Annotated in this window: 206 protein-coding genes (2 of these 206 cut by a window edge); 74 read left to right on the top strand and 132 right to left on the bottom strand. The window is 55.3% G+C overall.

What is annotated here, in order from left to right; translation table 11 throughout:
* Nucleotides 1-1,020, bottom strand: the 5' portion of a protein-coding gene (locus tag RTN40_RS14695; protein WP_312229097.1) for an ABC transporter substrate-binding protein. Its footprint begins 609 nt before the window's first position; 1,020 of the gene's 1,629 nt are visible here — the first part of the coding sequence; its start codon is at nt 1,018-1,020; its stop codon lies off the left edge, out of view.
* 272 nt (nt 1,021-1,292) lie between these two features.
* Here RTN40_RS14695 and yccA point away from each other — a divergent pair, with 272 nt between their 5' ends.
* Both yccA and tusE read left to right on the top strand, forming a co-directional pair.
* Entirely contained in the window at nt 1,293-1,952 is a 660-nt protein-coding gene (gene yccA, locus RTN40_RS14690) for an FtsH protease modulator YccA (RefSeq protein ID WP_042392507.1), read from the top strand.
* Between the two features lie 87 nt (nt 1,953-2,039).
* Nucleotides 2,040-2,369: a sulfurtransferase TusE gene (gene tusE / locus RTN40_RS14685; protein WP_312210485.1), complete on the top strand. Its 330-nt coding sequence runs from the start codon at nt 2,040-2,042 to the stop codon at nt 2,367-2,369.
* On the opposite strand, the gene yccX is transcribed toward tusE, so the two are convergent.
* Nucleotides 2,366-2,674, bottom strand: coding sequence for an acylphosphatase (gene yccX / locus RTN40_RS14680; RefSeq protein WP_312229096.1), 309 nt, complete (start codon nt 2,672-2,674; stop codon nt 2,366-2,368). The genes tusE and yccX overlap by 4 nt on opposite strands.
* 54 nt (nt 2,675-2,728) lie before the next feature.
* On the bottom strand, nt 2,729-3,394 hold the full coding sequence (locus tag RTN40_RS14675; protein ID WP_312229095.1) for a hypothetical protein: 666 nt from the start codon (nt 3,392-3,394) through the stop codon (nt 2,729-2,731).
* Nucleotides 3,395-3,663: 269 nt separating this feature from the next.
* On the opposite strand from RTN40_RS14675, the gene rlmI reads away from it, so the two are divergent.
* Both rlmI and hspQ read left to right on the top strand, forming a co-directional pair.
* A complete protein-coding gene (rlmI, locus tag RTN40_RS14670) occupies nt 3,664-4,854 on the top strand; it encodes a 23S rRNA (cytosine(1962)-C(5))-methyltransferase RlmI (RefSeq protein ID WP_312229094.1) in 1,191 nt (396 codons plus the stop codon).
* Nucleotides 4,855-4,913: 59 nt separating this feature from the next.
* The gene (gene hspQ, locus RTN40_RS14665; protein WP_312229093.1) at nt 4,914-5,231 is read left to right on the top strand and encodes a heat shock protein HspQ; all 318 of its coding nucleotides are present in this window, start codon (nt 4,914-4,916) and stop codon (nt 5,229-5,231) included.
* A gap of 43 nt (nt 5,232-5,274) precedes the next feature.
* On the opposite strand, the gene RTN40_RS14660 is transcribed toward hspQ, so the two are convergent.
* Nucleotides 5,275-5,688, bottom strand: coding sequence for a CoA-binding protein (locus tag RTN40_RS14660; protein WP_312210476.1), 414 nt, complete (start codon nt 5,686-5,688; stop codon nt 5,275-5,277).
* 167 nt (nt 5,689-5,855) lie between these two features.
* Between RTN40_RS14660 and csgI the strand changes: the two genes are divergently transcribed.
* Both csgI and mgsA read left to right on the top strand, forming a co-directional pair.
* Complete coding sequence (gene csgI, locus RTN40_RS14655; protein WP_312229092.1) at nt 5,856-6,512, top strand: curli synthesis inhibitor; 657 nt, start codon at nt 5,856-5,858, stop codon at nt 6,510-6,512.
* Nucleotides 6,513-6,622: 110 nt separating this feature from the next.
* The gene (mgsA, locus tag RTN40_RS14650) at nt 6,623-7,081 is read left to right on the top strand and encodes a methylglyoxal synthase (protein WP_312229091.1); all 459 of its coding nucleotides are present in this window, start codon (nt 6,623-6,625) and stop codon (nt 7,079-7,081) included.
* Between the two features lie 42 nt (nt 7,082-7,123).
* On the opposite strand, the gene helD is transcribed toward mgsA, so the two are convergent.
* The gene (gene helD, locus RTN40_RS14645) at nt 7,124-9,178 is read right to left on the bottom strand and encodes a DNA helicase IV (protein ID WP_312229090.1); all 2,055 of its coding nucleotides are present in this window, start codon (nt 9,176-9,178) and stop codon (nt 7,124-7,126) included.
* 123 nt (nt 9,179-9,301) lie between these two features.
* Here helD and RTN40_RS14640 point away from each other — a divergent pair, with 123 nt between their 5' ends.
* On the top strand, nt 9,302-9,745 hold the full coding sequence (locus RTN40_RS14640; RefSeq protein WP_312229089.1) for a YccF domain-containing protein: 444 nt from the start codon (nt 9,302-9,304) through the stop codon (nt 9,743-9,745).
* 20 nt (nt 9,746-9,765) lie between these two features.
* Nucleotides 9,766-11,898: a YccS family putative transporter gene (yccS, locus tag RTN40_RS14635; protein WP_312229088.1), complete on the top strand. Its 2,133-nt coding sequence runs from the start codon at nt 9,766-9,768 to the stop codon at nt 11,896-11,898.
* Here the strand turns inward: yccS and RTN40_RS14630 are convergent.
* Complete coding sequence (locus RTN40_RS14630) at nt 11,883-12,512, bottom strand: TfoX/Sxy family DNA transformation protein (protein ID WP_312229087.1); 630 nt, start codon at nt 12,510-12,512, stop codon at nt 11,883-11,885. The two genes, yccS and RTN40_RS14630, sit on opposite strands and share 16 nt — an antisense overlap.
* A gap of 218 nt (nt 12,513-12,730) precedes the next feature.
* Between RTN40_RS14630 and sulA the strand changes: the two genes are divergently transcribed.
* Nucleotides 12,731-13,240 (top strand): SOS-induced cell division inhibitor SulA, encoded by a 510-nt coding sequence (gene sulA, locus RTN40_RS14625; RefSeq protein ID WP_312229086.1) that lies wholly within the window; start codon nt 12,731-12,733, stop codon nt 13,238-13,240.
* 354 nt (nt 13,241-13,594) lie between these two features.
* Nucleotides 13,595-14,653, top strand: coding sequence for a porin OmpA (ompA, locus tag RTN40_RS14620; RefSeq protein ID WP_268108475.1), 1,059 nt, complete (start codon nt 13,595-13,597; stop codon nt 14,651-14,653).
* 68 nt (nt 14,654-14,721) lie between these two features.
* Here ompA and matP read toward each other — a convergent pair whose 3' ends face one another.
* Nucleotides 14,722-15,174 (bottom strand): macrodomain Ter protein MatP, encoded by a 453-nt coding sequence (gene matP, locus RTN40_RS14615; RefSeq protein ID WP_312210461.1) that lies wholly within the window; start codon nt 15,172-15,174, stop codon nt 14,722-14,724.
* A gap of 185 nt (nt 15,175-15,359) precedes the next feature.
* Between matP and RTN40_RS14610 the strand changes: the two genes are divergently transcribed.
* Nucleotides 15,360-17,120: a Lon protease family protein gene (locus RTN40_RS14610; RefSeq protein WP_312229085.1), complete on the top strand. Its 1,761-nt coding sequence runs from the start codon at nt 15,360-15,362 to the stop codon at nt 17,118-17,120.
* Nucleotides 17,121-17,488: 368 nt separating this feature from the next.
* Here the strand turns inward: RTN40_RS14610 and RTN40_RS14605 are convergent, their stop codons facing one another.
* The 4 genes from RTN40_RS14605 to RTN40_RS14590 all read right to left on the bottom strand — a co-directional run bounded on the left by RTN40_RS14605 (nt 17,489) and on the right by RTN40_RS14590 (nt 20,563).
* Nucleotides 17,489-18,565, bottom strand: a complete 1,077-nt coding sequence (locus tag RTN40_RS14605) for a hypothetical protein (protein ID WP_312229084.1) — start codon at nt 18,563-18,565, stop codon at nt 17,489-17,491.
* A 154-nt stretch (nt 18,566-18,719) separates the two neighbouring features.
* On the bottom strand, nt 18,720-19,115 hold the full coding sequence (locus tag RTN40_RS14600) for a hypothetical protein (RefSeq protein ID WP_312229083.1): 396 nt from the start codon (nt 19,113-19,115) through the stop codon (nt 18,720-18,722).
* A 70-nt stretch (nt 19,116-19,185) separates the two neighbouring features.
* A complete protein-coding gene (locus RTN40_RS14595) occupies nt 19,186-19,488 on the bottom strand; it encodes a hypothetical protein (RefSeq protein WP_312229082.1) in 303 nt (100 codons plus the stop codon).
* A gap of 331 nt (nt 19,489-19,819) precedes the next feature.
* Nucleotides 19,820-20,563: a phage antirepressor KilAC domain-containing protein gene (locus RTN40_RS14590; RefSeq protein WP_312229081.1), complete on the bottom strand. Its 744-nt coding sequence runs from the start codon at nt 20,561-20,563 to the stop codon at nt 19,820-19,822.
* A gap of 630 nt (nt 20,564-21,193) precedes the next feature.
* On the opposite strand from RTN40_RS14590, the gene RTN40_RS21015 reads away from it, so the two are divergent.
* A complete protein-coding gene (locus RTN40_RS21015; protein WP_409418532.1) occupies nt 21,194-21,628 on the top strand; it encodes a Bro-N domain-containing protein in 435 nt (144 codons plus the stop codon).
* Nucleotides 21,629-22,300: 672 nt separating this feature from the next.
* Here RTN40_RS21015 and RTN40_RS14585 read toward each other — a convergent pair.
* Nucleotides 22,301-23,572, bottom strand: a complete 1,272-nt coding sequence (locus RTN40_RS14585; protein WP_312229080.1) for a tyrosine-type recombinase/integrase — start codon at nt 23,570-23,572, stop codon at nt 22,301-22,303.
* A gap of 363 nt (nt 23,573-23,935) precedes the next feature.
* Between RTN40_RS14585 and fabA the strand changes: the two genes are divergently transcribed.
* Entirely contained in the window at nt 23,936-24,454 is a 519-nt protein-coding gene (gene fabA, locus RTN40_RS14580; protein ID WP_312229079.1) for a bifunctional 3-hydroxydecanoyl-ACP dehydratase/trans-2-decenoyl-ACP isomerase, read from the top strand.
* Nucleotides 24,455-24,509: 55 nt separating this feature from the next.
* Here fabA and rmf read toward each other — a convergent pair whose 3' ends face one another.
* The 6 genes from rmf to rlmKL all read right to left on the bottom strand — a co-directional run bounded on the left by rmf (nt 24,510) and on the right by rlmKL (nt 32,454).
* Nucleotides 24,510-24,677 (bottom strand): ribosome modulation factor, encoded by a 168-nt coding sequence (rmf, locus tag RTN40_RS14575; RefSeq protein WP_072015258.1) that lies wholly within the window; start codon nt 24,675-24,677, stop codon nt 24,510-24,512.
* A gap of 255 nt (nt 24,678-24,932) precedes the next feature.
* Nucleotides 24,933-25,514 (bottom strand): membrane integrity-associated transporter subunit PqiC, encoded by a 582-nt coding sequence (pqiC, locus tag RTN40_RS14570; protein WP_312229078.1) that lies wholly within the window; start codon nt 25,512-25,514, stop codon nt 24,933-24,935.
* Nucleotides 25,511-27,151 (bottom strand): intermembrane transport protein PqiB, encoded by a 1,641-nt coding sequence (pqiB, locus tag RTN40_RS14565; protein ID WP_312229077.1) that lies wholly within the window; start codon nt 27,149-27,151, stop codon nt 25,511-25,513. The genes pqiC and pqiB overlap by 4 nt, the downstream gene beginning before the upstream one ends.
* A 3-nt stretch (nt 27,152-27,154) precedes the next feature.
* Nucleotides 27,155-28,408, bottom strand: coding sequence for a membrane integrity-associated transporter subunit PqiA (pqiA, locus tag RTN40_RS14560; RefSeq protein WP_312210452.1), 1,254 nt, complete (start codon nt 28,406-28,408; stop codon nt 27,155-27,157).
* 14 nt (nt 28,409-28,422) lie between these two features.
* Nucleotides 28,423-30,330 carry an ABC transporter ATP-binding protein gene (locus RTN40_RS14555; protein WP_312210450.1) on the bottom strand — a complete coding sequence of 636 codons (1,908 nt, stop codon included), beginning with the start codon at nt 30,328-30,330 and terminating at the stop codon, nt 28,423-28,425.
* A gap of 15 nt (nt 30,331-30,345) precedes the next feature.
* Complete coding sequence (gene rlmKL, locus RTN40_RS14550) at nt 30,346-32,454, bottom strand: bifunctional 23S rRNA (guanine(2069)-N(7))-methyltransferase RlmK/23S rRNA (guanine(2445)-N(2))-methyltransferase RlmL (RefSeq protein ID WP_312229076.1); 2,109 nt, start codon at nt 32,452-32,454, stop codon at nt 30,346-30,348.
* Nucleotides 32,455-32,553: 99 nt separating this feature from the next.
* Between rlmKL and RTN40_RS14545 the strand changes: the two genes are divergently transcribed.
* Nucleotides 32,554-33,663, top strand: a complete 1,110-nt coding sequence (locus RTN40_RS14545; protein ID WP_312229075.1) for a YcbX family protein — start codon at nt 32,554-32,556, stop codon at nt 33,661-33,663.
* On the opposite strand, the gene zapC is transcribed toward RTN40_RS14545, so the two are convergent.
* From zapC to pepN, 3 genes are all read right to left on the bottom strand, one after another.
* The gene (gene zapC, locus RTN40_RS14540) at nt 33,660-34,196 is read right to left on the bottom strand and encodes a cell division protein ZapC (protein ID WP_312229074.1); all 537 of its coding nucleotides are present in this window, start codon (nt 34,194-34,196) and stop codon (nt 33,660-33,662) included. The two genes, RTN40_RS14545 and zapC, sit on opposite strands and share 4 nt — an antisense overlap.
* Before the next feature lie 167 nt (nt 34,197-34,363).
* Nucleotides 34,364-35,374: a quinone-dependent dihydroorotate dehydrogenase gene (pyrD, locus tag RTN40_RS14535; protein WP_312210443.1), complete on the bottom strand. Its 1,011-nt coding sequence runs from the start codon at nt 35,372-35,374 to the stop codon at nt 34,364-34,366.
* 167 nt (nt 35,375-35,541) lie between these two features.
* A complete protein-coding gene (pepN, locus tag RTN40_RS14530; protein ID WP_312229073.1) occupies nt 35,542-38,154 on the bottom strand; it encodes an aminopeptidase N in 2,613 nt (870 codons plus the stop codon).
* A gap of 262 nt (nt 38,155-38,416) precedes the next feature.
* On the opposite strand from pepN, the gene pncB reads away from it, so the two are divergent.
* From pncB to aspC, 4 genes are all read left to right on the top strand, one after another.
* A complete protein-coding gene (pncB, locus tag RTN40_RS14525; RefSeq protein WP_312229072.1) occupies nt 38,417-39,619 on the top strand; it encodes a nicotinate phosphoribosyltransferase in 1,203 nt (400 codons plus the stop codon).
* A 164-nt stretch (nt 39,620-39,783) separates the two neighbouring features.
* A complete protein-coding gene (gene asnS / locus RTN40_RS14520) occupies nt 39,784-41,184 on the top strand; it encodes an asparagine--tRNA ligase (RefSeq protein ID WP_312229071.1) in 1,401 nt (466 codons plus the stop codon).
* A 597-nt stretch (nt 41,185-41,781) separates the two neighbouring features.
* Nucleotides 41,782-42,846, top strand: a complete 1,065-nt coding sequence (gene ompF / locus RTN40_RS14515) for a porin OmpF (RefSeq protein ID WP_312229070.1) — start codon at nt 41,782-41,784, stop codon at nt 42,844-42,846.
* Nucleotides 42,847-43,032: 186 nt separating this feature from the next.
* Nucleotides 43,033-44,223 carry an aspartate transaminase gene (gene aspC, locus RTN40_RS14510; protein ID WP_312229069.1) on the top strand — a complete coding sequence of 397 codons (1,191 nt, stop codon included), beginning with the start codon at nt 43,033-43,035 and terminating at the stop codon, nt 44,221-44,223.
* Nucleotides 44,224-44,276: 53 nt separating this feature from the next.
* Here aspC and RTN40_RS14505 read toward each other — a convergent pair whose 3' ends face one another.
* From RTN40_RS14505 to cmoM, 7 genes are all read right to left on the bottom strand, one after another.
* A complete protein-coding gene (locus RTN40_RS14505; protein ID WP_312229068.1) occupies nt 44,277-44,924 on the bottom strand; it encodes an MBL fold metallo-hydrolase in 648 nt (215 codons plus the stop codon).
* Nucleotides 44,925-44,951: 27 nt separating this feature from the next.
* On the bottom strand, nt 44,952-45,500 hold the full coding sequence (locus tag RTN40_RS14500) for a YcbK family protein (RefSeq protein ID WP_312229067.1): 549 nt from the start codon (nt 45,498-45,500) through the stop codon (nt 44,952-44,954).
* A 183-nt stretch (nt 45,501-45,683) separates the two neighbouring features.
* Nucleotides 45,684-47,462 (bottom strand): L,D-transpeptidase, encoded by a 1,779-nt coding sequence (ldtD, locus tag RTN40_RS14495; protein ID WP_312229066.1) that lies wholly within the window; start codon nt 47,460-47,462, stop codon nt 45,684-45,686.
* Between the two features lie 178 nt (nt 47,463-47,640).
* Nucleotides 47,641-52,095, bottom strand: a complete 4,455-nt coding sequence (gene mukB, locus RTN40_RS14490; RefSeq protein ID WP_312229065.1) for a chromosome partition protein MukB — start codon at nt 52,093-52,095, stop codon at nt 47,641-47,643.
* On the bottom strand, nt 52,095-52,799 hold the full coding sequence (mukE, locus tag RTN40_RS14485) for a chromosome partition protein MukE (RefSeq protein WP_103819636.1): 705 nt from the start codon (nt 52,797-52,799) through the stop codon (nt 52,095-52,097). The genes mukB and mukE overlap by 1 nt, the downstream gene beginning before the upstream one ends.
* Nucleotides 52,780-54,102: a chromosome partition protein MukF gene (mukF, locus tag RTN40_RS14480; protein ID WP_144812946.1), complete on the bottom strand. Its 1,323-nt coding sequence runs from the start codon at nt 54,100-54,102 to the stop codon at nt 52,780-52,782. The genes mukE and mukF overlap by 20 nt, the downstream gene beginning before the upstream one ends.
* Nucleotides 54,095-54,889 carry a tRNA uridine 5-oxyacetic acid(34) methyltransferase CmoM gene (gene cmoM / locus RTN40_RS14475; RefSeq protein ID WP_312229064.1) on the bottom strand — a complete coding sequence of 265 codons (795 nt, stop codon included), beginning with the start codon at nt 54,887-54,889 and terminating at the stop codon, nt 54,095-54,097. Before cmoM ends, mukF begins: the two co-directional genes overlap by 8 nt.
* A 118-nt stretch (nt 54,890-55,007) precedes the next feature.
* Here cmoM and elyC point away from each other — a divergent pair, with 118 nt between their 5' ends.
* The gene (gene elyC / locus RTN40_RS14470; RefSeq protein ID WP_312229063.1) at nt 55,008-55,787 is read left to right on the top strand and encodes an envelope biogenesis factor ElyC; all 780 of its coding nucleotides are present in this window, start codon (nt 55,008-55,010) and stop codon (nt 55,785-55,787) included.
* Here the strand turns inward: elyC and RTN40_RS14465 are convergent.
* From RTN40_RS14465 to RTN40_RS14405, 13 genes are all read right to left on the bottom strand, one after another.
* Nucleotides 55,764-56,657 carry a YcbJ family phosphotransferase gene (locus tag RTN40_RS14465; protein WP_312229062.1) on the bottom strand — a complete coding sequence of 298 codons (894 nt, stop codon included), beginning with the start codon at nt 56,655-56,657 and terminating at the stop codon, nt 55,764-55,766. The genes elyC and RTN40_RS14465 overlap by 24 nt on opposite strands.
* 140 nt (nt 56,658-56,797) lie before the next feature.
* On the bottom strand, nt 56,798-57,544 hold the full coding sequence (gene kdsB, locus RTN40_RS14460; protein ID WP_312229061.1) for a 3-deoxy-manno-octulosonate cytidylyltransferase: 747 nt from the start codon (nt 57,542-57,544) through the stop codon (nt 56,798-56,800).
* Nucleotides 57,541-57,723, bottom strand: a complete 183-nt coding sequence (gene ycaR / locus RTN40_RS14455; protein WP_103819641.1) for a protein YcaR — start codon at nt 57,721-57,723, stop codon at nt 57,541-57,543. Before ycaR ends, kdsB begins: the two co-directional genes overlap by 4 nt.
* A gap of 52 nt (nt 57,724-57,775) precedes the next feature.
* Complete coding sequence (locus RTN40_RS14450) at nt 57,776-59,008, bottom strand: winged helix-turn-helix domain-containing protein (RefSeq protein ID WP_312229060.1); 1,233 nt, start codon at nt 59,006-59,008, stop codon at nt 57,776-57,778.
* Between the two features lie 42 nt (nt 59,009-59,050).
* Complete coding sequence (lpxK, locus tag RTN40_RS14445) at nt 59,051-60,028, bottom strand: tetraacyldisaccharide 4'-kinase (protein WP_312229059.1); 978 nt, start codon at nt 60,026-60,028, stop codon at nt 59,051-59,053.
* The gene (gene msbA / locus RTN40_RS14440; RefSeq protein WP_312229058.1) at nt 60,025-61,773 is read right to left on the bottom strand and encodes a lipid A ABC transporter ATP-binding protein/permease MsbA; all 1,749 of its coding nucleotides are present in this window, start codon (nt 61,771-61,773) and stop codon (nt 60,025-60,027) included. The genes lpxK and msbA overlap by 4 nt, the downstream gene beginning before the upstream one ends.
* 36 nt (nt 61,774-61,809) lie before the next feature.
* Nucleotides 61,810-64,074 (bottom strand): ComEC family protein, encoded by a 2,265-nt coding sequence (locus RTN40_RS14435; protein WP_312229057.1) that lies wholly within the window; start codon nt 64,072-64,074, stop codon nt 61,810-61,812.
* Between the two features lie 175 nt (nt 64,075-64,249).
* Nucleotides 64,250-64,537: an integration host factor subunit beta gene (ihfB, locus tag RTN40_RS14430; protein WP_103819646.1), complete on the bottom strand. Its 288-nt coding sequence runs from the start codon at nt 64,535-64,537 to the stop codon at nt 64,250-64,252.
* Between the two features lie 125 nt (nt 64,538-64,662).
* Nucleotides 64,663-66,336, bottom strand: a complete 1,674-nt coding sequence (gene rpsA, locus RTN40_RS14425) for a 30S ribosomal protein S1 (protein WP_312210412.1) — start codon at nt 66,334-66,336, stop codon at nt 64,663-64,665.
* Nucleotides 66,337-66,445: 109 nt separating this feature from the next.
* Complete coding sequence (gene cmk / locus RTN40_RS14420; RefSeq protein WP_312210411.1) at nt 66,446-67,129, bottom strand: (d)CMP kinase; 684 nt, start codon at nt 67,127-67,129, stop codon at nt 66,446-66,448.
* A 185-nt stretch (nt 67,130-67,314) separates the two neighbouring features.
* Nucleotides 67,315-68,598 carry a 3-phosphoshikimate 1-carboxyvinyltransferase gene (aroA, locus tag RTN40_RS14415; RefSeq protein WP_312229056.1) on the bottom strand — a complete coding sequence of 428 codons (1,284 nt, stop codon included), beginning with the start codon at nt 68,596-68,598 and terminating at the stop codon, nt 67,315-67,317.
* Nucleotides 68,599-68,667: 69 nt separating this feature from the next.
* Nucleotides 68,668-69,756: a 3-phosphoserine/phosphohydroxythreonine transaminase gene (gene serC / locus RTN40_RS14410; protein WP_312229055.1), complete on the bottom strand. Its 1,089-nt coding sequence runs from the start codon at nt 69,754-69,756 to the stop codon at nt 68,668-68,670.
* Between the two features lie 161 nt (nt 69,757-69,917).
* Complete coding sequence (locus RTN40_RS14405) at nt 69,918-70,610, bottom strand: DUF421 domain-containing protein (RefSeq protein ID WP_312229054.1); 693 nt, start codon at nt 70,608-70,610, stop codon at nt 69,918-69,920.
* Between the two features lie 138 nt (nt 70,611-70,748).
* On the opposite strand from RTN40_RS14405, the gene ycaO reads away from it, so the two are divergent.
* From ycaO to pflA, 4 genes are all read left to right on the top strand, one after another.
* Complete coding sequence (gene ycaO / locus RTN40_RS14400) at nt 70,749-72,515, top strand: 30S ribosomal protein S12 methylthiotransferase accessory factor YcaO (protein ID WP_312229053.1); 1,767 nt, start codon at nt 70,749-70,751, stop codon at nt 72,513-72,515.
* A 398-nt stretch (nt 72,516-72,913) separates the two neighbouring features.
* Entirely contained in the window at nt 72,914-73,771 is an 858-nt protein-coding gene (focA, locus tag RTN40_RS14395; RefSeq protein ID WP_141092946.1) for a formate transporter FocA, read from the top strand.
* A 51-nt stretch (nt 73,772-73,822) separates the two neighbouring features.
* Nucleotides 73,823-76,105 (top strand): formate C-acetyltransferase, encoded by a 2,283-nt coding sequence (gene pflB, locus RTN40_RS14390; RefSeq protein ID WP_312210399.1) that lies wholly within the window; start codon nt 73,823-73,825, stop codon nt 76,103-76,105.
* Nucleotides 76,106-76,290: 185 nt separating this feature from the next.
* Entirely contained in the window at nt 76,291-77,031 is a 741-nt protein-coding gene (gene pflA / locus RTN40_RS14385; RefSeq protein WP_312210397.1) for a pyruvate formate lyase 1-activating protein, read from the top strand.
* Nucleotides 77,032-77,064: 33 nt separating this feature from the next.
* Here the strand turns inward: pflA and RTN40_RS14380 are convergent, their stop codons facing one another.
* From RTN40_RS14380 to lrp, 9 genes are all read right to left on the bottom strand, one after another.
* Entirely contained in the window at nt 77,065-78,213 is a 1,149-nt protein-coding gene (locus tag RTN40_RS14380; RefSeq protein WP_312229052.1) for an MFS transporter, read from the bottom strand.
* Between the two features lie 253 nt (nt 78,214-78,466).
* Nucleotides 78,467-79,330, bottom strand: a complete 864-nt coding sequence (locus RTN40_RS14375) for a dimethyl sulfoxide reductase anchor subunit family protein (protein ID WP_312229051.1) — start codon at nt 79,328-79,330, stop codon at nt 78,467-78,469.
* Between the two features lies 1 nt (nt 79,331).
* Nucleotides 79,332-79,949 (bottom strand): DMSO/selenate family reductase complex B subunit, encoded by a 618-nt coding sequence (locus RTN40_RS14370; RefSeq protein WP_312229050.1) that lies wholly within the window; start codon nt 79,947-79,949, stop codon nt 79,332-79,334.
* A gap of 10 nt (nt 79,950-79,959) precedes the next feature.
* A complete protein-coding gene (dmsA, locus tag RTN40_RS14365) occupies nt 79,960-82,398 on the bottom strand; it encodes a dimethylsulfoxide reductase subunit A (RefSeq protein ID WP_312229049.1) in 2,439 nt (812 codons plus the stop codon).
* Between the two features lie 210 nt (nt 82,399-82,608).
* The gene (gene serS / locus RTN40_RS14360) at nt 82,609-83,901 is read right to left on the bottom strand and encodes a serine--tRNA ligase (RefSeq protein ID WP_268108521.1); all 1,293 of its coding nucleotides are present in this window, start codon (nt 83,899-83,901) and stop codon (nt 82,609-82,611) included.
* Between the two features lie 91 nt (nt 83,902-83,992).
* On the bottom strand, nt 83,993-85,336 hold the full coding sequence (locus RTN40_RS14355; RefSeq protein ID WP_312229048.1) for a replication-associated recombination protein A: 1,344 nt from the start codon (nt 85,334-85,336) through the stop codon (nt 83,993-83,995).
* Nucleotides 85,337-85,344: 8 nt separating this feature from the next.
* A complete protein-coding gene (lolA, locus tag RTN40_RS14350) occupies nt 85,345-85,956 on the bottom strand; it encodes an outer membrane lipoprotein chaperone LolA (protein WP_312229047.1) in 612 nt (203 codons plus the stop codon).
* Between the two features lie 140 nt (nt 85,957-86,096).
* Nucleotides 86,097-89,861, bottom strand: a complete 3,765-nt coding sequence (locus RTN40_RS14345) for a DNA translocase FtsK 4TM domain-containing protein (protein WP_312229046.1) — start codon at nt 89,859-89,861, stop codon at nt 86,097-86,099.
* Nucleotides 89,862-89,981: 120 nt separating this feature from the next.
* Nucleotides 89,982-90,476 (bottom strand): leucine-responsive transcriptional regulator Lrp, encoded by a 495-nt coding sequence (gene lrp, locus RTN40_RS14340; RefSeq protein WP_000228469.1) that lies wholly within the window; start codon nt 90,474-90,476, stop codon nt 89,982-89,984.
* 559 nt (nt 90,477-91,035) lie between these two features.
* Here lrp and trxB point away from each other — a divergent pair.
* The 5 genes from trxB (at nt 91,036) to infA (ending at nt 96,883) form a co-directional block, all read left to right on the top strand.
* Nucleotides 91,036-92,004: a thioredoxin-disulfide reductase gene (trxB, locus tag RTN40_RS14335; RefSeq protein WP_312229045.1), complete on the top strand. Its 969-nt coding sequence runs from the start codon at nt 91,036-91,038 to the stop codon at nt 92,002-92,004.
* A gap of 113 nt (nt 92,005-92,117) precedes the next feature.
* The gene (cydD, locus tag RTN40_RS14330; protein WP_312229044.1) at nt 92,118-93,884 is read left to right on the top strand and encodes a heme ABC transporter permease/ATP-binding protein CydD; all 1,767 of its coding nucleotides are present in this window, start codon (nt 92,118-92,120) and stop codon (nt 93,882-93,884) included.
* Complete coding sequence (gene cydC / locus RTN40_RS14325) at nt 93,885-95,606, top strand: heme ABC transporter ATP-binding protein/permease CydC (RefSeq protein ID WP_312229043.1); 1,722 nt, start codon at nt 93,885-93,887, stop codon at nt 95,604-95,606.
* 69 nt (nt 95,607-95,675) lie between these two features.
* Nucleotides 95,676-96,380: a leucyl/phenylalanyl-tRNA--protein transferase gene (gene aat, locus RTN40_RS14320; protein ID WP_312229042.1), complete on the top strand. Its 705-nt coding sequence runs from the start codon at nt 95,676-95,678 to the stop codon at nt 96,378-96,380.
* A gap of 284 nt (nt 96,381-96,664) precedes the next feature.
* Nucleotides 96,665-96,883 (top strand): translation initiation factor IF-1, encoded by a 219-nt coding sequence (gene infA, locus RTN40_RS14315; protein WP_001040187.1) that lies wholly within the window; start codon nt 96,665-96,667, stop codon nt 96,881-96,883.
* Nucleotides 96,884-96,973: 90 nt separating this feature from the next.
* Here infA and clpA read toward each other — a convergent pair whose 3' ends face one another.
* Both clpA and clpS read right to left on the bottom strand, forming a co-directional pair.
* Entirely contained in the window at nt 96,974-99,250 is a 2,277-nt protein-coding gene (gene clpA / locus RTN40_RS14310; protein WP_312229041.1) for an ATP-dependent Clp protease ATP-binding subunit ClpA, read from the bottom strand.
* Between the two features lie 28 nt (nt 99,251-99,278).
* Entirely contained in the window at nt 99,279-99,599 is a 321-nt protein-coding gene (clpS, locus tag RTN40_RS14305) for an ATP-dependent Clp protease adapter ClpS (protein WP_312210375.1), read from the bottom strand.
* A 329-nt stretch (nt 99,600-99,928) separates the two neighbouring features.
* On the opposite strand from clpS, the gene cspD reads away from it, so the two are divergent.
* Nucleotides 99,929-100,162, top strand: a complete 234-nt coding sequence (cspD, locus tag RTN40_RS14300) for a cold shock-like protein CspD (RefSeq protein ID WP_312229040.1) — start codon at nt 99,929-99,931, stop codon at nt 100,160-100,162.
* A 71-nt stretch (nt 100,163-100,233) separates the two neighbouring features.
* On the opposite strand, the gene macB is transcribed toward cspD, so the two are convergent.
* The 3 genes from macB to RTN40_RS14285 all read right to left on the bottom strand — a co-directional run bounded on the left by macB (nt 100,234) and on the right by RTN40_RS14285 (nt 105,044).
* Nucleotides 100,234-102,177, bottom strand: coding sequence for a macrolide ABC transporter ATP-binding protein/permease MacB (macB, locus tag RTN40_RS14295; RefSeq protein WP_312229039.1), 1,944 nt, complete (start codon nt 102,175-102,177; stop codon nt 100,234-100,236).
* Nucleotides 102,174-103,289: a macrolide transporter subunit MacA gene (gene macA / locus RTN40_RS14290; protein WP_312229038.1), complete on the bottom strand. Its 1,116-nt coding sequence runs from the start codon at nt 103,287-103,289 to the stop codon at nt 102,174-102,176. The genes macB and macA overlap by 4 nt, the downstream gene beginning before the upstream one ends.
* 96 nt (nt 103,290-103,385) lie before the next feature.
* Entirely contained in the window at nt 103,386-105,044 is a 1,659-nt protein-coding gene (locus RTN40_RS14285) for an ATP-dependent endonuclease (protein ID WP_312229037.1), read from the bottom strand.
* 213 nt (nt 105,045-105,257) lie between these two features.
* On the opposite strand from RTN40_RS14285, the gene hcp reads away from it, so the two are divergent.
* The 5 genes from hcp (at nt 105,258) to RTN40_RS14260 (ending at nt 111,883) form a co-directional block, all read left to right on the top strand.
* The gene (gene hcp, locus RTN40_RS14280) at nt 105,258-106,910 is read left to right on the top strand and encodes a hydroxylamine reductase (RefSeq protein ID WP_312229036.1); all 1,653 of its coding nucleotides are present in this window, start codon (nt 105,258-105,260) and stop codon (nt 106,908-106,910) included.
* Nucleotides 106,911-106,920: 10 nt separating this feature from the next.
* Nucleotides 106,921-107,889: an NADH oxidoreductase gene (hcr, locus tag RTN40_RS14275; RefSeq protein ID WP_312229035.1), complete on the top strand. Its 969-nt coding sequence runs from the start codon at nt 106,921-106,923 to the stop codon at nt 107,887-107,889.
* 99 nt (nt 107,890-107,988) lie between these two features.
* Complete coding sequence (gene poxB / locus RTN40_RS14270; RefSeq protein ID WP_312229034.1) at nt 107,989-109,707, top strand: ubiquinone-dependent pyruvate dehydrogenase; 1,719 nt, start codon at nt 107,989-107,991, stop codon at nt 109,705-109,707.
* Between the two features lie 38 nt (nt 109,708-109,745).
* A complete protein-coding gene (gene ltaE / locus RTN40_RS14265) occupies nt 109,746-110,747 on the top strand; it encodes a low-specificity L-threonine aldolase (protein ID WP_312229033.1) in 1,002 nt (333 codons plus the stop codon).
* A gap of 122 nt (nt 110,748-110,869) precedes the next feature.
* Nucleotides 110,870-111,883, top strand: coding sequence for an NAD(P)-dependent oxidoreductase (locus RTN40_RS14260; RefSeq protein WP_312229032.1), 1,014 nt, complete (start codon nt 110,870-110,872; stop codon nt 111,881-111,883).
* Between the two features lie 2 nt (nt 111,884-111,885).
* Here the strand turns inward: RTN40_RS14260 and RTN40_RS14255 are convergent, their stop codons facing one another.
* Nucleotides 111,886-112,767 carry an N-acetylmuramoyl-L-alanine amidase gene (locus tag RTN40_RS14255; RefSeq protein ID WP_312229031.1) on the bottom strand — a complete coding sequence of 294 codons (882 nt, stop codon included), beginning with the start codon at nt 112,765-112,767 and terminating at the stop codon, nt 111,886-111,888.
* Nucleotides 112,768-112,875: 108 nt separating this feature from the next.
* Here RTN40_RS14255 and RTN40_RS14250 point away from each other — a divergent pair, with 108 nt between their 5' ends.
* The 6 genes from RTN40_RS14250 to artJ all read left to right on the top strand — a co-directional run bounded on the left by RTN40_RS14250 (nt 112,876) and on the right by artJ (nt 117,292).
* Nucleotides 112,876-113,394 carry a lipoprotein gene (locus RTN40_RS14250; protein WP_312229030.1) on the top strand — a complete coding sequence of 173 codons (519 nt, stop codon included), beginning with the start codon at nt 112,876-112,878 and terminating at the stop codon, nt 113,392-113,394.
* A 144-nt stretch (nt 113,395-113,538) separates the two neighbouring features.
* Nucleotides 113,539-114,267: an arginine ABC transporter ATP-binding protein ArtP gene (artP, locus tag RTN40_RS14245; RefSeq protein ID WP_042392362.1), complete on the top strand. Its 729-nt coding sequence runs from the start codon at nt 113,539-113,541 to the stop codon at nt 114,265-114,267.
* Nucleotides 114,268-114,287: 20 nt separating this feature from the next.
* Nucleotides 114,288-115,019, top strand: coding sequence for an arginine ABC transporter substrate-binding protein ArtI (gene artI, locus RTN40_RS14240; protein ID WP_103819682.1), 732 nt, complete (start codon nt 114,288-114,290; stop codon nt 115,017-115,019).
* Between the two features lie 6 nt (nt 115,020-115,025).
* The gene (gene artQ / locus RTN40_RS14235) at nt 115,026-115,742 is read left to right on the top strand and encodes an arginine ABC transporter permease ArtQ (RefSeq protein WP_312229029.1); all 717 of its coding nucleotides are present in this window, start codon (nt 115,026-115,028) and stop codon (nt 115,740-115,742) included.
* The gene (artM, locus tag RTN40_RS14230; RefSeq protein ID WP_312210352.1) at nt 115,742-116,410 is read left to right on the top strand and encodes an arginine ABC transporter permease ArtM; all 669 of its coding nucleotides are present in this window, start codon (nt 115,742-115,744) and stop codon (nt 116,408-116,410) included. The genes artQ and artM overlap by 1 nt, the downstream gene beginning before the upstream one ends.
* Nucleotides 116,411-116,560: 150 nt before the next feature.
* Nucleotides 116,561-117,292 carry an arginine ABC transporter substrate-binding protein ArtJ gene (gene artJ / locus RTN40_RS14225; protein ID WP_103819685.1) on the top strand — a complete coding sequence of 244 codons (732 nt, stop codon included), beginning with the start codon at nt 116,561-116,563 and terminating at the stop codon, nt 117,290-117,292.
* A 52-nt stretch (nt 117,293-117,344) separates the two neighbouring features.
* Here artJ and rlmC read toward each other — a convergent pair whose 3' ends face one another.
* The 8 genes from rlmC to rimK all read right to left on the bottom strand — a co-directional run bounded on the left by rlmC (nt 117,345) and on the right by rimK (nt 125,029).
* Complete coding sequence (gene rlmC / locus RTN40_RS14220; protein WP_312229028.1) at nt 117,345-118,478, bottom strand: 23S rRNA (uracil(747)-C(5))-methyltransferase RlmC; 1,134 nt, start codon at nt 118,476-118,478, stop codon at nt 117,345-117,347.
* A gap of 42 nt (nt 118,479-118,520) precedes the next feature.
* Entirely contained in the window at nt 118,521-118,994 is a 474-nt protein-coding gene (locus tag RTN40_RS14215) for a YbjO family protein (RefSeq protein ID WP_312229027.1), read from the bottom strand.
* A 78-nt stretch (nt 118,995-119,072) separates the two neighbouring features.
* Nucleotides 119,073-119,918 (bottom strand): putrescine ABC transporter permease PotI, encoded by an 846-nt coding sequence (gene potI / locus RTN40_RS14210; RefSeq protein ID WP_312229026.1) that lies wholly within the window; start codon nt 119,916-119,918, stop codon nt 119,073-119,075.
* Entirely contained in the window at nt 119,915-120,868 is a 954-nt protein-coding gene (potH, locus tag RTN40_RS14205) for a putrescine ABC transporter permease PotH (protein WP_312210345.1), read from the bottom strand. Before potH ends, potI begins: the two co-directional genes overlap by 4 nt.
* 9 nt (nt 120,869-120,877) lie before the next feature.
* Entirely contained in the window at nt 120,878-122,011 is a 1,134-nt protein-coding gene (gene potG, locus RTN40_RS14200) for a putrescine ABC transporter ATP-binding subunit PotG (RefSeq protein ID WP_312229025.1), read from the bottom strand.
* Between the two features lie 89 nt (nt 122,012-122,100).
* Complete coding sequence (potF, locus tag RTN40_RS14195; RefSeq protein WP_312229024.1) at nt 122,101-123,210, bottom strand: spermidine/putrescine ABC transporter substrate-binding protein PotF; 1,110 nt, start codon at nt 123,208-123,210, stop codon at nt 122,101-122,103.
* A 349-nt stretch (nt 123,211-123,559) separates the two neighbouring features.
* On the bottom strand, nt 123,560-124,039 hold the full coding sequence (locus tag RTN40_RS14190; protein WP_312210340.1) for a YbjN domain-containing protein: 480 nt from the start codon (nt 124,037-124,039) through the stop codon (nt 123,560-123,562).
* Nucleotides 124,040-124,126: 87 nt separating this feature from the next.
* Nucleotides 124,127-125,029: a 30S ribosomal protein S6--L-glutamate ligase gene (gene rimK, locus RTN40_RS14185; protein WP_312229023.1), complete on the bottom strand. Its 903-nt coding sequence runs from the start codon at nt 125,027-125,029 to the stop codon at nt 124,127-124,129.
* 209 nt (nt 125,030-125,238) lie between these two features.
* Between rimK and RTN40_RS14180 the strand changes: the two genes are divergently transcribed.
* Nucleotides 125,239-125,508, top strand: coding sequence for a GrxA family glutaredoxin (locus RTN40_RS14180; protein ID WP_312229022.1), 270 nt, complete (start codon nt 125,239-125,241; stop codon nt 125,506-125,508).
* A 15-nt stretch (nt 125,509-125,523) separates the two neighbouring features.
* Here RTN40_RS14180 and RTN40_RS14175 read toward each other — a convergent pair whose 3' ends face one another.
* Nucleotides 125,524-125,895, bottom strand: coding sequence for an inner membrane protein YbjM (locus RTN40_RS14175; protein ID WP_312229021.1), 372 nt, complete (start codon nt 125,893-125,895; stop codon nt 125,524-125,526).
* A 284-nt stretch (nt 125,896-126,179) separates the two neighbouring features.
* Between RTN40_RS14175 and RTN40_RS14170 the strand changes: the two genes are divergently transcribed.
* Nucleotides 126,180-127,865: an aspartate:alanine antiporter gene (locus tag RTN40_RS14170; RefSeq protein WP_312210331.1), complete on the top strand. Its 1,686-nt coding sequence runs from the start codon at nt 126,180-126,182 to the stop codon at nt 127,863-127,865.
* Between the two features lie 306 nt (nt 127,866-128,171).
* Here RTN40_RS14170 and RTN40_RS14165 read toward each other — a convergent pair whose 3' ends face one another.
* On the bottom strand, nt 128,172-128,768 hold the full coding sequence (locus RTN40_RS14165) for a hypothetical protein (protein ID WP_312229020.1): 597 nt from the start codon (nt 128,766-128,768) through the stop codon (nt 128,172-128,174).
* 395 nt (nt 128,769-129,163) lie between these two features.
* Between RTN40_RS14165 and RTN40_RS14160 the strand changes: the two genes are divergently transcribed.
* Nucleotides 129,164-130,384 carry an MFS transporter gene (locus tag RTN40_RS14160; protein ID WP_312229019.1) on the top strand — a complete coding sequence of 407 codons (1,221 nt, stop codon included), beginning with the start codon at nt 129,164-129,166 and terminating at the stop codon, nt 130,382-130,384.
* Here the strand turns inward: RTN40_RS14160 and RTN40_RS14155 are convergent.
* On the bottom strand, nt 130,347-131,579 hold the full coding sequence (locus RTN40_RS14155; RefSeq protein WP_312229018.1) for an MFS transporter: 1,233 nt from the start codon (nt 131,577-131,579) through the stop codon (nt 130,347-130,349). The genes RTN40_RS14160 and RTN40_RS14155 overlap by 38 nt on opposite strands.
* 173 nt (nt 131,580-131,752) lie before the next feature.
* On the opposite strand from RTN40_RS14155, the gene ybjG reads away from it, so the two are divergent.
* Nucleotides 131,753-132,361 carry an undecaprenyl-diphosphate phosphatase gene (gene ybjG / locus RTN40_RS14150; protein WP_312229017.1) on the top strand — a complete coding sequence of 203 codons (609 nt, stop codon included), beginning with the start codon at nt 131,753-131,755 and terminating at the stop codon, nt 132,359-132,361.
* A 73-nt stretch (nt 132,362-132,434) separates the two neighbouring features.
* Nucleotides 132,435-133,193 (top strand): DNA-binding transcriptional repressor DeoR, encoded by a 759-nt coding sequence (deoR, locus tag RTN40_RS14145; protein WP_312229016.1) that lies wholly within the window; start codon nt 132,435-132,437, stop codon nt 133,191-133,193.
* A 6-nt stretch (nt 133,194-133,199) separates the two neighbouring features.
* Here deoR and dacC read toward each other — a convergent pair whose 3' ends face one another.
* Nucleotides 133,200-134,408: a serine-type D-Ala-D-Ala carboxypeptidase gene (gene dacC / locus RTN40_RS14140; protein WP_312229015.1), complete on the bottom strand. Its 1,209-nt coding sequence runs from the start codon at nt 134,406-134,408 to the stop codon at nt 133,200-133,202.
* 259 nt (nt 134,409-134,667) lie between these two features.
* Here dacC and RTN40_RS14135 point away from each other — a divergent pair, with 259 nt between their 5' ends.
* Nucleotides 134,668-135,294, top strand: a complete 627-nt coding sequence (locus tag RTN40_RS14135; protein ID WP_312229014.1) for a glutathione S-transferase family protein — start codon at nt 134,668-134,670, stop codon at nt 135,292-135,294.
* On the opposite strand, the gene RTN40_RS14130 is transcribed toward RTN40_RS14135, so the two are convergent.
* Together RTN40_RS14130 and RTN40_RS14125 are read right to left on the bottom strand one after the other, a co-directional pair.
* On the bottom strand, nt 135,291-136,409 hold the full coding sequence (locus tag RTN40_RS14130) for a PQQ-dependent sugar dehydrogenase (RefSeq protein ID WP_312229013.1): 1,119 nt from the start codon (nt 136,407-136,409) through the stop codon (nt 135,291-135,293). The genes RTN40_RS14135 and RTN40_RS14130 overlap by 4 nt on opposite strands.
* Nucleotides 136,410-136,517: 108 nt before the next feature.
* Nucleotides 136,518-136,904 carry a biofilm formation regulator BssR gene (locus RTN40_RS14125; RefSeq protein ID WP_312229012.1) on the bottom strand — a complete coding sequence of 129 codons (387 nt, stop codon included), beginning with the start codon at nt 136,902-136,904 and terminating at the stop codon, nt 136,518-136,520.
* Between the two features lie 331 nt (nt 136,905-137,235).
* On the opposite strand from RTN40_RS14125, the gene RTN40_RS14120 reads away from it, so the two are divergent.
* Nucleotides 137,236-137,484: a hypothetical protein gene (locus RTN40_RS14120; protein ID WP_312229011.1), complete on the top strand. Its 249-nt coding sequence runs from the start codon at nt 137,236-137,238 to the stop codon at nt 137,482-137,484.
* A gap of 28 nt (nt 137,485-137,512) precedes the next feature.
* Complete coding sequence (locus tag RTN40_RS14115; RefSeq protein ID WP_312229010.1) at nt 137,513-138,367, top strand: DUF2806 domain-containing protein; 855 nt, start codon at nt 137,513-137,515, stop codon at nt 138,365-138,367.
* A 111-nt stretch (nt 138,368-138,478) separates the two neighbouring features.
* Here RTN40_RS14115 and RTN40_RS14110 read toward each other — a convergent pair whose 3' ends face one another.
* From RTN40_RS14110 to RTN40_RS14095, 4 genes are read right to left on the bottom strand one after another with little or no spacing between them, the layout of a single operon-like run.
* On the bottom strand, nt 138,479-138,769 hold the full coding sequence (locus RTN40_RS14110) for a hypothetical protein (protein ID WP_312229009.1): 291 nt from the start codon (nt 138,767-138,769) through the stop codon (nt 138,479-138,481).
* Nucleotides 138,766-139,077: a hypothetical protein gene (locus RTN40_RS14105; RefSeq protein WP_312229008.1), complete on the bottom strand. Its 312-nt coding sequence runs from the start codon at nt 139,075-139,077 to the stop codon at nt 138,766-138,768. The genes RTN40_RS14110 and RTN40_RS14105 overlap by 4 nt, the downstream gene beginning before the upstream one ends.
* 1 nt (nt 139,078) lies before the next feature.
* Nucleotides 139,079-139,642 (bottom strand): hypothetical protein, encoded by a 564-nt coding sequence (locus tag RTN40_RS14100; RefSeq protein ID WP_312229007.1) that lies wholly within the window; start codon nt 139,640-139,642, stop codon nt 139,079-139,081.
* Between the two features lie 4 nt (nt 139,643-139,646).
* Complete coding sequence (locus RTN40_RS14095; protein WP_312229006.1) at nt 139,647-140,081, bottom strand: hypothetical protein; 435 nt, start codon at nt 140,079-140,081, stop codon at nt 139,647-139,649.
* Nucleotides 140,082-140,118: 37 nt separating this feature from the next.
* On the opposite strand from RTN40_RS14095, the gene RTN40_RS14090 reads away from it, so the two are divergent.
* Nucleotides 140,119-140,565: a glycoside hydrolase family protein gene (locus tag RTN40_RS14090; RefSeq protein ID WP_312229005.1), complete on the top strand. Its 447-nt coding sequence runs from the start codon at nt 140,119-140,121 to the stop codon at nt 140,563-140,565.
* A gap of 6 nt (nt 140,566-140,571) precedes the next feature.
* Here RTN40_RS14090 and RTN40_RS14085 read toward each other — a convergent pair whose 3' ends face one another.
* The 18 genes from RTN40_RS14085 to RTN40_RS14000 form a co-directional block, all read right to left on the bottom strand.
* Nucleotides 140,572-140,844: a hypothetical protein gene (locus tag RTN40_RS14085; protein WP_312229004.1), complete on the bottom strand. Its 273-nt coding sequence runs from the start codon at nt 140,842-140,844 to the stop codon at nt 140,572-140,574.
* A 32-nt stretch (nt 140,845-140,876) separates the two neighbouring features.
* Nucleotides 140,877-141,527 carry a hypothetical protein gene (locus RTN40_RS14080; RefSeq protein ID WP_312229003.1) on the bottom strand — a complete coding sequence of 217 codons (651 nt, stop codon included), beginning with the start codon at nt 141,525-141,527 and terminating at the stop codon, nt 140,877-140,879.
* A 307-nt stretch (nt 141,528-141,834) separates the two neighbouring features.
* On the bottom strand, nt 141,835-145,137 hold the full coding sequence (locus RTN40_RS14075; RefSeq protein WP_312229002.1) for a fibronectin type III domain-containing protein: 3,303 nt from the start codon (nt 145,135-145,137) through the stop codon (nt 141,835-141,837).
* Nucleotides 145,121-145,528 carry a DUF6950 family protein gene (locus RTN40_RS14070; protein WP_312229001.1) on the bottom strand — a complete coding sequence of 136 codons (408 nt, stop codon included), beginning with the start codon at nt 145,526-145,528 and terminating at the stop codon, nt 145,121-145,123. The genes RTN40_RS14075 and RTN40_RS14070 overlap by 17 nt, the downstream gene beginning before the upstream one ends.
* Nucleotides 145,525-146,148 carry a DUF2163 domain-containing protein gene (locus tag RTN40_RS14065; RefSeq protein WP_312229000.1) on the bottom strand — a complete coding sequence of 208 codons (624 nt, stop codon included), beginning with the start codon at nt 146,146-146,148 and terminating at the stop codon, nt 145,525-145,527. Before RTN40_RS14065 ends, RTN40_RS14070 begins: the two co-directional genes overlap by 4 nt.
* Entirely contained in the window at nt 146,148-146,705 is a 558-nt protein-coding gene (locus tag RTN40_RS14060; protein WP_312228999.1) for a hypothetical protein, read from the bottom strand. The genes RTN40_RS14065 and RTN40_RS14060 overlap by 1 nt, the downstream gene beginning before the upstream one ends.
* A 58-nt stretch (nt 146,706-146,763) precedes the next feature.
* The gene (locus tag RTN40_RS14055) at nt 146,764-148,986 is read right to left on the bottom strand and encodes a hypothetical protein (protein WP_312228998.1); all 2,223 of its coding nucleotides are present in this window, start codon (nt 148,984-148,986) and stop codon (nt 146,764-146,766) included.
* Nucleotides 148,976-149,269, bottom strand: coding sequence for a hypothetical protein (locus RTN40_RS14050; RefSeq protein ID WP_312228997.1), 294 nt, complete (start codon nt 149,267-149,269; stop codon nt 148,976-148,978). Before RTN40_RS14050 ends, RTN40_RS14055 begins: the two co-directional genes overlap by 11 nt.
* Before the next feature lie 95 nt (nt 149,270-149,364).
* Nucleotides 149,365-149,697 (bottom strand): hypothetical protein, encoded by a 333-nt coding sequence (locus tag RTN40_RS14045; RefSeq protein WP_312228996.1) that lies wholly within the window; start codon nt 149,695-149,697, stop codon nt 149,365-149,367.
* 22 nt (nt 149,698-149,719) lie between these two features.
* A complete protein-coding gene (locus RTN40_RS14040) occupies nt 149,720-150,175 on the bottom strand; it encodes a phage tail tube protein (RefSeq protein WP_312228995.1) in 456 nt (151 codons plus the stop codon).
* A 53-nt stretch (nt 150,176-150,228) separates the two neighbouring features.
* Nucleotides 150,229-153,216, bottom strand: a complete 2,988-nt coding sequence (locus RTN40_RS14035; protein ID WP_312228994.1) for a pyocin knob domain-containing S74 family peptidase — start codon at nt 153,214-153,216, stop codon at nt 150,229-150,231.
* A gap of 16 nt (nt 153,217-153,232) precedes the next feature.
* Nucleotides 153,233-153,625 carry a hypothetical protein gene (locus RTN40_RS14030; protein ID WP_312228993.1) on the bottom strand — a complete coding sequence of 131 codons (393 nt, stop codon included), beginning with the start codon at nt 153,623-153,625 and terminating at the stop codon, nt 153,233-153,235.
* On the bottom strand, nt 153,625-153,951 hold the full coding sequence (locus RTN40_RS14025; RefSeq protein ID WP_312228992.1) for a hypothetical protein: 327 nt from the start codon (nt 153,949-153,951) through the stop codon (nt 153,625-153,627). The genes RTN40_RS14030 and RTN40_RS14025 overlap by 1 nt, the downstream gene beginning before the upstream one ends.
* Before the next feature lie 3 nt (nt 153,952-153,954).
* Complete coding sequence (locus RTN40_RS14020; RefSeq protein ID WP_312228991.1) at nt 153,955-155,817, bottom strand: phage major capsid protein; 1,863 nt, start codon at nt 155,815-155,817, stop codon at nt 153,955-153,957.
* Nucleotides 155,765-157,267 (bottom strand): phage portal protein, encoded by a 1,503-nt coding sequence (locus RTN40_RS14015; protein WP_312228990.1) that lies wholly within the window; start codon nt 157,265-157,267, stop codon nt 155,765-155,767. Before RTN40_RS14015 ends, RTN40_RS14020 begins: the two co-directional genes overlap by 53 nt.
* On the bottom strand, nt 157,267-157,806 hold the full coding sequence (locus RTN40_RS14010) for a hypothetical protein (RefSeq protein ID WP_312228989.1): 540 nt from the start codon (nt 157,804-157,806) through the stop codon (nt 157,267-157,269). Before RTN40_RS14010 ends, RTN40_RS14015 begins: the two co-directional genes overlap by 1 nt.
* Nucleotides 157,807-157,818: 12 nt before the next feature.
* On the bottom strand, nt 157,819-159,735 hold the full coding sequence (locus RTN40_RS14005) for a terminase gpA endonuclease subunit (protein ID WP_312228988.1): 1,917 nt from the start codon (nt 159,733-159,735) through the stop codon (nt 157,819-157,821).
* The gene (locus RTN40_RS14000; protein WP_312228987.1) at nt 159,650-160,195 is read right to left on the bottom strand and encodes a hypothetical protein; all 546 of its coding nucleotides are present in this window, start codon (nt 160,193-160,195) and stop codon (nt 159,650-159,652) included. Before RTN40_RS14000 ends, RTN40_RS14005 begins: the two co-directional genes overlap by 86 nt.
* A 300-nt stretch (nt 160,196-160,495) precedes the next feature.
* Here RTN40_RS14000 and RTN40_RS13995 point away from each other — a divergent pair, with 300 nt between their 5' ends.
* Both RTN40_RS13995 and RTN40_RS13990 read left to right on the top strand, forming a co-directional pair.
* Nucleotides 160,496-160,813: a hypothetical protein gene (locus RTN40_RS13995; protein ID WP_312228986.1), complete on the top strand. Its 318-nt coding sequence runs from the start codon at nt 160,496-160,498 to the stop codon at nt 160,811-160,813.
* Nucleotides 160,814-161,006: 193 nt separating this feature from the next.
* Nucleotides 161,007-161,366 carry a nuclear transport factor 2 family protein gene (locus tag RTN40_RS13990; protein WP_312228985.1) on the top strand — a complete coding sequence of 120 codons (360 nt, stop codon included), beginning with the start codon at nt 161,007-161,009 and terminating at the stop codon, nt 161,364-161,366.
* Nucleotides 161,367-161,547: 181 nt separating this feature from the next.
* Here RTN40_RS13990 and RTN40_RS13985 read toward each other — a convergent pair whose 3' ends face one another.
* The 4 genes from RTN40_RS13985 to RTN40_RS13970 form a co-directional block, all read right to left on the bottom strand.
* Entirely contained in the window at nt 161,548-161,793 is a 246-nt protein-coding gene (locus tag RTN40_RS13985) for a hypothetical protein (protein ID WP_312228984.1), read from the bottom strand.
* A 43-nt stretch (nt 161,794-161,836) separates the two neighbouring features.
* Nucleotides 161,837-162,460, bottom strand: a complete 624-nt coding sequence (locus tag RTN40_RS13980) for a hypothetical protein (RefSeq protein ID WP_312228983.1) — start codon at nt 162,458-162,460, stop codon at nt 161,837-161,839.
* Nucleotides 162,461-162,533: 73 nt separating this feature from the next.
* Complete coding sequence (locus RTN40_RS13975) at nt 162,534-162,887, bottom strand: hypothetical protein (protein WP_312228982.1); 354 nt, start codon at nt 162,885-162,887, stop codon at nt 162,534-162,536.
* Nucleotides 162,888-162,894: 7 nt separating this feature from the next.
* Nucleotides 162,895-163,254 (bottom strand): hypothetical protein, encoded by a 360-nt coding sequence (locus tag RTN40_RS13970; RefSeq protein ID WP_312228981.1) that lies wholly within the window; start codon nt 163,252-163,254, stop codon nt 162,895-162,897.
* A 224-nt stretch (nt 163,255-163,478) separates the two neighbouring features.
* On the opposite strand from RTN40_RS13970, the gene RTN40_RS13965 reads away from it, so the two are divergent.
* Entirely contained in the window at nt 163,479-164,327 is an 849-nt protein-coding gene (locus tag RTN40_RS13965; protein ID WP_312228980.1) for a hypothetical protein, read from the top strand.
* Between the two features lie 106 nt (nt 164,328-164,433).
* Here the strand turns inward: RTN40_RS13965 and RTN40_RS13960 are convergent, their stop codons facing one another.
* From RTN40_RS13960 to RTN40_RS13940, 5 genes are all read right to left on the bottom strand, one after another.
* The gene (locus tag RTN40_RS13960; RefSeq protein WP_312228979.1) at nt 164,434-164,664 is read right to left on the bottom strand and encodes a hypothetical protein; all 231 of its coding nucleotides are present in this window, start codon (nt 164,662-164,664) and stop codon (nt 164,434-164,436) included.
* Between the two features lie 975 nt (nt 164,665-165,639).
* Entirely contained in the window at nt 165,640-167,049 is a 1,410-nt protein-coding gene (locus RTN40_RS13955; RefSeq protein WP_312228978.1) for a DEAD/DEAH box helicase family protein, read from the bottom strand.
* A gap of 88 nt (nt 167,050-167,137) precedes the next feature.
* Complete coding sequence (locus RTN40_RS13950; protein WP_312228977.1) at nt 167,138-167,749, bottom strand: hypothetical protein; 612 nt, start codon at nt 167,747-167,749, stop codon at nt 167,138-167,140.
* Between the two features lie 100 nt (nt 167,750-167,849).
* Nucleotides 167,850-168,029, bottom strand: coding sequence for a hypothetical protein (locus RTN40_RS13945; protein ID WP_312228976.1), 180 nt, complete (start codon nt 168,027-168,029; stop codon nt 167,850-167,852).
* 552 nt (nt 168,030-168,581) lie between these two features.
* Nucleotides 168,582-170,336: a recombinase family protein gene (locus RTN40_RS13940; protein ID WP_312228975.1), complete on the bottom strand. Its 1,755-nt coding sequence runs from the start codon at nt 170,334-170,336 to the stop codon at nt 168,582-168,584.
* Between the two features lie 42 nt (nt 170,337-170,378).
* On the opposite strand from RTN40_RS13940, the gene rimO reads away from it, so the two are divergent.
* Nucleotides 170,379-171,686: a 30S ribosomal protein S12 methylthiotransferase RimO gene (rimO, locus tag RTN40_RS13935; RefSeq protein ID WP_312228974.1), complete on the top strand. Its 1,308-nt coding sequence runs from the start codon at nt 170,379-170,381 to the stop codon at nt 171,684-171,686.
* Between the two features lie 45 nt (nt 171,687-171,731).
* Here rimO and RTN40_RS13930 read toward each other — a convergent pair whose 3' ends face one another.
* The 9 genes from RTN40_RS13930 to RTN40_RS13890 all read right to left on the bottom strand — a co-directional run bounded on the left by RTN40_RS13930 (nt 171,732) and on the right by RTN40_RS13890 (nt 181,694).
* Complete coding sequence (locus RTN40_RS13930) at nt 171,732-172,742, bottom strand: SIS domain-containing protein (RefSeq protein ID WP_312228973.1); 1,011 nt, start codon at nt 172,740-172,742, stop codon at nt 171,732-171,734.
* 18 nt (nt 172,743-172,760) lie between these two features.
* The gene (locus tag RTN40_RS13925) at nt 172,761-173,822 is read right to left on the bottom strand and encodes an SIS domain-containing protein (protein WP_312229167.1); all 1,062 of its coding nucleotides are present in this window, start codon (nt 173,820-173,822) and stop codon (nt 172,761-172,763) included.
* Nucleotides 173,823-173,849: 27 nt separating this feature from the next.
* Nucleotides 173,850-174,698, bottom strand: coding sequence for a PTS system mannose/fructose/sorbose family transporter subunit IID (locus RTN40_RS13920; RefSeq protein WP_312228972.1), 849 nt, complete (start codon nt 174,696-174,698; stop codon nt 173,850-173,852).
* Nucleotides 174,676-175,455 carry a PTS mannose/fructose/sorbose/N-acetylgalactosamine transporter subunit IIC gene (locus tag RTN40_RS13915; protein ID WP_312210302.1) on the bottom strand — a complete coding sequence of 260 codons (780 nt, stop codon included), beginning with the start codon at nt 175,453-175,455 and terminating at the stop codon, nt 174,676-174,678. Before RTN40_RS13915 ends, RTN40_RS13920 begins: the two co-directional genes overlap by 23 nt.
* Before the next feature lie 16 nt (nt 175,456-175,471).
* A complete protein-coding gene (locus RTN40_RS13910) occupies nt 175,472-175,942 on the bottom strand; it encodes a PTS sugar transporter subunit IIB (RefSeq protein ID WP_042395417.1) in 471 nt (156 codons plus the stop codon).
* Between the two features lie 15 nt (nt 175,943-175,957).
* The gene (locus RTN40_RS13905; RefSeq protein WP_312228971.1) at nt 175,958-176,380 is read right to left on the bottom strand and encodes a PTS sugar transporter subunit IIA; all 423 of its coding nucleotides are present in this window, start codon (nt 176,378-176,380) and stop codon (nt 175,958-175,960) included.
* A gap of 101 nt (nt 176,381-176,481) precedes the next feature.
* A complete protein-coding gene (locus tag RTN40_RS13900; protein ID WP_312228970.1) occupies nt 176,482-179,244 on the bottom strand; it encodes a sigma 54-interacting transcriptional regulator in 2,763 nt (920 codons plus the stop codon).
* A 78-nt stretch (nt 179,245-179,322) separates the two neighbouring features.
* Nucleotides 179,323-180,693 (bottom strand): MFS transporter, encoded by a 1,371-nt coding sequence (locus tag RTN40_RS13895; RefSeq protein ID WP_312228969.1) that lies wholly within the window; start codon nt 180,691-180,693, stop codon nt 179,323-179,325.
* Between the two features lie 47 nt (nt 180,694-180,740).
* Entirely contained in the window at nt 180,741-181,694 is a 954-nt protein-coding gene (locus RTN40_RS13890; protein ID WP_312228968.1) for a 2-hydroxyacid dehydrogenase, read from the bottom strand.
* A gap of 97 nt (nt 181,695-181,791) precedes the next feature.
* Between RTN40_RS13890 and RTN40_RS13885 the strand changes: the two genes are divergently transcribed.
* The gene (locus tag RTN40_RS13885) at nt 181,792-182,679 is read left to right on the top strand and encodes a LysR family transcriptional regulator (protein ID WP_312228967.1); all 888 of its coding nucleotides are present in this window, start codon (nt 181,792-181,794) and stop codon (nt 182,677-182,679) included.
* On the opposite strand, the gene gsiD is transcribed toward RTN40_RS13885, so the two are convergent.
* Genes gsiD through gsiA form a run of 4 tightly spaced genes read right to left on the bottom strand, consistent with a single transcriptional unit; the run spans nt 182,669 to nt 188,009 of the window.
* Nucleotides 182,669-183,580 carry a glutathione ABC transporter permease GsiD gene (gene gsiD, locus RTN40_RS13880; RefSeq protein WP_312228966.1) on the bottom strand — a complete coding sequence of 304 codons (912 nt, stop codon included), beginning with the start codon at nt 183,578-183,580 and terminating at the stop codon, nt 182,669-182,671. The two genes, RTN40_RS13885 and gsiD, sit on opposite strands and share 11 nt — an antisense overlap.
* Nucleotides 183,581-183,582: 2 nt before the next feature.
* Entirely contained in the window at nt 183,583-184,503 is a 921-nt protein-coding gene (gene gsiC / locus RTN40_RS13875; protein WP_312228965.1) for a glutathione ABC transporter permease GsiC, read from the bottom strand.
* Between the two features lie 50 nt (nt 184,504-184,553).
* Nucleotides 184,554-186,092 carry a glutathione ABC transporter substrate-binding protein GsiB gene (gene gsiB / locus RTN40_RS13870; RefSeq protein WP_312228964.1) on the bottom strand — a complete coding sequence of 513 codons (1,539 nt, stop codon included), beginning with the start codon at nt 186,090-186,092 and terminating at the stop codon, nt 184,554-184,556.
* Between the two features lie 36 nt (nt 186,093-186,128).
* Nucleotides 186,129-188,009 carry a glutathione ABC transporter ATP-binding protein GsiA gene (gsiA, locus tag RTN40_RS13865; protein WP_312228963.1) on the bottom strand — a complete coding sequence of 627 codons (1,881 nt, stop codon included), beginning with the start codon at nt 188,007-188,009 and terminating at the stop codon, nt 186,129-186,131.
* Between the two features lie 202 nt (nt 188,010-188,211).
* Between gsiA and moeA the strand changes: the two genes are divergently transcribed.
* Nucleotides 188,212-189,447 carry a molybdopterin molybdotransferase MoeA gene (gene moeA / locus RTN40_RS13860; protein ID WP_312228962.1) on the top strand — a complete coding sequence of 412 codons (1,236 nt, stop codon included), beginning with the start codon at nt 188,212-188,214 and terminating at the stop codon, nt 189,445-189,447.
* A complete protein-coding gene (gene moeB, locus RTN40_RS13855) occupies nt 189,447-190,199 on the top strand; it encodes a molybdopterin-synthase adenylyltransferase MoeB (protein WP_312228961.1) in 753 nt (250 codons plus the stop codon). Before moeA ends, moeB begins: the two co-directional genes overlap by 1 nt.
* A gap of 3 nt (nt 190,200-190,202) precedes the next feature.
* On the opposite strand, the gene fsa is transcribed toward moeB, so the two are convergent.
* Nucleotides 190,203-190,865 carry a fructose-6-phosphate aldolase gene (fsa, locus tag RTN40_RS13850; protein ID WP_312228960.1) on the bottom strand — a complete coding sequence of 221 codons (663 nt, stop codon included), beginning with the start codon at nt 190,863-190,865 and terminating at the stop codon, nt 190,203-190,205.
* A 133-nt stretch (nt 190,866-190,998) separates the two neighbouring features.
* Between fsa and RTN40_RS13845 the strand changes: the two genes are divergently transcribed.
* The 4 genes from RTN40_RS13845 to RTN40_RS13830 all read left to right on the top strand — a co-directional run bounded on the left by RTN40_RS13845 (nt 190,999) and on the right by RTN40_RS13830 (nt 196,701).
* The gene (locus RTN40_RS13845; protein ID WP_312228959.1) at nt 190,999-191,898 is read left to right on the top strand and encodes a glycyl-radical enzyme activating protein; all 900 of its coding nucleotides are present in this window, start codon (nt 190,999-191,001) and stop codon (nt 191,896-191,898) included.
* A gap of 4 nt (nt 191,899-191,902) precedes the next feature.
* Nucleotides 191,903-194,335 (top strand): formate C-acetyltransferase/glycerol dehydratase family glycyl radical enzyme, encoded by a 2,433-nt coding sequence (locus RTN40_RS13840; protein WP_312228958.1) that lies wholly within the window; start codon nt 191,903-191,905, stop codon nt 194,333-194,335.
* A 136-nt stretch (nt 194,336-194,471) separates the two neighbouring features.
* Nucleotides 194,472-195,287 carry a Cof-type HAD-IIB family hydrolase gene (locus RTN40_RS13835; RefSeq protein WP_312228957.1) on the top strand — a complete coding sequence of 272 codons (816 nt, stop codon included), beginning with the start codon at nt 194,472-194,474 and terminating at the stop codon, nt 195,285-195,287.
* A 151-nt stretch (nt 195,288-195,438) separates the two neighbouring features.
* Nucleotides 195,439-196,701 (top strand): DUF1479 domain-containing protein, encoded by a 1,263-nt coding sequence (locus RTN40_RS13830; RefSeq protein WP_312228956.1) that lies wholly within the window; start codon nt 195,439-195,441, stop codon nt 196,699-196,701.
* Here the strand turns inward: RTN40_RS13830 and RTN40_RS13825 are convergent.
* Nucleotides 196,698-197,771 carry a LacI family DNA-binding transcriptional regulator gene (locus RTN40_RS13825; RefSeq protein WP_312228955.1) on the bottom strand — a complete coding sequence of 358 codons (1,074 nt, stop codon included), beginning with the start codon at nt 197,769-197,771 and terminating at the stop codon, nt 196,698-196,700. The genes RTN40_RS13830 and RTN40_RS13825 overlap by 4 nt on opposite strands.
* Nucleotides 197,772-198,070: 299 nt before the next feature.
* Between RTN40_RS13825 and RTN40_RS13820 the strand changes: the two genes are divergently transcribed.
* Together RTN40_RS13820 and RTN40_RS13815 are read left to right on the top strand one after the other, a co-directional pair.
* Entirely contained in the window at nt 198,071-199,375 is a 1,305-nt protein-coding gene (locus tag RTN40_RS13820; protein WP_312228954.1) for an MFS transporter, read from the top strand.
* 15 nt (nt 199,376-199,390) lie between these two features.
* Complete coding sequence (locus RTN40_RS13815; RefSeq protein ID WP_312228953.1) at nt 199,391-201,754, top strand: glycoside hydrolase family 31 protein; 2,364 nt, start codon at nt 199,391-199,393, stop codon at nt 201,752-201,754.
* A gap of 176 nt (nt 201,755-201,930) precedes the next feature.
* Here RTN40_RS13815 and RTN40_RS13810 read toward each other — a convergent pair whose 3' ends face one another.
* The gene (locus RTN40_RS13810; RefSeq protein WP_312228952.1) at nt 201,931-203,523 is read right to left on the bottom strand and encodes an ABC-F family ATPase; all 1,593 of its coding nucleotides are present in this window, start codon (nt 203,521-203,523) and stop codon (nt 201,931-201,933) included.
* 216 nt (nt 203,524-203,739) lie between these two features.
* Between RTN40_RS13810 and ldtB the strand changes: the two genes are divergently transcribed.
* Nucleotides 203,740-204,660 (top strand): L,D-transpeptidase, encoded by a 921-nt coding sequence (ldtB, locus tag RTN40_RS13805; RefSeq protein ID WP_312228951.1) that lies wholly within the window; start codon nt 203,740-203,742, stop codon nt 204,658-204,660.
* A 52-nt stretch (nt 204,661-204,712) separates the two neighbouring features.
* On the opposite strand, the gene RTN40_RS13800 is transcribed toward ldtB, so the two are convergent.
* From RTN40_RS13800 to mntR, 6 genes are all read right to left on the bottom strand, one after another.
* Nucleotides 204,713-205,753 carry an aldo/keto reductase gene (locus tag RTN40_RS13800; RefSeq protein WP_312228950.1) on the bottom strand — a complete coding sequence of 347 codons (1,041 nt, stop codon included), beginning with the start codon at nt 205,751-205,753 and terminating at the stop codon, nt 204,713-204,715.
* 103 nt (nt 205,754-205,856) lie between these two features.
* Nucleotides 205,857-207,383, bottom strand: coding sequence for an efflux transporter outer membrane subunit (locus RTN40_RS13795; RefSeq protein WP_312228949.1), 1,527 nt, complete (start codon nt 207,381-207,383; stop codon nt 205,857-205,859).
* 1 nt (nt 207,384) lies between these two features.
* Nucleotides 207,385-208,956 carry a DHA2 family efflux MFS transporter permease subunit gene (locus tag RTN40_RS13790; RefSeq protein ID WP_312228948.1) on the bottom strand — a complete coding sequence of 524 codons (1,572 nt, stop codon included), beginning with the start codon at nt 208,954-208,956 and terminating at the stop codon, nt 207,385-207,387.
* Entirely contained in the window at nt 208,953-210,083 is a 1,131-nt protein-coding gene (locus RTN40_RS13785; protein WP_312228947.1) for an HlyD family secretion protein, read from the bottom strand. Before RTN40_RS13785 ends, RTN40_RS13790 begins: the two co-directional genes overlap by 4 nt.
* A gap of 101 nt (nt 210,084-210,184) precedes the next feature.
* Entirely contained in the window at nt 210,185-211,294 is a 1,110-nt protein-coding gene (locus RTN40_RS13780) for an anion transporter (RefSeq protein ID WP_312228946.1), read from the bottom strand.
* Nucleotides 211,291-211,764: a manganese-binding transcriptional regulator MntR gene (mntR, locus tag RTN40_RS13775; RefSeq protein WP_042392308.1), complete on the bottom strand. Its 474-nt coding sequence runs from the start codon at nt 211,762-211,764 to the stop codon at nt 211,291-211,293. The genes RTN40_RS13780 and mntR overlap by 4 nt, the downstream gene beginning before the upstream one ends.
* Nucleotides 211,765-211,954: 190 nt before the next feature.
* Between mntR and mntS the strand changes: the two genes are divergently transcribed.
* Both mntS and RTN40_RS13765 read left to right on the top strand, forming a co-directional pair.
* On the top strand, nt 211,955-212,083 hold the full coding sequence (gene mntS / locus RTN40_RS13770) for a manganase accumulation protein MntS (protein ID WP_312228945.1): 129 nt from the start codon (nt 211,955-211,957) through the stop codon (nt 212,081-212,083).
* A gap of 279 nt (nt 212,084-212,362) precedes the next feature.
* Nucleotides 212,363-213,946 (top strand): phosphoethanolamine transferase, encoded by a 1,584-nt coding sequence (locus tag RTN40_RS13765; RefSeq protein ID WP_312229166.1) that lies wholly within the window; start codon nt 212,363-212,365, stop codon nt 213,944-213,946.
* 164 nt (nt 213,947-214,110) lie between these two features.
* On the opposite strand, the gene ompX is transcribed toward RTN40_RS13765, so the two are convergent.
* Entirely contained in the window at nt 214,111-214,620 is a 510-nt protein-coding gene (gene ompX, locus RTN40_RS13760; RefSeq protein ID WP_312210254.1) for an outer membrane protein OmpX, read from the bottom strand.
* Between the two features lie 352 nt (nt 214,621-214,972).
* On the opposite strand from ompX, the gene rhtA reads away from it, so the two are divergent.
* The 6 genes from rhtA to ybiO all read left to right on the top strand — a co-directional run bounded on the left by rhtA (nt 214,973) and on the right by ybiO (nt 221,587).
* Nucleotides 214,973-215,860, top strand: a complete 888-nt coding sequence (gene rhtA, locus RTN40_RS13755; protein ID WP_312228944.1) for a threonine/homoserine exporter RhtA — start codon at nt 214,973-214,975, stop codon at nt 215,858-215,860.
* Nucleotides 215,861-216,132: 272 nt separating this feature from the next.
* Nucleotides 216,133-216,636, top strand: a complete 504-nt coding sequence (dps, locus tag RTN40_RS13750) for a DNA starvation/stationary phase protection protein Dps (RefSeq protein ID WP_312228943.1) — start codon at nt 216,133-216,135, stop codon at nt 216,634-216,636.
* A 372-nt stretch (nt 216,637-217,008) separates the two neighbouring features.
* On the top strand, nt 217,009-217,752 hold the full coding sequence (gene glnH / locus RTN40_RS13745) for a glutamine ABC transporter substrate-binding protein GlnH (protein ID WP_312228942.1): 744 nt from the start codon (nt 217,009-217,011) through the stop codon (nt 217,750-217,752).
* A gap of 93 nt (nt 217,753-217,845) precedes the next feature.
* Nucleotides 217,846-218,505: a glutamine ABC transporter permease GlnP gene (glnP, locus tag RTN40_RS13740; protein ID WP_042392296.1), complete on the top strand. Its 660-nt coding sequence runs from the start codon at nt 217,846-217,848 to the stop codon at nt 218,503-218,505.
* The gene (gene glnQ, locus RTN40_RS13735) at nt 218,502-219,224 is read left to right on the top strand and encodes a glutamine ABC transporter ATP-binding protein GlnQ (protein ID WP_312228941.1); all 723 of its coding nucleotides are present in this window, start codon (nt 218,502-218,504) and stop codon (nt 219,222-219,224) included. The genes glnP and glnQ overlap by 4 nt, the downstream gene beginning before the upstream one ends.
* Before the next feature lie 122 nt (nt 219,225-219,346).
* Nucleotides 219,347-221,587 carry a mechanosensitive channel protein gene (ybiO, locus tag RTN40_RS13730; protein ID WP_312228940.1) on the top strand — a complete coding sequence of 747 codons (2,241 nt, stop codon included), beginning with the start codon at nt 219,347-219,349 and terminating at the stop codon, nt 221,585-221,587.
* Here the strand turns inward: ybiO and rlmF are convergent.
* A complete protein-coding gene (gene rlmF, locus RTN40_RS13725) occupies nt 221,577-222,512 on the bottom strand; it encodes a 23S rRNA (adenine(1618)-N(6))-methyltransferase RlmF (RefSeq protein WP_312228939.1) in 936 nt (311 codons plus the stop codon). The genes ybiO and rlmF overlap by 11 nt on opposite strands.
* A 162-nt stretch (nt 222,513-222,674) precedes the next feature.
* Here rlmF and mcbA point away from each other — a divergent pair, with 162 nt between their 5' ends.
* Together mcbA and RTN40_RS13715 are read left to right on the top strand one after the other, a co-directional pair.
* Nucleotides 222,675-222,938, top strand: a complete 264-nt coding sequence (gene mcbA / locus RTN40_RS13720; protein WP_312229165.1) for a DUF1471 family periplasmic protein McbA — start codon at nt 222,675-222,677, stop codon at nt 222,936-222,938.
* Nucleotides 222,939-223,048: 110 nt separating this feature from the next.
* Entirely contained in the window at nt 223,049-223,567 is a 519-nt protein-coding gene (locus RTN40_RS13715) for a VOC family protein (RefSeq protein ID WP_312228938.1), read from the top strand.
* 2 nt (nt 223,568-223,569) lie between these two features.
* On the opposite strand, the gene RTN40_RS13710 is transcribed toward RTN40_RS13715, so the two are convergent.
* From RTN40_RS13710 to RTN40_RS13680, 7 genes are read right to left on the bottom strand one after another with little or no spacing between them, the layout of a single operon-like run.
* Entirely contained in the window at nt 223,570-224,805 is a 1,236-nt protein-coding gene (locus tag RTN40_RS13710; protein ID WP_312228937.1) for a Zn-dependent hydrolase, read from the bottom strand.
* Nucleotides 224,805-225,293, bottom strand: coding sequence for an L-2-amino-thiazoline-4-carboxylic acid hydrolase (locus RTN40_RS13705; RefSeq protein ID WP_103819927.1), 489 nt, complete (start codon nt 225,291-225,293; stop codon nt 224,805-224,807). The genes RTN40_RS13710 and RTN40_RS13705 overlap by 1 nt, the downstream gene beginning before the upstream one ends.
* A gap of 14 nt (nt 225,294-225,307) precedes the next feature.
* Nucleotides 225,308-226,465 carry a branched-chain amino acid ABC transporter substrate-binding protein gene (locus RTN40_RS13700; protein ID WP_312210240.1) on the bottom strand — a complete coding sequence of 386 codons (1,158 nt, stop codon included), beginning with the start codon at nt 226,463-226,465 and terminating at the stop codon, nt 225,308-225,310.
* A gap of 27 nt (nt 226,466-226,492) precedes the next feature.
* On the bottom strand, nt 226,493-227,215 hold the full coding sequence (locus RTN40_RS13695; RefSeq protein ID WP_312210238.1) for an ABC transporter ATP-binding protein: 723 nt from the start codon (nt 227,213-227,215) through the stop codon (nt 226,493-226,495).
* Nucleotides 227,208-227,975 (bottom strand): ABC transporter ATP-binding protein, encoded by a 768-nt coding sequence (locus RTN40_RS13690; RefSeq protein WP_312228936.1) that lies wholly within the window; start codon nt 227,973-227,975, stop codon nt 227,208-227,210. Before RTN40_RS13690 ends, RTN40_RS13695 begins: the two co-directional genes overlap by 8 nt.
* The gene (locus RTN40_RS13685) at nt 227,972-229,075 is read right to left on the bottom strand and encodes an ABC transporter permease subunit (RefSeq protein ID WP_312228935.1); all 1,104 of its coding nucleotides are present in this window, start codon (nt 229,073-229,075) and stop codon (nt 227,972-227,974) included. Before RTN40_RS13685 ends, RTN40_RS13690 begins: the two co-directional genes overlap by 4 nt.
* A gap of 7 nt (nt 229,076-229,082) precedes the next feature.
* Entirely contained in the window at nt 229,083-230,033 is a 951-nt protein-coding gene (locus tag RTN40_RS13680; RefSeq protein ID WP_312210233.1) for a branched-chain amino acid ABC transporter permease, read from the bottom strand.
* A gap of 169 nt (nt 230,034-230,202) precedes the next feature.
* Between RTN40_RS13680 and RTN40_RS13675 the strand changes: the two genes are divergently transcribed.
* Nucleotides 230,203-230,686, top strand: partial view of a LysR substrate-binding domain-containing protein gene (locus tag RTN40_RS13675; protein ID WP_312228934.1) — the 5' portion only. The gene runs 425 nt beyond the window's last position; the window shows 484 of its 909 coding nt (coding positions 1-484); it begins with the start codon at nt 230,203-230,205; its stop codon lies off the right edge, out of view.

Below are 230,686 nucleotides of genomic sequence, written 5' to 3'. Positions count from 1 at the left end.
CGCCGGGCGCTGCCCCTGCCCCATCACCTTGTTGGCGATAATATCTTTATCCAGCGCCATATTGAGCGCCCGACGCACCCGCGCATCGTTAAAGGGCGGCTTCGTGGTATTGAACTGGTAGTAGTAGGTCGCTAGCTGCGGAGTAATATGTACCTCTGCGCCGAGGGTCTTTTTCAACTGGGCAAACTGGTTTACCGGAATGGTGTTGGTCATATCGATTTCGCCCGCCCGGTAGCGGTTGACGTCGGCAGTCTCGGAGCTGATAGGCAGATAGGTCACGCGGTTGATAACGGTATGCTTGTCATCCCAGTAGCGGGGATTGCGCACCGCGACAATCTTCTCGTTTACCACCCAGTCAGTGATTTTGTACGGTCCGCTGCCGACGAAGTGCTCCGGTTTGGTCCACTTCTCGGCAAAACGGTTAATCAGCACCTTATCAACTGGTACCAGCGACGGGTGCGCCAGCATCGCCAGGAACGACGCCGTGGGCTGGCTGAGCGTCACCTGTATCGTGGTATCGTTCAGCGCCTTGACGCCCAGCGTATCCGGGGCTTTTTTTCCCTGCGCAATATCTGCTGCGTTGACGATATGCATATTGCCCGGATAGGTGGCATAGGGCGAACCGGTAGCCGGATCCACCAGACGCTGCCAGCTCCAGACCACGTCCTGGGCGGTGATGGCCGTCCCGTCGGACCAGGTAATGCCTGGCCGCAGATGGAAGGTCCAGACGGTGTTGTTCTGATTATCCCACTTCTCTGCCAGGCGTGGCTCTACGCTGCCGTCTTTTCTAATTGCCACCAGCCCATCGAATAAGTCGCTGATAATATCAAATTCGACGTTGCTTTCTACCTTATGCGGATCGAGGGAGGCTGGCTCGCTGCCGTTGTTGCGGACCAGCGTTTGTTGCTCTGCCAAAGTCGTTCCCGCCGGAACCTGCGCCGCCAGCGTGCCGGTGCTTATACTTATTATGCCCGTTGCCAGTAGCGAGAGGGCAAAACGGTGACCTGTCTGTCGTTTCATATCCTTTGCCTTAATAGTGTACTGATTAACGATATCCCTGACACTCTTAGCGTCCACCAGGCAAGAAATCAATACTTTTCAGCGACCTATAAGAGGCTGATCTGTTTAAGCTGCGCAAAAGCGCAATAACGCTAGCAAAAGCGAAATTTAAAGCAGACTATGCTAACCGTAAGTTATTGTTGTTCTGGTAAAGATGGGTAAAACCGCTTTAAGCTGCCGCTCTGTTTCCCTATCCTTCATCCTTAATTACATCTGTCATAAGAGAGTGACTCATGGATCGTATTGTTAGCGCTTCACGCGGGCGTACATCGCTGCTCAGCACGCACAAAGTGCTGAGAAACACCTATTTTATGCTCAGCCTGACCCTGGCCTTCTCCGCGATCACCGCGACTGCCAGTACAGTACTGGGCCTGCCGTCGCCGGGGCTGATCCTGACTCTGGTCGGCATGTACGGCTTAATGTTCCTGACCTATAAGCTGGCGGATAAACCCGCCGGTATCCTGGCCGCCTTCGCCTTTACCGGCTTCCTGGGCTACATCCTCGGTCCGATGCTTAACGCCTACCTCTCGGCAGGCATGGGCGATCTGATTGGCCTGGCGCTGGGCGGTACCGCCCTGACCTTCTTCTGCTGCTCGGCCTACGTGCTGACTACCCGCAAAGATATGTCCTTCCTCGGCGGTATGCTGATGGCGGGGATCGTAGTGGTGCTAATCGGCATGGTAGCGAACATCTTCCTGCAGCTGCCGGCTCTGCATCTGGCTATCAGCGCGGTGTTTATCCTGATCTCTACCGGGGCGATCCTGTATGAGACCAGCAACATCATTCACGGCGGCGAAACCAACTATATTCGCGCCACCGTCAGCCTCTACGTCTCGCTGTACAACATCTTTGTCAGCCTGCTGAGCATCCTGGGCTTCTCCAGCCGGGACTAACCGCTTAAGCATCCCATCAAGCCCCGCTTATGCGGGGCTTTGTTTTTTGTTACACTGCGGCGGTTTTTAGCTAATTCGTGAATGATTATGTTGAGCTTTGAAGGTAAAGAGATAGAGACCGATAACGACGGCTATCTGAAAGAGAGCAGTCAGTGGAGCGAAGGCCTGGCAGAGGTCATTGCGGCGCAGGAGTCCATTACCCTCTCGCCCGAGCATTGGGAAGTGGTGCGCTTCGTGCGTGAGTTCTATCTGGAATTTAACACCTCGCCAGCGATCCGCATGCTGGTCAAGGCAATGGCCAACAAGTTTGGCGAAGAGAAAGGCAACAGCCGCTACCTCTACCGCCTCTTTCCGAAAGGCCCGGCTAAGCAGGCCACTAAGATTGCTGGCCTGCCAAAACCGGTGAAGTGCATTTAATAGCGGATACCAAATTTAGTCCACTCCCTGGTGGGCTGGTGCGGCTCGGTTAAAACATTATCAACCCGGGCGCTGCGCGGCCCTCCTGCTTTCAGCCACTCAAGCAGCTCGGCTATCTTCTCCTCTTCGCCGCAGGCCAACACCTCTACGCTGCCGTCGTCAAGATTACGCGCGTAGCCAGTCAGGCCAAGGCGATGCGCCTCACGCTGGGTGCTGTAGCGAAACCCCACCCCCTGAACGCTGCCGTGAACCCAGCATTTGATGCAGGAGGAGGCTTTGTCTTTTGTAATGTTCTCTTGGGCCATGATGACACTCCTTCTTTGATTCACTAAGGGTAGCGTATGCTGGCAAAATTTTTCTTACATTAACGTGTGTACTTTCAGGAAAGGGACCGGGCGGTAAAACGTGCCCTGCACGCCCCAGATCCCCGCCTCCTGAAGAACTGGAATATAGCGCCTGTTTTCCAGGCCCTGAACAATAATCCGCTCGCAGTATTTTTTCAGGTTTTTGATCAGTATGGTAAAAGTCGGCTTAATAATTTCATCATTGAAAAAGGTGGTTTCCAGTTTTACGGCCTCGTAACTGCAGGCGACCAGGCCCGATACATCCGCACTACCCTTACCAAGATCGTCCAGCCAGATAGCGTTAGATGTTCCCGTAATTTCATCCCGTACCGAACAGATCTTCTCAGAGAGCGCCAGCTTAACGAAGGGCAGCGCCGACAGCGCGCCGCGTAGGGCATTGTCATAGCTGAGCAGCACCGCCGACTCTTCATCATAAACGGGCAGCGAGACAAAGATGCCCCGCCTGCGGATCCAGGCCGCCTGCTGAGAAATCGCTGCCAGCTGCGCATAGAGGAAATTGCGTTTCGCCTCGGGGTTCCACGTGCTGACGATCAGTTCAGGATGCTGCGTGCGTTGACCTTTACTCTCCAGCTGAGTGTTCAGCTCAACGCCCAGCAGCTGACCTGCTACAGAGGTCACAGGCTCTGCCATAAACTGGTAGTGATACGCTTCCGTCGCCATCTTTTTATCCATTGTTATCAGGGTATACAACAATGTTATTGAAGGCTGCGACAGGTTGTGTCACTCCGTACTGCTACTATCAGACTTTTCCCTACATACCGCTTCGCTTAGCTGTACCAGACTGAAAGTATTAACTCTCATTGCCTGTCTGTCTTGCCAGTACCTTGATGGTACTGGCATTTTTTTACCCACCGATTGCTGAATTGCTTTTCCTGCTCTAACCCAGGAAAATGGCGGCCATTTTCTTCATAAAGACAATACAATTTATTATGAGCGTACGTTTAGTGTTAGCCAAAGGGCGCGAGAAGTCGTTGCTGCGCCGTCATCCCTGGGTCTTCTCTGGTGCGGTTGCCCGCATGGAAGGCAAAGCCAGCCTCGGTGAGACCATTGATATCGTTGACCATCAGGGAAAATGGTTAGCGCGTGGCGCGTACTCGCCTGCCTCGCAGATCCGCGCCCGCGTCTGGACGTTCGATAAAAACGAAAGCGTGGATATCGCCTTCTTTAGCCGCCGCCTGGCCCAGGCCCAGCAGTGGCGTGACTGGCTGGCAAAGCGCGATGGTCTCGACAGCTATCGCCTGATCGCCGGGGAGTCCGACGGATTGCCAGGGGTGACTATCGACCGCTTCGGCAACTTCCTGGTACTGCAGCTGCTGAGCGCAGGAGCAGAGTATCAGCGCCCGGCGCTGGTGGCGGCCCTGCAGGAGCGCTACCCTGAGTGCGCAATTTACGATCGCAGCGACGTGGCGGTGCGTAAAAAAGAGGGCATGGAGCTGACCCAGGGGCCGGTAAGCGGTGAGCTGCCGCCGCCGCTGCTGCCGATCGAAGAGAACGGCATGAAGCTGCTGGTGGATATCCAGGCCGGGCACAAGACCGGCTACTACCTCGACCAGCGCGACAGCCGTCTGGCTACCCGCCAGTACGTTGCGGACAAGCGCGTGCTGAACTGCTTCTCCTACACCGGTGGCTTTGCCGTCTCCGCGCTGATGGGCGGCTGCGCTCAGGTCGTGAGCGTCGATACCTCTCAGGAGGCGCTGGACGTGGCGAAGCAGAACGTGGAGCTGAACAAGCTCGATCTGAGTAAAGCCGAGTTTGTACGTGATGATGTCTTCAAGCTGCTGCGCAAGTATCGTGATAACGGCGAGAAGTTCGACGTTATCGTGATGGATCCACCCAAGTTCGTAGAGAACAAAAGCCAGCTGATGGGTGCCTGCCGCGGCTATAAGGATATCAATATGCTGGCGATCCAGCTGTTGAACCCTGGCGGCGTGCTGCTGACCTTCTCCTGCTCGGGCCTGATGACCACCGATTTATTTCAGAAAATCATCGCTGATGCCGCAATAGATGCGGGTCGTGATGTACAATTTATAGAGCAGTTCCGTCAGGCCGCAGATCACCCGGTGATCGCTCCCTACCCGGAAGGGCTGTATCTTAAAGGGTTTGCCTGTCGCGTCATGTAGCTTGATTTCTGGAACCTTATCCCCATATTGGGGATAAGTACTGTTTCCTGGAGGTGACTATGATTGCCAGCAAATTCGGCATTGGCCAGCAGGTGCGCCACTCGCTGCTGGGATTTTTGGGCGTGGTCGTGGATATCGACCCCGAATACTCTCTTGATGAACCCTCCGCTGACGAGCTGGCCGTTAACCCGGATCTGCGCGTCGCCCCGTGGTATCACGTTGTGATGGAAGATGATGACGGACAGCCGGTGCACACGTACCTGGCAGAAGCTCAGCTTAGCAGCGAAGCGCAGGATGAACATCCGGAACAGCCCTCTATGGATGAGCTGGCGCGCTCTATCCGCAAACAGCTTCAGGCCCCGCGGCTGCGCAACTGATAAGACCCCGCCACAGCGGGGTCTGTTTTTTATCGACCTGCCATTAACGGCTGAGGCCCAGCCGTGGGATCTCAATCGCCGGGCAGCGATCCATCACCACGTTTAGCCCCGCATCACGCGCCAGTACCGCAGCCTGCTCGTTGATCACCCCCAGCTGTAGCCACAGCGTCTGCGCCCCGATGGCGATCGCCTCCTGCGCTACTCCCCAGGCCGCCTCCGACTGCCGGAACACGTCAACCATATCGACCTTCTCCGGGATCTCGGCCAGCGTCGCGTAGCCTTGCTGGCCCAGCAGCGTCTTCCCTGCCACCTTCGGCGACACCGGGATCACGTGATAGCCCTGATCGAGCAGGTATTTCATCACCCGGTAGCTGGGACGGTCGGGCTTGTCGCTTGCCCCCACCAGCGCAATGGTATGGGTTGATTTCAGAATGCCAGCAATATCGGTCTCTTTCATAATCATCTCCAGGCGTTTTTCTCAAGTGTATGCCAAACCGGGACGGACAACCATCTATCCCATACCTCTGCATGAGGGTAATAAGAGGCATAACTCTATATGTTACTAAGCATACTTTTTGACATGTTCAGACACGCTTTTAACCCTTAAAAAACAGCGGAGATTTTATGAGAGCCGGCTTTGCCACCGCACTGATTGTCTGCTTAATGCCGGTTACCGCTTTTGCAACGACCCTGCGCCTGGCAACGGAGATCGACCTGCTGATCCTCGACGGCAAAAAAGTCTCCAGCTCGCTGCTGCGTGGCGCGGGCAGTATTGAGCTGGAGAACGGTCCGCACCAACTGGTGTTTCGTGTGGAAAAAAGCATCCGCATGAACAACCGCGAGCAGCGGATGTGGATCTCCCCGCCGCTGATCGTCAGCTTCAATACCCGCTCTATCAATCTCGTTAACGTGACGCTGCCCCGGCTGGAGACGCAGAGGGAGTCAGAGATGTTTGACGCCGCGCCACAGATTTCACTGCTGGATGGGCACGCGGTGCCTATTCCCGCCAGGGTCGATATTCTGCCGGTAACGGAGACGCCGGAAGGGATTGATTATGAGCGGGATACCGAACGCTATAACAAACAGGGACAGCACGCTTCGCTACCCCAGTTTGCCAATAAAATGGCGGATGACAGCACGCTGCTCTCCAGCGTATCGGAGCTGGACGTGCCGCCGTCGCAGGATCTGACCGAGCAGCGGCTGAAGTACTGGTATCAGCAGGCCGATACGCAAACCCGCAGCCGCTTTATGGAGTGGGTAAAGTTGCAGCCCCCCTCCTGAGAGTGCGTTAAATCACATTCCCTTTTCCAGCTGCGCTTTTTTTACGCCTTTCTCTTGCAGCATCAAACGCTTCCAGTAATCTGTAGAAAATTCAATAATGGAAACGGATTATGGAACTGACGACACGTACGCTTCCGGCGCGGAAACACATTGCACTGGTGGCTCACGATCACTGCAAAACGATGCTAATGAATTGGGTAGAGCGTCACCACGCGCTGCTGGCCCAGCACGAGCTGTATGCCACCGGCACAACGGGCAATCTGATCCAGCGCGCCACCGGCCTGCCGGTAAACGCCATGCTGAGCGGGCCGATGGGCGGCGACCAGCAGGTGGGTGCGTTAATCTCTGAGAGCAAAATTGACGTGCTGATCTTCTTCTGGGATCCGCTCAACGCCGTGCCGCACGATCCCGACGTGAAAGCCCTGCTGCGCCTGGCCACGGTGTGGAATATCCCGGTCGCCACCAACGTCTCTACCGCAGACTTTATCATTGAGTCGGCGCACTTCGGTGAAAGCTTTGATATACAAATCCCGGACTACAAACGTTATCTGGCAGATCGCCTGAAGTAGTGCCAACGCCGGGTGGCGGATCCGCTTACCCGGCCTGCAACATCACGGCTTACGAACCACCGTTACGCCCAGCTGCTTTAACTCTTCCACAAACGGTGACGGCGCGTCTTTACTGAACAGCAGCCAGACGCGCTTGCGGGCGCGGGTCAGCGCCACGTAAAGCAGACGACGCTCCTCAGCGTCCGGGTAATCCTCCGGTGCAGGCAGCAGCGCCTGCTCCATAATCGACTCCCGCGCCGGGGCCGGGAAGCCCTCCTTGCCCTCCTGCAACCCCAGCACGATGACATAGTCCGCCTGCTGCCCCTTGCTGGCATGGATCGTCATAAAGTCGAGCGTCAGCTGCGGCCAGCGCGTCGCGGCCTTCTCCAGCACCGCTGGCTTCAGGTAGTGGTAGCGGGCCAGCAGCAGGATCCGCTCGTCCGGCTTTGCGTAGCCGCTGAGCTTGTCCAGCAGCGCATCGAGCCGATCTTCGGCCAGCAGCGTCACGGCGTTCTTCTCCCCTGCCGCTAAACTGTTGAGCGGCTTTCTCAGCTGGTGCGGATTCTGCTGGATAAAGCGGTTGGCCACGTCACCGATACGGTGAGTAAAGCGGTAGGTGGTATCCAGCACGCAGCTTTCGCCCTCGCCGAAGTAGTGATGAAATGCGGTTGTCAGAGAGAGCTGCGCCCCGCTGAAGCGATAGATCGCCTGCCAGTCATCACCGACAGCAAAGAGCGTGGTGCTTGAGTTCTGCTTGCGCAGCGCCGCCAGCAGCGCCGCACGCTGGGGAGAGATATCCTGAAACTCATCCACCAGAATATGCTTCCAGGGGCTGATAAAGCGTCCCTTCTCCAGAATATTGATCGCCTGATGGATCAGCCCGGAGAAGTCGACGGCATTTTCTGCCTTAAGCGCCGTTTTCCACGCCTTAAGCAGAGGGGCCATCAGCTTCACCCGCTTTGAGAAGAGGTTACGCACCTCCTCCGGCGCGCTGGCGATCATCTCCGCCTGGGCACCGCCGTGCATGCGCATCAGGCTGACCCAGCGATCGAGGCGTCCGGCAAGGCGGCGCTGTAGGGCTTTATCGTCCCAGAAATTGCCTTCGGGCACCTCCCACTCCAGCTCCTCCTCCAGCCACTGCCGCCAGCCCTTGGCCTGGGCCTTTTTCTCGCTGCACTGCTGCTGCCAGGCCTCAATAAACAGCGCCTGACGGGCGTCGGTATCATTCTCCAGGGCACTGATGGTGGGCACCTTTTTGCTGCCGTGCTGAATGATGGCCAGCGCCAGAGCATGGAAGGTCTGGGCGGCAATTTCATCGGTATTCAGCCGCTCGCGGATACGCTCGTCCATCTCCTGGGCTGCTTTGCGGCCAAAGGCCAGCAGCAGGATCTGATCCGCCGCCGCTTCACCGCGCATCAGCAGCCAGCCCGCACGAGCCACCAGTACCGAGGTCTTGCCGCTGCCCGCCCCGGCCAGCACCAACAGCGACTGCTCACCGTTCACGACCGCCTCCGCCTGAGCTGGATTAAGCGGTGAGGATTCGACGCTGGCAAAAAACGGCGCGTACTGAACCAGCATTTTACGGGTGTACTCCCGGTTATGGGCGGCCCGACTGGCTTCGACATCCACCAGCCAGCTCTGACACTGCTGCCACGCCTCGCGACAGTTATCAAACTCATCAAGACGGGCCAGCGGCAGCGGCAGCGCCGCAAAAGCGTTACGGATCCGATCCTGCAAGCCCGTGGTCTGCTGGCGAGTAAGCCACCTGCTGGCCTTCATGCCGCTGGAGAGGGTCTCGACCGTCTCCTGCAATACGCCCGCGGCCACCTCGCTCATCTGGCTGCTCCATGCCTGCCAGTGGGCATTGAGATGCTGATAAAACTGCTGGGTCTGCGCCCACTCGGTGCCATGCAGGCGCACTACTTTGGCATCTGAGAGCACGAATTCCAGCTCGCCCCAGACCAGGCCGCGTTTGCAGACAATGGCTAAAAGTTGATTATAAGGGATAAGGTACTCATGGCGATCGCCGGAAACCTTCACGCCTGCATGAAGCATGACCGCCCGGTCATAGGGGTGTTGAGCCAGACGTTTTCCGAGTGAAGTCGCTTTCAGTTCCATGATGTGCCGTTTCTCTGGTCATAACGTTGCCGTCAGTGTACCCGCCAGAGAATTTACGCTCCAGCGTAAAAAGACGTTACACTTAGCGGGCCTTTCCTTTATGGCAGATAACTTCGAGGATCTATGCGTACTGTACTGAATATTCTTAACTTCTTCCTGGGCGGTTTCGCCACGACGCTAGCCTGGATTCTGGCGACGCTGCTGAGCATTGTTTTTATCTTCACGCTGCCGCTGACCCGCTCGTGCTGGGAGATTACCAAACTGTCGCTGGTGCCATACGGCAACGAAGCGGTACACGTTGATGAGCTTGATCCGTCCCGCCGTAACGTACTCATGAACACCGGCGGTACGCTGCTGAACATTTTCTGGCTGGTGCTCTTCGGCTGGTGGCTATGCGTCATGCATATCCTGGCCGGCATCACCCAGTGCCTGACCATCATTGGCATTCCGGTAGGCATCGCCAATTTTAAAATCGCCGCCATTGCCCTGTGGCCGGTTGGACGGCGGGTCGTGTCGGTTGAGACGGCGCAGGCCGCCCGCGAAGCCAACGCCCGGGCGCGTTTTTAATCAGAAAGGATGCGTAGCTCATGTTAAGCCCCCTGCTTCGCCGATACACATGGAACAGTGCCTGGCTCTATAACGTCAGGATTTTTATCGCCCTGAGCGGTACGGTCGCCCTGCCCTGGTGGCTGGGGGAGGTGAAGCTCACGATCCCACTAACCCTGGGCGTGGTGGCCGCCGCGCTGGCCGATCTTGATGACAGGCTAACCGGGCGGCTGCGCAACCTGGTCATCACCCTGGTCTCGTTCTTTATCGCCTCGGCCTCGGTGGAGCTGCTCTTCCCCTGGCCGTGGCTGTTTGCCATTGGGCTTATCATCTCTACCTGCGGGTTTATTCTGCTGGGCGGCCTTGGGCAGCGCTATGCCACCATTGCCTTTGGCGCGCTGCTGATTGCTATCTATACCATGTTGGGGATCTCTCTCTTCGACCAGTGGTACCAGCAGCCACTGCTGCTGCTGGCGGGAGCGGTCTGGTTTAGCCTGCTGACGCTGGTGGGACATCTGGTCTTTCCGGTACGCCCTCTGCAGGACAATCTCTCCCGCTGCTACGCGCAGCTGGCGAACTATCTGGAGCAGAAATCGCGCCTTTTCGATCCGGATTTTGATGATGAGCATGAGAGCGAGGCCCCGCTCTACGATCTGGCCCAGGCCAACGGCCAGCTGGTGACCACGCTCAACCAGACTAAGGCTTCGCTGCTGACGAGGCTGCGGGGAGATCGCGGCCAGCGCGGTACCCGGCGCACGCTGCACTACTATTTCGTCGCCCAGGATATCCATGAGCGTGCCAGCTCGTCGCATATTCAATACCATGCTTTGCGCGAGCGCTTTCGCCATAGCGCCCTGATGTTTCGCTTTCAGCGGATGCTCTCCATGCAGGCGCAGGCCTGCGCCCGACTGTCACGGGCTATCCTGCTGCGCGAGCCGTATCAGCACGACCCGCAATTTGAGCGTGCCTTTGCCCACCTTGACGCGGCGCTTGAGCACGCCCGCGCTCAGGGTACCTCTGCCGACTATATAGAGGCGTTGAGCTTTGTGCGGGATAACCTGCGGGCTATCGACGCCCAGCTGGCGACCATCGAATCTGAGCAGGCACTGATGCAGCAGCCACAGAGTACCGAAAATGAGCTTGCCGATGACAGCCTGACCGGCCTGGACGATATTTGGCAGCGTTTAAAGCGCAATCTGACGCCGGAATCGGCCCTGTTTCGCCATGCGGTGAGAATGTCGGTGGTGCTCTGTCTGGGATACGCCTTTATTCAGCTAACCGGCTTACAGCACGGCTACTGGATCCTACTGACCAGCCTGTTTGTCTGCCAGCCAAACTATAATGCGACCCGTCACCGTCTGACGCTGCGTATCATCGGCACGCTGGTGGGCGTGGCAGTGGGACTGCCTGTGCTGCTTTTTGTCCCTTCGCTGGAGGGGCAGCTGGTGCTGATTGTCATCGCTGGGGTGCTCTTTTTTGCCTTCCGCAACGTTCAGTACGCTCATGCCACGATGTTTATCACCCTGCTGGTGCTGCTCTGCTTCAACCTGCTTGGCGAGGGCTTTGAGGTGGCGATCCCGCGTATTATCGATACGCTGATCGGCTGCGCCATCGCCTGGGCGGCGGTGAGCTTTATCTGGCCTGACTGGCGCTTTCGCAACCTCCCGCGGGTGCTGGAACGTGCGCTGGAGGCTAACTGCCGCTATCTGGATGCCATTCTGGAGCAGTATCACCAGGGACGCGATAACCGTCTGGCGTATCGTATTGCCCGGCGCTACGCCCACAACGGCGATGCGGAGCTGGCGTCGGTGGTTTCAAACATGTCCACCGAGCCGGACGCTACGCCAGAGATGCGGGACGTCGCCTTTCGCCTGCTCTGCCTGAACCACACCTTTACCAGCTATATCTCAACGCTGGGGGCGCATCGGGAGCAGCTTCAGCAGCCGGAGATCTTGCAGTTGCTGGATGACGCCGTTTGCTACGTTGATGATGCCCTGCACCATCAGCCTGCCGATGAAGTTCGGGTTGGACAGCAGCTCGCGGCGCTCTCCGAGCGGATCCGCCAGCTAGAGCCAGATCCAAACAGCAAGGCTCCACTGGTTTTACAGCAGATAGGCCTGCTGATTGGGCTGCTGCCGGAGATCTGTCAGCTGCAACATCAGGTTCCGCGCTGATTTATACCACTCTCTGCCTCCAGCTCTTTGAACCACACGGTCAGCTCCCGGCGCGTATCTGCCGGGAGCGCTGCCTCATGCAGGCCAGCAATGGCCCCTTCCAGCGCAAACAGCACTTTGATACTGAGCTGCGGGCTGCGCTCCTTTAACCTGAGCCAGCATGCCTTGGCGCCCAGCTGTTTCAGGCTGTGCTCATCCTTAATCCCGGCTTCCCACAGCAGCGTCTCCAGCTGAAAGTTCAGGTTGGGCAGATCCCGCAGCCGCTTTTGTGCATACCTTGCCACCTTCTCGCGCCGCGCCGCCGCCAGCGAATAGTGGCCGAGCGTCAGCAGCGTTTCGCGATCGTGCCACAGGCTGTCATCGACCCGGTAGTAGTTGAGCAGTACCGGCCTGCCCCGCTTTACAAAGGTCAGGAAAGAAGCCTGAGCGTTGACGCAGTAGGATGCGCTCTCTTCACAGGCGCGCAGGTAGAGCGCCCCTTCGGCAACCATTGCAAAGACGGTATCCTCGATGGCCAGGCTATAGCCGCCAAAGAGTGCACGGTGGTGAATATGCCCCAGCGGCGAAAGATATTCCCGAGATTGATAGATCCTTTGATACGATACGTTTTTCATGCTTATTCCTTTAAAATCAAGGCGTAAAATATCTTTTATTTCGTAAACCATCCGTTGAAAAGGAACATAGGCAAGTTGCCCGGCATCAGCAAGATGATTTTTCTTCTCGCCGCACATTCAGATCATATTTGCGAGACGCTTTCAGAAAATGAGGTTGATCTTTAAACGCTTAGGGGGTACTGTATAGATATACAGTAACTCTCAGGGCTGGAATGACTATGTACACTTCAGGCTATGCTAATCGCTCATCTCAATACGCTTCTTTCGCAGGCAGTCGCGCACAGGTCAATACGCCTGCTGCGGCTACCGGCCTCATCAGTGAGGTGGTCTACCGTGAAGACCAGCCGATGATGACGCAGCTGCTGCTGTTACCTCTGTTACAGCAGCTTAGCCAGCAGTCTCGCTGGCAGCTCTGGCTGACGCCGCAGCAAAAATTGAGCCGCGCATGGGTACAGTCTGCTGGTCTGCCTCTCAGCAAGCTGATGCATATTAGTCAGCTCTCGCCTGAGAGTACGCTGGACTCCATGATCAAAGCATTACAGACGGGGAACTACAGCGTGGTAATCGGCTGGCATGCGCAGGCGCTGTCGGAAGATGAGCATCGCCGCCTCGTTAACGCTGCTCAGGAAGGGAATGCAATGGGCTTTATTATGCGGCCGGTTCGTTTCGATCCTCAGGCTTCAGGACAGCCATCGGGCTTAAAAATTCACTCGAATTTGTTTCATTAAGTAAAAATAAGATAATTCCTGGGATCTATTTTGCACCGGTTCCAGGCCCTTGGTCATTAAGCTAAATTCTCTCGCGAAGCCTGTCTGGCGCGGTAACTGCGATATTTCGATGGCGAATTTATCGTCATAAATGTTAAATATTGTGTCTACAACTCTTTTTTTTTCATATGCCTGACGGAGTTCACACTTGTAAGTTTCCAACTACGTTGTAGACTTTACATCGCCAGGGGTGCTCGGCATAAGCCGAAGATATCGGTAGAGTTAATATTGAGCAATGCCCCCGGTGAAGGATTTAACCGTGTTTTCTCTGGCGAGAATTTCATGGCGATTTTTGGATGATAACGAGGCGCAAAAATGAAAAAGACAGCTATCGCGATTGCAGTGGCACTGGCTGGCTTCGCTACCGTAGCGCAGGCCGCTCCGAAAGATAATACCTGGTACACTGGTGCTAAACTGGGCTGGTCCCAGTACCACGACAACGGCTTCATTCCTAATGATGGCCCGACTCGTGAAGACCAGCTGGGCGCTGGCGCATACGGCGGCTACCAGGTTAACCCGTACGTTGGTTTCGAACTGGGCTATGACTGGTTAGGTCGTGAGCCGTACAAAGGCGACAACGTAAACGGTGCTTTCAAATCTCAGGGCGTTCAGCTGACCGCTAAACTGGGCTACCCAATCACTGACGACGTTGATATCTACACCCGCCTGGGTGGTATGGTATGGCGTGCTGATGCTAAAGCTCAGGTTCCTGGCACTGGCGCATCCTTCAAAGACCACGATACCGGTGTTTCCCCAGTATTCGCTGGTGGCGTAGAGTGGGCAATGACCCGTGACATCGCTACCCGTCTGGAATACCAGTGGGTTAACAACATTGGCGATGCTAAAACTCTGGGCACCCGTCAGGACAACGGTATGCTGAGCGTAGGTGTTTCCTACCGCTTCGGCCAGCAGGAAGACGTAGCTCCGGTTGTTGCACCGGCTCCGGCTCCGGCTCCGCAGGTTTCTACCAAGCACTTCACTCTGAAGTCTGACGTACTGTTCAACTTCAACAAAGCGACTCTGAAACCAGAAGGCCAGCAGGCTCTGGATCAGATGTACACCCAGCTGAGCAACCTGGATCCGAAAGACGGTTCCGTTGTTGTTCTGGGCTTCACCGACCGTATCGGTTCTGACGCTTACAACCAGGGTCTGTCCGAGAAACGTGCTCAGTCTGTTGTTGACTACCTGATCTCTAAAGGTATCCCGTCCAACAAGATCTCCGCACGTGGTATGGGCGAGTCTAACCCGGTTACCGGCAACACCTGTGACAACGTGAAAGCTCGCGCTGCACTGATCGACTGCCTGGCACCGGATCGTCGCGTAGAGATCGAAGTTAAAGGTATCAAAGACGTTGTAACTCAGCCGCAGGCTTAAGTTCACGTTTTATAAAAAAACCCCGCCATGCGGGGTTTTTTATTGCCTGCTGTTTGCTGACTAAGCCGTTACTCTTTGCCCAACAGCGCCTGCAGATCCTGCTTCAGGGTGCTCATCTGGCTGGCATACTTCTCTTTATGCTCGGCATCTTCAATCAGCTGCACAATCGTCTCCGACAGGGTTTTCCCCCGCCGCTGGGCAAGGCCCGCCAGTCGCTGCCAGACCATAAACTCCAGATCGATAGATTTTTTACGCGTGTGCTGGTGCTCGGCATTGAAGTGCCGCTTACGCCGGGCGCGGATGGTCTGCTTCATGCGGTTCATCAACGCGGCATTCATATGCTGCGCAATCCAGTCATTAACGCGAACCGGTTCGTATTCGAGCTTCAGCAATAAATCGACAGCCTCTTTAGCCGCACTGGTTTCTAAATAGCGCGTGATGAGTTCACCTTCACGGTGCTTTTTCACCAGGTACTTCCATTTCCAGCCGCTTTCAAGATTTTCCAGTTGTTGATATTTCATTGCGATCTCAGTGTTACCGTGTAACTTAGTTCAGAATATCAGTTTTTTGCCAATCTGCTGAAAAGAAATCACATCCTGTGAGCCAGACGGTAGCCGGATAGCGGTAAAAGCATCTATTCCGCGTGTGCTGAATTGCCGCTTACGCTATAATTCCGCCTTTTACAGCTGACGATAAAACCTCGACATTGACCATTACTAAACTAGCCTGGCAAGACCTTGTTCCTGATACCGACAGCTATCAGGAGGTGTTTACACCGTCTGACGTTGACCTTGAGTCTGAGCTTTCTCTTGGTGACACGCAACCTCGTTTGCACTATGCGCTGGAGCAGCTGCTGCATCCTTCTGCATCATCACGCTTTTTACTGGCTAAAGCGCCGGAGGAGCCGGAGTATCTGGCCCTGATCGCCGCCGCCGCCCGTGAACTCCAGCCCGCGACGTCGCCAGTGGTTGGCGTTGAGTATAGCGTCGCCGGCCGCACGGTGAGCGCAAAGCCTGCCGCCAGTGCAGAGGCGAACTTTGCCGGAAAGAGTGATGTGGTGGTTGCTGACTGGGTAGAAGCCGAGCAGCTCTTTGGCTGCCTGCGCCAGTTCAATAATGAGATCACCCTTGAGCCAGGGCTGGTGCACCAGGCCAACGGTGGCGTGCTGATTATCTCCCTGCGCACCCTGCTGAGCCAGCCACTGCTCTGGATGCGTCTTAAATCACTCGTCACCCGCCAGCGTTTTGACTGGGTCTCTTTTGATGAGTCCCGTCCCCTGCCCGTTAGCGTACCCGCGATGCCGCTCACGCTGAAGGTTATCCTGGTGGGCGAGCGCGAGTCGCTGGCGGATTTCCAGGAGATGGAACCCGATCTGGCTGCCCAGTCTATCTACAGCGAGTATGAAGAAAATATTCAGATTACCGATGCAGAAGATCTTGCCACCTGGCGTCAGTGGGTGATCCTGAACGCCGAGCAGGCTGGATTGCCTGTGCCTGCTGACGATGCTTGGCCGGTGCTGATCCGCGCCGCAGTACGCTATACCGACGATCAAGAAACGCTGCCACTCTGCCCGCTGTGGCTGGCTCGTCAGCTGCGCGAGGTCTCCGCCTTTACCGAAGAGAGCACCTTCGACGCAGAGCAGCTGCGGACCATGCTGACCCAGCGCGAATGGCGTGAAGGCTATCTGCCGGAGCGTATGCTGGATGAGATCCTGCTTGAGCAAATCTTGATTGAGACCGAGGGCGAGCGCGTCGGGCAGATCAACGCCCTCTCGGTGGTTGAATTTCCTGGCCATCCTCGCCCCTATGGCGAGCCTTCACGCATCAGTTGCGTGGTGCACATTGGTGACGGTGAGTTTCATGACATCGAGCGTAAAGCCGAGCTGGGGGGCAATATCCATGCGAAGGGCATGATGATCATGCAATCCTTCCTGATGGCCGAGCTGGAGCTGGAGCAGCAGATGCCGTTCACCGCGTCGCTGACCTTTGAGCAATCCTACAGCGAAGTGGACGGCGACAGCGCCTCGATGGCCGAGTTGTGCGCGCTGATCAGCGCCCTGGCCGATGTCCCGCTGCATCAGCATATCGCCATTACCGGCTCGGTGGATCAGTTTGGTCGCGCGCAGCCGGTGGGCGGTCTGAATGAGAAGATCGAAGGCTTTTTTGCGATTTGTCAGCATCGGGGCCTGACCGGCAAGCAGGGGGTGATTGTCCCCGCCGCGAACGTGCGCCATCTCTGTCTGCACCAGGATCTGCTGGATGCGGTACAGGCAGAACAATTTTCCATCTGGGCCATTGATGACGTGACCGATGCACTACCCTTACTGACAGACCTGGTGTGGGATGGCGAAGGGCAAACGACCTTGATCCAGACCATTCAGGAACGTATTACGCTGGCGACGCAGCAGGAAGCGCGTCATCGCTACCCGTGGCCGCTGCGCTGGTTGAGCTGGTTTTCAGCCAACTAAGAATAGCGATGAGAGACGCATCATGACCGGGTTAGAAGATAGTCGTCAAGCAATTTGTGACTTCTTTATGACCCGATTGTGGCTCATTTGTGACTTCGGTAGTGGTCTTGCCGTGGTTCCTGATGGTCCTATCGAGACCCATAGGGGGGATTTTCCTCAAGGCTTATCCTTATGATACCCACTCAGAAATTTCTGTAGAATTTTCATAAAGGGTCCTTTTAGGCTCAAGCTAATAGCAATAACCATGTACGTGACATGAGCCAGCATCAATAAAAATTCATAGGGTAATCCCTCTGTATTCATGGTTAAAACCTATCAATAGTAAAAGCTAGGGCATCCCTTTTAGGACACCCTTAGCTATTATTTAGTTACTTCCAAGTCAACTGAGTGATGAGCGGTAGGCTCACTGTGACACCGTCAGCATCCTTAGCGGTCGCAGAGGCCACCAGGTCAACCACTCCACGAGCTTCAATGACCCACGCTTGTTTATTGGCATTTCGTGACAGTGTGACCGGGAAGGCATCACCATCAGCGGTAGACCGGAAAGATAGCGCAGTGAAGCGACGAGGTAACAGAAAGAGGCCACGGTCAGTACCGCTATATTCCATTACACCGCAGCCCAGTAGTTCCTCCACGTCCTCTACGCCAGCCCGCTGAGCTGCTCGCTCAAGGATAGCTTCCAGTGAAGCCGGAATGAGTAACGTGTAGTCACTCAGCGTCGCACCATAAGCAGGTGTCAGGTTCACAGACAGCAGATCGATAATGTCTTCGGCCTGCTCACGTGGAATACCCGTAGGCTTAGTAACTTCAATCTTTTGGGTCAGCTCTGCATTAACCAGCAGGTCCACACAGTGTGAACTCATCGAGGCGCAGATATCCACCAGAGCCTGTCCAATCGCGTGGCGGAGGGAGGCCTCAGTGAATCCTGCGGTATCCATATGGAAGTCGAGCAGCTCCACAGAGTGGTTAAACATAACCGCGTCATTCGCTTTATCGACAGTGACCATCTCACCAAACTTAATAATGGAGGTCGGCTTGTCAGAATCGGCGTAACGCTGGGTCGGATTAAAACGAACAGAGTTATCAGCCAGCACGGCCAGAGTAATGGGCGTAGGCTCGGTACGATATGGTCGAATCTCGGCGGTCAGGCACTCGTTAAGACGCTCAATAAAATCAGGGTCATTCAGGCTGACATCCAGTGACTGAGCGAAACTCTCAGCGTAAACAGAAGCATCTACGTTAGTTGTTACGTGCATAGCGCCACCGCCATCTACAGACCCGTCGCCATTGCGCACTGGGGCTACAGAAGCCATGTTGATTTGCTCCCAGCCGGACTCAGCGTGAGTTGAGATGGTCGCATGTTGGGTCTGCAAGTTTACTTTTCGAGTGATTTCGGCATCTCGTTGAGACTGGGTATTGGTGTCACTGAATTGTTGGCGGCTCATAATAAGTATATCTCCTTAAGTGTCGTTATCTCCCTTTAGTTACAGAGAGTTATCTGGTGGCATTAGGCAAAAGGCTGATGTTGCTGCAAGCGACCATTGAGGCCGCTCACTTTAGAATTTGAATCAGGGAAGGCTGATGAAGGTTAAGACGCTACTAGAAACCAGCAGAGGCTTTGCGGAACCTTGCTACCACTTCGGCTTGTCGAGCTTTACGTTTAGCCACATCCTCAGCGATTTCCTCAGGGGTCGCATGTATGGCTGCCATGCGTTCTGCCTGTTCGTCTGCAAAGCGCTGAAGGGCTGCTCGCTGTTCTTCCTGTTCGGAGCGGTAATCCGCGTAGTCCCGCGAGAACTTGCCGTAGCCTCTGGGGATAATGTTTACGTTCATCATGGCATCGAACAGACGCCGCGAGACTTCGAAGCTATTCCACGAGGCGTTAAGACACATGGTTACAAAGACTTGTTTGAAGTAATCCAGCGTCATCTTTTGGCCGTTCACTTTGATTGACGTATCGGTAACATCAGTCAGGATAAATTTAGGAATTAACATTGTAGGGGTCCTCCTTGGGCGGGGAATGTCAGTGTTGATAGTTATGGTCGGGCTGTGAAACGTAGTCTCGTTAATCCTCTACTGGCACAGCATCGAGCAGATGGCCCAGAGACTCGTAGCCAAGCCAGCGACTGAAGGCCTCAAGGCATTCACTATCAGCCCAGTACGTCATTCCCGTTTGTTCCTCAAAGGAGGATGACAGGCGACCGCAGGCGTTGAAGTGATGAAACTCTGAGTCTTGCTCGAATAGAGCCGGATGCTTTGAGCCACCTAGTTTTAGAGCCGCGTGGATAGCCGTAAGGCTGTAGACCTCACTGGCGTCTCCAGCTTCAGCGATATCATTATTTAGGGAATCAGTAATTAAAATGGACATAGTGGATTCTCCATATTCAGGTGAACCCCTATCGGTCTCCTCGATGGCGCAATCTGGCTACTTACAGGCAGCACAGAGCGCCGCTGAGGGTCTCCCCGCATCGGTCGGTGTTCGTATTCAGTGTTTAAGTTAGTAAGATGCTAAACGAGAGGGCGCTTGATGCCGCGCTCAACGCACATCAGACACAGCTCGGCCTTTGGGTAATGCGGTCGGCTTTCAGGACCAGCCGGATCGATGCCTAGCAGGTCCAAAAGTGTCCGTGTGGGGATAGTCAGGAAGCTCAGCGCCTTGCGGCCCTCAGGGGTCCTTGGGTCAATCTTTCTGGCTTCACTCATGCGGCCACCTTACGGCTACGTTTCGCAGCTCGCTTAGCGGCAGCCTTCTGGCGGTCATCACGGGCAATAGCTTCTCGCCACTTAGACGCATTCTCTTGCATCCAGGCGACACCACGAGCGGTTACTTGCCATTCCTGACGGTCCATTACGGTCTTCCAGCGGAAGTAATCCCCACGGAATGCCTCAGCAGGTGGCTGGATATAATAATCGCCACGGTCATAATCGAACTTCTTAATGAACTTACCGGACCCCAGTAGACCCGCTATGAGTTTACGTGGAGGAATGCTCAGCGCTCTACAGGCTTGGGTCCATGGTACAGCGCCACCATTGGCAAGACGCTTATCGAAGATATCAGCTTTAGGTGCCGCGATGGACAAAGCAGCGTTAGCCTCATCAGCTTGCAGCACAGCGACACGCTCACGGAGAACGGCATCGTTACGCATGAAGATGAACGCATTGATGACCATCAGGTAGAAATCGGTCGAGACCCACATAGCATATGCAATAGCGCCAGCCTCAGTCGCCCAAGTACCCCCGTTGTCACCGTTAACGGTCTGCAAATTTGCAGAGCGGTCCATGTGTCGAGAGACCTCGGTTCGCCACTGTGAAGGAGCTTTACTATCTGGCAGATTGAGCACTTGGTGAATCTCGTTGAGGTTCCACATACGCTGGTCATTGCACGTGAACGAGTGATTCTCGATGACGATTGGCAGAGCCTCAATAGTGTTGGTGTAAACCATGGTGTCGTAATTCCTTATGTAGTGCCTCTACGTTCGCACCCGCTACCAGCCATCCAGACCCACGACAAGGGCACTGGCAGCAGCATAGAGGCACGACATAAAGACTGGATTGATGGATATAGCCTGCGACGGCTTTGGGTGATTCAGAGGTTGCTGTTCTAACTTGGGGAATTTCCATGTGATCGACCCAGCGAGTCCACTAACAACGTAGATGAACAAGAAGCTGGATTTCACAGGGGGTCCTCTCCCTATAGTGAGTCGTTAGCTTAACTCTTTGTTTTATTATCGTTATTTCCTAGCGACCAGTGGGGACCCAGTAGTAGTTATGTACAGGATTTATTTACGTTACGAGCGGCCCGCATTTTTTGCGGTCGGCTGGAGAACCACAGGCCCCGGAAAACAGGGTCTGTCTCAAGGACATTCGCAACAAACACCAAGAAATGGTGTCTGACTCATTACGTGACTCGTTAGATCGAGCGCTGCGTGGTAATCCGGACGTGGTGCTGATGCGTTGTCAGATATGCCTACTGAAATTCAGAAGTCATTAGTGGTGCGTGTCTCAGAAATTCCTACACAGATTGTTAACTCACTCGTTGATTACCCACGGTTGCAGGCTGTGAGCTGGACGTTGTGATAGGCCACCCGGACCATGAGTTGCTCTTTGTGGCTAAGCAGGTGGCTGATATGGCTGGCTTCAAGAATGGCAGTAACGCTGTCTATTCTTTCATGCAGAATAATGGGATAGAGCCTTTACGTATCTCAGACCTATCTCCCATTTTATGGGAGACACTCGTGCGACATCCTCGCGTGCTGCCCCGCTCCACATTAATGAATGAGTCTGCCACCTACCGTATGCTCCTTCGCGGACATGCACCGCAATCCGAGCCGTTCCGCAAGTGGGTCACTGAGGAAGTCCTACCGTCAATCCGTAAGACTGGCTCCTACGATATTGCTAAGTCAGAGACACCGGAGGGCCTCCAGTTCGCTGAGGAGTTCGGTAAGCTCCGTGCGGAGATCGGAATGTTAGCCAGTGAGGACACAGTTTGTGTCTGTGAGACCACATGACCAGTACGAGCAAGCTATGACCACCCAGCTCAATAACCTGAAGGGCATACTGAGGAGACCCTTGTTCCAAGGAAGTTCTCATAGTTTACCTTCAGGTTTTCCTCTAAGAGAGGATGGTAATTATAATTTTAACCATCCATCTAAGGGTCTATCCTTGAGCGTCAGCTCTGAGGGTCTTCTTGTTCCAAGGTCTTCTCAGAGGTAACTCAAGATATCCCAAAGAGCAATCACTTAGAGTTTCCATGCCCTGTATGGGAGTCCTAGATACTACGTCTGTCTTCACTTCCCCTACCCTAATCTGTATTCCACGAAAGAAGGACCCGCTGGCCCGTGTGGTGTCTTTAGTTACCCGCCCTGAAAGGTGCGGTAGGTTACGTTAATAGGATGCCCGATAATGCTGCTCTGGTTGGAAGCATGGCGCGTGTCGAGGAGGTTTCCAATCGCCCTCAGTGGCCCCAGCATTACGAACGGTAAATGTTATTTGCAAGATGGTCGCTGGTCGAGGCGTGCGGTATATAAATTATTTTCTTGGGCCTCTCCCTATAGTGAGTCGCTAGCTTTTAACCTTGACACTTACAAAAATCCATGAGTGAAGCTAGCACCCTCACCTAGCATAAATTAAATTGTAAAGTCAAACACAATTCAACCATGAAACATCCTTCGCAGGCTACCTCAGAGAAGAATAGCTTTTAAGACCTCAGACGAGCGTTGCGTACTCACAGCGGAACCGTAAAGCCCAAAAGTGATCTCACCGGAAGCATGACCAAGTATGCCCCCCACATCTGCTTCAGTGACTCCTCTCGCTCTCGCACGAGTCGCCATGTAATGACGAAGCGAATGAAAAGAGACCTCGCCAGTGCTGGTCGTATGGCGCTTAATGAAAGCATTCAGGTCGCTGTAAGTGCGGCTATGCTCCCGGAAGATATCCTCCCCATCCCGCTGACGCTCAAGCCACGCCCGGAATTTGTCTAATGAGAACCCGTATGCGCCATCTGTCAGCGGTACTTTGCGTATACTTGCTTTGTTCTTCAGGCCCTTAGCATTGTTATCGTGAATATCTATAAAAGTAATACCATCTTGCTCTTGGATATCCGCTTTGGTCAGCTGGAGCAGCTCCCCTATTCTTGCCCCGGTAATCATTCCGACCCGGATGGCCCACTGCTGGCTTAACGTAAGGTTTTTATCCGTGGTAAGAGCTGTAATGAGAGTGCTCATCTCCGGGTCCGTAAAGGCCCTGCGGTTATTTCGAACGCCTCTGAGCTTCAGGCCTTTAGTATAATCGTTCTGTATCAACCCGCTGTTAACCGCCCAGTTAACTACGGACGAGACTTTCTGAAGAATCTTGTTAACTGAAGCATAGACGTAATTGCCAGACTCAATCAGGTCAGCTCTTAACTCAGTTATATCTTCACGCGTATAGGTTCGCATATTGAGATGCGCAATGTACTCACTTAACCGCCTACGAATTGTATTGTGGTCAGAAATGGTAGACTTCTTCATGTTGATTGAGTTTTCAGCAAGAAATTTCCCATACAACTCGTCAAATGTAAGCACAGTCGCTGGTGATGCTTCTTGGCTTACAGTAATTGGAAGCGGCTCTACCAATCTGAGGGATTCGGCCGGAGAAAACTCCTCTACCAGCGCTAGAAGCGGCCCCGCATTTCCACACAGACGTTCTTTAGTAGCCTTAAGTATTTCCTGAGCCTTGATGATTGCCTTGTGCTGATTAAGTGAAAGTCCGGCGGTTGCCACAAGGTCCATTAGAGCTTCTCTGCTGTCATCTATAGTAGAGATCTCCACGCCATCCCAAAACTCATCAGGCTTGTCCATAAGTAAGGATTCAGCGAGGTCCCTGAGATACTCCTTCATCTCGTCCCAGCAAGCCTCGGGATTGTTAACAATAAATGTCCTGACGGCACTGTTATAAAATTCCTGATGCTTCATCGCTGCGGTCCTGCTAGTAGTTCTCATTGAAATGGTAATGGTATCACTCGCAGAGCCAACCCTACGATATCTCGTCTGGTAGATTCCTGAAGATTTCTTCCTGAAAAGATAAGGTATTGCCAACCGTAACCTCTGCTGTAAAGGTTGTGTCTTTATTGTGCCCCCTTGTGCCTGCTTTACAGATAAGGACAGATTGGCATTGTCTACGCACGAAGTCCGGCCCATTGAATCCATTAGGTATATCCTCATTACATAATGAAGCTATCCTTTATGTATGTGGTTTTCAGCCAACTGATCGGAGTTGTTCAGCGTACACGTGTTAGCTATCCTGCGTGCTTCACTAAAATAAGGCTTACTGAGAACATGGTAGATAAACGCGAATCCTATACGAAAGAAGACCTCATTGCCTCTGGTCGTGGTGAACTGTTTGGCGAAAATGGCCCACCGTTACCGGCAGGAAACATGCTGATGATGGACCGTGTGGTCAAGATGAGCGAGACGGGCGGCAATTTCGATAAAGGCTATGTTGAAGCAGAACTGGATATCAATCCGGATCTGTGGTTCTTCGGTTGCCACTTCATTGGCGATCCGGTAATGCCTGGCTGCCTGGGCCTCGATGCCATGTGGCAGCTGGTAGGTTTTTACCTCGGCTGGCTCGGCGGCGAAGGTAAAGGCCGCGCCCTCGGCGTGGGCGAAGTGAAACTGGCTGGCCAGATTTTACCGAATGCGAAGAAAGTTACCTACCGTATTCACTTCAAGCGCGTTATCAACCGTAAGCTAATCATGGGCATCGCGGATGGTGAAGTGCTGGTTGACGGTCGCCAGATCTACACCGCAACCGATCTGAAAGTGGGTCTGTTCAAGGACACCTCCGCGTTCTGATCCCCCTGACAGGCGAAACCTCCGCAAGGCGGAGGTTTCTTTTAAAGGGACAGAATCAGGCGATAACTACCCTGTCCTCCATGGCTTCTCGCCAGCCTCCAAGCCAGTATGATCTCTGATTCAGCGTCTGATAAGGACACAACTCTTTTGAGCGTCCGGCGATGCCGGCCTGATAACCACGTTGATGTGCCCGTTCCAGGCGATCTCGTTTTTGTCTCTTCATGCCTCGTTTCCCTCATTATTTGAGTCTGGTGGAAAAGAAAACAGTGGTTACAAAATGTGCAGCCACGCCTAAGAAATAGCGCGATCGCCACGCAGAGTCAATGCACAAAATTCATACCAATGTCATAAATGTGAGATATGCGAGGGTTCGTTTGTACAAAAAATGTGAGCAAGCACAGGTTTTACCCCTGCCTGTAGCATAAAAAAGCCACGCGACCATAAACGAAAGCGTGGCTTTTTTAGGATTAGTTGCAGATTAAGGTAAGCGATTTATCTCCCGGGCCATATTGCTGGCCTGCTGCGCCCACGCCTCGCCAAGCACCTTCACCATTGCGTCATAGCCATCCTGCGGCTGCGTCATCTCCACATAGAAGGGACGCTTGATTAGCGTGCCCTGGTGGTTGAGAAGCCACTCGCCGCTCACAATGACGTGTCCATCGTAACGACCATGAAAACCGGTCACGGTGACGTTAAGAGTATCCTGCTCGCTGCCCAGCGGCTGGGAGGCGACCACCCAGCCCGGAAGATTGCGGCTGAGGTTGGCCACCAGCGAGGTTCTCAGCTGCTGGTCGAGGGGGCTGGCCCACAGGTTATTGCTGGCAATAACGTACTGCACGTCGCTGGTCTGATAGACCACCCCATTCCCCGCCAGATAGTCCGGCACCGAGACCTGCTCTATCCACAGCTGACGCTGCCCCTGGCCGGGGCTGGGTGCCGTCATCGTACTCTGTGCCGTTACCGATCGTGGGCTTTCTGGTAGCTGATAGTAGCGAGTCTCCTCGCTGCTGCTGCAGGCGCTGAGCAGCAGCACTGCCATGGCGATTATCCCTTTTTTCACTGTTTTGCCCCCTTCGGCTCAGGATCTTTTTTGCCCTTCGCCTCAAAGACCAGGGCGTTGCTCTTCTGGTTAAGGGTTTGCAGCACCGGCTGCAGCTCGCGCAGAACCTGATCCAGACGCTGCATATCCGCCACCATCTTGTTATAGGCCGCCGATCCCGGCTGGAAGCCCTGCATGCTGCGGTTCAGCTCACGTAGCGTTTTCTGCATATCCTGCGGCAGACTCTGCACCGACTGGCTGGCGGTCAGCTTGTTGAGGTTGTCCAGCGTGGTTTGCAGGCGGCGCATTGTGCGCTGGCTCTCAGCGAGCGTGCCGGTTGCCTGCTCAAGCATCGGATTCAGCGGCAGATTGTTAATCTTATCCAGCGTATCCATCAGGCGCTGCTGGATCTGTGCCAGACCGCTGCTCACCGTCGGAATAATGCTGTAGCCGCCAAACTCGCGGATGCCGGTAATCGGCGGCGGTTTCGAGACGAAATCCAGATCCACATAGAGCGCGCCGGTGACCAGGTTACCGGTCTTCAGCGAACCGCGCAGCCCTTGATTCAGCAGCTGAGGCAGGTTAGTGAGGATATCCGGGCTTTCACCCATCTGGCTGGCGATCCGCTCTGGCTCAATGCGGATCAGCACCGGAATGCGGTAGTCCTCGTTCAGTGCCTGACGCAGGCCCGGCATAAAGAACGGTACTTTGTCAACGGTGCCAAGGCGCATGCCACGGAACTCCACCGGCGCGCCCGGTTGCAGGCCGCGAATGGAGTCTTTAAAGAACATCAGGAAATCTTTGTGCTCGGTATAAAGCGACTCCTGGATGCTGCGCTGGTTGTCATAGAGATCGAACTCTGTCTTCTCTGCTACCGGCTGGCCCAGGTCGTTGCCCTCGGGCACGTCAAAGCTGACGCCGCCGCCAAACAGGGTAGTCAACGCCCCCATCTCTACGCGCATGCCTGCCGAGGTGAGATCCACGGCGATACCGCTGTCTTTCCAGAAGCGGACGTTGCTGGTCACCAGCCGATCGTTAGGTGCGTTAATAAAGAGCTGATAGCTCATGGTACGCTTCTGCGGATCGAATACGCTGGTCTCTACTGAACCTACACGGTAGCCGCGAAAGAGTACCGGATCTCCCGGGGTGAGCTGGCCCGCTTTTTTACTGTCGAGCACTACACGGATCCCTTTCGCATCCGGCGGTGCCAGCGGCGGCGAGTCCAGTAGCTGGTAATCGTCACGCACGCCGCCTTTGGTTCCCGGCTGAAGCTCAATATAGGCCCCGGAGAGCAGCGTCCCCAGCCCGCTGATCCCTTCCCTGCCGACCTGTGGCTTCACAACCCAAAATACCGTATCGCCGTGCAGCAGCTTTTGCATATCGGCATTCAGCCGCGCCTTGATCTCAACGTGGGTCAGATCGTCGGTCAACGTTGCCGACTCCACCACGCCGACGTCAATGCTGCGGCTTTTGATGGTGGTTTTACCCGCTTCAATACCTTCAGCGTTGGTGGTGATCAGCGTCACCTCCGGCCCCTGGTGACTGTAGTGATAAAAGAGGATCCAGGCCCCAATTAGCGCCGTGATAATTGGGAAGATCCATACCGGTGACCAATTTTTCACCTTCTGCACTTTGGCTTCCCCACCTTTAGTCTCCATGCTTTACGACTCCTCCTGGCTTGATTCTGGCTCACGATCCCACGACAGGCGTGGGTCGAAAGTCATAGCCGCAATCATCGTCATGATGACAACCAGCGCAAACATCAGCGCGCCCATTGCGGGGTAAATGTTCATTAATCCGCCCATGCGTACCAGGGCAGAGAGTACGGCGATGACGAAGACGTCAATCATCGACCAGCGGCCAACAAATTCAACCACTTCATAAATCAGATGCATTCGCTCGCTGTCACGTCTGCCGTGCCCTTTCGCATCCCAGCAGAGCCAGGCGATGGCGATCATCTTCAGCGTCGGCACCATGATACTGGCGATAAAGATCACCAGCGCTACCGGATAAGAGCCTTCGCTCCAGAGCAGGATCACCCCCGCCAGAATGGTCGAGGGCATCTTATCCCCGAGCAGATCGGTGATCATGATGGGCAGAATGTTGGCCGGCAGGTAGAGCAGGATAGAGGTGACCAGCAGCGCCATCGTCAGCTGAATGCTGTTCCTGCGCCGGGCATGGCCGTGGCTATGGCAGCGGGGGCATACCGTCTGGTCGATGGGCAGCACCGCCGTGCAGGAGGCGCAGGAGCGCAGCCCCTGACGAATGCCCGGCACCCCGACTCGCAGCGGCTGGGCAAGCGCTGGTGCAGGGGCGATGTCGTCCCACAGCCAGCGCTTATCGACACACTGAAACGCGCGCAGATGCAAAATACAGAAGAGGCACCAGGGTATGAAACTGCTGCCAACGCCGAGATCGCCATAGGCCAGCAGCTTCACGAAGCTGACCAGCACCCCGGCAAGAAAAATCTCCGCCATCCCCCAGTTTTTCAAAATAAAGAAGATGCGGGCCAGAGCGCGCTTCAGGCCATCGGGCAGCGGAACCTGGTTCACCAGCAGGATAACGGTGACCAGGCAGAACGCGGGCACAAACTGGACAAAGAGCAAGAAGAAGGTGCCGAGGCTGGCATAATCCTCCGAGAACATGACGCCGGGGATCTCCATCAGCGTCACTTCACTGGTGACCCCTGCCACCTTCATGTAGACAAAGGGGAAGAGGTTAGCCAGCGCCAGCATAAACAGCGCCACGACCGAGTAGGCCAGCGGGCGCTGCCGGGGGGCATCCCAGCGGGTGGTCAGCGTATGGCCGCAGCGCGGACAGGTTGCCTTATGCCCGTGCGCCAGCGGTGGCAGCGCCACCAGCAGGTCGCACTGCGAACACAAAATGTGTCGGGCATCATGATGTTGTTCGCACATGCGCACTCCCTGAATTACGTCGCGTTTTTAAGCGCCTCAAGCTGCTCCCACCGCTCAAAGGCCTCTTCCAGCGCCTGCTCAGCGGCGGCCATCTCGTCTAACACCTTTTGCGTCTGCTCATGGGGCTGGCTGAAAAAGGCCCCATCAGCAACCTGCGCCTGCAGTGCGGTGAGATTCGCCTCCAGCTCTTCAAGCCGTTGTGGAAGCTGCTCAAGTTCCCGCTGCAGGTTATAGCTTAGTTTGCTCCCGCCGCGTTTGACAGTTTCTGCTTTTGCCGCCGGGGCGTCGGTCACCTTTTTAGTAACAGACTGTTTTTGCGCCTGAGAGGCAGCCTGCTGGCCTCGCGCATCCTGATAGCCACCCACGTAGCGGCCAATCCGCCCCTGGCCTTCAAAGATCCAGCACTCGGTCACGGTGTTATCGACAAATTGACGATCGTGGCTTACCAGCAGAACCGTACCCTGGTAGCCATCGATTAGCTCTTCCAGCAGCTCGAGGGTTTCAACGTCGAGGTCGTTGGTCGGTTCATCGAGGATCATCAGGTTGCTGGGCTTGAGGAACAGACGCGCCAGCAGCAGGCGGTTACGCTCCCCGCCGGAGAGCGCCCGTACCGGGGTCATCGCCCGTTTCGGGTGGAACAGGAAGTCCTGCAGGTAGCCCAGCACGTGGCGCGGCTTACCGTTGACCATTACCTCCTGCTTGCCCTCGGCGAGGTTATCCATCACCGTCCGATCCGGATCCAGCTCCGCACGGTGCTGATCAAAGTAGGCTACTTCCAGCTTGGTGCCGATATGAATACGCCCGCTGTCAGCCTGCAGCTGGCCGAGCATCAGCTTCAGCAGCGTGGTTTTACCGCAGCCGTTCGGGCCAATCAGGGCAATTTTATCCCCACGCTGGACCTGGGCGGAGAAGTCGGTAACCAGCTTTTTGCCGTCCACGCCGTAGTGCACGTTCTCCATCTCAATAACGATTTTGCCGGAGCGGGCGGCCTCTTCGACCTGCATCTTCGCGCTGCCCATCACCTCACGACGTTCGCTACGCTCGCGACGCATCGCCTTCAGGGCACGGACGCGCCCTTCGTTACGGGTGCGGCGCGCTTTGATGCCCTGGCGGATCCACACCTCTTCCTGCGCCAGCTTGCGGTCAAATTCAGCGTTTTGCAGCTCTTCAACCCGCAGCGCCTCCTCTTTCTCCAGCAGATACTGGTCGTAGTTACCCGGATAGGTGACCAGCTTGCCGCGATCGAGATCGACAATGCGCGTCGCCATATTGCGGATAAACGAACGGTCGTGGGAGATGAAGATAATGGTCCCGTTGAAGGTTTTCAGGAAGCCTTCCAGCCAGTCGATGGTTTCGATATCCAGGTGGTTAGTCGGTTCGTCCAGCAGCAGCACGCGCGGGTTGCTCACCAGCGCACGCCCCAGCGCCGCCTTACGCAGCCAGCCGCCGGAGAGCGAGGCCAGCGCCATATCGGCTTCCAGACCCAGCTGGGCCAGCACCTCGTTGATGCGGTTTTCCATCTGCCAGAGACCGTAGTGATCCAGCAGCTCCTGCAGGCGCGCCATCTCGTTGAGGTTTTTTTCGCTCGGATCGCTCATCACCAGATGGGAGATCTCATGGTAACCCTTGAGGTACTCCGCCTGCTCCGAGATCCCCTCGGCAACAAAATCGTAGACGCTGCCGGCAACGTTACGCGGCGGATCCTGCTGCAGGCGCGCCACGACCAGATCCTGCTCATAGACGATACGGCCATCGTCCAGACCCTGCTCGCGGTTGAGGATCTTCATCAGGGTGGATTTACCCGCGCCGTTACGTCCGACCAGGCAGACGCGCTCGTTGTCTTCGATGTGAAGCTCGGCGTTGTCCAGAAGCGGCGAGTCGCTGAACGACAGCCAGGCGCCGTGCATACTAATTAATGACATCTTATTCTATTCCTCTCAGGCTGCGGTAATCAGCCAGCAGTTATGGATCTGACGGTTGCGGGCGAAATCCTGCGACTGCGTTTTTTGGGTAATATCTTGTGCTTTCAGCCCCAGTTCAGCCAGCCCGTCGTGATCCATGCGGAAACCGCGTTTGTTGTTTGAGAACATAATCGTGCCGCCTTTACGCAGCATCCGTTTTAAGTCTTTCATTAAGCTCAGGTGATCGCGCTGGACGTCAAACGCCTCTTCCATTCGCTTGGAGTTGGAGAAGGTCGGCGGATCGATAAAGATCAGATCGAACTGCTCGTCGGTATCCCGCAGCCAGCCCATCACGTCGGCCTGCATCAGACGATGCTGGCGACCGGTGAGACCATTCAGGCGCAGGTTACGCTCGGCCCACTCCAGGTAGGTGCGCGACATATCGACGGTAGTGGTCGATGCTGCCCCGCCCAGCCCCGCATGTACGCTGGCGCTGCCGGTGTAGGAGAAGAGGTTAAGGAAGTCTTTGCCTTTACTCATCTGACCGAGCATCCGCCGGGCGATACGGTGGTCAAGGAACAGGCCAGTATCCAGGTAGTCGGTCAGGTTGACCCACAGGCGAGCGTTGTATTCGCTCACCTCCATAAACTCGCCCTTCTCGTTCATCTTCTGGTACTGGTTCTTGCCCTTCTGGCGCTCGCGGGTCTTCAGCACCAGCTTGTTAGGCGCGATCCCCAGCACCGTAATGGTGGCGGCAATGATATCCAGCAGGCGCTGACGAGCCTTCTGTGGATCGACGGTTTTCGGCGGAGCGTACTCCTGCACTACTACCCAGTCGGCATAGCGGTCTACCGCGACGTTATAGTCCGGCAGATCGGCATCGTAGAGGCGATAACACTCGATCCCCTCCTGGCGCGCCCACTTCTCCAGCTTTTTGACGTTCTTGCGCAGGCGGTTGGCGTAATCTTCCGCCATGCCGCTGGCCTTGATATCACCGAAGTTCTCCGCAATGGAGTAGTTTTTCTGCACGCAGTCCAGCGGGCCGTTTTTGGCTTTGAACTGGCGATCGGCGCGCAGCTGCAGGCAGTTAAGCAGCTCCGGCGAGGCGCTGAACAGAGAGACATTCCAGCCGCCGAAACTGTTTTTCAGCGTACGGCCGAGCAGGCTATGCATGGCAATCAGCGCTGGTTCGCTCTCCAGACGCTCACCGTACGGCGGGTTGCTGAGCACGGTACCGTGCGGCCCTTCCGGCAGCGGATTAGTCAGCTGGGCGACGTCTTTGACGTTAAAGTCGATCAGCTCGCTGACCCCTGCGCGACGGGCGTTGCTGCGAGCAATATCGATCACGCGGGCATCGCTGTCGGAGCCATAGAAACGCGAGCCGTAGTCCGCCAGCCCTTGACGGGCGCGGGTCTGCGCCTCGGCTTTCACCTCTTTCCACAGCGCTTCATCGTGCTGCGCCCAGCCGTCAAAGCCCCAGTGGCGACGATGCAGGCCTGGGGCGCGGTCGGTGGCGAGCATCGCCGCCTCGATTAACAGGGTGCCGGAGCCGCAGAGCGGATCGAGCAGCGGCGTACCCGGCTGCCAGCCGGAGCGCATTACCACCGCCGCTGCCAGGGTCTCTTTCATTGGTGCAAGTCCGGCCCGGTCGCGATAGCCGCGCAGGTGCAGGCCGTCGCCGCTGAGATCGAGGGCGATATGGGCCGTCTCTTTATTCAGCCAGACGTTGATGCGCATATCCGGCTGCTCGCGATCGACGTTTGGACGCTCCATATTCTTACGCGTAAAACTATCGACGATGGCGTCTTTTACCCTCATGGCACCGTACTGGCTGTTGCGGATCTCCTCATTCAGCCCGCTGAAGTGTACGGCAAAGGTTGCGCCGGGATTGAAAATCTCCGTCCAGTCAATCGCCTGCACGCCCATATAGAGGTCAAGGTCGCTGTAGACCTTGCACTCGTTCAGCGGCAGGATAATGCGCGAAGCCAGGCGACTCCACATCAGGCTCTGGTAAATGAGCCGGGTGTCCCCCTCAAAATGGACACCGCCCTGAACCACCTGAGCATGCTGCGCCCCGAGGTTTTCCAGTTCAGTTTTTAACAGCTCTTCCAGCCCACGGGCCGTACTGGCAAACAGAGAATTCATATCGTCACTTTTACTCTAATAAAATTGTTGCGCATTATAGCCAATATAAGTGGGATGTCATAAAGTTGAGACCCTATTTTCACACCCATGGAGGGCGCAATGGCTACCCTGTCGCGGCTTTTTATTCATCCGGTCAAATCGATGCGCGGAATTGGCCTCACGCACGCCCTGGCCGACATCAGCGGTCTGGCCTTTGACCGTATCTTTATGGTCACTGAACCTGACGGTACCTTTATTACCGCCCGCCAGTACCCACAGCTGGTACGTTTTATTCCGTCGCCGCTGCATGATGGCCTGCATCTCACCGCGCCCGACGGCAGCAGCGCCCTGGTCCGCTTTGCTGATTTTATCAGCGATGCCGAGCCGACCGAGGTGTGGGGAAATCATTTTACCGCATTAATCGCCCCGGAGGCGATCAACCAGTGGCTGAGCGGCTTCTTTAACCGCGAGGTGCAGCTGCGCTGGGTAGGACAAGAACCCACCCGCCGCGTAAAGCGCTTTGAGAGCGTACCGCTCTCCTTTGCCGATGGATTTCCCTATCTGCTCACCAACGAGGCCTCGCTGCGTGATTTGCAGAGCCGCTGCCCGGCCAGCATCCAGATGGAGCAGTTTCGTCCGAACCTGGTGGTGACCGGGGCGCAGGCATGGGAGGAGGATAGCTGGAAAACCGTGCGCATCGGCGAGGTCATTTTTGACGTGGTGAAACCCTGTAGCCGCTGCGTATTTACCACCATCAGCCCCGAACGTGGCCAGAAGCACCCGGCGGGTGAGCCGCTGCATACCCTGCAACAGTTCCGCACCGCGGTTGATAATGGCGACGTCGATTTCGGCCAGAATCTAATTGCCCGCAACAGCGGCGTGATCCGCGTCGGTGACGAGGTAAGCGTGCTGGCGAGCGGTCCGGCGAGAGCGTATGGCGCAGGCGAGCCGGTTGAGACGCTGGAAGTTGAGGAGCAGGCAGCCTCGACGGTGACCATCGACTGGCAGGGAGAGCGCTTTACGGGGAATAACCAACAGGTGCTGCTTGAACAGCTGGAGAGCCAGGGGATCCGTGTGCCCTACTCCTGCCGCGCCGGGATCTGTGGCTGCTGCCGCGTACGTCTGGTGGAAGGAGAAGTCAGCGCCCTGAAGCAGTCCGCCATCGGCGACGACGGCACCATCCTGAGCTGCAGCTGCATTCCTAAAACGCCGCTGGTGCTGGAACCTTAAACTGCCTGCTCCAGGCTGTACATCTGGGGCAGCGGTCGCATACGATCGTTCATGATCTTGATCGCGTCGCCGAGCTGCATCGTACGTCCGGCAATCACCACGCCGGGCTGTGCCAGCAGGCAGAGGGTAGCGTTATCACCCGGCTCCACCACCAGCAGGTTAACCTGTTCGGCGGTGTCGCTGAGCCAGACGCTGGCGGCTTCGCCCAGCTCGGGCTGCCAGCTGTCGCTATATGAATGGAAGTGCCAGCTTTTAGGCATCTGTGGCTTCAGGAAGCGGATCGCCACCAGCGCATTCAGCACCAGCTCGGCCCGCTGCTCCCGGGAGAGATCAAACTCGCGGCAGCGCTCCTCAAAGGAGAAGTAGAGCGCGGCGTCATCCACGCAGAAACCAGAGGGTGCGAACGCGTCCGGCGTCAGCATCCGACGGGCGTAACGGGAGCGAAACAGCATCCCATTGGCGAGATCGAGCATCATCCGATCGTGCTCTTCGTCGTAGTACCAGCGCCAGTTATCGTCAGGTTTGATTCGCATTTTCCTCTCCGCTCCCCCTTAAGCGTCCTGCTGCTTTTGTGTCCGTTGCTAGCGTTCCGCTTACCACAAAAAGTCAATAATGAGAACGTTTAATAAACAACAACGAGGGGAATATAAAACAACCAGGGACGGAAATAAACCCCTGGTTAACATTTAGACGCAAAGGATTAGATATGGTTAACGATTTCTTTAATCAGCGGCGGACCTTTAAATATAAAGCCGGAATAGATCTGCACCAGCGTCGCACCGGCGGCAATTTTCTCCCGCGCGGCGATAACGGAGTCGATTCCGCCGACGCCAATAATCGGCAGCTGGCCATTCAACTCCTGCGCCAGGCGGCGAATAATTTCGGTGCTTTTTAGCTGCAGTGGACGACCGCTTAAGCCCCCGGTTTCATCGCAGTGCCGCATTCCCTGCACCAGACCTCTTTCAAGGGTGGTATTGGTGGCGATAACGCCATCGATATTATGGCGAACCAGGCTGTCAGCGACCTGAATTAACTCCTCAACGGAGAGATCAGGAGCAATTTTCACCGCCACAGGGACATATTTATGGTGAATATTCTGCAGCTCGCGCTGCTTATTTTTGATGGCGGAGAGCAGATCGTCCAGCGCCTCACCGTATTGCAGCGAGCGTAGGCCAGGGGTATTTGGCGAGGAGATGTTAATCGCAATATAGCCCGCGTAGGGATAGACTTTATCCATACAGATCAGGTAGTCATCCTTGCCCTGCTCCACCGGCGTATCTTTATTTTTGCCAATATTAATACCCAGCACGCCGTCAAAATGGGCTTTTTTGACGTTCTCGACCAGGTTATCCACGCCGAGGTTATTGAACCCCATACGGTTAATTAACCCCTCGGCCTCGACAAGGCGGAAGATACGCGGCTTATCGTTGCCCGGCTGCGGGCGTGGGGTCACGGTACCAATTTCGATAGCGCCAAAACCCATGGCACCCAGCGCATCAATGCACTCGCCGTTTTTATCCAGACCCGCTGCCAGGCCAAGCGGATTCTTAAAGGTCAGCCCCATGCAGGAGACCGGCTTTTGCGGCACGTTCTGGCGTACCAGCGCGGCTAAAGGGGTGCCGGAAATACGGCGTAACTGCTGAAACGTAAATTCATGAGCGCGCTCGGGGTCGAGCTGGAAAAGGGCTTTACGAACGAAGGGGTAGTACATGAACTCTCCTGGATTCCCGGTGTGCAAACCGGGGGCGTATTATCTGCGATTGTGACGCGAAAGGGAATTGACCTGGGGCAATTAATTCAGATAAAACGCAAACGATTTCCTGGAGAGAGGTAATAAAGGGGGAAAAACCGGGCAGCAGGCTGCCGCCCGGCGATTTATCAGGCCAGCGCCTTAGCAATCTTCTCGTAAAGATCGCCAGAGAGGTTCTCAAGGCCCTTCAGCTGCTCCAGCGCCGCACGCATCTGCGCCTGACGGCCTTCATCGTAACGTTTCAGGCGGATCAGCGGCTCGATCAGGCGGGACGCTACCTGCGGGTTACGGCTGTTAAGCTCGGTCAGCATCTCTACCATGAAACGGTAGCCGCTGCCGTCTTCAGCATGGAACGCCGCCGGGTTGCTGCCGGCAAACGCGCCAATCAGCGAACGAACGCGGTTCGGGTTGCTGAGGGTAAAGGAGCGGTGGTTAAGCAGACCACGCACGGTCTCCAGCACGTTGCTGGCCGGGCTGGTGGCTTGCAGAATAAACCACTTGTCCATCACCAGACCGTCCTGATGCCATTTGTCGTCGTACTCCTGCATCAGCGCGTCACGGCACGGCAGCTGCGCCGCCACGGCAGCAGAGAGCGCCGCCAGCGCATCGGTCATGTTATCCGCGGTGTGATACTGCTGGGTAACCAGAGCATCGCCCAGCTTGACGTCGCCAAACGCCAGATAGCGCAGACAGGTGTTGCGCAGCGAGCGCTTGCCGATATCCGCATGCTCAACCCGATAGGCATCCAGTTTGTGGGCGTTGTAGACCGCAAGGAACTCGTCGGAAAGCTCGGTTGCCAGGGTACGGGTCAGCGCTTCGCGAACGGCAACGATCGCTACCGGATCGATGATATCGAACAGCTCGGCCATCTCGCCTGCTGAAGGCAGGGTCAGGATCTCCGCCGCCAGGGCCGGATCGATGTCGGCATCCAGCAGGATCGCCCGGAAGGCGTCGGCTACGTGCAGCGGCAGCGACAGCGGCTGGCCCTGCTGATGGCGGGCCACGTTCAGCTTGATATAGGTCGCCAGCAGGCTCTGAGCCGCGTCCCAGCGAGAGAAGTCGTTGCGCGCATGGCGCATCAGGAACGTCAGCTGCTGATCGCTCCATTTATACTCCAGCTTCACCGGCGCGGAGAACTCGCGCAGCAGGGAGGGTACCGGCTGGAAGTAGACCTTATCAAAGACGAAGGTCTGCTCCTCCTGAGTGACGTTGAGCACGTGGTGCACCGGATGACCCTCTTTTTGCAGCGGGATGACCTTGCCTTCGTTATCGTACAGCTCAATATCAAACGGAATATGCAGAGGCAGCTTCTCTTCCTGCTCGGCCGTCGGCGGCGTGCGCTGGCTGATGGTCAGGGTGTACTGCTCGGTCTCTGGATTGTAGTCGTCACGAACGCTCACAATCGGCGTACCCGACTGGCTGTACCAGCGGCGGAAATGGGAGAGATCGACGTTGGAGGCATCCTCCATCGCCTGGACAAAATCGTCGCAGGTGGCGGCGCTGCCGTCATGACGTTCAAAGTAGAGCTGCATCCCGCGCTGGAAGTTCTCTTCACCCAGCAGGGTATGCAGCATGCGGATCACTTCCGAACCCTTCTCATACACCGTCAGGGTATAGAAGTTGTTCATCTCGATCACCTTGTCAGGACGGATCGGGTGCGCCATCGGGCTGGCATCTTCAGCAAACTGCAGGCCGCGCATGGTGCGCACGTTGCTGATGCGGTTCACCGCGCGGGAGCCGAGATCGGAGCTGAACTCCTGATCGCGGAATACCGTCAGCCCCTCTTTCAGGCTCAGCTGGAACCAGTCGCGGCAGGTGACGCGGTTGCCGGTCCAGTTATGGAAATATTCATGGCCGATCACCCGCTCAATATCGAGGTAGTCTTTATCAGTGGCGGTGTCGGTGCGGGCCAGCACATATTTGGAGTTGAAGACGTTGAGACCTTTGTTCTCCATCGCCCCCATATTAAAGAAGTCTACGGCGACGATCATATAGATGTCGAGATCGTACTCAAGACCAAAGCGCTCCTCGTCCCACTTCATGGAATTTTGCAGGGAGGTCATTGCCCACGGGGCGCGATCGAGGTTGCCGCGATCGACGAACAGCTCCAGCGCCACCTCGCGGCCAGAGCGAGTGGTAAAGGTGTCGCGCAACACGTCAAAATCACCGGCCACCAGCGCGAACAGGTAGCAGGGTTTCGGGAATGGATCCTGCCACTGCACCCAGTGACGGCCATTCTCCAGATCGCCCTCGCCCACGCGGTTACCGTTGGAGAGCAGGAACGGATATTTACTCTTATCAGCGATGATTTTAGTGGTAAAGCGCGCCAGCACGTCCGGGCGATCGAGATACCAGGTGATATGGCGGAAGCCCTCGGCTTCACACTGGGTACAGAGCGCTTCGCCCGACTGATAAAGCCCTTCCAGCGCGGTGTTGGCAGCCGGGCTAATCTCGTTAACAATGCGCAGGGTAAACCGATCCGGCAGGTTATTAATAACCAGCGCGTTCTCTTCACTCTGGTAATCTGACCACGGCTGTCCGTCAACATGAATGGAGACGAGAGTCAGATCTTCGCCGTTAAGACGTAAAGGCTCGGCCGCTGCGCCCTGGCGGGAAATTTTGCTTTCAGCCGTGACGACGGTTTTAACAGCATCAAGATCGAAGGTCAGGTCAATATCGCTAATCAGGTAATCTGGCGCACGGTAGTCGTGGCGGTATTTGGCTTGGGGCTGTTGAGTCATAAAAAACCTTTAGCATCTCATTAGGGTAACGACTCAGTCTATTCCTGTTGCCCCTTTCACGCCATGCGCAAAGAGACTCTTTTCAAGGCAAAAAGCCCTGTTTGCTACATTTTGATAACAGGGGCACAAATTGCTCTCGACCATCTCACCTTGTTATGTTGTGATCCAGGTTCATTAAACCGATAATCAGGGTATACTCCTGCGTCTTTATCTGCTTTAGCTTTGATGGAAACGCTCAGGTGAGAGGATGCTACGGCGCACCATGACACAACTCGCTACCCCTATTCTGCAAACGCTGCTGGATACCGACGCCTATAAGCTGCATATGCAGCAGGCGGTTTTTCATCAATACCATGATGTCCATGTGTCGGCAGAGTTTCGCTGCCGGGGCGATGACCTGCTAGGTATCTATGCCGATGCCATCCGCGAGCAGGTCGATGCCATGCAGCATCTGCGCCTGCAGGATGATGAATATCAGTGGCTCTCAGGCCTGCCCTTCTTCCGCGCCGACTATCTCAACTGGCTGCGATCGTTCCGCTATGATCCAAGCCAGGTCGTGATCACCAATGACCAGGGCAGGCTCTCTATCCACCTCGCAGGTCCATGGCGCGAAGTGATCATGTGGGAGGTGCCGCTGCTGGCAGTGATCAGCGAGGTCGTACACCGCTACCGCTCGCCTGAGGCGGGCGTCAGTGAAGCGCTGGCGACCCTTGAAGAGAAGCTGGCGAACTTCTCCCAGATGACCGCTGGCCTGGATATGTCCCGCTTCCGCCTGATGGACTTCGGCACCCGCCGCCGCTTCTCCCGCGACGTGCAGCAGGCCATCGTTGAGCGCCTTCAGCAGGAGCCATGGTTTGTCGGCACCAGCAACTACGATCTTGCCCGCCGCCTGAACTTAACCCCGATGGGTACGCAGGCGCACGAGTGGTTCCAGGCGCACCAGCAGATCAGCCCCGAGCTGGCCACCAGCCAGCGCGCCGCGCTTGCCGCCTGGCTGACCGAATACCCCGACCAGCTGGGTATTGCCCTGACCGACTGCATTACCATGGACGCCTTCCTGCGCGATTTTGGTCCGGAATTTGCCTCCCGCTACCAGGGGTTACGCCACGACTCCGGCGATCCGGTTGAGTGGGGTGAGAAAGCGATCGCCCACTATCAAAAGCTGGGAATCGATCCCCTTAGCAAGGTGCTGGTCTTCTCAGACAATCTTGACCTGAAAAAAGCGCTGGATCTCTATCGCCACTTCTCTGCCCGGGTCAATCTGAGCTTTGGTATCGGTACGCGCCTGACCTGCGATATTCCTCAGGTGAAGCCGCTGAATATCGTCATCAAGCTGGTGGAGTGTAACGGCAGGCCGGTGGCAAAACTCTCCGACAGTCCGGGTAAAACCATCTGTCATGACAAAGCATTTGTCCGGGCGCTGCGTAAAGCGTTCGATCTGCCACAGGTTAAAAAAGCCAGCTAATCCATGCAGGGAGCCTTGCCGGCTCCCTTTTCCCTTATTTATTTCTTATTTCTTCTCTTCTTACTGTTAATTCTGCTTGTCTGATGGCGCACGCCAGGTAACATAGGTAAACCACCCACTGGGGTGGAAAGCGTATTTTTCGGACAATTAACAGAGAGAATATTATGAGCGTTGTGCCTGTAGCCGACGTACTCCAGGGCCGCGTTGCCGTTGACCAAGAAGTCACCGTGCGCGGATGGGTACGTACCCGCCGAGATTCAAAAGCTGGCATCTCCTTCCTGGCCGTCTATGACGGTTCCTGCTTTGATCCTGTACAGGCCGTTATTAATAATTCTCTGCCCAATTACAATAACGAAGTGCTGCATCTGACCACCGGCTGCTCCGTAGTCGTAACCGGTAAAGTCGTCGCCTCGCCGGGCCAGGGCCAGAGCTTTGAGCTGCAGGCAAGCCACGTTGAAGTCACCGGCTGGGTTGAAGATCCGGATACTTACCCGATGGCGGCCAAGCGCCACAGCATCGAGTACCTGCGTGAAGTAGCGCACCTGCGTCCACGCACCAACCTGATCGGCGCGGTTGCCCGTGTCCGTCACACCCTGGCGCAGGCCCTGCACCGCTTCTTTGACGAGCAGGGCTTCTTCTGGGTCTCTACTCCGCTGATTACCGCCTCCGATACCGAAGGCGCTGGCGAGATGTTCCGCGTCTCGACGCTGGATCTGGAAAACCTGCCACGAAACGATCAGGGCAAGGTCGATTTTGACAAAGATTTCTTTGGCAAAGAGTCCTTCCTGACCGTTTCTGGCCAGCTGAACGGCGAGACCTACGCCTGCGCGCTGTCGAAAATCTATACCTTCGGTCCAACCTTCCGTGCGGAAAACTCCAACACCAGCCGCCATCTGGCTGAGTTCTGGATGCTGGAACCAGAGATCGCCTTTGCCGATCTGGAAGATAATGCCGCGCTGGCAGAGGCGATGCTGAAGTATGCCTTTAAAGCGGTGCTGACCGAACGTGCAGATGACATGAAGTTCTTTGCCGAGCGCGTGGATAAAGATGCCGTAACGCGTCTGGAGCGCTTCATCGAGGCGGACTTCGCGCAGGTAGACTACACCGACGCGGTAACCATTCTGGAAAACTGTGGTAAGCAGTTTGAGAACCCGGTTTACTGGGGTGTGGATCTCTCTTCCGAGCACGAGCGTTACCTGGCTGAAGAGCACTTCAAAGCGCCGGTCGTTGTCAAAAACTACCCGAAAGAGATCAAAGCCTTCTATATGCGCCTGAACGATGACGGTAAAACCGTTGCCGCCATGGACGTACTGGCACCGGGCATTGGTGAAATCATCGGTGGTTCCCAGCGTGAAGAGCGTCTGGACGTGCTGGATGCGCGTATGGCTGAAATGGGTCTCAATAAAGAGGACTACTGGTGGTACCGCGATCTGCGTCGCTACGGCACCGTACCGCATGCAGGTTTCGGCCTCGGCTTTGAACGTCTGATCGCCTACGTAACCGGCGTACAGAACGTTCGCGACGTGATCCCCTTCCCGCGTACACCGCGTAACGCCACGTTTTAACGTTCCTCCGGGCCAGCACATGCTGGCCCTTCTTCTTCTCAGTTTTGTCAACTTTCGTTAACAAAACGTCAGTAAAGCCGCCTATCAACCCTTCGCGAGTTAACGTCTGTAAGCATATTTTTCTGAAATAATTTCGCACAGAAATCATACTGCCTAAAACTTGCACAAAAATTTATGCTTTGGCTTTAGCACATTCGGATAAAACCTGCTCAGCTATCCAGATGTCCAAATACGGTAATGAGAAAAGATATCACTGACGCCTTTTCTGAATAACCCAGCCCTTTATCAAAATTAAACATAAGCAATTCATATATATAGTAATGGATCCGCTGATTTTATCGGCAACTCTATTGGAAACATGAAGTGGTTCACAAAGTTCCTTCAAATACACAAATTATTACACATTATTTCTTTTTGTTACCTCTTTAAGACATTTGTAGCACTTTCAAGGTAGCGAAACGTTTATATGAATGGAAAGATGCTTCTCAGACACAAAAAGACACCAAACTCTCATCAATAGTTCCGTAAATATTTATTGACAGGATTTATTGGCGGCGGTGGCAGGTGTTATAAAAAACCTAATGAGGGTAATAAATAATGATGAAGCGCAATATTCTGGCAGTGGTTATCCCTGCTCTGCTGGTAGCCGGTGCAGCAAACGCTGCAGAAATCTATAACAAAGCCGGTAACAAATTAGACCTGTACGGGAAAGCAGTTGGCCTGCACTACTTCTCTAAAAATGATGATAACGACGGCGACCAGACTTATGCGCGTCTGGGCTTCAAAGGCGAAACCCAGATCAACGACCAGCTGACCGGCTACGGTCAGTGGGAATACAACTTCCAGGGTAACAACTCTGAAGGCGGCGATGCCCAGTCCGGTAACAAAACCCGTCTGGCATACGCAGGTCTGAAATTCGCTGACGCAGGCTCCTTCGACTACGGTCGTAACTATGGCCTGGTCTATGACGTCATCGGTATCACCGATATGCTGCCTGAGTTCGGCGGCGACACTGGCGCGAGCGATGACTTCTTCGCTGGCCGTACCGGTGGTCTGGCAACTTACCGTAACAGCAACTTCTTCGGTCTGGTTGATGGCCTGAGCTTCGGCGTTCAGTACCTGGGCAAAAACGAGCGTGATTCTGCAGTAACTCGCTCTAACGGCGACGGCTGGGCAACCTCTCTGAGCTATGAGTTTGATGGCTTCGCGGTTCTGGGTGCTTACGGCGCCGCTGACCGTACCAACGCCCAGCAGGATCTGGTGTGGGGCGAAGGCGACAAAGCTGAGCAGTGGGCAACCGGCCTGAAATATGACGCGAACAACATTTACCTTGCTGCTCTGTACGGTGAAATGCGCAACGCAGCTCGTCTGGGCGGCAATGGCTACGCTAACAAAACTGAGGACTTCTCTGTCGTTGCTCAGTACCAGTTCGACTTCGGTCTGCGTCCGTCCCTCGCTTACTACAAATCTAAAGCGAAAGACGTAGAAGGTGGCATCGGTAGCGAAGATTACATCAACTACGTTGATATCGGCGCGACCTACTATTTCAACAAAAACATGTCCACCTATGTTGACTACCAGATCAACCTGCTGGATGACGACAACAAACTGGGCCTGAGCGATGATGACACCGTTGCTCTGGGTATCGTTTACCAGTTCTAATCTGTACACCTCGTTATTATATGCTTAAGAAACAGGGCCTCGGCCCTGTTTTTTTATGCCTGTAACGTTGGTCAGCCCCACTTGCGATCGCACTCTGTTTCTTTTTGTCGCAAACGGTTGGCAATTGATAAATCTCCCGTTAACCTGATACGCAACGCCCTTCTGTCATCAAAATGGAACCTCGTCATGTTTGAGAATATTACTGCAGCCCCTGCTGACCCTATTCTGGGGTTAGCCGATCTGTTTCGTGCCGACCAACGCCCGACAAAAATTAACCTTGGCATCGGCGTCTATAAAGATGAAACCGGGAAAACGCCGGTGCTGACCAGCGTTAAGAAAGCCGAGCAGTATCTGCTGGAGAATGAGACGACGAAGAACTATCTCGGCATCGACGGGATCCCGGAATTTGGCCGCTGCACCCAGGAGCTGCTGTTTGGTAAAGGCAGCGCGGTGATTAACGACCAGCGCGCCCGCACGGCGCAGACCCCTGGCGGCACCGGCGCGCTGCGCGTGGCCGCGGACTTCCTGGCGAAAAATACCGAGGTTAAACGCGTTTGGGTGAGCAATCCAAGCTGGCCGAACCATAAAGGCGTGTTTAACGCTGCCGGGCTTGAAGTACGCGAATACGCCTACTATGACGCAGCCAACCATAGCCTTGACTTTGATGGCCTGCTGGCGAGCCTGAACGAAGCCCAGGCCGGTGACGTGGTGCTCTTCCACGGCTGCTGCCACAACCCAACCGGCATCGATCCAACGCTGGATCAGTGGCAAACCCTGGCTCAGCTCTCCGTTGAGAAGGGTTGGCTGCCGCTGTTTGACTTCGCCTACCAGGGCTTTGCCCGTGGTCTGGAGGAGGATGCAGAGGGGCTGCGCGCCTTTGCCGCGCTACATAAAGAGCTGATCGTTGCCAGCTCCTACTCGAAAAACTTTGGCCTCTATAACGAGCGCGTCGGGGCCTGCACGCTGGTGACCGCCGATGCTGACACTGCCGACCGGGCCTTCAGCCAGCTGAAGTCCGTGATCCGTGCCAACTACTCCAACCCGCCGGCGCACGGTGCTTCCGTAGTCGCAACTATTCTCAGCAATGACGCCCTGCGTGCCATCTGGGAGCAGGAGCTGACCGATATGCGTCAACGCATTCAGCGCATGCGCCTGCTGTTTGTTAACACGCTGCAGGAGAAAGGCGCTAACCGCGACTTCAGCTTTATCATCAAGCAGAACGGCATGTTCTCGTTTAGCGGCCTGACCAAAGAGCAGGTGCAGCGCCTGCGGGAAGAGTTTGGCGTCTATGCAGTGGCATCCGGTCGCGTTAACGTCGCGGGCATGACCCCGGATAATATGGCTCCGCTGTGTGAAGCCATCGTTGCCGTGCTGTAAGGCAGGTGCAAAATAAAAAGGGTCGCCAAAGCGACCCTTTTTTATGAGGTGAACTACCAGATCGGCTGCTCATCCTGCAAAAACGGATTGTGCAGACGCTCTTCCCCAAGGGTTGACATTGGTCCGTGGCCGGGAATAAAGGTCACATCGTCGCCCAACGGCAGCAGCTTGCGCTTAATGGAGTCGATCAGCTGACCGTGGTCGCCGCGCGGAAAATCGCTGCGTCCTACCCCACCCTTAAAGATCACATCTCCCGACACCAGCAGGCGTGACTGAGCGTCAAAGAAGACAATGTGTCCCGGCGTATGGCCCGGGCAGTGCAGCACCTGAAGCGTTACCTTGCCAACGGTCACGCTCTCGCCTTCGTCCAGCCAGCGGTCAGGCGTCAGAGGCTGACACTCAGCCAGGCCAAACATACGGCTCTGGGCAGGTAGCCCCGTCAGCCAGAACTCATCCTCTTTTTCCGGGCCGACAATAGGCACACCGTAGTGCTGCGCCAGCTCGGCGGCGGCGCCCACGTGATCGAGATGACCATGGGTGAGCAAGATCTGCGTCAGCGTGACGTCAGAGGCCGCAACCACCTCTTTGATACGCTCGGCGTCACCGCCGGGATCCACCAGCGCGGCCTCTCGGCTCTCCTCACACCAGATTAGCGAACAGTTCTGGGAAAACGCGGTCACCGGAATAAGACGATAGTTCATACTGCTCCTTTTTCATTAAGCCCTGGGCTACCAGTGCCGAACCGGCCCGGTATCAATATGCACAAAGTTGCTGCGTGGGTAATATCCTACACCACCCGCGCCCATAGATAACGCCGCTTTGCGAATATTGCTTAATGCGAGGCCTTCAATATGGAAATCCATTGCCTGGCCTTTCGTGTGGTAGCTCTTCTTTGCCACGCCGCTGCTGTGGGCGCGTAGCTCGTTATTGGTATCAAGTGAACGATAACCAGAGATCAGCTGAACCGGTTTACGGGTGCAAAGCAGCCCCTGCAGGCGATACAGCTGATCGAAAAGTTTAGGATCGATGGATTTCACCTTATTCGCGCGAAAGTCGCGGAAAAAGTGGTTAAGTTTAGCTAATTCATCCTGAATATAGCCCTTGCCATCAAAAAACTCGGCTTTGATTGACTCTCCGGTATGTAAGTTGTTGAGAGTCAGGATCCGTGGGCGTGGAGTAGAAAGGGTAGCGAACGCAGGCGTTGGCAGAATGGCTGCACCAAGTGCAACGCCACCTAACGCCAGCAGTTTGCGGCGATTAGCGTCAAATTTATCCATGATAATCAGGTCTACAGGTAAAAAGTTTGCTTAATTAATGCACTTCTGGCGCGTGAAAAAGCACATTACCGGGCAAAATTTCTTACGTCAAGGAAGGTCAAGCCCGGTAAAGACGGGCCGTGTAGCCTGGGCAGCCCGTTTTTACCAGTAATTTAGAGAATGGATTAATCTGAACTACTTCATTTATCTGATTAATTGTTCCGCCTTTGGCAAAACGTCAGCCCCGGAACGGGCAGTCAGATCGTAATTGTAAATATCTGTACGATACTGGGTGCGCCCGTCGCTACCGACGAACGCGGTCAGGTAGTAGAGGTTTACCGGAATATTCTGGCGAATATTCACGTAACGTGTATTCCCCTCCTGCAGGGCGTCTGAGATACGCGTGTCGTTCCAGCCCGCATCCTGCAACAGCATACTGGCAAGCTCAGAGGATTTGTTCACGCGAACGCAGCCGGAGCTAAGCGCCCGCTCGTTTTTCTGGAACAGATTATGATTCGGCGTATCGTGCAGATAGATAGCATCCGAGCTGGGCATATTAAACTTATACCGCCCCAGCGAGTTGTGCGCCCCAGGTGCCTGCTGGAAGCGGAATGGCAGATTAGATGGGGTGATGGTGCCCCAGTCAACCCGCCATGGATCGATGGTCTCTTTACTGTTCCAACCGCGCAGCACAACATAATTATGTCGCTCCAGATAGCCCGGGTCATTCCACACCTTCGGCAAAATATCCTTGCGTGCCAGCGTTGGCGGTACGTTCCACGGTGGATTAACCACGACGTTATTAAGCGCGCTGCTCATCATCGGCGTCTTGCGATCCGGACGGCCAACGATCACGCGGGAGGCCAGCACCTCGCTGCCCTGCTGATAATAAACCAGCGAGTAGGCCGGAATATTCACCATAATACCGGTCGAAACCGTCCCCGGCAGCAGGCGCAGACGCTGAATGTTGAGCGCCAGTACGCCTGCCCGCTGGGCTGGCGTGACGTTCAGCCAGTCGCGGGTGGATTGTCCGATAGCGCCATCGCTTCCCAGGCCTTGCCAGGTCTGAAAGCGTTTTACCGCCGCGACCAGGTCGCGATCGTAGTAACCGCCGCGGGCAGGTTTCGCTTTCTTCGGCTGGTCTCCCGGCAGGACGATGTTTTCGGCACTGTCCAGCATGCCGGTGCGGGAGAGAATTTCACGTAGGGCCGGAATATCGTTGCTCCACTGTCCCGGACGCAGCGTGGCGTTGCTCGTAAGGGTAGGCCAGGGTCGGTTATCACCCAGCAGCTTCAGCAGTGACTGGTGCATAGAGGCGTACTGAGCGTGCTGCGGCGCCAGACTGCTAACAAAGTGGGCCAGCTGGCCGTTATCCAGCGCTAGCTGCCACTGATTGATCACCGTCAGCGGCGGCGTCGCCAGCTGATACGGTTTCGCACTGTAGAGCCAGCTGTTGCCCTTAACGGGAATACCAGCGATAAAGTGCAGGTAGCCCAGCATGGCGTCGGAAAGCACTACATCCCGGGCCTGGCCGGTCACGGCAGGATCGGTTAGCAGCTCAACCCATTTTGTAAACTGCGGCTGGAAGCCGGCGATAGCCACCTCGGCCAGCTGCTGCTGAAACGCTTTAACCGCATCGCGATCGTCCCACATCGCCTTTTGCTCACGAGCAGCATAGATCGCCACCAGCTGGTTCATATAGACCGGCGTATAGCCTGCTGGCAGCTGAGCCTGGATATCGGTACGGGTTTTAGCCATCAGGCCAGCATCGGCCAACGTCTCTACGCCCGCCATTACCGCGGTAGCGTGAGACTGGGCCAGCGGCTCAGCCAGCGCGGTAGGCTGCACGCCCAGGCTGGCAGAGCTGTCGGAAGGCACGACCTCAGGCTCATCGGCCATGGCGCTAAACAGCGGAGCAAACGCGAGGGCCAGACACAAACTGAGTGTGGATACCCGGCGACTCTCTTTTTTCTTTAGCAACATCCCTTGCCCCCTGTTTAAAAACGAATCGATTAATCCGTCTGATTCTATGAGTATATAAAGACAAAAATACATTTGCCCGCCGAAATGTAAAGAAGATTAAAGATTGATCTCCCTCTGGTTGGGCCAGCGGGCAATAAAAAAGGGCGGCTATGCTGCCGCCCTTTTGCCCTGTTAATCGTCAGGTTACGCTGGCATCCGCCGTGCCGGGCAGCGGCTCGGGCAGCTGTGGCGCAAAGCCGCGCAGGCCCACCACATGGACGTGCTCCTGATTGTTAAACACCTTACGCACCAGCTTATAGGTGGTTCCTTTCTCCGGACTGATGTTCTCAGGGGCAGCGATGATCAGCTGCATCTCCAGTCGCTCGCACAGCTCAAACAGCGTGGCGATAGAGCGGGCATCAAGACGGGCAGCTTCATCAAGGAACAGCAGGCGGCACGGAGAGATATCCTTCCCGCGCAGGCGACGGGCTTCGTCCTCCCAGCTCTGGACCACCATCACCAGAATCGACATCCCGGTACCGATCGCTTCCCCGGTTGAGAGCGCGCCGGACTCGGCTCGCAGCCAGCCGTCGGAGCCACGGTTAACCTCAACCTCCATCTCCAGATAGTTGCGGTAGTCGAGCAGCTCTTCGCCGATGGTCTGCGGCGTGCGCTGGCCCATATCAATCTGCGGGTTCAGGCGCTGGTAGAGCTTCGCCAGCGCTTCCGAGAAGGTCAGACGGTTGCTGTTGAAGAGATCCTGATGCTGCTCGTGCTGCTCGGAGAGCACGTCCAGCAGCGTGGCGTGGGTTTCGCGCACGTTCACGTTCAGACGCACGCTGTTCACCTGGCCAAAGGAGACGCTCTGCAGCCCCTGGTTGAGCTGGCGGATACGGTTCTGCTCGCGCTGGATGGTCTTGCGAATGATGTTCGCCGCGCTGCGGGAGCTGATCGCCAGCTTCTGCTCGCGGGAGGTCAGCTCTTCGGTCAGACGGCCCAGCTCGATCTCCATCTGCTCAATCGCTTCAACCGGATCGTCAGTGCGAATGATATCCTGACGGATACGCTCGCGAAGATGCTGGTAAACTGCGACAAAAAACTGGATCTTACGTTCAGGACGCTTCGGATCTTCTGACATGCGCAGCACGTCGCGCAGGTGTTCGTTATCGGCTACCGCCAGGCGCAGCGCACCAAGCGCCTTATCCGACATCGAGCGCAGCTCGTCGGCAGAGAGGTAGGCCAGCTCGCGACGGTGCAGGCGGCGTTCAACGCCGTTGTCTTTCACCATCCGCATCACTGCGCACCAGCCCGCTTTGGCCGTCACCACCTGCTCGCGCTTCTCATGATAGTCACGTTCAAGACGCTTGAGCTTGCGGGTCAGGTTATCCATCTCTGCTTCACAGAAGGTCAGGGCTTTCTCCAGCTGGTTGCGGCGCGCGCGGTTACCAGAGAGCTGGGCATAAAGCTCATCGCGACGGATGCGCGCCCGCTCTTCCGAGCCGCTGTCTGCCCGGACGCCAATCTCCTGCAGCTCTTTATGCAGATCGTTGAGCAGCTCTTTTTTGGTGTCATAAGAGCTTTTCAGCGACGCCTGCACCTGACCGTATTGGCTCAGCTGGGCGGCGTGGCTGCGCAACGCCTCACGGGCGCGAGCGCGTTCGCTCTCCGCCTGCTCCAGACGCTGGCGCAGCTTCTCATTAAGATCGCTGTTGCCGGTGAGCATCGCGGCGGAGTCGCTGTAGCTGAAGTGGGCGCGACGCTGCACGACTTCGGTGAGGGCAAACGCCTGCTGGCGAGCGTCACGCTGCACCTGCTGCGAGTAAGCGTAGTCCTCTTTCAGCTGTTCAAACTGCTCCGGGTCGCTCTGCAGAACCGAAACCACCGGCTCCAGCTTCGCCAGCTGGTTGCCGTACTGCTGAATAAAGCGTGCCGCTTCCTGGGCCTCGTCAAGACGCTCGCGGATCTCATCCACACGATCGGCAAGGGTGTCATCAGTCAGCAGGTTAATGCGGGGCAGCAGACGGTTAAGAGCGCTGACGCCCTCCTTCGCCTGATCGTACTGAACGCGGTTCTGCTGGTTATCGCTCTCATGGGCGCTGATGGCCCGCTCAAGCTCACCCCGACGGATGGTCAGGGTACGGATCTCCGCCTCCGGATCGTCCTCGAAGGCCACCGCCAGATGGCTACCGATAAAGCGGCTGAAGGCCTGGTGTAGACGCTGGGTCTTCTGGACGTCAAACGACAGGGTGGCAAAGCGTTCCGCCAGGGTTTCACGCTCGGCGTGCAGGCTCTCGATGCGGTTCTCGCGTGCGGCACGGCCAAACAGCGGCAGCGACGGGAAGCGGGAATAACGCCACTGGCGATCGGCAACCTTAACGATCACCGCTTTTTCCAGCTCGTCGACGGCAAAGACGCTGTCGTCAAAGGACTGCGGATCCCCCTCGATCAGGTAGAGATCTTCCGGACAGTCGGTTAATCCTTCAAGCTGGTCGGCGATCAGGGAGAGATCCGGCACCACGATGGCGTGACGCGACGGACCATACAGCGCCGAGTAGTAAGGGGCATCGTCGAGGCTGACGTCGTCATAGATTTCAGAGAGCAGCACCCCGCCGAAGCGTTCCGCCAGGGCGTTGAGGCGGGCATCTTCTGCCCCGCCCGGCTGGCTCAGACGTTCAATCTCATCGTCCACCGCCTGTTTGCGAGCGCCGATTTCATCCCGCTCAACAATGGCTTCGCGCTCGCGCTCCAGCAGCTGTTGCAGGTACTCGGTTACATCCTGGCTCGATTCAAACTCTTGCCCGCTCTGCTCACAGAGCTGGTTGAGGCTATTCTGCGCGGCCAGCCAGACCGGAGCGCGCTTCAGCAGACGCTGAATACGCGCCTGCAGCTGCTCCAGCTCCTGACGCAGGGCCATGCGCTGCTCGCCGGCGTTGGCAACCGTCTCAGAGAGGGCAGCAATCTGGGCTTCAAGCTGCTGATGCAGAGCCTCCAGCTCGTCGGCATCGACGCGCTTGTTGTGGCGTTTGCAGAACTCGGCCAGCAGACGCTCGGCCTCCTGCTGCTCGCGCAGGCGCTGCTCCAGCTCATTAAGACGCATCCGCAGCGGCTGCACCTGTTCGGCCAGATGACGCTGATTGACGGCGTCGCGCAGCAGCTCACGGGCCACGCTCCAGGCTTCATCCCGCGACAGCGGGCCGTTAATGGCCGCCACCAGCTGGTACGCCTGTTCAAACTGGCTGTGCGCGGTCTGGGCCACGCTCATCTTCTGCTCCAGCGAGAGCAGTTTTTCGGTTGCTTCCTGCTCTTTGGCCTGGAAGGTCTCCTGCCATTGCTGGGCGCTCTCCGGGGTCAGATCCGGAAGGTGACACAGGGCCTGAGCGCGCTCCAGCGCGGCCAGGGCCTGGTTATACTGGATGGCACGGGTCTGCTGCACATCGAGGGCCTGCTGATAGTTGGCAAGCTGACTCTTCAGCTCATCCACCTCCAGCTCGGCGGCTTCCGCCCGGGCCTCATTCTCCTCCTGGCGATCGGCGGCTTCCGCCACCACCTCGTTCTGCTCCTCCAGACGAATTTGCAGCTCGTCGAGATCCGCTTCGTAGCGCTCAATTTTTTCCTGCTGACGCAGCGCGGTTTGCACCAGGTTCAGGTGGTCGCTGGCAGCCTGGTGATCCGCCTCGAGATCCCCCTCCGCACCGGTATGCTCATGCAGCTCCCGCGCCATCTCAACGTGCTTATACTGCTCGGCGGCCAGCTGCGATCGGGAGGTGAAGAGATCCCGACGGAAGGCCAGAGCCTGATCGAGATGCACCCGACGCTCGTTGGCGTGGCGCATGTAGTCTGAGGCCACGTAGTTGGTGGCTTCACTGATCAGGTGCTTGAAGAGATCCCTGTCGGACTGGGTAACGCGGATTGCCTCGAGCGTCATGCGGTTCTCGCGCAGCGCGGCTTCCATATCCTGGAATGCCTTCCGCACGCCGCCGTTTTCCGGCAGCAGGTAGTCGCGCAGCGAGCGGGTAATGGCGCTGGAGATCCCGCCGTAGAGTGAAGCCTCGATCAGACGGTAGAACTTGCTGCGATCCGAGGCGGAGCGCAGACGACGCGCCACGATGCCCAGATCGAACATCAGGGCGTGGTAGTCGGTAATCGAGTTGAACTGCTTAAACTGAACGCCTTCGATCTCGTCCAGCTTCTCTTTCAGCTCGGTCAGGGTTAATACGCGCGCCTGGCGCTCGTTAAGAGTCTCGGTCAGCAGCGTTGTCGGCTGGATGCTGGTCGGCAGGCCCTGAATCGCAAAGGGCTTAATATCTACCTTGCGGTCGCGTCCGGCGACCTGCTGCAGGCGCACGCCTACCACTACGCGCTGGTTACGTGAGTTGATCACGTCCAGCACCGAATAACAGACGCCCGCCTTCAGCTTGCCGTGCAGACCCTTGTCGCGCGAGCCGCTGGTGGCCCCCGCTTCGGTGGTGTTACGGAAGTGCAGCAGGGTCAGATCCGGGATCAGCGCCGTGACAAAGGCCGCCATGGTGGTGGATTTACCCGCCCCGTTACCGCCGGAGAGCGTCGTGACCAGCTCGTCCAGGTCAAAGGTCCGGGCAAAAAAGCCGTTCCAGTTAATCAGCGTTAGCGAGCGAAATTTACCGCGATCAATCATTACTCTTCCTCCGCACTGTCCGGCTGATTCTCGTCTTGCTCATCATTGAGCTGCAGGTGGTTCTCTACCGGCATGGCCTCGCCGTCGCGGATCATGCGCAGCTGCGCTTCACGCAGGTCATCCCCGCCGCGCACGTCAGCGCCAAAGCGGAACACCGACTCGGTGATACGGAACTTGCTGCTGTCGTTGCCCATAAACCAGACCATGCCCAGGCGGCGCAGACGGTTCAGCGAGGAGCGCACTTTTTCCTGAAGCTTCTGGCGATCGACGTCAGAGCCGGTGGAGCGGTTGTTGACCAGCTTCAGCAGTTTGCTCTCGTCCGCCAGCGCCAGCAGCTCGTCGTACAGCTCCTGCTGGGTAAAGATGCCTTCGTTGGCCAGACGCTCCGGGCTGAGATAGAGGTAGCAGAGGATCTTGCCGACCATCATATCCAGCTCAGAGAGCACCGAGCGCGGGATAAGCGTCGTGGAGCGTGGGCGCAGATAGAAGAACCCTTCCGGCGCGCGGATCAGCTCCACGTTATAGCGAGCGTAAAACTCCTCCAGATACTCCTGGAAGTCCATCAAAAATGCGTGATTATCCAGCTCATCAAGACCAATGTGGCGACCGGCGCGCAGCTGACTGTCCAGCGCCGGGAACAACGGGTTAGCCAACGCCTGCGCCAGCTTGACTGGCATCACTTGTTCAATATTTGTCAATGACATGCGCCTGTACCCTGGCTCCGTAATCATTAATTGGCTGCCATTTTGCTGGCAGCCCGGTGAAATCGCCCTGCGCTACGCCGAGACGTACCGCCTGATCAACCACAATTCGCGCAACGTCAAAGTGACGCGCCCGCGGATATTGCGCCAGATATTCGCGCACCACGAGACCAAGATCCAGTGGCACTTCTCTGGTTTTATACACCGCCAGCTGCGCTTCAATCATGGCGGCAAGCTGCTCGCGAATTTCGTTAAACTCTTCAAACTCGAGATCCGGCGGCAGTTCGCCGGTCACCTCTTCATCGCGCAGCGTCATCTCTTCGTCGCGCATATCCAGCAGACGATCGGCGCTGGCGTAGGTCAATGCCCACGGCGCATCGAAGTAGGACTGCACCGACTGGCGCAGGCGCTGAGCAAAGACGCGGTTTTTATCCATATCAATAGCGGTACGGATAAACTTATGCACGTGGCGGTCGTAGCCAATCCACAGATCGATAGCCTGTTGACCCCAGCTGATGATGCGATCCAGCTTGCTTTGCAGATCGAACACCAGCCGATCGACAAACTCGAGATCGTTATGGGCGAGAGTTGCATCCTGGATACGCAGCAGGTTGGCCTGCAGCTTATCCCCCGCCGCCTCCAGCGTATCCTGTAACTCGCGCAGGGTCCCAGAGGTCTCTGACAGCAGCAGCTCACAGCTGGAGATCGCCGCCCGCCAGTCTTTGTTCAGCAGCTGGGCGATGTCATCCTTCACCAGCTGCTGCTGCTCATCCATAATGCGCTGGGTCAGATCGATACTGTCGAAAATCTCAGCGACGGAGTATTTGAGCGGGGCGTAGACGTGACGATGCCAGTGGAACTCGTCCCCGCCTTCAGCCGCAGCGTCAGCGGCGCGTTTCAGCTCGCTGGCAACGATAGAGAGCTGCATTGAGAGGCGCAGGGTAGAGAACTCGCGCTGGCGAATGTAGTAGTCCGTGATACCGATCCCGAGGGGCGTCAAACGGTAGATGGCGTTCCCCTCGGCCTGCTCGCTGGTAAAGCGGTTCAGCAGGCGCTGGCGCACCATATCGTTGATGGCGTTATTGGCGCGCACGCCGATGGTTTCGCTGGTCTGCTCAAACGCCTCGCTGACGTGGCGAAACGCGTCGATCAGCTCCCCTTCGCTCATCTCACCGTCCAGCCGCTCGCCGTTAAGCGTGGCGACGGCCAGCAAAAAGGAGAGCCTGTCCACCGGCAGCGCGATCGAGAAATCGTTTTTTCTGGCCCAGGCAACCAGTTCGGGGACTGTCTGGGAAAATTCACTCATCGTTAATCCTTGTATCTACCTGCGGCTTCTGCGCGGTAACGTGTATATAGCGGCCCAGGCTCAGATAAGGCTCCTGCCGGCAGTAACGCGTCTCTAGCTCCACTAATGCAGCAAAACAGTCATGCTGTTTTTGCTTATCGCGCAGATAGTCGTGAAAAACCCTGATACCGGTTTTACCGGTGATCTGCCAGCCCATCTCTTCGAGCCAGCCGTAGACCTGCTGCGGATCGCGCGGAAAGTCTGGCGAAAGCGTCCGTCGTTTCTTTTTGTACATGCCCTGCTGCACATAGCCAAAATTGCCCACCAGCACGTTCCGCATCAGCAGGCCATTGGCATTGTAAAACATCAGCGATAGCGCGCCGCCGTGACGCAGCACCGACCAGAGCGTTTGTAGAACGGCAACCGGCTCGGCGACCCACTCCAGCACGGCATGGAACAATATCAGATCGACCGGCGATTCCAAATGCCGGGCAATGTCCTGAGCGGCACAGTGGATAAAATGCATGTTGTCGATCACACCTTCCGCCTCTGCCGCCGCGCTGGCCCGGGCGACCATCTCACCCGACAGATCGCAGAGCGTGACATGATGACCGAGCTTCGCCAGCTTGATGGCCGTCTGCCCCTCTCCGCCCCCGGCATCGAGAATGCGCAGCGGCCGCGTACCGAAGGTCGCGAGCAGAGCGTTAAGATCCTGCCACAGGATCGCCTGGCGTAGCTGCCCTTTCGTGGTGCCATATATATTGCGGGAAAACTTCTCCGCGATGTCATCGAAATTGCGATCCTGCATCTGCTACTCCGCGATCCTGGCAAAACCGCTATTTTGTCACACCCACGTTAAGAAGGAACCTATCTGGTGTAAGATCCACAGAATAACCTGCTGTATGGTCAAAAAGGAAACGGAAGCCATGCTTTTTACGCTGAAGAAATACATTGGTGGGATGCTGCTGCCCCTGCCGCTGCTGCTTTTGCTGATGGGGATTGGCCTGGCGCTGGTCTGGTTTACCCGCTACCAGAAGTCAGGTAAGGCGCTGATGAGCGCAGGCTGGCTGGCGCTGGTGCTGATCAGCCTGCAACCGGTGGCGGACGGTATGCTCAGGCCGATAGAGCAGACCTACCCCACCTGGCGCGGCAGCCAGCAGGTAAAATACATTGTGGTGCTCGGCGGGGGCTACACCTGGAACGATACGTGGGCGCCCAGCTCGAACCTGATCAACAACAGCCTGCCGCGCCTGACGGAGGCGGTACGCCTGTGGCGGCAAAATCCAGGCGCCAAAATGATCTTTACCGGCGCACCGGCGGTCACCAACCCGGTCAGCACCGCTGAGGCCGGGGCGCGGGTGGCGGAAACCCTGGGCATCCCGCGCAGCGACATCATGACCCTCGACAGCGCAAAGGATACCGAAGAGGAGGCTGCGGCGGTGAAGCAGGCTATCGGTGAGACGCCGTTTTTGCTGGTGACCTCGGCATCGCATCTGCCTCGGGCGATGATCTTTTTCCGTCATGCAGGGACAAATCCCCTGCCCGCTCCGGCTAACCAGCTGGCGATCGACTCACCGCTTAACCCCTGGGAGCGTATTATCCCCTCCCCGGTGTGGCTGATGCACAGCGACCGGGTCGGATATGAGACGCTGGGTCGCGTCTGGCAGTGGCTTAAAGGTTCGTCAGGCGATCCACGGCAGGAGTGATTTTGAGGCGAGATCAAAATTGCTGCGGCTGAAGTGACCGGTATTGACCAGCTGTGCCACCTCGTCCCACAGAGTGTAGAGCCAGCGCCGCCAGATAAATGACTCGGAAACCGGGGCGTGCTGAAGGTAGTGCCACAGCAGCCCTTCCGCCAGCGCGCTGTCAGAGAGGCGAAACAGCTCGTACTCCCGCGGCGCCCAGAGCATGACCCCCGGTCCCACCACTGCCACTAGCTGGTCGGTGCGGGCATCTTTTAACATACTGCGCAGGTTGAGATTGCCGTGCACCAGCACGCAGTTGTCGTTAAAGCCGTCAAACAGTTTCGGCAGGCACTCGCGGGTACGGAACAGGATCCGTTTATCCTGCATCGTTAAGCCGGTATTTTTAAACTGGTTGAGGGTGTTCCATAGCACCTCTACCCGCTGGCGATACCATGAGGGCCAGATGTTCTCCTGGGTGCTATCCACGACGCCAACGCAGCCGTGACTGTCCTGCCGATGCCAGGCGAGCAGCGCCTCAACAATTTGATCTTTAAGCTGTTCCCAACGCTCCGGCGTGCGGGCCGGGGCTTCAACGGGGACACCGTGCAGACGCTCGATCAACAGCACGTCAGGGCCGGGGTGCTCGTCGTGGGTCATAACTCCGTAGACCACTGGCATACGTACCGTACCGCTGCGGGCCAGCATCGACATTTTCCACGCCAGCTGGCGCGCCAGCCCTGGCGTGGTAAAGCTTCTTGCCAGCAGCGGCATAGGGTGGCCGTGGCTGTCATAGAGCGACCACAGCGCAGTATCCGCTTTCTCATTGACACACTCCACGCGGCTGAGTTTCTCCCCCAGCAGGTGGCTTAGTTCGGCACGCAGCTGTTCCATTTACGCTACCTCTCAGGAATACCCTTACGCAGACTACACCTTTTATAATGGGCGTCCGTCACAGAGATGTCACCCCGATCAGATCAAAACAGCGGTAGAAAGTGAAGAAATTCCCCTCCGGCCGGAGGGGAGAGAGGAAATTAGCGTAGCTCGGCGCGCACGCGGGCCAGATCCTCTGCGGTATCCACGCCGGTGCCCGGGATGGCTTGCGCCACGGCAACGTGAATTTTTTCACCGTGCCAGAGCACGCGCAGCTGTTCGAGCATCTCGATCTGCTCCAGCTGGCTCGGCTGCCAGGTGACGTAGCGGCGGATAAACCCGGCCCGGTAGCCGTAGATGCCGATATGGCGCAGGAAGGTATCACCGATCGCCTCGCGCGATTGGGCAAAGCGGTCGCGATCCCAGGGAATGGTCGCCCGGGAGAAGTAGAGCGCGTAGCCCTCGCTGTCCATCACCACTTTTACCGCGTTGGGGTTAAACGCCTCTTCTGCGCTGTGTATCGGCACGGCCAGCGTTGCCATCCCCACCTGGCGCTGGGCAAGGTTCTCCGCTACCTGGCGAATAATCGCCGGAGGGATCATCGGCTCGTCGCCCTGAACGTTAACAATGACCGTGTCATCGCTAAAGCCGCAGGTCTCTACCACCTCTGCCAGCCGCTCGGTGCCAGACTGGTGATCGGCGCGGGTCATGCACACTTCGCCCCCGGCCGCCTCAACCGCCAGCGCCACGTCAGGGTGATCGGTGGCAACGATGATCCGCGCTGCCCCGGACTCGCGCGCCCGCTCCAGCACGTGCACGACCATCGGTTTGCCGTTGATATCCACCAGCGGCTTACCCGGCAGACGGGTTGAAGCGTAACGCGCCGGAATGATGACAACGAAACTCATGGACGGCTCTCTTCAGCCGCGAGCGAACGGGCTTCGTTTTCCAGCAGTACCGGAATGCCTTCCCGCACCGGGAAAGCGAGGCTGTCGACTTTGCAGATCAGCTCTTGTTTATCCTGGCTGTAGTAGAGCTTACCGTTGCAGACCGGGCAGGCAATGATTTCAAGTAGACGGTGATCCATAGTTCCTCCTGAGGGACCGAAAGGGGTATGCCTTAAATGTTACCATATTCCCCTAATCCGCAGCGGCAATTTCCCATTCGCCTTGCCTGTCGGTGAAGAGACCGTCCGGAAGACGTTTGCACACCACCTGCCGCGCGCCCTGCCAGCGGGCAAAATCCTCAATGGCTGCGGTGAGTCCTCTCTCCAGCCTGCGGGCCGGCTTGATGTCCGGCTCCAGATATAGGGCAATAATTTCCAGCACGCCCGTTTTCCGGTGCATCTTGGCATCCATCCGCCCCACCATCTGCCCACAGTGCAGCAGCGGCAGAACAAAATAGCCGTACTGGCGCTTCGGTGCGGGAGTGTAGCACTCCAGCCGGTAGGTGAAGTTGAAGAGCTGCTCGGCGCGCTTGCGATCCCAGACTACCGGATCAAAGGGCGACAGCACCGCGCTATGGGTAGCATGCAGCCTGCCCGCCTGCGCCAGCTCAAGCTCCGGCAGCAGATCGGCGTGCACAAACGCCTCCCCCAGGGTTTCAACCTCCACGCGCACGACCTTCTGCTCGGCCTGCCAGCGCGCCATCAACGCAGGCAGCGCGGGCTGACGCAGGCGGTAGTAGTCCGCCAGCCAGGCGGGGCGAAAAAGACCTAAACTGCGGGCGCTCTTCTCCAGCATTCGATCCTCCGCCACCGCCTGCGAGAGAAGATCCCGCTCGTCATCCCAGTGGGGCATGACGCGGTGGGTCAGATCGTAGACGCGCTGAAAGTTGCGCCGCTCCACCACCATTACCTTACCGGCGGTAAACAGTCCCTCAAGATGCCGCTTGTGCGGCTTCCACGCCCACCAGCCGCTGCTGCCTTTGCGCGGGTGTTCGAAATCCGCCGAGCGCACCGGGCCATTCTCATGGATATGGGCAATCAGCTGCTCAATTTCATCCGCGTGCTCATCCATCCAGGCCGCACGATATTTCCAGCCCATATTTTCCGGAGCCAGCATCCGGTGGCGTACCAGAGAAAAATCCTCACGCGGCAGAAAGCAGGCCTCGTGCGCCCAGTACTCCATCAGCTCGCCCCGGCGAAGCGCCTCGTCAAGCCATGCCTGCGGATAGTCGCCGAGGCGGCTGAACAGCACCAGATAAGGGCTGCGGGCCACGATATTGATGGTATCGATCTGTAAAAGCGACATGCGCTGGATGGTTGTCAGAATATCGGCAGGCCTGGCGCGGCGGCGCGGCTTTTTCAGCAGGCCCTGAGCGGCAAGATGGATATGGCGGGCGGCGGTAAGCGAGAGTTGCGGCACAGACATACGGGTTCCCGTGGTTAACAGGGCGCTGTCGGCACTGTGCCGCTAGCGCACCAGAGTGAGCAGTTCCTGTAGCAGGCGTTCGGGTTTATCACCCTCCAGATGGGCATCAACCGGCAGATACCACCAGCTAGCGTCGGCAAAGGTGCGGCACTTGACCGCATCCTTCTCGGTCATCACCAGCGTCTGGCCGGGTTGAATAAACCCGCTGACCTGCGGATAGCTGAGCGCCTGATGATCGGCAAGCGCAATGCTTTTCTCGATCGCAACACCGCAATCGGCCAGGGTCTGGAAAAAGCGCGGCGGATGACCAATACCGGCCATCGCCACCACGGCAGGTAGTTCATCAACCGGGCGGCGCTCGCCGCTCTTCAGGTTTACGGCAAGGCCAGGCTGCAAACGCATCGGGATCTCTCCTGCCCGCGCCTCGCCGCCGTTGGTTATCACCGCATCGACGGATTGCAGACGTGAGGCCCGCTCGCGCATCGGCCCGGCAGGCAGCCACCAGCCGTTGCCAAAGCGGCGCGCGCCGTCGATCACTACAATCTCTTTATCCCGGGCGAGACGGTAGTGCTGGAGGCCGTCGTCGGTGACAATGAGTTGGAGATCGTGCGCGGCCAGCAGTGCTTTCACGGCTTCGCTGCGCTCCGGGGAGACCGCAACCGGTGCGCCGGTACGCTGATAGATCAGCACCGGCTCGTCCCCGGCCTGCTCCGTGGTCGTCTGTTGATCAAGAACCAGCGGATAGCGCTCCGCCTTGCCGCCGTAGCCGCGAGAGACTACGCCAACCCGTACGCCGCGCTGGCGCAGCTGCTCAACCAGCCAGATCACCACCGGCGTTTTGCCGTTGCCGCCCGCCGTAAGATTGCCCACAACGATAACCGGCACCGGCGCGCGCCAGGCTTTTTTAATGCCCAGCCGGTAGCAGAGGCGAATTGCCCCGCTCACCAGGCCATAGAGCCAGGAGAGCGGCAGCAACAGCAGCCACAGCGGCGATTCACCTGACCAGATGCGGGCTATCATGCGCCAAACTGCATCTTATGCAGCTGGGCGTAGACCCCCTGCTGAGCCAGCAGTTCGCCATGGCTCCCGCGCTCAACGATACGGCCGTCTTCGACCACCACGATCTCGTCTGCTTTCTCAATAGTTGAGAGACGATGGGCGATCACCAGCGAGGTACGGTTTTTCTGCAGCTCGTCCAGCGCGGCCTGGATAGCGCGTTCAGACTCTGTATCCAGCGCAGAGGTGGCCTCATCGAGGATCAGGATCGGGCTGTCGCGCAGCAGGGCGCGAGCGATGGCGATACGCTGACGCTGGCCGCCGGAGAGCAGCACGCCGTTTTCACCGATGATGGTATCGAGGCCGTTATCCATCTTGCTGATAAAGTCCATCGCATAGGCCATGCGGGCGGCGTTCTCGATCTGCTCCCGGCTGTACTCTTCAGTACGGGCGTAAGCAATATTGTTCGCCACCGTGTCGTTAAACAGGTGCACGTTTTGCGATACTAGCGCTACCTGATTACGCAGCGAGTGCAGCTTGTACTCGCGCAGATCGTGGCCGTCCAGCAGGATCTCGCCGCTGTCGGTGTCGTAGAAGCGGGTGATCAGGCTGGCCAGCGTCGATTTACCAGAGCCTGAGCGGCCCACCAGCGCCACGGTTTTGCCTGCGGCGATGTTCAGGTTGATATCGCGCAGCGCCGGGGTTTCACGACCCGGATAGGTAAAGGTGACGTTGCGGAACTCCACGTTGCCTTCGGCACGCTCAATTTCACGTTTGCCTTCGTCCTTCTCCTGCTCGCTGTCAAGAATAGCAAACAGCGTCTGGCAGGCTGCCATCCCGCGTTGGAATTGGGCGTTAACGTTGGTTAACGACTTCAGCGGGCGCATCAGGGCGATCATCGAGGAGAAGACGACGGTAATGGTCCCGGCGGTCAGGGTCTCCATCACGCTGGGGAAGCTCGCCGCATAGAGTACAAAGGCCAGCGCCAGGGAGGCGATAAGCTGAATAATCGGATCGGAGATCGACGAGGCGGAGACCAGTTTCATCCCCTGCAGGCGCATCTTATTGCTGACTTTGTCAAAGCGTTCGGTTTCGACCTGCTGGCCGCCAAACATCAGCACCTCTTTGTGCCCCTTCAGCATCTGTTCAGCACTGGTGGTCACCTGACCCATGGTGTTCTGCATATTTTTGCTGATGCTACGAAAACGCTTCGACACGACGCGAATAGCGATCGAGACGATGGGTGCCAGCACGATCAGAATGACCGACAGCTGCCAGCTGTAGTAGAACATCATGATAAACAGGCCGATGATCGATGCCCCTTCACGCACGACGGTGATCAGTGCGTTGGATGAGGAGGAGGCAACCTGTTCAGAGTCATAGGTGATACGGGAGAGCAGCGTCCCGGTGGACTGCTTGTCGAAGAAGGCGACGGGCATGCCCATCATGTGGCTGAACAGGCGGCGACGCATACCCATTACCACTTTGCCAGAGACCCAGGAGATACAGTAGCTTGAGATATAACTGGTGATCCCGCGCAGGATCATCAGGCCGATGATCACCAGCGGCATCCACAGCAGTACGGAGCGGTCCGTTTTGCCAAAACCGTCATCGAGAAGCGGTTTCAGAAGCGATAGCATAAAGGTATCGCTGGCTGCGTTGAGGATCAGTGCTACCCCCGCCACGAACAGACCCGCTTTGAAAGGTGCAATCATTGGCCAGAGGCGGCGGAACGTTTGCCACGTAGAGAGATCTTTGTCGTTATGCATTCAAAAAACCAGCACTTGTTGAAATAGCCGCATATTCTACCCGTTATCTGCAGGGACGCCAAACCGCTGATGATACCAGCGGGGTAAAAGTTGCTCGCGCAGGCTGAGGATCTTCCAGCCGTTACTGGAAAAATAGAGGCTCATTTGTCCTTCGTGCGGCGTGTCATACCAGCGGTAGCCCTGCTGTCGATAGCGGCGCATCACCTTTGTCGAGGGGAGCCGCCAGGCGTTGTAGCGCGAAGCGGAGGCCAGTGCCGCCTGTCCGTTTACCCGCTGTAACAGCGGCAGTGACGAAGAGGTGCTGCTGCCGTGATGCGGGACCTGGATAAGTGTAGCCTGAAGATGCTGCCAGTAGCGGCTGAGCATGCGCCGCTCGGCGGGCGCTTCGATATCGCCGGTAAGCAGGACGCTCTGGCGACCATCATCGACTTTAACTACGCAGGAGCCGTTGTTCCCCTTCGCCGCCTCCCCCGCCAGCGGCCAGTGCGCGGTAAAGGTTAGCCCCTGCCACTGCCAGCGCTGGCCACGAAAACAGGGCAGATGCCCGGCCCACCGTAGCGGGCTGCGGACGGTCATTTCCGGCCACGCTTTTTGCAGCGTCTCCAGTCCGCCCCGGTGATCGAGATGCTCATGGCTGAGGATAACGCCATCGGGCCGGAGATTGTGCCAGCGTAGCCAGGGAACGATCAGCTGCTGAGCGCTGTCCCCGCCGGGCCATGCCAGCCCGGTATCATAGAGTATGGCCCGCTGGTTGCGGGTAATCACCATCGCCAACCCCTGCCCCACGTCCAGCATATGTATGGCCCACTCGTCGCTGCGGGCAGGACGCCCACGTGGCAGTGCCAGCAGCATGGCAATCGCCAGGCACAGAAACGGCGCGTTGGCGTAGAAGCGCAGCCGCCAAAGCACTATCCCCACCCATGGCAACCAGACCAGCCCCAGCCAACGCTGGTCAATGTCATACCAGCCGTCCGGCAGCTGGCGTAAAAACCAGAACAGCAGCGCCAGGGTTCTGTCCGCCAGCAGCCAGCTACCGCTTTCGATTATTGCCGGCCCGCTCAGGTGCAGCAGCATTCCGGCCAGAATCAGCGGCACGGTGACAAAGGTCACCAGCGGTACGGCAAGCAGATTGGCAACGATTGAGGTCAGGCTAATGCCATGGAAGATCGTCACCTGGATGGGCAGAAGCAGGATCATCATCCCCGCCTGCAGATGCAGCAGGCTCAGAACGCTGCGCGCAATACGCCCGCCGGGCAGATACGGTAGCGGAAACCACTGATACCAGAAGATCAGGGCGGCGACGGCGAAGGCCGAGAGCCACAGGCTCTGGGAGAGGATGGCAACAGGATCGATAAACAGGATCGCCGCTACGCAGCAGAGCCAGACCTGCCAGGGCGACCACTGCCGACCCGAGAGGCGCAGCGCGCTCCAGACGGCGAGAGAGACAACCGTGCGCAGAGCCGGAGGCTGCATACCGGTAAGCCAGGCGTAGTAAGCGGCGCAGGCAAGGCCAAACAGCAGCGGCAGCCGCCAGCTAATCCTGTTACCGGGGAGAAAAAACTGCACGCCGCGCATCAGCAGCCAGCCCAGCGTTGCCGCCAGGGCAATATGCAGACCCGAAATAGCCATCAGATGTGCGGTGCCGGTCTCGCGCATCAGCGCTTTAACATCAGCACCGAGCGCGGTGCGCTCTCCCATTCCCAATCCCAGCATAACCGACTGCCATGCATAGGGTGCCAGGGTCGCGTTCAGGGAGGCAAGATAGCGGGCGCGCAGGTCACAACGGAGATCGATCGGCATGGCATGGGTAAAACGCCCGGTAACGGGACGATGCTGGGCCAGGGCATAGCGCTGGGTGTCAAAGCCACCCTCGTTAAGCTGCCCATGTACGGCACGCACCTTCAGCGTCATCTCCCAGCGCTGTCCGGCACAGCCCGGCTGCGGCAGGTACTGCCCGTACAGGTTGATTCCCGGCGCGGGAACAAGTTGCCTGCCGTCCAGCTGCTCGATAACGCCCCGGTGCGCGGTCATCGTATCGGTAGCCATAATCTTGACTACCGCCCGCCGGGCCCCCCCCGGCAGCGCCTGTGCTGGCCAGAGAGCCTCCTGCGCCGCCAGCAGCCCCCAGGCAAAAAAGAGCAGCCACAGCGCCAGCCAGCGTACGCTCCGCCAGCGCATAAAACCCAGCATGCTCCCAACACCAGTGATGGCTATTATCTTGCTTATCTCTGGCAGAGCCGGAAGCCATAGCAGGGGCAGAACGGCGGTAATTAGACAAAACGCAACGGCGGGCAGACCCATAGCCACCTCCTTGTGCCGCGATTATGCAGGCACTGGACGGTGCTGTCGGCAAGGGCTTCGCGATTTTACGAGGCGGCTTCAGAAAGAGGGGAAAAATTGTAGAGGTGAGAAATGAAAAAAGCACCCGTAGGTGCTCTCTTCAGAGAAGTACGTTTTCGCCGCTACGGCGTAAAACCTACCCTTCGTAAATGTTGGCGCGGTCGCGCAGTTCTTTACCCGGCTTAAAGTGCGGAACGTATTTGCCTTCCAGATCCACTTTATCGCCCGTTTTTGGGTTACGCCCGGTGCGAGGTGCCCGATAGTGCAGAGAGAAGCTGCCGAAACCGCGGATCTCGATGCGCTCACCCTGGGCCAGGGTCGAGGCCATATGCTCCAGCATCTCTTTCACGGCGTCTTCTACAGACTTAGCCGGAATATGAGATTGTTGGCTTGCAAGTCTTTCGATCAATTCTGACTTGGTCATGATTCCTCCGGTTTCCTTAATCAGGAATATTCACTAACAGCAGATTAGACAAGGGCGGCCGTAGCCGCCCTTTGTTATTGATTACAGGACTAATCTTGTAATCTGTCAAGCTACCCGAGGGTAACTTATTCGCCTTTCGCTGCTTTGAACGCTTCAGCCATAGCGTTAGAGAAGTTGCCTTCTTCCTGTTTGTTGTTAACAGAAGCGATTGCATCTTTCTCGTCAGCTTCGTCTTTAGCACGAACAGACAGGCTGATGGCGCGGTTCTTACGATCAACACCGGTGAACTTAGCTTCAACTTCGTCGCCAACGTTCAGAACCAGAGTTGCGTCTTCAACGCGGTCACGGGAAGCTTCAGAAGCGCGCAGGTAGCCTTCAACACCGTCGGCCAGCTCTACGGTTGCGCCTTTCGCGTCAACTGCAGTCACTTTACCGGTTACGATTGCGCCTTTCTTGTTCAGGGCAACGTAGTTGTTGAACGGATCTTCTGCCAGCTGCTTAACGCCCAGGGAGATACGCTCGCGCTCTGCGTCAACCTGCAGAACAACCGCAGCGATTTCGTCGCCTTTTTTGTATTCACGAACTGCTTCTTCGCCTGCAACGTTCCAGGAGATGTCAGACAGGTGAACCAGGCCGTCGATGCCGCCGTCCAGGCCGATGAAGATACCGAAGTCAGTGATAGACTTGATTTTACCTTCAACACGGTCGCCCTTGTTGTGGGTTTCCGCGAACTGCTGCCATGGGTTATTTTTGCACTGTTTCAGGCCCAGGGAGATACGACGACGTTCTTCGTCGATATCCAGAACCATCACTTCCACTACGTCGCCAACGTTAACAACTTTAGACGGGTGGATGTTTTTGTTGGTCCAGTCCATTTCGGAAACGTGCACCAGGCCTTCAACGCCTTCTTCGATCTCAACGAAGCAGCCGTAGTCGGTCAGGTTGGTCACGCGACCGGTCAGCTTGGTGCCTTCCGGGTAACGTTTAGCGATAGCTACCCACGGATCTTCGCCCAGCTGTTTCAGGCCGAGGGATACACGGGTACGCTCGCGGTCGAACTTCAGCACTTTAACAGTGATTTCGTCGCCAACGTTCACGATTTCGCTTGGGTGCTTAACGCGTTTCCATGCCATGTCAGTGATGTGCAGCAGGCCGTCAACGCCGCCCAGATCAACGAATGCACCGTAGTCAGTGAGGTTCTTAACGATACCTTTAACTTCCATGCCTTCCTGCAGGTTTTCCAGCAGCTGATCGCGCTCTGCGCTGTTTTCAGACTCGATAACCGCACGACGGGAAACAACAACGTTGTTGCGTTTCTGGTCAAGCTTGATCACTTTGAACTCAAGCTCTTTGCCTTCCAGGTGCAGCGTATCGCGTACCGGACGTACGTCAACCAGGGAACCTGGCAGGAACGCACGAATACCGTTCAGCTCAACAGTGAAGCCACCTTTAACTTTGCCGTTGATAACACCGGTAACAGTTTCAGCGTCTTCGTATGCTTTTTCCAGCGTGATCCAAGCTTCGTGACGCTTAGCTTTCTCACGGGACAGCAGGGTTTCACCGAAGCCGTCTTCTACTGCATCCAGAGCAACGTCAACTTCGTCACCAACCTGGATTTCCAGCTCGCCCTGGGCGTTTTTGAACTGCTCAGCCGGAATGGCAGACTCAGATTTCAGACCGGCGTCAACCAGTACGATATCTTTGTCGATAGCAACAACAACACCACGAACGATGGAACCCGGGCGGGTTTCGATTTCTTTTAAGGATTCTTCAAAGAGTTGAGCAAAAGATTCAGTCATGTTTAATCTTCAGGTTAATATAACGTCCACCTGGCTCCATGCCGGATGGGGTTGTTTCACATACCCACTGTCACTCCGTTGCAGCGGGGGTACTACAAATTCGGTCGCTTTAAGCGAGAGCCAACTTTTGGCGCGCGTATTGTAACGCTTTTTCAATCACTTGCTCAATGCTTAAACTGGTGGAATCCAGAACTAATGCATCGGCAGCAGGGACCAGCGGCGCTACAGGGCGATTACGATCGCGATCGTCGCGTTCTTTGATCTCGGCCAAAAGGCGTTCAAAGTTAACACTAAAGCCCTTCTCCTGCAACTGCAGCATGCGGCGATGCGCGCGCTCTTCCGAGGAGGCGTCGAGGAAAATTTTCACCGGCGCGTCCGGGAACACTACCGTGCCCATATCACGGCCGTCGGCGATCAGGCCCGGCAGCTCGCGGAACCCGCGTTGGCGGCGTAGCAGCGCTTCACGTACGCGGGGAAATGCAGCGACCTGAGACGCGGCATTGGCCACCTCCTGGGTACGGATTTCACCGCTCACGTCTTCGCCCTCAAGGATCACCTCCAGCCTGCCGTCGGTGGATACAAAGCGGACGTCGAGATGGGCAGCCAGCGGGACCAACACCTCTTCCGAAGTGACGTCCACATGGTGATGCAGCGCGGCCAGCGCCAGCACGCGATAGATCGCACCCGAGTCGAGAAGATGCCACTGCAACGCTTCAGCCATCGCCTTGCACAGCGTCCCTTTGCCTGCACCGCTTGGCCCATCAATGGTGATTACCGGGGCAGTTGCCGCCATCTTTTTCTCCTTATTAAAGGCTTACCATGAACGTAAACGCCGCGCATTATACGCGCCAACGTACGCAACTGTTATCTTTGCGTGTAAATAACGGAATTTATGAGACTGAGTGTAGAAGAAATGGGCGAAGATGAGTGTGAGAAAGCGTAAGGAAATGCCGCATCAGAGGATGCGGCAGCAATATATCATGCTAAGGTGCTAATACGCGCCAGCTGGTCGAAATAGTCCGGGAAGGTTTTCGCAGTACACTTCGGATCCAGGATAGTGACCGGTGTGTCTGACAGCGCCACCAGCGAGAAGCACATCGCCATTCGGTGATCGTTGTAGGTGCCAATTTCCGCGAACTGCAATTTCGCAGGCGGCGTGACGCGAATATAGTCTTCGCCCTCTTCTACTTCCGCACCCACCTTGCGCAGCTCGGTCGCCATGGCAAACAGGCGATCGGTCTCTTTCACGCGCCAGTTATAGATGTTGCGCAGCGTGGTGGTGCCGCTGGCAAACAGCGCAGCGGTGGCGATAGTCATTGCCGCATCCGGGATATGGTTCATATCCATATCGATAGCCTTCAGCTCGCCGCGCGTGCAGGCGATGTAATCCTCGCCCCATGTCACGGTCGCGCCCATCTTCTCCAGCACGTCGGCAAAGCGAATATCGCCCTGCACGCTGTTGCGCCCAATGCCGGTCACCTTAACGGTGCCGCCTTTAATGGCCGCCGCCGCCAGAAAATAGGAAGCCGATGAGGCATCGCCCTCTACCAGGTAGTGGCCCGGAGAGCGGTACTGCTGCCCGCCGCGGACCACAAAGCGCTGGTAGTGCTGGTTCTCTACCTCAACGCCAAAGGTCTTCATCAGATGCAGGGTGATGTCGATATAGGGTTTGGACACCAGCTCGCCTTTAATGGCGATCTCGGTGTCCTGCGACGCCAGCGGCGCGGTCATCAGCAGCGCGGTAAGAAACTGGCTCGAGACGCTGCCGTCTACCGCCACCTGGCCGCCGGTAAAGCCGCCACGAAGGCGCAGCGGCGGATAGTTTTCCTGCTCAAGATAGTCGATCTCTGCTCCGCCCTGACGCAGCGCATCCACCAGATGACCAATCGGACGCTCTTTCATGCGCGGTTCGCCGGTCAGCACAATGTTGCTGCTGCCCAGACACAGCGCTGCTGCTAGCGGACGCATCGCCGTACCGGCATTGCCGAGAAACAGCTCAACTTCTTCAGCAGACCGTAGCGCGCCGCCGTTGCCGGTCACTTCACAGCGGGTACGATCGTCAGAGAGCGTGTAATGAACGCCTAACGCTTTCAGCGCATTGAGCATATGGCGCACGTCATCGCTGTCCAGCAGGTTAGTGAGGACGGTAGTGCCGTTTGCCAGCGCAGCCAGCAGCAGAGCGCGGTTTGAGACACTTTTAGACCCAGGCAGATTAATGGTGCCATCTACCCGCGCGATAGGTTGTAACGTCAGGGATTCCATGAAACTAAACTCTCAACTCAACATAATAAAAACCCCGCAGCAGGCGTGCGGGGGTGAAAAACAGCGCGATTAACCGTGGCGGCGTTCGAAATCGATCATGAAATCGGTTAGCGCTTTAACGCCTGCCAGCGGCATCGCGTTATAGATAGAGGCACGCATCCCGCCTACCACACGGTGGCCTTTCAGCGCATGCAGACCGGCAGCGAAGGACTCTTCCAGGAAGAGGCTGTCGAGCTTGCTGTCCGCCAGCTGGAACGGAACGTTCATGCGGGAGCGGTTCGCTACTGCTACGTCGTTACGGTAGAAGTCGCTGCCGTCGATAACGCCATACAGCAGTTCGGATTTTTGCTGGTTAATAGCGTTCATTGCCGCGACGCCGCCGTTTTGCTTCAGCCACTTGAACACCAGGCCAGAGAGGTACCAGGCGAAGGTCGGCGGGGTGTTGAACATGGAGTCGTTGTCGTTCAGCACGCTGTAATCCAGAATCGACGGGCACGATTTGTGGGCTTTCCCCAGCAGATCCTCGCGCACGATCACCAGCGTCAGGCCCGCCGGGCCGATGTTTTTCTGCGCACCGGCATAAATCACGCCGTAGCGGCTGACATCAAGCGGCGCGGAAAGAATTGTTGAAGAGAGATCCGCAGTCACGATCACGCTATCGTCAAAGTTTGGCTCTTCATGAATGGCAATGCCGTCGATGGTCTCGTTCGGGCAGTAGTGCAGATAGGCCGCATCGCTGGAGAGCTGCCATTCACTCATCGGCTTAACGGCGCGTAGGCCGTCAACGGTGACTTTGGCATCAATAACGTTTGGCGTGCAGTATTTATGCGCTTCTTTTACCGCGCTGGCGGCCCAGTAGCCGGCGTCAACGTAATCCGCTGTGGTTTTGTCGCCCAGCAGGTTTAGCGGAATGCCCGCGAACTGGCCGCGGCCGCCGCCGTGGCAGAACAGAACCTTATAGTTCTCAGGAATAGCTAACAGGTCACGAAAGTCTTGCTCTGCCTCTTCCGCGCACTGGATAAACGGCTTACCGCGGTGGCTTATCTCCATGACCGATGTGCCAAGACCTTGCCAGTCGCAAAGCTCCTGCTGAGCCTGCTTAAGCACCTCTGTCGGCAACATCGCCGGACCAGAACTAAAATTAAAGACCTGTGTCATTTCCTCTCACCACGCTGAAAGCAATAAGTTATTCCTGTGACATCGGTTGTACCATTGCGCGCCACGCGCCGCAACGGGTATTCCGACGAGGGGAGGAAATGTGCGCTCAGTCACATAGCAGATTATTTTGCAGCGTTCTTTAGCGGTGGCGAAAAAACCTGTCAGGTGATGCGAATCGCCCGGCTGGCCTTCGTCCATTCTGGATTTTTGCAGCGCGGACAAGGTTGTTGCTCTCCTGCCTGCATCACGATCACCTCGCTGCATTTTACGCAGGCATAATCGCCCGTCTCCGGCGCGACGATAAAGCGCGGCACAATCCCTGCTGGCAGCAGTGAAAGCCCAGGGCGTACGTCTTCATCACGGTAGAAGTAGGTGCTGATCTGCCCGTTAGTCTCCATAATAGCTAGCCGAATCTGCCCCAGCTGCTCTACGCCATTCACCCGCAGCTCCATAAAGAACTCAACCTCGGTCAGGTTTGCCGCTTTCAGCTTGTCCCACGCCAGCTCGCCCTCCTCCACGATGATAATCGGCTTACCCTCCAGCAGATCTTCCAGCTTCTCGCTATGGGACATTAGCCACATCACCAGACGGTAGCAGAGCGCCAGCGAGATAAAGACTACCAGCACCGGCAGCATCGGCACGTCGTCATAGAAGGCGACGTCCCCCGCCGCAGAGCCGAGGGTCAGGATGATGAGTACCTCAAAAAGCGACATCTGCCGTACGCCGCGCCGCCCGGCTATCTTCAGAAACAGAAAAACGAGGATAAAGGTGTAGACGCTGCGCAGGGCGACCTCGCCCAGAAAGTCGAGCGGCGCCTTGTCCAGTATCATGCGTTGCAGATCGAATGCTTTCATTTTCTTATGCCTAAACAGGAGGTTACTTACTGTAATCATAGCCCGTGCTTTTATTTTCGCCCCCCGGCGCAGGAAGATAGCGTCATTCACCTAAAACCCGTATGATTGCGCGCTTTCCGTACGAATAAAGTGACGCCCATGACGCAAACATTTATCCCCGGCAAAGATGCCGCCCTGGAAGACTCCATCGCTCGCTTCCAGCAGAAACTGCTCGATCTTGGCTTCGATATCGAAGAGGCCTCCTGGCTGAACCCGGTTCCGAACGTCTGGTCCGTGCATATCCGCGATAAGGCCTGCGCACTCTGCTTTACCAACGGTAAAGGCGCAACCAAAAAGGCAGCGCTGGCTTCCGCCCTCGGCGAGTATTTCGAGCGTCTTTCTACTAACTACTTCTTTGCCGACTTCTGGCTGGGCGATGAGATCGCTAACGGCCCGTTTGTGCACTACCCGAATGAGAAGTGGTTCCCGCTGCCAGAGGATGACTCCCTGCCGGAAGGCATTCTCGACGCCCGCCTGCGCGCGTTTTACGATCCAGAAGGTGAACTGGCCGCCGGTATGCTGATTGACCTGCAGTCCGGCAACGAAGATCGTGGCATCTGCGGTCTGCCGTTTACCCGTCAGTCAGATCAGCAGACGGTCTACATCCCGATGAACATCGTTGGCAACCTCTACGTCTCCAACGGCATGTCCGCCGGTAACACCCGTAACGAAGCCCGCGTGCAGGGTCTGTCGGAAGTGTTTGAGCGTCACATCAAGAACCGCATCATTGCCGAGAGCATCAGCCTGCCGGAGATCCCACAGGTGGTACTGGACCGCTACCCAGGCGTGGTGGAGTCTATTGCTACCCTGGAAGCGGAAGGTTTCCCGATCTTTGCCTACGACGCTTCGCTGGGCGGCAAGTACCCGGTTATCTGCGTCGTGCTGTTTAACCCGGCTAACGGCACCTGCTTCGCCTCCTTCGGTGCGCACCCGGACTTTGGCGTGGCGCTGGAGCGTACCGTTACCGAGCTGCTGCAGGGCCGTGGCCTGAAGGATCTCGACGTCTTTACGCCGCCAACCTTTGACGATGAAGAGGTTGCCGAGCACGCCAACCTGGAGACCCATTTTATCGACTCCAGCGGCCTGATCTCCTGGGATATGTTCAAGCAGGACGCTGACTATCCGTTCGTAGACTGGAGCTTCTCCGGCACCACCGAAGAGGAGTTCGCTACCCTGATGGCGATCTTCCGTGCCGAGGACAAAGAGGTCTACATCGCTGACTACGAGCATCTGAGCGTTTACGCCTGCCGTATTATCGTGCCGGGCATGTCGGACATCTATCCGGCAGAAGATCTCTGGCTGGCAAACAACAGCATGGGCAGCCATCTGCGCGAAACCCTCCTTGCCCTGCCGGGCAGCGAGTGGGAGAAAGAGGCCTACCTCGATCTCATCGCCCAGCTGGACGAAGAGGGTCACGATGACTTTACCCGCGTGCGCGAGCTGCTGGGTATTGCCACCGGTAAAGACAACGGCTGGTACACCCTACGTATTGGCGAGCTGAAGGCGATGCTGGCTCTGGCGGGTGGCGATCTCGATCAGGCTCTGATCTGGACCGAGTGGACGATGGAGTTCAACGCTTCCGTGTTTACTCCAGCGCGTGCGAATTACTACCGTTGCCTGCAGACTTTGCTGCTGCTGGCGCAGGAAGAGGATCGCCAGCCGCTGCAGTACCTGAATGCCTTTGTACGCATGTACGGCGCTGAAGCGGTTGAAGCGGCCAGCGCGGCAATGAGCGGTGAAGCACCGTTCTACGGCCTGCAAGCGGCAGACGGTACGCTGGCGGCCTTCCCGGCTCATCAGTCGCTGCTGGCGGCCTACGAAAAGCTGCAGCGTGCTAAAAAAGCATTCTGGGCAAAAGAAGCGTAAATAACACTATAAGCTGTAGGCGTATCTCTATAGCCAGGCTATATTATGGGGCAATTTTATTGCCCCGTTTTTTATATATTTTTGCAGTAAATTATAAATGTAATAATTAGGTTACTCATAAGTAATATTCTTTATTAATACTCAGGCGTATTGTTACTTTTTTGCAGAATTACTCCATTGTAATTAACGCGGCAGCAGCGACAACAAAGAAATATTCAAAATATTTTATAATTCTTAAAATTTATTTATTAATTTAAAATCAACTAGTTACGCATAAAAACACCTAAAGCCACAGCATCGAAGAGGTTATAAGACGGGCGAGATATGATCCATATCAAGTTCTCTCCTATAATGCTTTGTTAGTATCTCATCGCCAACTTAATGAAGAGAGAGTTAGTGTGAAAGCTGACAACCCTTTTGATTTGATACTTCCCCCTGCGATGGCAAAAGTTGCCGAAGAGGCGGGTGTCTATAAAGCGACAAAGCGTCCGATGACGACGTTCTTCCTGGCAATCACCGCCGGGGTGTTCATCTCCATCGCCTTCGTTTTCTATATTACCTCCACCACCGGTACGGCCGCGATGCCTTACGGCGTTGCCAAACTGATTGGCGGGATCTGCTTCTCACTGGGCCTGATTTTGTGCGTTATCTGCGGTGCGGATCTCTTTACCTCGACGGTACTTATCGTGGTGGCAAAGGCCAGCGGCAAAATCACCTGGGGCCAGCTGGCACGCAACTGGATCAACGTTTACGTTGGCAACCTGGTTGGCTGTCTGCTCTTTGTGCTGCTGATGTGGCTCTCTGGTGAGTACATGACCGCTAACGGCGGCTGGGGGCTTAACGTCCTGCAAACCGCTGACCACAAAATGCACCATACTTTTATTGAGGCCGTCGCCCTCGGCATTCTGGCAAACCTGATGGTCTGTCTGGCCGTGTGGATGAGCTACTCAGGCCGCAGCCTGATGGACAAAGCCATGATTATGGTTCTGCCGGTCGCCATGTTTGTTGCCAGCGGCTTTGAGCACAGTATTGCAAACATGTTCCTGATCCCACTGGGTATCGTGATTCGTGATTTTGCTACGCCGGAGTTCTGGACCGCAGTCGGTTCATCTCCAGACAATTTTTCTCATCTGACCGTGATGAACTTCATTACCGATAACCTGATCCCCGTTACAATTGGGAACATTATTGGTGGGGGTTTACTGGTTGGGTTGACATACTGGGTCATTTACCTGCGTGGCGATAACCATCATTGATGGCTGTCCCAGGCAGTAAATAAAAAATCCACTTAAGAAGGTAGGTGTTACATGTCCGAGCTTAATGAAAAGTTAGCCACAGCATGGGAAGGTTTCGTTGAAGGTGACTGGCAGAAAGCGGTCAACGTCCGTGACTTTATCCAGAAAAACTACGCTCCTTACGAGGGCGACGAATCTTTCCTGGCCGGTGCAACTGAAGCTACCACCACGCTGTGGGACAAAGTGATGGAAGGCGTCAAACTGGAGAACCGCACCCATGCGCCAGTTGATTTCGACACCTCTGTTGCTTCCACCATCACCTCTCACGACGCTGGCTACATCAACAAAGCGCTGGAGAAAATCGTTGGTCTGCAAACTGAAGCACCGCTGAAACGTGCCATTATCCCGTTCGGCGGTATCAAAATGGTTGAAGGTTCCTGCAAAGCGTACAACCGCGAGCTGGACCCGATGCTGAAAAAGATCTTCACCGAATACCGCAAGACCCACAACCAGGGCGTTTTTGATGTCTACACCAAAGATATCCTGAACTGCCGTAAGTCCGGCGTGCTGACCGGTCTGCCGGACGCCTACGGCCGTGGCCGTATCATCGGTGACTACCGTCGCGTTGCGCTGTACGGCATCGATTTCCTGATGAAAGACAAATATGCCCAGTTCGTCTCTCTGCAAGAGAAGCTGGAAAACGGCGAAGATCTGGAAGCGACTATCCGTCTGCGTGAAGAGATCTCCGAGCAGCACCGTGCGCTGGGCCAGATCAAAGAGATGGCAGCAAAATATGGCTGCGATATCTCCGGTCCGGCGACCACCGCTCAGGAAGCCGTTCAGTGGACCTATTTCGGCTACCTGGCCGCGGTGAAATCACAGAACGGTGCTGCCATGTCCTTTGGCCGCGTCTCTACCTTCCTTGACGTTTACATCGAACGCGACCTGAAAGCCGGTAAAATTACCGAGCAGGACGCGCAGGAGATGATTGACCACCTGGTCATGAAGCTGCGTATGGTTCGCTTCCTGCGTACTCCTGAGTACGATGAGCTGTTCTCCGGTGACCCGATCTGGGCAACCGAATCCATCGCTGGTATGGGCGTTGATGGCCGTACGCTGGTTACCAAAAACAGCTTCCGTTTCCTGAACACCCTGTACACCATGGGGCCGTCTCCGGAGCCGAACATCACCGTACTGTGGTCTGAAAAACTGCCGCTGGGCTTCAAAAAATACGCAGCGAAGGTCTCTATCGACACCTCCTCCCTGCAGTATGAAAACGATGACCTGATGCGTCCTGACTTCAACAACGACGACTACGCTATCGCTTGCTGCGTAAGCCCGATGGTTGTTGGTAAGCAAATGCAGTTCTTCGGCGCGCGTGCTAACCTGGCGAAAACCATGCTGTACGCTATCAACGGCGGCGTTGACGAAAAACTGAAAATCCAGGTAGGTCCGAAATCTGAACCAATCAAAGGCGATGTTCTGAACTTCGACGAAGTCATGGATCGCATGGATCACTTCATGGACTGGCTGGCTAAACAGTACGTGACTGCTCTGAACATCATCCACTACATGCACGACAAGTACAGCTACGAAGCTTCTCTGATGGCGCTGCACGACCGTGACGTTATCCGCACCATGGCCTGTGGTATCGCTGGTCTGTCCGTTGCGGCTGACTCCCTGTCTGCTATCAAATATGCGAAAGTAAAACCGATTCGTGATGAAGATGGTCTGGCGACTGACTTTGCAATCGAAGGTGAATACCCGCAGTTTGGTAACAACGATTCACGCGTTGATGACCTGGCGGTTGACCTGGTTGAACGTTTCATGAAGAAAATTCAGAAACTGACCACCTACCGCAACGCTATCCCGACCCAGTCCGTTCTGACCATCACCTCTAACGTCGTGTATGGTAAGAAAACCGGTAATACCCCGGATGGTCGTCGCGCTGGTGCGCCGTTTGGCCCAGGTGCTAACCCAATGCACGGTCGTGACCAGAAAGGTGCCGTTGCCTCTCTGACCTCCGTTGCGAAACTGCCGTTCGCTTACGCTAAAGATGGTATCTCCTACACCTTCTCTATCGTGCCGAATGCGCTGGGTAAAGATGATGAAGTGCGTAAAACCAACCTGGCAGGCCTGATGGATGGCTATTTCCACCATGAGTCCTCTATCGAAGGCGGTCAGCACCTCAACGTCAACGTCATGAACCGTGAAATGCTGCTTGATGCGATGGAGCACCCGGAAAAATATCCGCAGTTGACCATCCGTGTTTCCGGTTACGCGGTACGTTTTAACTCCCTGACTAAAGAACAGCAGCAGGACGTTATCACCCGTACCTTCACGCAAACCATGTAATGGTTGACTGAAAAAGCGTACAATAAAGGCTCCACGATCGTGGGGCCTTTTTAGTAAACGCGCCCTCTCCTACGAGCCTGCTTTGCCAACTGTCCTGCCCGGGGCCGCTGGCAAAACAGACTTAAACATAGCGGAAAGCTGTGCAAATACAGGCCCGGGATGGGCCATATCCGGAGAACCTCGCAATGTCAGTTATCGGTCGCATTCACTCCTTTGAATCCTGTGGCACAGTTGATGGCCCGGGGATCCGCTTTATCACCTTCTTTCAGGGCTGCCTGATGCGCTGCCTCTACTGCCACAACCGTGATACCTGGGACACCCACGGCGGCAAAGAGATCACCGTTGAAGAGCTGATGAAAGAGGTCGTGACCTATCGCCACTTTATGAACGCCTCCGGCGGCGGCGTAACGGCATCCGGCGGTGAAGCAATCCTGCAGGCTGAGTTTGTGCGCGACTGGTTCCGCGCCTGCCATCAGGAGGGTATTCACACCTGTCTGGATACCAACGGCTTCGTACGTCGTTACGATCCGGTCATCGACGAACTGCTGGAGGTCACCGATCTGGTGATGCTCGATCTCAAACAGATGAACGATGAGATCCACCAGAATCTGGTCGGCGTATCCAACCACCGTACGCTGGAGTTCGCCCAGTATCTGTCGCAGAAAAACGTTAACGTCTGGATCCGCTACGTGGTGGTACCGGGCTGGTCAGACGACGATGACTCGGCGCACCGCCTGGGCGAGTTTACCCGCGATATGGGCAACGTTGAGAAGATTGAGCTGCTGCCCTATCACGAGCTGGGCAAGCACAAATGGGTGGCGATGGGCGAAGAGTACAAGCTTGACGGCGTCCACCCGCCGAAAAAAGAGACCATGGATCGCGTGAAAGGCATCCTTGAGCAGTACGGCCACAAGGTGATGTATTAACAAAAAGCCCGGTCTACGCCGGGCTTTTTTATATCAGGCGTGCGCCACAGGCGTCGGATGCTGGCCCGCTTTACGCAGCAGCATCATCAGGTAGATGAACGACACGCTGGCGATCATGACAAAGAGCAGGTTGTCGGAATAGTTCTGCATCAGCATTGAGGTCAGGGTCGGCCCCAGCAGACTGCCCACGGTGTAGCTAAGCAGCAGCGCCTGGTTCATCGCCACCAGCTGATGCGGCTCCACTTTCTCACAGGCCCAGGCCATCGCTACCGGGTAGAGCGTAAAGCCAGCCGCTCCCAGCACGAACAGCGCCGGAGCCATCGCGGCGTTGCCAAGCATCGCCAGACAGCCGACGATCACCACAAAGACCTGCACGCGCAGCACCAGCAGGCGGCCAAAGCGATCCGCCAGCTTACCCACCGGCCACTGACCGAAAATACCGGCGCTGATCAGCACCGCCATCCAGAAGCCGATCCCGGCATCGCTAACGCCATGGTGGTTCAGCCACAGCGGCATCAGGCCATACAGCGAGCCAAGAATAATACCCGAGATGACGCAGCCGTTAACACCCAGACGCGCCTGGCGCAGCCGCAGCATCGGCCACATCGTCGTCGCCTCCTGATGCTCGCTATGCTCGTTGACAATGCGGGTAAAGAGCATCGGCAGAATAGCGGCAAGGATCAGCGCGGTAGCCCAGGGGAGAACCTGCATCAGCCCGGTCGGCAATTTGCTGACCATCAGCTGGCCCAGCACCGTACCAACGTAGTAGATCATCATATAGGCAGCCAGCAGGCGGCCACGGTTGCGGGAGGTGCCGCTGCACATCAGGCCGCTCTCTACTACCACCCAGATCATTGCACAGCCAACACCAGCAACGAACCGCCATATCATCCAGCTCCAGAAGCCCACCATCAGGCCCATCCCGACACAGCCAGCAGCAAAAATCAGCGAGGCAATGTAGTAGCTGCGATTAAAGCCGAAGCGTTTGATCAGGCGTCCGCAGAGCAGCGTGCCTAACAGGTTGCCGGTAAAAAAGGCAGAGCCAACCATACCTACCTGCCACGTCGGCAAGTTTTCATGGGCGAGCCAAAGCGGCACGAGCGTATTTAGCGTCGCGATTGACAGAGTCAACAACAGCAGGCCACAGAGCAACATAAGCACTGGGCGAGTATAGATAGGCATGGATATAAACCGTGAGGAAGTTCTGATTTCGAGCGCATCATGCCACTAGCAAAAACATTGTCAATCGGCCTGAATGGCCGTAATACGCCCTTTTTGACCGATCGATTTGAAATACTGATTATCAACGAGAAAACGCAGCGGGATAATATCATTAACTAAATGATTATATTGTGAATATCAAAATATCCCGGGCCTGCGTTTAGTCGAAAAATTTCATGGTTAAGGCCGCCTGAATTTTGCGGTCTCTTTACCTTTAGCCAGCAACCGCCATCCCTACGGTCATATGCAGGCCGTAAAAGACGCCGCGACCAATTAGCTCCCCTACCAGCAGCAGTACAAATGCCATCGAGAGCAGCGGCACCGCTGGCACTTTTCCGGCAACCTGCGGTACGATCCAGCAGCACAGGGCCACCGCAAGCACGACGGTACGCCACGCCATTAAAGAGCCGTAATCAGGCACCAGGGCAGATGCCTGCTGTACGGCGCTGTGGATCGTCGCTAACTCAGCGCCCTGCATGACGGACACAATAGCGCTGGCAATCAGAGCCAGAACAGAGACCGCTGGCAGCAGGCGCATCGCCCAGCCATCGATCCCGGCGATACGCAAAAGCAGATAGCCCAGCAGCGGTCCCCCCATCAGCATGGTCAGGAAGAAGCTCAGCGGTGTCCAGACGCTGTACCAGGTGGGTACCGTATCGATGCTGTTATAGACGCGCACCATCATCCAGACAAAAACCACGCCCAGTATCATCGTGACCACCAGCCAGAGCGCGCGTACCCCTGGAGCCAGCTTGCGCACCACCGCCAGCAGCCAGCCTAGCCCACCCACGGCAAAAAAGAGCGACCCGCTGGCGATCTCATTGCTTAAGGGGGATGCGCCTAGCCGGTTAAGGGAGTTGAAGGCGCGTATCGGCGAGCCAAGGTGCAGCACGGAAGCGATAAACCCAATTCCCATCAGCACCCACAGCCCCAGCATACCGGCAATAATCCGCTGCTGCGCCACGGGAGCAAGCCCCCCTTTCAGCAGAGCAAATGCCAGAACGATAAAACCGCCTACTACACACTGCCCGAACACCGTAAAGATCATTAACGGCCACTCATGCCATCCGCTTCCCATCTCACACCTCCTCCGGATTCGCCAGATAGCCCGTTGTATCCCCGATTGGGCGGCAGTTGGCGTTGGGTTTAATAACGATGCTGGGTTTTGTAAAGTGTGCGCCCGGCAACGGGGCAACGGCGGCCAGTTCACCGTGCTGTTTACGCAGCGTCTCGATGGGGCCAAAATCCAGCGCCCGCAGCGGGCAAGATTCAACGCAGATCGGTTTTTTCCCCTCCGCAACGCGATCGTGGCAGCCGTCGCATTTGGTCATATGCCCCTTATCGGCGTTGTACTGCGGCGCGCCGTAGGGACAGGCCATATGGCAATAGCGGCAGCCGATGCAGACCTCTTCGTTGACGACCACAAAACCGTCGTCACGCTTGTGCATCGCTCCGCTCGGACACACCTTCGTACAGGCAGGATCTTCGCAGTGGTTGCAGGAAATAGAGAGGTAGTAGGCGAAAACGTTTTGCTGCCAGACGCCGTTATCTTCCTGCCACTCGCCGCCTGCATACTCATAGATACGGCGAAAGCTGACCTCCGGCGTCAAATCTTTATAGTCTTTACAGGCCAGCTCGCAGGTTTTGCACCCGGTGCAGCGGCTGGAATCAATAAAAAATCCATACTGTGTTGCCATCGGTTACTCCTTAAACCTTTTCCACCTGAACGAGGTTGGTATGGGAGGGATTTCCCTTCGCAAGCGGAGAGGGACGCTGGGTGGTCAACACGTTAATGCATCCGCCCCGATCCACGCCTTTGCCATCCGGGTCGTACCAGGCCCCCTCACCTAACGCAACGACGCCAGGCATCATGCGCGGTGTCACCTTCGCCTCGATATGCACTTCACCGCGGCCGTTAAAGATACGCACCTTGTCCCCGTTGCTGATTTGTCGTTTTTGCGCATCGATCGGGTTGATCCACATCTCCTGGCGGCAGACAGCCTTCAGCACGTCTACGTTGCCGTAGGTCGAGTGAACGCGAGATTTATAGTGAAAGCCGGTGAGCTGGAGCGGATATTTTTCTATTAAAGGATCGTCATAGCTTTCAAAGCCTGGGGTGAAGATGGGCAACGGATCGATAACGTCTCCGTCTGGCAGATCCCATGTCGCCGCAATCTCTGCTAATGACTCAGAATAGATCTCAATCTTACCGGAGGGAGTAGAGAGCGGATTAGCCTGCGGATCTTCCCGGAACGCCTTGTAGGCGACGTGATGCCCTTCAGGGTCGCGCTTTTTAAAGATCCCCTGCTGGCGAAACGCCTCAAAGGATGGCAGCTCGGGGATGGCTTTTCGCGACGCTTCATAGAGGTAACGCAGCCACCCCTCCTGGGTACGCCCCTCGGTAAACTGCTGCTCAACGCCCATCCGTTTAGCCAACTGGGTGGTCATTTCATAAATTGTCTTGCACTCAAAACGCGGTTTGACGGCCTGTTCGGTGAAGATGACGTAGGACATGTTGCCGCTGGAGGCATCCAGCGCGAAGTCCATCTGCTCCGAGGCGGTGCAGTCCGGGAGCAAAATATCGGCATATTTTGCCGAGGAGGTCATATGGCAGTCGATAACAACGATCATCTCGCACTTTTTATCATCCTGTAGGATCTGATGGGTGCGATTGATATCTGAGTGCTGGTTTACCAGGCAGTTACCCGCATAGTTCCAGATCATTTTGATAGGGACATCGAGCTTATCCTTGCCACGTACGCCGTCGCGCAGGGCAGTCATCTCCGGGCCGCGCTCTATGGCATCCGTCCACATAAACATAGAGATGCTGGTGGCGACCGGATTTTCCAGCGTCGGCATACGTTCAAAGGGGATCTCATAGGATCCTTCGCGCGCACCGCTGTTACCCCCATGAATGCCTACGTTGCCAGTGAGAATGGCCAGCATAGAGATAGCCCGGGTAGTCACCTCACCATTAGCGCGGCGCTGCGGTCCCCAGCCCTGGCTGATATAGGCCGGTTTAGCGCTGCCAATTTCACGCGCCAGCTTGATGATGCGATCGGCGGGAATCCCGGTGATCGGCGCTGCCCACGCGGGCGTTTTAGCGATCCCATCTCTGCCCTGACCGAGAATATAGGCTTTATAATGGCCATTTTCTGGCGCACTGGCGGGAAGGGTTTTTTCATCGTAGCCAATGCAGTAGCGATCGAGAAACGCCTGATCGACCAGATTTTCAGTAATCAATACCCATGCCAGGGCGTTGACCAGCGCAGCATCCGTACCCGGCTTGATGGGGATCCACTCATCCTCACGTCCTGCGCCCGTATCGGTATAGCGCGGATCGATGATGATCATTCTGGCGTTTGACTTCTCGCGGGCCTGCTCAAGGTAATAGGTGACCCCGCCGCCGCTCATCCGCGTTTCGCCTGGGTTATTGCCAAACAGCACCACCAGCTTGCTGTTTTCGATATCTGACGGGCTGTTACCATCGGCCCAGCCGCCATAGGTGTAGTTCAGGCCTGCCGCAATTTGCGCCGAGGAGTAGTCTCCGTAATGATTCAGGTAGCCGCCACAGCAGTTCATCAGGCGCGCAATCAGGGTTTTTCCCGGCGGCCACGAACGTGTCATGGTACCGCCGAGCGTGCCGGTGCCGTAGTTCAGGTAGATTGATTCATTGCCGTAATCTTTAATAAGACGTTTCATATTATCGGCAACGATGTTGAAGGCTTCGTCCCAGCTGATACGTTCGAACTTGCCCTCGCCGCGCAGGCCGACACGCTTCATAGGATATTTCAGACGATCCGGGTTATAGACGCGACGGCGCATTGAGCGGCCACGCAGGCAGGCGCGAACCTGATGTAACCCCTCATAGTTGTCGTCACCTGTATTATCGGTCTCGACGTATTTGATCACGCCGTCTACCACGTGCATACGCAGCGGGCATCGACTGCCGCAGTTAACGGTGCAGGCGCTCCAGATAATTTTTTCACTGCCCGGGCTGAGGCTTTCTGCGGCGTTAGCTATGCGAGTGAATGGCGCGGTAAAGGTTGAGCTGGCAAGAGCCAGCCCGCCTATTGCCGTCGTCTTGACTAAACTGCGTCGGCTCACCTCTGCTGTCAGTAGTGCATCGGAGATCTTCTTTTTCATAGGGGCTCACTTTGCTGCCTGTAGGAAAATAAAAAGCAAACTGCCGTTATGTAGTTTTTTATATACCGAATTTGGTTAAAGCCAGTAGCACGCTCTGGCTTTCATACGAAGGCAGTATTACCCCTAAGGGAGTAAGAATTGTTGTTTGATATCAAACAGGCATAAAAAAAGCGCCCGTAGGCGCTTTTTTAAGAGTGAGGGTGGCTTAGCTTAGCCAATGTACTCCAGACCCTTCATATACGGACGCAGCACGGCCGGGATCTCGATGCGGCCATCGGCCTGCTGATAGTTTTCCAGCACGGCGACCAGAGTACGCCCTACCGCCAGACCAGAGCCGTTAAGGGTGTGCACCAGACGGGTTTTCTTGTCTGCTTTGCTGCGGCAGCGAGCCTGCATGCGGCGCGCCTGGAAATCCCACATGTTAGAGCAGGAAGAGATTTCACGGTAGGTATCCTGCGCCGGCAGCCACACTTCCAGATCGTAAGTTTTGCGTGCGCCAAAGCCCATATCGCCGCTGCACAGCAGCACTTTACGGTACGGCAGGCCTAACAGCTGCAACACCTTCTCAGCGTGGCCGGTCATCTCTTCCAGCGCATCCATGGAGTCTTCCGGACGCACGATCTGCACCATCTCAACTTTATCAAACTGGTGCATACGGATCAGGCCACGCGTGTCACGACCGTAGGAGCCTGCTTCTGAGCGGAAGCACGGCGTATGGGCCGTCATCTTCAGCGGCAGCGCCTCTTCCTCGAGGATCTCGTCACGCACCAGGTTGGTCAGCGGTACTTCCGCAGTCGGGATAAGAGAATAGTTGCTGCTCTCTGCCTCTTCGTCCAGAGGACGGGTATGGAACAGATCGCCACCAAATTTAGGTAGCTGACCGGTACCGTACAGCGTGTCCTGGTTGACCAGGTACGGGACGTAGTTTTCAATGTAGCCGTGCTGTTCGGTGTGCAGATCGATCATAAACTGGCTCAGGGCGCGGTGCAGGCGGGCAATCTGCCCCTGCATCACAACAAATCGGGAGCCGGTCAGCTTAACCGCAGCAGCGAAGTCGAGGCCTTTAGCCATCTCGCCCAGCGTAACGTGATCGCGGACTTCAAAATCAAACTTACGTGGCTCACCCCAGCGGCTAACTTCCACGTTTTCGCTGTCGTCTTTACCCAGCGGCACACAGTCATCCGGCAGGTTCGGCAGGGTCAGCGCGATGTCACGGATCTCCGCCAGCAGCGTCTCAAGCTCGGCTTTGGCGGCATCCAGCTCTTCGCCCAGCTTGTTCACTTCCAGACGTAACGGCTCAATGTCTTCCCCACGCGCTTTCGCCTGGCCAATGGATTTCGATCGCGAGTTACGCTCCGCCTGCAGGTTTTCCGTGTTGACCTGCAAAACTTTACGACGCTCTTCAAGAGCGCGCAGTTTATCTACATCCAGCTTAAAGCCCCGGCGTGCCAGTTTTTCTGCGACTGCGTCTGGCTCGGTACGCAGCAGATTGGGATCGAGCATGCTTATCCTGTGCTTATCGAATTGATATTAGAGGGAGTGGCCGCAGACGCAGCCACAAGAATTCACAGGTAACCTTACCGCAACGCCTCAATTAGCGATAGCGTTTTGTGGGGCTTTTATTGTCCTGATCGGCCAGCCAGGCGAGCTTTTCGCCAATCTTGCCCTCAAGACCTCTGCTGGTGGGGTGATAATAGCGCGTTTGTGCTATTTCGGGCGGGAAGTAGTCTTCGCCTGCGGCATAGGCGTTAGGCTCGTCGTGGGCATAGCGATACTGCTGGCCGTAGCCCATCTCCTTCATCAGTTTAGTTGGCGCGTTTCGTAGGTGATCGGGTACGTCATAGTCCGGCTTGTCGCGGGCATCGGCCATCGCCGCTTTAAAGGCGGTGTAGACGGCGTTGCTTTTTGGCGCGCAGGCAAGGTAGACAATCGCCTGGGCGATAGCGCGCTCCCCTTCTGCCGGTCCGACGCGGGTAAAGCAGTCCCATGCCGAGAGCGCAACCTGCATCGCACGGGGATCGGCGTTGCCGACATCTTCAGAGGCGATGGCCAGGCAGCGACGCGCGACGTAGAGCGGGTCGCCCCCGGCGGTAATAATGCGGGCATACCAGTAGAGCGCCGCATCCGGCGCGCTGCCGCGTACCGATTTGTGCAGGGCCGAGATGAGATCGTAGAAGCGATCGCCTTTGTTATCGAAACGCGCACTGCGTTCCCCGGCAATTTCGGTCAACAGCTCAGGCTTGAGCACCCGCTTGCCGCTTTCGTCAGCCTCGGCCATGTCGGCCATCATCTCCAGCGTATTCAGGGCGCGTCGGGCGTCACCGTTGACCAGTTGGGCAATCGCCAGCCGGGTCTCATCCGGCAGGACGATATTCTGCCCGCCGTAGCCACGCTCTTTATCGCTAATAGCCTGATCCAGCACCTGTTCGATATCCTCAACGGAGAGGGATTTCAGCAGGTAGACGCGGGCGCGGGAGAGCAGTGCCGAGTTAAGCTCAAACGAAGGGTTTTCGGTCGTGGCCCCGATAAAGGTGATGGTGCCGTCTTCAATATGCGGCAGGAAAGCATCCTGCTGGCTCTTATTGAAGCGGTGGACCTCGTCCACAAAAAGAATGGTACGGCGACCGGCGTTGCGACGCTGGCGGGCGCGCTCAATGGCCTCTCGGATCTCTTTAACGCCAGAAGTCACCGCGGAGATACGCTCAACGTCGGCGTTAGCATAGTGGGCAATCACTTCGGCAAGGGTTGTCTTACCGGTACCAGGCGGCCCCCAGAGGATCATCGAGTGCAGCTGCCCGGCTTCAATAGCCCGGGGCAGCGGCTTACCCGGTGCCAGCAGATGCTGCTGGCCGATATACTGCGCTAAGTTTTCTGGCCGCATACGGGCGGCCAGAGGTTGAAACGCGTTGTCTGAAAAATCGAGCGACAGATTGCTCACTCAGGCCTCTACTTGCGTTGGTCGTCCACCGTTACGCCCTGCGGCGGGGTAAAGGTAAATTTAGAGGGATCCACAGCGCCATTCTGCTGAGACTGCAGCTGGTAAGTGCTGCGCTGATCGTCCTGCTCAACGGCGCTGAACTGGTTAATAGTACCGTTCTGGCTCACGTTAATGGTGAACTGTTTCAGGTTACCATTTTTGCTTTTCGGCGTGAGCACGAAGTCGTTACCGGTTTGCTTAATATTGTACTGCTGCCAGTCGCTGGTCTGGTTACGGGCAATCAGCATGAACGGCGTATTGCTGGTAGCAGAGCTGAGATTGGTGGCCGTCGCCTGCTCAACGAACGGGTTATAGAACCACAGGGTTTTGCCGTCGGAGACCAGAATGCTTTCGTCCGGCTGCGTCATGTGCCAGTTAAACAGGTTCGGGCGCTTGACCCATAAATCCCCCTGACCTTCCTGCACCGCCGCGCCGCTGCCATCGGTTACTTTTTGCGTGAAGCTGGCGTGGAAGCTGCCGACTTTATCGAGGCGGCTTTTCAGATCGCTGGCGGCATCAGCCCAGACGCTGCTCGCTACCAGTGAAGAGAGTAATGCACAGGTCATTGCGATTTTTTTCATTATTAGTCCTTTTGCTACGTCTGCTACGTCGCTCCCGATCCGGGAGAACCTCTGACACTCATTGCAGGCTAAATCGGCAAAGAGTGAAAGAGGAAAAAGCTGATTTTTGACGAATTTACCCAAATTTGCACTCAGAGGCGCTACTCAAACGGCGGCGGAGCAAGCACCTCACGGTTGCCGTTATGGCCCGCCTCGCTGACGATGCCCTGGGCCTCCATCTGCTCGATGATACGCGCAGCGCGGTTGTAACCAATGCGGAACTGACGCTGAACCCCGGAGATCGAGGCCTTGCGCTTTTCGGTAACAAAGTTGACCGCCTGGTCGAACAGCGGATCCAGCTCTTCACCGGAGTCCAGTCCGCCGCCGCCGCCTTCGCTTTCACTGTCAGAGGTGATGCCTTCGACATACTGCGGACGGCCGCGCGCTTTCCAGTCCTGCACCACGGCATGAACCTCTTCGTCACGAACAAACGCACCGTGTACGCGCACCGGTGCCGAGGAGGAGTTAGGCCCGGAGTAGAGCATATCCCCCATGCCCAGCAGCGACTCGGCACCGCCCTGATCAAGGATGGTACGGGAGTCAATTTTGCTCGATACGGTAAAGGCGATACGCGTCGGAATGTTGGCCTTGATCAGACCGGTGATCACATCCACCGACGGACGCTGGGTAGCGAGCACCAGGTGGATACCGGCCGCGCGCGCCTTCTGTGCCAGACGGGCAATAAGCTCTTCGACCTTCTTACCTACCGTCATCATCAGGTCAGCAAATTCGTCTACCAGCACCACGATATACGGCAGCTTCTCCAGTACCGGATGGGTGGCGTCCATGCTGTCGCCCGGCTTCCAGTACGGATCGGGGATTGGACGGCCCATGCGTGCGGCTTCGGCAATCTTCTCGTTGTAGCCCGCAAGGTTACGCACCCCGAGAGCGGACATCAGTTTGTAGCGACGCTCCATCTCGTTGACGCTCCAGCGCAGGGCGTTAGCAGCGTCCTTCATGTCGGTAACGACCTCGGTCAACAGGTGCGGAATGCCTTCATAGACCGACAGCTCAAGCATTTTCGGGTCGATCATGATGAATCTCACGTCTTCCGGTCGTGCTTTATAGAGCATGCTAAGGATCATGGCGTTGACCCCTACCGATTTACCCGAGCCGGTGGTACCCGCTACCAGCAGGTGCGGCATTTTAGCCAGGTCGGCAATAATGGGGTCGCCCGCGATATCTTTCCCCAGCACCACGGTCAGCGGCGACGGGCTTTCGCGGAACTTCGCGCAGTCCAGCACCTCACGCAGATAGACGGTCTGGCGCTTTTTGTTCGGCAATTCCAGGCCCACGTAAGGCTTGCCTGGGATCACTTCCACCACGCGGACGGCCACCGTCGACAGAGAACGGGCCAGATCGCGGGAGAGGTTAGAGATACGCGCCGCTTTTACGCCCGGAGCCAGGTTCAGCTCGAAGCGGGTGATCACCGGACCCGGCGAGTAGTTCACCACATCGGCTTTGATGCGGAAGTCGTTCAGGCGAGCCTCAACCAGGCGCGCCATCTGCTCCAGGGCAAAAGTATCTACCGGCTCCACCTCTGACGGCGGCTGGGTCAGCAGATCCAGCGACGGCAGCGGCGTAGTCGGCCGCTGCGTTGGGCGGCTGTCGCCGTTACGCATCAGCAGCGGATGGATCAGACTCTCCTGCGCAGCGGGCTGCGGCGTTACGGGCGCGGCGGCAGGCTGATGCACAGGCTGATACTGCTGCTGTGGCTGTACTGGCGCAGGTGCGACAGGCTGCTGATACTGCTGCTGCGGTGGCGACACAGGAGCCGACGGCTGGGCAGGCTCTTCCGGCGGCAGCGTAAAGAGCGGCTCGCTTGGGCCGTCGTCCACCAGCGTTTTCATTGGGGAAAATTCAAAGTCAGCCAGCGAGAACGGATTTGCCGACGGCGGCTGCTCTGTTGAATAGCGCTGCTGCTGGGAAGCGGCAAACTGACGGGCCAGCTCCGCTTCGGCTGCATCATCTTCATCATCTTGCCACGTGTCGCCTTGCTCCCCGTGCTGATACTCTTCACCATAGCGCGACTGCTGGGAGGCGGCAAACTGGCGGGCCAGTTCGTCCTGATGCAGCGTATCAGCTTCATCATCGCTAAAAGGCTCAGGCTGCTGACGCTCGGCTTCACGAGCGGCACGTTCTTCGGCGATACGCTGCGAAGGCAGCTTGATCCCGTAGGAAGCCAGCTCTCGGCGGGTCGGCACGCGAACCCGGTTCGGACGCGGTAGCTGTGGGCCAATGCCCTCTTTGACCTGCGGACGCGGCGCACCACCGTCGGCCAGGCCGAACGCAGGGGCAGCGGTAGCGGACGCAGCAGCCGTCGTGACCGCTGCCGCAGCCTGTTTAACATCCGGTACGGCTGGGGCAAAGGTCGGCTCTGCTACCGGCGGCGGCGTCATCGCAGGCGCGGCTGGTGCAGGGGCAGGAGCAAATGGCTCTGGCGCAGCGGGTTCTGGCACTGGCTGATACCAGGCAGCAAGCTGCTCGCGTTCGCGGGCGCGTCGCTCCTCAACCTCTTCAAAATAGTAGAGCGGCGGACGGGTATGCTTAACCTCTTCCTCCGGCTCGGGTTCAGGCCCAGGTACTTCAGGCTCCGGCATGGCGGCTGGCGCAGCGGTGGCAACCGGCTCCTGCTGCCAGGCTGGCTCTGGTGACCAGACAGATTCCGGCTGCGGCGCAACGCTGGCGACGTGCATCTCGGGTGGATTCTGCGCCTGCATCGGTGGAACATAGTGCTGTTGCGGCTCAGGAGCGGCAGGCTGCCACTGGGCTTCAGGCGCAGGCTCAGAGAGAGTAGCAGCGGCCGGGATCGGGGCCGTTTGGGTCATCGGCGGCGTCGGCATAACCGGCTGCGATGGCGCAACGTACGCCTGGGCATCAGCGGTTGCCAGCGCGGCGGCGGCAAGCGGTTCAGCTACGCTCGGGCCGCTCAGGAGCGGATCGTACTCGTCATACTGCTCCCCCTGAGTAGCGCGATGGCCTGAGAAAAGCACGTCATTAGGATCGGCGGCTACGCCACGGGCGCTGTACTGCACCTCTTCCTCGTCGTCCATCCGTCGGCCTGAGAAGAGCGCTTCATCGGTTTTACGGCCCAGCGGGTTGGCAAACTTCTCTGCCACGCGCTTACGGCGGGCCAGTACCCCACGCATGATGCGGGTACGGCGAGACTCGCGCCGTTGTGCGGCTGGCTCGTCATCGTACTCCTCTTCGTCTTCGTACTCTTCGTCATCGACCCAGGTATCATCCCGACGGGTACGGTTGCTGGCGAAGGTAAGAATGTTGAGCAGCACGCTACCTATTTTCTCGGCGATGCTGACCCAGGACCAGCCCGTAAACAGCGTCAGACCGGCAGCCCAGACGCAGAGCAGCGCGATTGTGCCGCCGCTACTGTGCAGCAGCGGCATCATGGTGGTGCTGAGCAGGCTGCCGATCACCCCGCCGGAGGCAAAGTACCAGATATCATCGGCGTTGATGGCCGCAAGGCCACAGGAGGTGAGGATCAGGGCCAGCACGCCAATCAGACGCAGCGAGACGGCGAAGTAATCAATATAGTCATCGTTGGTGCGGTGCCGCCAGGCAAACCAGCAGCCGCCGACGATCATCACCGGGATGGTGTAGGCCATCACGCCAAAGATGAAAAATAGCGTATCGGCAAGCCACGCGCCCGGCGCGCCACCCAGATTATGGATAGGCTCATGCCATGCGGTTTGTGACCAGCTGGGATCGGAAGGGTTGAAGCTGAGCAGCGCGACCATCAGCCAGACTGCAAAAAGGGCGACAAGTATCAGTAACGCCTCAAGGAGCCGGCGTCCGCTGCTTAACTTGCTTAATGTGACTTCTTTGTCTTCAGTATATTCCTGGCTCAAGAAAGGCTCTCCAGGTCCTTGTTGCTAAAACGGAGAACAGTGTCAGGTTGCCCCGACACTGCTGCTGTATGGATTACCAGGAGTGTAATCAAACTGCGTCGATTTTGCACCTGTTCCGTGTTAGCGGGTTTTAATAACCAGACGATTACTCTGTTTGACCTCTTCCATCACCACATAGGTACGTGTGTCGTTAACGCCCGGCAGACGCAGCAGGGTTTCACCCAGCAGTTTGCGGTAGGCCGACATATCTGGCACGCGGGTTTTCAACAGGTAGTCGAAATCACCGGAAACCAGATGACACTCTTGAATCTCTTCAAGTTTTTGTACTGCGGCGTTAAATTGCTCAAACACATCCGGCGCGCCGCGATTCAGAGTAATCTCAACAAATACCAGAAGTGATGCATCCAGATAATGCGGGTTCAGCAGCGCCGTATAGCCCTGGATGAAACCCTGTCTTTCCAGCCGGCGCACACGCTCAAGGCACGGCGTCGGAGAAAGTCCCACTCGCTTTGAAAGCTCGACGTTAGAGATGCGCCCATCCTTCTGCAATTCATTCAGAATGTTACGATCGATGCGGTCGAGATCTTTGCCAGGACGCTTTTTGCTATCTACCATTATTATTGTCTCTCTGTATTCCTTCCCTACTCCTGTCTTGACCCTGTGCACTTCACTGTTCAGAGTCTTTGCCCGTCGCCATACGTTCCGCATTATCGTTATTTGCGCGGAGTATATTGGGGGCCTGCATTAAGAAGACGGTTGCCAGGCGCAGCCGGTGATATTGCCCGGAGTGTCTGTCCACGCCCCGTACGATGTCACTGGTTTGGTTACTGGCCTGGTTAAGGGCATCTTTATGCGTGATTTTATCCCACGCGCGAAACGCTGCTCTTGTCTTCCTCGAATGTTTTCGCAAATGCGCAGCGGATTGTCAAAGTAAAACATCTTTTTTTAGTACAACATGCCAGATATTCATCATCGACCCTGCCTAAAACTCATGTAATCTTCTTATAAAACTACCAATTTCAGTAGAATTAGTTATGGCCGCAGTTAATGAAAGGCTGTAGATTATTGGCCCTGCCTATTGCACATATCGTTAACAAAACTGCCATACCCTTTTTTTACCGCCGTAAATTCCCTACAATCCAGCCCATTGTCTGCCACCAACTATGGGGATCTCATGGGCACAGCTAAACATACTAAGCTGCTTATTCTTGGTTCTGGACCTGCTGGCTATACCGCCGCAGTCTATGCCGCACGCGCTAACCTCCAGCCGGTACTGGTGACCGGTATGGAGAAAGGCGGTCAGCTTACTACCACCACTGAAGTGGAAAACTGGCCGGGCGATCCGCACGATCTGACAGGTCCGGTGCTGATGGAGCGTATGCACGAGCACGCGGCGAAGTTTGAGACCGAAATCCTGTTTGACCATATCAACAAGGTCGATCTGCAGAACCGTCCGTTCCGCCTGACCGGCGACAGCGGTGAGTACACCTGCGATGCGCTGATCGTAGCAACCGGTGCGTCTGCCCGTTACCTTGGCCTGCCGTCAGAAGAGGCGTTTAAAGGCCGCGGCGTCTCCGCCTGTGCAACCTGCGACGGCTTCTTCTACCGTAACCAAAAAGTTGCGGTCATCGGCGGCGGTAACACCGCAGTTGAGGAAGCGCTTTATCTGGCGAACATTGCCTCTGAGGTGCACCTGATCCACCGTCGCGATACCTTCCGCGCGGAGAAGATCCTCATCAAGCGCCTGATGGACAAAGTCGCCAGCGGCAACATCGTGCTGCACACCCACCGCACGCTGGAAGAGGTGACCGGCGACCAGATGGGCGTGAGCGGCCTGCGCCTGCGTGATACGCAGAATGCCGACAACGTCGAGTCATTAGAGGTCGCGGGCCTGTTCGTGGCTATCGGCCACAGCCCGAACACGGCGATTTTTGATGGTCAGCTGGAGCTGGAGAACGGCTACATCAAAGTACAGTCCGGCATCCACGGCAATGCTACCCAGACCAGCATTCCGGGTGTCTTTGCCGCTGGGGACGTCATGGACCACATCTACCGTCAGGCGATCACCTCTGCGGGCACCGGCTGCATGGCCGCGCTCGATGCAGAGCGCTACCTCGACGGACTGGCTGAACTTTCTAAATAATCTTTACAAGTCAGTAACAAAGGTAAAAAAGGCGACTATAAGTCGCCTTTATTTTTGTCCCGTTGTAACATTGCGCAGCTCAAAAATCTGACAAACCACCTGCTAAGCGCGCAATGAATAAAACCCGTCAACAAGAATTAACCCGCTGGTTAAAACAGCAAAGTATTTTCTCCCGCCGTTGGCTGCTGGTGTCACGCCTGCTCGGCCTGGCTAGCGGTTTGCTGATTGTCGCCCAGGCCTGGCTGCTGGCGCGTATTCTCAATCACCTGATCATGGAAAATATCCCGCGCGAGGCGCTGCTGCTGCCGTTTATCCAGCTGGTGCTGGTATTTGTGCTGCGCGCCTGGGTGGTCTGGCTGCGCGAGCGGGTTGGCTTTCATGCGGGCCTGCACATCCGGTATGAAATTCGTCGTCAGGTGCTCGATCGCCTGCAGCAGGCGGGACCGGCATGGATTCAGGGCCGGCCCGCAGGCAGCTGGGCTACGCTGATCCTTGAGCAGATTGACGATATGCATGATTACTACGCCCGCTACCTGCCGCAAATGGCGCTGGCAGTGAGCGTGCCGCTGCTGATCGTGATTGTTATCTTCCCCTTTAACTGGGTTGCCGCATTGATCCTGCTGGCGACGGCCCCGCTGATCCCCACGTTTATGGCAATGGTAGGCATGGGTGCTGCTGACGCTAACCGTCGCAACTTCAAGGCGCTGGCCCGTCTGAGCGGCCACTTTCTCGATCGCCTGCGGGGGATGGAGACGCTGCGTATTTTTGGCCGCGGCGCGGCAGAGACCGACAATATTCGCAAGGCCTCGGAAGATTTTCGCAGCCGCACCATGGAGGTGCTGCGCCTCGCTTTCCTCTCCTCCGGCGTGCTGGAATTTTTCACCTCGCTCTCCATTGCGCTGGTAGCGGTCTACTTTGGCTTCTCCTACCTTGGCGAGCTGAACTTCGGCCACTACGGCACCGGGGTAACGCTGTTCGCCGGTTTCCTGGCGCTGATCCTTGCCCCTGAGTTTTTCCAGCCGCTGCGTGACTTAGGCACCTTTTACCATGCGAAGGCGCAGGCCATCGGCGCGGCAGATAGCTTGAAAACGTTCCTCGAAACGCCGCTTGCCCACCCCGAGGGGGGGGAAGCGCTGCCCGATGATAGCGACGGGATTAGCCTCTGCGCTCGCGACCTGTGGATCACCGCTCCAGAAGGCGCAGTGCTGGCCGGTCCGCTCAACTTTACCCTTGCCGCCGGACAGCGTGTGGTGCTGGTGGGTCAAAGCGGCTCGGGTAAGAGTTCGCTGATCAATACCCTCTCGGGCTTCCTCTCTTATCGGGGTTCGTTACAGATTAACGGTACGGAGCTGCGCGATCTCAACCCGGAGGCCTGGCGACAACGCCTGAGCTGGGTGGGGCAAAACCCGCAGCTTCCGGCGGCTACGCTGCGCGAAAACGTGCTGCTGGCGCGCCCTGATGCCAGCGAAGCGGAGCTGAACGCCGCGCTGGAGAGCGCCTGGGTGAGTGAATTTCTGCCGCTGCTGCCGCAGGGAATCGACACCCCGGTTGGCGACCAGGCCGCCCGGCTTTCCGTCGGTCAGGCCCAGCGCGTGGCGGTGGCGCGCGCCCTGCTCAACCCTTGCCAGCTGCTGCTGCTGGATGAGCCTGCCGCCAGCCTGGATGCCCACAGTGAACAGCGCGTGATGCAGGCGTTAAACGTCGCTTCCCAGCGTCAGACGACGCTGATGGTCACCCACCAGCTGGAAGGGCTTGCCGACTGGGACGCCGTCTGGGTGATGCAGAATGGTTCGATCGTCGAACAGGGTACTTTTGCCGAGCTTTCCGCCGCCAGCGGGGCCTTTGCCGCCCTGCTCGCCCACCGTCAGGAGGAGATTTAAATGCGCGCACTTATCCCGTTTCTTGCGCTCTACAAGCGTCATTTCTGGCTGCTGGCGCTCGGCGTCGTGCTGGCAATCATCACCCTGCTGGCAAGCATCGGACTGATCACCCTTTCGGGCTGGTTCCTCTCCGCCTCGGCGGTGGTGGGCGTGAGCGGGCTGTATAGCTTTAACTACATGCTGCCCGCTGCTGGCGTGCGCGGGGCGGCGATTACCCGTACTGCAGGACGCTACTTTGAACGGCTGGTCAGCCACGACGCCACCTTCCGGGTGCTTCAGCATCTGCGCGTCTCGACCTTCAGCAAGCTGTTACCTCTCTCCCCCGCCGGACTGGCGCGCTTTCGCCAGGGCGAGTTGCTCAACCGCATCGTGGCGGACGTGGATACCCTGGATCATCTCTACCTGCGGGTAATCTCCCCGCTGGTCGGGGCGCTGGTTACTATTGTGGTGGTGACCATCGGCCTGAGTATTCTCGATGTCACCCTGGCTCTGACCCTCGGCGGCATTATGCTGCTAACGCTGCTGCTGCTCCCTCCCCTGTTCTATCGCGCCGGTAAGCCCACCGGTGAGAAGCTGACTACCCTGCGCGGCGAGTACCGTCAGCAGGTTACCAGCTGGCTGCAGGGCCAGGCGGAGCTGACGATTTTCGGTGCCAGCGAGCGCTATCGTGCGCAGATGGAGAATACCGAGCTAAGCTGGCACGACGCCCAGCGCCGACAGTCAGAGCTTACCGCGCTGTCGCAGGCGGTGATGCTGCTGATCAACGCGGTTGCCGTGCTCGCCATGCTGTGGCTGGCGGCAGGCGGCGTTGGGGGCGATACCCAGCCTGGGGCGTTGATCGCCCTGTTTGTCTTCTGTGCGCTGGCCGCCTTTGAGGCGCTGGCACCGGTAACGGGGGCTTTTCAGCATCTGGGCCAGGTCATCGCCTCGGCTGTGCGGATCACCCAGATCACCGAATGTCCGCCCGAGGTGCACTTTAGCGACAGCCAGATGCCACCCCCCGCGCAGGCAGCGCTGACCCTGGATAACGTCAGCTTTAGCTATCCCCAGCAGCCGCAGAGGGCGCTGGACGGCCTATCGTTACAAATTGATGCCGGAGAGCACGTTGCTATTCTGGGCCGCACCGGCTGCGGTAAATCCACGCTTCTGCAGCTGCTGACCCGCGCCTGGGATCCTGTTGCGGGCGAGATCGCCATTAATAACCAGCCGCTTGCCTCTCTGAGCGAGCCGGCTCTGCGGGCGTCCATCAGCGTGGTGCCCCAGCGGGTGCATCTGTTTAGCGCGACCCTGCGCGATAACCTGCGGCTGGCTTCACCGACGGCGACGGATGACACCCTGGCGGCGGTGCTGGCTCAGGTGGGACTGGAGAAGCTGCTTGATGAGAGCGGTCTGAACAGCTGGCTCGGCGAAGGTGGCCGTCAACTCTCTGGCGGCGAGCTGCGGCGGCTGGCGGTAGCGCGAGCGCTGCTGCATGATGCCCCGCTGATGCTGCTGGACGAGCCTACCGAGGGATTAGACGCCACTACCGAAAGCCAAATTCTTGATTTACTTGAGCGCGTTACCCGGGAAAAAACCGTGCTGATGGTCACCCACCGCCTGCGCGGATTATCGCGCTTCGATCGCATTATTGTGATGGACAATGGTCAAATAATTGAGCAAGGTAATCACACAGCGTTACTGGCCAAACAGGGGCGTTATTACCAGTTTAAGCAACGGCTGTAGACGACTGACCAGGCACGGGGTGCCTGGTTCTATGGATCAATCATTGTTGCGTTGCGGAGCGTTGTCGCCATGCGCCTGGTTCAGCTATCACATCACTCTCTTGCTTTTCCCTCCCCGGAAGGGGCGCTACGTGAACCCAATGGACTGCTGGCGCTGGGTGGCGATCTCAGTCCGGCTCGCCTGCTGATGGCCTATCAGCAAGGCATCTTTCCCTGGTTTTCCGCTGGCGATCCGATCCTCTGGTGGTCCCCCGATCCACGGGCGGTGCTGTGGCCTGACCGCTTTCACATTAGCCGCAGCATGCAGCGTTTCCATAAACGTTCGCCCTATCGCGTGACGCTGAACCACGATTTTGACCAGGTGATTACAGGCTGCGCGACCGACCGGAATGAAGGAACCTGGATAACGCCCGCCGTGGTGCTGGCCTATCATCGCCTGCACGAGCTGGGCCATGCCCACTCCATTGAGGTCTGGGAAGGCGATGAACTGGTCGGGGGAATGTACGGCGTCGCCCAGGGCGCGCTGTTCTGCGGCGAATCGATGTTCAGCCGTCGGGTTAACGCCTCCAAGACCGCTCTGCTGGTATTTTGCGCCGAATTTTTACGCCAGGGAGGCGAGCTGATCGATTGCCAGGTATTGAACGAGCATACCGCCTCGCTGGGCGTGGATGAAATACCGCGCCGCGAATACCTGCAGCATCTCGATCGCCTGCGTCATCGGTCGTTGTCTCCCCGCTGCTGGCTGCCGCGCACCTTATTTACGCCAGCCCTATGAATGTTTTCGGCATATTTTCTTCCAGAGTGCTATAATAGCGGCGCAGAGTAGCTTCTGCCTGTTGCCCCGCCGCCGCTTGGGAATAGCTCGAATCAGGTAACGCCCATCGTTTATCTTATCGCTCCCCTTTAGGTTTGCGCTTTTTTGCGCCGCTTCGCTGGTGCGAGGGTAATACGCCAAGGTTACTTTGCTGCGTTTTATCAGCACAAATCTTTACTTAACAGACGAACTTCGGCATTATCTTGCCGGTTCAAAAATTTTGGTAGTGATACCCCGAGGACTAGATGGCCAAAGAAGACAATATTGAAATGCAGGGTACCGTTCTTGAAACGTTACCTAATACCATGTTTCGCGTAGAACTGGAAAACGGTCACGTGGTAACTGCGCATATCTCCGGTAAAATGCGTAAAAACTATATCCGCATTCTGACGGGCGACAAAGTGACTGTTGAGCTGACCCCGTACGACCTGAGCAAAGGCCGCATTGTCTTCCGTAGTCGCTAATCGCATCGCTGCTGTGCGGTAATTGCACAGATTATGAATAGTAAAAGGCCGGGAATTATCCCGGCCTTTTTTATTGGCGTTAGTGAGAGATTAATGCGCCGCTTCCGGCTTGTGCTTCTGCGCACCCTGGAAGCCGTAGGTCAGCTCGTTTTTCTCTGCGTCCAGCTCGACCGTCACCTGACCACCGTCCACCAGCGTTCCAAACAGCAGCTCGTTGGCCAGCGGTTTTTTCAGGTTGTCCTGGATCACACGCGCCATTGGACGTGCGCCCATCGCGCGATCGTAGCCCTTCTCTGCCAGCCAGTCGCGTGCTTCCTGACTGACCTCCAGCGAAACGCCCTTCTGATCCAGCTGTACCTGAAGCTCGACGATGAACTTATCCACCACCTGATGAATAACCTCGGTAGAGAGGTGATCGAACCAGATAATGTTGTCGAGACGGTTACGGAACTCCGGCGTAAAGATCTTTTTGATCTCTTCCATCGCATCGGTGCTGTTATCCTGGTGGATAAGACCAATGGATTTACGTTCGGTTTCACGTACCCCGGCGTTGGTGGTCATCACCAGCACCACGTTACGGAAGTCCGCTTTGCGCCCGTTGTTATCGGTCAGGGTACCGTTATCCATCACCTGCAGCAGCAGGTTAAAGACATCCGGGTGCGCCTTCTCGATCTCGTCAAGCAGCAGTACCGCGTGCGGATGTTTGATCACTGCGTCCGTTAACAGCCCGCCCTGATCGAAACCAACGTATCCCGGAGGCGCACCAATCAGGCGGCTCACGGTGTGACGCTCCATATACTCGGACATATCAAAACGCAGCAGCTCAATGCCGAGCGCTTTTGAAAGCTGAACCGTGACCTCGGTTTTACCGACCCCGGTCGGCCCGGCAAACAGGAACGAGCCTACGGGCTTATGATCCTGTCCGAGACCCGCGCGGCTCATCTTAATGGCTTCGGTTAAGGCCTCAATGGCTTTATCCTGCCCAAAGACCAGCATTTTCAGGCGTTCGCCAAGGCTCTTCAGCGTATCGCGGTCGCTCTGAGAGACACTCTTCTCAGGAATACGGGCGATGCGGGCCACCACCGTTTCGATATCCGCCACGTTGATGGTTTTTTTACGCTTGCTAACCGGCATCAAACGCGCACGCGCTCCGGCCTCGTCAATGACGTCGATAGCCTTATCCGGCAGATGACGGTCATTGATGTATTTCACCGCCAGCTCTACCGCAGCACGTACCGCTTTTGCGGTGTAACGTACGTCGTGGTGCGCCTCGTACTTCGGTTTCAGCCCGTTGATAATCTGCACCGTCTCTTCGACAGACGGTTCGGTGATATCAATTTTCTGGAAGCGACGCGCCAGCGCACGGTCTTTCTCAAAGATGTTGCTGAACTCTTGATAGGTTGTAGAGCCCATTACGCGGATCTTGCCGCTGGAGAGCAGCGGTTTGATCAGGTTGGCAGCATCGACCTGACCACCCGAGGCGGCACCCGCCCCGATAATGGTATGGATCTCATCGATAAACAGGATGCTGTTGCTGTCCTGTTCAAGCTGCTTCAGCAGCGCCTTGAAACGTTTTTCAAAATCACCGCGGTATTTGGTACCCGCCAGCAGCGAGCCAATATCCAGCGAGTAGATAGTGCAGTCGGCCATCACTTCCGGCACGTCACCCTGCACGATACGCCAGGCCAGACCTTCCGCAATCGCCGTTTTACCGACGCCGGACTCGCCCACCAGCAGCGGGTTATTTTTACGACGACGACAGAGTACCTGGATAGCTCGCTCAAGCTCTCTGTCACGGCCGATCAGCGGATCGATACCGCCGACACGAGCAAGCTGATTGAGATTGGTGGTGAAGTTTTCCATACGTTCCTCCCCGCCTGCCTGCTCTTCGTGATTTGCCTGGCTGCCGGGATCGGAAGCCTGATTCGGTTCGTCTTTCCGCGTGCCGTGGGAGATAAAGTTCACCACGTCGAGACGGCTCACCTCATGCTTACGCAGCAGATAGGCAGCCTGAGACTCCTGCTCGCTGAAGATAGCGACCAGTACGTTCGCGCCGGTCACTTCGCTACGGCCGGAGGACTGAACGTGGAATACCGCACGCTGCAATACGCGCTGGAAGCTGAGCGTCGGTTGCGTATCGCGCTCGTCTTCGCTGACGGGCAGCACGGGTGTGGTTTGTTCGATGAAGGCTTCGAGTTCCTGACGCAGCGCCACCAGATCAACGGAGCACGCTTCAAGCGCCTCGCGAGCCGATGGGTTGCTGAGCAGAGCTAGCAACAAGTGCTCGACGGTCATAAACTCATGTCGGTGCTCGCGCGCTCTGGCGAAAGCCATGTTTAAACTGAGTTCCAGTTCCTGGTTGAGCATTGGGCACCCCCTCAATAGTTTGCCTTAATCAGGCGAGTTCCTGCGTACACAACAACGGATGTTCGTTCTCCCGGGCATACTTGTTCACCATCTCCACCTTGGTCTCTGCTACTTCAGCAGTGAAAATGCCGCAGATGGCTTTCCCGTGATAGTGAACCGTGAGCATCAATTGCGTAGCGCGTTCTACATCATAAGAAAAGAACTTTTGTAGCACGTCAATAACAAATTCCATCGGCGTGTAGTCATCGTTCATTAACATAACTTTATACATAGCGGGCGGTTTTAGCGCGTCGCGCAGCTTATCTGCCGCCAATTGGTCAAAATCCAGCCAATTATTAGACTTACCCATCGTTCTTCGCTTTCATCTAAGGTTGCCATTTCCGACAGAGTGCACCCTGTCGTTGACTTGAGTCTAGATGCATTTTGAATCTACATCAGGATTCAGATAACTAACATCTATCATTGCCATTCGCGAGGGCTGTCACAAACCCAGGCAATAGCGTTAACTGCTTCAAATTTTCGAGTGAATCATCCTGTTGGACGCTGCCAAACGCTTGACGCTAACCCCGATTTATCTAAATTGTACAGGCGAGAGTTGGCGAGGTTTTGAACAAACCCAGACTCTGCCACCGGTTCATTCCATCTTACTCAAAGAAGATTAACGAAGGATGTCGAAGCATGGAAACGGGTACTGTTAAATGGTTCAACAACGCTAAAGGGTTCGGTTTTATCTGCCCTGAAGGCGGCGGCGAAGATATTTTCGCTCACTATTCTACCATCCAGATGGATGGTTACAGAACGCTCAAGGCCGGGCAAACCGTCCATTTTGATGTACATCAGGGGCCGAAAGGCAATCATGCCAGCGTCATCGTGCCCGTTGAAGCAGTGGCGATCGTCGACGCTGTTGCCTGACGCCGCTTAGCTTTAATTGTGTACATCCCGCTCCTAAAATGCCAGCCCGTATGCTGGCATTTTTATTGCTCCTACTCCCGCGCCAGTGCCTCGACCGGATCGAGTCCGGCAGCGTTGCGCGCTGGCAGCCAGCCAAACAGCACCCCGGTAAAGGTTGAGCAGACGAAGGCCGTTACCAGCGCTACCGGGGAGAAACCGATCTCCCAGCCGGGTAAAAAGAGCTGAAGCGTAAAAGCAATCAGCATCGACAGACAGACGCCCAGCGCGCCCCCCACCAGGCAAACCAGCACCGCCTCGATCAAAAACTGTGACAGCACGTCGCTTTTGCGCGCCCCGACCGCCATGCGGATGCCAATCTCCCGGGTGCGCTCGGTGACCGAGACCAGCATAATGTTCATTACGCCAATACCGCCCACCAGCAGCGAGATTACCGCCACCAGCGTCAGGAACAGCTGTAAAGTACGTGTGGTCTTTTCCGCCGTTTTCAAGATCCCATCCATATTCCAGGCGAAGAAATCTTTTTTACCATGGCGCAAGGTAAGCAGCCGGGTTAACTGCAGCTCGGCCTGCTCGCTGCTGTAGCCCTCGTTCACCCGCACGGTGATGGAGTTGAGCCACGACTGGCCCATAATGCGCCCTGACATGGTGGTATAGGGCAGCCAGACGCGCAGGATCTTGCTGCTGCCGAACATGCTCTGCTTCTCTTTCGCCACGCCGATGACCGTTGCCGGCATATTCCCCACCAGCACAATCTCACCCACTACCCTGGCCTTATTGGGGAAGAGCTGACGCCGGGTATTTTCGTCCAGCACGACCACCTGCGCACGGCCAGTGAGCTGCTGGTCATTAAAGGTCGTCCCCTCGCTGAAGGTCATGCCGTAGACGTTGAAATACTGCCCGCTGACACCGTTCGCGCTGGCGGCAACGTCGATACCACCGTAACGCAGGCGCAGGTTTTGCGATACCGCCGGGGTTGCCGAGCGAACCCAGGGTTGTTTCTGAATGGCGATCAGATCGTCATACTTCAGTGCCTGCTGGTACTGCGGATCGTCATCACCGAAATCTTTTCCCGGATAGACATCAATGGTGTTCGTCCCGATAGAGCGGATATCCGCCAGCACCAGCTGCTTGGCAGCATCGCCCACCACCACAATCGATACCACCGAGGCGATGCCGATAATAATCCCCAGCATGGTCAGCAGGGTACGCATCTTATTAGCCGCCATCGCCCGCCACGCCATGGTCAGCGCCTCGCGAAAGCCGCTGCTGAACTGCCGCCAGCCGTTATCCGGCTGTACGCTGGGCTGCTGCCGAATGGCTCCCGACGTCGGGGCCGGCGGCGGGTTGCGGATGATCTCGCCGTCGCGGATCTCTATGATCCGCTCGGCCTGCGCCGCCACCTGCGGATCGTGGGTAACGATGATCACCGTATGGCCCGCGTCGCGCAGCTGATGGAGGATCGCCATCACCTCCTCCCCGGAATGGCTATCCAGCGCCCCGGTGGGTTCATCGGCAAGGATCACCTGACCACCGTTCATCAGCGCCCTGGCGATACTGACCCGCTGCTGCTGACCACCTGAGAGCTGAGAGGGCTGATAGCTCTCCCGCTCTGCCAGCCCAAGGCGTTGCAGCAGCTCATGGGCGCGGGCCAGGCGTGCTTTGCGTTCTGTACCAGCGTAGACCGCAGGCACTTCCACGTTCTGCGCCGCCGTCAGATGGGAGAGCAGATGGTAGCGCTGGAAGATAAAGCCGAAATGCTCCCGGCGCAGGCGGGCCAGCGCATCCCCGTCCAGCGTGGCGACGTCTACCCCCGCCACGCGGTAGTGGCCGCCGGTGGGTTTATCCAGGCAGCCGAGAATATTCATCAGGGTCGATTTACCGGAGCCGGACGCGCCGACAATGGCAACCATCTCTCCGGCGGCGATATCCAGAGTGATGCCTTTCAGCACCTCAACCATACCATCGCCAGAGGGGTAGCTGCGGCGAATATCCCGCAGCTCAAGCAGCGCCGTCATGGCGTGGCTCCGGCGCTGTCCTGACCGATGACGACCTCATCGCCCTCCTCCAGGCCTTTCACCACCTCAACGTCAGTGTCGTTGCGCGCTCCGAGAGTCACTTCCCGTTCACGGGTTTCGCCGTTGCGCAGCAGCGTGACCTTGTAACGGTTATCGCCAATAGGCTCACCCAGCGCCGCCAGGGGAATAGTCAGCACGTTTTTCACCGTCGAGAGCTGGATATGCACCTGCGCAGTCATCTCCAGACGCAGCACCCCCTGCGGGTTCGGCACCTCAAAACGCGCATAGTAGAAGATGGCATCGTTGACCTTCTCCGGCGTTGGCAGGATGTCTTTCAGCACCCCTTCGTAGCGCGTCAGCGGATCCCCCAGCACGGTAAACCACGCCTTCTGCCCCGGCTTTAGGTGAATAACGTCCGCCTCGGAGACCTGAGCCTTAACCAGCATGGTGCTCATATCCGCCAGGGTCAGAATATTAGGCGCCTGCTGGGCGGCGATCACCGTCTGGCCTTGCAGGGTGGTAATCTGCGTCACTTCCCCCGCCATCGGGGCGATAATGCGCGTGTAGTCGAGGTTGGTTTTTGCCGTGTCGAGGGTGGCCTGGTTACGCTTGATCTGCGCCTCGATGGTGCCAGTCTGGGCCTCCTTCACCGCCAGCTCGGTGGCGGCGCTGTCGAGATCCTGGCGCGATACCGCCTGGGTCTTCGCCAGCTGCTGCTGACGAGAGAGCGTTACCGCAGCAAGCTTCTTCTCCGCCTCTGCCTGGCGTCGCTGGGCGCGCAGCTCCATCAGGGTCGCCTCTACTTCCCGGATCTGGTTTTGCGCCTGCTCGGGGTCGATCACCCCCAGCAGCTGATCCTTTTTCACCTTGTCGCCAATGTTGACGGAGAGGGTTTTTAGCTGCCCGCTCACCTGGGCACCCACATCAACCTTGCGTAAGGCGTCCAGCTTACCCGTTGCCAGCACGCTCTGCTGAAGCTCCCCTGGACGCACGATCAGCGTCTGGTACTGCGCGATCGGCGCATTGAGCTGCCGCCATCCCCAGACGGCGATAACCAGCAGGAGCAGCGCCAGCGCGACGTAAATCTTCCTGCGTTTTCCCTTAAGATTCATAAAAATTCCGGATAGTTAAGCTGACTACACTGAAACAATTCTATATGAACCGCCCGCGGCTGAAACCCTCTCTTTTTTTGCCTGAACGATTCAGGATTAGTCTGCCCGTCCGCGCGCCAGCCACAGCACGCGGGAGAACATATTGCGCAGCAGAGGCGGCACCGCCTCTATGCCCCGCCGTCCCGCCTCTAGCGCCACCTCGATGGCCAGATCCGGCTTCGATGAGTGGTGGATCGCTTTAATGATTACCCGCCGCTCGTTCATGCGGATCCCCTCCGGCAGCTGAGCGATGCGGTGGTAGACATCGGCAAAGCCCTGACGGTACATAAAGTGCTCCATATCGAGGGCGGGCAGCGCGGTCAGATGCTCCCGCTCAAGGCCTTTGTCATTATCAAGCAGGCTGCGCACCATGGTGGCATACTTCTTTCCCGCCTCGTCGCCATCCACCAGCACATGCCATGCGATGCCCATCCGTCGGGCGAACTTCACTAGCGGCTTCAGGCCAGACTGAGCGAACTCGATTACCTTAATCCCTTCAGCATCAAAATGGTGGCCGCACTGGCGCGCCAGCTCGCTGATGGTCCAGGTCTCCGTCTCCCCCTCCACCAGCAGCCAGCAGCGGGCAAAGAGCGACGAGGGGCGGTTGGCGCGAATATGAAAGGCGATGCGGCGACCATCCTCCGCGCTCAGCCCGCTCGGTCCCAGCCGCCAGGCGGCTACCCGGGAGGCCTCGCGCACCAGCCGACAGAGGTGCTCGACGGGCGTCAGGGAGAGCAGCTCCCCGGAGTTGGTGGTGGTGATGCGCTGGAGCGGCAGCAGATTGAGCAGGTGCCAGGCCACCGACAGCATGATCGGGTGTAGGCGCGTCTCCGGATCCTCAATCAGCAGCAGCGGGCGCGCATCCCTGTCCAGCTGTACGGTCCCCTTAGCTTTTAGCAGGGTGGCGAACAGGCCCAGCAGGATCACCCGGTGGCTGCGACCGCCGGGACGGTCGATCATTCGGTTAATGATATCGAGATAGCGCCAGCTGCGCTGCTCATCGTGAGAGTGACGGCGCATCAGGCGCTGACGGGCCTGTCCGGTGCCCTGCTCGGCAAAATAGTGCTCCAGCAGCTGCACCATCGCTGACAGCCCCTGGCGGATCTGTCCGTCGCTAAGGTTCTGCGGGCGTGACATTAGCTCCTGGGCCAGCACGTCGAGCTGGCGGGCAGTGACGTCCACTTCCGGCAGATCCGGCACGCTGCCATCGCGGATGCGACGCATAAAGCGAGCGTCGCGCAGGCGCAGGACCGGCATCAGCCGCACCAGATGCTGGGCAAGATCGTCGGACTCCCCCAGCGCTAACGTCTGGCCTTCGGCATCCAGGAAGGTGCGACGAGTAGTGACATCCCCGTTGTTCGCCTGCTCCCCCTCCAGACGGTAGAAAATCCGTCGGTAGCCGTCCGTACCTTCAGCTATACAGCTCACCAGCGGACGATAGCGACGGGCGCGGTAGTTACCCGGCTCGGCTTCACAAAAGGTCAGAATAATATGCAGGTGGCGCTCACGGCCCTGGATATCGCCGGGGGGAAACCAGAAGTCGTTGCGGGTAAAGGTATACAGATCCGTTTCCGGTGAAAGCAGCAGCGTGAGCGCATCAAGCAGGCTCGATTTTCCCCACGCGTTTTCTCCTATCAGAACGTTATTATGCTCCAGCATCAGCGACAAACGATTGATGCCGCGAAACCCTACAATCTCTACCCGTTCAAGTCGCATTTCGCCTCCCACAGAGTGATTTTAAATAATTACATAAATTTGCGGGATGCTTAACGATATTCTTCCCCTGACTACCCCTTTATCGGTAGGCGACCCTTGCCAAAATTGCGCTAAATCAATCTCTCTTCAAATAGCATAAATATCGCTTTAACCGCCTCTCGCCGGGGAATAACCTTAAACATGTATTTAAAATATAACTTTATAGGTGTGACCATGTTTTGTGTGCAATGTGAACAAACTATCCGTACCCCGGCTGGCAACGGCTGCTCTTATGCGCAGGGTATGTGCGGTAAAACCGCAGAGACCTCTGACCTACAGGACCTCTTGATCGCAGCGCTGCAAGGCTTGTCCGCCTGGGCGCTAAAAGCCCGCGACTACGATCTGATCGATCATGAGATCGATAGCTTCGCCCCTCGCGCCTTCTTCTCCACCCTGACCAACGTGAACTTTGACTCACCGCGCATCGTCGGTTATGCCCAGGAAGCCATTGCCAAACGTGAAGCGCTGAAAGCGCTCTGCCTGAGCATCGATCCCACAGCCTCCGTTGATAACCCGATGGCGGGATTACAGCTGGTAAGCGACGACCTGGGCGAGCTTCAGCGCCAGGCCGCTGTGTTTACCCCTAACAAAGATAAAGCCGAGATCGGCGACAATATTCTTGGCCTGCGCCTGCTCTGCCTCTACGGCCTGAAAGGTGCCGCGGCCTACATGGAGCACGCCCACGTGCTCGGCCAGTACGACAACGCCATCTACGCCCAGTACCATAAGATCATGGCGTGGCTCGGCACCTGGCCATCCGATATGAATGCCCTGCTTGAGTGCTCCATGGAGATCGGGCAGATGAACTTCAAAGTGATGAGCATCCTCGACGCCGGTGAGACCAGCGCTTACGGCCACCCGACCCCAACCCAGGTTAACGTCAAGGCGGTTGCCGGGAAGTGTATTCTCATCTCCGGACACGATCTGAAGGATCTGCACAACCTGCTGCAACAGACTGAAGGCACGGGCGTGAACGTCTATACCCACGGTGAAATGCTGCCGGCCCACGGCTACCCGGAGCTGCGTAAGTACAAGCACCTGGTGGGTAACTACGGCAGCGGCTGGCAGAACCAGCAGGTGGAGTTTGCCCGCTTCCCTGGCCCTATCGTGATGACCTCCAACTGCATCATCGATCCGGCTCCGGGTGCCTACGACGATCGTATCTGGACCCGCAGTATCGTGGGCTGGCCGGGCGTGAGCCACCTTGAGGGTGATGATTTTGCGCCGGTGATCGCCCAGGCCCAGCAGATGGCTGGCTTCCCCTACAGCGAGATTGAACACCTGATCACCGTCGGCTTTGGTCGCCAGACCCTGCTTGGCGCGGCCGATACGCTGATTGACCTGGTGAGCCGTGAGAAGCTGCGCCATATCTTCCTGGTGGGCGGCTGCGACGGCGCACGCGAGGAGCGTAACTACTTTACCGACTTCGCCACCAGCGTGCCGGAAGACTGCCTGATCCTGACCCTCGCCTGCGGTAAGTACCGCTTTAACAAGCTCGACTTTGGCAACATCGAAGGGCTGCCGCGTCTGGTGGATGCCGGTCAGTGCAACGACGCCTACTCGGCGATCATTCTGGCGGTAACCCTGGCAGAGAAGCTGGGCTGCGGCGTAAACGACCTGCCGTTGTCACTGGTGCTCTCCTGGTTCGAGCAGAAAGCGATTGTGATCCTGCTGACCCTGCTCTCCCTGGGCGTCACCAATATCGTTACCGGCCCGACCGCGCCGGGCTTCCTGACCCCGGATCTGCTGGCGGTGCTGAACGAGAAGTTTGGCCTGCGGTCGGTCACCACCGTTGAACAAGATATGCAGCAGCTGCTGAGCGCGTAAGGAGTAGACGATGACGATGCCAACCTCACAATGTCCATGGCGGATGCAGGTTCACCACATCCATCAGGAGACGCCGGATGTGTGGACGCTCTCCTTGCTGTGCCACGACTACTATCCGTACCGCGCCGGACAGTATGCGCTGGTCAGCATCGGCAACGCCGCCGATACCCTGCGCGCCTACACAATCTCCTCCACGCCGGGGGTGAGCGAGTACATTACGCTGACCGTCCGTCGTCTTGACGATGGAGTAGGATCGCAGTGGCTGACGCGGGAGGTGAAGCGCGGGGACTATCTCTGGCTCTCTGACGCACAGGGTGAGTTTACCTGTGATGATAAGCCTGACGACCGGGTGCTGCTGCTGGCGGCGGGCTGCGGCGTTACGCCGATTATGTCGATGCGCCGCTGGCTGGCAAAATACCGCCCGCAGGCTGACGTGCAGACTATCTTTAGCGTGCGCTCGCCGCAGGATGTGATCTTCGCCGATGAGTGGCGTGACTATCCGGTCACCCTGCTGGCAGAGCACAACGCCACTATCGGATTTATTGCCGGTCGCTTGACCACCGGGCTGCTGCAGAGCGTGCCGGATCTCGCCTCGCGTACCGTGATGACCTGCGGTCCTGCCCCCTACATGGAGTGGGTGGAAAGCGCGGTGAAGGCGCTGGGCGTGACGCGCTTCTACAAAGAGCAGTTCTTTGTGCCGGTCGCCGCGGCGGCCAGCAGCGGGCTGAAGATCAGCGCCCTGCAGCTGGCACGGGAGTTCTACGCCCCGGTCGGCACCACCCTGCTGGAAGCGATGGAGAGCAACAAGGTGCCGGTTAACGTGGCCTGCCGGGCGGGCGTGTGCGGCTGCTGTAAAACGAAGGTGGTTGCCGGGGAGTATTCAGTAACCAGCACCATGACGCTGACGGATGCCGAGATTGCCGAGGGGTACGTGCTGGCCTGCTCCTGCCAGCCAGAGAGCGATTTGGTGTTAGCGTAAGGTAAACGCCCGGCGAGCCTGCCGGGCCTACACCAACCGGCACCGTATTCTCTTTTTCATCTAAGCTTGTTAGCAACATCACAAAATGGAGATGAAAAGATGAAACAAACCGTCGCTGCCTATATCGCAAAAACGCTGGAGCAGGCCGGGGTAAAACGCATTTGGGGCGTTACCGGCGATTCACTGAATGGCCTGAGCGATAGCCTGAACAAGATGGGCACCATCGACTGGATGTCGACTCGTCATGAAGAGGTAGCCGCCTTTGCTGCCGGAGCCGAGGCGCAGCTGACGGGCGAGCTGGCGGTGTGCGCAGGCTCATGTGGCCCAGGCAACCTGCACCTGATTAACGGCCTCTTTGACTGCCACCGCAACCATGTGCCGGTGCTGGCCATTGCGGCGCACATTCCTTCCAGCGAAATCGGCAGCGGCTACTTCCAGGAGACTCACCCGCAGGAGCTGTTCCGCGAATGCAGCCACTACTGCGAGCTGGTCTCCAGCCCGGAGCAGATCCCACAGGTGTTAGCCATCGCCATGCGTAAGGCGATCCTCAATCGCGGCGTCTCGGTGATCGTCCTGCCCGGCGACGTGGCGCTGAAGCCCGCGCCGGAGAGCACCAGCAGCCACTGGTACAGCGCGCCACAGCCGGTGGTGACCCCAACCGAAACGGAGCTGCAAAAGCTAGCTCAGCTGCTGCGCTACTCCAGCAATATCGCCCTGATGTGCGGCAGCGGCTGTGCCGGAGCGCATGACGAGCTGCTCGCCTTCGCGGAAAAGCTGAAGGCACCGATTATCCATGCCATGCGCGGCAAGGAGCACGTCGAGTATGACAATCCCTACGACGTAGGGATGACCGGGCTGATCGGCTTCTCATCCGGCTTCCATGCCATGATGAACGCCGACACGGTGATATTGCTCGGCACCCAGTTCCCCTATCGGGCCTTCTACCCCACCGATGCCAAAATTATCCAGATCGATATCAACCCGGCCAGCATCGGCGCGCACAGCAGGGTCGACATGGCGCTGGTAGGCGATATCAAAGCCACGCTGGCCGCCCTGCTGCCGCACCTGGAGGAGAAAACCGACCGCCGCTTCCTTGATAAAGCGCTGGAGGACTACCGCGACGCTCGCAAGGGACTGGACGATCTGGCCAAGCCCAGCAGCAAGGTTATTCACCCGCAGTATCTGGCCCAGCGGATCAGCGACTTTGCCGATGACGACGCTATTTTCACCTGTGATGTCGGGACGCCAACGGTGTGGGCCGCGCGCTATCTGAAGATGAACGGCAAGCGCCGTCTGCTCGGCTCGTTCAACCACGGCTCGATGGCCAACGCCATGCCGCAGGCGCTGGGGGCGCAGGCGACACAGCCCGGCCGCCAGGTGGTAGCGATGTGCGGCGACGGCGGCTTCAGCATGCTGATGGGCGATTTTCTCTCGCTGGCGCAGATGAAGCTGCCGGTAAAAATCATCGTCTTTAACAACAGCGTGCTGGGCTTTGTGGCAATGGAGATGAAGGCCGGGGGCTACCTGACGGACGGAACCGATCTGCATGAGACCAACTTCGCCCGCATCGCCGAGGCCTGCGGCATTACCGGCATCCGCGTCGAGAAATCCGCCGACGTCGATAGCGCCCTGCAGCGTGCGTTTGCCACCGAAGGGCCGGTGCTGGTAGACGTGACGGTGGCAAAAGAGGAGCTTTCCATTCCACCTCAGATCAAGCTTGAGCAGGCCAAAGGCTTTAGCCTCTATATGCTGCGCGCCATTATTAACGGTCGCGGCGACGAGGTTGTGGAGCTGGCGAAAACCAACTGGCTCAGGTAAAACAGATGGCACGATCCTGAACCTGATAAGGAAGTGCCGTGATAGATTTACGTAGTGATACCGTTACCCGCCCGAGCCGCGCCATGCTGGAAGCGATGATGGCCGCCCCGGTCGGGGACGACGTCTATGGTGACGATCCCACCGTTAATGAACTGCAACGCTACGCCGCCGAGCTTTCGGGCAAAGAGGCGGCGCTGTTTCTGCCTACCGGCACCCAGGCCAACCTGGTGGCGCTGCTTAGCCACTGCGAGCGCGGCGAGGAGTATATCGTTGGTCAGGGGGCACACAACTATCTCTACGAGGCCGGCGGCGCAGCGGTGCTGGGGAGCATTCAGCCGCAGCCCATCGACGCCAGCCCGGACGGCTCTCTACCGCTGGATAAAGTGGCGGCGAAGATCAAGCCGGACGATATCCACTTTGCCCGCACCCGCCTGCTGAGCTTAGAGAACACCCATAATGGCAAGGTGCTGCCCCGTGGTTACCTTGAAGACGCGTGGAACTTTACCCGTGAGAAAGGCCTGGCCCTGCACGTTGACGGCGCGCGCATCTTTAACGCGGTGGTCGAGTATGGCTGTGCGTTAAAAGAGATTACCCAGTACTGCGATACCTTCACTATCTGCCTCTCGAAAGGCCTCGGCACGCCAGTTGGCTCGCTGCTGGTCGGCAGCCATGAGTACATCAAACGCGCTAACCGCTGGCGGAAGATGACCGGCGGCGGCATGCGTCAGGCGGGGATCCTGGCGGCGGCAGGTCTCTATGCGCTGAAAAACAACGTTGAGCGCCTGAAAGAGGATCACGCCAACGCCGCCTGGCTGGCAGCCCAGCTGCAGGAGATTGGCGCAGACGTGATGCGTCACGATACCAATATGCTGTTTGTCCGCGTGGGCGAGCAGAACGCTGCCGCCCTTGGCGAATTTATGCAGGCGCGCGGCGTGCTGCTTAACGCCTCGCCCATTATCCGCATCGTTACCCATCTCGACGTGAGCCGTGCGCAGCTGGAAGAGCTGGTTAGCTACTGGCAGGCATTCCTGAAACGTTAAGGGTGTAGAATAATTGACAGATAAAGTCTGAAATTGGGCTTTATTCTGTCATCTTTCCATTGCATAGCGGCGTAATTCACGGAAGAATGCGCACGAAATTCTTTTCAACACAGTGGATTGCTATGAAGGTTCTGGTCACCGGCGCAACCAGCGGTTTAGGCCGTAACGCGGTCGAGTATTTGCGTCAGAGAGGCGTGAGCGTCAGAGCAAGCGGTCGCAATGAAGCGATGGGCAAGCTGCTGCAAAAGATGGGCGCGGAGTTCGTCCATGCCGATCTCACCGAGCTGGTCTCCTCGCAGGCAAAGGTGATGCTGGCCGGCGTTGACACGCTCTGGCACTGCTCAAGTTTCACCTCCCCCTGGGGTACTCAGGAGGCGTTCGACCTTGCCAACGTGCGAGCGACTCGTCGCCTCGGCGAGTGGGCCGTGGCCTGGGGCGTGCGGAACTTTATCCACGTCTCCTCCCCGTCGCTCTATTTTGACTATCACCATCATCATGATATCGACGAGAACTTTCGTCCGGCGCGTTTTGCCAACGAATTTGCCCGCAGCAAAGCCGCAGCTGAAGAGGTGATCCAGCTCCTGGCCCAGGCGAACCCCAACACCCGCTTTACCATCCTACGGCCGCAGAGTCTGTTTGGCCCGCACGATAAGGTCTTTATTCCCCGGCTGGCGCAGATGATGCACCACTACCGCAGCGTGCTGCTCCCGCGCGGTGGGGATGCCTTAGTGGATATGACCTATTTTGAGAACGCCGTTCATGCCATGTGGCTCGCCAGCCAGGAGAGCTGTGATGGACTGCCCTCCGGACGCGCCTACAACATTACCAACGGCGAACGCCGCACCCTGCGCAGCATCGTGCAGCGGCTGATTGACGAGCTGGAGATCCACTGCCGCATCCGCTCGGTGCCCTACCCGATGTTGGATATCATCGCCCGCAGCATGGAGCGCTTCTGCGACAAGCGGGCCAAAGAGCCGGCGTTGACCCACTACGGCGTATCGAAGCTTAACTTCGACTTTACCCTCGACACGACCCGCGCCCGCGAGGAGCTGGGCTATGCTCCGCTGGTTACGCTCGATGAGGGGATCCGGCGCACCGCTCTGTGGCTGAAGGATCACGGCAAACTGCACCGCTGAGCTTAGCCCTGGCCGTACTTCTCCAGCAGCGCGTTGGCAATGGCCAGGCTTTCCGCGTCGGCGACGCCGTCGTAGCGTGCCGGACGGAAGTGCATCTGGAAGGCCATAATCACCCTCTTCTGCTGGGCAAGGGTCATGCCCGGCACAACCTCATAGCCGTAGCGGTAGAGCACGTCCAGCAGCGCTGCGCTATCGACTCTCTCAGAAGGCGCACGACCATTGAGGTAGAAGGTCACACGTTGGGCGTCGGGCCAGGCGCCAATCCCCTGCGCGGCCAGTTCACGCCACGGAAAGAGCGGACCGGGATCGACCTTTCGCTGAGGCGCAACGTCCGAGTGCGCCACGACGTTAACAGGAAGTATGTTGTAACTATTAATGATATCCTTCGCCAGCGGAATCAAGGCGGCGATTTGATCCGCCGCGAAGGGGGTAAAGTCTTTATCTCTGCCTATCTTCTGCCAGCCGTGGTTCTCTAACTCAATGCCGATTGAGGTATCGTTAATGCGCGTGGCCCCCCGCCAGTAGCTCACCCCAGCGTGCCACGCCAGCTGATCCTCAGGCACCAGCTGCCAGATGCGCGGCCTGCCGTTATGAACGGGCGGATGTTCGGGGATCAGATAGTGCGAGCTGACATTTTTATCCGTCAGGGTTGCAAGAGAGGTATCGAAGTCGCCCGCCGTGTAGTGGATCACCAGCACTTTGATTCTTGGGTAGGCGGCCTGGGCCTGACGCTGGGTATCCAGCTCATAGCTCACTTTCTTAACCACGCCCTTCTCACTCATCTCGCTCTTCTTGCTCGCACAACCGGTAAGCAGCAGGGCTAGCATCAGCAGCCAGAAGCGTTGCCAACCTGGCTGCGGGGCAGAGACGGGGGATAGCTGCATCTTTACTCTCCTTTTTAACCTTCGATGCCACAGGCGATGCATAATCAAACAGCCAGGGCTATGATTGATGAAACAGTAAATCTGTCATTAGCTTATAAGGAAATCATTATGCGCTACTCTTTTTTATCCGTCATTGTGCCCTGTGCACTGGTGCTCTCAGCGTGCACCACGCCCGTGACGCCCGCGTTTAAGGATATCGGCACGCGCAACGGTCCCTGCGTGGCTGGCGGTCCCGATGCCGTGGCGCAGCAGTTTTATGACTACCGCATCCAGCACCGCAGTAACGATCTCACTGCGCTGCGTCCCTACCTCAGCGACGACCTGGCCGCCATGCTGACCGCCGCGTCCCGCGACAGCCGCAACAGCGCTCTGCTGAGCACCGATCCCTTCTCCAGCCGTACCACACCAGCCCAAACGGCCACGGTCGCCAGCGCCTCGACCATTCCCAACACCGACGCGCGTAATATTCCCCTGCGCGTAGAGCTGACACAGGGTAACCAGCGCTGGCAGGATGAGGTGTTGATGATACGTGAAGGCCAGTGCTGGGCAGTCGATGATGTACGCTATCTCGGCGGCAGCGTTCATGCCCCGGCAGGCTCGCTGCGTCAGTCAATTGAGCATCGCTAATCTTCTGTGCAGGCCGGACCTCCGCGATTTTGTGCTATTTTTAAGTAGGAAGACGGCCTGTAGTTAAGTTTTAACGCATAAATATTGCATAACTATTCTGTCAACGTTACTATTTGCGGCCTCAATTGCTATCAGATTGCCTCGATGAGTATTAAATTAAACGGCATTAACTGCTTCTACGGCGCACATCAGGCGCTGTTTGATATCACACTCGACTGCCCCGAGGGCGAGACGCTGGTGCTGCTTGGCCCAAGCGGCGCAGGCAAAAGCTCGCTGCTGCGGGTGCTCAACCTGCTGGAGATGCCACGCTCCGGTACGTTAAGCATCGCCGGTAACAACTTCGATTTTGCCAAAACGCCCTCTGATAAAGCGATCCGCGAGCTGCGGCAAAACGTCGGGATGGTGTTTCAGCAGTACAATCTCTGGCCCCACCTCACCGTGGTGCAGAACCTGATTGAAGCGCCCTGTCGCGTGCTGGGCCTGAGCAAAGAGCAGGCGCACGCCCGTGCCGATAAGCTCTTAGAGCGCCTGCGCCTGAAGCCCTACAGCGATCGCTACCCGCTGCACCTCTCCGGCGGTCAGCAGCAGCGTGTGGCCATTGCCCGGGCGCTGATGATGGAGCCGCAGGTGCTGCTGTTTGATGAACCAACGGCGGCGCTGGATCCCGAGATCACCGCGCAGATCGTCAGCATCATCCGCGAGCTGGCCCAAACCAAAATTACCCAGGTTATCGTGACTCACGAAGTTGAAGTGGCGCGTAAAACCGCCAGCCGTGTGGTCTATATGGAAAATGGCTATATCGTTGAACAGGGCGATGCCAGCACCTTTACCGCACCGCAGACCGATGCGTTTAAAAACTACTTATCTCACTGATATTTTTTTGGGAAGTGACAATGAAAAAAGTATTGATTGCCGCGCTGCTCGCCAGCGTTAGCCTCTCTGCTACAGCAGCCCAAACCATTCGTTTCGCTACCGAAGCGAGCTATCCTCCGTTCGAATCCACCGATGCCAATAACAAAATTGTTGGCTTCGACGTCGATCTGGCGAACGCGCTGTGTAAAGAGATTGATGCGACCTGTACGTTCACTAACCAGGCGTTCGATAGCCTGATCCCAAGCCTGAAATTCCGCCGCTTCGACGCGGTGATGGCGGGAATGGATATTACGCCGGAGCGTCAGAAACAGGTTCTGTTCACTAACCCGTACTACGACAACTCGGCGCTGTTTATCGGCCAGCAGGGTAAATTTACCAGCATCGACGCGCTGAAAGGCAAACGCGTTGGCGTGCAGAACGGCACTACGCACCAGAAATTCATTACCGACAAGCATCCGGAAATCACTACCGTACCTTACGACAGCTACCAGAACGCGCGTCTGGATCTGCAGAATGGTCGTATTGACGCCGTATTTGGTGATACCGCAGTGGTGACCGAGTGGCTGAAGGCCAATAATAAGCTGGCTGCGGTGGGCGACAAGGTGACGGATAAAGAGTATTTCGGCACGGGTCTGGGCATTGCGGTGCGTCAGGGCAATACCGACCTGCAGCAGAAATTTAATACCGCACTGGAAAAAGTGAAGCAGGATGGTACCTACGAGACCATCTACAAAAAATGGTTCCAGAAGTAATCCTTGATGAATGAACTTTTTCCTTTAGCAAGCGCCGCCGGGATGACCGTCGGCCTTGCCGTTTGCGCCCTGGCCATTGGCCTGGTGCTCGCTATGCTCTTTGCCGTCTGGGAGTCCGTTAAGTGGCGTCCCATTGCATGGCTCGGCTCAGGGCTGGTGACCATTCTGCGCGGCCTGCCGGAAATTCTGGTGGTGCTCTTTATCTATTTTGGCTCGTCACAGCTGCTGCTAATGCTCTCGGATGGCTTTACCCTCAACCTCGGGTTTGCGCAGATCCCGGTGCAGATGCAGATTGAAAACTTCGACGTCAGCCCGTTCCTGTGCGGGGTGATTGCCCTCTCCCTGCTCTATGCTGCCTATGCTTCTCAGACCCTGCGTGGGGCGCTGAAGGCCGTGCCGCAGGGCCAGTGGGAGTCCGGCCAGGCGCTGGGGCTGTCTAAAAGCGCTATCTTTTTCCGCCTGGTGATGCCGCAGATGTGGCGTCACGCTCTGCCGGGGCTGGGCAACCAGTGGCTGGTGCTGCTGAAAGATACGGCGCTGGTGTCGCTGATCAGCGTTAACGATCTCATGCTGCAAACCCGCAGCATCGCGACCCGTACCCAGGAGCCGTTTACCTGGTTTCTGGTGGCGGCGGCTATCTACCTGGTGATTACGCTTCTCAGTCAGTACATTCTCAAACGCATTGACCAACGCGCGACACGTTTCGAACGGAGGCCTGGCTGATGCTTGAGTACTTACCCGAACTGATGAAGGGGCTGCACACCAGCCTGACGCTCACCGTGGCGTCGATTGTGGTGGCGCTGATCCTCTCCCTGATTTTCACCATCGTCCTGACGCTGAAAACGCCGGGTCTGGTGTGGATTGTGCGCGGCTACATCACGCTCTTTACCGGTACGCCGCTGCTGGTGCAGATCTTCCTGATCTACTACGGGCCGGGGCAGTTCCCGTCGATCCAGGCGTATCCGTGGCTGTGGCACCTGCTCTCCGAGCCGTGGCTCTGCGCGCTGATCGCCCTGTCGTTGAACAGCGCCGCGTACACCACCCAGCTCTTCTACGGCGCTATTCGGGCGATCCCTGAGGGGCAGTGGCAATCCTGCGGCGCGCTGGGGATGAGCAAGAAGGATACGCTGGCGATCCTGCTGCCGTACGCCTTTAAACGCGCCCTCTCCTCCTACTCCAACGAAGTGGTGCTGGTATTCAAAAGTACCTCCCTGGCCTACACCATCACGCTGATGGAGGTGATGGGGCACGGACAGCTGCTGTACGGTCGCACCTACGACGTGATGGTTTTCGGCGCGGCGGGGATTATCTATTTGGTAGTCAACGGCTTGCTGACGCTGCTGATGCGGCTTATCGAGCGGCGAGCGCTGGCGTTCGAGCGACGCAACTAAAACTCTTTGAGGCGGGGCAACCCGCCTTTTTTACGTCGACATAAATATAATTAATCAATAATATTGCATACCCATGCATTAGATGGCATTGTAACTCCATGCCGCAGACACGGTAAAAAAACGATAAGATTGACAGACAGGAGTTCCATAATGAAAAAGTTAATTCTGGCCGCCATCCTCGCCACCTTCGCCGCCGGTGCCAGCGCAGCAGATAAGATCAGCTTCGGCTCCTCTGCCACCTACCCGCCGTTTGAGTCACTGGATGCCAGCAACCAGATCGTTGGCTTTGATATCGACCTGGCAAAAGCCCTCTGCAAGCAGATGCAGGCCGACTGTACCTTTACCAACCATGCTTTTGACTCGCTGATCCCGGCGCTGAAGTTCAAGAAGTATGACGCGGTGATCTCCGGCATGGACATCACCCCAGAGCGTAGCAAGCAGGTCTCCTTCACCGACCCGTACTACGCCAACTCGGCGGTGGTGATTGCTAAGAAAGACGCATTTAAATCCTTTGAGGATCTGAAAGGCAAGCGCATCGGCATGGAGAACGGAACGACCCATCAGAAGTACCTCCAGGATAAGCATCCGGAAGTGAAGACCGTGGCCTATGACAGCTACCAGAACGCGATCCTCGACCTGAAAAATGGCCGTATCGACGGCGTATTTGGGGATACTGCGGTAGTGAACGAGTGGCTGAAGAACAACCCGCAGCTGGGTACCGCCACGCCGAAGGTGACCGACGCGCAGTACTTTGGTACTGGCCTTGGCATCGCGGTGCGTCCGGATAACAAAGCCCTGCTGGAAAAACTGAACGCTGCCCTGGCGGCCATCAAAGCCGACGGCACCTATCAGAAAATCAGCGACCAGTGGTTCCCGCAGTAATAAGTATTTGATAAACGCCCGGTGGCGCTCTCGCTTACCGGGCCTACAAATTCTACTCTACTTCCCGCACCAACAACGTTAACACCTCATAATGCGCCGTGTGCGGGAACATATCGAATAGCTGCACGCGTTCGATGCGGTATCCTGGCAGCTCGCGAATATCCTTCGCCATCGTCTCGGCGTTACAGCTGGAGTAGATAATCCATTGCGGAGCCATCGCGCTCAGGTAGTCGCACAGCGGCTTGCCGATGCCACGCCGCGGCGGGTTGACCAGCACCAGATCTGGCACCGCCCCCTGCCCCGTGGCGAATGCGGTCGAGTCCAGCGCCTGGAAATGCACATTATGCAGGCCCAGCTCTTCAGCAGACTGCTTCGCGCAGGCGATGGCTTCCGGAGCGATCTCGATCCCGGTCAGCGTCATCTCCGGCGTCGCGCAGTGCAGGCCAAAGCCGCCCACGCCGCAGAAGAGATCCCACATATGCTTCACCGGCAGCGCCCGCACCCAGTCGCGGGTAGTGGCGTAGAGGCTTGCCGCCACGCTGGGGTTGGTCTGGAAGAAGCTCTGGGGGCGGATCCACAGCGGCACGCCGTTAAAGCGCTCCGCCAGCGCCCGCTGGTCGGTGAGCCAGATCTCCTGCTCCCCCTCCATAATCGCCATATGCACCGGCTGGATGTTTACCGAGATCACCTTTAGCTGCGGCAGCTGGGCCTGTAACGCGGGCAGCGCGGCGCGAAGCTGGTCGAGCTTGGTCTCTGAACGCAGCACAAAACGCAGCATCAGGCCGCCGTCGAGCTGGCTTTCGGTGAGCAGCAGGTATTTCAGCTCCCCGCGTTTGCGCGCCACGTTATAGGGCGTCAGGCCCGCCTGGGCAATAAAGGGCTTCAGGGCAGCGAACACTGAATAGAACGACGCCGGATAGAGCGGACAATCGGTAAGATCCTCCGGCGAACCGTCCCTGTGCAGCATCCCCAGCAGCGGTTTCTCCACGCTGCCGCTAACGACCATCTTGGCCTTGTTGCGGAACCCCTGCTCCGGGCCGCCCACTGGCGTGCACCACTCAGCGACCGGCAGACCGTCCAGCAGCGTACGCAGGCTCGCCATCTTCACGGCAAGCTGCTGTGGGACCGGCTGGTCGATCCATTGACAGGAGCGACAGCGACCGGCGTCATAAAGGGCGCACTGCATGATAGAAACCTTCTTTTTTGCGGGGCGGGGATTGTACCACCGTTACTGGAAGCGGAAAAAGCGTCTACAGGGCGATGGGATAAACAGCAGGCCAAGCACCAGCATATCCGGCAGCTTCTGCATCACCAGCGAGTGGAAGATCTCCCGCTTCGAGCCACCGGCAATGCTGAACAGCTCCGGGTAGCCATAGCCCAGCGAGGCCGCCCACAGGTAGCCTGCGGCCACTACCTGGGTCAGAAGATAGAGCCAGCGCGCCCAGTTGCGGCCTTTAACTACCGAGAAGGCGCAGAGAAACTCCAGAAACAGCAGCAGCAGGCTGCCAAGAAAAACCAGCGTCAGGCTCCAGGTCTGGGCGCTACGGTGGATAAAGTCCAGGGTCCCGCGCAGCCCCAGCAAGTTAAACAGCAGCAGCAGATCGAGGCAGCGGATCGCAATAATAGCGATAGCCGCCACCTGTACCAGTGCTGGCACGTTAAGACGCGCATGGCCCTGCTGCGTTTTTTTGAAAAATCCCACTGCGTAGCCTTCCCTGCGAAACGATGCCGCGACCGGCGCGGCACCTGTGACCCATGACCTCAGCAAATTTTAGTGGGATCACCCCCGTCTTGCACGCTGGATATCGCGCGTTCGCTGCTTTTCTGCGCGGGCCATCAACAGCCAGGCGATAAAACCAACAATCCCTACCACGCCAAGAATTATCGACGCCAGGGCGTTAATCTCCGGATTCACCCCCATGCGTACGCTGGAGAAGACCAGCATCGGCAGCGTGGTGGCCCCCGGCCCGGAGACAAAGCTGGCAATAACCAGATCGTCCAGCGACAGGGTAAAGGCCAGCAGCCAGCCAGAGATCACCGCCGGCATGATCATCGGCAGGGTGATGATAAAGAAGACCTTCAGCGGGGTGGCACCGAGATCCATCGCCGCCTCCTCAATGGAGCGATCCAGCTCGCGCAGGCGGGAGGAGATCACCACCGCCACATAGGCGGTACAGAAGGTGACATGGGCCAGCCAGATGGTGAGCATGCCGCGATCCGCCGGCCAGCCGATGGCGTGGGCCAGGGCGACAAACAGCAGCAGCAGCGACAGGCCGGTGATCACGTCCGGCATCACCAGCGGGGCAGTGATCATAAAGGCAAAACCGTTTGCCCCGCGAAAGCGGCCGAAGCGCACCATTACCACGGCGGCGATGGTGCCGAGGATCACCGCCATCGTCGCCGCACAGGCGGCAATGGTCAGGCTCAGCCCTACCGCGCTCATCATCGCATCGTCGTGGAACAACGTGCTATACCAGCGCGTGGACCACCCGGCCCACACCGTCACCAGCTTCGAGCTGTTGAAGGAGTAGATCACCAGCATCAACATTGGTGCATAGAGGAAGGTGAAGCCGAGGACAAGGATCAGGATCCGCCACGGCGAACGCACTACCGGTAAGTTGTTCATGCGTGGTCTCCCGTGCCTTTGCTCTGATGTTTATGGAACCACATGATCGGTACAATGAGCAGCAGCAGCATAATGATGGCAACCGCCGAGGCCACCGGCCAGTCGCGGTTGTTAAAGAACTCTTGCCACAGTACGCGACCGATCATGATGCTGTCCGGACCGCCGAGCAGCTCCGGGATCACGAACTCACCCACCGCCGGGATAAACACCAGCATTGAGCCAGCGATAATCCCGCCCTTGGTCAGGGGCACGATCACGCTGAAAAAGGTCTTCAGCGGCCGCGCGCCGAGATCCAGCGAGGCTTCAACCAGCGAGTAGTCGATGCGCGTCAGGGCGGTGTAGATCGGCAGCACCATAAACGGCAGATAGGCGTAGACGATGCCGATATAGACCGCGAGGTTGGTGTGCAGAATGGTCAGCGGCTGGTCGATGACTCCCAGCCAGAGCAGGAAGTTATTCAGCACACCGTTATTTTTCAGGATCCCCATCCAGGCGTAGACGCGGATCAGGAACGAGGTCCACGACGGCAGGATCACCAGCAGCAGCAGGATATTGCGCGTCGAGGGCTTGCTGTGCGCCACCGCCCAGGCCAGCGGATAGCCCAGCAGCAGGCAGAACAGCGTTGAGATGCCCGCTACCTGCAACGATTGCAGATAGGCCTCAAAGTAGAGCGGATCGTCAGTGAGCTGGAGGAAGTTCCCCAGGTTAAGGGTAATCGAGAGCTGGCCGTCGGCCCACTCCATCAGATCGGTATAGGGCGGGATCGCTCGCGCCATCTCGGCCAGGCTGATTTTAAAGACGATGAGAAACGGCAGTAAAAACAGCAGCGACAACCAGATGTAGGGCAGCGCGATCACCAGCTTGCGGCCGTGCTTCATCTGCATCCGCGCCAGCCAGAGGGTAAAGCGGGACGTTTTTTCCACGCGGGCCGGGGGTTCTAATGTACTCATCACCGCTCCTTAAACCGTTAACACAACGCAGCTGTCGGCGTCCCAGCAGAGGCGCACCTCATCGCCCCACGTCGGCAGGCCCTTGCGGTAGCGATGTTCGTTTTGCAGCTGAGCGCTGATCATCTGCCCGCTCTTCAGGCGGACGTGGTAGATGGAGAGATCCCCGAGGTAGGCAATGTGCACCACCTCACCCACGGCAAAGTTATAGCCGTCGGCAGGCGGCTCGTCGCAGAGCATGATCTTCTCCGGGCGCAGGGCCACGTAGACCGGCACGTTGTCTACCACCGACGCATCCGGATCGACCTTCAGGGGATGCATCAGCCCCGGCGAGTCAATCACCAGGCCATCCTCCCGGCGCTCCTTCAGTAGCCCTTCGAAGACGTTTACCGAGCCGATAAACTCTGCGCTGTAGCGGGTGGTAGGGTGCTCGTAGATCTCCTCCGGCTCGCCGATCTGCACAAACTTACCGCGGTTCATGATCGCGATACGCCCGGCCATGGTCATTGCCTCTTCCTGATCGTGGGTCACCATCACGCAGGTCACCCCTACCCGCTCAAGAATATCGACCACCTCCAGCTGCATCCGGTCACGCAGCTTCTTATCCAGCGCGCCCATCGGCTCGTCGAGCAGCAGCAGCTTTGGCCGTTTCGCCAGGCTGCGGGCCAGGGCCACGCGCTGACGCTGGCCGCCAGAGAGCTGATGCGGCTTACGCTTAGCAAACTCGCTCATGTGCACGAGGCCCAGCATCTCCTCTACCCGGCTGGCAATCTCCGCCTTCGGCAGCTTGTCCTGCTTCAGGCCGAAGGCGATGTTCTGCTCGACGGTCATGTGCGGAAAGAGCGCATAGGACTGGAACATCATATTGATGGGGCGCAGGTAGGGCGGAACGTGGGCCAGATCGACGCCGTCGAGCATAATCTGCCCGGTAGTAGGCTGCTCGAAGCCTGCCAGCATGCGCAGCAGGGTCGATTTACCGCAGCCGGACGCGCCCAGCAGGGCAAAAATCTCACCCTTGTAGATGGTCAGGTTGACGTCATCCACGGCGTGTTGTCCATCAAAGGATTTGGTCAGGTTACGAATTTCCAGCAGCGGGGTCAGCGCCTTACGAGGTTTCGCCTGTGGGCGGGGGGTTGCGTCATTCACGGGATGCTCTCCGGCATACAGATAAACAGGTGCAAATGCACTAAAACGGTGCCTGATGTCCGGTGGCGCGAACGCCACCGGATACGGTCTTATTTACCGCTCTTCACTTTGGTCCACGCGCGGGTTCTTACGCGGTCGATTTTCGGCTCCTGTACCTTGAGGGTAAAGAGCTTGGCGAAGACATCAGCCGGTGGGAAAATCGCCGGGTTCTCACGTACTTCGGCATTGATTAGCGGCACAGAGGCCTTGTTACCGTTAGCGTAGAAGACATGGTCGCTAATGTGGGCGATAACGTCCGGACGCATCAGGTAGTTAAGGAATTGATAGGCCTCTTCCGTGTTTTTAGCATCTTTCGGCATGGCGAAGACGTCAAAGAAGGCCAGCGCCCCCTCTTTCGGAATGATATAGGAGACGTTGACGCCGTTTTTCGCCTCTTTTGCCCGGTTCGCCGCCTGCCAGACATCCCCTGCCCAGCCGATCGCCACGCAGATATCGCCGTTAGCCAGATCGTTAATGTACTGGGAGGAGTGGAAGTAGCGGATATTTGGACGCAGCTTCAGTAGCAGATCGGTCGCCGGGCCGGTGTAGTCGTCCGCTTTGGTGCTGTTGGGATCTTTGCCCAGATAGTTCAGCACGGTGGCGAAGATCTCCTCCGGTGCATCGAGGAAGGAGACGCCGCAACTCTTGAGCTTCTCAAGGTTTTCCGGCTTCAGCACTACATCCCAGCTGTCCACCGGCACGTCGCCCAGCACGGCTTTTACCTTATCGACGTTATAGCCAATGCCTGTGGTAGCCCACAGATACGGCATCGCGTACTTGTTATCAGGATCGTGCTTCGCCACCAGCTTGAGTACTTCTGGATCCATGTTCTTCCAGTTTGGCAGCTTGCTCTTATCCAGCGGCTGGAACACGCCTGCGGTCAGCTGGCGCTCAAGGAAGCTGGCTGAAGGTACAACCAGATCGAAGCCGGTGCTACCCGCCATGAGCTTGCCTTCCAGCACCTCGTTGGAGTCAAACACGTCGTAAACAACCTTAATACCGGTCTCTTTTTCAAAGTTTGCCACCGTATCCGGGGCAATATAGTCAGACCAGTTATACACGTGCAGCGTCTTCTGCTCAGCGGCCAGCGTGCCGGCGGAGACCGCCATCAGCGCACACGCCACCAGACCGGACAACCATTTTTTACTCAGGGTGGTCATATCTCATTCCTTCTGGAAAGCTCGTGAATATACGAACTAAATATACGCATTAAAGATATGCAAGAATCGTGCATACTTTATCACTCTGCACAGCTTCGGGTTTGAGACGCCACCCGGCAGACGCTGCAAGCTTTTTAAAGCAGCGCAAGAATAACTGTAGCCAGGGTTAGAGGCTATAGGTCAGGTAAAAAACCGGGTTTTATCAATTTTTTATTCACTATTTGTCTATGCCATCGTCCGATAGCGGCATCATGGCGGTGAATAAAACTGCCAGGGGGCAGAAAAGGCAGAATAAAAGCGGGGAAGAATGCAGCCGCTATGGCAGCGACTGCGCTAATGTCATCAGGGTTTAGTGAAGAAAATTGCGCACCGTTTCACCGGCAACGGCCTCGTCTTCCTCTGCATTAAACAGTAGCTGCTGCGCACAGGCTTCGAGGATCACCATGGAAACCTGTTCCTCACTGTGACGCATAAACCAGGCAAACTGCTTCAGATTCACGCCCGGGGCGGCGAACAGCGACTGGCACACCACCAGCTTCGGCAGATTATCATCCTGGATGTCGAGGAAGGCTTTAATCGTCAGCGAGCTGGCGTTAATTGCAGAGAGATCGGCCGCCAGCGCCAGCAGCGCCGTGGGCTTGACCTCTGCCATCGCTGAGAAGAGAACAATATCATCAACCAGATCGATCTTGGCGTCGTAGATGCCGTCAAAGTTTTGCATATGCGGCAGGTGTAGCGCCTGGCAGGTGTCACACTCATAAAAACTGATGCCCAGCTCGTCAAGCCAATGACGCAAGGTATCCAGACTGGGTACGACGAGTGAATCCATAATAGGGGGTGACCTCTGTAGAAAAATTTGCGGGCATAGCTTACGCAAAAAACGCCCTGTATACCATTTATACTGCCGGAAAAGCGCCTAGCCGCCCGTTTTCAGACAAAAGCCGGGGGTCGCCTGCTGCTCGATCCAGGCGATCATCTTCCCGGCGATGTCCACCCCGGTAGTTTTCTCAATGCCCTCAAGGCCCGGCGAGGCGTTGACCTCCATCACCAGCGGCCCACGATCGGCACGGAGAATATCCACCCCGGCCACGTCCAGCCCCAGGGTACGTGCCGCCAGCAGGGCCATCTCTCGCTCGCGCAGAGTAATGTTAGCCACCGTCGCCACGCCGCCCCGGTGCAGGTTAGAGCGGAAATCGCCCTCTTTCGCCCGCCGTTCGATGGCGGCAACCACCTCATCCCCTACTACCAGGCAGCGGATATCACACCCCTTCGCCTCTTTAATGTACTCCTGCACCAGGATGTGGGCGTTCAGGCCGCGAAAGGCGTCAATCACGCTCTCCGCCGCCTGCCGCGTCTCCGCCAGCACCACGCCGATGCCCTGGGTACCCTCCACCAATTTGACCACCAGCGGCGCGCCGCCGACCATGTCGATGAGATCGCTGGTGTCATCCGGAGAGTGGGCGATGCCGGTAACCGGCAGATCGATCCCCTGACGCGCCAGCAGCTGGAGTGAGCGTAGCTTGTCTCTGGCGCGGGTAATGGCGACGGATTCGTTAAGGGGGTAGCTGCCGAGCATCTCGAACTGGCGCAGCGCCGCCATACCGTAGAAGGTGATAGCGGAGCCAATGCGCGGGATCACGGCATCAAAGTAAGGGAGCTGACGACCCTTATAGTGGATCGACGAGGCCGCCGGGCTAATGTTCATATAGCAGGAGAGTGGATCGAGGATCTCGACCGTATGGCCCCGCTGCTGCGCCGCTTCACGCAGACGTTTACACGAATAGAGCGTTCCGTCCCGGGACAATATGGCAATTTTCACCCTGCACCTCTCTACAATGACAGTGTCACAGCTGCGCCACTATCATACACCCAGCGAGACGCAGGATGAACGGGATTTATCGCGTCGCCCCGCTTTAGAGAAACATAGCCTTTTGGCATCGAAACGACAGGCAAAACCTTCTTTCTATTACCTGTGGTAATCGGCATGATACCCCTAATCACTATCAGGCTTAACGTTAAGGAGAGAGTATGTTTGCTGTAATCTTTGGACGCCCTGGCTGTCCCTATTGCGTACGCGCAAAAGAGCTGGCAGATAAACTGAGTAACGAGCGTGACGACTTTAGCTATCGCTATGTCGATATTCATGCGGAAGGGATCACCAAAGCCGATCTGGAAAAGACCGTTGGCAAGCCCGTTGAGACCGTGCCGCAGATCTTCCTCGATCAGAAGCATATTGGTGGCTGCACCGATTTTGAAGCCTATGCCAAAGCGCATCTGGGTCTCTTTGCCGAGCAGTAAGCCATTTAGGGGGCGTTAGTCGCGCCCCCGCCTCACCAGCAGGCTGCGAATAAACAGATAGCAGAGCGCACCCAGCGCGCACCAGAATACTGCGCTAAACAGCCACGCCATCTCCTGCCAGACCGAGCGTATCGGCGTCAGGAAGAGCAGCATCAGCACAAAGCAGACCGTTGCCCCCAACATCGCCCCGACCACAGGCAGCACCACGCGACGTTTTGTCGAGACAAAGCTGGCGATTGCGCCGGGAATGATAAAAAAGAGCAGCCCCAGCTCGGGATGGCCGGCAGGCTGGAAGGCCCCTCTCACGTTCAATATATGTGACAGGTAGACCACAATAAAAAGCAGGAAGCAGCAAAAAGCGCCCGCCCAACCACGTTTAGACTTCAAATAATCCTCCTGACATCGCCTCTATCGAACATTTCTTCGCCCCAAAGGAACGTTCGGTTTGATAAAGCAGTGTGGCAATCCTTGCCCAAAAAGCACCCACGCGAATGCACGATTCTTAGCTAGCCGTTGTTTCTTAATACGATTAAACTAACGGCCTGATCTGTTTTGCGGTCATTGTTTTATTTTGCAGTAGCGCGACGTTCAGGTCCGCTGCCGTAAGTAAAACATTAGCGTAAATCATCATTTCTTTCAACAGCTTACTAGTAAACAAGAAGTTAGCCTCCGTGAATATAAACGTCGCAGATTTGTTAAATGGGAATTACATACTGTTATTATTTGTGGTGCTGGCGCTGGGCCTGTGCCTCGGAAAATTACGGTTAGGCTCGGTACAACTCGGTAATTCCATTGGCGTTTTAGTGGTTTCGCTATTATTAGGCCAGCAGCATTTCGCCATTAACACTGACGCCCTGAATCTGGGCTTTATGCTGTTTATTTTTTGCGTGGGCGTGGAAGCCGGACCCAACTTTTTTTCAATTTTCTTTCGCGACGGCAAGAATTACCTGATGCTGGCGCTGGTAATGGTCGGCAGCGCGCTGCTGATTGCGCTGGGGCTGGGCAAGCTGTTTGGCTGGGATATCGGCCTCACCGCCGGGATGCTGGCCGGCTCGATGACCTCTACGCCGGTGCTGGTGGGTGCGGGGGATACGCTACGCCATTTGGGCATGCCCAGCAGTCAGCTCACCACCGCGCTGGATCACCTCAGCCTCGGCTACGCCCTGACCTACCTTATCGGGCTGGTTAGCCTGATCTTCGGCGCGCGCTATATGCCGAAGCTACAGCATCAGGATCTCCAGACCAGCGCCCAGCAGATCGCCCGCGAGCGCGGTCTCGATACCGACGCTAATCGCAAAGTTTATCTTCCGGTGATCCGCGCCTACCGCGTAGGGCCGGAGCTGGTGGCATGGGCCGACGGCAAAAACCTGCGCGAGCTGGGGATCTACCGCCAGACCGGCTGCTACATTGAGCGTATTCGTCGCAACGGCATTCTGGCGACCCCGGACGGCGATGCAGTTTTACAGATGGGAGATGAGATCTCGCTGGTGGGCTACCCTGACGCCCATGCCCGCCTCGACCCCAGCTTCCGTAACGGTAAAGAGGTCTTTGACCGCGACCTGCTCGACATGCGCATCGTTACCGAAGAGATCGTGGTGAAGAACCACAACGTGGTGGGCCGCCGCCTCGCCCAGCTGAAGCTCACCGACCACGGCTGCTTCCTGAACCGCGTGATCCGCAGCCAGATCGAGATGCCTATCGACGACAGCATCGTGCTCAATAAAGGCGACGTGTTGCAGGTGAGCGGCGACGCGCGACGGGTAAAAACCATCGCCGACCGCATCGGCTTCATCTCTATTCACAGCCAGGTGACCGACCTGCTGGCATTTTGTGCCTTCTTTATCGTCGGCCTGATGATCGGCATGATCACCTTCCAGTTCAGCTCGTTTAGCTTTGGCATCGGTAACGCAGCGGGCCTGCTGTTCGCCGGGATCATGCTCGGCTTCCTGCGTGCCAACCACCCTACCTTCGGCTATATCCCTCAGGGGGCGCTGAACATGGTGAAGGAGTTTGGCCTGATGGTCTTTATGGCGGGCGTCGGCCTGAGCGCCGGGAGCGGCATCGGCCACGGTCTTGGCGCGGTGGGCGGACAGATGCTGGTCGCCGGGCTGTTGGTGAGCCTGGTGCCGGTAGTGATCTGCTTCCTGTTCGGCGCCTACGTGCTGCGGATGAACCGCGCCATGCTCTTCGGCGCGATGATGGGGGCACGCACCTGCGCCCCGGCGATGGAGATTATCAGCGACACCGCGCGGAGCAACATTCCCGCGCTCGGCTATGCGGGCACCTACGCCATCGCCAACGTGCTGCTGACCTTAGCCGGGACGCTCATCGTCATCATCTGGCCCGGCCTCGGATAACTCTGAAGAAAGGCGGTTGCGTAAAAATTTTCTGGCATCACGCGAACTTTTTATAGAAGTGCCAGTCATAACTATTGCCACTGCTTTTCTTTGATGTCCCCATTTTGTGGAGCCCATCAACCCCGCCATCTTTGGTTCAAGGTTGATGGGTTTTTTGTTTGTAGGGGTTAGTCACTTTAGAGCTACAGGCTTGCAGCATCTTGTGTGAACTCTGATATGAAAAATTTGCGCTCATTTTTCAACCAACAAATAACATTTGGCCAAGCAACTCTGGCTATCAACATCTTAAAAAATATATGCTTATAATTACTTTTTATCTTTGCGTACCCTCTCCATCCATCGCGAGCAGGCAAATAATATAGGAATACATACAACCAGCATTATTACTGCAAAAGAACGATCGGAGGTCCAGTTTTGAGCATTGCTGTCAGAAAGAATTAAAAGTATTGTAGATGCTATGCCTAGCATTAATGGCTCGACTGCTTCATCAGGGCCATCGGTAATCAACATATATGCCAATTGAATCCCACACGATATTGCTAACGCTGCGGCAACATAAACAAGAGTCTTCATTTCCAAAAAATTAGCGACATAGGCGTGAGAACTTCTTAGCTCATAAAGATTTTGGCTAAAAATACCAACAGATTGAAGGATCTCAAAAAAACCTTTAAGGCATAGAATGAATATTAATCCTAAGAAAATCAACTTCTGCAGTCTAAATTGAAAATGATTTGCAGCCCGACTAATGTTTTCAAGAGTTCCTTCATCTGTGTTTTTTGAGCTTGAAAATATGATAGCCAGCTCTGCACAAGCGTCGCTGAACCCGCCTTTAACCACATAGAAAATTTTTGCCAAGTTTTTAAAACGACGGCAAAACCAAATAATGGCAACAATAGCGAGCATCGTTAACATACCGTGTACATATGCGCTATTAAATATCAAATTAAAAAAACCCTCTCGAGACAAAATGAAACCCCTCATCTAATATAACAGTCCGCCATTGATATTTGACTTATTGATGAATCTTCTGAAGCTGCTCCAGCGATTTTAACAACAACGGCTGGAAAAGTAAGCTTTAATTTATTAACAGCTTTATAGTTGCCTAATTTTTTATGCGCTTCTTGTAGCCAATGGCCGCTAGCTGGTAACGAATTAAATATATCCTTTTTGCCTGGTTATAGCCTGCCCGGCGACGCTTGCGCTTGCCAGGCCTACAAGCTGGCCTCCTTTCCCCTGCAATCCTCGCCAAATCTTGCTACTGTTAAGCGACGCCAAAACCGATAACAAAGATAAACGCTATGACTTCCTCTTCTCGCTCTGCCCTGAACCATCGTCTGTGGGCTTTATTCACCTTCTTCTTTATACCCGGTCTGCTGATGGCCTCCTGGGCTACGCGCACGCCGGCCATTCGCGACATCCTGTCGGTCTCCACCGCTGAGATGGGTGCGGTGCTGTTTGGCCTCTCTATCGGCTCGATGAGCGGCGTTCTCTCCTCCGCGTGGCTGGTCAAACGCTTCGGCACCCGCAACGTCATTCGCGCCAGCATGTCACTGTCGGTCTTCGGGATGATGGTGCTGAGTCTCGCCCTGTGGTTTGCCTCACCGCTGCTGTTTGCCGTTGGGCTAGCGCTGTTTGGCAGCAGCCTGGGGGCAGCCGAAGTGGCGATTAATATCGAAGGCGCGGTGGTAGAGCAGAAGATGAACAAAACCGTGCTGCCGATGATGCACGGCTTCTACAGCCTCGGCACGCTGGTGGGGGCGGGTATCGGCATGACGCTCACCGCCTGGGGGGTAACCGCAACCCTGCACGTGCTGCTGGCGGCGCTGGTAGCCATCGTGCCAATCCTGATTGCGATTACCGCTATCCCTGACGGCACCGGGCGCAATGATGCAGGCGAAGCGCAGCACGAACGCAAAGGTCGTCCCTTCTATCGTGATGCCCAGCTGATGCTGATTGGCGTGGTAGTACTGGCGATGGCCTTTGCCGAAGGCTCCGCCAACGACTGGCTGCCGCTGCTGATGGTCGACGGCCACGGCTTTACCCCAACCTCCGGATCGCTGATCTACACCGGCTTTACCCTCGGCATGACCGTCGGACGCTTTACCGGCGGCTGGTTTATCGACCGCTACAGCCGCGTTACGGTAGTGCGGGCCAGCGCCATTATGGGCGGGCTGGGGATTGCGCTGATTATTTTCGTCGACAGCGCCTGGGTGGCTGGCGTATCGGTGCTGCTGTGGGGTCTGGGCGCGTCTCTTGGCTTCCCGCTGACCATCTCCGCCGCCAGCGACACCGGGCCGGATGCCGCGACCCGCGTAAGCGTGGTGGCGACAACCGGTTATCTGGCATTTCTGGTGGGGCCGCCGCTGCTGGGCTTCCTGGGTGAGCACTACGGGCTGCGCAGCGCCATGATGGTGGTGCTGGCGCTGATGGTGGTTGCGGTCATCGTGGCGCGGGCAGTCGCAAAACCGGGCCAGACTTCTGCTAGCCGTTCAGAGAGCGCCCCACCGACCGGTCCTTAAGGAAGATAACCATCAGTCCCAGCCAGAGCAGGCCGTTTACCAGGTTGAAGAGGCTAAACAGCCCTTCGCCGCCGCTGAGGTAAGCGTGCTTGCTCAGCTCAATGCCGACGGTAAATATCGCCATCTGCAGCATGCCCATGGCGGCGGATACCGTTCCTTTACTGATGTCGCTGGCGAACAGCGTCAGGCGCACCAGTCCGGCGTTGGCGAGGCCAATACCAAACGCGTAAATGCTCAGCCCGGCAGTCATCCACAGGTAAGCGTGAGATGCAACCATCGTCGCCACGGCCGCCACCAGCAGTCCGATAACAATCGGCCAGCCGCCCATGATAATCAGCGATCGCACGCTGCGCCGGGAAGTTAGCCGGGCCAGCACCAGGTTACCCGCAATCAACGCGCCGAAGATCGGCACCTGCAGCAGGCCATACTCATAGCTGCTCATCCCTTCGCCGCTGATAATAATGATCGGCGACTGGGCGATCCACGCCAGCAGCGGCAGGCTGACAAAGCCCGTCGCCAGCGCCCCGGCCACGAAACGGCCATTTTTCAGCACCGCCTTATAGTCCCGGCCCAGCTCCTTCAGGGAGAGCTTCTCCCCGAGACGCGTGGCGGTCTCCGGCATCGCCCGTTGCAGGCCGAAGAAGGCGATGGCCGCCAGCAGTGCGAAGAGAACAAACATCCCCTCCCAGGGCGCAACGTGCACCCAGGCCGCTCCCACCAGCGGACCAAGCAGGGGCGCAATCAGCGCCACGTTCGCCATCAGGGCGGTGATCTTGATGCACACCGCCTCCTCGAATGACTCCTGGATGGCGGCATAACCTACCGCGCCAATAAAGCAGAGGCTCACCCCCTGCAGGAAGCGCAGGATAGTGAACTGCTCAATGTTCTGCGCCAGCAGCGTCGCCAGGCAGGTGACAATAAACCACACCACGCCGGTGAGCATCACCGGACGGCGGCCAATGCGGTCCGACAGCGGCCCGAGCAGCCACTGTAAAAACATCCCCCCGGCCAGATAGGCGGTCATGGAGGTCGGCACCCACTCGATGCCGGCATTGTACTGAGCAACCACCGCCAGCATCCCCGGCTGGATCATGTCGTTGCCGATATAGGTTGAGAACTCATAGAGCACCAGGCAGAGGGGAAACATCAGTGCCTGGCGGCCTAAACGGCCTCTGGAAGATGAACGATTTTGCATGTAGCCTCTTTATCCTTAAGATCGCGCAGAGTGTAGTTAAATCGCCGCGCTGGCGGTAGTAAATTCTCTATGGCAGCGCACGTTTAATACGCTTTAATAGCTTAAGGTTCGTTTAAGGTACGCGCTGCACAATGGAAGCCTTAATTTATGGTCAACAGGAGTGACGACACCCCATGCTGGAAAATCTCAACCACACGCTATTTTACTGGCTGAATGCCACCCCCGACTCGCCATCCTGGCTGATTGCCGCTGCGATATATATCGCTAAAGATTTGATCACCCTGCTGCCTCTGCTGGCGGTGGCGCTGTGGCTATGGGGACCACATGACCAGGTGAGCGCCCAGCGTCAGCTGGTGATCAAAACGGCAATGGCGCTGGCGGTGAGCATGTGTCTCTCCTGGCTGATAGGCCATCTTTTCCCCCACGACAGACCCTTTGCTCAGCAAGCAGGCTATAATTTTTTACACCACTCGGCGAACTACTCTTATCCCAGCGACCACGGCACGGTGGCGTTTACCTTCGCGCTGGCGTTTCTGTTCTGGCATCGGCTCTGGTCTGGCTGCGTGCTGCTGGCCGTGGCGCTGAGCATCGCCTGGTCACGCGTCTATCTCGGCGTCCACTGGCCGCTGGATATGCTGGGCGGATTGCTGATTGCTTTCAGCGGCTGCCTGGCCGCGCAGATGCTCTGGCAGGTTTGCGGGAGGGGGCTGCACCGAACCCTGCATCTCATCTACCGCCGCTGTTTTGCTCTACCTATCCGCAAAGGCTGGGTGCGTGAGTGACTTAACCTGGCCGCGCAGGTAATATTGGATGCCCTGCCGTATGCAGGGCTTTTACTATTACGCCAGGGGACTTATGGAAACGAAACGTGACGAAAGGATCGGCCAGCTATTGCAGGCGCTGAAACGGAGCGACAAACTGCATCTGAAAGAGGCTGCTACCCTCCTTGGCGTATCTGAGATGACCATTCGTCGCGATCTGAACGCCAAAAGCGCACCGGTAGTGCTGCTGGGGGGTTACCTGGTGCTGGAGCCGCGCACCGCCAGTCATTATCTGCTGAGCGATCAGAAAACCCGCCTGGTAGAGGAGAAGCGCCTCGCAGCCCGCCATGCGGCGACCCTGGTGCAGGCCCACCAGATGGTGTTTTTTGACTGCGGCACCACCACACCGTGGATTATCGATGCTATTAGCGACGAGCTGCCCTTCACCGCCATCTGTTATGCCCTGAACACCTTCCTGGCCTTACAGGAGAAACCGCTCTGCCGGACCATTCTCTGCGGCGGCGAGTTTCACGCCAGCAACGGCATCTTCAACCCGCTCAACTTTAAAGAGACGCTTAACAATCTCTGTCCGGATCTCGCCTTCTATTCTGCGGCGGGCGTGCATCCAGAGATGGGGGCGACCTGCTTTAACCTTGAGGAGCTGCCGGTAAAGCGTTGGGCATTGACCCGAGCGCAGTACCACGTGCTGGTGGTCGATCACAGCAAGTTTGGCAAAGTGCGCCCGGCGTGCATGGGCGAACTCAGCCAGTTTGATGCCATCGCCAGCGACGTTCGCCCGGACGATAACCTGTTTGCGCTGGCAAAAGCGCAGCGCATCGCCCTGCTCTACTGATACGGTCTATGAGAACCAGCTGCCGAACCACTCATGGAACTTCATCAGCACGAAGTCCCACATCCGGCTCAGGAATCCGCCCTCTTCCACCGCTTCCATAACAATCAGTGGACGCTGCTCGATGGATTTACCGTTAAGCTGGAAGTCGATAGCGCCTACCACCTGGCCCTTCTTCAGCGGTGCGGTAAGCTGCGGGTCATTTAATTTCCAGGTCGCCTTCAGGTTTTTCAGCTGCCCTTTAGGAATAGTGATCGAGCCGGCTTCGCCTGCGCCGAGCTTCGCCTCGCTGCTGTCGCCAAACCAGACGCGGGTGGTGGCGAAGGTGGCATCGGGCTTGATAGGGGTAACGGTTTCGAAGAAGCGGAAGCCCCAGGTCAGCAGCTTCTCTGACTCGTTGAAGCGGATACGATCGGTTTTACTCCCGAGCACCACCGAGATAAGCCGCATATCACCCTGCGTGGCCGAGGCCACCAGATTGTAGCCCGCCCCTTCGGTGGTGCCGGTCTTCATCCCGTCGACGTTGAGATTCGTGCTCCACAGCAGGCGGTTACGGTTCGGCTGACGGATCTTGTTGAAGGTAAACTCTTTCTCTTTGTGGATGGCGTACTCTTCCGGCACGTCGTGGATCAGCGCCTTGCCCAGCAGGGCCATGTCGCGGGCGGTGCTGAACTGTCCCGGCGCATCGAGGCCGTGCACCGTTTTAAAAGTGGTGTTGGTCAGCCCCAGCCGCTGGGCATAGTTATTCATCAGGCCGACAAAGGCATCCTGGCTTCCCGCCACGTAGTCAGCAATGGCGATGCTGGCATCGTTCCCCGACTGGATGATCACCCCTTTATTCAGGTCCGCCACTGAGACCTGATCCCCAGGCTTGAGGAACATCAGCGACGAGCCGCGCAGCGCCGGGTTGCCGGTAGCCCAGGCATCTTTACCCACGGTAACCATATCGGTGAGATGAATTTTTCCTGCCTTCAGCGCCTGACCGGTGACGTAGCTGGTCATCAGCTTGGTGAGGCTGGCTGGATCCAGCTTTTCATCGGCGTTGCCTTCCGCCAGCACTTTACCGCTGGCATAGTCCATCAGGATCCACGCCCGGGCATCAACCGCAGGTGCAGCGGGGGCCGCGACCTGCTCGGCGGCAAAGAGAGAGGGAGAAAAAAGAACCACAAGCGCCGAGGCCGTAGCCAGGCCGCGAAGGGACAGAGAGAAATGCGTCATAAAGGCCACCCGAGTATCCATTCTAAAAAACCGCGTTAGCTCACCGCTACGCGCTAAACGGTGAGTAGTAACGTACAAAAGCGGTGAAGAAAACCGCCTGCTGGTAAAGTTTTTTAAAGTTTACGCAATATCACATCCCCACGCTGCTGTGAGCGGGATTTTTTTGTTTGTCGTTGCCTGAATGTTAACTTTATCCCACTATGTCAGCCATATGGTGCTGATGACAGCGCCCGGTTGCTGACGGAAAGAAGGAGTTTTTATGATCACGCTGTGGGGCAGAAACAACTCGACCAACGTAAAAAAAGTCTTATGGACCCTTGAAGAGCTGGAGCTGCCGTATACGCAAATTCTGGCCGGGCTGGAGCATGGCCTGAACCATAGCCCGGAGTATCTGGCGCTGAATCCCAACGGGCTGGTGCCGCTGTTCCGCGACGATGAGACCGACAGCGTGCTATGGGAGTCAAATACCATTGTGCGCTTCCTGGCAGCACAGTATGGTCAGGGTCGCCTGTGGATCGAGCCGCCTGCCGCCCGTGCCCAGGCTGAAAAGTGGATGGACTGGGCCAACGGCACGCTCTCCCCCGCTCACCGGGTGCTATTGATGAACCTGGTCAGAACGCCGGTAGAAAAACGCGATCCGGCGGTGATTGAGGCGGGCATTGCCGCCTGCGAGCCGCTGTTTGAGATTCTGGATAACGCGCTGGCAAAAACGCCGTGGCTCTCCGGAGAGGAGTTTGGCCTCGGGGATATCGCCGTGGCGCCCTTCGTCTATAACCTGTGGAATGTTGGCCTGACGTGGACGCCGCGTCCGCACCTGCAACGCTGGTACGACGCCCTGAGCGAGCGCCCTGCCTACCGTAAAATTGTGATGATCCCGGTGACCTAATTTCCCGTCGGGCTAACCTTTAACAGCTCGCCGTCGGACTCGTCGGTGAGCACATAGAGGTAGCCGTCGGGACCAACCCGCACGTCGCGGATGCGCTGGTTGCGATCCCCCAGGATACGCCCATCTTCGGTAACTTTATCTCCGTTCACGCTCATCACAATCACGTCCTTGTCCTTCAGCGCGCCAATGAACAGCTTGTGCTGCCACTGCGGGAAGGTTGATGCGTTATAGAACGCCATCCCGCTCACCGCCGGGGAGTCTTTCCAGTAGAAAGCAGGCTGCTCGGTGCCGGCCACAATCTCTCCCTTGGCCTCCGGGATCTTCATCCCGCTATAGTTGATGCCCCAGGTTGCCAGCGGCCAGCCGTAGTTTTTGCCTTTCTGTGGGATGTTAATCTCATCTCCGCCACGCGGCCCGTGCTCGTTTAACCACAGAGTATCGGTCCAGGGATTCATCGCCATCCCCTGCGGGTTACGGATGCCGTAAGACCAGATCTCCTTGCGGGCGCTGGCGTTGTTAGCGAAGGGGTTATCATTTGGTACCGCACCCTCATCGGTGAGGCGCACCAGCTTGCCCTGGAGCTTATCGAGATCCTGGGCTGTAGAGCGCTGATTGTTCTCCCCCAGGGCAATATAGAGGTAGCCTTTGCCATCAAAGACCAGCCGCCCACCGAAGTGGTTGCCGGTGGAGAGCTTAGGCGTCTGGCGAAAGACGACCTTAAAGGCCTCCAGGCGGGTGAGATCGTCGCTTAACCGCCCGTAGCCCACCGCCGTTCCGGCCTTGCCGTCGCTGCCCGCTTCGGCGTAGCTCAGCCACACCCGGCGCGACTGAGCAAAGTCCGGGGCCAGCACCACGTCAAACAGTCCGCCCTGCCCGTTAGCCCATACTTTCGGCACGCCGGAAAGAGGATCGGACAGTCCGCTCCCCGCCTGCCAGTGGCGCAGCTGGCCGCCGCGCAGGGTAATGAGCATGCCTTTATTGTCAGGCAGGAATGCCAGCGACCACGGGCGATCGAGTTTGCTTTGCAGCACATCGACCTTTACCGGCGCGGGCGCGGCAAAAACCGAGGCGGACAGAAACAGCGCGGGGATAAAAATCAGGGCGTTGCGGTGCATGGGGCACTCCTTTAAGGGTCTCTGGCATAAAGCGTAGCCAGCGGAACGTTGCGTGCGCCCATTTTTACAAAAGCTTAAGCAGAAGGGGGAGTTGCCTCCCCCGGGGATTCAGGCTTCCACAACCAGCGGTTCATGCTCGTTGAGGTTCTGAATGCATATGTTAAGGGTTTTGAGACAGCGGTCGAGCGTCTCTACGTTCACAGCAATGTAGTTTGGGCAGTCATGGTGGCCGCTCATCATACATATACCCGCAGAGGAGAGTGCCCCCTCTGCCCGGCACAGCATTTCACGTTCTTTCGCATCCGGGACGGCATAAGCATGCCGCTCGAGATCGCGTATTAGTGTTGATAGTTCAAAAAAGCTGTCACGCAGATAGTTGCTTTCGCTGACCGACATGTAACCCTTCGCCTTTCTGAGCTGGACATACGCCGCAAGATCGATACTGGCGTTAGCAAGTTTTCTCAGCAGACTTCGTCTCAGTCTGTCAACGGTCATACATGATCCTCCCCTTGTCGGCCTAATCGCAGATCAAGCATAAGATCATTTTTTGTTCAAAATTATGCGCTGGGTCAATAATTATCCAGAGTTTAACAATTTTTACAGTGTGACAACGTAAACAAAATTTAACCCGTTGAGTTAGCAGTAGAGAGTCGTTGAAAACCCGTGTAAAATCGCCCGGTTTTTTCTTCTGTTTACTTTGTGAGCGTATGAGCATACAACAACCGCGTATTGGTTTTGTCTCCCTGGGCTGCCCAAACAATCAAGATCTATATTCAGCTCACAAAATAAACAAATGAGTTAAGTGCATGAATCTAGGGTAAAAATAATGAAAAACCTATGTATAACTTTAATTGCATTGACCTTATCAGGCTGTGCATTGGTTCAGTACAATGATGGTAAAACAGTAAGCATTCAATCTGATGGCTGGTATGGTCTCGATAGCTTGCAGAAAACTGCAAATGCAGCTTGTCAGCAGTACGGAAAATCTAAAGCGACTTATACCCATAGTGCTAACGCCAATCCGCGTTTACCTGCTGGGACTGGGGTACAGAATACTATTTGGGAATGTGAGTAAACACCGTTAATTATCATAGGAGGAAATAATGAGCCTTATAGATTTCAGTTTTTCTGGTTTATCAAAGCCTGGGGAAAAATTAGTCGGAAAGGTTTGTGATGCGGTTGGAATCCTTTATGAGCCTACCAGAATTAGAAGAAAGGCTAAGGCTGAAGCTGATGCCAAGCGAACAGAGTTAGTTTCGAAATTGCAACTGGAAGGTATTGAAAAAAGAGCTGCCGAACGTTTTTTGAAACGTGAAACTAAACGGCAAGAGAATATTGAAAGCATTACAATTCAGGCGGCACAAAATCTTAACGATGAAGATAGCGTAAGCGACATTGATGAGGACTGGATCGAAGCTTTCTTTAAAGAATGTGAAGATGTAACTGATGAGCAGATGCAAACATTATGGGCAAGAATCCTTTCTGAAGAGGCAAAATCTAATGGTTCTTTCAGTAGAAGAACTCTTAGACTATTATCTACTTTAAGTAGAGAAGAAGCTGAACTCATTACTTATTTTGGAAAATTTGTATGGCAAGCAATTTATCTTACACCTATCCTAGTAGAAGATGCAGATGGAAATATTGAGGGTATTAACTTTGCACAACTAGCAGCATTGGATTCTATGGGGATAATTCAGCAGAGCATGGGTTATAGTTTAACTTACAATGCAAAAGCATCCCGCATGGATTATTATAATATAGTAATGCGTGTTGAATTTAAAAGCGAAGATAGCAAGGATTGGAGAATAAGAACCGGGACAGCCTTGTTGACACCAGTTGGACGTGAAATTATAGCAATATGTGGCTCAACTCCAGACTATGAATATTTAGATAAGTACTTAAAAAAAATCAATACAAAAGAAAGTCCGGTAAGCATAACGATTACAGAAATAAAATAAACATATACGATACTCGAGAGGTAATGTGTTTCAATAAAAATTCATTCTGTACCATCCCGTGTTGCATTATATTAGACATAAAAAAGTGCAGGTGATTACACCTGCACAATCTTAACTACCACCCAGCAACAAAATCAGTACTTGAAAAATCTGCCCCAGCGGTAGACTGAATATTACGATGCCGAAATAGTCCAGTACTGGCACAATTACGTAATTCCATGCGATGATAAACGCCAGCACGTAACCTAAACATTGACGCCAAGTAAATCCCTGTCGTGTTTCTTCAAGAGTAATCTGGTTTTGTTCATGATTAGTCTGAGCTGTTGATTCACTTTTGCTTTGCTCTTTTTTCTGGAAAAAGCCAAAACCAGTTTTGATTAGATCTAAAATTATACTTATCATTCGATAATTCCTACTGCATATACCCAGAAGTTTCTTCCCTTGACAAATAATTGCTTACTGTCAATGACAAAAACATCTAGATTCTGTCCCTGCATCGACCATGTTAGTACTGAACCGTTTTCGAATATCTGGGGTTTCTCAAAACCAACATTCATAAAGGTGGTTATTTCATGGTCACTGTTTTTTATTGCCTTCTGGAACTTTTTACCCAGAAAGCACTTTTGAATTGGCAGACTATTAGCTACGGGAGTAATCCCCGCCAGGGTAATCTCTTCCGTCAAATCGCCATAATGTTCATCAAAATTCATATTATCCCTTTTTAAAAATAAAAGTTCCCTTAATACCACTAAGAATCATACGAGCACCCTTTTCGGCTTCGCCGTAGAAGTCATAGATTAACTTACGCTTCTTCCTTTCTCGTACTGCAATAATCCGCTTCTCTTTCTTCTTCTGAGTTGTATCGATGAGGCGAACCTTACCATTTTTACCCTTAGCAATTTTATATCGTCCTGTCTGTAAGTTCTTTTGCAGTCCTGAAATATTCCCCTGCTTTGTTAAACGAGCTTTACTGGTAGGGACAAACTTATCAATTGCCTTCTCTTTTACGAGAATGTCATATAAGTACTTGGCCTGTACGTTTTTAACGAGAATGGTAGTACGGACACCCGTACCCGTCTTTTTGTACATGAAGAGGATCGAACGTTGCGTAAAGGGGACACCGCCTTTATCGACGGCATTATTCATATCTTTCTGCATTTTCATTGCTAACGCTTTAGACCGGTTAATTATTTCATTCTGGAAGTTCTTACCGAACTCCCTGCCTTTTTGCTTCAAATAGGCCGTTGCGTTAGAAATGCCATTTACTGTAGCCATATATTTACCTCAACCACGTTCGAACTTCTTGCATAATATTATAAATTTTGAGGCGTTCAGTACTGCCAGGTAGTTTACACTTGTGCATTACTGCATAGTTCAGGCAAAGAGGATGAAGCCCCTCACAGGCGATGAGTGATAACTCTGCAAGAAGCGTTTCATTCATACTGGGAAATGCCCACAGAATGATACGTTCATAAATTGCCCCCTCATCAATAAGTCGATTTACTAACGAGCTTGAACTTGAATATTCCCGCCAGCCATTTTCAACGGATGTGGGTTTAATCTTACTCGCATCCTTCACCCTTTTGTAAATCTGCTTGCTCCCATAGTACACCTGCCCTGATTCGGGGAACCGGAACATGTAGATAAACCCGGCGTAATTGTTCCCGGCTATATCATTCTCTTCCCACTCACCCGCATATTTCCATGCGTTCATAAATACCTCACACATTAATTTATATGGTATTTATGAAATGAATTTAAATGAGAGATTAAAAGCCTATGAGGGCACCCTACAGTATCAGCAGATGAAGAAATACTATCGCAACGGTAAATTCTATCCCTATCCTGATTCACTGGGAAAAATGACTATCGGTTATGGACACCTGATTATGCCCGGTGAAAATTTCAGCAGTGGCCTTACCGAAGCACAAGCTGATGCATTGCTTGACAAGGATATTGCAAAGGCGATTGTTCAAGTTCAAACGCTGGGTTTAAACGTACCGGATGACTGGCAGGCATTTCTTGTTATCATGACGTTTCAGTTAGGATTAGCGGGAGTACGTAAATTTCGCAAGATGATTGACGCCTTGCGAGTGGGGAATTATCCAGAAGCGATACGGCAGGCCAAAGATTCTTTGTGGTACAGGCAGACACCAAACCGCGTCAATGCAATGGTAGCAGAGTTAAAAAACAAATAAGGGGCATTACGCCCCTTTATTGTTTTCTAAAATTGTTAAAATTCGTTCAACCTTGAGATTCATTTGATTGATCTGAGCTTCTAAAGATTTTAAAGTCTTCTTCATTTCGTCCTGCTCTGCCTCTAAACGAGAAATATTACTTTCCGTTAGGAGTACTTTAGTCTCAATTTTAGTGATTCGTTCAAGTACAGTACTGTTATCTCCAGACTTATCACGATAGATTGTCCAGAAAAATCCCAGTACTGAAACCGTCAGAGCAATAATGCTGCCAATTTCCATATACACACCTTTTTATTATTTTTATCAAGTATTTAGTACCCCGTGAAGTATGCGAGGGCAATTCGGATTCCATTGCCGCCCATTGCTGTGCGGTATGGCTTCTGGAACCGGTTCAGGTACTGCAACTGAAACTGAGTGCTAGTGACTCGACGTATCATGAGTCCCGAATAACCACCCTGAGAACCGTCACTGGAGACGTTACCAGGACACTGGCTGATGCAAATCCACGGATCGGCAAATGCCGTGTTGAGTGTAATTGCCGTTGCCAAATCATGTGTTGCAGGTACGGTGAAAAAATCCATGATACGCGGCATTGTCCCGGCACTGGCTGCACTGAACGTTAATTGCCCTCCCGGATCAAACACGTCCAGATAGCCACTCTGGAGGGGCGTAGTATTGTTACTCAGCATGAAACGCCCCGTCCCTGCCTGATAGAGTGACGCCCCCGGAAAACAGTAGCTGCCGTTTACCTGTGGCTGAAACCATCGTAACCCCTCTGCGGGAAAAAAATCGGATGTGAGAAATCCCAGTACAGAACCATCCCCCAGACTGCTATTAAAACGGTAGAACCCAGTATCCAGTAATCCCCCCATCGCCTTGACACTGCTCATCACAATTGATTTCCCCCAACCACTATCAATAGTCAGAGCACCTGCCGAATTATAAACCTCGAAACCTGACATGGCCCCCCCTTAAAAATCATATTTGTATACGTCAAAAATTAGCGTTGTTGCATATGGTGCATATGGTAATAAGTACTGCACCGTGAAAGCGTTATCCCCCGGAATACAATAGTACTCATTCCAGTATAAATTAGTTCGCATTACTGCTAACCAGCCATTAGGACGCATACCCTGTACACCTACAGACCAGGCATTAGCACCCGGTCCGACATTCAGAGTGACAGTACTGACATAACGCATATTATAATCGCCAACGTCAACTATCAGCCTTCCGTACTGATCCCAGCATTGTATTCCCTGCATAAAATCACCATAGTCCCATACGTACACGCAATGTGCCGTTATTGTCATATATGACGATTTGACTGTTACTAATTACCATGCGACCCGTACCACCATTGCCATTTATCAGTAATGTTCCGTCCTTGCCCATATACCAACCAGACTGGTTATAGACATAGTTATTACTGGCAATGTAGTTACCAATTTTGGCGTTACTGATGCTTCCATCCTGTACATGAAGTTCATTTACTGAACCATATGCCAGCTTAAGAGAAGTGATTGCTGCATCGGCAATGTACCCAGTCCCAATACTTGCGGCCTGAATCATTGATGTCTTGATGTAGGTAGTACCGTTAACCACTGCAAATGGTGCAGTCCCGCCAGCTACGGCACTGTCACTTCCATTGACAATGAACTTATCGGCGGCAAAGTAGATCGCACTGTTATAGCTCGTACTCTGACTGGCTACTAAACGCATCCCCGCTACTGTACCGTTGGCATTCACTGAGAGTGTGTAATTACTGTCTACCGTACTTGCCGTGGCCTTAGTGCTCATCTGCTGGTTTACAGTACCGATCTGCCCGTTCACGTCCGTACGTAGCTGGGCTACTGCATTGGCCTGTGCAGAATTGTTATTCGTCACTGTTTGCTCAAGTGATGAGATAGATGATCTGTTCCCGGAAGCCGTACTCTCAACTGTGGAGAGACGTTGACTGAGGCTGTCATTCACATTGGTGATCTGAGTAGTCAATGTCCTTTCACTGGCAGTAATTTTATCACTCGTGCGGGACTCTGCCTGGGACACTACAGTACTGGTATTGTTATTGGCTATCGTGACGGCACTATTCAGCGTTTCCGTAAGTCGATCACTGAGATCGAGAATACTATTGATTTCCGCTGCATCCTCTTCCGTATATACGTACTTGCTATTGAGATTGATTACTTGTTCAGCAGAGTACTGAATATTATCCTGACCAAATACATCATAGAGTCCAAGTTTTACCCTGTATTCACCATCAGTACATGATAATGAATCATGGGAATAAGCTTTTAGTGACTCCAGCCGCGTACTAATCCCATTCGAGATTAACAGTACCGCACCCTCATAATCCCTTTCTGCTGAGGGAGTCCATGAGACGAACAAATTACCGAAACCACCCGTAAAATTTACGCCCTGCACTAATCCACATTGTTTATTCTCTACAGTAATTTTAACTTCCTGTGAATATGTACCGCTATTAAAACCCTGGGCAATAATACCAATGGTAGGTTTTCGGATTCGTGAATCGTTCAGAGCTAATGTGTAGTTAAAGCTGTTTTCCTGAGTATAGAACGTCTTGACTAAGGCACTGCCATTATAGATATTAATTACGTAGTACTTGAAATAGTCCGAGAATGGACGCCCACCAATTACGAGATTCTTCTGGTTATCCCACGTAATATTGAAATCACTCGAATCAGTCTCATAATCCCCTACAGTATGGTTAGCTAGCTGGACACCCGTAATACTAGGTAGTGCAAAGTTGTATGTAGGCACTAAACCATTAAGAGTTGACTTCGTGCTCTTACGCCCAATATTTGAATACGCCTCTACAGCAAAATCATATTTCTCCGTGTCAGACAGTCCAAATAATTCATAATCAGTTTTTTGGATATTTGTACTGCCAGCATACGTCCAGTTTGTTGCAGTACTGAGTTTATAATAAATGTAATAACCTCTGAGGTACGGATCAGTACTGGCATCCCAGGCCAGCTCTACGATAGAGCCACTTGCAACGTTGCCCTTACGAGATGCACGTAGATTAGTGGGCGGAATTACTGTTAGTGCTGACAGGTCAAGTACACCACCCGGCGACCACACACCCGGATCTACTCCATCATACATGGCATCGGGAGCTTCAACGCACGTAATGGTGCAGTACCCGATGCTTTCCTGATTAGTTTCAATATCCTTTGACAGTACCTTGAATTTACCATTCACGGCCAGCTCATCAATTTTGACGTCAATCGAATCCCATACTTTCAAATCCCACCCTTCACTGGTTGTGAACGTAAGAGTACTTAACGCGTATTTAGCCTTGAGAACATCAACGTTTACCATACGTGATAACGTATCCTGGTCGTAACACCACGTGTAATCCCGGCTGATTGGGATTGTCTGGCGGTCAGTTTTAATTAACTCGTCCTGACTCAGTTCCGATGGGATTCGTAATACGTCCGTGGCATACATTGAGGCGGGATTAGTGTACTTCGCATCGACGATATTAAAATAGTCAGTACTTCCCGATGTAGTTAATTGCACCTGTCCAAAGATATTATGTTCATCAAATGAAGCAACAGAGAGTGTTTTACGGTCCGTTGTCATGCAAATCTTGCCTGCATTAACATATATGATAATTCCCGCTACCTGACAGATATTATCAATGTTTTCCTTGAAAGAACTCTGATAGGAAATAGCCCCATTGGCGTAATACTCCATCTGATTACAGTATGCTGCCGTTTCAATAAACGTATCAATATTGATTAATGACGGCTCAATATTCATGCCATAGATATTATTCGTCAGATAATCATAGATAATTGAAGGCGGGCTGGAAGTTGCTAATTTATTCCCGGTGACTAAATCTAAAATTTCCTGGCCTTTCATCTCTGCTGTTAGCGTGAACTGGTCATTGACCAGCAGGCTGTTTTCCATTGAGTCCTGAGTTTTTTTAATAACAACGGATACAGTGACAAGTCCCTTACCGAGAAATTTATCAGTCCATTTCGGACCTGCATATTCTTTTGCCAGAGTTTTTGTATCGGTATAATCACCACCGAAACGCACCTCTAATTGCAATATATCCTGATATTTGCTTGCAATATTCGCACGGGGAACTACTCCATCAGCAGTGACGGGTACTGCAAGTACTGGCTCCTGATCGATGTAAAGTTGTTCGATATGCTTTGCTACGCCCGTATAACAGATTGCCTGTTCACTAAACAGATATTGAGAGTCACCATTGAGTACGTTTACCCAGGGGACAATTGAACCCGTATAGATGAAACTACCCCCGCTAACGCCGTTCTTGTGTGGGTATTGACCACCGTATAGTACTGGCAAGCCCGTAGTGGCTGAGGTACTTCGGCTGGCAGTATCGGCCACGTCCCCATATCCCTGTACTCCAATCTGACTGAGCATAGAAGATGCCACTAAACTAACTGCCCCGGCTGCGGCACCCCAGCCAATTGCTGCCAGTACTGTACCTCCGGTGAAATAGACTGCGGCAGCCACGATGACTGCACTTACAATAGCACCGAAAATGCCCCCTTTAGTTATTTTCCCCATTACTCTGTTTCCTTACTCTGTAATACTTTCCATTTTTGGGCTTTGCCTGAAGTACAAATCCATTGTGCTCTTCATTCACACCCAGTACTCGACCACTAACAACCACTGCCATAATTAATTCATTATCCGGGTCTAGCCAGATATCGCCGTCAATAGTATGTGTAACCTCATCACAGTACTGTTCAACTACTTCTCCAGTATGGTTCCAGCCCTGCTTATTCAGACCCTTGATACCCTGCTTAACGGTCTTATATTGACGATTCGCTAAGGTAGTTGTCCCATTAATCAAGTCGATAAGTCTCAGTACAATAATATTGCAATCGTTATCGCCATACTTATAAGGGTTATCGAGAGCGTACTGAATTATTTCCATAATCTTGTTATGCATCATTTATACCTCCATGTCTGGGATTGATTGATTTGTCCGAGTAGGCTGAAATACTCGTCGCTTGGGAAATAAGATTGATAAACTGCGTTCGCTGCGATTAATGCTGCCTGGCGGTCGAGCTTTTTGTAGACGCTATTAACATGAATTTCCATATCATTAGTTTTCTGGTTAGGATCAACTGAAGCAGTAACGTAATCGATAAAACCCGTAAACATTCTTACTGAATATAATGGTTTACTGTCATATGGATTGAGGATTACCAGTGTGACATTCATTTGGGCGTCTTTGAATTTCCCACCGAAAGCAAGTGCCCGTACTGAAGGATTGACATTACTTACCTTGAAACTGATTGCATCATTATTGATTCCTTTTGCCTCGCTAAACGAGGGCAAAGAACCGCTAATAATATCGGGGAAGCTGGTATACAGATTACCGTTTAACTCAATATCTACGAGTGAATCTGTCCAGTGAAAACCACTTTCACCGCGAGGCATAACATCAAAAAAAGTGACATGAACACCCAAGCTCATGACTTCCATGATTGTTAATTTTGTCTTTGCAGTACCGCGAACGAGCTGCCAGTACTTAAGCAGTGAACTATTTGTTAAAATACCATCATCCATTATGTAATATTCTCCGTAGCCTTCAATGTAATACTCATGAGCTTTCCGACTGTCATCGAATAATCATTATCTGGGTCCAGTACTGCTTCAATCATTAGATTGTTATAAGTTATCAACTCGTAAGGCTGAACGGTATTTTGCAATGCCGGGAAAATCGTCAGGGACGTATCAGTACGGTCCACAATTCGATAAATTTTCTTATGGTTTGAAAACTGAATGAGTTCACCCACTGCCATTGCATTACTGTTTGTAGTAATTAATTTCGTACCTTTCGACGAAGATCCCTGGGAAGTTAATGCACCCACCATCCCACCACGATAGGTACTGATATGCCCCATTGAGAGTGTGAATGGTTTTCCCTGACTATATTCAGCAAGAAAAGCGTTTACTTCGCCAATGTGCTCTACGTTGAAATTTAATTGAAATTGAATCTGATAGTACTGAATGCCCGAACTACGCATAATTCGCTGACCTGTCCATGACTGATTTGAATAGACTGGCTCAACGCTTTTGTACTGAAAGTTATTAACCTTCACGTTATTTGAAAATGTCGCCATATAAAATCCTTTTTATTTTATATAGATATTTATAAGAATAGAGGCCGTAGCCTCTATCTTAAGTGTTCCTTTTCGTAGCTTGTCTTACCGCTTGCAATACACTATTTTGATGTTTTTTCAACATCTGTTGGTACTTAGCGTCATCATCTACAGTGCTACCCTGTATAATTAGATTTGCATTTACAATAATGTCACCAGTACTGCTACCGCCGTTCTTTTCCTGATTATCCAGGAATTTAGTGAGCTTTTTATTTGATTCAGGTTGAACTACACGCTCACCCGCTTTGAGTACAAAGGATTTATTATCCAGGTGAGAAGGGAGTTCATCTATACCACCGTGGAATTGTCCTGATGAAGCTCCCTTTGCAGTACTGATAATAGACATCCCCAGTGAGGCAACCTGTGCATATGCTGCAAGGGAGGCCGGGAATGGAGTTGCAAGAGCCTGGGCCAGTGCTGACTGAATGGACAGTACTGTTTGTGCAATAGTAATTCCGCGACTTGCCATGTATGCGGCCTTTGCAGCACCGCTACTCTTCCCGAATACATCCGTCATACCCTGGGCCAGTGAATCAGCAGCAGTACCAAAGATACTTAGCTGTGCCTGGGCGTTCTGATTAGTAATCGTGATTGCCTGTGCATTATATTTCGCCGTGATCTCCTGTTTCCGCTTCTCATAGTCCTCGTGACCTTTCAGTAGCAAATCATTCTGCTGTAGCTCCAGATTCATCGCTTCCTGGTTCTGTTTTAGTTCCTGCTGAGTATTATCATAGGCGAATGGGTTATCACCATTGATCCGCTGGTTCTGTTGATCTGCAAGGAAGCCAGTCTGTTTCTGGTTCAGGCCACCGCTTGAAATCAGCGTATTGGTGTCTTTCAGTCCCTGATTAGGATCGGTATAGCCAATCATGGAGTTAACGAGGTTAGTACGCTGGAAGTTTGCAGACTGGTTCGCACTGTCAATGTACTTAGCTAACTTATCAGCCGGGAGGCCGAGAGTCTTTGCACTATCCTGGATAGTTTTTATTAGAGCTGCCTGTTGCCTCTCGAAAGACTTCAGGCGGAGATCGCCAGCGTTCTCTCCAATCTGGCTGAGTGCTGCCTCCAGATTACGCTGAGCCTGTAGGCGTTTAGCATCCGCCGCCTTCTGGGCTGCTGCCGCTTTGTTACGTTCGGCTTCCAGCTTCTTAGCAGCGTCTTCGGCATCCTTTTTCTTGTCCCGCCAGCCGTCTTGAGGGGCTGTCGCTACTGCAATGTCATTCTTAAACGTATTAACGAGGGCAGAAAGGTTTTCTTTCTGTTTTGCGAAATCATTAGATTTGCCATTGTCCATGCTCCCTGTATGTAGAGCGGCTCCCTGATAGTTTAGGGCACCTGCCAGCCGTAATTGCTGCCATATATCCAGCATGTCTTTGAGCGAACCCGTGGATTTTTTGATTCGTTCGTTCAGATCCTCAAATAGTCCTGCCTCATGGGGTTTCTGACTTGATGCGTCATAGACCTTATTCATTACCTCAACTAATGGGTTGAGGCCATTCGCAATTGTACCTTTAACATTCCCGGTAAGTCTTGACAGGTTTTTATCAAATTCCGCATAGCTCTGTGCCGCCTCATTGCTCACGGCGGCGTTCTGGCTCTGCACATAATTCATTGCCTCAGTTTCGCTCTTAAACTGTTGCAAGATACTGATCATGTGAGATGAGTCTGAGGCAAGTGTTTCCATGACGTTCACTATCTCAGCCTGAGATTTACCAGCATCACGCATAGCATAGAAGGTATGAATAACTGCTTTCATACCACCATCTGACTGCTTCAGATATTTGTTATAATCCTGAAGGTTTAATCCATATTCTTTCAAATCATCTGCAACACCACCGCCAGCCCTGAAACTATCCCCGAGCTTATCAAGGGTATCTTTATTAAAATCCCCGAATTTATCGATCTGTAGTCCCAGACCCGCAAAAGCACTACTGAGCTGTTGTAACTGAACTACCGATAATCCAGTACTGCGACTGATCTCATTCATCTCACTGACATATTCACGTGATGAATTGATGAGCAGGGCTAATCCTCCAGCACCAACCGCTGCTGCCCCAGCGATACTCGTGAATGAGGTTGCAAGACTTCCAGCCAGGCCGGAGAAGTGCCCCGCGATTTCCTGTACTGCCCCGCCCGCATTGCTGCCGAAATCATTTATTGATGCCTCTCCACGCTGTAACGCCCGCTGCAATCCTGAGATATCGGCATCAATATTAAATTCAATTCTGTTATTATTTGCCATTTTTATTCCTTAACGCCAGCTTCTTAATTTCATTCTTCATGTAATCAAGATCATTGGCCTGTTTTTCCTTTTTCTTTTTATCTCGCAATTCGCTTCGCTCTTTCGTGGTCATGTTTTCACCGAGAATATCCAGAAAATCAAAGTCAGATACCTTAATTTTTTTGCGTGCTTCACTGGTAATGTTTGGATTATTCATTACCGTGTTATAACACTGGTGTGCATGAAATAGCATGTCAATGCCAGTACCGGAAGGTTCTATATAGGCGTCATAGACCATAAGCATATTGAGCACTTCACTATCTAAGTTAAAGTACTCGTCTGGCGACAACCCTCGCTTATTCACCATCTTGCAGAAATGCAATAAATGGTTATCGCCCCTTATTTTTTTTCGATTTCGTCTACTACGTCAGAAGTTTTATAAAGATTCATAATAGCAATATAGATAGTATCAAGATGGCTGCTGTCCAGAATGCTAAGGTTGATTCGTCCCTCAATATCTTCAGTACTGAAGATTGGATCATTATTTTCGTCTTTGACACATACGATTAGAGTACTGTCACGATCAACGCACTTTGCAATATCCATTGACATTGGGCGGTGAATGTAAAGAGTTTCGCCTTCAATTTCAAATTTGTGAAGTTGAGGTTGTAGCTTTTTTTTGAGATTTTCTAAATTCATTTTATCATTCCATTGAAAAAGGGAGAACATCATTGTCCTCCCTGTATTTATTTTTTTATTCTTCGAGCAGACCGCTTTGAATCTCTGCACCGTCAACCGTCAGTTTGAAATTCTTTGTGATGACAGTATCTTTATCACCTTCCAGCGTGGTACTTGACACCAGACACTGATAAACCACATAGAAACCATTGGTACGAGTGGAGTCTTCAAAGTAACTCAAACGGATCTGGCAGCGTTTTTGATCATCAGCCAGTTGTTCTAGTTTTTTATGAACAGCGTTATCAGGAAGGTAATTCACCTTCAGTTCCAGATCTGGAATTGATTTAGTACCCAGCAGTTTACGTGAGTAGCTGGAATTGAAAGTTGTTACCTCAATTACGGTAGATTCGAAACCACTGGTTACGAAACTCGCTACTTCGGGGACTTCTGCAAAATCTGTTGCGAGTGTGCCGCCGCCAGCCGAACCAACTTCAACGCGGAGGTTAGCACCAGAAAAAATATCCATTGCCATTTTATATATCCTTATATAAGTAATTTGGGGCAAATCCTTTACCCCGGTTGTATTTATTTATTATCCAGAAGAGACTGAATTAATGCTTTAAGTTCATCAATCTGTTTCTGCTGTTCGAGCACCATATTACCAAGATAATTAGTAGCAAGAAGGTTATCCAACATGATAGGGTTAGTATCCAGAGTTAATTGCTCAATGGATTCTTCACCTTCTACGTTTTCATTAAAACGAATAGTTTTTACATATTGAGGATCGATCTCCTGGATATCCTGAGCAATAACACCACGGCGAACACGACGTTTTTCATCAGCTTTATAAACATACGTAGCGGGTTTAACCTGCATAATATTATCAAAGGCTTCTTTTCCGTCAGTATATTCAACATCTTCCTTTAGTTTAATATCACAGTTGGGGTTTTTCTGATAAACGTAACCCTGATTATCAAACCCATTGGACCATGATGTAATGTCAGCATTGTATGGTGTGAACTCCCATGCTCTCGACTGTGTGTTATCACCACTGACATATAACGCGGGCCTACTCCAGTTTGTCGTACCGCCTGTGATTAGCCCCAGAGACATTCGAGTGTTATAGCCAGTACTGGCAATTGAGCCAACACTAAGGCCAACTGCAAAGCCCGCGTCATTCCCCTGTGCAGATTTGACAAAATAGGGGCATTGCCCCGCCTCAGCCGCTCCATTCCATCCTGTAGCATAACTGGATGCCTGATGCCTCTCACTATGAAAGACCCCGTGTGGATACCAGTTGAATGAAGAAGTTCCCCGAGTAGGTGAAACCACGTTCATTTGTACGCATTCCTGGCTAGTGTCACCACTGCGAACCAGGCCTAATTGCCAATAATCACTATACCAGTTACCTGTAATATTATTTGCATACCCTCCAGCGACTCCATCCCCTCCAGCGTTTTGGAGAATAATTGTTTTATTACCACCAACTTGAGTCAGTACGCCGATTGCATTACTTTGAGTGGCGTAAAGATTCCCATTAATTTGCCCCCCAGATTTATTATCAACGGTATCTAACCGCCAATCGTTGCCCGCAGCTACTGTTCCTGCTGTACTCCCCACATTCAGTACTGCACTGTTACCCAGCCCTAAATCATTTCGGCGTTCTTGTGCGGCGTAGGCATATACTCGTGTCCATGCAGACCAGCTTGAACCATTACCATCGACCATCAGTCTACGTAACCAAATATCGTCCCGGTCATAGGGGTAATAGATTTGAGTACACGATCTTGGAAAATTGGCTCCATTTTTTAGTACTAACAGGCTGCCTGCAATCGCCAGTGGATATCCGTTTGCGGGAGTCGCAAAAGCATTAGCCGGACAGTAATATTTGCCCTCATGCTCACCGTCTAGATTATTAATATTATCGTATTCAGTGAGGCTGGCTTGACGGCTATAAAATGCATTGATGTCTGATGCACTTGGTTTAAATCCAGTGTGATAAACCATCCAGTCAGATGCATTACCTACATTATCAATTGCCTGTCGGAATACTAATTGAGAATTACCATTGATACCGATGAACTCATCCGACCTTGCCCCTGCACTGTGACGCCATAGCATTGCGTGGGACGATTCACTACTGATAGATCCCCACATTGCACCATTAGTAGCAGTACGCAAACCCTGGCCTGCTGGTACAATTAACGGTCCGAACATGGTATCACCACTGACGTCTACGTAGCGTAAATCACTCTCATATTTGCTGAATATGTCTAAGTTTGTTCGTGCTCCCGCTGCCGTAGTGGCTCCCGTACCGCCAGACTGAATACCCAGTGCATTATTCAGTACCAGATTGTTGATCACTGATGTTTTATTACCAGCGTCATAGGAGAATACGTTAGCCCCACCCGTATTGGTTTCCTGAATGCGGAATGACTGCATATCATTAACGATGACGTATGGAGTACTCCCAGCGTCCGTATCCTGGAACTTGATAGTGGGGTTAGCTGATACCAGCGTGAGGGGGTTATTGGCAGTACTATTGAAGGTTGCATTACCCCCAGTAATAACTACCTGGTCCGCGTTCTGGGTTGCCATTGTACCCAGTCCCAGATTATTACGTGCTGCGGGAACGTCCGGTACATCACTCAGATTACTGGCCTGAACGAGCTGTTTCGCGTTCTGTACGTCTGAAAGACCTACATCACCCTTTGACAGTACTAAATCGTTACTCAGTGCATAGCCGTTTACAGTGCGTTCTTTGGGTACTGCCCCAACATCATCGGGAGTCAGTACAATATCGTCACTCAGAGACTTACGGTTCACTGTTCTTGTGAGGGGCGTATACAGTCCTGCAATTTGGGAGGCAGTATAGATACGTGACCATGCCGTACTCTGGTTTCGTGCAAAGATCCCCAGTGATCCGGTCTTAGTTAATACCAGAGCGGCTGTACTTGAACTATCAACTACACCTACCCCCAGTAGATCTGTACTTGCAGGGTTGCCCGGTGTACTGGACGGTACTTTAATGAAACCATTGCCCGTGGGCGTATCAGTCTCGTACTGGGGGATATCGATACCATTTGAACCTACCCCATAGTCCCCTTCATTCAGAGGCAGTAGGGAGTTGGCAGTAGTGACGCGACTCACCACGTCTGTAATGGAGAACGTATAGGTTTTAGTTACTGCGGCATCCGTACCACCATCCAGTACTGCATTGCTGATTACCCCGTTGACAATGGCGTAATCAATGGTGCCCTCAGTCTGACGGTAATTAATAACTAGTTGAAATTCAGTCTGGTTCTCCGTCGCCTCATCCAGAAACTGATGAGTGGGGTCCGTGGGTACATATGCAACGCCAATTTCAACTGAGTTTGCGGATTTCTCCCCCATGAGTACAGTCTGGTATGAGCTATCGTATGTTTCGTACCGGGCAACCTGTGAATTAATTGCCAGTACTGGAAATGTCACGACGTTTATGATGGGGACGTTGTTTACTCCCTGGGGGCTACGATTCCCCGTGTCTGTGTTATAGGACAATTTTAATTGATTGCCCGTGTAAATATCTGCCATGCAAATTCCTTTTGCGTTATCTGGTACGTTCTGTAACTGAAATATTTATGGTGAAACTTAGAGAAACGCTGCCAGTTACCGGGTCCGCAACAATATCACTCTGTTCATATGAGCAGGAAAGTAGAATAAGCCCTTCATCTTTAAATGCTTGTGCTCGTTCACTTTCAAACTTTGTAATAATCTGGTCATATGTAATTACGGGAGCAGTATTAGTACTGTCAGGTTTAGGGCTAACGAGATACTGAATTGCAAACGTGCCCGACTTTCTGTTATTTCCATAAGTCATTGCAGACAGGTTGTAATCAAATGCAATCTGCGTGAATACATCTACATCACGAGAAGTTTTTAAGTTTTTGCCCGCGTTAATGAGTTCTTTCATAGTACGGCGAACTTTAGTTACTAGTTCCATTAATAGTCCTCCGCAAATGAATGACCAGCTTCAGTACGGATATAGCAGTTAACGAAACCGCTTTTATCGTCCACAATGTTATAAACTACATATCGTTCCCCAGAGAGGATGAGTACTGAATCAATCGTAATATTATGAGTTTCCAGTACTTCTTTTTTTATGCTGACGTATGTTTCTGTACTTTCGATGAATCCATTACTGCCCGTATCAATAGAAACGGGGAGTACTTCTACGATACCCGTAAAAATACCCCCCGTAGAAGTTTGGATTTTTTGACCGAAAGCATTTAAAAACACGTCGCACTGACGGTTATTAAATGCCCTCATAATTTACGCCTTCGGTTTTACCTTGAGCTGAACAAAAGCTTCAGCGTGAGCAATACCAACATCGGAATAATCCCAGACACGAAAAACGATTGTACCACTGGACCTGTGCGTTGTTGAATCCTCATCCACCTCCTGACCCATCCAGTTGGCGATAATCACGTTCTCAAATGAACCGATCAGAATAGTGTCATCTGCGACAAACTCCGATACAACTACCTGTACCTCATCATTCAGCCACATTGCATCTGCACGATAACCCTCTACCATTGCAACGGCAGCAGTGTTATCAAGCACTTTAGTCTGACGCATCTTAGCCAGCATTTTGCTGTTCATTACAGCTTTGCAGCCGCGAACGTCTACGTTAGCACTACCCAGAGCAGCTACAGCACCCTGTACATCAGCCTGAGTCAGAGCACCGGCAGTAGCGGTGAGCTGTACTGGAGCAGCAGCAGTGATTTTGTCAAATACAGACTGTTCCAGACCCTGTGCGGCATAACGAATCAGTTCAGCCTGCACAAACGCCTCAACGTTCGGGGCAGTCAGAATCGCAGTTTTAGAAACCGGGATTGCACCTGCAAAGATCTTCGGGGACAGGATCACCTTGCTGAAGCTTGCAATAGAATCCTCAACGGCTTCGCCTTCACCATAGAATTTGAATACCTGAGCAACGCCCTGTGCTTTTGGAATCGCCAGAGTACCGCGACCAGCCAGGCCGGAATAAACGGTAGGAGCCAGTTCACCCAGTACTGAACGTTTCAGCAGCTCGGGGATGTACTGATCTTGCAGGTCCTCAGCGACCAGACCAGCGGCGGATGTGGTATTAGTGGACGGGACAACCGCACGTACAAAACCATTTAGGCCACGCTCGTAATTTTCCAGTACTGATTTGTCACCGGATTTGATTGCACGGACCATATCCTTGATTAGATTTTTTTCCATTACTTTGATTTCCTTATCGTGAATGGGTTTTTTATTTTCATTTAATTGACGTTTGAAATCGGCGACGCTAATTCCATTAGCAATTGCATCCGACACATCAATATTTAGTACCTTACCGATTGAAGTCAGTTCGCGTTGACGTTCTTCATCAGCAACATCAATTGCTTCTTCTTCTTCGGTTTCTTCGTTACTATTTATAGTTTCTTCATCAGCATTGAGCTTATTTAGCAAATCAGGGCGACTGGCAATAATTTCCAGTAGTTCTTCATCACTAAGTTCCCGCTTTTCTTCTTCCTGTACTTCTACTTCAGGAATTTCTTGTTCCTGTACTTCTTCTTGTACTTCTTCCTGAAGCTCTTCGTTTTTATTTTCTGACTCTTCCATGAGTTCCCTTTCTTGAATGGTTTCACTAGTACTATTTAGTGTTTTCAATTCAATTGGGTTTTCATTTGGATCGAGACTGCGGCCTATTCCCGCCTGGGTATCTGCCGGGACCGTAACGAGGGAGATTTCATAGATTTCATATGAAGTCACAAAAATAGTACTGCCATCAATACGGTAATCATTGATGTTATAACCAATGCTGATGTGAGTAAGTACACCCTCTTTAATCATTTCCCACTCATCACTGGCAGTACTGCTAATTTTGAGGGTTGCCCGCCCTATACGATCAATATCCATACGTGCAGAAATACAGGCACCGATTAAATGATCACGGTTATGATTGAATAGTACGGCACCAGAATTATTGAGGCGGCGTAAATCTACATTCTCTGGGGTACATAGAAGTACTTCATTATATAGTTCACCGTTGATTTCCCGCTCTACTGGTTGTTCAGTACAAAACGCTACATCAATGGTTTGCGATTCAACATCAATCGCCTGTAGGGGGATCTTCAGCTCCCGCTTGCTGTTCTTGATTTTCATCTTTCACAACTTCCTTGTTGTTAATTTCCTGCTCTTGCCCTTTTTCCTTTGCGATCTCATCCATGATTACGCGAGGGTCTCCACCCATAGATGCAATTGCCATCGTTTTTGAAATTAAACCAGCATCGATCTGCATAATTACAGACTGTAAATCTTTCACAGGGTCTAAACTTATAGGCGTTTGCGGTATATAACGAGCACATACCAAATCATCAAAATCAGAGAAACTCAGATTCAGATTGGTATTATTTAGCAATTCATTTTTTAGCCATGCGATGTAGATAGGCTTCAGTACTTTACTGATGAGTACATTAGTACGCGTTCTAAAAGTAGTTTGCTGGAGCTTTTCTGTTAATCGTGCAGCAGAGAATGACGCGTTTGAGGTGTCTGATAACAGAGCTTGCTTAGTGACGTTAAGGCCCATAGAGATCTGCGAGAGAAGTTCACTGGTAAACTGTTCAATTCCGTCCACACCATTACTCGGGCTTACGGTTACGATATTCTGACCCTCGGACAATTCCCCTATGAAGCCAGGCTCATAATATTCTGTGTAAACTGGTGTAATATCTTCACGCTCCTCTTTGAGTAGATCTACCTGGTTTGAGGTACTGTTAGTAATGTATGAATGACTGGACGCTGACACTTTTTTAGCGACAACGGCAGCTTCAGTGAAACTCTTGAGATCTTCAATCAATTTACCAGATGCAATGAGATCCGGGATGCCTCTTTGCTGGCCTTGCGTATCGGAAATAAAATAATGAAGGATTTCCCTGGCCGGGATGACTTCATAATCACCAGTGATATACGAGTAATTAACGGGATCGAACTTACAGAAATAATAGTTTACGGGGCGGCGATACTTATCAAACTCAATACCATTGCTGATGAAATTTCCATTTGCTAAATGCTGGTTGTTGAGTTGAGTCAATCGAGTCGAGTCTAAAATTTCGACTTTAACTTGACCATTTATTGTATGCCAGCGAATAAAACATTCACCGTCCTGTACTCTCACCTTTTCAACGGTCTGCTGAAAAACGTCAAAACTCATTGAACCATCGAGACTGAAATTTTCAGCACTGTATGCCCAGCGGTCAAACAACTTTTCGAGTTGCTTATTGATTTGATGAAGCTCGTCCTCATCACGTTCAAGTTCCACAGATGGTTTCACGTAAATTCCATCGCTGCCCACTACACCGTCAACGGAAAGGTTCATGTATTTTCTGGCAATCGGTGATTTAATAACTGCATCACGGCTTGAAGAGCGGAATACAGGTAATGCTCGCATGAGCATATGATTGATATTGCTGCCGCTATTTGAGTTGAAACCAAAGTTCATTACGGAAGTATTGCGTACAGCCTGTATATCTTTTTTCAGAGTACTGGATTTTAGCTGGCGTTCCTGTTTCTTAGTTTGCTTAGGTGCTTCAACTGCTTTTTTTCTTTTGAACATTAACGTGTCCCCCATCGATTTGGATAGTTAGGATCACGAAAAACGGTAATACTCTTGAACGGCTTTCCATTACCTGATGTAGGTTGCCCGTTCATTTTTGCCCATAGGGCGTTTGCCCGTTTAATATAAACTGCCCGCATCGCCTCCAAAGAACTAAGGCTTTCAGATAGTAGTGCTTTACCGTTAATACTGAGACTGTAAACAGCTCCGCCGCTAATCTTACTTGCAATAACTTCTTCAAGTACTTCAATTTGCTCTCTCAGTTTTGCATATTCAGACGTATATAAAACAGGATTGATAACCTCAGAGGTGAAAGTACTGGCATTTCCATTAGTAATTTGAGTACAGAATAGCATTTCATTTGCAGTACTGATTTCTAATGAAAGAGTAAATTCTTTTGAGGCTTCATTCTGTAAATTGTCTAATGACATGCTCTTGCCAGAGGTAAAATTAACTACCAGGATTGTTTTTGCAGGCACCATTACGGCTAGATCATATGGATTTGAAACCATATAGATTTTTTCTGGTAAAAGTGACATTTAATTTCCTTATCATTTGCCGAACCATGTACTGCCCATTCCCGTACGCCTACGCTGTGTAGATTTCTGTAATGGTGGGGCTGGTTCTTCTGGTTTATTTATTGTTTTAGTAGCTGGTTGGGGGGTTTCTGGGGTAGTTGTTCTGGATTTGAGTTCCCGTAACTTCCGGTACGGTTGAGTAGTACGTAGAGCGGACAGTGAGTAGCGTATTGCAATCATGGAGTACACCAGGCAATCCAGTGCCTCATTTCGCTTAACGCTTTTCTTCAGTTTCCACACCAGTTTACCCCCTGCGGCCTTCAGCTCTTCCGCATTGAGCTGTTCAAAGTAGTCCGTGGGCAGGGAGCTGCTGAACCGTAGCTGTGTAGGTGAATCTTCTGGACAATCTGATAGCATCACGTTGAGTAGTTTACGTATCGAGGTCTTCTGCTCATGGACGTTCAGTATTTGAAGTTTGTAACCAGCTTGAGTACTTGCCTTGAATAGCTCACCTGTAGTTGAAGAACTACCTTTGATCGGATGGTATTTACCCCAGCGGGCCGTGAATTTCTTCACTGTGTCAGTAGCTGTACCGTTCCCGCTGTCCACGAATACGGCAAGCGTGGGTATGGAGCGACCAGATACCGTGTGGAAATCCTGACGGCAGTACTGATCAAGTTCACGCCACGCGGACGCCTCTATCTTTGTACAATCGTGTGAATAGAAAAACTCATGGCCCAGTACCCAAACGTTCTTCTCATCAAATGCCAGTACTGTAGCCTCCAGGCGATCTAGCTGTTGGTCAACGCCAATACAGATCCCCAGTGCCTGATCTGGGATTGTATGGACAGTAAATGAATCATCGCGTAGGGATTCGAGCTGAAGTATATCCAGTTCCTTTTGATAGTCATCCTGGTACGGCAAACCCAGTTCATTATTATAAAAAGTTTGCAGATTAAATGAGTAATGAGCATCGGCATATTTACTTACCATTTCTTCGATAGTATTCAGGGGGGAGTACATACGGCTAATTTGATAACCCACTACCCCCTTCTCACCATTGAGATTAGTTGCAATCCATCTACCATTATTAACCATCTGATGACGTGTATGTTCATCAACTTCAGCTTCACAGTGGGGACATATCAAACGGGTAGTAGTACTATCTGGTATTGATCTACCGTTCTCCAACTGCTTAAATTTAAACGCTACCTGTTCCCATTCGAAAGTATATTCATGACCACACGTATGAGTGACAAAGTACCGCCTCTGATCTGACAGGTTGTATTCTGCATTAATCAAATCATCTTTATAGAGGGGAGTACTCGAAACTACTACTAATGAATCGTCACCGAAAGTACTGGTACGTGCTTCTGCCAATTTGATTGGATTACCTTCATCAGTAATTTCTACGTTTGAAACTTCATCGAGAAGTACTACACGGCAGGTAATACCGCGTAAGTTGCCTGGCGTATTAAGGTTTAGCCAGTAGATGAAAGTACCATTTACTAATTGAGTCTGTTTAGAGTTATTCGCCGCGTTCTTGTCATTCTTATCTGTAACGAGCGGTGCCAGTACTGAACTTGTCTCAATAGCTGGCAGGAATTTACCATCCTTAAACTTTTTCACTTCAGATTCAGAACTTGAACCAAATGCAAAGTTACAGGGATCATTTGCCATAATCCCAAATGCAATGGACTGGAGAACTGTAGTTTTAAGTAGCTGGCTACAACTCTGTAGTACTATCTTCTTAGTACTGCGATCCTGTGCAATATCCATTGGTTCTTTTTGGAAAGAAAACGGAACCCAGTCAAGACCCATATTAGGACCATCTACAAATTTCACTACTCCATCACTGATCCACTCACTCGTTTTCTGAATCTTCGGTGGTTGGATCGTCGGAAGTACTTTGTGAAGTATCCCCGTCAATTTGATCTTGTTCGTTTTCATCTTCCATGATTTCCATATCTTCCGGTAGCTCAAATGTCATAGAGCCTAACTGGTACAAAGTACTGTCAATTTCCTGTTTTAATCTATCTCTTAGATCTTTAGCGTCAGTCTGTGCAAATAGTTCCAGATAAACTTTTGATGGGATTGCACGTACGGCTGTTTTGATCTGAAATAGGTACTCAGTCAGTACCTGCTCAACATATACAGTACTGATTACCTGTTCCATTTTTTCATTTAATTCAAGTTCGGCCAGTTGGCGTTCTGCGATAAGTTTTTGCAAACGTTCCTGTTCAAGTTGTTCTTTAACGCTAGTGTTACGTAGGGGCATCAGAATATTTTCAATAATCCATGCTCGTGAATTTTGTTCTGTATCAGTGGGCATTCCCCTTTGCACCCATGAGCGTACTGTAGATTCATCGTAGCCGTACTGTTTCGCCAGTGAGCGAATTGATAGTTTCATTATTATTCCTGTTAATAGTGCGGGGCGGGATAGGTTTAAAACTCTACACACAAATTTTAAATCGGGCTGCGGAAAACACGCATTTCTTCATTCCCTTCCGGAGAACCTATTGATTCATAAGGATATTTTTCATATCGCATTATTGAGGCATTATTTCATTGTTTTATATGCTAAACGCTGGCATATCCGTACTGCCCCTTCGGTTTATTTATCAATTCCGTACTGAACCGTCCTGAACTGGACAGGCCATCAATCTATAAGCAATACTGTATGTACATACAGCACTATGGAGGGCAACTAATGTCTAGCAAATCAGGATTCGATCCGTTTCAAACTAAGGGCGTGCAGTACTTCAACCATCTGGGGCTACGGCACTACTGCATATGCTTTCATGGTTCTGGCCTTGAACGTGTACGTATTGGTGATCGTGTCTTCTTTCAGAACGAGGCGGGCATGTACTGGCTAGGGATTATTGAGAGGGATTACTTCATGTTCATTGGTGATGGGTACTTCAGTACAGTACTGGAGGGTCTGGGATATGATAGCGATCAGGAACGCGTCAAGCGGCTACATGAGGATGAGGGGTGGTTCTGTGATCAGGGAGAATTGCCGTTCTAAAAAAAGCCAGTACGGTTAAGTACTTACTACTTACGATGAGCTTGTTCTCAATGAGTATTATCCTAGTTGTTCATTGCAAAATTGTTTGTTTCGTATTAATAATACCCTGTACTGTATCCTACTGTATTGGGTTGGTTTGTTGGTAGTAGGATGCAGTACAATCAGCAGAGCTAAAATAGAAATGGAGATTTCTATGAATACTGTCAGTGCTAATTTATTGTTAACTAGAAATGCATGGCTTACCGCATTTTATGCTGCGGACGTAGAACAGCTTTATGAGCTTGAAACCGAATGGTTTCTTTCTACAAATGGACGAAAGTTTCTGTATAAAGAAATTCAACTTAATAAAATTGCAGCTTCAAAAGGCAGTCTTGCTCAATTAAAACGGCGGGAGAGTAATGTTCTGTACAGAGAATTTAATGGGATAGCTGTCGTCACTGGTAAAGCCGAAATAACAGATGATGATGAAGTTCTTCATACAAACTTTATTGAGAATTGGATAAAAATAGATGGGGAATGGAAACTCCAATTTATTAGTTTTGAATCTGAATAATATATGTGCCAGTACAGTTAAGTACTGGCACACTATCCCACCGTACAAAACTACCTGAATCAGTAGTTTTGTTAAAGTTTTGTTTACAGATGTTTATTCAATGTTAAGCTGGCCCGGAAAACTATGTTTTTAACCGTGTTGGCTCATTTGAGAGGCCAGTACTTAACTGTACTGGCATTTTTTACGCCCACTGGTAATGGGGTAGTTTTAATAATACTAAACCTTCCATAAACTCTTTGTCACTGCACGAGAACTCAACGTGCAGTACATCATCCTCGTCATAGAGTAGTGTCATAGTGATCTCGCTACTGTCATCAATCACTTCTTGCAGCTCCTGAAGTACTGCTAGCATTTCAACCGTGTCATAGCGTGGTACGTATAAATTCGTGGTAATGCGTCCGGGCTTTTCTTTAGTATTCATCATCATGTATTTATGACGGACGTAAAAAAGGCGGCATATGCCGCCTACACTATCGAAACGCGTACCTGATGCCCTCATAGCTCTCATGGTACTGGGGATATCCATTATCAATACAGATACCCATTGGGGGGAGGCTCGTGAGTGCCTCTGTGGCATCATCCGTGAGTAACACTACTGCCGGGTCAGGTTCTGTACTGAAATACTCCCTACGCAATTCCTGGGGGATTGTCTCGTACATGAATCGTTTATTGTAACCCCTCCCCTTAGCATAATGGCCTACTTCCCGAACCACGTCACCGGGCATCAGCTTAGCAAGTACTTCCTGATGGGGCGTAGTAGTGAAGTCCAGGGTAATCTTCACATCAAGTGCACGAGCTACGTGTACCAGTACTGAACCAAAGGGGCGATTCATGAGGCCGCAATAGTCCCCGAACTCCGTTGAGTGAGTGATGGTTGGTAGATCTCCCGCATTCCATCTTTTACGGGTTGCGAGATTACGTATACCTACACAATGCGGATATATATAGAATCGATATCCGGCACCATCATTATTAATGCCATGTCCCAGAAGTTCGAAACCTGGCTTTTTGGATTGTTGAATATTAATTTTTACAGTAAATCCTCTGCGATTGTCGTGCAGAATGTGCTTCCTGAAAAACTCAATATTATTCATAATGAATCCCATTTTATTAGTATGCAAACGATATAGCCGATCTAATGTAAAGATAATGTGATTAATCACTCATTTAGATATTGTCAATAATTGAAGCACTGCCATTTACGCTTTCAATGTACTCATGGTTAGCACTATTACTGCCTGTTACCTTATGGGGTACATGTTGTTTATAGGGACGTAGGTCTACAATGCGAGATTCCCGGATTAAGCATCCAGTACTGCTATTGTCGTCCTGGTAGTACTTGTTATAACTGCATTCACTCTGAAATTGAGGACGGTATAACTTCACACCATTACGTTCGCCAGCAGGGAACAGTACTACAGCATGGTTATCTACATAGCCCACTAAAGCACGGTCCATGAATGAATGCTGGGTTGAACAGCCAGTTGCCAGAAGTGCGATGATTAGAATTACTTTTTTCATTATGTCCCTATTGATTGATGTGAATAGTTTTATTGCGTGCCGCTTCTTTGTTAAGGATTATTGAATTATTGTCATTGCGAATAATTGCAATACTTAGCGTTTCATTATTTGTGTTCGTTGCAGTAATGGTGAAGTGCTCGGGTAACTCAATGCCAATCCCAGTGCCAAATGGATAGCCAATGGTGAGTAGGGAGTTTTCAGTACTGTAACGTTCCGTCTGCCCATCACGTTTCAGCACAAAATCAGACTCAGAGAAACAGCGATCAACAAAATGGGCTGAAGATTCACCGCAATGGATAACTGCCGTGTAGGAAGTCGCCATTGCGGGCATGGTTAATGCCAGGGAGAGCAGTACAGATTTGAGCATTTTCAACGTCCATTGGTATGTCTGGACGGAAATTATCGATCGTTGAAACCTATCAAATCAAGGCATTTCGGCGACACCTACCAAACCCAGGGATCCTAACTACCTGATTACCCCGGACTAATTTTTAGTGGCATTGAATTATGAAAGGTTTTACCTATTGGTTGTGTATTGATTGATCTGCGGTACTCTGCAATTGCTCGTCCTGTCAAAGCTATTACGGTAAAATGAGCAAAAATGATTACCATATGATTTTCATGGATAAATTTTATACTAAATCGGATTATGCCCAGTACTGTCTAGATGTTGTTAAATCGAAAATTGATACTAATAATCTGCACTACTTCGAGCCATGCGTAGGCACTGGTGCGTTCTATAATCTGATGCCGGAAGAGCGTCGTAGTGGTTACGATATCCACCCCAGAGTACCCGGCGTGCTAGCCCGCAATTTTCTCATTCAGCGTACTTTGAATAATGATGGACTGTCGGTGGTTGTTGTGAGCAATCCCCCATTTGGGCGACTGTCATCAATGGCTGTGCGATTTTTCAACAAATGTGCCTCATTCAGTGACGTTCAATACATTTGTTTTATCGTCCCGCTGACATTCCGCAAAGCTGCGACACAAAATAAGTTGAATGAGTATTTTCATCTCATTCACGATGAAGATGCACCCCATAAATGTTTCATACTGGATGGTAATGAACATCATGTGCCTTGCTGTTTTCAGATATGGGAGTATCGGGATGATGAGCGTGAACAGCATACAATAAAAAATGTATCCGAGTACTTCACATTCTGTACTAAAGAACAAGCTGACATTCAGATAAAACGTGTCGGTACAAAAGCAGGAGAACTAGCAGAACCAGGTCAGGAACATAAAGATCCTTCGATGTACTATATAAAAACAGATTACATTGATGAGATTACTGCTGTCATGACATCTGACAAGTACTTGACTGAAATAAAAAAAATAAGAAAAACCACTGCTGGAGTGTACTGCGTCAGTAAATCTGAACTGGTTCTCATGATTGAGAAATACTTCAGCCAGTTCAACGATATACGTATGAGTGCATAATAATGATCCAACGGTTAGTAGTGTTTCTTATATAAATGAAAAACCGTTGGATCAAGTAATGTTCCCTTCTGCAATCGCTCGTACTGTCACCACCCTTCAGTACTGATTACTTGCGAGTACGTTCGTTGCGTTCTTTGTTAAGTTCAATCTGTTGCAGGAGAAATTCATTTTCCGGCTCATATTCAAGCAACCAGGCATAGGCATCATCAAGGTAGTCTTCAATATTTTCAATGTAACTTTTGACATCTGGATGCCCGGCATCAATATATTCATTGACATGGCGTTTGTCATTCTTAGCGGCTACTTCGATTCCGTTTACGGTAAATCCAATATTCATTCTTTGTTCCTCATGGTTATTATATGTTTATTTATTCAAGATAGTAAAAGTGGGTCGCAATGCCCACCTTCAGTACTGCATCTTGAGAGTAAAATGACCCACGTGTTTGTCATTATTATAGAAACAACAAATCACGTGGATTATTTTTATCACTTCTTCAGAAACTTCAGTACTGCACTTTTACACTCATCATTCACGCTACTCGTTTCCACATATGTAGGCTCGAATGTGAATCCAGTCAGGGACGTATGAAGTACGGCGTTCACCCGCTCCGCTTTGCCGTTAATGCGTGGGCGTTGTGATTTATCCAGTGTGATGTAACGGGACAGTACTGCATCCGGTGCTTTGTCATCTGCTGACAATAAATGATCCACGTGTTTTTCATTATTATAAGAAACACTAAATTCACCTGGAACTTTTGACAGGACTGAACCCCATCCCCCTAATCCCATATGCATTATTCCATAGGGGCATACATATTAATCCACGGCACTGACATTGGGGGTAGTGGAAAATATCCGAGAAATACCCATATAATATTATATGGGGTTTTAACGGAGTTTTTTATTGAATCCATTAATAACTGAGCGATATCTACGTGTTTTTCGAGTTGTACGCAGTACAGCGAGAACAAACACGTAGATATGCGAAAGTACTCATGAGCGTAGCGATTGAGTACTCTCAATTGATTTCACTCTATATTGAGACACAAAACATCGCTTCGCTCTGTTTCGGTCTGATAATTTGCAGTAGTTCCGCTTCGCTCACTACTACAAATGATCGTTTCCTCTTTCATCTACTGGTTAGAGTACTTATCTGTACTGATAGATAACTGTTGAAGTTGCTCTCAACTACGCTTCGCTCCGTCTTAGAAGTGCTGCCGCCCTCCGGTTGCCCGCTCGTGTAGAACTCGCCCACTACTCCCCCGATCCCTTACGAGTACTGTCAGTGCTATGGACAATAAAAAAGGGAGCATTAAGCTCCCTTTCTCTCTTCTAACAATTTTTCCAGAAGTAATCTTTTCTGGTCTTCATCCAGTCCGTACTTACCCGACATTTTGTTCACGTATTTTGCGATTTCTTCCAGAGTACGTTCTCTGGTACGCACCCATTTACGAGCTGCATCACGCACCTTTGCAGGCAACTGAGAGGCAGGACGCCCGGCACGGTTTACCACCGCATCGATCCCAGCATCAATGTACTCATAACTACCAGCACCCTTGATACTGTAAGCCTGGTTCTCATCAAATACGTAGAGCGTTACGCTACTACTGGATTGGTAGTTGCGTAGGTTGGTCCGGTACACGAACTGATTGATAGCCTCGTACTCGTACTGATGTACTACATCCCCATAGGTATGGCCCAGTACCGCCTCTATGTGCTTTGCCATTGCATCATCAACTTTCATTGAGACCATACAGGCCGCTACGGTGTGATCTTGTAGATGGTTCATACCTCGTTGACATGGTGTAATGTACCTGCCAGTAATGTTCCAGTACTGCTTATACGCTTCATTACACGTCCATAGTACTGGCCCGCTCTCCCTTGCATTGATGTACTCACCGATACGGGACATCATGTTATTAGGTTTATCCCTCTCTGCCTTAAGACGGGTACTACTGAGAGTATTATTTTTCGCAAAGTACTTAACGGTTAAACGCTGGTTGTTCGTATGGTTAGGTACTAGTTCATGTTTGTACTCTTCAAAAAGATGGCAGTACTTTTTATAGATTAGAGAATTTTCAAAATCATTAGCAAAGTAGATTATCTCAACACCATTATTCACATAACGTTCCAGGTCATAATAGCCAATGATGAAAATGCGTTTACAGTTTTCGTCGCTAAACACTGAACTATTGATAACAATCTCATGATAGTACTTAAACCGCTCATAATTCTGTTTTATTTTATGAAGTACTTCAGAGCCAATGTCATCGTTAAGACTCGCGTAGACATAATTCCCATCATCAGATACTGAGGTAACATTGAACAGTTTTGCATATAAACGTGCTGGTAGTGACTCATCACTGGTATCAATCACGTCGCTCTGAAAAGCAAAATAATCTACACAGTCGTCCATGAATACACTCCATGACTTCATTAACTGTGGCTTGAGGCGGTAAAACATTTTATCCGTAATGAAAATCACTTTCTGACTCTTTTCAATAAGTTCATTATTGATGGACTCCAGTAAAGTTTCATGTGTTTCATGGTTCATGATTAGACCGAAACCTAAACTGTCACGGTATTGCTGCTGTAATTGCTTCGATGGCACTACAACAATGAAATGTTTTTCTGGGTTGTCATTGATAATTTTAATTATCATACGTGTTTTTCCTCCGCCGCATTGCAGAGAAACATAGTAGAGTTTTTTATAAATAGACATAGTTAGATCCTTCTATAGAGTTGATTAAAACCAGCGTCCGGCTGGTGATATAAAGGCAGTACTGAAAAGTTCAGTACTGCCTTTCTTTTTACAGTTTCACTGTAATACGTTTATTTTGAATATCAGATTTCAGTACTGCAATTCGTGCCTGAAGTGCGTCAATGATTTCTGGTAATGGAAATGGTTCAGTTTTATATCTCGCAATTACCAATTCGATAGCCACGATTTTCGCAGATTGCCACGCCCTGTGAGCCTCTGCCTCAGTCGGATACCATTTCTGGACTCGCTTCCTTCCTAACTGGCTACAAGCCGACATATATCGGTCATTTTTACTGTCGTAGGTTACTCCCAGTGAGTACCGCCCACGTGACGCAGCTTTATCAGTAAACAGTGAGTTTACATAATTGGGAACATAACGAACTGCGTCCGGGGAATATTGCCGATTTCCTGGAATCAGGATATCCTTATCGGCCTCATATCCTTTACGGTGATTTATTAACCACCACTTGAGATAGTTTGAAAATTTCAACCACTCATCACTCACTGTGACACCAATGTACGATGGATTCCTTATATGGAACTTCACTGAATATGCTCTTGATAGTTTACCCCTCCAACTCAAATATGCTTCTGGAAAATCTTTTCTTCCATTTGGTACATCATTTATGCCATGTCCGGCAACTAATTTACTCTGTTTCATTTTCACATCCCTGTGATTTAGTAGTCCATCCCCGCCCAATGGATGTTATATGCGGGAATATTCAGTACTGATCAGTCATTGATTCAGTACTGAATATCGGTTATTTGTTCGGGTTTGAATTTCCCTGAGTAATCATTACCTGATTTATGATGAGGGACACTGCCGACGATTTATTTTTTGCTCTGCCATTATCAATTAGAGATTGAATGTAATCGGCCTGCTGCTGAGTCACTCGAATCCCGATCATGATCTCTCGACTGAAATCATTTTTATTGCTCATATATTGCTCCATTGTCAGTTAACATTTCCTGTGAAAATGAGTTTAAATAAAACGGCTAATTAAAGCCGTTTTAGTACTAAACCACACAGAAGGATATAAACATTGTATCCGACGATTAAAAACCATTTCATAAATTATCGGATATTTTGTTCATTACGTTTTATTTATCAATTTTTCTCAAAACAGGCACGAAAAGAAACCCCGCCGAAACGGGGCAATCTCACCACCATAGGAGAAAATGGTCTACGGGCTGACCCGCCGTAAGAGGTTTATCAATGAGTAAAAATATTATACCGTATGAATCGAAATCATTTCATGTATTGTTATTTATTGTATTTATAATGTTAGTGATTAATTCGGTAGAGAAGATAATTATGAGGGCAACCATTAAGAACAATGCGGGCCACCCTAAAAGCATCATTGTCGTGATAAACACGATTAGAAATGCGAGTGTGAAAAACTGTGCGATAAACTCGATCATATCATTCTCCTAAGATATGTTTATTTATCATAGAAACAAAAAAGCGGCCCCAAAAGGCCGCCTTTATGAAATTATTTGTTGGGCCAGAACATCTTACCTTCTAGCTCTGGATAACCAGCTATTGTTAGCATACCAGTAGCTGTATCGTATAAACTATTATATAACTCACGAATTTTATGTAACCTTTCTGATGCCATGCTTAATCGTTCATCTTTAGTTACTGTCGGATGTAACGTTACGTTGTCTTTTTCTAAAGCATCATCAGCAAACTCGACATCAAAAATCCAATTCGGTTTGATTCCCGCACCTGCAAAGGTTAGTACTTCATCGCTACCAAAGCATTTAATCTTGATTGAAATACATGCATCTGTTTTGTCTACAATGACATACTCAACAATCGAACTGATGATTGATCGGATCTTTTGTCGCTTAGCATCTTTCATGTCATTAAATACATTCCAATGTATTAATTCCATGAACTCAACAATATTTACCTCAAAGGAACCTTTGCCGGAAAGAAGTTCTTTTCGCTCTTGTAATCTTTGAACTTCAAGGATCAAAGCATTACGCTCTTCATTTAAGCTATTAAGTTGAATTGCTAACTCTGTAACATTTGGGGCCAATGAGATAGTAGTAACGATATTATCAATACGAGTACCAAGTACTGATACTGCCGCCTGTTTAGTTTGGATAGCATTTTCAATGTCAGTCGTATCGCTACCATCGCGGCGGTTTTTATCCATGTAGCCTATAATCAATGCAATCATAGTACAGTGATCAACTAAAGGTGCAGTTATTGACCAACCATTACATTTTTTTTGCAAATGACTTCCATTAGTACAGATATATCGAGGCAGGCCGTGATTCATAAATGAGTGCATCGTACCGCCACACTTTCTGCATCTCAACAGAGATAATCCTGATAATAGTTTAATAGTATCAAGTTCATCTGTTTTTTTAGACTGATATTTGTTTTGTTTTCTCATCTCTTGAAGTTTTATGAACTCTGCCTCATCTTTACAAAGCCAGGGATAGTAATTATTGAGTTTGAAGGGTGGTTGCCCGTTCACTTTGATAGTACGTTCACCTATTAATGCCCTATTTTCTCTCATACGTTTCAGTACTTGATAATCCCATTCCCTACCATTCAAGCCGTCGGGATATTTACTATCTAAGTGACGCTTTACGCTGTACATACCCTGCCCCTCTAAGAAGAGATCAATCGCTTCGCGGGCAATATTCCAGTACTGACTATGCGGCCTTACAGCTTCGTATTGCGATCCAGAATCATCAATCCAAAACGGGTGTTTCCCCACCGACTTGATGTTCACAGGCAGCCCGTCAAGATGACGCTTAACGAGTGTCGTAACGTTACCAATCGTTCGGCTTGATTTTGTTTCAGATTCCTCATTTCCACGAATAAACATGAGGATAGAAATCATTAAATCCGTTGGGTTATTTCTGATGGATGCCTTGTTATAAACTTTTTTATCCATCCCCGTAACAATTGTTAAACCTAAGCCAATAATTTCGAGAAACAATCTAAGAGCTTCATCAACATCGTCCCGGCTTAGTCGATCTAGGTTTTCGCAGTAAAGCCACGAATCGGATGGAATCGCTGTACTTTTAACAGCGTCAATGAAATCCCCCAATTTTCCATCTCTATTCTTCCCTCTGAAGGCACTTACGCCCGGCTCGATGATCTCGACCATTTCCAGTTTATGTTCTTCAGCATAAGCCCTAGCTGCGGCAAGCTGACGCATCTTTGTTGTTCCCTGATTCTGACGGTCTGAAGACCAACGAATGTAGCTGTAAAGTTTGGGCATGATGTATACTCCGCGTTTTCCTGACAACGATTGTACAAAAAAATGGCTAAGATTGGATTTTTATCATTAGGATGCCCGAAAAACCTGGTGGATTCCGAACGCATTCTTACCGAACTGCGCACTGAGGGTTACGATGTGGTGCCGCGTTATGACGATGCCGATATGGTGATCGTTAACACCTGCGGCTTTATCGATAGCGCCGTGCAGGAGTCGCTGGAGGCGATTGGCGAAGCCCTGAATGAGAATGGCAAGGTGATTGTCACCGGCTGCCTGGGGGCAAAAGTGGATCAAATCCGCGAAGTGCACCCAAAGGTGCTGGAGATCACCGGTCCGCACAGCTATGAGCAGGTGCTGGAGCATGTGCACCACTACGTGCCGAAACCGAAGCACAACCCGTTCCTGAGCCTGGTGCCGGAACAGGGCGTCAAGCTGACCCCGCGCCACTACGCCTACCTGAAAATTTCCGAAGGCTGCAACCACCGCTGCACTTTCTGCATTATTCCGTCTATGCGCGGCGACCTCGATAGCCGTCCGATCGGCGACGTGCTGGCCGAGGCCAAACGTCTGGTTGATGCAGGCGTGAAGGAGCTGCTGGTGATCTCCCAGGACACCTCCGCCTACGGCGTTGACGTTAAGCACCGCACCGGCTTCTACAACGGCTCGCCGGTGAAAACCAGCATGGTTAGTCTGTGCGAAGAGCTGTCGAAGCTCGGCGTCTGGGTGCGTCTGCACTATGTCTACCCCTACCCGCATGTTGACGACGTCATCCCGCTGATGGCCGAAGGCAAGATCCTGCCCTATCTGGATATTCCGCTACAGCATGCCAGCCCGCGCATCCTTAAGCTGATGAAGCGTCCTGGCTCTGTCGATCGCCAGCTGGCCCGCATCAAACAGTGGCGTGAAGTCTGCCCTGAGCTTACCCTGCGCTCGACCTTTATCGTCGGCTTCCCGGGTGAAACCGAGGAAGATTTCCAGATGCTGCTCGACTTCCTCGTTGAAGCGCGTCTGGATCGCGTGGGCTGCTTCAAATACAGCCCGGTGGAAGGCGCGACCGCCAACGAGCTGCCGGATCAGGTGCCGGAAGAGGTAAAAGAGGCGCGCTGGAACCGCTTTATGCAGCTGCAGCAGCAGATCTCTGCCGAGCGTCTGCAGGAGAAAGTGGGCCGCGAGATCCTGGTGATTATCGATGAAGTCGATGAAGAGGGCGCGATTGGCCGCAGCATGGCCGATGCACCGGAGATCGACGGCGCGGTCTACCTCAACGGCGAAACCAACGTGAAGCCGGGTGACGTCGTCCGCGTGAAGGTCGAAAACGCCGACGAGTACGACCTGTGGGGTACCCGGGTTTAAGTCATACTACGCCCGGCGAGCGTTTCCCGCCGGGCGTTAGTTCTATTAATACTCAAACTGCCGATAGTAGCGGCGAATATCCAGACTGTGGCCGGTATAGTGCTCGAAGTGGGCCGCCAGCCGATCCACCAGCAGCGTTGATGCTACACAGGGGGCCAGGATACCGCGAAACGCGTCATCAATCCCGTCGAGCACATAATCCCGCGGATCGATAACCACCAGATGGTCAGTGATCTTCGCCGCAAAGCGCTCTACCCGCTCGTCCAGCGCCCGACATTTCCCCTCCCCTTTCACCAGAAATAGCGGAACCTCTTTCTCCAGCAGCTCCAGCGTGCCGTGGAAAAACTCAGCCGAGGTGACGGATTTCGTCCGCTTCCACTGCATCTCTTCCAGAATACACATCGAAAAGAGATAGACCTCGCCCCACATCTCCGCCCCACCAATCCACATCATATAGTCGCTGGTGTGGTATTTACGCGCTATTTCGTCCGCCTGCGGATCGAACTTTATTTTCGCCTGCAGCAGATTCTCCGGTAATAACTCCAGCTGGCTGGCAAACCGATCGTATTCGGCAAATTCACCCTGACGGTTAACCAGGCGGAAGAAGAACCAGTAGAGCAGCATATACTCATATTCCACGCCGTTTTTATGGCGCATCGGAATATGCCAGCCTGCCGCACTGGCCAGCGGGGAGTCGCTATTTTTAGTAATGGCCACCACCCGGATACCCTGAGCTTTACACCATTCGGCAAGCTCGACGGACTCTTTGGTATCACCGGATTTAGAGAGCGTCACCACTACAGAGCGTTTGGTTAATTTCTTATGCCCGGTATGAATTAATTCCGCCGCCTGCTCAAGGTAAACCGGCAGCGTGGTGATCTCTTTGGCAAAGACGTTAATAGCCATCATCGGGGCCAGAGAGCCGCCTACCGACGCAAAAAATAGCGCATCATATTCCTGCTGAAATATCTCATCAGCGGCCTGCTCGGCCTGTTTACGCGCAGCAACGATCTCACGAGCACTCGTCAGGTACTCGTCCTGATTAAAACCCAACATATTTTCTCTCCTGATTAATTAGATCTTACTTTTTAATACGCGGTCAAAGTCATCAAAAATACGCACCGACAGATCGATCCCTTTGGCACACGCCGTGCGCCAGGCCAGCACCTGCATCGGCACAATCAGCAGCAGCGCGGCGAGGTCGTGCGCCAGCGGGCAGTTGAGGGCCAGCGTCTGCGGATCCTGCTCACCGCTCAGGGTCACCAGCAAGGTCTGGTTTACCGCCGGGGCCATGTAGTCCCGCAGCGCCCGCAGCCGTTTATTCGCCGCATCCTCAATAAAAAACATCACGTGCTGGGCATTGGCCTCCAGATAGGGACCGTGCATGTAGGCCTCCAGCTCAAAACCGCTGGACGGGACGCGCACCGTTTCGGTGAACTTGGTTTCAAACTCTTTTGCCACGCCGGTCAGCGCCCCGTAGCCGATAGCCACAAAACGCGTCCCGCTGCGCAGGGTCTCCTGATGGCGGTCGAAAAATGCCTCCGTCTGGGCAATCGCCCCTGGAATAGCGGCGACAAGCTGGCCCAGCTCGTGCAGGGTGGCCTGCGCCTCCTGCTCCGTAATCTGCTTTTGCGCCCGGGCGAGGGTGAGGGCAATCAGCAGCAGGTTGAGCACCGTGGCGCTGAAGCCCCGAGTGACGAAGCCCACCTGCTCAATGCCGGTATTGATATCCAGCACGTAGTCACTGCCCCGGCCGATGGGGCTTTGCGGATCCGAGGTCAGGGCAAACACCGGCAGCCCCGCTGCCTGAACTTTCTCCATCGCCGCCAGCGTCGAGGCGCTCTTGCCGCTCTGGGAGACCGCAATCACCAGATCGGTGTGCGGATCGACGGTTTCATAGTGCACAAAGTTGTACGGCTCTTTGATCTCCACCCGCAGGCCGTAGCGCCGCTCAAAGAGATCCCTTGCACAGAGGGCGGCATTAAACGAGGAGCCGGTCGCCAGCAGCAGCAGGCGGCGCACCGGGCGCTCGCCGGCAAAGGCCTCAATCGCCGCCAGGCTATGCCGATGCTCGCGCAGGATCGTCTCCAGCGCCGCTGGCTCCTCTTCGATATAGGTCATCATGGTTGGTAACATCTTGGTAGGTAACATAGGTTTCTCCGGTTAAAACAGGCCAATCCACGAGCCGAAAATGCCAACCAGCGCCATCCCGCCGATAATGGTGAGCGGTTTTACCCTGCGGCCCAGCAGCCAGTAGACGATGCCGAAGCTGATGAGCGGCAGCAGGCAGGGCATGACGTTGTTGATAATGTCCTGCACCTCGGTCTTCGCCTCTCCCGCGCCAAAGCTGATGGGGATAGTGATATTGATCATCGAGGCGGTCATCGCCCCCACCACCATCAGCCCCATAATCGATGCGCCGTAGGTCAGGCTCTCCATCATGCCGCTCTGCTGAACGCGCTGAAGCACCCCGGTGCCGAGCACATAGCCCCAGCGGGTAAACAACCAGCGCACCAGAATGTGCGGAACGTTAAACACCAGCAGAAAGAGGATCGGCCCGAGAATACTGCCCTGCAGCGCCAGGCTGGTGCCGATCCCCGTCGCGATCAAGCGCAGCGTCCCCCAGAAAAAAGAGTCCCCTAATCCCGCCAGCGGCCCCATCAGTGACGCCTTCACGTTATCAATCGCCCCGGCATCGATGGTTTTCTGCTGGCTGTTCTTCTCCTCCATCGCCGTGGTGATCCCCAGCAGCAGGGTGACGATATGCGGCGTGGTATTGAAGAACACCAGGTGACGCTTCAGCGCGTTTTTCAGATCCTCTTTCTGCGGATAGAGCTTTTTCAGCACCGGAATAAGGGTGTAGACAAAGGCCAGGTTCATCTGCCGCTCATAGTTCCAGGAGAACTCCATCTGGAAGGAGCGCCAGAAGACGCGGCGCAGATCGCGGGCGGTGATCGCCTTCTCATCCTGCGCGTCAGGCAGGGTCTCTTCAGAAATCATCTTCGTCGTCATGGCTGACTCCTTGCTCTGTGGTGGCGCGAGGGGTGGTGAAGGCAGTAACGTTGACCATAATCACGGCCACGATAGCGCCGAGGATCGCAATGCCGGTGACCGGAATTTTCAGATAGGCCATCAGCACAAAGCCGAGGAAAAAGTAGGGTGCTACCTTTTTGTTAATCAGCAGCCGGGCCAGCATGGCAAAGCCCAGCGCCGGAATGATGCCCGTCGCCACGCTCAGGCCGTGCTTAATAAACTCCGGAATGGCGTCCAGCAGGGACTTCACCGCGCTGCTGCCCACCAGGAAGGAGACGGTCACCACCGTAGCTAGCATCAGCGACAGGCCGAACCCGGCGATCAGGTGCATCCGCTCTATGCCGCGCGTATCGGCCTCATCGGCATAGGCATCCGCCTTCTGGTTAAGCATCGGGATAAACATTCCGAGATAGACGTTTTTTAACACCAGCGTCAGGGTGGCGATGGGTAGCCCCAGCAGCAGCGCCGTTTCGGTCCCCGCGCCAGAGGTGATAGCGAACGCGACACCCAGCACGCCGCCGGTCACCACGTCCGGTGGAATGGATGCGCCCACCGAGAAGGAGCCGATAAAGGCCAGCTCCAGCGTCGCGCCCATGATAACGCCCGTCTGGACATCACCCAGTACCAGCCCGGTTAATAAGCCGGTGACAATGGGCCGGGAGATTAACGAGGTGCCCAGGGCATATTCCGACTGGGCGATAAACGCCACCAGCCCGAGTAAAAGTGCCTCTACCATAGTGGATCCTCAGGAATTACAAGCATTCCGTTATGAGCTGTTTGCGATCGTTGGGAACCTGGCGGATCTCAATTTCCACCCCCTGCCCCACCAGTTCATTGAGCCGGGTAATTTCGTCAGGCAGCAGATTCACCGCCTTCGAAATATTTCGGCTGCCCTCTTTCGCCTTTATTCCGCCGAGATTGATGCTTTTTATTTCCGGTATCTCCCGGGCCAAGCGCCAGGCATCCTCTACCGACTCCACGACGATAAAGAGCGTATATTTGTCGGTAACGCCGCTTTTAATTGCCTCAATGGAGTCAGCGATATTCTTAATAACCAGCTTCACCGACGGCGGCTTAGCCAGCTTGATGGTAGTCTTACGCAGTTCGTCATTGGGCACGCTGTCGTTGGCGATCAGAATGCAGTCTGCGCCGACATATTGCGTCCATGAGAACGCCACCTGGCCGTGCAGTAAACGATGGTCAACCCGCACTAACGTAATCATCCTGTTTCCTCCCTCTTAGAAATCTTTATCCGCCTGCATTGCGCTGGAGATGGTGTAATTACAGTATTGAATGCTCTCTCTGGAGCTTATTAACGCCTCCTCAATAAGCTTCCCGGTATCAGGCTCGTCGCTGGAAATAAGCAGATCGATCACCAGCGGTAAATTAAGCCCCGCCACCAGATGAAAGCGAGGACGTTGTAGAAAACGAACAAATTCGTTATTTACGCTGCCGGCGAAGATATCGGTGATCGCCACGATCTCCTCCTCGTCCGGTATCCGCTGCATTAGCTCCGTGACCTGCTCGGTTAAATCCCGCTGCTCCTCAACGTAGGCGCAGAGCGTCGAAATATCCGTCTGTTTACCGAGGATCAGCTCAACTGAGTCGAGCACGCCCCGGGCAAGGGTGCCATGGCTGGCAAAAATGTAGTGTCGTTTCATCCTGTCCTCGAAAATGCGTTCCACTGACAGAGATACTGCAACCGGCGTGCCACGAAAAAGTGGCGCACGATGAAATGCGCCATGAGAGGAGAGTGTGAGGATTAAAACTCTTGATCTTGCTGAATAAATTCCGTTTCCTGCGTCAGGATATTGTGGATGTAACAAAGTTCGACAGCGGGGATTTTGACACTATAACTGCTCTCAATGACACTAAAGGCCTGCTTAATATCGACCAGCTCGCTTTCCGGACACTGCCGTCCCGCATAGCTGCCAGGGGAGGCGTTACGGATCAGCCGCTCTATCAGGCAGCTGATGTGCACATAGAGCGCCACCTTTCGGTCATTGGCAATCTGGCATCCGGCCAGATGCTCGTAGCGCAGGACAAACTGCTCCACCTGATTAAGCACCTTGCTGGTGTCGAGAATAGTGACGGACTCAATCACCCGGCGCAGGGAGAAGTTCTTCAGCAGCAGATTGTTGATCTCATCTATCTGCTCTGGCGTAGCAATATCACCAAAAATACGCATCAGCTGGGCGTGACCGTCCCCGGCTATCAACGAATCCAGCGAGATCCACGGCACCGCAGGCAGGTTCGGGTCGAACGTGCCGACCACGGCCAGCATCTCATAGCGATTGAACGCCAGCGCACTCTCCTGACCGTTGCTGAGCGTATTGTAGTCACAGGCGATGACATCAATACCCAGCGTCTCCGGAATGCTGGCCTTCAGTAGCGTACAGAGATTGGTTGCCGCACCAAGGCCGGTGACGCAGGTGGTCAGGATCACCCGAGGACGGTTTGCCTGCGGCCAGAAGATCTGATGCTCAACCGGCAGGTCGCCACCGATCTGCTGAGCGATATCCTCGATCAGATCGCCGCGTAAAATCCGCTCGCCAACGTAGAGCGCCATGCTGGTAGAGACGTTATTGACAATCGCCACCGGCGTAGAGACCCGGCGCTGAAAATGGTGATGGATGGCGTTGAGCGATCCCATATCAACGAGGATCATCACCCCCGAGGCCTGGGTATTGCTTTCGATGTAGTCCATCACCTGGCGGGCAATGGCCTCCGGCGTGACGTCCAGCGGCATATCAAAGGATTCAAACAGATGATTTTTTAGCAGCCGATTGGCGACGTTAGCAATGCTGCTGGCGGTAGCATAGCCGTGGGCCAGAATAACGGCGCGGGTGACGTGCGGCTGGCCGACCGCGCCGGACTGATGCAGCCAGAGCACCAGCAGCAGAGCATCGATCCGCTGCGGTTCGATATCGAGCTTTTGCGCCAGCGCGTTGATCACGGCCTGGCAAAAACGGTAGAGCAGCGGGTACTTCTGGGCAAGAAAATCATCGAGGCTGCGGATCCGCTCCTGACTCAGGCGGGAGGGCGTACTCCGGGAGCGGTGCACCAGGTAGTGGCTTAGCGCGTAGATGCAGTTGCCGTTAAACTGAATGTTGAACTGCTTCTCCAGGCGGTAGAACTCCTCGCGCACCTGCTGGGTAGTCAGGAGCAGCATCGGCGAGTCAGTTGTGTCGCGGTTATCAAAAATGAGCCGGTCAAAAAGCCCCTCGATCGCCTCCCCCATGCGTTTACGCACCTCCTCCCAATCCGCGTGGCCGCTCATCCACTGCTCATAGAGCGCCAGCACCTGGCATTGGGCGTCGTAGATTACCCCCCGGGTGGGATCGCGGGAGCGCAGGAGCCACACCAGGCTGGTCTGCGGCTCGACGATCAGGTTCTCATCCGCCGTCAGCGGGTCGCCTGAGGCCGGGATCGCTGCGGCAATCTTCTCCGGCAGGTGCTGAATGCCCACCACCAGCTCCTCGCCGCCCCGCTGCTTCGCCCACGACGCCGCCACCGTGTACTTCACGGCGTTCTTCAGCTCGCCGACGTTGCCCCGGTAGACAAAGTGGTTCAGGACCTGCATCAGCCGGGGCGTTAACGCCAGACGCACCGCCAGCTTTTTCGCCTCCAGCCAGAAGAAGAGCAGGATCAGCGCCTCCTTCTCCTGCCGGGAGCGGCTTTGCAGATCGGGCAGCGTGACCAGAATCGGAATACGTCGCAAAAAGGTGGTTAAGAAGGTGCTGTGCAACTCCTCAGTGGTGGCGAAGATTAGCCGCGTTGAGACCGGGCGGCCCTGCGCCGTCTCACCGACCCGGTAGATCTCCTTGCGATCGAGCCAGGTAAAGAGCTTCTCCTGCCCCTCGGCGTTGAGCCGGTGCACCTCGTCGAGGAACAGCATGCCGCCGTTGGCCGCCTCAAAGGCCCCCTGGCGGTCCGTCTGCGCCCCGGTAAATGCCCCTTTGGCATAGCCGAACAGGTTGGCCGCCAGCAGCTCCGGGTTGCTGGCATACTGGGCGCAGTTAAAGCTGATGAAAGGTGCATCGTCCGCCAGCAGCCCTTCGGAGATAGCAAACTCATGCATCAGATTCGCCATGTAGCTTTTGCCGGTGCCGCTGTCGCCGGTAATCAGCAGCGGCAGGCCGCCATCCGGGTAAAAAAGCGCGGTTTTGAGCTGCTCAATGGGCTTTTTCAGGCTCTCATCGTGACCGATAAGCAGCGAAAAGTGATCGGGCCGCTCCGGCTCAGGTCCACCGTCGCCAAGCAGCTGGGCGACGCTCTCGTACTCGTTGGCGGCCAGGGGAAAGAACTGCTGGCTGAAGGTTTTCTTATGCAGAAAGTAGACGGGCCGGGTGTTAATTTTTACCAGCACGCCCTGGGCAACCAGCTGGTTAAGGTAATGGCTGGCGGTATTTCTTTTCAGCGAAAAGCGCTGCGCCAGATAGCTGGCGGTAAACACCTCGCTCAACTTCTCCGGATCAAAAAAGTCAGTTTGATTAGCCAGAAACGTCAGTAATTCATCACGCATTGCTTTCCCCTTCACGCATCGTTCTGCGGATATGATGCCCGCAAACCGAGGCCGCAGGGGAAAGCGACGGCCTTAAGTTTATGCTTTTGTGGCAGAGCGCACAGAAGACGAATGATCCTCCACGCGCTCAAAGCGGGTCGCGATCAGCAGATAGCTGATCACCGCCAGCACCCCGTGCCCGGCGACAAACCACAGGGCGTTATTGAACGAACCGGTGACCGTCACCACATAGCCAATCACCAGCGGCGTGACGATCCCGGCGATGTTGCCGATGCCGTTAAACACGCCACCGCACAGGCCAATCATGGTTTTCGGCGCAACATCAGAGAGCACCGCCCAGCCTACCGCCGCAAAGCCCTTGCCAAAGAAGGCCAGCGCCATCAGGAAAATTACCGCGCTGTTGGTATCGACGAAGTTAGCAAACACCAGCATAGTCGATAGCCCCATGCCGATGACAAACGGCGTTTTACGGGCGCGGGAGGGGTGAATGCCCCGGGCGATCAGCGCGTCGGAGAGATACCCGCCCAGCAGGCCGCCGGTGAAGCCGCAAATAGCGGGTAGCGCCGCGACCCAGCCCGCCTGCATGATAGTCATGCCGCGCCCCTGAATCAGGTAGATGGGAAACCAGGTGATAAAGAAGTAGGTCAGCGCGGTAATGCAGTACTGGCCGAGGTAGATTGCCCACAGGTTGCGGTTAGTGAAGAGGCATTTAGCGTCGCGCAGGGAGGTTTTTTTGCCCTTCGTGGCCCCTTCGCTGTCGAGATCTACCAGCGCCCCGCCCTCGCGCATCAGGTTCTTCTCCTCCTCGGTGAGGCGCGGATCACGGTGCGGCTCCTTATACCAGGCAAACCAGACCACGGCCAGCACGAGGCCGACGCCACCCATCCACAGGAAGACATGCTCCCAGCCCCAGGCGTGGGTCAGCCAGGCCATGATCGGCGTAAAGACCACTACCGCCATATACTGTCCGGAGTTAAACAGCGCCGAGGCGACGCCGCGCTCGCGGGTCGGAAACCAGCTGGAGACAATCCGCGAGTTGGCCGGAAACGCCGGGGATTCCACCAGGCCAAGCATAAAGCGCATCAGGAAGAGGGTCATCGCCGCCAGGCTGCCGGTCAGGCCGATCCAGCCCACCGTTCCCTGCAGCATGGTAAACACCGACCAGAGCACCAGGCTCGCGCCGTAGACCTTTTTTGCGCCAAAGCGGTCCAGCAGCCAGCCGCCGGGGATCTGCCCCAGCGCGTAGGCCCAGGCGAAGGCCGAGAAGATCATCCCCAGCATCAGGGGATCGAGACCCAGCTCCTTCACTACCGAGGTGCCGGCAATAGACATGGTCGCCCGGTCGGCGTAGTTGATCACGGTGATAATAAAAATCAGTCCAAGCACCCAGTAGCGGTGATGTCCGACGCGTTTAACCTGCTGTAAAGAGATATCGATTTGTTTGCTCATCGCTTTCTCACTCTTATTTTGTAGGGTTCAGAGGTTACGGCTTTAGGTCACACCCGATGTGGCGGCAGCTGTCCGTTAAAGCAGGCCGCGAGGTTCTCCAGCACCATGTTGCCCATCGCCAGCCGGGTTTGCAGCGTGGCGCTGGCGCGGTGGGGTTGCAGAGTGACGTTAGGCAGGGTGAAGAAGCCCTCCGGCACGTGTGGCTCGTTGGCAAAGACGTCCAGCCCGGCCCCGGCAATGCGTTTCTCACGCAGGGCGTTGAGCAGCGCGGTCTCATCCACCAGCTTGCCACGGGCGATGTTGATGAAATAGCCCTTCGGGCCGAGGGCCTCCAGTACTGATGCATCGATAATCACCTCCCCGCCGTCGGCGGAGGCAGCCAACACCAGCACGTCCACTTCCTGAGCCAGCGCGTGCAGGTCGGGCACGAAGATATAATCAAGCTCAGGGATAGCAGCACGCGACGTGTAGAGAATACGGCTATCAAAGGCGACGGCGCGTTTGGCAATCGCCTGTCCGACCCGCCCCATGCCAACAATGCCTATGGTAGTCCCGGTGACCTTGCGCGCCAGCGGCAGCGTAGTCTGCGGCCAGCGACCCGCGCGCACCACCTGCTCACCCTCGCTCATCTGCCGCAGGGTGGCGATCAGCAGCCCCAGCGCCATGTCGGCCACGTCGTCGGTTAGCACCCCCGGCGTGGTGGTCACGAAAATGCCGCGCTCTGCGGCATAGGCCAGGTCCACGGCGTCGGTGCCGATCCCACTCACCGCCACAATTTTCAGGGCCGGTAGCTGAGCCATGATCTCGCGGGATAGCCCTTTTGCGCCTCCGGTAACGACCCCCTCAATAAGACCACCGATCTCCGCCAGCATGGCGTGGGGTTCGCTGGCCTGCCAGAGGCGATGCACCTGATACTCCCGGATCAGTATCTCATCTATCGCATCCGGCACCGGCTGGGTTAATAAAACATGTTTTTCTGGAGCGGCACTCTTATTGGTCATCTTCATCATCCTTCACGCAGTCGTTTATCTGATGATGGACAGGGCAATGATGCATGTCTAATATAAATCCAGCATCTATTAATACAGGGATTGAATCATGGATCTGCACCAGCTGCGCTGCTTTATTGCCGTTGCTGAAGAGCTTAACTTTGGCAGGGCGGCGGCGCGCCTGAACATGACCCAGCCGCCGCTGAGCCGGCAGATACAGCTGCTGGAGAAGCGCCTCGGCGGCACGCTGTTTGACCGTAATAACCGCCACGTGCAGCTGACCCACATGGGTGAACATTTGCTGAAGGAGTCACGTTTAATACTGAAGTTAGCCGACCGGCTGGAGTCATCGGTTCAGCAGAGCGCCTCCGGTGAAACCGGCACGCTGGCGATGGGATTTACCGCTGTGTTTTCATGGAGTTTCATCCCCCAGCTGCTGAAAGAGCTGACGGTGAAGCTGCCGGGGGTGGATTTCCAGCTTTTTGAGCAGGTTTCACATAAGCAGATCAGCTCGGTGGAAGATAATACTATTGACGTTGGTTTTGTGCGCCACGTCCCACCAAATCCCCGTCTGGCCTGGCTACCGCTTCAGGGTGAGACCTTCGTAGCCGCCTTTCATTGCGATCATCCTCTGGCCCGTAAGCGTAAGATCCCCCTCAGCGCCTTTAACAATGAGCCGTTTTTTCTCTACAGCCCGAACGAGGCGCGCCAGTTTTACGATCGCATTACCGACCTGTTTGTCTTTAGCAACGTGACGCCGGACTTTAAGTATCAGCTGGCGCAGACCCACACCATTTTGGGACTGGTTAATGCCGGGCTGGGATGCGCGATTGTTCCGGCCTCCTCGCGCACCCTGGGCCTGCCCAACGTCACCTATATGGCGATTGAAGGGGTCAATATTCAGGCCCATAATTTTCTGGTCTACTCCAAGGCCAATCCCAATCCGGTGCTGCCGGTATTTCTCAAGGCCCTGAGCGAAGCGTTGATTACCCTTTAATCTTCGGATCCAGCGCGTCCCGCAGCCCATCGCCCAGCAGGTTAAAGGCCAGCACGGTAAGGAAGATGGCCAGGCTCGGGAACAGCGCCACGTGCGGGGCGATAACCATATCCGCCCGCGCCTCGTTGAGCATGGCACCCCACTCCGGTGTCGGCGGCTGCGCGCCTAAGCCCAAAAACGAGAGGCTGGCCGCGGAGATGATCGACGTGCCGATGCGCATGGTGAAGTAGACCACGATGGATGAGATGGTTCCCGGCAGAATGTGGCGGAACAGGATGGTGGCATCGCTTGCGCCGATGCTGCGCGCCGACTCGATAAAAGTCTGCTGCTTCAACACCAGCGTGTTGCCGCGCACCAGCCGGGCAAAGGCCGGCACCGAGAAGACCGCCACGGCGATGATCACGTTGGCCATGCCGCTGCCCATCACCGCCACCACCGCAATCGCCAGCAGAATGCCAGGGAAGGCAAACAGCACGTCGCAGATGCGCATGATGAGGCGATCCCACCAGCCTTCGTAGTACCCCGCCAGCAGGCCGAGCACCGTGCCGATAGCGGCCCCGATCAGCACCGCCAGCACCCCGGCGGCCAGCGAGATCTGCGCCCCCACCAGCACGCGGCTAAAGATATCTCGCCCGAGAGAGTCGACGCCGAACCAGTGCACCATCGACGGCCCCTCGTTGAGCCGATCGTAGTCGAAGTAGTTTTCGGCATCGAACGGCACAATCCACGGCGCGACGGCGGCAACGATAATCAGCAGCACCACAAACAGCCCGGCGGTCATCGCCATCGGCTGACGGCGGAAGCGCCGCCAGAACTCATGCCATGGGGTACGGATACGCGCCGGCTTGATCCCCGGCATTCCATTTAATATCGCCTGACGACGCCAGTTTAAAAGTCGCATCCTTACTTGTACCTAATAGACGGGTTAATGGCGGCGTAGAGCATATCCACCACTAAGTTGATAAGAACAAACTCCAGCGAGAAGAGCAGCACCTCGGCCTGGATCACCGGGTAGTCACGCATCTCCACCGAGTCCACCAGCAGACGGCCAAGGCCGGGCCAGTTAAAGACCTTTTCGACCACAATCGAGCCGCCGAGCAGAAAGCCAAACTGCAGGCCCATCATGGTCACCACCGGGATCATGGCGTTACGCAGGCCATGCTTGAGAATAACCCACTTCTCGCTGACCCCTTTGGCACGCGCGGTGCGCATGTAATCTTCGTTGAGCACATCCACAAAGGAGGCGCGGGTGAAGCGCGCCATCACCGCAGCCACCGCCGCGCCGAGGGTCAGCGACGGCAGGACGTAGTGTCGCCAGCTATCCGCCCCGACGGTGGGCAGCCAGCCCAGCTCAACGGAGAAGACCTGCATCAGCAGCATGCCAAGCGCAAAAGCCGGAAACGAAATGCCGGTCACCGCCAGCGCCATACCAATGCGATCCGGCCAGCGGTTGCGCCAGACGGCGGCAACGATCCCGGCAGCAAGGCCGAACAGTACTGCCCAGACCATGCTGGCGATGGTGAGCCAAAAGGTGGGCATAAAGCGGCTGGCGATCTCGTCCGCTACCGGACGGCGGGAGACCATCGACATGCCAAAATCGCCCTGCAGCACATGGGTGATGTAGTGCCAGAACTGCTGCCACAGCGGCTGATCAAGGCCAAGCTGCTGGCGCACCAGCGCCACCACCTGCGCGTCGGCCTCCGGTCCGGCAATCAGCCGCGCCGGATCCCCCGGCAGCATATGCACGAACAGAAAGACCAGCACCGCCACAATCAGCAGCGTGGGGATCAGGCCGAGCAGGCGTTTTAAAAAATAGTTAAGCATCTTCTACCCTGTTTCTGGCCCCCGCCGCGATGAGCGGAGGCCAGGCACGACTATTTTAAGTCTGCGTCGTCAAAGCTAAAGCCGGTATCCGGCATGATATAAAAACCGCTCAGATCTTTATTGTGCGCGGAGACCAGTTTCTCTACCACCAGCGGCACCCACGGCGACTCCTTCCAGATGGTGTCCTGCGCCGCCTTATAGTGCTGCGCCTTCTCCTCGTTATTGGTGGTCTTCAGCGCAGCGGCGAGATCCTTATCAACCTGCGGATTGCTGTAGAAGGCGGTGTTGAACAGGGTTGGCGGCCAGTTTTGCGAGGCGAACAGCGGCGACAGCGCCCAGTCCGCTTCGCCGGTGGACGCTGACCAGCCGGTGTAGAACATCCTCACCCCGCTCTCCTTCTGCCCTTTGCCTTCTACTTCAGCGGCGCGCTGCCCGGCGTCCATTGCCGTCACCTTCGCCTTAATGCCCACCTGAGCCAGCTGCTGCTGGGTAAACTGCAGCACCTTCTGGGCGGTACTGTGGTTATGGGAGGACCACAGCGTAGTGGTAAACCCGTTCGGGTAGCCCGCCTCTTTCAGCAGCTCGCGCGCCTTAGCCGGATCGTAGGGCCATGGCTGGTAGCTCTGGGCGTAGGCAATGGACGGCGGTACGATGCCGGTCGCTGGGGTGGCGTAGCCTGCGAAAGCCACCTTCACTAGCGCCTGGCGGTTGATGGCGTAGTTGATCGCTTCACGTACCTTCGCGTTGTCGAACGGCTTCTGCGTCACGTTGAGGCTGATGTAGCGCTGCATAATTGACGGGCTGGCGACCAGATCCAGCTTCGGATTCTTCTCCAGCACGGCGGCCTGCTCGTAGGGGATCGGGAAGGCAAACTGCGCCTCGCCGGTCTGCAGCATCGCCGCACGGGTGTTGTTATCCACCACCGGACGCCAGGTGATGGTGTCCAGCTTCGGCAGCCCCTGCTGCCAGTAGCTGGCAAACTTTTTCACCTTCACAAAGTCGGTCTGGTTCCAGGTCTCCAGCTCGTACGGACCGGTGCCCACCGGGTGGAAACCAATCTCTTTGCCATACTTTTTCAGCGCGGCAGGCGAGATCATTGCCGTGGCCGGATGGGCGAGAATATTGATAAACGCCGAGAAGGGCTGGGTCAGGGTGATCTTCACCGTGGTGGGATCCACCGCCTCGGTCTTAGCAATATTCTTGTAGAGGTTGTAGCGCTTCAGCCCGCTCTCTTTGTTGCTGGCGCGGTCGAGGTTGACCTTTACCGCCTCGGCGTTAAAGTCGGTGCCGTCCTGGAACTTCACGCCGCTACGCAGCTTGATGGTGTAGACCAGCCCGTCGTCAGAGACGGTGTAGCTCTCGGCAAGCACATTTTTCAGCTTCATATCTTTATCAAGGCCGAACAGCCCTTGATAGAACGACTTTGCCACCGCCTGGGAGAGCGTGTCGTTTGCGTCATAGGGATCGAGGGTGGTGAAGTTCGAGCCAACGGCCACCACTACGTCTTTGGCAGCGAAGGCCGGTGCCACGGCGAGCGCGGCGGCAACGCCCAGCGCCAGACGCCATTTACGCGCAACTAATTGTGTCATCTTATTCTTCTCCTGAAATTCCCTGCCTGTTAACGATCAAAAACGGGATTGCGTGCTGCCGGGCGTCGAGCGGGCAACAAAGTGGCCAGGCCCGACGCTGTGCAGCTCCACGCGATGTGAGTCATCACCCGGCTTATAGATATTGCTGGGCATCTCATCGGAGAGCAGCACGCGCTGCGCCCGAGGATGCCCCGGCTCGGCCACCGGCACGGCGGCCATCAGCTTGCGCGTATAGGGGTGCTGCGGGTTCTCAAATACCGCACGCCGCGGGCCGATCTCGACAATCTGCCCAAGGTACATTACCGCCACCCGATGGCTGATACGCTCCACCACCGCCATATCGTGGGAGATAAACAGAAAGGCGATGCCCATCTCCCGCTGCAAATCGAGCAGCAAATTAATAATCTGCGCCTGGATAGAGACGTCCAGCGCCGACACCGCCTCGTCAGCCACCACCACTTTTGGATCGAGGGCCAGCGCCCGGGCAATGCTGATGCGCTGCCGCTGGCCGCCGGAAAACTCGTGGGGATAGCGCCAGGCGTGCTCGGGCTTTAACCCTACCCGCTCCAGCAGCCAGGCCACCCGGCGCTGGGCATCCTCCTCCCCCATCAGCCGATGCACGCGCAGCGGCTCCATAATCGAATAGCCCACCGTCTGGCGCGGATCGAGAGAGGCGTAGGGATCCTGGAAGATAAACTGGATATCCCGGCGCAGCGGCTGCAGTTTGCTGTCCGGCAGGGTATCAATACGCTTGCCCTCAAACAGGATAGACCCGCCCTGGGATTCCACCAGCCGCAGCAGCGCCCGCCCGGTGGTGGATTTTCCGCTGCCGGACTCCCCCACCAGCGCCAGCGTCTCTCCCGGCCAGAGGTCGAAGCTAACGTGCTCCACGGCGCGTACCTCGCGGGTCACGCGGTTGAGAATGCCGCTGCGCAGGCCGAAGCGGGTCACCAGGTCGCGCACCTGAAGAATCGGCTCCCCCTCAACCACCGTGTCCTGCTCGATCTCAGCTTCACGCTGGTCGGGACGCTCCTTGCTCACCAGCGGCAGGCGACGCGGCAGATCGCTGCCGTTCATCGCCCCCAGACGCGGGACGGCGGCCAGCAGTGCTTTGGTGTAGGCATGCTGCGGGCTGTGAAATATGGCCTCGACGGTGCCGGTCTCAACCGCCTCGCCCTGGTACATCACCAGCACGCGGTCAGCAACGTCTGCCACCACGCCCATGTCGTGAGTGATAAAGATCACCCCCATCGCCATCTCTTTTTGCAGCACGCTGATGAGCTGTAAAATCTGCGCCTGGATAGTCACATCGAGGGCGGTGGTCGGCTCGTCGGCAATCAGCACCGCCGGACGGCAGGAGAGCGCCATCGCAATCATGACCCGCTGGCGCATCCCGCCGGAGAGCTGGTGCGGGTAGCGGGCCAGGATCGCGTCGGCTTCGGGGATCCGCACCTGCTCCAACATCCGTTTCGCCTCGGCCAGCGCCGCCTCACGCCCCAGCTTCTGGTGCAGGCGAATCGACTCCGCGATCTGCTCCCCCACGGTAAATACCGGATTGAGGGAGGTCATCGGCTCCTGGAAAATCATGGCGATATCGGCCCCGCGCACGCCGCGCATCTGCGCCCGGCTTAAGGCGTTGAGATCCACTACCTGGTGATTGCGTCGCTGGAGCCGCACATGGTCGCAGCGCACGCTGGCCCCGCTCTGCTGCTCCAGCAGGCGCATCAGCGCCATCGCGGTGACCGATTTGCCCGAGCCGGATTCGCCCACGATGGCCAGCGTCTCGCCGCGTTGCAGGCTGAACGACAGATCGCGCACCGCCTGCGTCACCTGACCTTCGTTTTCGAAACGAATGTTCAGGTTACTGACGTCCAGCACGGGGCTATTTTCTTGCAGGTGATTTGGCGGCTTAGTCATTATTTATTGCTCGTCTGGCAGCTTTTTCTATAAATATCATTATTGTCGCCGCAGTTTGATACGAATTTTGAATATAGAAAGTCGAAACGGTGATGTAAAGAGCCCGCGCGGCAATGGCACATAATGGGTACATACAGTCTGCCCCAGTTTTCTGCCATAATGGCGCATTGATTTCCCAGATTGCCCTCCCAGGAGTGAACTCATGGACCATACCGCCGGGCTGATCCCGCTTGACGCGGCGCTCGCTCAGATGCTGTCGCACATTACCCCCCTCACCGACTACGAAACGCTGCCCCTGCACGCCTGCTTTGGCCGGGTGACGGCGCGGGAGATTATCTCCCCGCTCAACGTGCCGGGCTTCGATAATGCCGCGATGGATGGCTACGCCGTGCGCCTTGATGACGTGCAGGCAGGTGTGCCGCAGCCGGTGGCGGGCAAAGCCTTTGCCGGTCAGCCGTTCCACGGCGAATGGCCTGCGGGGAGCTGCATCCGCATTATGACCGGTGCGCCCATCCCGCCGGGCTGCGATGCGGTGGTGATGCAGGAGGAGACCGAGCAGAGCGACGCCGGGGTGCTGTTTGTCGGCAACGTTCGTCCGGAACAGCACATTCGCCGCGCCGGGGAGGATATCACCCAGGGTGCGGTGGTTTATGCGCCGGGTACTACCCTGACGGTGGCAGAGCTGCCGGTGCTGGCCTCCCTTGGCATTCCTGAGGTTGAGGTGGTGCGTAAAGTGCGGGTGGCCCTCTTCTCCACCGGTGACGAGCTGCAGCTGCCGGGCCAGCCGCTGGGCGATGGGCAGATCTACGACACCAACCGGCTGGCGGTCCACGTCATGCTGGAGCAGCTCGGCTGCGAGGTGATCAACCTCGGCATTATCCCGGACGATCCCGCCCGGCTGCGCGAGGCCTTTATTGCCGCTGACCAGCAGGCCGACGTAGTGATCAGCTCCGGCGGCGTCTCGGTAGGCGAAGCGGACTACACCAAAGTCCTGCTGGAAGAGCTGGGGGAGATCGCCTTCTGGAAGCTGGCGATCAAGCCCGGCAAACCCTTTGCCTTCGGCAAGCTTAGCAACGCCTGGTTTTGTGGCCTACCGGGTAACCCGGTCTCGGCGGCGCTCACCTTCTACCAGCTGGTGCAACCTCTGCTGGCCCGCCTGAGCGGCAAGCATGGCAGCACCCTGCCCCCGCGCCTGCAGGTTCGCACCGCCTCCCGGCTGAAGAAAGCGCCGGGCCGTCTCGACTTCCAGCGCGGCATCGTTGCGCGCGACGCCGAAGGGAATTTGCAGGTGCGCACCACCGGCCACCAGGGATCCCACATCTTCAGCTCTTTTAGCCAGGGCAACTGCTTTATTGTGCTGGAGCGCGAGCGCGGTAGCGTCGAGCCAGGGGAGTGGGTAGAGATCGAGCCGTTTAACCATCTGTTTGGGGGGCTGTGATGGCCGTCGAGCTGAGCGATAGCGAGATGCTGCGCTACAACCGGCAGATTGTCCTGCGCGGCTTCGATTTTGACGGTCAGGAGGCGCTGAAGTCCTCCCGCGTGCTGGTAGTGGGACTCGGCGGGCTGGGCTGTGCCGCCGCTCAGTACCTGACGGCGGCGGGCATTGGTCACCTGACCCTGTTGGACTTTGACACCGTATCGCTGTCAAATTTGCAGCGCCAGACTCTGCATAGCGATGCAACGATCGGCCAGCCGAAGGTCGCCTCAGCGCGGGCCTCCCTGGCGCGCATCAACCCACACGTCAGCTTTACCACCCTCGATGCCCGACTGGAGGGCGAGGCGCTGAACGTGCAGATAGCCGCCCACCATCTGGTCCTCGACTGTACCGATAACGTTGAGATCCGCAATCAGCTCAACGACGGCTGCTTCAGGGCCAAAGTACCGCTGGTCTCCGGGGCGGCGATCCGCATGGAGGGGCAGATTAGCGTCTTTACCTGGCAGGAGGGCGAGCCATGCTACCGCTGCCTGAGCCGCCTGTTTGGCGATACGGCGCTGACCTGCGTTGAGGCGGGCGTCATGGCTCCGCTGGTGGGGGTGATTGGCGCGATGCAGGCGATGGAGGCGATCAAGGTGCTGGCAAGGTTTGGTCAGAGCGTCGCCGGAAAAATTGTCCTCTACGACGCCATGACCTGTCAGTTCCGCGAGATGAAGCTGATGCGCAACCCGCAGTGCGAGGTGTGCGGCGAATAACGGTTAGATACCCGCCCGGCCAAACGCCGTCTGCCACTCCTGCTCAAACTTAACGATGGCCGCCTCTACCGCCGGGGCGGCGATAAACTGCTCCGCCACGTCCAGCGGCAGGGTTATGGCCTCGCAGCCCGCCAGCAGACACTCCAGCGCCTGGCGCGGCGTCTTGAAGCTCGCCGCTAATACCTTCGAACCCGGCGCGTGCAAGGTCAACAGCCGTTGCAGATCGGTCACCGTCTGGATACCGTCGCCGCCCTGGGCGTCCATGCGGTTAACATAGGGAGCGACGTACTCGGCCCCGGCCAGGGCGCTCAGCAGCCCCTGCCCCGCACCGTAGACCGCTGTGCCCAGCGTGGGGATCCCCTCGGCTTTCAGCAGCTTGATTGCCGCCAGCCCCTCAGCGCTCACTGGCACCTTCACCACGATATCGGCAATGATACCGCGCAGCCTGCGCGCCTCGGCCACCATCTCTTCGGCGTTATTCGCTAATACCTGGGCAAAAAGCCGCCCTTTTCCATCCAGGGCATCATGCAGCGCAGGCAGCAGCTCCACCAGCGGCATTTTGCCTTTGGCGACAATGCTCGGGTTAGTGGTGACCCCGGCCAGCGGAAAGCTGCGGGCCAGCCGTTTTACTGCCGCCACGTCGGCGGTATCCAGGTACAGTTCCATATGAACTCCTCAAAGTGTGAGATTTAGCATGGTTTAAAACTTACCTATTTCTACCTGCCCATATATTGACCAGAATCAAGATAACTTTCATTCGAAAGCATTTTAATCTGCATATGAAATATGAGGGCAGATTATGATTTTCAATATTCAGCGCTACTCCACGCACGACGGCCCGGGCATTCGCACCGTTGTCTTCTTAAAAGGCTGCTCGCTGGCCTGCCGCTGGTGCCAGAATCCTGAGAGCCGCGCTCTGACGCGGGAGGTGCTTTTCGATGCTCGTCTCTGCCTCGACGGATGCGAACTCTGCCAACAGGCCGCACCAGGCGTTATCGACCGGGCAATTAACGGCCTGCTGATCCACCGCCAAAGGCTCAATGAAACGCATCTCAATGCTCTGGAGGGATGCTGTCCCACTCAGGCGTTGACGGTCTGCGGTGAAACCCAGCCGGTGGAGGAGATTATGGCCACCGTGCTGCGGGATAAACCCTTTTATCTACGCAGCGGGGGCGGGATCACCCTTTCCGGCGGGGAGCCTTTTATGCAGCCGGAACTCAGCGCCGCGCTGCTGAAGTCCAGCGTTGACCACGGTATCCATACGGCGGTTGAAACCTGCCTGCACGTGCCCTGGCGCTATATCGAACCTTCCCTGCCGTATGTCGATCTCTTTCTTGCCGACCTTAAGCACATCGACAGCGGGGCATTTAAAACCTGGACCGACGGCTCGGCAAAGCGCGTACTGGTGAACCTGAAACGGCTGGCAGCGCGAGGGAAGCAGATCATTATCCGCGTGCCGCTGATCCCCGGCTTTAACGCCGACGAGGCTTCTGTCAAAGCGATTACCCGCTTTGCCGCCGACGAGCTTAACGTTCAGGAGATCCACTTTCTGCCCTACCACACGCTGGGCATCAACAAGTATCACCTACTGAATCAGCCCTATACCGCGCCCGATAAGCCGCTCGATGCGCCAGCCCTGCTGGCCTTCGCCGAAGCGTACGCCCGCGAGTGCGGCTTAACCGCTACCCTACGAGGATAATGCCATGACCGAGTTACATCTTGATACCCTGACCCGCCGCATTCAGGCGCATAAAGATGCGCTGGTGCACATTGTTAAGCCCCCGGTCTGCACCGAACGCGCCCGGCACTACACTGATGCCTACCGCCAGCATCTCGACAAGCCCATTCCGGTGCGCCGGGCGCTGGCCCTCGCCCACCATCTTGCCGAACGCACGATTTGGATTAAGCATGACGAGCTGATTATCGGCAACCAGGCAAGCGAGCTTCGCGCCGCGCCTATCTTCCCCGAGTACACCGTGTCGTGGATCGAAAAGGAGATCGATGACCTGGCCGATCGTCCCGGGGCAGGCTTTGCGGTGAGCGAAGAGAACAAGCGCGTGTTGCATGACATCTGCCCGTGGTGGCGCGGCCAGACGGTACAGGATCGCTGCTACGGTATGTTTACCGACGAGCAGAAAGCCCTGCTGGCGACAGGCATCATCAAGGCCGAGGGCAACATGACCTCTGGCGATGCGCACCTGGCGGTCAACTACCCGCTGCTGCTGGAAAAAGGCCTCGACGGCCTGCGCGCGAAGGTGGCCGAGCGTCGGTCGCGCATTAACCTCACCGTGCTGGAGGATCTGCACGGTGAGCAGTTCCTGAAGGCAATTGATATTGTTCTGCATGCGGTCAGCGACCATATCGAACGCTTTGCCGCCCTCGCCCGTGAGATGGCCAGCGATGAACCGCGCGTCAGCCGCCGGGACGAGCTGCTGCAAATAGCCGAAAACTGCGACATCATCGCCCATCGCCCGCCGGAAACTTACTGGCAGGCGTTGCAGCTCTGCTACTTCATTCAGCTCATTTTGCAGATCGAATCCAACGGTCACTCGGTCTCCTTTGGCCGCATGGATCAGTATCTCTACCCTTACTATCGCCGCGACGTCGAGCTGAATCAGACCCTCTCCCGGGAACAGGCGATCGAGCTGCTGCACGGCTGCTGGCTGAAGCTGCTGGAGGTGAATAAGATCCGCTCCGGCTCGCACTCGAAGGCCTCCGCCGGTAGCCCGCTCTATCAGAACGTCACCATCGGCGGCCAGAAACGGGTAAACGGCAAGGCGCAGGACGCGGTCAACCCGCTCTCCTACGCCATTCTCGAGTCCTGCGGACGCCTGCGCTCGACCCAACCCAACCTGAGCGTGCGCTATCACGCCGGGATGAGCAACGATTTCCTCGACGCCTGCGTACAGGTGATCCGCTGCGGCTTCGGCATGCCCGCCTTTAATAACGATGAGATCGTTATTCCCGAGTTTATTAAGCTTGGCGTCGAACCGGATGATGCGTATGACTATGCGGCGATCGGCTGTATTGAGACCGCCGTCGGCGGCAAGTGGGGCTACCGCTGCACCGGGATGAGCTTTATCAACTTTGCCCGCGTGATGCTGGCCGCCCTTGAGGCGGGCCGAGACGCCACCAGCGGCAAGGTATTCCTGCCCCAGGACCAGGCGCTGTCTAAAGGTAACTTCGCCGACTTCAACGAGGTGATGGCGGCCTGGGACAGGCAGATCCGCTACTACACTCGCAAATCCATTGAGATTGAGTACGTGGTGGACACCATGCTGGAGGAGAACGTTCACGATATCCTCTGCTCCGCGCTGGTGGATGACTGCATCGAGCGGGCGAAAAGTATTAAACAGGGCGGCGCGAAATATGACTGGGTCTCCGGGTTACAGGTGGGCATCGCCAACCTTGGCAACAGCCTCGCGGCGGTGAAGAAACTGGTCTTTGACCAGGGCACTATCGGCCAGCAGCAGCTTGCCGAGGCGCTGGCAGCGGATTTTGCCGGTCTGACCCATGAGCAGCTGCGCCAGCGCTTAATCAACGGCGCACCGAAGTACGGTAATGACGATGACAGTGTCGATCTGCTGCTGAACCGCGCCTATCAGACCTACATTGACGAACTGAAGCAGTATCACAATCCGCGCTACGGTCGCGGCCCGATTGGCGGCAACTACTACGCGGGCACCTCGTCCATCTCCGCCAACGTGCCTTTTGGCGCGGCGACTATGGCGACGCCGGACGGGCGCAAAGCCACCACTCCGCTGGCGGAAGGGGCCAGTCCGGCATCCGGGACGGATCGTTTCGGCCCGACGGCGGTGATCAACTCCGTTGGTAAGCTGCCGGTGGGATCAATTCTTGGCGGCGTGCTGCTCAACCAGAAGCTGAATCCAGCCACGCTGGAGAACGACGGCGATCGCCACAAGCTGATGCTGCTCCTGCGCACCTTCTTTGAAGTCCGTAAGGGGTGGCATATTCAGTACAACATCGTCTCCCGCGAAACGCTGCTGGCGGCGAAGGAACACCCGGACCAGTACCGGGATCTGGTGGTGCGCGTGGCGGGCTACTCGGCATTCTTTACCGCCCTGTCGCCGGATGCGCAGGACGATATTATCGCGAGAACGGAGCACTCGCTTTAGGGTGTCACGCGCGGCGGCGCAGGCTTGCCGGGCCTACGTACAATCAGTGCTTACTTTCATATGAAATTAAAGGTGTGCATTTGCTCACATCGTTACTAGAATGCTCCTGACTGTTTTTACCCTGGGAGCATAACGTATGACCGTAAAAGTTATCGTCACTGACATGGACGGAACTTTCCTTGATGATGCTAAAACGTACGACCGCAGCCGGTTCCTCAGCCAGTTCCGCGAGCTTCAGGCGCGCGGTATTGAGTTTGTGGTCGCCAGCGGCAACCAGTTTTATCAGCTCATCTCCTTCTTTCCAGAAATCAAAGACGAGATCTCCTTCGTCGCCGAAAACGGCGCGCTGGTCTACGAGCACGGCAAAGAGCTTTTCCACGGCGAGCTGACCCGTCACGAGTACCAGATCGTGCTGGGCGAGCTGCTCAAGAGCGAAGGCCTGAACTTCGTCGCCTGCGGCCTCGAGAGCGCCTACGTCAGCAAAAGCGCGCCGCCAGAGTTTGTCGAGCTGATGTCCCACCACTATCATCGCCTCAAGCTGGTGAGCGACTACCATGAGATCGACGACAAGATGTTTAAGTTCTCTCTTAACCTGCCGGACAGCGAGATCCCGCAGCTGGTGGACGCTCTGCACGTCTCTCTCGACGGCATTATGAAACCGGTCACTAGCGGCTTCGGCTTTGTGGATCTGATCATCCCTGGCCTGCACAAGGCCAACGGTATCACCCGCCTGCTCAAGCGTTGGCAGCTTTCGCCCAGCGACTGCGTCACCATCGGCGACAGCGGCAACGACGCCGAGATGCTGCGCATGGCGAAATTCTCTTTCGCCATGGGTAATGCTGGCGAGGCTATTAAAGAGATTGCTAACTTCCAGGCCGGCGATAACAACCAGCAGGGTGCGCTGAACGTGATTCAGGCCGTGCTTGACGGCACTTCCCCGTTTAACCCCTAAGCACCTCAACGCCAGCACGCTCGCGGCTGGCGTTCACCTCTTCTCTCTTTTGTGCACCCCATCATCTTTTTAAACTTGCATTAACTTTTTTTTAACTTAAATTAGCATATGTAAGTTAATTACTTTCGAATGAAAGATGCGAGAGGGTTATATGACTGAAATTTATGCAAGCGAAACGCTGCCCGCCGACCATAAGGCTGCGATTCGTCAGGTAAAACAGGCCCTGCGGGCGCAGATTGGCGACGTGCAGACCGTTTTTAACCGCCTTGAAGAGCGCATCGCTGCACAGGTAGCCGAGATCAATGCTCTGAAAGCGAAAGGCGAAACGGTCTGGCCGGTGATCCCCTTCGAAGATGTGAAGAGCGGCCGCGTCAGTGAGGCTCAGCGGGCAGCGATCAAGCGCCGGGGCTGCGCGGTGATTAAGGGCCATTTCCCACGCGAACAGGCGCTGGGCTGGGATCAATCCATGCTGGCTTACCTTGACCAGAACCGTTTCGACGATGTCTATAAGGGACCGGGAGACAGCTTCTTCGGAACGCTGGAGGCCTCGCGCCCGGAGATCTACCCTATCTACTGGTCGCAGGCGCAAATGCAGGCCCGCCAGAGCAGTGAGATGGCCCAGGTGCAGTCTCTGCTTAACCGTCTCTGGACCTTCGAGAGCGACGGCAAGCAGTGGTTCGATCCTGACGTCAGCGTGATCTATCCGGATCGCATCCGCCGCCGTCCGCCGGGCACCACCTCTAAAGGGCTGGGTGCGCATACCGACTCCGGGGCGCTGGAGCGTTGGCTGCTGCCAGCCTACCAGCAGGTTTTCGCCTCGGTGTTTAACGGCGATATCGACAGCTACGATCCGTGGCACGCCGCCCACCGTACCGAAGTGGAAGAGTACACCGTGGATAACACCACCAAGTGCTCGGTGTTCCGTACTTTCCAGGGCTGGACGGCGCTGTCGGATATGCTGCCGGGTCAGGGGCTGCTGCACGTGGTGCCGATCCCCGAGGCGATGGCCTATATTCTGCTGCGCCCGCTGCTGGACGACGTGCCGGAGGATGAGCTGTGCGGCGTTGCGCCTGGGCGCGTGCTGCCCATCTCCGAAAAGTGGCATCCGCTGCTGATGGAGGCGTTAACCAGCATTCCGGCGCTGGAGGCCGGGGACTCGGTATGGTGGCACTGCGACGTGATCCACTCCGTCGCACCGGTAGAGAACCAGCAGGGCTGGGGCAACGTAATGTACATTCCTGCCGCGCCGCTGTGCGAGAAAAACCTCGCCTATGCCCGCAAGGTGAAAGTAGCGCTGGAGAATGGCGTGTCGCCGGGAGATTTTCCGCGTGAGGATTATGAAGCGCAGTGGGAGAACCGCTTTACGGTTGCGGATCTGAACGAGCACGGCAAGCGCGCGTTGGGCATGGCTTAAACGTCGTACAACCCTTCCCGCTCTACGGCGGTGCGACGCTGTCCCGGTCGTATCCGCCGTACCGACTCCCGTACCACCAGCGTGCCGTTGATCAGGTACGATCCGATGGCCGCCTGGGGACGAATAAGCCGCTGCTGTAAAAGCTGTACCGCTTCAACGCCCAATTCGTCGCGTGGGACATGCACCGCCGTCAGCGGTACATCCTGGATAGCGGCGAGATTAAAAGCATCAATACTCATGACCGAAACATCCTGCGGCACGCGCAGGCCGCGCTGTTGCAGGGCGCGCACCGTCCCCTCCGCCATGTAATCGCCCCCCACCAGGAATGCTGTCGGCACGTTTTTATGCGCCGGGTTATCCAGCCACTCCGTGACTCGCGCCTCTGCTTCTTTCGCGCTAAAGCTGGGAACGGTTATCAGATCGCGTTTGCTCTGAAACTTCAGGTTTCGCTGCTCCCAGGCCTCTTTGATACCGGCCAGGCGGAGATCCATGGTATAGCGCCGCAGGCACATAACGGTGACGACGTCACGATGACCTAAATCAAACAGGTAGTCAGCCGCAAATTCACCTATCGCGCGGTGGTCGGGCGCAACCGTTGGCAGACGCATCCGCCTGTCGCGGCAGTTGATTAATACGCAGGGCTTAGCTAAATCTGCCGCCAGCTCATGGATATGCGGATCGTCAATGCCAAGTAGAATAGCCGCCTGGGTTTCCGGCTCCCCCATTCTGGCAATAAACGCATTGGCGTCACTGTCTAACTCCTCTAGCGCACAGTAACGCAGCCTGACCTCATGCGGCTCCAGCGCTTTGCTAATACTCTGTATCACACGGTAGTAGAAGATATCGGAGCGCTCATCGAACGCCCGCTGAGGGGCGAAAACCACCAGGTTGTTGAGTAACAGCCGGCCAGCTGCAATACCACTCATTACCCCCAGTTCGCGAGCGCAGGCCAGCACCGCCTGGCGAGCAGCTTCACTGGTGTTCGCCTTTCCGGCCAACACCCTCGACACGGTGCTGGTTGACAGGTCGGTCCGGCGGGCAATTTCACTGATTTTGAGCTTTTTATCCATTCTGTGATCTGGCTCCGTTTCCCTGATGAGAATATTTTCATGAGATAAAAACCTGATGAATACTCGTTGCATGCCCATGCTGCCACATATTTTTAACAATTGATGAGAATCCTTGCACAGAATCCGCTTTGGCTCCCTCCTTTTCTCCCCTAACGTAAAGCTGTCGTACAACTTCCATACTAGTTGTATACAAAATCAAGGCTAAAAAAGAGAAATATCCTTACGCGGGCCATATCGGTATGACAAATAAACAGATAGCCCGTCACGACGTCCCCTACAGAACGTGTGCGGAGAAACTGATGAGCCAGGGAATCAACAACAATGACGGGGTGGTGACCAAAAGCCCTCGAATAATCAAAAAATTACGCTGGTGGATGCTGATCCTGTTCCTCCTCGGCGTGACCGTTAACTATATTACCCGCAACTCGCTGGGGATTATCGCCCCGGAACTGAAGGATAGCCTCGGTATTACCACCGAGCAGTATTCATGGATCGTTGGTGCCTTCCAGCTCGCCTATACCCTTTTCCAGCCCCTGTGCGGCTGGCTCATCGATGTCATTGGCCTGAAGCTGGGCTTTTTGATCTGCGCCACCCTGTGGGCCGTAGCCTGCATCGCCCACGCCGGGGCTGGCAACTGGCTACACCTGGCGATCCTGCGCTTCTTTATGGGCGGGGCGGAAGCGGCAGCCACGCCAGCAAATGCCAAAACCATCGGCGAATGGTTTCCGAAATCCGAGCGCCCCATTGCTGCCGGTTGGGCTGGCGTGGGCTTCTCTATCGGCGCGATGCTGGCACCGCCAATCATCTATTTCGCCCACGCTTCCTTCGGCTGGCAGGGGGCGTTTATGTTTACCGGCGTGCTGGCGCTGCTGTGGGTGGTGCTGTGGTGGGCGTTCTATCATAGCCCTGATAAGCACCCGAACCTGAGCAAAGAAGAGCGGGCGCATATTCAGCAAGATAATGAGCCGCTCTCCGAGAGGCTGCCCTTCTTCACCGCGCTGAAAACCGTCTCGAAGAACAAGCGTTTTTACGGTATCGCCATTCCGGCGTTTATGGCGGAACCGGCCTGGGCAGTGATGAGCTTTTGGGTGCCGCTGTATCTGGCAAAAGAGCATGGTATGGATTTGAAACAGATCGCCATGTTCGCCTGGCTGCCGTTCCTCGCCGCCGATCTGGGCAGTATCGCCAGCGGCTACCTGACCAAACTTTATACTCGCTGGTTTGGCTGCGTGCGCATTAACGCCATCGTCGCCAGCTCAGTTACCGGCGCATTCCTGATGATTTCGCTGGCTATCGTCACGCTGACCCGCGATCCCTACATCATCATCGCCCTTATTTCTATTGGCGGCTTCGGCCATCAGATCATCTCCTGCATGCTCAGTGCGCTGGTGGTGGAGTCTTTCGACAAGGGGCAGATGGCCACCGTTAACGGCATGCGCGGCTCTGCCGCATGGATCGCCAGCTTCCTCTTCTCTCTGCTTATTGGGGTTACCGCCGACAAGGTTGGTTTTAACCCGCTATTCATTGCCATGGGCTTCTTTGACCTGATTGGTGCCGTATTCCTGGTTGCTTTTATTGCTGAACGTCGCGCCAAGCGCGCCTGAGAGTGGATATAAATTATGAAGACGCTGAAAAACTGGATTTTTGACACGCAGTCGGCCCATCACGTGGAGCTAAAAATCGACGGCCAGCACAGTTTGTGCCTCTACGTGCTGGAACAGGATCTGTTCCGCGTGCTGATTAAACGCAAGGGCGCGCTGGCGCTGGAGAGAACCTGGAGTATCGCTCCGGCACAGGACGTACCGTGGGAAGGTCGCCCCCGGGACGATCTGAGCGGTTTCACCCTGCCCGCGTGGACGCTGGAGCAGCGAGACGAGCAGCTAACCATTGCCAGCGAACAGCTGCGCGTGACCGTCCATCAGCCGTTGTGGCTGGAGTGGCACTACCGTAACGAGGAGGGAGAGTGGCAGCATCTTACCAGCGACCGCCCAACCAGCGCCTACCTGCTGAATGCCCACGGTGACGGCGTAGCGCACTACCTCAACCGTCGTAAGGATGAACGATTCTATGGCCTTGGCGAAAAAGCCGGCAACCTGCAACGTACCGGTCAGCGCTACGAAATGCGTAACCTGGACGCCATGGGCTATAACGCGGCAAGTACCGATCCGCTCTACAAGCATGTTCCGTTTACCATCACTCGCCGGAGTGATATCAGCTACGGCCTGTTTTATGACAATCTGAGTAGCTGCTGGCTGGATCTGGGCAATGAAATCGACAACTACCATACGCCTTACCGACGCTGGCAGGCCGAGGCGGGCGATATTGATTACTACATTTTCACCGGCAAACGCGTGTTGGATGTGACCAAAGCGTTTGTGCGCCTGACCGGCAAGACCCTTTTCGGACCAAAGTGGAGCCTGGGATACAGCGGCTCAACTATGCACTATACCGATGCTCCGGACGCGCAGAACCAGCTGCTGAATTTTATTCGCCTGTGCGCCGAGCATGCCATTCCGTGCGACTCGTTTCAGCTCTCCTCCGGCTACACCTCAATCAACGGTAAGCGCTACGTCTTCAACTGGAACTACGATAAGGTGCCGCAGCCGAAGGTAATGAGCCAGGCATTTCATGATGCGGGAATAAAACTGGCGGCCAATATTAAGCCCTGCCTGTTACAGGATCATCCTCGCTACAGCGAAGTCGCCGAGCGCGGCCTTTTCGTTCGCGACTCCGAGTCCAGTGCGCCAGAGCGCTCAAGCTTCTGGGATGATGAAGGCTCCCACCTCGACTTCACCAATCCGGAGACCGTGGCATGGTGGCAGGAGGGTGTGACCACCCAGCTGCTGGAGATGGGTATCGACTCCACCTGGAACGACAATAATGAATTTGAGATCTGGGACGGCGAAGCGCGCTGCTATGGTTTTGGCCGCGAGATCGCTATCAAGCATATTCGTCCGGTCATGCCGCTACTCATGATGCGCGCCTCGCTGGAAGCGCAGCAGCGTTTTGCTCCGGAGTTGCGCCCCTATCTGATCTCCCGCTCTGGCTGTGCCGGGATGCAGCGCTATGTGCAAACGTGGAGCGGTGACAACCGCACCAGCTGGGCGACGCTGCGCTACAACACGCGCATGGGGCTGGGGATGAGCCTGTCAGGACTGTATAACGTTGGCCACGACGTAGGAGGGTTCTCCGGGGATAAGCCTGACGCCGAGCTGTTTGTTCGTTGGGTACAGAACGGCGTTATGCATCCGCGTTTTACCATCCATTCGTGGAATGATGACCAGACGGTGAATGAGCCGTGGATGTATCCAGGCGTCACGCCCGCCATTCGCAGCGCTATTGAGTTGCGCTATCGTCTGCTGCCCTATCTCTATACCCTGCTGTGGCAGGCACACGCTGACGATGAGCCTATGCTTCGTCCGACTTTCCTCGATCACGAGCACGATGAGCAGACCTTCGAGGAGTGTGATGATTTCCTGCTGGGCCGCGATCTTCTGGTGGCCAGCGTGGTCGATCCGGGGGCACGGGAGCGTCGTCTCTGGCTACCTGCAAATGAGAGCGGCTGGTACGATTTTTATACCCACGAATGGTTCTCCGGCGGACAGTGGATTGTTCGCGATGCCCCCCTGGAAAAGCTCCCTCTGTTAGTCCGTGCCGGAGCCGGTTTGCCGCTCAGCGAGCGTATTACTCACGTCAATGCCGCAAAAGATGATTGTCGCAAGCTGTGTCTGTTCCCGCTGAAAGGTGTCGGTACCAGCCACGGCCTGCTGTTTGAAGATGACGGTGAGAGCTGGGGCTACAGGCAGGGCAATGCGCTGTGGCTGGAGTGGGAGATGGTCTGCTCAGGCAGCACCATTGATCTCAAGGTGCATGCGCAGGGCGACTACCGTCCGGCCTGGAACGTACTGGAGGTGATATTACCGGCGGGAGAAAAACGCGCGCTGCGGGTGAACGGTGAAGCCACGAGTGAATGGGCTTTGTAGTCGCAGATTGCCCGGTAAGCGCCAGCGCCACCGGGCATTCCCATAGCCCAATTTCCCTAAGTATTTCGCGTTACAGGAAGGCAGCAAACCTGTAAATCCCCGGGAGCTTACACAGGTAAGGGACCGGGGTGAGCAGGTGCAGCCAACACACCTGTAGCGCGAAAGACGACGGGAAATTACTCGATACCCTTGCTGCGCAGGTAGTCTTCGTAGTTACCGCTGAAGTCGACGATGCGCTCAGGGGTGATCTCAATCACGCGGGTTGCCAGCGAGCTAACGAACTCACGGTCATGGGAGACAAACACCAGCGTACCCGGGTACATCTCCAGCGCCATGTTCAGCGACTCGATAGATTCCATATCCAGGTGGTTGGTCGGCTCATCCATGACGAGGATATTTGGCTTCTGCATCATCAGTTTGCCAAAGAGCATACGCCCCTTCTCCCCCCCGGAGAGTACCTTCGCTGGCTTTTTGATATCGTCCTGACTAAAGAGCAGACGGCCCAGGAAGCTACGCACCACCTGCTCATCGTCCCCCTCCTGCTTCCACTGGCTCATCCAGTCGAAGACGGTGAGATCGTTATCAAAGTCTGCGGCGTGATCCTGCGCGTAGTAACCAATCTTCGCGTTTTCAGACCATTTCACGGTGCCGTTATCCGGCGCCAGATCGCCTACCAGAGTTTTCAGCAGGGTAGTTTTACCCACGCCGTTCGCACCCAGAATGGCAATCTTTTCGCCCACTTCCAGCAGCAGGTTGAAGTTCTTAAACAGCGGACCGTTATCGAAGCCTTTAGTGAGCGCTTCCACTTCCAGCGCGTTACGGAACAGCTTCTTATCCTGTTCAAAGCGAATGAACGGGTTCTGACGGCTGGAGGCTTTTACCTCGTCCAGCTTGATCTTGTCGATCTGGCGGGCGCGGGAGGTGGCCTGACGGGATTTCGAAGCGTTGGCGCTAAAGCGGCTGACAAAGGATTGCAGGTCAGCGATCTGCGCTTTCTTCTTGGCGTTGTCGGCCAGCAGACGCTCACGCGCCTGGGTCGCGGCAGTCATGTACTCATCGTAGTTGCCCGCATAGACGCGCAGCTCGCCGTAGTCGAGATCGGCCATATGGGTGCAGACCATGTTCAGGAAGTGACGGTCATGCGAGATGATGATCATGGTGCTGTTACGCTCGTTTAGCACCTGCTCCAGCCAGCGAATGGTATCGATGTCCAGGTTGTTGGTCGGTTCATCGAGCAGGAGGATATCTGGATCGGAGAACAGCGCCTGGGCCAGCAGCACACGCAGCTTCCAGCCGGGAGCGACTTCGCTCATTGGGCCGTAGTGCTGCTCTACCGGGATACCGACGCCGAGCAGCAGCTCGCCCGCACGGGACTCGGCGGAGTAACCGTCCATCTCGCCGTACAGCACTTCAAGGTCGGCCACTTTATAGCCGTCCTCTTCACTCATCTCGGCCAGGCCGTAGATGCGATCGCGCTCCTGCTTCACTTCCCACAGCTCGGCGTGGCCCATGATCACCGTGTCAAGCACGCTGAACTCTTCAAAGGCGAACTGATCCTGGCGCAGCTTACCGATACGCTCGTTCGGGTCGAGGGAGACGTTACCCAGCGTCGGCTCAAGGTCGCCGCCGAGGATCTTCATAAAGGTGGATTTTCCGCTACCGTTCGCCCCAATCAGGCCGTAACGATTGCCGCCGCCAAACTTGACGGAAATATTTTCAAACAGCGGCTTACTGCCAAACTGCATGGTGACGTTGCTGGTAACTAACACGGTGTTATCCTGAAAATGTGTGACAAACTCTGCATTATGCCACAATTCCGAATTGAAATCGCGCAGGTGTGAACAGTTGCTACAATAGGGTGAGAGAAAAAAATGTGATTTCGTACACATCTCAATTCCATGCGCGTGGGAATGCACATATAATGCGCTCCCATCCTTTTGAGCATTCTTAACTAAACGGCCTGTGGCATAGAAACCTCGCATACCATGAATATGAAATTAACAACAATTTTAGCGGCGGCTTTCGCTGTAGTAGGGTTTTGCAAATCCGCGTCTGCTGTAACCTATCCGCTACCGACCGACGGTAGCCGTCTGATTGGCCAGAACCAGGTCATCACCCTGCCAGAGAACAACAGCCAGCCGCTGGAGTACTATGCAGCCCAGTACCAGATGGGTCTCTCTAACCTGATGGAAGCTAACCCAGGTATTGATCCTTACCTGCCGAAGGGCGGCAGCGTCATGAACATTCCTCAGCAGCTGATCCTGCCGGACACCGTGCACGAAGGGATTGTGATCAACAGTGCCGAAATGCGCCTCTATTACTATCCTAAAGGCACCAACACGGTGATCGTGCTGCCGATCGGTATCGGCCAGCTGGGCAAAGATACGCCGATCAACTGGACCACTAAAGTTGAACGTAAAAAAGCCGGTCCGACCTGGACGCCGACGGCGAAGATGCATCAGGAGTATATTGCAGCCGGTAACCCGCTGCCTGCCGTTGTTCCGGCCGGCCCGGATAACCCGATGGGTCTCTATGCCCTGTACATTGGCCGCCTGTATGCGATCCACGGAACCAACGCTAACTTCGGCGTCGGCCTGCGCGTAAGCCACGGCTGCGTACGTCTGCGTAACGACGACATCAAGTTCCTGTTCCAGAACGTACCAGTTGGTACCCGCGTTCAGTTTATCGATGAGCCGGTAAAAGCCACCACCGAACCGGATGGCAGCCGCTACATCGAGGTGCACAACCCGCTCTCCACCACCGAAGCGCAGTTTGATGGCAAAGAGATTGTGCCAATCACGCTGACCAAGAGCGTACAGAGCATCACCAGCCAGCCGGACGCCGACCAGAGCGTCGTTGAGCAGGCGATTCAGAACCGTTCCGGGATGCCGGTTCGTCTGAACTAAGAGTTTCGTAAGTCAGTAAAAAGCCCGGCAATCGCCGGGCTTTTTTGTCGTTTTACTGCTGTGCCAGCTGACTACGGCGATATTCCCCCTGCCGCTCCAGCATCCAGCCTGGATACTCCCGCGGCAGCGCGCTGACCGCATCAAGCTGTTTCAGCTCCTCTTCGCTCAGGCGAATCTCCGTCGCGGCGATGTTATCCGCCAGCTGATCCGGGCGTTTTGCACCGATGATAACGCTGCTTACCACTGGCTGATGCAGCAGCCACGCCAGGGCGATCTGCGCCACCGACACGCCTTTACTGTCGGCAATATTACGCATGACGTCCACGCAGTCGAAGGCACGCTCTTTCTCTACCGGTGGGAAGTCAAACGCCAGTCGGCGGCCGCCCTCTTCCCCGCTGCCGCTGCGGTCATACTTGCCGCTCAGCAGGCCGCCCGCCAGCGGGCTCCAGACCATCAGCCCCACCCCTTCGCTTTGCAGCATCGGAACCAGCTCACGCTCAAGATCGCGCCCGGCGATGGTGTAGTAAGCCTGCAAGGAAGCGAAGCGGGCCAGCCCCAAACGCTCGGAGATGCCCAGCGCCTTCATGATCTGCCACGCCGCCCAGTTGGAGACGCCGATATAGCGGACGTGACCGTGCTGAACCAGGTTATCCAGAGCGTAGAGCGTCTCCTCAATCGGCGTTGCCGGATCGAAGCCGTGGAGCTGGTAGAGGTCGATATGATCCAGCTGGAGGCGGCGCAGGCTCTCCTTGACGCTGCCGATGATGTGATAGCGGGAGCTGCCGCGCGAGTTGACCCCGCCGGTGCCGGTTTCGCCGAATACCTTGGTCGCTATCACCACGTCCTCACGCGGGATCTTGAGATTTTTCAGCGCCTGGCCGGTGATCTCCTCCGAGCGCCCTTCCGAGTAGACGTTGGCGGTATCGATAAAGTTGATGCCCGCCGCCAGGGCGTCGCCCACCAGCTGCTCAGCCTCATTCTGCCGCAGCTGACCAATCTTGCCCCACATCCCACCTTCGCCGCCGAAGGTCATGGTGCCCAGGCACAGCTCGGAGACAAAGAGACCGGTATTGCCAAGTTTTTGATAACGCATAGAACGCTCCTTAGGGTGTCAGTGAGTGTTCAGTAGTTATACTCCCACGCGCCGGATCGCGAATGTGAGGATCCTGCGCGTTTCTTGCCCAATCCTCTGAACTTTATCCTCGCGCCGCTTCGCCAAAGACCGGGTATTCCGGCAGCTGCACGGTCTGGTATGGCTCCCAACCGCCCCCCAGCGCCTTGTAGAGCGCCACCAAATCGAGGCTGCTCTGCACCCGCGCCTGGGCGCGCTGCTGTTCAGCCTGGGCCAGCTGGCGCTGGGCATCAAGCACATCGATAAAGGTGGCGATCCCCTGACGGTAGCTATCGCTGGCGAGATCGAAGGCGCTCTGTAACGCCTCAATGGTTTTGCTCAACCCGGCCTCACGCTGCTGATCGGTGCGGTAGCTGACCAGAGCGTTCTCCACGTCGCCCAGCGCGCTGAGTACCGTCTGGCGATAGTTGAGCGCCGCTGCACCCTGCTGCGCCCGCGCCAGCTTGACGCTGGAGACCAGCCGTCCGCCCTGGAAGATAGGAATTGAAACCTGCGGCCCGAAGCTGTAGAAGTGACTGCTCCAGTCGGTCAGCCAGTCGGTTTCGCTGTTGCGCAGGCCAAACTGGCCGCTCAGGGTCAGGCTCGGGAAGAGCTGGGCCACCGAAACGCCAATCTGCGCGGTGGCGGCATGCAGGTTAGCCTCCGCTTCACGTACGTCCGGACGGCGGCGGGCCAGCGTTGATGGGATCCCGGTCTGGATGATATCCGGCAGCTTCGGCAGGGGCTGCACCGACCGTAGCTCCGCATTCAGCGCACCCGGAGGCTTGCCGATCAGGATCGCCAGAGCGTTCATCGCCTGCTGCTCCTGGGCCTGGTACTGCGGCAGCTGCGCCTCCAGGCTACCCAGCTGTGCCCGGGCGTTCTCCACGTCCAGCTGCGGCGATAATCCACCGCGTTGGCGACTCTCGGTCAGGCTCAGGGTCTCTCTGGCGGTTTCGATCTGGGTGTTCATAGTCGCGAGGATGCTCTGCGCCCCACGCAGCTGGAGCCACGCCCGAGCCACCTCCGCCTCCAGCGACACCAGGGCGTCGTTGCGCTGCTCAATAGCCGCCTGCTGCTGGGCGTTAGCCGCCTCAACCTGACGACGTACTTTGCCCCACAGATCCAGCTCCCACTGGGCATCAAAGCTGCCCTGGTAGAGGTTTACCGGCTGGGTAAGTACCCCCAGGGCGTTACGCACCTCAGGATCGGCATCCTGTAGCTGACCGTAGACGTCGTGCGCCTTCAGCTCTCCCTCAAGCCCCAGCTGCTGCCGGGTGGCCTGGAGATTGCCGTTGACAGCTGGCAGGAAGGCACCGCCCGCCTGGTTGATCTGCTCACGTGCCCCGGCAATACGCAGCACGGTCTGTTGCAGGGAGAGGTTCCCGGCGATCGCCCGCTCGATCAGGCTGTTGAGCTGCGGCGAGTTGAAGCTGGTCCACCAGCGCGGATTAACCGCCTGGGTTGAGGTTTGCGACGGCACGGTTTTATCCCCGGCGTCGTTCCAGTGGCTCACCGCAGGCGGCACGGGCTGCTGGTAGTCCGGCCCCACGGCGCAGCCTGCCAGCAGCAGGGTAAGTAACGACAGCGTCGGGGTATGTATCCTGTGCATGTTAATGTGCTCCTGCGCTGCCTTCGCTCTTGATCGGCGAAAGCAGAAGACAAAACGGAATCAGTAAAAACGCCACGACGCTGAGCAGAGTAAAGACGTCAACGTAGGCGAGAAAGCGCGACTGCTCGATCATGGTTCGGTACATCTGCCCGGTTGCCAGTCCGAGGGGATCCCCCGACAGCGTGGTGAAGTTGCGGATCGCCTGGGCCGTCTCGCGCACCGCCAGCTGGAACTGCTCGCTAAAAGGCGTGGTGTGAGCGCTCAAATAGGCGCTGTGTACCTGGGCGCGTTCGGTAATGGCGGCGGTGGAGAGCGAAATACCGATCGATCCGGCAACGTTACGGAACATGGTAAACAGCGCCGCGGCGTCGGCGTTGAGCTGGCGCGGAATAGTGACAAAGGCGATGGTGGTGAGCGGCACAAAGAGGAAGCCGAGACCAATCGACTGGGCGCTACGGAACAGCACCAGGGTTTCGAAATCTACGTCCGGAGTCAGGTTGCGCGACCAGAAGAAGGCCACCGCCAGGCAGGTAAAGCCGAAGGCGATGATCCACCGGGTCTGCACCACCGGCATCAGCTTCAGCACCAGCGGGATCGTGAGTACGATCAGCACCGCCCCCGGTGAGAGCACCAGCCCGGACCAGGTCGCGGTATAGCCAAGATCCTGCTGCGCCAGCTGGGGGATCACCACCGAGCTGCCGTAGAGGATCATTGCCATTCCGGCCATCAGCAGGCTGGAGACGGCAAAGTTTTTATCCTTCATGCAGTGCAGATCCACCACCGGCTTTTTAGCGTACATCAGCCAGTAGATGGCGCCGATAATGCCAATCAGGGTCAACACGGCAAAGGTGCGGATAAAGTTAGAGGCGAACCAGTCGTCGTCCTCGCCACGATCCAGCATTACCTGCAAACAGCCCAGCCCCAGCGCAATCAGCCCGATGCCGGTCCAGTCGATGGTCAGCTTCTCTTCCGATTTGCGCTCCCAGGGCGGATCTTCCAGCAGCTGGTAGATAGCCAGCACCGTGACGATCCCCACCGGGATGTTGATAAAGAAGACCCAGCGCCAGGAGTAGTTGTCGGTGATCCAGCCCCCAAGAGTTGGCCCGAGCACCGGAGCAACGATGATCGCAATTGACGAGAGGCCAAAGGCCTTGCCGCGATCCTCCGGCTTAAAGTAGTCCAGCAGCACCGACTGCTGGGTTGGCTGTAGTCCGCCGCCAAAAAAGCCCTGCAGGATGCGGAACAGGATGATCTCCCACAGCTCGGTGGCGATACCGCACAGGAACGAACAGACGGTAAACATCACGATGCAGATGAGGAAGAAGCGCTTGCGGCCAAAGACGCGGCTCAGGAAGGCCGAGATGGGCAGCACGATGCCGTTCGCCACCAGGTAGCTGGTGAGCACCCAGGTGGATTCGCTATAGCTGGCCGAGAGCGAACCGGCGACGTGGGGCAGCGCCACGTTGATGATGGTGGTATCGAGGATCTCCATAAACACCGCGAGGGTGACGACAATCGCCACCGCCCACGGGTTACTGGCGGGACGCCAGTTCTCATGGCTGTGATCGGTCATTCCAGCGTCACCTTCGGCTCCACTGACAGCCCCAGCGGCAGCGGCGGCTGATTTGCGTCCAGACCTTTATCAATGACGATCTTCACCGGTACGCGCTGGACGATCTTCACGAAGTTGCCGGTGGCATTTTCCGACGGGAAGGCGGAGAAGCGCGAGCCGCTCCCCTGCTGGATGCTGTCGATATGCCCCTCTAGCTCGAGATCCGGATAAGCATCGACGCCGATGGTAACTTTATTGCCGGGGCGCATCCGCTCCAGCTGTGACTCTTTGAAGTTCGCCACAATCCAGATATCGGTAGAGACCAGCGAGAAGAGCGCCGTACCCGCCTGTACCAGGGTGCCAGTCTGCACGTTACGTTTGGTGACGTAACCATCAAAGGGGGCGCGCACTTCGGTATAGGAGAGGTTGAGGTTAGCGTTCTCTAGCTGGGCGCGGGCCTGCTCCACCTGCTGTTCCCGGGCTTCGACGTTGGTCTCCTGCTGGCGGATCTGTAGCGTTATCTGGCTTGCCACCTCCAGCTGAGCATTGGCGCTGGCCAGCTGGGCCTGAGCGCTGCGCAGCTGGGCGTTGGCGCTGTCGATGTTTTGCTGGGTGGTCGCACGGGGATCAACGCCGCGCTGACGGCGATAGGCAGCCTCGGCGTTGGCTAAATCCGCTTTGGCCTTCAGCACCTGCGCCTGCGCTTCGTCGCGCTGGGCAGGGTACTGCACCTTCGAGAGCGCCAGCTGGGCCTGGGCCTGATGCAGCTGGGCGGTTGCCAGTCCGAGCTGGGCTTGAGCCTGATCGCGCTGGGCGGTAGCGTCCCGGGGGTCGATTACTACCAGCAGATCGCCCTTTTTCACTCGCTGGTTATCCTTCACCCGCAGCTCGGTTACGTAGCCCGCCACCTTGGGCGCGACGGTCACCGCATCCCCTTCGGTAAAGGCGTCGTCGGTGGTCTCCTGGTTGCGGGTCATAAACCACCACACCAGCGCCACGATTACCATGACTACGACCACTACGCCCAGAATAATGAGCGGCTTTTTACCGGGGCGCTTACGTTCCTTGTTTTGAGCATCGTTTTGATCTTTGCGATCGTTATTGTTCTCTTCCTGCGCTGCGTCAGGATTGTTTTCGTTATCAGCCATAGCGTTGCAACTGTCCTGTTGATAAACGGCGCGACACGTGCGCCGTTATCTAAAGTTAGGAGGTTGCTATACATTTGCCAGGAAAAACTGACAAATTCGCATTAACTGATAATCAGTAACCCATACCCTACCAGCGCGGCCCAGATCAACAGCGGAATGGAGTAGAGATGGAAGCGCCACCAGATGCGGCGGTTGTTGGCCATCCGCAGGGCGATAAGATTCGCCAGCGAGCCGGGCAGCAGGCCAAAGCCACCGACGTTTACCGCCCAGGCGAGCAGCTGGCTGGGGGGAACGTAGTTCAGCAGCAGGATGGTTGCCGGTACGTTGCTGATGACCTGCGACAGGCCGATGGCCGTGAGCCACAGCGTGGGCTGGGAGAGGTGTTCTACGCCGTTGAGCGCTCCCTGCAAAGCGGGGAGCTGTACCAGCAGGTGAACATCGATAAACATCACTATGAAGACCAGCAGCAGTGTCCAGTCCACGCTCTTCAGCACCTTACGGGCAAGAACAGCAAAGCCCGCGGCGACAATCAGCACGCCCCAGCCCTCGAGCTTCATCTCCAGCGAGGTGAGGAAAACAACGTAGAGTCCCAGACAGCTCCAGAGCAGCCGGGGATGCCATGATGGAGCCTGGCTGCCGCTGTGGTAGGTCAGGGCTTTGTTGGGGAAAAAGAGCCAGCAGAGCAGCAGCAGGGTTGCCATCATCACCAGCGCCAGCAGCGCCATCTGCCCGGAAAAGGCGGCAAACGAGAGGCCGGAGCGCCCCCACAGCAGTATATTTTGCGGATTACCGATGGGGGTAAGCAGCGATCCGGCGTTAACCGCCAGCGCTTCAAAAATAATCAGCCGGTTAACCGGGATCTCACACAGTTTTCTCAGCGTCAGGGTGAGCGGCACCACGATAAACAGCGCCACGTCATTGGTCAGGAAAGTTGAGAGCAGCGCCGCCGCCAGCGCCATAAACATTGCCAGCCGCCGCTCGGTGGCAATGCGCCGGACCATCCTGCGGCCCAGCACGTCAAAGTAGCCACTCTGCTCTACCCCTTTGGTGAGCATCATCAGCCCGCTCAGGGTGAGGATGGTGTGCCAGTCGATCGCCTCAGGCCACGCGGCCGGGTGAAAAGGGACGAAAAAGCTCAGGGCAATGCCGATCAGGATCAGCAGCTGGAGAAAGCGATCGCGCGCCAGCGCACGCACGAACGGCAGGGTCATTCCGCAGGGTGCTCCTGCTGAAGAGTAAAGAGGCGAAAACGTTCCAGCGTCTCCTCGCTGACGTGGTGCTCCATGCCCTCGGCGTCGCGGCGGGCGGTCTCCGGGCTGACGCCCAGCACCAGCAGAAAGCTCTCAACGATCTGGTGGCGCTCGCGGCTCTCCTGGGCCAGCTTCTCTCCTTCAGGGGTCAGAAACACGCCGCGCCACGGGATCTGCTCGATCAGCCCCACCGTTGCCAGACGCTTAAGCATCTTGGCTACCGTCGGCTGGGAGACCCCCAGCCGGGCGGCCATATCCACCTGCCGGGCCTCCCCTACTTCGCGGATTAGATCGGAGATCAGCTCGACATAGTCATCAATCAGTTCACGCCGGTGCGCTTCCCGCACCTGACGAAAGCCCTCAACGTGCTCTTCGACATTCACCAGCTGCGTCACTTTTTTTGTTGTTGTCTTGCCTGCGCGACGGCTCATTGGACTTCCTCATGGGGTAACGCGATAAATGCATCATATACGGTTGCGTCCAGTGTAAACCATAAGTAGACCAGCACAAAAAATTTGGGTAATAGCCGTAGCTATACAATATAGCCTGTGCTATATCTGTATGTAATGCAGACAACCTTCATGGATTGAACGTCACACCATCAAGCAGGAGGAGGTTGATATGAACGAACTCAAGAGGTGCCTTAGCGTGTTTACCCACTCGCCGTTCCAGGTCCGGTTACTGTTGCTCAATATGCTGTGCGATATGTTCAACGGCAAACCGCAGCAGGACGATAAAAAATCCCAATAATGCGGCGTCGCGGCACGCCGCTTCATTTTTCTGTCACACCCCCCCGCCATACTGACGCTCTGTCATAGAAAATTCCTCTTATTTGCTGATTTTGCAACCACTCTCGCAAAAGATCCCTTCGTAAGCAGTTGATCTTCGCCTGCTCTCGCTCTATCTTCTCGCAGCCCTGCACAAATGCGGCTCGCGGATGCGGAACTCTCCTCTTTCCCTACGCCCTCTCCGGCAGGTTTTGACCCTCTACGCCAGGGTGAGCACATGGCGTTTTCGCGATACAGCTATATGAATTTAACAATAAAAGAAACGCTCGCTGCCCGTAGCCAGGCGCTTAGCCCGTGGACGGGTTTTTACTTTCTTCAGTCGTTGCTGATCAACTACGCCCTTGGCTACCCTTTCAGCCTGCTCTATACCACCGCGTTCGCCTGCCTGCTGCTGCTTATGTGGCGTCACGCACCGCATGCACAGAAGGTGCTGGTGGGGATCTTCTCCCTGCTCGCTGCCTCTTACTATCCCTTTGGCCAGGCCTACGGCGCACCGAACTTCAATACGCTGCTGGCGCTGCACTCTACCAACATGGAGGAGTCCACGGAGATCCTGACCATTTTCCCGTGGTACAACTACGTGATTGGCCTGTTTATCTTTGGCCTTGGGGCGATCGCCGTGCGGCGTAAAAGCAGCGAACGTCCATCCTGGGGTAAATGGGATCATCTCGGGGTCGCCTTCTGTCTGGCTACCGTCTTTGTCGCCCCGGTGCAGAACCTGGCCTACGGTGGCGTCTTTAATCTGAAGGATACTGGCTATCCCGTGTTTCGCTTTGTGAAGGACGTGGTAGTGAACAACCAGGAAGTGCTGGACGAGCAGAGCCGGATGGCGCAGCTTGCCGGAATGAAAGATAGCTGGAGCGTGATGGCGGTGAAGCCGAAGTATCATACCTACGTGGTGGTGATCGGCGAAAGCGTGCGCCGCGACGCGGTGGGCGCATTTGGCGGCCACTGGCAGAACAGCCCTTTTGCCAGCAGCGTCAACGGCACGCTTTTTACTGACTACGTGGCGGCCAGCGGCTCGACGCAGAAATCGCTGGGCCTGACTCTGAACCGGGTGATGGACAACAAGCCCCAGTATCAGGATAATTTTGTCACCCTCGCCAACCGGGCGGGCTTCCAGACCTGGTGGTTCTCTAATCAAGGACAGATTGGTGAGTACGATACCGCTATCGCCAGCATTGCGAAGCGCGCCGACGAGGTGCAGTTCTTAAAAAGCGGTGATTTCGAGGCGGATAAAAACACGCGTGACGAGGCGCTGCTGAAGATGACCGCACAGGTGTTAAACACCGCACGCAGCCAGCCACAGCTGATTGTCCTGCACCTGATGGGTTCCCACCCGCAGGCCTGCGATCGCACCGGCGGCAAGTATACGGACTTCGTGCAGTCGAAGGAAACCTCGTGCTATCTCTACTCGGTGACGCAAACCGATACCCTCCTCAGCAAGCTCTATGACCAGCTGCGCAACAGCGGCAGCACCTTCTCGATGGTCTACTTCTCCGATCACGGGCTGGCCTTCAAGGAGCGCGGCAAAGAGGTGCAGTATCTGGCCCATGACGATAAGTTCCAGCAGAACTTCCAGGTGCCGTTTATGGTGATCTCCAGCGATGACACCCGCCATCGGCTGATTAAAGCCCGCCGCTCGGCCAACGACTTCCTGAGCTTCTTTTCGCAGTGGACCGGCATTACCGCCAAAGAGATCGTCTCCCGCTACCGCTTTATCTCTAACGACAAAGCCGGGCCAACCTGGGTGACCAACTTCAAGCTACAAAAGGTAGATTACAACCATCTGGGCACGGACCTGTTCGAGACCCGCTCGCGGTAACCACGTCATATACGAGCATGGTCCGTAGTTCTGTAGGCCGGGTAAGCGCAGCGCCACCCGGCGTTTGCACCCATACCCGGTGGCGCTCCGCTTGCCAATAAACTGCGTCCATAAAAAAACGGCCCCTGGGGGCCGTTTTTGTGTCTAGACTATCACCGGGGTGATTAGAAGCGGTAACCTACGCCTGCGATCCAGGTGCCAACGTCAACGCTACGGATGCGGCTCTGCTCGTAGGAAACGTCGATAGCCACATCTTCGATTGGGTTGAACTGCATACCCGCACCGTAGGAGAAGCCGTAGTCGCTGCTGTCAGAATGGTTTACAACATCCTGAGACTGCTGGAATTTACCGTAGCCAACACCTACTACACCGTAGATGCTTGCCCAGTCGTTCAGACGGAAAGCAGGACCTGCAGTTACGCCGTAGTACTGTGCTTTATTGTACACGCCGCTTTCGGTACGATCTTTTTCAGTGTAGGTAAAGGAACCGATGTAACCCAGCGGAGTGTCGTTTTCGTAGCGATATTTCAGGTTGAAACCGTTAGCTTTGTTCGCCACGCCCTGCATGTCGCTCTGAGCATAACCGCCGGAAACAGTAGAGGTTGCCGCTACAGCGGAACCTGCGGATACAGCCAGAACAACTGCCAGTGCTGAAAGACATGCAATTTTTTTCATAACCACCTCAAATGTGCTTCAAGTAAGTCCTAAGTATTAAATATAACAAAAATTATTGAGAAACTCTTTGCGCTTCGCGCTGTCTAACGGACCTTTTGATGTAACAGAACGTTTCCTCTGACTCGTATCTCTTTCAAAAAAAAGCCTTTTTTCAAGCCATGTCGCTATTATCGCGCCATAAAAGCGACATATTCATCCAGATTATTCCTAAAGATACGGTGAATAATCCAGCAACTTGTCACTATTCTATCGCGTTCCTGACATTTATTTTCAACGGAGACTCAACCACAGACATCTATTTCCATTACACTGCCCTCTTTACCTGGTTTGACATAAATTGACAGGAGAAAGGATGCCTGGTTTACCCCGCAAATTACCCGTCTGGTTACCTATTTTTATATTGCTGATTGCGATGGCGTCGATTCAAAGCGGCGCATCCCTGGCGAAATCGCTCTTTCCGCTGATTGGTGCGCCCGGCGTGACCGCCCTGCGTCTTGCCCTTGGGACCCTTATCCTTGTCGTTATCTTCCGGCCCTGGCGACTGCGCTTTACGCCAGAGCAGCGTAAGCCGCTGCTGTTTTATGGCCTGGCGCTGGGGGCAATGAACTATCTCTTCTATCTCTCGATCCAGACGGTTCCGCTGGGCATTGCGGTCGCGCTGGAGTTCACCGGCCCGCTGGCGGTAGCACTTTTCTCCTCCCGCCGTCCGGTCGACTTTATCTGGGTGGTACTGGCGGTGCTGGGGCTGTGGTTTCTCCTGCCGCTGGGGCAGGACGTTTCTCATGTCGATCTCACCGGTGCGGCCTTTGCGCTCGGAGCGGGTGCCTGCTGGGCCATCTACATTCTCTGCGGCCAGCGCGCCGGAGAAGAGCATGGCCCGGCCACCGTGGCGCTGGGTTCGCTGATTGCCGCCGTGGTGTTTGTTCCTCTTGGCGCAATCCAGGCGGGGGACGCCCTCTGGCACTGGTCGATTCTGCCGCTGGGCCTGGCCGTAGCCGTTCTCTCCACTGCTCTTCCCTATTCACTGGAGATGGTGGCCCTGACGCGCCTGCCCACCCGTACGTTTGGCACCCTGATGAGTATGGAGCCTGCGCTGGCAGCGGTATCGGGGATGATCTTCCTGAGTGAAACCCTGACGCTGGTGCAGTGGCTGGCGCTATTGGCCATTGTTGCTGCCTCTATTGGCTCTACGCTGACGCTACGCCGTGAGAGCAAAATAAAAGAAGTTGATATTGGTTAATTATTTCCTGCACGGTTTCGCACCGTGCAGAATAACCTTCACCGCCTCAACTTTTTACGTTAATAATATTCATTAACATTCTCAACGTCTTATATAAATTAAGAATCATCTCCCTCGTTAAACGTAAGTTACTGATATGTAAAAAATAGCCATTTATACCCTCGTTATTACTATTGGACCGATAGGAACAGCCAAAATAGCAAAGCCAAAAACCGGTGCTATACTTAGTTCCAGTAATTACCTGGGAACATACATCAAGAGGATATGAGATTATGAGTACCGCTAAACTGGTAAAAACCAAATCATCCGATCTGCTTTATACTCGTAACGATGTCGCGGACGACGATAAGAAAGCAACCGTTGAGTTGCTGAACCGCCAGGTGATCCAGTTCATTGACCTGTCCCTGATCACCAAGCAGGCCCACTGGAATATGCGCGGCGCTAACTTTATTGGCGTGCATGAGATGCTGGACGGCTTCCGTACCACCCTGACCGATCACCTCGATACCATTGCCGAGCGTGCGGTGCAGTTAGGTGGCGTGGCGCTGGGTACGACGCAGGTCGTCAACAGCAAAACGCCGCTGCAAAGCTACCCGCTGGACATCCACACCGTTCAGGATCACCTGAAAGAGCTGGCCGAGCGCTATGCCATCGTGGCAAACAGCACCCGTAAAGCCATCAGCGAAGCGAAAGATGAAGACACCGCCGATATCTTCACCGCAGCGTCTCGCGACCTGGATAAATTCCTGTGGTTTATCGAATCTAACATCGAATAAGTCATAAGCTTTATCTATTACCCTCTCCCGCCCGGGAGAGGGTTTTGCACTGCTATAGTGCAACCCGAGTACAACCGCACTTTCTTTCCCCTCTGTAAAGTAAATCACTTGTAATAATTACCTCACACAATCGTTAATCAAGGGTTGTTTTATCACCGCGTTATGCGCTTAATAGCAGCATATTGTGCAACATGCCAGCGACGCACCAAAATGGGTCACTGAAATGGTGCATAGCGCTCAGCCATGCATGCTTTTTGTACAGCAGTTGAAAATATCGCCTTTACAAAACAATAGGTTGTAAACCTGGCACGATTTTTTCATACTGCGTACGTTCTCTCAGGGGATCGCCCCGTGGATATAAAAGGAAATGTTATGAAGTCTGTGTTTAAAGTTTCCCTTGCTGCACTTACCCTGGCTTTTGCGGTCTCTTCCCACGCCGCCGACAAACTGGTTGTGGCGACCGACACCGCGTTCGTTCCGTTCGAATTTAAACAGGGCGATAAATACGTTGGTTTTGACGTGGATCTGTGGGCTGCGGTAGCGAAAGAGCTGAAGCTGGATTACACCCTGAAGCCGATGGATTTCAGCGGCATTATTCCGGCGCTGCAAACCAAGAACGTGGACCTGGCGCTGGCGGGGATTACCATTACCGACGAGCGTAAAAAAGCGGTCGATTTCTCTGACGGCTACTACAAAAGCGGTCTGCTGGTGATGGTTAAAGCCAACAACAACGACGTTAAAAGCGTAAAAGACCTCGACGGTAAAGTTGTCGCGGTGAAGAGCGGTACCGGCTCCGTTGACTATGCGAAAGCCAATATCAAAACTAAAGATCTGCGCCAGTTCCCGAACATCGACAACGCCTACATGGAACTGGGTACTAATCGCGCTGATGCGGTCCTGCACGATACGCCGAACATTCTCTACTTCATCCAGACCGCCGGCAAAGGCCAGTTCAAAGCGGTTGGCGACTCTCTGGAAGCGCAGCAGTACGGTATCGCGTTCCCGAAAGGCAGCGACGATCTGCGTGAGAAGGTGAACGGCGCGCTGAAAACCCTGAAAGAGAACGGCACCTACAACGAAATCTATAAAAAATGGTTCGGTACAGAACCTAAATAATCCAGCCTGAATGCAGGTTTGTAACGCCCGGTGACGCTTGCGCTTACCGGGCCTACATGTTTAGTTTTTCACCACGGTATACAGGAATTTATCATGCAGTTTGACTGGAGTGCCATCTGGCCTGCCATTCCCATTTTGTTTGAAGGCGTCAAAATGACCCTGTGGATCTCGGTCCTCGGTCTGGCGGGCGGTTTAATCATCGGCCTTGCAGCCGGTTTCGCCCGCAGCTTCGGCGGCTGGATAGCAAACCACATCGCACTGGTATTTATCGAAATCATTCGCGGCACGCCTATCGTTGTTCAGGTGATGTTTATCTACTTCGCCCTGCCGATGGCCTTTAACGATCTGCGCATCGACCCGTTCAGCGCCGCCGTTGTCACCATTATGATCAACTCCGGAGCCTACATCGCTGAAATCACCCGCGGCGCGGTACTCTCGATCCATAAGGGCTTCAGCGAAGCGGGCCTGGCGCTGGGACTCTCTAAGCGCGAGACCATTCGCCGGGTGATCCTGCCTCTGGCACTGCGCCGTATGCTCCCGCCGCTGGGTAACCAGTGGATCATCAGCATCAAAGACACCTCGCTGTTTATTGTTATCGGCGTGGCCGAGCTGACCCGTCAGGGCCAGGAGATCATCGCCGGCAATTTCCGCGCGCTGGAGATCTGGAGCGCCGTGGCGGTGTTCTATCTCATCATTACCCTGGTTCTGAGCTTTATTTTGCGTCGTCTTGAAAGAAGGATGAAAATCCTGTGATTGAATTTAAAAACGTCTCTAAGCACTTCGGTAAAACCCAGGTGCTGCATAACATCGACCTGAACATCAACCAGGGCGAAGTAGTTGTCATCATCGGTCCTTCCGGCTCCGGTAAGTCAACCCTGCTGCGCTGCATCAACAAGCTGGAAGAGATCACCAGCGGCGATCTGATCGTTGATGGTCTGAAGGTGAACGACCCGAAGGTGGACGAGCGCCTGATCCGTCAGGAAGCAGGCATGGTGTTCCAGCAGTTCTACCTGTTCCCGCACCTGACGGCGCTGGAGAACGTGATGTTTGGCCCGCTGCGCGTGCGCGGGGCGAGCAAGAGCGAGGCGGAGAAGCTGGCCAACGCGCTGCTGGCAAAGGTCGGTCTGGCAGAGCGTGCCGACCACTATCCGTCTGAGCTTTCCGGCGGCCAGCAGCAGCGCGTGGCAATTGCCCGTGCGCTGGCGGTGAAGCCGAAGATGATGCTGTTTGATGAACCCACCTCGGCCCTCGACCCGGAGCTGCGTCACGAGGTGTTGAAGGTGATGCAGGATCTGGCCGAAGAGGGGATGACGATGGTGATCGTGACCCACGAGATCGGCTTTGCCGAGAAGGTCGCCTCGCGGCTGATCTTTATCGATAAGGGGCGTATTGCTGAAGATGGCAATCCGCAGCAGCTGATCGAGAACCCGCCCAGCCCGCGCCTGCAAGAGTTCCTCCAGCACGTATCCTGATCTATCAACGCTCTCCATCTGGGGAGCGTTTTTTTTCCTCCGCCGGATTTCTCCCATTTCCAGACGCAGCGCTGGCAGCATCTATACTTATCTTTTTGCACTATTTTCTCAGGAGAGAGACCGTGCCGTGGTTACTGCTGCTGCTTAGCCTGTTCATTATGCCGCTACACGCGGCGACCATTCCGGGCATCACATCCGCTGCCCCTGCCACCAGCGAGACAGCACCTGCTGCCGAGCCGGATCTCGAGCAAAAGAAAGCCGCCTACGGCGCGCTGGCGGACGTGCTGGAGAATACCAGCTCCCGGGAAGAGCTGATCGGCCAGCTGCGTAAGGTCGCCGCCACCCCACCGCCGGAGCCGGTGCCGACCATCACGCCACCGGAAGAGGTCGTCGAAGAGAAGACGGTACTGGAGAACGTGCAGGAGGTCAGCCGATACTACGGCGAGGAGCTGTCGTCGCGCTTTGCCCAGCTCTACCGCAACATTACCGGCTCGCCGCACAAGACCTTTAACCCACAGACCTTCATTAACGCCGCCGGTCACTTCCTGCTGCTCGCCGTGCTGGTCTTTGTCTTCTACTGGCTGGTGCGCCTCTGTGCCTTCCCGCTCTATCGCAAAATGGGCAAGTGGGGGCGGCGTAAGAATCATGACAGGACCAACTGGTTACAGCTGCCTGCAATGATCGTCGGGGCGTTTATTATCGACTTGCTACTGCTGTCGCTCACTCTCTTTGTCGGCCAGCTGCTAAGCGACAATCTCAACGGCGGCAACCGCACCATTGCCTTTCAGCAGAGCCTGTTCCTCAACGCCTTTGCGCTTATTGAGTTCTTTAAGGCGATCCTGCGACTCATCTTCTGCCCGCGCTTCCCCGATCTGCGTCCTTTCTCGATTAAAAACGAGGCGGCGAAATACTGGCACCTGCGCCTTAGCGCTCTTAGCAGCCTGATTGGCTATGGCCTGCTGGTGGCCGTACCGATCATCTCAAACCAGGTTAACGTTCAGTTTGGCGCGCTGGCGAACGTACTGATCATGCTCTGTATCACCACCTGGGCGCTCTACCTTATTTTTCACAATAAGACCACGGTATATGAGAACCTCCACCACCTTGCCGATCGCTCGCTGGCTTTCTTTAGCCTCTTTATTCGCGCCTTTGCGCTGGTCTGGCACTGGCTGGCCTGCGCCTATTTCGTGGTGCTGTTCTTCTTCTCGCTCTTCGATCCGGGCAACAGCCTGAAATTTATGATGGGTGCGACGGTACGCAGTCTGGCGATTATTGGTATTGCGGCGTTTGTGTCGGGCATGCTGTCGCGCTGGATTGCCAAGCGGATCACCCTCTCAGCTCAGGTGCAGCGCAGCTATCCAGAGCTACAGAAGCGGGTAAACGGCTGGCTGTCGACGGCGCTAAAGGTGGCGCGTTTTCTCACCGTTATCGTTGCCATTATGCTGCTACTCAGCGCGTGGGGCCTGTTCGATTTCTGGAACTGGCTGCACTATGGCGCGGGGGAGAAGGCGGTCGATATTCTGATCCGCATCGCGCTGATCCTCTTCTTCTCGGCGGTGGGCTGGACCGTGCTGGCGAGTCTGATCGAGAACCGGCTGGCGTCCGATATCCATGGTCGCCCGCTGCCCAGCGCCCGTACCCGTACCCTGCTGACGCTGTTCCGCAACGCGCTGGCGGTGATCATCAGCACCATTACGGTAATGATTGTGCTCTCGGAGATTGGGGTGAACATCGCCCCGCTGCTGGCCGGTGCCGGCGCATTAGGTCTGGCCATCTCCTTCGGGGCGCAAACCCTCGTGAAGGATATTATTACCGGGATCTTTATCCAGTTTGAAAACGGGATGAACACCGGCGATCTGGTCACTATCGGGCCGCTCACCGGGACCGTGGAGCGAATGTCGATTCGTTCCGTGGGGGTGCGACAGGATACCGGCGCGTACCACATTATTCCGTGGTCATCGATCACCACCTTCGCCAACTTTGTGCGCGGGATTGGTTCGATAGTGGCGAACTACGACGTGGATCGTCATGAGGATGCAGAGAAAGCGAATAACGCGCTGAAGGCGGCGGTGGGTGAGCTGATGGAGCAGGAGGATATCCGTAAGCTGATCATTGGCGAGCCGACCTTCGTAGGCATTGTTGGCCTGACCAACACCGCCTTCACGCTGCGGGTGACCTTTACCACCCAGCCGCTGAAGCAGTGGACGGTGCGCTTTGCCCTCGATAGCATGGTGAAAAAGCACTTTGATCTTGCCGACGTGCGCGCGCCGGTACAGACCTATCAAGTGCTGGCTAACCCAGGAGCAGCACAGCCAGGAGCTGGGCAAAATATGCTCCAGCCCCCTGCGGAACCTACGCTTTAAATCGCGTCTGCGCCCAGCGGCGACGCTGGGCCTCGTCAAGGAAGGTCCAGGCAATGAAGCGGCTCTGCTTCTGCCCCTGGGCCATCTCTTTTTTCACCACCTTCACCGCTCCGACGGCGGTCAGGGCGCGATAAAGCGGCGGCAGGTTTTCGCCGCGTGATACCAGGGAGGTGAACCACAGCACCTGGCGACCAAAGGCCTGACTCTCAGCGATCATCTTGCTGATAAAAGCTACTTCCCCACCCTCGCACCACAGCTCCTGCTGCTGGCCGCCAAAGTTAAGGCCGCTCGCCTCGCTCTGACCCAGGTTGCGTCGTTTGCGGTCGTTACCGGCCTGCGCCGCCGCCGCCGAGTCGTGGAACGGCGGGTTGCAGAGGGTAGCATCGTACTGCTCGTTCTTGTGGATCATGCCGTTAAGAATAGCGGCCGGATCTTTCTGGCGACGCAGACGGATCGCCCGGGTCAGGCCAGGGTTGCCGGAAACGATCGCCTGGGCGCTGGCAAAGGCCGCGTCGTTGACCTCGGTGCCGGTAAAGCGCCAGCCGTATTCGTGGTTACCAATCAGCGGGTAGATACAGTTGGCCCCGGTGCCGATATCCAGCACGCTTGCCTGGCGGGGGATCTCACCGCCTACGGTTTCGGCCAGCAGATCCGCCAGGTGGTGAATGTAATCCGCGCGTCCCGGCACCGGCGGGCAGAGAAAGCCTTGCGGAATATCCCAGTGCTTCACCTCATAGAAGTGCGCCAGCAGCGCCTTGTTCAGCGCCTTAACGGCATCGGGATCGGCGAAGTTGACCGTCGGCTCCCCCGTAGGGGTGGCAATGATAAAACCGCGTAGCTGCGGCTCTACGGCGCAGAGCGCATCAAGATCGTAGCGGCTGCGGTGACGGTTACGGGGGTGTAACCCCGGCTTCTGGGCATTCATGGCATTCTCCTGTAATGAGCGGCGTAAGATACCCCCTGAAGGCGGCGTGGTAAACAGCGATTCATGCAAAAAACCGCGTCATCTTGACGAAATATTTGCCCGTAAGCCCCTCTTCACCGGGCCTAAACTTAAGCTGCGGTTCCCTGATAAGAGGAAGTCATGATGAAAAAATATCTGGCAATGGCTGCCGCACTGGCGTTTTCCGCCATGACGGTCAGCTCTTTTGCCGCACCACAGCAACTGATGAGAGGCGATACCGGGACGCTACGCCCGGCGGGCACGGTCTCCGCACAGGGCGCGCTGAGCCTGGACGATCTCCAGGATGAGCTGGCTGAAAAAGCCCGTGAACAAGGCGCGAAAGGGTTTGTGATTAACTCCGCTGGCGGTGAAAACCAGATGTACGGCACGGCAACCATCTACAAATAAGCTTTTCCCCACCGCCCCGTAAAAGTCTGAGAGTCTTTTGTGGGGCATTTTTTTACCCCGCGGACATCTTTTACTACCCTTAACGTTCACCTTAAGCTGAGGAGTAGAAGATGAAATTCAAGGGCATAGAGCATATTGGCATTACCGTTACCGATCTGAAAGCCGCCGAAACCTTCTTCGTTAACGCGTTGGGTGCCAGCGTGCTCTACCGTATCGTTCCTCCTGATGAGCCTGCGAAAGCCGTTGACGGCCAGAGCATGCATCCGCTTAACGGCTTTCCCGTCGATATGCGCGTGGTCGGCCTGGCGATGCTGCGGCTGGGCAACGGTGCCAACGTCGAGCTATTCCAGCTGGATCCGGGCGTGAATAATCAGCAAACCAATATTTGCCAGCCGGGGATCAACCACTTTTCACTCTATGTGGATGACATTAAAGAGGCGGGGGAAACATTGCGCGCCCACGGGGCGGAGATGCTGGAGGGACCGAGCGACTGCTTTGCCCAGGAGGAGGGAGCCGGCAACCAGACCTGGTTCTGCCGCACTCCCTTTGGTGTGCTGATCGAGCTGATCACCCTCCCCTCGCCGCTGCACTACGACGAGGGTGCCACCGCCGAGCGCTGGCTACCCTGAGGCTACGTTTCGTTAGCCGCCGCCAGCAGGGTGTTGAGCAGCACGTTTGCCCCACGCTCTGCCCACTGCGGGGTGATATTTTCCGCCTCGTTGTGACTGATGCCCTTTTCGCAGGGGATAAAGATCATTGCAGTAGGGGCGACGCGGTTAACGTAGCAGGCGTCGTGACCCGCCCCGGAGACCATCCGGCGCTGGGAGTAGCCCAGCTCGCGGGTCGCCTGCTCGATGCGGGTAATGCAGCCCCGATCAAAGTTCACCGGCGCGTAATCAAAGATACGCTCCCAGGCGACGTCAATGCTGCGGGCCGACAGCCCGCTCAGCGCCTCGGTTAACGCCGTCTCCATCTCCACTAGAGCAGCGGTTTCTGGATGGCGGAACTCGACGGTGCAGAAGACCGCGGACGGCACGACGTTACGCGAGTTAGGCGTCACCTGCACGCTGCCCACGGTGGCCCGCCCGTCCGGGGCGAAACGGCGGCCAATGGTTTCAACCGCCAGGGTCAGCTCGGCAAAGGCACACATGGCGTCGCGACGCAGATCCATCGGCGTAGTGCCCGCGTGAGCGGCAAAGCCGGTCAGGTTGATCTCATACCAGCGCTGGCCCATAGCAGCGTGAACGACGCCGATATCCGTATCCTCCGCCTCAAGCAGCGGTCCCTGCTCGATATGCAGCTCGTAGCAGGCATGCAGCGGGATGGCCGCCGCCGGGCGCTCGCCCTGATAGCCGATAGCCGTCAGCGCCTGGCCCACGCTGATGCCGTCGCGATCCTCCCGCGCCAGGGCGTACTCTTCGCTGAATACCCCGGTCCAGACGCCGGAGGCCAGCATCGCCGGGGCAAAACGTGCCCCCTCTTCGTTAGTCCAGTTCACCAGAATGAGATCGCGCTCGGTGGTGATGCCGCCATCGTTAAGGGTACGCAGCGCCTCCAGCCCGGCGAGCACGCCGTAGATGCCGTCGTAGTTGCCGCCCAGCGGCTGGGAGTCACCGTGCGAGCCGGTGAGCACCGGAGTCAGATCGGGGTTGCTGCCCGCCCGGCGAATAAACATATTCCCCAGTCGGTCAACGTCGCAGCTAAAGCCCGCCTCACGCGCCCAGGCGGCGAGCAGGTCTCGCCCGCGCCGATCTTCGTCGCTCAGCGCCAGCCGGGTCACCCCGCCCCCCGCCGTTGCGCCAAGGGTGGCAAACTCATTGAGGGTCTGCCACAGGCGTGCGCTATCAACCTGGAGAGGAGACGCCATCACGCCTCCTTGTCTTTGACGCGATAGCGGAAATCGCAGCACGGCGCGCCGGACATAATGGTCTGGGTGCGGGTCAGCTCAACGTCAGGAGCATAGCCGACGATAAACTTATCATCCCTCGCGCAGGAGAGCAGATGGCCGATCTCGCCGAGGCCCATCTCATGGTACATCTCGGCGTAGCGGCAGCGCGTCACGTCATAGTCGTAGCGCTGGCCGTCATCTTCGATCACCCGCACGTCGAGAGCGTTATCCTTCTCCCAGAGATATTGCAGATCGACGAAGCTGCGCAGATCCGCTTTTTTCGGTTCGGCGGCGGCAAAGTTCTGCCCGGCCTGAATGGCCGCCTGCTCGATGGCTTCGCCAATCACCGCCTGGGCGCGGGCTTTACCCACCTCGCGCACCAGGATCTCATAGATAGGTTTAATTATTTCAGCTTCAATTTTACGGCGGGCGAGAATGCCCAGCTCTTGTTTTTGCTCACAGCTCATCATTGCCTCACAAATTACTTCGCGCTACCGCCCAGCACGGTCTGGGGTTCCCATTTACCGTTCACCACTTTGTAGACGGTAAAGGATGGATTTTTCAGGTTGCCCTGCTCATCAAAGGCAATATTGCCGGTTACGCCGGCGTAGTTGATGGCGCGCAGCGCGGGCAGATAGTCACCGGCGTCAACGGAGTCGGCCTTCTGCATGGCGGCAATCAGCACGCGGGTAGCGTCATAGGCAAACGGCGCATGGAGTTCGATATGGGTATGGTATTTAGACTGGTAGGCCTGCTCGAACGCTTTACCACCCTGCATTTTGTCTACTGGCAGACCCGGCTCCAGCGCGACAACGCCCTCGCCCTCTTTCTGCGCCAGGCTCAGGAAAGTCTGGCTAACGAAGCCACCCGCGCCCATCAGCGTGGCCTTCATGCCCAGCTGCTTGAGACGACGCGCCAGCGGAGCCGCCTGGCTATCCACGCCGCCGAAGAAGACCAGATCGGCATTTTTGCTGCGGATGGCAGTCAGCACGGCGTTGAAGTCCACGGTCTTCTCATCAACGTACTGGCGGTCAACCGGCTTGATGCCCTGCGCTTCCAGAGACTTGATGAACTCATCGGCCAGCCCCTGACCGAACGCGGTCCGGTCGTCGATTACCGCGATACGTTTTGCTTTCAGGGTCTGCACCGCATATTTTGCCGCATAGTCGCCGCCGTCATCGTCGTGGCCCATCACGCGGAAACTGGTGTCAAAACCCTGCTGGGTGTAGGCGTGACCGGTGGCGACCGGGGCAACCTGGGCGATGCCCGCATCATGATAGATACGCGCCGCCGGAATACTGGTCCCGGTGTTCCAGTGGCCCACCACGCCTGCCACTTCGCTGTCTACCAGGCGCTGGGCCACGGCCACGGCGGTACGCGGGTCAGACTGATCGTCCTCGGATTGCAGCTTAAAGGTCACCGCTTTGCCGCCAATCGTCGGGTGGGTTTTATTCACGTCGTCGATGGCGAGCTGTGCGCCGTTCTCCAGATCCTTACCGATACGCGCCGACGGGCCGGTCAGCGGGCCAGCCAGACCGATAATCACGGTCTCATCGGCCTGGGCCTGATTTACCGCCGATCCGCCAAGAGCAGCAAGCACAATCATGGCGCTTAGCGCTTTGCGTGGTTTAGTTTTCATTGTTGTTTCCCTGATGTTGGTGGTGTTTTAAACGGCGATTTCGCCTAAATAAATTTCCTGAATGCGGTTGTCGGCCAGCAACGCGGCAGATTCGCCATGATGGGCAATAGATCCGCTGTCCATTACCCACGCGCGGTGGGTGACCTCTAGCGCCAGCCGGGCGTTCTGCTCGATCAGCAGCAGCGTGACGCCCGCGTCGCGCAAGGCAGCAATCTCTTTGAAAATGGTCTCAACCATGATCGGGGCCAGCCCCATCGACGGCTCGTCGAGGATCAGCAGGCGCGGCTGGCTGAGCAGCGCCCGGCCCAGAGCCAGCAGCTGCTGTTCACCGCCGGAGAGCAGCCCGGCCAGCTGATCTTTACGTTCACCGAGGCGCGGAAAACGCTCGTAGAGCTGGGCCATCTCCTGCTTCACCGCCTGCCGCCCTTTCCGCCGCCAGGCTCCCATCAGCAGGTTCTCTTCTACCGTCATGCGGGTGAAGATGCCCCGCCCCTCCGGCACGAGAACAACGCCGTCGCGGAGAAGATCCTGCGGGGCGCGGCGGTGAATCGATTTGCCCTGCCAGAGGATCTCTCCGCCGTAGGGTTGCAGCCCGGCGATAGCCCGCACGGTAGAGCTTTTGCCCGCGCCGTTGGCTCCCAGCAGCGTCCCCTGCTCCCCTTCGTTGAGGCTAAACTCGATCCCGCGCACGGCCTGGATGCCGCCGTAGTGCACGGAGAGGTTACGCACCTGCAATATAGGTTCAGACATGGGCGTTACCTCCAAGATAGGCGCGGATCACGTCCGGATGGCTACGTACTGCCTCCGGTTCCCCTTCGGCAATCACCTTGCCGTAGTCCAGCACGCTGATGCGGTCGCACAGGCTCATAATCAGCTTCACGTCATGCTCAATAATCAAAATGGTTTTGCCATCGTCACGGATGCGGCGCAGCAGTTCGCCGAGGGCGACTTTCTCCGCCGCATTCATGCCTGCCGCCGGTTCGTCGAGAGCCAGCAGCTTAGGGTCCGTTGCCAGCGCACGGGCAATCTCGAGGCGGCGCTGATGGCCATAGGCAAGATCGCTGGCGCGGTAGTGGGCAAACTGAGCGATGCCGGTGTACTCCAGCCAGTACCAGGCCTGGCGCTCGGTCTCCGCCTCCTCTTCCCGCGCCCGCTTATGGCGAGTGATAGCGGCCCAGAGACCGTTGCGGGTGCGGACGTGCCGACCGATCATCACGTTCTCCAGCACGCTCATGTCGTTAAACAGGCGCAGGTTCTGGAAGGTGCGCGCAATGCCTGCCTGAGTCACTTTCTCAATCGCGCGTGGCGAGTAAGGCTTGTCGGCCAGGCTAAACTCGCCGCTGTCGGCGGTATAGAGACCGGTGATCAGGTTGAAGCAGGTGGTTTTCCCCGCGCCGTTGGGACCAATCAGGCCGTAGATCTCGCCCGCCTTTACCGACAGGCTGACGTCGTTGACCGCCACCAGGCCGCCAAAGCGTTTGCTCAGATTACGGATCGTTAACAGGCTCATGCTTTTGCCCCCGCGTGTTTAGCAGGCCATACGCCGCCCGGACGGAAGATCATCACCAGCACCAGCGCCAGGCCGTAGAAGAGCTGACGGAGGATCTCAGGATCCACCAGCACGGTGCCGAACAGCGCCTCCTGCACCGGCACGGCCTGGCTACGCAGCAGCTCCGGCAGCGCCGAGAGCATCACCGCCCCGAGGATCACCCCCGGCACGTGGCCGATGCCGCCCAGCACCACCATCGCCAGCACGACGATGGACTCCTGCAACGTAAAGGATTCCGGGGAGACGAAGCCCTGGAACGAGGCAAACATCACCCCGGCGACGCCGCCAAAGGAGGCACCCATCGCGAAAGCCAGCAGCTTAAAGTTACGCACGTTGATGCCCATCGCCCGCGCCACGTCTTCGTCCTCGCGGATAGCGTGCCAGGCCCGGCCCACTCGGGAGCGTTGCAGGCGAATGCAGATAAAGACGATCGCCACAATCAGCGCGGCAAAAAGGTAGTACCAGAGGTAGAGCGCAGGAATTTTCACTCCTAGCAGGTGGTAGACGCCGCGAAACTCAAGGCCAAACAGGCTCAGGGAGTCGATGCCCGAGATACCCTTCGCGCCGTTAGTGATGTTGACCGGGCGATCGAGGTTGCGCATCAGGATGCGGATAATCTCCCCGAATCCAAGGGTCACAATCGCCAGATAGTCACCGCGCAGGCGCAGAGTCGGCGCGCCCAGCAAGATGCCGCAGATCCCGGCGATAAAGGCCGCCAGCGGGATCAACACCCCGTAGGAGACGTGCAGCCCGTCGCTAAAGTAGCCCTGCAATACCGGGAAGGCGTCGAGCAGATGCGGGGAAGCCAGCAGCGCGGCAAGGTAGGCACCCACGGCGTAGAAGGCGATAAAGCCCATATCCAGCAGGCCGGTAAAGCCGACCACGATATTAAGACCCAGAGCCAGCATGATGTAGAGCAGGGTAAAGTCGATCACCCGCACCCAGTAGTTGCCGCCTGCGGCAGAGGCCAGCCACGGCGCGAGCAGCAGCCCGGCCACCAGCAGGATGATGCCGAGGTTAAGACGCGGTGCGGCGCTACGTTCGGAAGTTAAGATAGTCATAGGATCCTCAGGCACGCTGTGCAACACGCTCGCCCAGCAGGCCAGCAGGACGGAAAACCAGCACCAGGATCAGCACGATAAAGGCCAGGATATCCTGATAGTTACTGCTGAACGCGCCGCCGGTGAGATCGCCGAGATAACCTGCCCCCAGCGCCTCGATCAGCCCCAACAGAATGCCGCCCAGCATGGCACCACGAATGTTGCCGATGCCGCCCAGTACCGCCGCGGTAAAGGCTTTGATGCCCGGCAGGAAGCCCATGGAAAAGCTGGCGCTGCCGTAGTTGCTGGCCATCATCACCCCCGCCAGGGCGGCAAACGCGCCGCCGATGGCGAAGGTCAGAGTAATAATCCGATTCGGTGAGACGCCCATCAGGCTGGCAACCTGCGGGTTTTCCGCCACCGCTCGCATTCCTCGCCCCAGACGGCTGTACTCCACCAGCAGCCACAGGCCGAGCATCACCAGGAAGGTAACGGCCAGGGTGACCATGCCGGTCACGGTAATAATCGCCGGGGGATGCTCAACGCTACCGGCGGTGATCTCAATGGGATCCATCGGCAGGATCTGGGGGAACATCAGCGGGTTACGACTCCAGATCAGCATGGCAACGGTTTGCAGCAGCACCGAGATGCCGATACCGCTGATCAGCGGAGCCAACCGGGGCGCGTTGCGCAGGCGACGATAGGCAAAGCGCTCTACCGCCATCGCCAGCAGGGCACAGACTACCATCGCCGCCATCAGGGCAAGGGTCAGCTGCAACAGCAAATTCATGCCAGGGAACCACTGGGAGAGAAAATTGATCCCCGAAAGGGTCGTGAGCGCGCCGACCATTAAGATGTCACCGTGGGCAAAGTTAATGATGCGCAGAATGCCATACACCATGGTATAGCCGAGGGCAATCAGGCCATAGATGCTGCCCAGCATCATGCCATTGATCAATTGCTGAATAAGTGTGTCCACAATACGTGCCTGCTGAGAATTTTTTCAGCGTAAGCATCCAACAATTGAATTTAATTTTGAAATACAGATATATTCTTTCTTATTATAAAAGCGTATTTCACTAACTTACTGATATTAAATCATAAAATAGAAACGATTTTTGGGAATCAGACAGGGTTTGCCTCAACATATGAAAAAAACAGAAGAGTTAAGCGAAAGTGGGCTACCGGACGATCCGCCTCTGCGTGCGGTCCGCGTCTTCGAAGCCATCGCCCGGTTGGGCAGCGTGGCCGCCGCGGCCGAGGAGCTGAGCGTTTCCCCCTCGGCGGTTAGCCACCAGCTCAAGGTACTGGAGAGCTTTTTGCAGCTCCCGCTGACCCACCGTCAGGGCCGTCATCTGGTGCTGAGCAGCGAGGGGCGCGAGTACTATCGCTCGATACGCGCAGCCTTCAGCGTGCTGCGTCAGGCCACCGGCCAGCTGTTCGAGCAGGGCCGCTCACGGCAGGTGACGATCAGCCTGATCCCGCTCTTCGGGATGGGCTGGTTCATTCCCCGCCTGCCGCGCTTCATCCAGGCTCATGCCCAGATGGAGATCAACGTAGTCTACGCCAACCACCGCAACTACCTGAGCGACGCCTCGGATATGTCGATCCGCTTTGGCAATGGCCAGTGGG

It is taken from the genome of Pseudescherichia sp., assembly GCF_031987975.1.
Taxonomy (GTDB): Bacteria; Pseudomonadota; Gammaproteobacteria; order Enterobacterales; family Enterobacteriaceae; genus Pseudescherichia.
The sequence above is the reverse complement of the archived record's forward strand: the minus strand, read 5'-3'. Positions and strand labels throughout refer to the sequence as shown.

Bases quoted from the DNA above. Each gene is read 5' to 3' on its own strand.
- mntR (WP_042392308.1), bottom strand. From the start codon at position 211,764: ATGAGCCGTCGCGCAGGCAAGACAACAACAAAAAAAGTGACGCAGCTG.
- hcr (WP_312229035.1), top strand. From the start codon at position 106,921: ATGACGATGCCAACCTCACAATGTCCATGGCGGATGCAGGTTCACCAC.
- glnP (WP_042392296.1), top strand. From the start codon at position 217,846: ATGCAGTTTGACTGGAGTGCCATCTGGCCTGCCATTCCCATTTTGTTT.
- RTN40_RS13970 (WP_312228981.1), bottom strand. From the start codon at position 163,254: ATGCTCAAATCTGTACTGCTCTCCCTGGCATTAACCATGCCCGCAATG.
- RTN40_RS14595 (WP_312229082.1), bottom strand. From the start codon at position 19,488: ATGTCCATTTTAATTACTGATTCCCTAAATAATGATATCGCTGAAGCT.
- RTN40_RS13800 (WP_312228950.1), bottom strand. From the start codon at position 205,753: ATGCGTTATCAAAAACTTGGCAATACCGGTCTCTTTGTCTCCGAGCTG.
- cmoM (WP_312229064.1), bottom strand. From the start codon at position 54,889: ATGCAGGATCGCAATTTCGATGACATCGCGGAGAAGTTTTCCCGCAAT.
- tusE (WP_312210485.1), top strand. From the start codon at position 2,040: ATGTTGAGCTTTGAAGGTAAAGAGATAGAGACCGATAACGACGGCTAT.
- trxB (WP_312229045.1), top strand. From the start codon at position 91,036: ATGGGCACAGCTAAACATACTAAGCTGCTTATTCTTGGTTCTGGACCT.
- RTN40_RS14130 (WP_312229013.1), bottom strand. From the start codon at position 136,409: ATGCACCGCAACGCCCTGATTTTTATCCCCGCGCTGTTTCTGTCCGCC.
- aat (WP_312229042.1), top strand. From the start codon at position 95,676: ATGCGCCTGGTTCAGCTATCACATCACTCTCTTGCTTTTCCCTCCCCG.
- RTN40_RS14025 (WP_312228992.1), bottom strand. From the start codon at position 153,951: ATGAGGGCATTTAATAACCGTCAGTGCGACGTGTTTTTAAATGCTTTC.
- RTN40_RS13700 (WP_312210240.1), bottom strand. From the start codon at position 226,465: ATGAAAACTAAACCACGCAAAGCGCTAAGCGCCATGATTGTGCTTGCT.
- sulA (WP_312229086.1), top strand. From the start codon at position 12,731: ATGTACACTTCAGGCTATGCTAATCGCTCATCTCAATACGCTTCTTTC.
- RTN40_RS14005 (WP_312228988.1), bottom strand. From the start codon at position 159,735: ATGAAAACGAACAAGATCAAATTGACGGGGATACTTCACAAAGTACTT.
- RTN40_RS13895 (WP_312228969.1), bottom strand. From the start codon at position 180,693: ATGAGCAAACAAATCGATATCTCTTTACAGCAGGTTAAACGCGTCGGA.
- infA (WP_001040187.1), top strand. From the start codon at position 96,665: ATGGCCAAAGAAGACAATATTGAAATGCAGGGTACCGTTCTTGAAACG.
- dps (WP_312228943.1), top strand. From the start codon at position 216,133: ATGAGTACCGCTAAACTGGTAAAAACCAAATCATCCGATCTGCTTTAT.
- RTN40_RS14035 (WP_312228994.1), bottom strand. From the start codon at position 153,216: ATGGCAGATATTTACACGGGCAATCAATTAAAATTGTCCTATAACACA.
- ompF (WP_312229070.1), top strand. From the start codon at position 41,782: ATGATGAAGCGCAATATTCTGGCAGTGGTTATCCCTGCTCTGCTGGTA.
- fsa (WP_312228960.1), bottom strand. From the start codon at position 190,865: ATGGAACTGTACCTGGATACCGCCGACGTGGCGGCAGTAAAACGGCTG.
- RTN40_RS14190 (WP_312210340.1), bottom strand. From the start codon at position 124,039: ATGGATTCACTCGTCGTACCCAGTCTGGATACCTTGCGTCATTGGCTT.
- ycaR (WP_103819641.1), bottom strand. From the start codon at position 57,723: ATGGATCACCGTCTACTTGAAATCATTGCCTGCCCGGTCTGCAACGGT.
- RTN40_RS14000 (WP_312228987.1), bottom strand. From the start codon at position 160,195: ATGAAACTATCAATTCGCTCACTGGCGAAACAGTACGGCTACGATGAA.
- asnS (WP_312229071.1), top strand. From the start codon at position 39,784: ATGAGCGTTGTGCCTGTAGCCGACGTACTCCAGGGCCGCGTTGCCGTT.
- RTN40_RS13945 (WP_312228976.1), bottom strand. From the start codon at position 168,029: ATGAGCAATAAAAATGATTTCAGTCGAGAGATCATGATCGGGATTCGA.
- RTN40_RS13830 (WP_312228956.1), top strand. From the start codon at position 195,439: ATGACTGAAATTTATGCAAGCGAAACGCTGCCCGCCGACCATAAGGCT.
- RTN40_RS14435 (WP_312229057.1), bottom strand. From the start codon at position 64,074: ATGGGTCTGCCCGCCGTTGCGTTTTGTCTAATTACCGCCGTTCTGCCC.
- RTN40_RS13950 (WP_312228977.1), bottom strand. From the start codon at position 167,749: ATGAAACAGAGTAAATTAGTTGCCGGACATGGCATAAATGATGTACCA.
- yccX (WP_312229096.1), bottom strand. From the start codon at position 2,674: ATGGCCCAAGAGAACATTACAAAAGACAAAGCCTCCTCCTGCATCAAA.
- RTN40_RS14660 (WP_312210476.1), bottom strand. From the start codon at position 5,688: ATGAAAGAGACCGATATTGCTGGCATTCTGAAATCAACCCATACCATT.
- RTN40_RS13925 (WP_312229167.1), bottom strand. From the start codon at position 173,822: ATGTTACCAACCATGATGACCTATATCGAAGAGGAGCCAGCGGCGCTG.
- RTN40_RS14135 (WP_312229014.1), top strand. From the start codon at position 134,668: ATGATCACGCTGTGGGGCAGAAACAACTCGACCAACGTAAAAAAAGTC.
- RTN40_RS14020 (WP_312228991.1), bottom strand. From the start codon at position 155,817: ATGAAAATCAAGAACAGCAAGCGGGAGCTGAAGATCCCCCTACAGGCG.
- RTN40_RS13715 (WP_312228938.1), top strand. From the start codon at position 223,049: ATGAAATTCAAGGGCATAGAGCATATTGGCATTACCGTTACCGATCTG.
- RTN40_RS13785 (WP_312228947.1), bottom strand. From the start codon at position 210,083: ATGGCTGATAACGAAAACAATCCTGACGCAGCGCAGGAAGAGAACAAT.
- pncB (WP_312229072.1), top strand. From the start codon at position 38,417: ATGACACAACTCGCTACCCCTATTCTGCAAACGCTGCTGGATACCGAC.
- artI (WP_103819682.1), top strand. From the start codon at position 114,288: ATGAAAAAAGTATTGATTGCCGCGCTGCTCGCCAGCGTTAGCCTCTCT.
- cydC (WP_312229043.1), top strand. From the start codon at position 93,885: ATGCGCGCACTTATCCCGTTTCTTGCGCTCTACAAGCGTCATTTCTGG.
- RTN40_RS14100 (WP_312229007.1), bottom strand. From the start codon at position 139,642: ATGGCTACAGTAAATGGCATTTCTAACGCAACGGCCTATTTGAAGCAA.
- RTN40_RS14030 (WP_312228993.1), bottom strand. From the start codon at position 153,625: ATGGAACTAGTAACTAAAGTTCGCCGTACTATGAAAGAACTCATTAAC.
- RTN40_RS13705 (WP_103819927.1), bottom strand. From the start codon at position 225,293: ATGAGCTGTGAGCAAAAACAAGAGCTGGGCATTCTCGCCCGCCGTAAA.
- cspD (WP_312229040.1), top strand. From the start codon at position 99,929: ATGGAAACGGGTACTGTTAAATGGTTCAACAACGCTAAAGGGTTCGGT.
- zapC (WP_312229074.1), bottom strand. From the start codon at position 34,196: ATGCGAATCAAACCTGACGATAACTGGCGCTGGTACTACGACGAAGAG.
- pflB (WP_312210399.1), top strand. From the start codon at position 73,823: ATGTCCGAGCTTAATGAAAAGTTAGCCACAGCATGGGAAGGTTTCGTT.
- RTN40_RS13960 (WP_312228979.1), bottom strand. From the start codon at position 164,664: ATGAATATTGGATTTACCGTAAACGGAATCGAAGTAGCCGCTAAGAAT.
- RTN40_RS14255 (WP_312229031.1), bottom strand. From the start codon at position 112,767: ATGCAGCTATCCCCCGTCTCTGCCCCGCAGCCAGGTTGGCAACGCTTC.
- serS (WP_268108521.1), bottom strand. From the start codon at position 83,901: ATGCTCGATCCCAATCTGCTGCGTACCGAGCCAGACGCAGTCGCAGAA.
- elyC (WP_312229063.1), top strand. From the start codon at position 55,008: ATGCTTTTTACGCTGAAGAAATACATTGGTGGGATGCTGCTGCCCCTG.
- RTN40_RS14250 (WP_312229030.1), top strand. From the start codon at position 112,876: ATGCGCTACTCTTTTTTATCCGTCATTGTGCCCTGTGCACTGGTGCTC.
- RTN40_RS14095 (WP_312229006.1), bottom strand. From the start codon at position 140,081: ATGAACGCATGGAAATATGCGGGTGAGTGGGAAGAGAATGATATAGCC.
- RTN40_RS13900 (WP_312228970.1), bottom strand. From the start codon at position 179,244: ATGCGTGATGAATTACTGACGTTTCTGGCTAATCAAACTGACTTTTTT.
- msbA (WP_312229058.1), bottom strand. From the start codon at position 61,773: ATGCATAACGACAAAGATCTCTCTACGTGGCAAACGTTCCGCCGCCTC.
- moeA (WP_312228962.1), top strand. From the start codon at position 188,212: ATGGACCATACCGCCGGGCTGATCCCGCTTGACGCGGCGCTCGCTCAG.
- RTN40_RS14120 (WP_312229011.1), top strand. From the start codon at position 137,236: ATGAAAAACCTATGTATAACTTTAATTGCATTGACCTTATCAGGCTGT.
- RTN40_RS14115 (WP_312229010.1), top strand. From the start codon at position 137,513: ATGAGCCTTATAGATTTCAGTTTTTCTGGTTTATCAAAGCCTGGGGAA.
- RTN40_RS14155 (WP_312229018.1), bottom strand. From the start codon at position 131,579: ATGCAAAATCGTTCATCTTCCAGAGGCCGTTTAGGCCGCCAGGCACTG.
- RTN40_RS13955 (WP_312228978.1), bottom strand. From the start codon at position 167,049: ATGTCTATTTATAAAAAACTCTACTATGTTTCTCTGCAATGCGGCGGA.
- RTN40_RS13820 (WP_312228954.1), top strand. From the start codon at position 198,071: ATGAGCCAGGGAATCAACAACAATGACGGGGTGGTGACCAAAAGCCCT.
- RTN40_RS13790 (WP_312228948.1), bottom strand. From the start codon at position 208,956: ATGACCGATCACAGCCATGAGAACTGGCGTCCCGCCAGTAACCCGTGG.
- gsiB (WP_312228964.1), bottom strand. From the start codon at position 186,092: ATGACACAATTAGTTGCGCGTAAATGGCGTCTGGCGCTGGGCGTTGCC.
- pflA (WP_312210397.1), top strand. From the start codon at position 76,291: ATGTCAGTTATCGGTCGCATTCACTCCTTTGAATCCTGTGGCACAGTT.
- RTN40_RS13685 (WP_312228935.1), bottom strand. From the start codon at position 229,075: ATGACTATCTTAACTTCCGAACGTAGCGCCGCACCGCGTCTTAACCTC.
- pqiA (WP_312210452.1), bottom strand. From the start codon at position 28,408: ATGTGCGAACAACATCATGATGCCCGACACATTTTGTGTTCGCAGTGC.
- RTN40_RS13985 (WP_312228984.1), bottom strand. From the start codon at position 161,793: ATGATGATGAATACTAAAGAAAAGCCCGGACGCATTACCACGAATTTA.
- RTN40_RS14380 (WP_312229052.1), bottom strand. From the start codon at position 78,213: ATGCCTATCTATACTCGCCCAGTGCTTATGTTGCTCTGTGGCCTGCTG.
- RTN40_RS14675 (WP_312229095.1), bottom strand. From the start codon at position 3,394: ATGGCGACGGAAGCGTATCACTACCAGTTTATGGCAGAGCCTGTGACC.
- ldtB (WP_312228951.1), top strand. From the start codon at position 203,740: ATGAATATGAAATTAACAACAATTTTAGCGGCGGCTTTCGCTGTAGTA.
- hcp (WP_312229036.1), top strand. From the start codon at position 105,258: ATGTTTTGTGTGCAATGTGAACAAACTATCCGTACCCCGGCTGGCAAC.
- macA (WP_312229038.1), bottom strand. From the start codon at position 103,289: ATGAATCTTAAGGGAAAACGCAGGAAGATTTACGTCGCGCTGGCGCTG.
- RTN40_RS14465 (WP_312229062.1), bottom strand. From the start codon at position 56,657: ATGGAACAGCTGCGTGCCGAACTAAGCCACCTGCTGGGGGAGAAACTC.
- RTN40_RS13710 (WP_312228937.1), bottom strand. From the start codon at position 224,805: ATGGCGTCTCCTCTCCAGGTTGATAGCGCACGCCTGTGGCAGACCCTC.
- yccS (WP_312229088.1), top strand. From the start codon at position 9,766: ATGTTAAGCCCCCTGCTTCGCCGATACACATGGAACAGTGCCTGGCTC.
- RTN40_RS14040 (WP_312228995.1), bottom strand. From the start codon at position 150,175: ATGGCAATGGATATTTTTTCTGGTGCTAACCTCCGCGTTGAAGTTGGT.
- RTN40_RS14105 (WP_312229008.1), bottom strand. From the start codon at position 139,077: ATGAATTTTGATGAACATTATGGCGATTTGACGGAAGAGATTACCCTG.
- clpA (WP_312229041.1), bottom strand. From the start codon at position 99,250: ATGCTCAACCAGGAACTGGAACTCAGTTTAAACATGGCTTTCGCCAGA.
- RTN40_RS14450 (WP_312229060.1), bottom strand. From the start codon at position 59,008: ATGTCTGTGCCGCAACTCTCGCTTACCGCCGCCCGCCATATCCATCTT.
- RTN40_RS14605 (WP_312229084.1), bottom strand. From the start codon at position 18,565: ATGAGCCGCCAACAATTCAGTGACACCAATACCCAGTCTCAACGAGAT.
- moeB (WP_312228961.1), top strand. From the start codon at position 189,447: ATGGCCGTCGAGCTGAGCGATAGCGAGATGCTGCGCTACAACCGGCAG.
- clpS (WP_312210375.1), bottom strand. From the start codon at position 99,599: ATGGGTAAGTCTAATAATTGGCTGGATTTTGACCAATTGGCGGCAGAT.
- RTN40_RS13890 (WP_312228968.1), bottom strand. From the start codon at position 181,694: ATGACCAATAAGAGTGCCGCTCCAGAAAAACATGTTTTATTAACCCAG.
- RTN40_RS14090 (WP_312229005.1), top strand. From the start codon at position 140,119: ATGAATTTAAATGAGAGATTAAAAGCCTATGAGGGCACCCTACAGTAT.
- RTN40_RS14180 (WP_312229022.1), top strand. From the start codon at position 125,239: ATGTTTGCTGTAATCTTTGGACGCCCTGGCTGTCCCTATTGCGTACGC.
- pqiB (WP_312229077.1), bottom strand. From the start codon at position 27,151: ATGGAGACTAAAGGTGGGGAAGCCAAAGTGCAGAAGGTGAAAAATTGG.
- mukE (WP_103819636.1), bottom strand. From the start codon at position 52,799: ATGTCATTGACAAATATTGAACAAGTGATGCCAGTCAAGCTGGCGCAG.
- RTN40_RS13845 (WP_312228959.1), top strand. From the start codon at position 190,999: ATGATTTTCAATATTCAGCGCTACTCCACGCACGACGGCCCGGGCATT.
- RTN40_RS14070 (WP_312229001.1), bottom strand. From the start codon at position 145,528: ATGATGCATAACAAGATTATGGAAATAATTCAGTACGCTCTCGATAAC.
- ybjG (WP_312229017.1), top strand. From the start codon at position 131,753: ATGCTGGAAAATCTCAACCACACGCTATTTTACTGGCTGAATGCCACC.
- pyrD (WP_312210443.1), bottom strand. From the start codon at position 35,374: ATGTACTACCCCTTCGTTCGTAAAGCCCTTTTCCAGCTCGACCCCGAG.
- RTN40_RS13905 (WP_312228971.1), bottom strand. From the start codon at position 176,380: ATGAAACGACACTACATTTTTGCCAGCCATGGCACCCTTGCCCGGGGC.
- RTN40_RS14640 (WP_312229089.1), top strand. From the start codon at position 9,302: ATGCGTACTGTACTGAATATTCTTAACTTCTTCCTGGGCGGTTTCGCC.
- macB (WP_312229039.1), bottom strand. From the start codon at position 102,177: ATGACGGCGCTGCTTGAGCTGCGGGATATTCGCCGCAGCTACCCCTCT.
- gsiA (WP_312228963.1), bottom strand. From the start codon at position 188,009: ATGACTAAGCCGCCAAATCACCTGCAAGAAAATAGCCCCGTGCTGGAC.
- RTN40_RS13835 (WP_312228957.1), top strand. From the start codon at position 194,472: ATGACCGTAAAAGTTATCGTCACTGACATGGACGGAACTTTCCTTGAT.
- RTN40_RS13695 (WP_312210238.1), bottom strand. From the start codon at position 227,215: ATGTCTGAACCTATATTGCAGGTGCGTAACCTCTCCGTGCACTACGGC.
- helD (WP_312229090.1), bottom strand. From the start codon at position 9,178: ATGGAACTGAAAGCGACTTCACTCGGAAAACGTCTGGCTCAACACCCC.
- RTN40_RS14630 (WP_312229087.1), bottom strand. From the start codon at position 12,512: ATGAAAAACGTATCGTATCAAAGGATCTATCAATCTCGGGAATATCTT.
- hspQ (WP_312229093.1), top strand. From the start codon at position 4,914: ATGATTGCCAGCAAATTCGGCATTGGCCAGCAGGTGCGCCACTCGCTG.
- matP (WP_312210461.1), bottom strand. From the start codon at position 15,174: ATGAAATATCAACAACTGGAAAATCTTGAAAGCGGCTGGAAATGGAAG.
- cydD (WP_312229044.1), top strand. From the start codon at position 92,118: ATGAATAAAACCCGTCAACAAGAATTAACCCGCTGGTTAAAACAGCAA.
- RTN40_RS13815 (WP_312228953.1), top strand. From the start codon at position 199,391: ATGAAGACGCTGAAAAACTGGATTTTTGACACGCAGTCGGCCCATCAC.
- dmsA (WP_312229049.1), bottom strand. From the start codon at position 82,398: ATGAAAAAGAAGATCTCCGATGCACTACTGACAGCAGAGGTGAGCCGA.
- RTN40_RS14555 (WP_312210450.1), bottom strand. From the start codon at position 30,330: ATGTCATTAATTAGTATGCACGGCGCCTGGCTGTCGTTCAGCGACTCG.
- aroA (WP_312229056.1), bottom strand. From the start codon at position 68,598: ATGGAATCCCTGACGTTACAACCTATCGCGCGGGTAGATGGCACCATT.
- ompX (WP_312210254.1), bottom strand. From the start codon at position 214,620: ATGAAAAAAATTGCATGTCTTTCAGCACTGGCAGTTGTTCTGGCTGTA.
- RTN40_RS13965 (WP_312228980.1), top strand. From the start codon at position 163,479: ATGAGCAAAAATGATTACCATATGATTTTCATGGATAAATTTTATACT.
- artQ (WP_312229029.1), top strand. From the start codon at position 115,026: ATGAATGAACTTTTTCCTTTAGCAAGCGCCGCCGGGATGACCGTCGGC.
- rlmKL (WP_312229076.1), bottom strand. From the start codon at position 32,454: ATGAATTCTCTGTTTGCCAGTACGGCCCGTGGGCTGGAAGAGCTGTTA.
- lpxK (WP_312229059.1), bottom strand. From the start codon at position 60,028: ATGATAGCCCGCATCTGGTCAGGTGAATCGCCGCTGTGGCTGCTGTTG.
- rlmF (WP_312228939.1), bottom strand. From the start codon at position 222,512: ATGAATGCCCAGAAGCCGGGGTTACACCCCCGTAACCGTCACCGCAGC.
- RTN40_RS14010 (WP_312228989.1), bottom strand. From the start codon at position 157,806: ATGTCACTTTTACCAGAAAAAATCTATATGGTTTCAAATCCATATGAT.
- RTN40_RS14055 (WP_312228998.1), bottom strand. From the start codon at position 148,986: ATGGCAAATAATAACAGAATTGAATTTAATATTGATGCCGATATCTCA.
- artP (WP_042392362.1), top strand. From the start codon at position 113,539: ATGAGTATTAAATTAAACGGCATTAACTGCTTCTACGGCGCACATCAG.
- rlmI (WP_312229094.1), top strand. From the start codon at position 3,664: ATGAGCGTACGTTTAGTGTTAGCCAAAGGGCGCGAGAAGTCGTTGCTG.
- RTN40_RS14370 (WP_312229050.1), bottom strand. From the start codon at position 79,949: ATGGCAACACAGTATGGATTTTTTATTGATTCCAGCCGCTGCACCGGG.
- RTN40_RS14080 (WP_312229003.1), bottom strand. From the start codon at position 141,527: ATGTCAGGTTTCGAGGTTTATAATTCGGCAGGTGCTCTGACTATTGAT.
- dacC (WP_312229015.1), bottom strand. From the start codon at position 134,408: ATGACGCATTTCTCTCTGTCCCTTCGCGGCCTGGCTACGGCCTCGGCG.
- RTN40_RS14125 (WP_312229012.1), bottom strand. From the start codon at position 136,904: ATGACCGTTGACAGACTGAGACGAAGTCTGCTGAGAAAACTTGCTAAC.
- RTN40_RS13765 (WP_312229166.1), top strand. From the start codon at position 212,363: ATGAATTTAACAATAAAAGAAACGCTCGCTGCCCGTAGCCAGGCGCTT.
- RTN40_RS13920 (WP_312228972.1), bottom strand. From the start codon at position 174,698: ATGACGACGAAGATGATTTCTGAAGAGACCCTGCCTGACGCGCAGGAT.
- artM (WP_312210352.1), top strand. From the start codon at position 115,742: ATGCTTGAGTACTTACCCGAACTGATGAAGGGGCTGCACACCAGCCTG.
- RTN40_RS14015 (WP_312228990.1), bottom strand. From the start codon at position 157,267: ATGTTCAAAAGAAAAAAAGCAGTTGAAGCACCTAAGCAAACTAAGAAA.
- mcbA (WP_312229165.1), top strand. From the start codon at position 222,675: ATGAAAAAATATCTGGCAATGGCTGCCGCACTGGCGTTTTCCGCCATG.
- potI (WP_312229026.1), bottom strand. From the start codon at position 119,918: ATGAACAACTTACCGGTAGTGCGTTCGCCGTGGCGGATCCTGATCCTT.
- RTN40_RS14285 (WP_312229037.1), bottom strand. From the start codon at position 105,044: ATGCGACTTGAACGGGTAGAGATTGTAGGGTTTCGCGGCATCAATCGT.
- mukB (WP_312229065.1), bottom strand. From the start codon at position 52,095: ATGATTGATCGCGGTAAATTTCGCTCGCTAACGCTGATTAACTGGAAC.
- RTN40_RS13840 (WP_312228958.1), top strand. From the start codon at position 191,903: ATGACCGAGTTACATCTTGATACCCTGACCCGCCGCATTCAGGCGCAT.
- RTN40_RS13910 (WP_042395417.1), bottom strand. From the start codon at position 175,942: ATGATTACGTTAGTGCGGGTTGACCATCGTTTACTGCACGGCCAGGTG.
- RTN40_RS14160 (WP_312229019.1), top strand. From the start codon at position 129,164: ATGACTTCCTCTTCTCGCTCTGCCCTGAACCATCGTCTGTGGGCTTTA.
- RTN40_RS14590 (WP_312229081.1), bottom strand. From the start codon at position 20,563: ATGGTTTACACCAACACTATTGAGGCTCTGCCAATCGTCATCGAGAAT.
- RTN40_RS14050 (WP_312228997.1), bottom strand. From the start codon at position 149,269: ATGCTTATGGTCTATGACGCCTATATAGAACCTTCCGGTACTGGCATT.
- fabA (WP_312229079.1), top strand. From the start codon at position 23,936: ATGGTAGATAAACGCGAATCCTATACGAAAGAAGACCTCATTGCCTCT.
- csgI (WP_312229092.1), top strand. From the start codon at position 5,856: ATGAGAGCCGGCTTTGCCACCGCACTGATTGTCTGCTTAATGCCGGTT.
- RTN40_RS14260 (WP_312229032.1), top strand. From the start codon at position 110,870: ATGAAGGTTCTGGTCACCGGCGCAACCAGCGGTTTAGGCCGTAACGCG.
- kdsB (WP_312229061.1), bottom strand. From the start codon at position 57,544: ATGAGTTTCGTTGTCATCATTCCGGCGCGTTACGCTTCAACCCGTCTG.
- RTN40_RS13780 (WP_312228946.1), bottom strand. From the start codon at position 211,294: ATGACCCTGCCGTTCGTGCGTGCGCTGGCGCGCGATCGCTTTCTCCAG.
- rlmC (WP_312229028.1), bottom strand. From the start codon at position 118,478: ATGCAGTGCGCCCTTTATGACGCCGGTCGCTGTCGCTCCTGTCAATGG.
- RTN40_RS14545 (WP_312229075.1), top strand. From the start codon at position 32,554: ATGGCTACCCTGTCGCGGCTTTTTATTCATCCGGTCAAATCGATGCGC.
- artJ (WP_103819685.1), top strand. From the start codon at position 116,561: ATGAAAAAGTTAATTCTGGCCGCCATCCTCGCCACCTTCGCCGCCGGT.
- deoR (WP_312229016.1), top strand. From the start codon at position 132,435: ATGGAAACGAAACGTGACGAAAGGATCGGCCAGCTATTGCAGGCGCTG.
- lrp (WP_000228469.1), bottom strand. From the start codon at position 90,476: ATGGTAGATAGCAAAAAGCGTCCTGGCAAAGATCTCGACCGCATCGAT.
- gsiC (WP_312228965.1), bottom strand. From the start codon at position 184,503: ATGCTTAACTATTTTTTAAAACGCCTGCTCGGCCTGATCCCCACGCTG.
- RTN40_RS13990 (WP_312228985.1), top strand. From the start codon at position 161,007: ATGAATACTGTCAGTGCTAATTTATTGTTAACTAGAAATGCATGGCTT.
- RTN40_RS14585 (WP_312229080.1), bottom strand. From the start codon at position 23,572: ATGAAGCATCAGGAATTTTATAACAGTGCCGTCAGGACATTTATTGTT.
- RTN40_RS14600 (WP_312229083.1), bottom strand. From the start codon at position 19,115: ATGTTAATTCCTAAATTTATCCTGACTGATGTTACCGATACGTCAATC.
- ycaO (WP_312229053.1), top strand. From the start codon at position 70,749: ATGACGCAAACATTTATCCCCGGCAAAGATGCCGCCCTGGAAGACTCC.
- RTN40_RS14500 (WP_312229067.1), bottom strand. From the start codon at position 45,500: ATGGATAAATTTGACGCTAATCGCCGCAAACTGCTGGCGTTAGGTGGC.
- ihfB (WP_103819646.1), bottom strand. From the start codon at position 64,537: ATGACCAAGTCAGAATTGATCGAAAGACTTGCAAGCCAACAATCTCAT.
- RTN40_RS14405 (WP_312229054.1), bottom strand. From the start codon at position 70,610: ATGAAAGCATTCGATCTGCAACGCATGATACTGGACAAGGCGCCGCTC.
- rpsA (WP_312210412.1), bottom strand. From the start codon at position 66,336: ATGACTGAATCTTTTGCTCAACTCTTTGAAGAATCCTTAAAAGAAATC.
- RTN40_RS13690 (WP_312228936.1), bottom strand. From the start codon at position 227,975: ATGAGCCTGTTAACGATCCGTAATCTGAGCAAACGCTTTGGCGGCCTG.
- rmf (WP_072015258.1), bottom strand. From the start codon at position 24,677: ATGAAGAGACAAAAACGAGATCGCCTGGAACGGGCACATCAACGTGGT.
- ldtD (WP_312229066.1), bottom strand. From the start codon at position 47,462: ATGTTGCTAAAGAAAAAAGAGAGTCGCCGGGTATCCACACTCAGTTTG.
- RTN40_RS13980 (WP_312228983.1), bottom strand. From the start codon at position 162,460: ATGAATAATATTGAGTTTTTCAGGAAGCACATTCTGCACGACAATCGC.
- RTN40_RS14110 (WP_312229009.1), bottom strand. From the start codon at position 138,769: ATGATAAGTATAATTTTAGATCTAATCAAAACTGGTTTTGGCTTTTTC.
- mntS (WP_312228945.1), top strand. From the start codon at position 211,955: ATGAACGAACTCAAGAGGTGCCTTAGCGTGTTTACCCACTCGCCGTTC.
- RTN40_RS14505 (WP_312229068.1), bottom strand. From the start codon at position 44,924: ATGAACTATCGTCTTATTCCGGTGACCGCGTTTTCCCAGAACTGTTCG.
- lolA (WP_312229047.1), bottom strand. From the start codon at position 85,956: ATGAAAAAAATCGCAATGACCTGTGCATTACTCTCTTCACTGGTAGCG.
- RTN40_RS14060 (WP_312228999.1), bottom strand. From the start codon at position 146,705: ATGGCGACATTTTCAAATAACGTGAAGGTTAATAACTTTCAGTACAAA.
- poxB (WP_312229034.1), top strand. From the start codon at position 107,989: ATGAAACAAACCGTCGCTGCCTATATCGCAAAAACGCTGGAGCAGGCC.
- mukF (WP_144812946.1), bottom strand. From the start codon at position 54,102: ATGAGTGAATTTTCCCAGACAGTCCCCGAACTGGTTGCCTGGGCCAGA.
- RTN40_RS13930 (WP_312228973.1), bottom strand. From the start codon at position 172,742: ATGTTGGGTTTTAATCAGGACGAGTACCTGACGAGTGCTCGTGAGATC.
- potH (WP_312210345.1), bottom strand. From the start codon at position 120,868: ATGAGTACATTAGAACCCCCGGCCCGCGTGGAAAAAACGTCCCGCTTT.
- RTN40_RS14065 (WP_312229000.1), bottom strand. From the start codon at position 146,148: ATGGATGATGGTATTTTAACAAATAGTTCACTGCTTAAGTACTGGCAG.
- RTN40_RS13885 (WP_312228967.1), top strand. From the start codon at position 181,792: ATGGATCTGCACCAGCTGCGCTGCTTTATTGCCGTTGCTGAAGAGCTT.
- RTN40_RS14085 (WP_312229004.1), bottom strand. From the start codon at position 140,844: ATGGAAATTGGCAGCATTATTGCTCTGACGGTTTCAGTACTGGGATTT.
- RTN40_RS14045 (WP_312228996.1), bottom strand. From the start codon at position 149,697: ATGATGTTCTCCCTTTTTCAATGGAATGATAAAATGAATTTAGAAAAT.
- mgsA (WP_312229091.1), top strand. From the start codon at position 6,623: ATGGAACTGACGACACGTACGCTTCCGGCGCGGAAACACATTGCACTG.
- RTN40_RS13825 (WP_312228955.1), bottom strand. From the start codon at position 197,771: ATGGATAAAAAGCTCAAAATCAGTGAAATTGCCCGCCGGACCGACCTG.
- cmk (WP_312210411.1), bottom strand. From the start codon at position 67,129: ATGGCGGCAACTGCCCCGGTAATCACCATTGATGGGCCAAGCGGTGCA.
- RTN40_RS13995 (WP_312228986.1), top strand. From the start codon at position 160,496: ATGTCTAGCAAATCAGGATTCGATCCGTTTCAAACTAAGGGCGTGCAG.
- RTN40_RS13975 (WP_312228982.1), bottom strand. From the start codon at position 162,887: ATGAAAAAAGTAATTCTAATCATCGCACTTCTGGCAACTGGCTGTTCA.
- RTN40_RS14075 (WP_312229002.1), bottom strand. From the start codon at position 145,137: ATGGGGAAAATAACTAAAGGGGGCATTTTCGGTGCTATTGTAAGTGCA.
- aspC (WP_312229069.1), top strand. From the start codon at position 43,033: ATGTTTGAGAATATTACTGCAGCCCCTGCTGACCCTATTCTGGGGTTA.
- yccA (WP_042392507.1), top strand. From the start codon at position 1,293: ATGGATCGTATTGTTAGCGCTTCACGCGGGCGTACATCGCTGCTCAGC.
- rimO (WP_312228974.1), top strand. From the start codon at position 170,379: ATGGCTAAGATTGGATTTTTATCATTAGGATGCCCGAAAAACCTGGTG.
- RTN40_RS13795 (WP_312228949.1), bottom strand. From the start codon at position 207,383: ATGCACAGGATACATACCCCGACGCTGTCGTTACTTACCCTGCTGCTG.
- RTN40_RS14375 (WP_312229051.1), bottom strand. From the start codon at position 79,330: ATGGGAAGCGGATGGCATGAGTGGCCGTTAATGATCTTTACGGTGTTC.
- ompA (WP_268108475.1), top strand. From the start codon at position 13,595: ATGAAAAAGACAGCTATCGCGATTGCAGTGGCACTGGCTGGCTTCGCT.
- RTN40_RS14165 (WP_312229020.1), bottom strand. From the start codon at position 128,768: ATGCTCGCTATTGTTGCCATTATTTGGTTTTGCCGTCGTTTTAAAAAC.
- pepN (WP_312229073.1), bottom strand. From the start codon at position 38,154: ATGACTCAACAGCCCCAAGCCAAATACCGCCACGACTACCGTGCGCCA.
- glnH (WP_312228942.1), top strand. From the start codon at position 217,009: ATGAAGTCTGTGTTTAAAGTTTCCCTTGCTGCACTTACCCTGGCTTTT.
- rhtA (WP_312228944.1), top strand. From the start codon at position 214,973: ATGCCTGGTTTACCCCGCAAATTACCCGTCTGGTTACCTATTTTTATA.
- RTN40_RS13915 (WP_312210302.1), bottom strand. From the start codon at position 175,455: ATGGTAGAGGCACTTTTACTCGGGCTGGTGGCGTTTATCGCCCAGTCG.
- gsiD (WP_312228966.1), bottom strand. From the start codon at position 183,580: ATGCGACTTTTAAACTGGCGTCGTCAGGCGATATTAAATGGAATGCCG.
- serC (WP_312229055.1), bottom strand. From the start codon at position 69,756: ATGACACAGGTCTTTAATTTTAGTTCTGGTCCGGCGATGTTGCCGACA.
- RTN40_RS13940 (WP_312228975.1), bottom strand. From the start codon at position 170,336: ATGCCCAAACTTTACAGCTACATTCGTTGGTCTTCAGACCGTCAGAAT.
- potF (WP_312229024.1), bottom strand. From the start codon at position 123,210: ATGACCACCCTGAGTAAAAAATGGTTGTCCGGTCTGGTGGCGTGTGCG.